This is a genomic window from Streptomyces sp. NPDC002499, assembly GCF_053595415.1.
Genome location: NZ_JBSFXO010000015.1, coordinates 227,144 through 388,711, shown reverse-complemented (window position 1 = coordinate 388,711; position 161,568 = coordinate 227,144). Strand labels below are relative to the sequence as shown.

At 71.3% G+C, this 161,568-nt stretch carries 149 protein-coding genes and 1 riboswitch (1 of these 150 running past the window's edge); of the genes, 86 read left to right on the top strand and 63 right to left on the bottom strand.

Annotated elements, in window-relative coordinates; all coding sequences use genetic code 11:
• Window positions 1–199: 199 nt before the first annotated feature.
• Together ACWD5F_RS38730 and ACWD5F_RS38725 are read right to left on the bottom strand one after the other, a co-directional pair.
• The gene (locus tag ACWD5F_RS38730) at window positions 200–892 is read right to left on the bottom strand and encodes a hypothetical protein (protein WP_451260945.1); all 693 of its coding nucleotides are present in this window, start codon (window positions 890–892) and stop codon (window positions 200–202) included.
• 32 nt (window positions 893–924) lie between these two features.
• Window positions 925–1,746: a hypothetical protein gene (locus tag ACWD5F_RS38725; protein WP_451260944.1), complete on the bottom strand. Its 822-nt coding sequence runs from the start codon at window positions 1,744–1,746 to the stop codon at window positions 925–927.
• 334 nt (window positions 1,747–2,080) lie between these two features.
• Here ACWD5F_RS38725 and purN point away from each other — a divergent pair, with 334 nt between their 5' ends.
• The 3 genes from purN (at window position 2,081) to ACWD5F_RS38710 (ending at window position 5,145) form a co-directional block, all read left to right on the top strand.
• Complete coding sequence (gene purN / locus ACWD5F_RS38720; RefSeq protein WP_451260943.1) at window positions 2,081–2,719, top strand: phosphoribosylglycinamide formyltransferase; 639 nt, start codon at window positions 2,081–2,083, stop codon at window positions 2,717–2,719.
• Entirely contained in the window at window positions 2,716–4,290 is a 1,575-nt protein-coding gene (gene purH / locus ACWD5F_RS38715) for a bifunctional phosphoribosylaminoimidazolecarboxamide formyltransferase/IMP cyclohydrolase (protein ID WP_451260942.1), read from the top strand. Before purN ends, purH begins: the two co-directional genes overlap by 4 nt.
• Window positions 4,291–4,404: 114 nt before the next feature.
• Window positions 4,405–5,145, top strand: a complete 741-nt coding sequence (locus ACWD5F_RS38710) for an AAA family ATPase (RefSeq protein WP_451260941.1) — start codon at window positions 4,405–4,407, stop codon at window positions 5,143–5,145.
• 91 nt (window positions 5,146–5,236) lie between these two features.
• On the opposite strand, the gene ACWD5F_RS38705 is transcribed toward ACWD5F_RS38710, so the two are convergent.
• The 4 genes from ACWD5F_RS38705 to ACWD5F_RS38690 form a co-directional block, all read right to left on the bottom strand.
• A complete protein-coding gene (locus ACWD5F_RS38705) occupies window positions 5,237–5,638 on the bottom strand; it encodes a hypothetical protein (RefSeq protein WP_451260940.1) in 402 nt (133 codons plus the stop codon).
• 90 nt (window positions 5,639–5,728) lie between these two features.
• Window positions 5,729–7,288, bottom strand: a complete 1,560-nt coding sequence (locus ACWD5F_RS38700; protein WP_451260939.1) for a protein kinase domain-containing protein — start codon at window positions 7,286–7,288, stop codon at window positions 5,729–5,731.
• Window positions 7,285–8,034 carry an FHA domain-containing protein gene (locus ACWD5F_RS38695; protein WP_401713844.1) on the bottom strand — a complete coding sequence of 250 codons (750 nt, stop codon included), beginning with the start codon at window positions 8,032–8,034 and terminating at the stop codon, window positions 7,285–7,287. Before ACWD5F_RS38695 ends, ACWD5F_RS38700 begins: the two co-directional genes overlap by 4 nt.
• A 139-nt stretch (window positions 8,035–8,173) precedes the next feature.
• Window positions 8,174–8,863, bottom strand: a complete 690-nt coding sequence (locus tag ACWD5F_RS38690; RefSeq protein ID WP_451260938.1) for an RDD family protein — start codon at window positions 8,861–8,863, stop codon at window positions 8,174–8,176.
• A 253-nt stretch (window positions 8,864–9,116) separates the two neighbouring features.
• Between ACWD5F_RS38690 and ACWD5F_RS38685 the strand changes: the two genes are divergently transcribed.
• From ACWD5F_RS38685 to ACWD5F_RS38660, 6 genes are all read left to right on the top strand, one after another.
• Entirely contained in the window at window positions 9,117–9,974 is an 858-nt protein-coding gene (locus ACWD5F_RS38685) for a bifunctional methylenetetrahydrofolate dehydrogenase/methenyltetrahydrofolate cyclohydrolase (RefSeq protein WP_123998210.1), read from the top strand.
• Window positions 9,975–10,056: 82 nt separating this feature from the next.
• Window positions 10,057–10,587, top strand: a complete 531-nt coding sequence (locus ACWD5F_RS38680; protein ID WP_401714423.1) for a DUF3017 domain-containing protein — start codon at window positions 10,057–10,059, stop codon at window positions 10,585–10,587.
• Window positions 10,588–10,831: 244 nt separating this feature from the next.
• A complete protein-coding gene (locus tag ACWD5F_RS38675) occupies window positions 10,832–11,326 on the top strand; it encodes a helix-turn-helix domain-containing protein (protein ID WP_451260937.1) in 495 nt (164 codons plus the stop codon).
• Between the two features lie 381 nt (window positions 11,327–11,707).
• Window positions 11,708–12,982, top strand: coding sequence for a DUF2690 domain-containing protein (locus ACWD5F_RS38670; RefSeq protein ID WP_451260936.1), 1,275 nt, complete (start codon window positions 11,708–11,710; stop codon window positions 12,980–12,982).
• Window positions 12,983–13,340: 358 nt separating this feature from the next.
• Window positions 13,341–14,330: a malate dehydrogenase gene (locus ACWD5F_RS38665; protein WP_401713835.1), complete on the top strand. Its 990-nt coding sequence runs from the start codon at window positions 13,341–13,343 to the stop codon at window positions 14,328–14,330.
• A 158-nt stretch (window positions 14,331–14,488) separates the two neighbouring features.
• The gene (locus ACWD5F_RS38660) at window positions 14,489–15,418 is read left to right on the top strand and encodes a hypothetical protein (RefSeq protein WP_451260935.1); all 930 of its coding nucleotides are present in this window, start codon (window positions 14,489–14,491) and stop codon (window positions 15,416–15,418) included.
• 60 nt (window positions 15,419–15,478) lie between these two features.
• Here the strand turns inward: ACWD5F_RS38660 and ACWD5F_RS38655 are convergent, their stop codons facing one another.
• Together ACWD5F_RS38655 and ACWD5F_RS38650 are read right to left on the bottom strand one after the other, a co-directional pair.
• Window positions 15,479–16,168, bottom strand: coding sequence for a siderophore-interacting protein (locus tag ACWD5F_RS38655; protein ID WP_451260934.1), 690 nt, complete (start codon window positions 16,166–16,168; stop codon window positions 15,479–15,481).
• A 41-nt stretch (window positions 16,169–16,209) separates the two neighbouring features.
• On the bottom strand, window positions 16,210–17,619 hold the full coding sequence (locus tag ACWD5F_RS38650; RefSeq protein ID WP_451260933.1) for an MFS transporter: 1,410 nt from the start codon (window positions 17,617–17,619) through the stop codon (window positions 16,210–16,212).
• Window positions 17,620–17,741: 122 nt separating this feature from the next.
• On the opposite strand from ACWD5F_RS38650, the gene ACWD5F_RS38645 reads away from it, so the two are divergent.
• Window positions 17,742–18,716 (top strand): LysR family transcriptional regulator, encoded by a 975-nt coding sequence (locus ACWD5F_RS38645; protein ID WP_451260932.1) that lies wholly within the window; start codon window positions 17,742–17,744, stop codon window positions 18,714–18,716.
• Here ACWD5F_RS38645 and ACWD5F_RS38640 read toward each other — a convergent pair.
• On the bottom strand, window positions 18,671–19,627 hold the full coding sequence (locus ACWD5F_RS38640; RefSeq protein WP_451260931.1) for a bifunctional helix-turn-helix transcriptional regulator/GNAT family N-acetyltransferase: 957 nt from the start codon (window positions 19,625–19,627) through the stop codon (window positions 18,671–18,673). The two genes, ACWD5F_RS38645 and ACWD5F_RS38640, sit on opposite strands and share 46 nt — an antisense overlap.
• Window positions 19,628–19,791: 164 nt before the next feature.
• Here ACWD5F_RS38640 and ACWD5F_RS38635 point away from each other — a divergent pair, with 164 nt between their 5' ends.
• From ACWD5F_RS38635 to ACWD5F_RS38625, 3 genes are all read left to right on the top strand, one after another.
• On the top strand, window positions 19,792–21,474 hold the full coding sequence (locus tag ACWD5F_RS38635) for a hypothetical protein (protein ID WP_451260930.1): 1,683 nt from the start codon (window positions 19,792–19,794) through the stop codon (window positions 21,472–21,474).
• Window positions 21,464–21,823 (top strand): hypothetical protein, encoded by a 360-nt coding sequence (locus tag ACWD5F_RS38630; RefSeq protein ID WP_451260929.1) that lies wholly within the window; start codon window positions 21,464–21,466, stop codon window positions 21,821–21,823. Before ACWD5F_RS38635 ends, ACWD5F_RS38630 begins: the two co-directional genes overlap by 11 nt.
• A gap of 178 nt (window positions 21,824–22,001) precedes the next feature.
• Window positions 22,002–22,727: a hypothetical protein gene (locus tag ACWD5F_RS38625; RefSeq protein ID WP_451260928.1), complete on the top strand. Its 726-nt coding sequence runs from the start codon at window positions 22,002–22,004 to the stop codon at window positions 22,725–22,727.
• Between the two features lie 31 nt (window positions 22,728–22,758).
• Here ACWD5F_RS38625 and ACWD5F_RS38620 read toward each other — a convergent pair whose 3' ends face one another.
• Window positions 22,759–23,514, bottom strand: coding sequence for a hypothetical protein (locus ACWD5F_RS38620; RefSeq protein ID WP_451260927.1), 756 nt, complete (start codon window positions 23,512–23,514; stop codon window positions 22,759–22,761).
• Between the two features lie 207 nt (window positions 23,515–23,721).
• Between ACWD5F_RS38620 and ACWD5F_RS38615 the strand changes: the two genes are divergently transcribed.
• The 5 genes from ACWD5F_RS38615 (at window position 23,722) to ACWD5F_RS38595 (ending at window position 30,854) form a co-directional block, all read left to right on the top strand.
• Window positions 23,722–25,251 carry an aldehyde dehydrogenase family protein gene (locus ACWD5F_RS38615; protein WP_451260926.1) on the top strand — a complete coding sequence of 510 codons (1,530 nt, stop codon included), beginning with the start codon at window positions 23,722–23,724 and terminating at the stop codon, window positions 25,249–25,251.
• Window positions 25,252–25,315: 64 nt separating this feature from the next.
• Entirely contained in the window at window positions 25,316–26,857 is a 1,542-nt protein-coding gene (locus ACWD5F_RS38610; protein WP_451260925.1) for a GMC family oxidoreductase, read from the top strand.
• A complete protein-coding gene (locus ACWD5F_RS38605; RefSeq protein ID WP_401713812.1) occupies window positions 26,857–27,897 on the top strand; it encodes a quaternary amine ABC transporter ATP-binding protein in 1,041 nt (346 codons plus the stop codon). The genes ACWD5F_RS38610 and ACWD5F_RS38605 overlap by 1 nt, the downstream gene beginning before the upstream one ends.
• A gap of 64 nt (window positions 27,898–27,961) precedes the next feature.
• On the top strand, window positions 27,962–29,905 hold the full coding sequence (locus ACWD5F_RS38600) for an ABC transporter permease (RefSeq protein ID WP_451260924.1): 1,944 nt from the start codon (window positions 27,962–27,964) through the stop codon (window positions 29,903–29,905).
• Window position 29,906: 1 nt separating this feature from the next.
• Window positions 29,907–30,854, top strand: coding sequence for an ABC transporter substrate-binding protein (locus ACWD5F_RS38595; RefSeq protein ID WP_451260923.1), 948 nt, complete (start codon window positions 29,907–29,909; stop codon window positions 30,852–30,854).
• A gap of 33 nt (window positions 30,855–30,887) precedes the next feature.
• Here ACWD5F_RS38595 and ACWD5F_RS38590 read toward each other — a convergent pair whose 3' ends face one another.
• Window positions 30,888–31,613, bottom strand: a complete 726-nt coding sequence (locus ACWD5F_RS38590; protein WP_401714422.1) for an isocitrate lyase/PEP mutase family protein — start codon at window positions 31,611–31,613, stop codon at window positions 30,888–30,890.
• Window positions 31,614–31,615: 2 nt separating this feature from the next.
• Window positions 31,616–32,137, bottom strand: a complete 522-nt coding sequence (locus ACWD5F_RS38585; RefSeq protein WP_451260922.1) for a carboxymuconolactone decarboxylase family protein — start codon at window positions 32,135–32,137, stop codon at window positions 31,616–31,618.
• Window positions 32,138–32,183: 46 nt separating this feature from the next.
• Here ACWD5F_RS38585 and pdxR point away from each other — a divergent pair, with 46 nt between their 5' ends.
• Complete coding sequence (gene pdxR, locus ACWD5F_RS38580; RefSeq protein WP_451260921.1) at window positions 32,184–33,701, top strand: MocR-like pyridoxine biosynthesis transcription factor PdxR; 1,518 nt, start codon at window positions 32,184–32,186, stop codon at window positions 33,699–33,701.
• A gap of 5 nt (window positions 33,702–33,706) precedes the next feature.
• Here pdxR and ACWD5F_RS38575 read toward each other — a convergent pair whose 3' ends face one another.
• On the bottom strand, window positions 33,707–34,141 hold the full coding sequence (locus ACWD5F_RS38575; protein ID WP_451260920.1) for a hypothetical protein: 435 nt from the start codon (window positions 34,139–34,141) through the stop codon (window positions 33,707–33,709).
• A gap of 133 nt (window positions 34,142–34,274) precedes the next feature.
• Between ACWD5F_RS38575 and ACWD5F_RS38570 the strand changes: the two genes are divergently transcribed.
• The gene (locus ACWD5F_RS38570) at window positions 34,275–37,022 is read left to right on the top strand and encodes an AAA family ATPase (RefSeq protein ID WP_451260919.1); all 2,748 of its coding nucleotides are present in this window, start codon (window positions 34,275–34,277) and stop codon (window positions 37,020–37,022) included.
• Here the strand turns inward: ACWD5F_RS38570 and ACWD5F_RS38565 are convergent.
• Together ACWD5F_RS38565 and ACWD5F_RS38560 are read right to left on the bottom strand one after the other, a co-directional pair.
• The gene (locus tag ACWD5F_RS38565) at window positions 36,994–37,401 is read right to left on the bottom strand and encodes a hypothetical protein (RefSeq protein ID WP_451260918.1); all 408 of its coding nucleotides are present in this window, start codon (window positions 37,399–37,401) and stop codon (window positions 36,994–36,996) included. The genes ACWD5F_RS38570 and ACWD5F_RS38565 overlap by 29 nt on opposite strands.
• A gap of 82 nt (window positions 37,402–37,483) precedes the next feature.
• Window positions 37,484–38,362 carry a hypothetical protein gene (locus ACWD5F_RS38560; protein WP_451260967.1) on the bottom strand — a complete coding sequence of 293 codons (879 nt, stop codon included), beginning with the start codon at window positions 38,360–38,362 and terminating at the stop codon, window positions 37,484–37,486.
• A 156-nt stretch (window positions 38,363–38,518) separates the two neighbouring features.
• Here ACWD5F_RS38560 and ACWD5F_RS38555 point away from each other — a divergent pair, with 156 nt between their 5' ends.
• From ACWD5F_RS38555 to ACWD5F_RS38545, 3 genes are all read left to right on the top strand, one after another.
• Window positions 38,519–38,866, top strand: a complete 348-nt coding sequence (locus ACWD5F_RS38555; RefSeq protein WP_401713793.1) for a hypothetical protein — start codon at window positions 38,519–38,521, stop codon at window positions 38,864–38,866.
• Window positions 38,867–38,873: 7 nt separating this feature from the next.
• On the top strand, window positions 38,874–40,058 hold the full coding sequence (locus tag ACWD5F_RS38550; RefSeq protein WP_451260917.1) for a glutathionylspermidine synthase family protein: 1,185 nt from the start codon (window positions 38,874–38,876) through the stop codon (window positions 40,056–40,058).
• A 74-nt stretch (window positions 40,059–40,132) separates the two neighbouring features.
• A riboswitch (ZMP/ZTP riboswitch) is annotated at window positions 40,133–40,223 on the top strand.
• A gap of 31 nt (window positions 40,224–40,254) precedes the next feature.
• On the top strand, window positions 40,255–41,709 hold the full coding sequence (locus ACWD5F_RS38545) for a glycine hydroxymethyltransferase (RefSeq protein WP_401713790.1): 1,455 nt from the start codon (window positions 40,255–40,257) through the stop codon (window positions 41,707–41,709).
• Window positions 41,710–41,775: 66 nt separating this feature from the next.
• Here ACWD5F_RS38545 and ACWD5F_RS38540 read toward each other — a convergent pair whose 3' ends face one another.
• The 4 genes from ACWD5F_RS38540 to ACWD5F_RS38525 form a co-directional block, all read right to left on the bottom strand.
• Window positions 41,776–42,552: a hypothetical protein gene (locus ACWD5F_RS38540; RefSeq protein ID WP_451260966.1), complete on the bottom strand. Its 777-nt coding sequence runs from the start codon at window positions 42,550–42,552 to the stop codon at window positions 41,776–41,778.
• Window positions 42,553–42,653: 101 nt separating this feature from the next.
• The gene (locus ACWD5F_RS38535; protein ID WP_451260965.1) at window positions 42,654–43,376 is read right to left on the bottom strand and encodes a hypothetical protein; all 723 of its coding nucleotides are present in this window, start codon (window positions 43,374–43,376) and stop codon (window positions 42,654–42,656) included.
• Window positions 43,377–43,519: 143 nt separating this feature from the next.
• Window positions 43,520–44,692: a hypothetical protein gene (locus ACWD5F_RS38530; protein WP_451260916.1), complete on the bottom strand. Its 1,173-nt coding sequence runs from the start codon at window positions 44,690–44,692 to the stop codon at window positions 43,520–43,522.
• Window positions 44,685–45,287, bottom strand: a complete 603-nt coding sequence (locus ACWD5F_RS38525) for an RNA polymerase sigma factor (RefSeq protein ID WP_401713786.1) — start codon at window positions 45,285–45,287, stop codon at window positions 44,685–44,687. The genes ACWD5F_RS38530 and ACWD5F_RS38525 overlap by 8 nt, the downstream gene beginning before the upstream one ends.
• A 100-nt stretch (window positions 45,288–45,387) precedes the next feature.
• Here ACWD5F_RS38525 and trpS point away from each other — a divergent pair, with 100 nt between their 5' ends.
• Entirely contained in the window at window positions 45,388–46,401 is a 1,014-nt protein-coding gene (gene trpS / locus ACWD5F_RS38520; RefSeq protein WP_451260915.1) for a tryptophan--tRNA ligase, read from the top strand.
• Between the two features lie 140 nt (window positions 46,402–46,541).
• Entirely contained in the window at window positions 46,542–47,120 is a 579-nt protein-coding gene (locus ACWD5F_RS38515) for a 2'-5' RNA ligase family protein (protein ID WP_401713782.1), read from the top strand.
• 34 nt (window positions 47,121–47,154) lie between these two features.
• On the opposite strand, the gene ACWD5F_RS38510 is transcribed toward ACWD5F_RS38515, so the two are convergent.
• Together ACWD5F_RS38510 and ACWD5F_RS38505 are read right to left on the bottom strand one after the other, a co-directional pair.
• On the bottom strand, window positions 47,155–47,910 hold the full coding sequence (locus ACWD5F_RS38510) for a decaprenylphospho-beta-D-erythro-pentofuranosid-2-ulose 2-reductase (RefSeq protein WP_451260914.1): 756 nt from the start codon (window positions 47,908–47,910) through the stop codon (window positions 47,155–47,157).
• Window positions 47,911–48,008: 98 nt separating this feature from the next.
• The gene (locus ACWD5F_RS38505) at window positions 48,009–49,424 is read right to left on the bottom strand and encodes an FAD-binding protein (RefSeq protein ID WP_451260913.1); all 1,416 of its coding nucleotides are present in this window, start codon (window positions 49,422–49,424) and stop codon (window positions 48,009–48,011) included.
• Window positions 49,425–49,557: 133 nt separating this feature from the next.
• Between ACWD5F_RS38505 and ACWD5F_RS38500 the strand changes: the two genes are divergently transcribed.
• The 4 genes from ACWD5F_RS38500 to ACWD5F_RS38485 all read left to right on the top strand — a co-directional run bounded on the left by ACWD5F_RS38500 (window position 49,558) and on the right by ACWD5F_RS38485 (window position 52,512).
• Window positions 49,558–50,094 carry a phosphatase PAP2 family protein gene (locus ACWD5F_RS38500; RefSeq protein ID WP_451260912.1) on the top strand — a complete coding sequence of 179 codons (537 nt, stop codon included), beginning with the start codon at window positions 49,558–49,560 and terminating at the stop codon, window positions 50,092–50,094.
• Window positions 50,091–51,083, top strand: coding sequence for a decaprenyl-phosphate phosphoribosyltransferase (locus ACWD5F_RS38495; RefSeq protein WP_451260911.1), 993 nt, complete (start codon window positions 50,091–50,093; stop codon window positions 51,081–51,083). Before ACWD5F_RS38500 ends, ACWD5F_RS38495 begins: the two co-directional genes overlap by 4 nt.
• 101 nt (window positions 51,084–51,184) lie before the next feature.
• Window positions 51,185–51,571 (top strand): GtrA family protein, encoded by a 387-nt coding sequence (locus ACWD5F_RS38490; protein ID WP_451260964.1) that lies wholly within the window; start codon window positions 51,185–51,187, stop codon window positions 51,569–51,571.
• Entirely contained in the window at window positions 51,559–52,512 is a 954-nt protein-coding gene (locus ACWD5F_RS38485) for a YihY/virulence factor BrkB family protein (RefSeq protein ID WP_401713772.1), read from the top strand. Before ACWD5F_RS38490 ends, ACWD5F_RS38485 begins: the two co-directional genes overlap by 13 nt.
• Here ACWD5F_RS38485 and ACWD5F_RS38480 read toward each other — a convergent pair.
• Window positions 52,460–53,932 (bottom strand): D-alanyl-D-alanine carboxypeptidase, encoded by a 1,473-nt coding sequence (locus ACWD5F_RS38480; RefSeq protein ID WP_451260910.1) that lies wholly within the window; start codon window positions 53,930–53,932, stop codon window positions 52,460–52,462. The genes ACWD5F_RS38485 and ACWD5F_RS38480 overlap by 53 nt on opposite strands.
• Here ACWD5F_RS38480 and ACWD5F_RS38475 point away from each other — a divergent pair.
• The 4 genes from ACWD5F_RS38475 (at window position 53,871) to ACWD5F_RS38460 (ending at window position 57,832) form a co-directional block, all read left to right on the top strand.
• On the top strand, window positions 53,871–54,110 hold the full coding sequence (locus ACWD5F_RS38475; RefSeq protein WP_401713769.1) for an SCO4848 family membrane protein: 240 nt from the start codon (window positions 53,871–53,873) through the stop codon (window positions 54,108–54,110). The genes ACWD5F_RS38480 and ACWD5F_RS38475 overlap by 62 nt on opposite strands.
• A gap of 81 nt (window positions 54,111–54,191) precedes the next feature.
• Window positions 54,192–55,454: a metallophosphoesterase gene (locus tag ACWD5F_RS38470; RefSeq protein ID WP_451260909.1), complete on the top strand. Its 1,263-nt coding sequence runs from the start codon at window positions 54,192–54,194 to the stop codon at window positions 55,452–55,454.
• 322 nt (window positions 55,455–55,776) lie between these two features.
• Window positions 55,777–57,333, top strand: a complete 1,557-nt coding sequence (locus ACWD5F_RS38465) for an ABC transporter substrate-binding protein (RefSeq protein WP_451260908.1) — start codon at window positions 55,777–55,779, stop codon at window positions 57,331–57,333.
• Window positions 57,334–57,430: 97 nt separating this feature from the next.
• A complete protein-coding gene (locus ACWD5F_RS38460; protein ID WP_451260907.1) occupies window positions 57,431–57,832 on the top strand; it encodes an ATP-binding protein in 402 nt (133 codons plus the stop codon).
• 30 nt (window positions 57,833–57,862) lie between these two features.
• Here the strand turns inward: ACWD5F_RS38460 and ACWD5F_RS38455 are convergent, their stop codons facing one another.
• Complete coding sequence (locus ACWD5F_RS38455; RefSeq protein ID WP_451260906.1) at window positions 57,863–59,362, bottom strand: ATP-binding protein; 1,500 nt, start codon at window positions 59,360–59,362, stop codon at window positions 57,863–57,865.
• A complete protein-coding gene (locus ACWD5F_RS38450) occupies window positions 59,359–60,048 on the bottom strand; it encodes a response regulator transcription factor (protein ID WP_451260905.1) in 690 nt (229 codons plus the stop codon). The genes ACWD5F_RS38455 and ACWD5F_RS38450 overlap by 4 nt, the downstream gene beginning before the upstream one ends.
• A gap of 164 nt (window positions 60,049–60,212) precedes the next feature.
• Between ACWD5F_RS38450 and ACWD5F_RS38445 the strand changes: the two genes are divergently transcribed.
• Window positions 60,213–62,636, top strand: coding sequence for an MMPL family transporter (locus tag ACWD5F_RS38445; RefSeq protein WP_451260963.1), 2,424 nt, complete (start codon window positions 60,213–60,215; stop codon window positions 62,634–62,636).
• Window positions 62,637–62,645: 9 nt separating this feature from the next.
• On the opposite strand, the gene ACWD5F_RS38440 is transcribed toward ACWD5F_RS38445, so the two are convergent.
• Window positions 62,646–63,422: a TetR/AcrR family transcriptional regulator gene (locus tag ACWD5F_RS38440; RefSeq protein ID WP_401713759.1), complete on the bottom strand. Its 777-nt coding sequence runs from the start codon at window positions 63,420–63,422 to the stop codon at window positions 62,646–62,648.
• A gap of 78 nt (window positions 63,423–63,500) precedes the next feature.
• A complete protein-coding gene (locus tag ACWD5F_RS38435) occupies window positions 63,501–63,911 on the bottom strand; it encodes a VOC family protein (protein WP_401713757.1) in 411 nt (136 codons plus the stop codon).
• Between the two features lie 68 nt (window positions 63,912–63,979).
• On the opposite strand from ACWD5F_RS38435, the gene ACWD5F_RS38430 reads away from it, so the two are divergent.
• On the top strand, window positions 63,980–64,372 hold the full coding sequence (locus ACWD5F_RS38430; RefSeq protein WP_451260904.1) for a hypothetical protein: 393 nt from the start codon (window positions 63,980–63,982) through the stop codon (window positions 64,370–64,372).
• Window positions 64,372–66,846 (top strand): DUF4132 domain-containing protein, encoded by a 2,475-nt coding sequence (locus tag ACWD5F_RS38425; RefSeq protein ID WP_451260903.1) that lies wholly within the window; start codon window positions 64,372–64,374, stop codon window positions 66,844–66,846. The genes ACWD5F_RS38430 and ACWD5F_RS38425 overlap by 1 nt, the downstream gene beginning before the upstream one ends.
• Window positions 66,847–66,849: 3 nt before the next feature.
• On the opposite strand, the gene ACWD5F_RS38420 is transcribed toward ACWD5F_RS38425, so the two are convergent.
• From ACWD5F_RS38420 to ACWD5F_RS38395, 6 genes are all read right to left on the bottom strand, one after another.
• The gene (locus ACWD5F_RS38420) at window positions 66,850–67,344 is read right to left on the bottom strand and encodes a hypothetical protein (protein ID WP_451260902.1); all 495 of its coding nucleotides are present in this window, start codon (window positions 67,342–67,344) and stop codon (window positions 66,850–66,852) included.
• Between the two features lie 126 nt (window positions 67,345–67,470).
• Window positions 67,471–68,250: a succinate dehydrogenase iron-sulfur subunit gene (locus ACWD5F_RS38415; protein WP_123998168.1), complete on the bottom strand. Its 780-nt coding sequence runs from the start codon at window positions 68,248–68,250 to the stop codon at window positions 67,471–67,473.
• A complete protein-coding gene (gene sdhA, locus ACWD5F_RS38410; protein ID WP_451260901.1) occupies window positions 68,250–70,004 on the bottom strand; it encodes a succinate dehydrogenase flavoprotein subunit in 1,755 nt (584 codons plus the stop codon). Before sdhA ends, ACWD5F_RS38415 begins: the two co-directional genes overlap by 1 nt.
• Before the next feature lie 31 nt (window positions 70,005–70,035).
• Window positions 70,036–70,518 carry a succinate dehydrogenase hydrophobic membrane anchor subunit gene (locus ACWD5F_RS38405; protein ID WP_401713748.1) on the bottom strand — a complete coding sequence of 161 codons (483 nt, stop codon included), beginning with the start codon at window positions 70,516–70,518 and terminating at the stop codon, window positions 70,036–70,038.
• Window positions 70,519–70,523: 5 nt separating this feature from the next.
• Window positions 70,524–70,904, bottom strand: coding sequence for a succinate dehydrogenase, cytochrome b556 subunit (gene sdhC, locus ACWD5F_RS38400; RefSeq protein WP_123998165.1), 381 nt, complete (start codon window positions 70,902–70,904; stop codon window positions 70,524–70,526).
• Window positions 70,905–71,061: 157 nt separating this feature from the next.
• The gene (locus tag ACWD5F_RS38395) at window positions 71,062–71,643 is read right to left on the bottom strand and encodes a 2-oxo-4-hydroxy-4-carboxy-5-ureidoimidazoline decarboxylase (protein WP_451260900.1); all 582 of its coding nucleotides are present in this window, start codon (window positions 71,641–71,643) and stop codon (window positions 71,062–71,064) included.
• 207 nt (window positions 71,644–71,850) lie between these two features.
• On the opposite strand from ACWD5F_RS38395, the gene ACWD5F_RS38390 reads away from it, so the two are divergent.
• The 3 genes from ACWD5F_RS38390 to ACWD5F_RS38380 all read left to right on the top strand — a co-directional run bounded on the left by ACWD5F_RS38390 (window position 71,851) and on the right by ACWD5F_RS38380 (window position 75,660).
• Window positions 71,851–73,461, top strand: a complete 1,611-nt coding sequence (locus ACWD5F_RS38390; protein WP_451260962.1) for a family 20 glycosylhydrolase — start codon at window positions 71,851–71,853, stop codon at window positions 73,459–73,461.
• Between the two features lie 104 nt (window positions 73,462–73,565).
• Window positions 73,566–74,069 (top strand): hypothetical protein, encoded by a 504-nt coding sequence (locus tag ACWD5F_RS38385; RefSeq protein WP_451260961.1) that lies wholly within the window; start codon window positions 73,566–73,568, stop codon window positions 74,067–74,069.
• 112 nt (window positions 74,070–74,181) lie between these two features.
• On the top strand, window positions 74,182–75,660 hold the full coding sequence (locus ACWD5F_RS38380; protein WP_451260899.1) for an MFS transporter: 1,479 nt from the start codon (window positions 74,182–74,184) through the stop codon (window positions 75,658–75,660).
• Window positions 75,661–75,688: 28 nt separating this feature from the next.
• On the opposite strand, the gene ACWD5F_RS38375 is transcribed toward ACWD5F_RS38380, so the two are convergent.
• A complete protein-coding gene (locus tag ACWD5F_RS38375) occupies window positions 75,689–77,833 on the bottom strand; it encodes an N-acetylmuramoyl-L-alanine amidase (protein ID WP_451260898.1) in 2,145 nt (714 codons plus the stop codon).
• A 306-nt stretch (window positions 77,834–78,139) separates the two neighbouring features.
• On the opposite strand from ACWD5F_RS38375, the gene ACWD5F_RS38370 reads away from it, so the two are divergent.
• From ACWD5F_RS38370 to ACWD5F_RS38355, 4 genes are all read left to right on the top strand, one after another.
• The gene (locus ACWD5F_RS38370) at window positions 78,140–78,760 is read left to right on the top strand and encodes an RNA polymerase sigma factor (protein WP_451260960.1); all 621 of its coding nucleotides are present in this window, start codon (window positions 78,140–78,142) and stop codon (window positions 78,758–78,760) included.
• 46 nt (window positions 78,761–78,806) lie between these two features.
• On the top strand, window positions 78,807–78,995 hold the full coding sequence (locus ACWD5F_RS38365) for a hypothetical protein (RefSeq protein WP_451260897.1): 189 nt from the start codon (window positions 78,807–78,809) through the stop codon (window positions 78,993–78,995).
• Window positions 78,996–79,348: 353 nt separating this feature from the next.
• On the top strand, window positions 79,349–80,011 hold the full coding sequence (locus ACWD5F_RS38360) for an RNA polymerase sigma factor (RefSeq protein WP_451260896.1): 663 nt from the start codon (window positions 79,349–79,351) through the stop codon (window positions 80,009–80,011).
• Window positions 80,011–81,096 (top strand): hypothetical protein, encoded by a 1,086-nt coding sequence (locus ACWD5F_RS38355; RefSeq protein WP_451260895.1) that lies wholly within the window; start codon window positions 80,011–80,013, stop codon window positions 81,094–81,096. Before ACWD5F_RS38360 ends, ACWD5F_RS38355 begins: the two co-directional genes overlap by 1 nt.
• 203 nt (window positions 81,097–81,299) lie before the next feature.
• On the opposite strand, the gene ACWD5F_RS38350 is transcribed toward ACWD5F_RS38355, so the two are convergent.
• Entirely contained in the window at window positions 81,300–82,157 is an 858-nt protein-coding gene (locus ACWD5F_RS38350; RefSeq protein ID WP_451260894.1) for a L,D-transpeptidase family protein, read from the bottom strand.
• A 140-nt stretch (window positions 82,158–82,297) separates the two neighbouring features.
• Between ACWD5F_RS38350 and ACWD5F_RS38345 the strand changes: the two genes are divergently transcribed.
• Both ACWD5F_RS38345 and leuE read left to right on the top strand, forming a co-directional pair.
• The gene (locus ACWD5F_RS38345) at window positions 82,298–82,879 is read left to right on the top strand and encodes a Uma2 family endonuclease (RefSeq protein WP_451260893.1); all 582 of its coding nucleotides are present in this window, start codon (window positions 82,298–82,300) and stop codon (window positions 82,877–82,879) included.
• A gap of 30 nt (window positions 82,880–82,909) precedes the next feature.
• The gene (gene leuE, locus ACWD5F_RS38340) at window positions 82,910–83,560 is read left to right on the top strand and encodes a leucine efflux protein LeuE (protein WP_451260892.1); all 651 of its coding nucleotides are present in this window, start codon (window positions 82,910–82,912) and stop codon (window positions 83,558–83,560) included.
• 40 nt (window positions 83,561–83,600) lie between these two features.
• Here the strand turns inward: leuE and ACWD5F_RS38335 are convergent, their stop codons facing one another.
• On the bottom strand, window positions 83,601–85,064 hold the full coding sequence (locus tag ACWD5F_RS38335; RefSeq protein ID WP_451260891.1) for an FAD-dependent monooxygenase: 1,464 nt from the start codon (window positions 85,062–85,064) through the stop codon (window positions 83,601–83,603).
• Window positions 85,065–85,143: 79 nt separating this feature from the next.
• Between ACWD5F_RS38335 and ACWD5F_RS38330 the strand changes: the two genes are divergently transcribed.
• Window positions 85,144–85,797 carry a TetR/AcrR family transcriptional regulator gene (locus ACWD5F_RS38330; RefSeq protein WP_451260890.1) on the top strand — a complete coding sequence of 218 codons (654 nt, stop codon included), beginning with the start codon at window positions 85,144–85,146 and terminating at the stop codon, window positions 85,795–85,797.
• Window positions 85,798–85,852: 55 nt separating this feature from the next.
• Here ACWD5F_RS38330 and ACWD5F_RS38325 read toward each other — a convergent pair whose 3' ends face one another.
• Entirely contained in the window at window positions 85,853–86,944 is a 1,092-nt protein-coding gene (locus ACWD5F_RS38325) for an acyltransferase family protein (protein WP_451260959.1), read from the bottom strand.
• 206 nt (window positions 86,945–87,150) lie between these two features.
• Between ACWD5F_RS38325 and ACWD5F_RS38320 the strand changes: the two genes are divergently transcribed.
• Genes ACWD5F_RS38320 through ACWD5F_RS38310 form a run of 3 tightly spaced genes read left to right on the top strand, consistent with a single transcriptional unit; the run spans window position 87,151 to window position 92,665 of the window.
• Window positions 87,151–88,617, top strand: a complete 1,467-nt coding sequence (locus ACWD5F_RS38320) for a glycosyltransferase family 29 protein (RefSeq protein WP_451260889.1) — start codon at window positions 87,151–87,153, stop codon at window positions 88,615–88,617.
• Entirely contained in the window at window positions 88,614–90,947 is a 2,334-nt protein-coding gene (locus tag ACWD5F_RS38315) for a glycosyltransferase (protein WP_451260888.1), read from the top strand. The genes ACWD5F_RS38320 and ACWD5F_RS38315 overlap by 4 nt, the downstream gene beginning before the upstream one ends.
• Before the next feature lie 26 nt (window positions 90,948–90,973).
• Window positions 90,974–92,665: a hypothetical protein gene (locus ACWD5F_RS38310; protein ID WP_451260887.1), complete on the top strand. Its 1,692-nt coding sequence runs from the start codon at window positions 90,974–90,976 to the stop codon at window positions 92,663–92,665.
• Window positions 92,666–92,715: 50 nt separating this feature from the next.
• Here the strand turns inward: ACWD5F_RS38310 and ACWD5F_RS38305 are convergent, their stop codons facing one another.
• The 3 genes from ACWD5F_RS38305 to ACWD5F_RS38295 all read right to left on the bottom strand — a co-directional run bounded on the left by ACWD5F_RS38305 (window position 92,716) and on the right by ACWD5F_RS38295 (window position 96,176).
• Window positions 92,716–93,708, bottom strand: a complete 993-nt coding sequence (locus ACWD5F_RS38305; protein WP_451260886.1) for a hypothetical protein — start codon at window positions 93,706–93,708, stop codon at window positions 92,716–92,718.
• A gap of 144 nt (window positions 93,709–93,852) precedes the next feature.
• A complete protein-coding gene (locus tag ACWD5F_RS38300) occupies window positions 93,853–95,190 on the bottom strand; it encodes an alpha-2,8-polysialyltransferase family protein (RefSeq protein ID WP_451260885.1) in 1,338 nt (445 codons plus the stop codon).
• Entirely contained in the window at window positions 95,190–96,176 is a 987-nt protein-coding gene (locus ACWD5F_RS38295) for a glycosyltransferase family 2 protein (RefSeq protein ID WP_451260884.1), read from the bottom strand. Before ACWD5F_RS38295 ends, ACWD5F_RS38300 begins: the two co-directional genes overlap by 1 nt.
• 198 nt (window positions 96,177–96,374) lie before the next feature.
• Here ACWD5F_RS38295 and ACWD5F_RS38290 point away from each other — a divergent pair, with 198 nt between their 5' ends.
• Genes ACWD5F_RS38290 through ACWD5F_RS38275 form a run of 4 tightly spaced genes read left to right on the top strand, consistent with a single transcriptional unit; the run spans window position 96,375 to window position 101,086 of the window.
• The gene (locus ACWD5F_RS38290) at window positions 96,375–97,721 is read left to right on the top strand and encodes a DUF6716 putative glycosyltransferase (protein WP_451260883.1); all 1,347 of its coding nucleotides are present in this window, start codon (window positions 96,375–96,377) and stop codon (window positions 97,719–97,721) included.
• Window positions 97,722–97,777: 56 nt separating this feature from the next.
• Window positions 97,778–99,043 carry a cytidylyltransferase domain-containing protein gene (locus tag ACWD5F_RS38285; RefSeq protein WP_451260882.1) on the top strand — a complete coding sequence of 422 codons (1,266 nt, stop codon included), beginning with the start codon at window positions 97,778–97,780 and terminating at the stop codon, window positions 99,041–99,043.
• Window positions 99,044–99,057: 14 nt separating this feature from the next.
• On the top strand, window positions 99,058–99,993 hold the full coding sequence (locus tag ACWD5F_RS38280; RefSeq protein WP_401713712.1) for an N-acetylneuraminate synthase family protein: 936 nt from the start codon (window positions 99,058–99,060) through the stop codon (window positions 99,991–99,993).
• A 25-nt stretch (window positions 99,994–100,018) separates the two neighbouring features.
• Entirely contained in the window at window positions 100,019–101,086 is a 1,068-nt protein-coding gene (locus tag ACWD5F_RS38275; RefSeq protein ID WP_451260881.1) for a hypothetical protein, read from the top strand.
• A 14-nt stretch (window positions 101,087–101,100) separates the two neighbouring features.
• Here the strand turns inward: ACWD5F_RS38275 and ACWD5F_RS38270 are convergent, their stop codons facing one another.
• A complete protein-coding gene (locus tag ACWD5F_RS38270) occupies window positions 101,101–101,760 on the bottom strand; it encodes a class I SAM-dependent DNA methyltransferase (protein WP_451260880.1) in 660 nt (219 codons plus the stop codon).
• A 340-nt stretch (window positions 101,761–102,100) separates the two neighbouring features.
• Here ACWD5F_RS38270 and ACWD5F_RS38265 point away from each other — a divergent pair, with 340 nt between their 5' ends.
• The 8 genes from ACWD5F_RS38265 to ACWD5F_RS38230 all read left to right on the top strand — a co-directional run bounded on the left by ACWD5F_RS38265 (window position 102,101) and on the right by ACWD5F_RS38230 (window position 111,510).
• Complete coding sequence (locus ACWD5F_RS38265; RefSeq protein WP_401714412.1) at window positions 102,101–103,321, top strand: amidohydrolase; 1,221 nt, start codon at window positions 102,101–102,103, stop codon at window positions 103,319–103,321.
• 287 nt (window positions 103,322–103,608) lie between these two features.
• Window positions 103,609–104,664 carry a BMP family ABC transporter substrate-binding protein gene (locus ACWD5F_RS38260; RefSeq protein ID WP_123998138.1) on the top strand — a complete coding sequence of 352 codons (1,056 nt, stop codon included), beginning with the start codon at window positions 103,609–103,611 and terminating at the stop codon, window positions 104,662–104,664.
• Between the two features lie 385 nt (window positions 104,665–105,049).
• Window positions 105,050–106,600, top strand: a complete 1,551-nt coding sequence (locus tag ACWD5F_RS38255; protein WP_451260958.1) for an ABC transporter ATP-binding protein — start codon at window positions 105,050–105,052, stop codon at window positions 106,598–106,600.
• On the top strand, window positions 106,597–107,727 hold the full coding sequence (locus ACWD5F_RS38250) for an ABC transporter permease (RefSeq protein WP_123998136.1): 1,131 nt from the start codon (window positions 106,597–106,599) through the stop codon (window positions 107,725–107,727). The genes ACWD5F_RS38255 and ACWD5F_RS38250 overlap by 4 nt, the downstream gene beginning before the upstream one ends.
• On the top strand, window positions 107,724–109,010 hold the full coding sequence (locus ACWD5F_RS38245; RefSeq protein WP_451260879.1) for an ABC transporter permease: 1,287 nt from the start codon (window positions 107,724–107,726) through the stop codon (window positions 109,008–109,010). The genes ACWD5F_RS38250 and ACWD5F_RS38245 overlap by 4 nt, the downstream gene beginning before the upstream one ends.
• Complete coding sequence (locus ACWD5F_RS38240) at window positions 109,007–109,408, top strand: cytidine deaminase (protein WP_401713703.1); 402 nt, start codon at window positions 109,007–109,009, stop codon at window positions 109,406–109,408. Before ACWD5F_RS38245 ends, ACWD5F_RS38240 begins: the two co-directional genes overlap by 4 nt.
• A gap of 84 nt (window positions 109,409–109,492) precedes the next feature.
• Entirely contained in the window at window positions 109,493–110,770 is a 1,278-nt protein-coding gene (locus ACWD5F_RS38235; protein WP_451260957.1) for a thymidine phosphorylase, read from the top strand.
• 353 nt (window positions 110,771–111,123) lie between these two features.
• Complete coding sequence (locus ACWD5F_RS38230) at window positions 111,124–111,510, top strand: STAS domain-containing protein (protein ID WP_451260956.1); 387 nt, start codon at window positions 111,124–111,126, stop codon at window positions 111,508–111,510.
• Here the strand turns inward: ACWD5F_RS38230 and ACWD5F_RS38225 are convergent.
• Both ACWD5F_RS38225 and ACWD5F_RS38220 read right to left on the bottom strand, forming a co-directional pair.
• Window positions 111,394–112,410, bottom strand: coding sequence for a sigma-70 family RNA polymerase sigma factor (locus ACWD5F_RS38225; RefSeq protein ID WP_451260878.1), 1,017 nt, complete (start codon window positions 112,408–112,410; stop codon window positions 111,394–111,396). The genes ACWD5F_RS38230 and ACWD5F_RS38225 overlap by 117 nt on opposite strands.
• Window positions 112,411–112,541: 131 nt before the next feature.
• Window positions 112,542–113,807 carry an MFS transporter gene (locus ACWD5F_RS38220; protein WP_451260877.1) on the bottom strand — a complete coding sequence of 422 codons (1,266 nt, stop codon included), beginning with the start codon at window positions 113,805–113,807 and terminating at the stop codon, window positions 112,542–112,544.
• A gap of 63 nt (window positions 113,808–113,870) precedes the next feature.
• Between ACWD5F_RS38220 and ACWD5F_RS38215 the strand changes: the two genes are divergently transcribed.
• Complete coding sequence (locus ACWD5F_RS38215; protein WP_451260876.1) at window positions 113,871–114,821, top strand: LysR substrate-binding domain-containing protein; 951 nt, start codon at window positions 113,871–113,873, stop codon at window positions 114,819–114,821.
• Window positions 114,822–114,839: 18 nt separating this feature from the next.
• On the opposite strand, the gene ACWD5F_RS38210 is transcribed toward ACWD5F_RS38215, so the two are convergent.
• Window positions 114,840–115,604 carry an alpha/beta hydrolase gene (locus tag ACWD5F_RS38210; RefSeq protein ID WP_451260875.1) on the bottom strand — a complete coding sequence of 255 codons (765 nt, stop codon included), beginning with the start codon at window positions 115,602–115,604 and terminating at the stop codon, window positions 114,840–114,842.
• Between the two features lie 113 nt (window positions 115,605–115,717).
• Between ACWD5F_RS38210 and ACWD5F_RS38205 the strand changes: the two genes are divergently transcribed.
• Window positions 115,718–116,836: an adenosine deaminase gene (locus ACWD5F_RS38205; RefSeq protein ID WP_123998128.1), complete on the top strand. Its 1,119-nt coding sequence runs from the start codon at window positions 115,718–115,720 to the stop codon at window positions 116,834–116,836.
• Between the two features lie 178 nt (window positions 116,837–117,014).
• A complete protein-coding gene (locus ACWD5F_RS38200) occupies window positions 117,015–117,374 on the top strand; it encodes an ATP-binding protein (protein WP_451260874.1) in 360 nt (119 codons plus the stop codon).
• A gap of 73 nt (window positions 117,375–117,447) precedes the next feature.
• Here the strand turns inward: ACWD5F_RS38200 and ACWD5F_RS38195 are convergent, their stop codons facing one another.
• The 5 genes from ACWD5F_RS38195 to afsQ1 form a co-directional block, all read right to left on the bottom strand.
• Window positions 117,448–117,651 (bottom strand): PspC domain-containing protein, encoded by a 204-nt coding sequence (locus tag ACWD5F_RS38195; RefSeq protein WP_280878266.1) that lies wholly within the window; start codon window positions 117,649–117,651, stop codon window positions 117,448–117,450.
• A 93-nt stretch (window positions 117,652–117,744) separates the two neighbouring features.
• A complete protein-coding gene (locus ACWD5F_RS38190) occupies window positions 117,745–118,296 on the bottom strand; it encodes a VanZ family protein (RefSeq protein WP_451260873.1) in 552 nt (183 codons plus the stop codon).
• A gap of 82 nt (window positions 118,297–118,378) precedes the next feature.
• Window positions 118,379–119,011, bottom strand: coding sequence for a hypothetical protein (locus ACWD5F_RS38185; RefSeq protein ID WP_451260872.1), 633 nt, complete (start codon window positions 119,009–119,011; stop codon window positions 118,379–118,381).
• The gene (locus tag ACWD5F_RS38180; RefSeq protein WP_451260871.1) at window positions 119,008–120,591 is read right to left on the bottom strand and encodes an ATP-binding protein; all 1,584 of its coding nucleotides are present in this window, start codon (window positions 120,589–120,591) and stop codon (window positions 119,008–119,010) included. Before ACWD5F_RS38180 ends, ACWD5F_RS38185 begins: the two co-directional genes overlap by 4 nt.
• Window positions 120,588–121,265 (bottom strand): two-component system response regulator AfsQ1, encoded by a 678-nt coding sequence (afsQ1, locus tag ACWD5F_RS38175; protein WP_123998123.1) that lies wholly within the window; start codon window positions 121,263–121,265, stop codon window positions 120,588–120,590. The genes ACWD5F_RS38180 and afsQ1 overlap by 4 nt, the downstream gene beginning before the upstream one ends.
• Window positions 121,266–121,508: 243 nt before the next feature.
• Here afsQ1 and ACWD5F_RS38170 point away from each other — a divergent pair, with 243 nt between their 5' ends.
• Window positions 121,509–122,246: a SigE family RNA polymerase sigma factor gene (locus tag ACWD5F_RS38170; protein ID WP_123998122.1), complete on the top strand. Its 738-nt coding sequence runs from the start codon at window positions 121,509–121,511 to the stop codon at window positions 122,244–122,246.
• A gap of 283 nt (window positions 122,247–122,529) precedes the next feature.
• On the opposite strand, the gene ACWD5F_RS38165 is transcribed toward ACWD5F_RS38170, so the two are convergent.
• On the bottom strand, window positions 122,530–123,165 hold the full coding sequence (locus ACWD5F_RS38165; protein WP_451260870.1) for a uridine kinase family protein: 636 nt from the start codon (window positions 123,163–123,165) through the stop codon (window positions 122,530–122,532).
• Between the two features lie 127 nt (window positions 123,166–123,292).
• Between ACWD5F_RS38165 and ACWD5F_RS38160 the strand changes: the two genes are divergently transcribed.
• Window positions 123,293–123,694, top strand: coding sequence for a hypothetical protein (locus ACWD5F_RS38160; RefSeq protein ID WP_451260869.1), 402 nt, complete (start codon window positions 123,293–123,295; stop codon window positions 123,692–123,694).
• A gap of 69 nt (window positions 123,695–123,763) precedes the next feature.
• Here ACWD5F_RS38160 and ACWD5F_RS38155 read toward each other — a convergent pair whose 3' ends face one another.
• The 3 genes from ACWD5F_RS38155 to deoC are packed head-to-tail and all read right to left on the bottom strand — an operon-like array spanning window position 123,764 to window position 127,124.
• Window positions 123,764–124,705 carry an aldehyde dehydrogenase family protein gene (locus ACWD5F_RS38155; RefSeq protein ID WP_451260868.1) on the bottom strand — a complete coding sequence of 314 codons (942 nt, stop codon included), beginning with the start codon at window positions 124,703–124,705 and terminating at the stop codon, window positions 123,764–123,766.
• Window positions 124,698–126,131 carry an aldehyde dehydrogenase family protein gene (locus ACWD5F_RS38150; protein WP_401713685.1) on the bottom strand — a complete coding sequence of 478 codons (1,434 nt, stop codon included), beginning with the start codon at window positions 126,129–126,131 and terminating at the stop codon, window positions 124,698–124,700. The genes ACWD5F_RS38155 and ACWD5F_RS38150 overlap by 8 nt, the downstream gene beginning before the upstream one ends.
• Before the next feature lie 6 nt (window positions 126,132–126,137).
• Window positions 126,138–127,124, bottom strand: coding sequence for a deoxyribose-phosphate aldolase (deoC, locus tag ACWD5F_RS38145; protein ID WP_451260955.1), 987 nt, complete (start codon window positions 127,122–127,124; stop codon window positions 126,138–126,140).
• Between the two features lie 168 nt (window positions 127,125–127,292).
• On the opposite strand from deoC, the gene ACWD5F_RS38140 reads away from it, so the two are divergent.
• The 11 genes from ACWD5F_RS38140 (at window position 127,293) to ACWD5F_RS38090 (ending at window position 141,040) form a co-directional block, all read left to right on the top strand.
• Window positions 127,293–128,018 carry a PH domain-containing protein gene (locus ACWD5F_RS38140; protein ID WP_451260867.1) on the top strand — a complete coding sequence of 242 codons (726 nt, stop codon included), beginning with the start codon at window positions 127,293–127,295 and terminating at the stop codon, window positions 128,016–128,018.
• A 315-nt stretch (window positions 128,019–128,333) separates the two neighbouring features.
• Window positions 128,334–128,681 (top strand): hypothetical protein, encoded by a 348-nt coding sequence (locus ACWD5F_RS38135; protein WP_451260866.1) that lies wholly within the window; start codon window positions 128,334–128,336, stop codon window positions 128,679–128,681.
• A gap of 129 nt (window positions 128,682–128,810) precedes the next feature.
• The gene (gene pstC / locus ACWD5F_RS38130) at window positions 128,811–129,860 is read left to right on the top strand and encodes a phosphate ABC transporter permease subunit PstC (protein WP_451260865.1); all 1,050 of its coding nucleotides are present in this window, start codon (window positions 128,811–128,813) and stop codon (window positions 129,858–129,860) included.
• A gap of 98 nt (window positions 129,861–129,958) precedes the next feature.
• Complete coding sequence (gene pstA, locus ACWD5F_RS38125; RefSeq protein ID WP_451260864.1) at window positions 129,959–131,263, top strand: phosphate ABC transporter permease PstA; 1,305 nt, start codon at window positions 129,959–129,961, stop codon at window positions 131,261–131,263.
• On the top strand, window positions 131,260–132,957 hold the full coding sequence (gene pstS, locus ACWD5F_RS38120; RefSeq protein WP_451260863.1) for a phosphate ABC transporter substrate-binding protein PstS: 1,698 nt from the start codon (window positions 131,260–131,262) through the stop codon (window positions 132,955–132,957). Before pstA ends, pstS begins: the two co-directional genes overlap by 4 nt.
• Entirely contained in the window at window positions 132,957–135,413 is a 2,457-nt protein-coding gene (locus tag ACWD5F_RS38115) for a hypothetical protein (protein ID WP_451260862.1), read from the top strand. The genes pstS and ACWD5F_RS38115 overlap by 1 nt, the downstream gene beginning before the upstream one ends.
• A gap of 247 nt (window positions 135,414–135,660) precedes the next feature.
• Window positions 135,661–136,635 carry a hypothetical protein gene (locus tag ACWD5F_RS38110; RefSeq protein ID WP_451260861.1) on the top strand — a complete coding sequence of 325 codons (975 nt, stop codon included), beginning with the start codon at window positions 135,661–135,663 and terminating at the stop codon, window positions 136,633–136,635.
• Window positions 136,636–136,733: 98 nt separating this feature from the next.
• The gene (locus ACWD5F_RS38105) at window positions 136,734–138,392 is read left to right on the top strand and encodes a hypothetical protein (RefSeq protein WP_451260860.1); all 1,659 of its coding nucleotides are present in this window, start codon (window positions 136,734–136,736) and stop codon (window positions 138,390–138,392) included.
• 87 nt (window positions 138,393–138,479) lie between these two features.
• Entirely contained in the window at window positions 138,480–139,418 is a 939-nt protein-coding gene (locus ACWD5F_RS38100) for a sortase (protein ID WP_451260859.1), read from the top strand.
• Between the two features lie 36 nt (window positions 139,419–139,454).
• The gene (locus ACWD5F_RS38095; protein ID WP_451260858.1) at window positions 139,455–140,321 is read left to right on the top strand and encodes a phosphate ABC transporter ATP-binding protein; all 867 of its coding nucleotides are present in this window, start codon (window positions 139,455–139,457) and stop codon (window positions 140,319–140,321) included.
• On the top strand, window positions 140,318–141,040 hold the full coding sequence (locus ACWD5F_RS38090) for a hypothetical protein (RefSeq protein ID WP_451260857.1): 723 nt from the start codon (window positions 140,318–140,320) through the stop codon (window positions 141,038–141,040). The genes ACWD5F_RS38095 and ACWD5F_RS38090 overlap by 4 nt, the downstream gene beginning before the upstream one ends.
• 38 nt (window positions 141,041–141,078) lie before the next feature.
• Here the strand turns inward: ACWD5F_RS38090 and ACWD5F_RS38085 are convergent, their stop codons facing one another.
• Complete coding sequence (locus tag ACWD5F_RS38085) at window positions 141,079–142,254, bottom strand: glycosyltransferase family 39 protein (protein WP_451260856.1); 1,176 nt, start codon at window positions 142,252–142,254, stop codon at window positions 141,079–141,081.
• A 351-nt stretch (window positions 142,255–142,605) separates the two neighbouring features.
• Here ACWD5F_RS38085 and ACWD5F_RS38080 point away from each other — a divergent pair, with 351 nt between their 5' ends.
• Complete coding sequence (locus ACWD5F_RS38080) at window positions 142,606–144,174, top strand: purple acid phosphatase family protein (protein ID WP_451260954.1); 1,569 nt, start codon at window positions 142,606–142,608, stop codon at window positions 144,172–144,174.
• 28 nt (window positions 144,175–144,202) lie between these two features.
• On the opposite strand, the gene ACWD5F_RS38075 is transcribed toward ACWD5F_RS38080, so the two are convergent.
• From ACWD5F_RS38075 to ACWD5F_RS38065, 3 genes are all read right to left on the bottom strand, one after another.
• Window positions 144,203–145,834 (bottom strand): phospho-sugar mutase, encoded by a 1,632-nt coding sequence (locus ACWD5F_RS38075; protein WP_451260855.1) that lies wholly within the window; start codon window positions 145,832–145,834, stop codon window positions 144,203–144,205.
• A 121-nt stretch (window positions 145,835–145,955) separates the two neighbouring features.
• Window positions 145,956–146,780, bottom strand: coding sequence for a purine-nucleoside phosphorylase (locus ACWD5F_RS38070; protein ID WP_401713677.1), 825 nt, complete (start codon window positions 146,778–146,780; stop codon window positions 145,956–145,958).
• A 149-nt stretch (window positions 146,781–146,929) separates the two neighbouring features.
• Window positions 146,930–147,367: a gamma-glutamylcyclotransferase gene (locus ACWD5F_RS38065; protein WP_123998112.1), complete on the bottom strand. Its 438-nt coding sequence runs from the start codon at window positions 147,365–147,367 to the stop codon at window positions 146,930–146,932.
• A gap of 95 nt (window positions 147,368–147,462) precedes the next feature.
• Here ACWD5F_RS38065 and ACWD5F_RS38060 point away from each other — a divergent pair, with 95 nt between their 5' ends.
• Together ACWD5F_RS38060 and ACWD5F_RS38055 are read left to right on the top strand one after the other, a co-directional pair.
• Window positions 147,463–148,911, top strand: coding sequence for an NAD(P)H-quinone dehydrogenase (locus tag ACWD5F_RS38060; protein ID WP_451260854.1), 1,449 nt, complete (start codon window positions 147,463–147,465; stop codon window positions 148,909–148,911).
• Between the two features lie 166 nt (window positions 148,912–149,077).
• Complete coding sequence (locus ACWD5F_RS38055) at window positions 149,078–150,034, top strand: DeoR/GlpR family DNA-binding transcription regulator (protein WP_451260853.1); 957 nt, start codon at window positions 149,078–149,080, stop codon at window positions 150,032–150,034.
• An 82-nt stretch (window positions 150,035–150,116) separates the two neighbouring features.
• Here ACWD5F_RS38055 and ACWD5F_RS38050 read toward each other — a convergent pair whose 3' ends face one another.
• Both ACWD5F_RS38050 and ACWD5F_RS38045 read right to left on the bottom strand, forming a co-directional pair.
• A complete protein-coding gene (locus ACWD5F_RS38050) occupies window positions 150,117–150,689 on the bottom strand; it encodes a TetR/AcrR family transcriptional regulator (RefSeq protein ID WP_451260852.1) in 573 nt (190 codons plus the stop codon).
• An 80-nt stretch (window positions 150,690–150,769) separates the two neighbouring features.
• Window positions 150,770–152,542 (bottom strand): acetyl/propionyl/methylcrotonyl-CoA carboxylase subunit alpha, encoded by a 1,773-nt coding sequence (locus ACWD5F_RS38045; RefSeq protein ID WP_451260851.1) that lies wholly within the window; start codon window positions 152,540–152,542, stop codon window positions 150,770–150,772.
• Between the two features lie 363 nt (window positions 152,543–152,905).
• Between ACWD5F_RS38045 and ACWD5F_RS38040 the strand changes: the two genes are divergently transcribed.
• Window positions 152,906–153,382, top strand: a complete 477-nt coding sequence (locus tag ACWD5F_RS38040; protein WP_401713668.1) for a hypothetical protein — start codon at window positions 152,906–152,908, stop codon at window positions 153,380–153,382.
• Here the strand turns inward: ACWD5F_RS38040 and ACWD5F_RS38035 are convergent.
• The 4 genes from ACWD5F_RS38035 to ACWD5F_RS38020 form a co-directional block, all read right to left on the bottom strand.
• Window positions 153,351–153,977 (bottom strand): Maf family protein, encoded by a 627-nt coding sequence (locus ACWD5F_RS38035; protein WP_451260850.1) that lies wholly within the window; start codon window positions 153,975–153,977, stop codon window positions 153,351–153,353. The two genes, ACWD5F_RS38040 and ACWD5F_RS38035, sit on opposite strands and share 32 nt — an antisense overlap.
• A 23-nt stretch (window positions 153,978–154,000) precedes the next feature.
• Window positions 154,001–154,129 carry a morphogenic membrane protein MmpB gene (gene mmpB / locus ACWD5F_RS38030; protein ID WP_451260849.1) on the bottom strand — a complete coding sequence of 43 codons (129 nt, stop codon included), beginning with the start codon at window positions 154,127–154,129 and terminating at the stop codon, window positions 154,001–154,003.
• Window positions 154,130–154,239: 110 nt separating this feature from the next.
• Window positions 154,240–154,452, bottom strand: a complete 213-nt coding sequence (locus ACWD5F_RS38025) for an acyl-CoA carboxylase epsilon subunit (RefSeq protein ID WP_451260848.1) — start codon at window positions 154,450–154,452, stop codon at window positions 154,240–154,242.
• Window positions 154,453–154,469: 17 nt separating this feature from the next.
• Window positions 154,470–156,107 carry an acyl-CoA carboxylase subunit beta gene (locus ACWD5F_RS38020; RefSeq protein ID WP_401713661.1) on the bottom strand — a complete coding sequence of 546 codons (1,638 nt, stop codon included), beginning with the start codon at window positions 156,105–156,107 and terminating at the stop codon, window positions 154,470–154,472.
• Window positions 156,108–156,218: 111 nt separating this feature from the next.
• Here ACWD5F_RS38020 and ACWD5F_RS38015 point away from each other — a divergent pair, with 111 nt between their 5' ends.
• Together ACWD5F_RS38015 and ACWD5F_RS38010 are read left to right on the top strand one after the other, a co-directional pair.
• Entirely contained in the window at window positions 156,219–157,079 is an 861-nt protein-coding gene (locus ACWD5F_RS38015) for a biotin--[acetyl-CoA-carboxylase] ligase (protein ID WP_451260847.1), read from the top strand.
• A 118-nt stretch (window positions 157,080–157,197) separates the two neighbouring features.
• Complete coding sequence (locus tag ACWD5F_RS38010; RefSeq protein WP_451260846.1) at window positions 157,198–158,340, top strand: adenylate/guanylate cyclase domain-containing protein; 1,143 nt, start codon at window positions 157,198–157,200, stop codon at window positions 158,338–158,340.
• 40 nt (window positions 158,341–158,380) lie between these two features.
• On the opposite strand, the gene ACWD5F_RS38005 is transcribed toward ACWD5F_RS38010, so the two are convergent.
• A complete protein-coding gene (locus ACWD5F_RS38005) occupies window positions 158,381–159,034 on the bottom strand; it encodes a hypothetical protein (protein WP_451260845.1) in 654 nt (217 codons plus the stop codon).
• A 249-nt stretch (window positions 159,035–159,283) separates the two neighbouring features.
• On the opposite strand from ACWD5F_RS38005, the gene ACWD5F_RS38000 reads away from it, so the two are divergent.
• The 3 genes from ACWD5F_RS38000 to hutH all read left to right on the top strand — a co-directional run.
• On the top strand, window positions 159,284–160,084 hold the full coding sequence (locus ACWD5F_RS38000) for an enoyl-CoA hydratase/isomerase family protein (protein ID WP_451260844.1): 801 nt from the start codon (window positions 159,284–159,286) through the stop codon (window positions 160,082–160,084).
• 142 nt (window positions 160,085–160,226) lie between these two features.
• Window positions 160,227–161,375 carry a diguanylate cyclase domain-containing protein gene (locus tag ACWD5F_RS37995; protein WP_451260843.1) on the top strand — a complete coding sequence of 383 codons (1,149 nt, stop codon included), beginning with the start codon at window positions 160,227–160,229 and terminating at the stop codon, window positions 161,373–161,375.
• Window positions 161,376–161,512: 137 nt separating this feature from the next.
• On the top strand, window positions 161,513–161,568 hold the 5' portion of the coding sequence (gene hutH, locus ACWD5F_RS37990; RefSeq protein ID WP_451260953.1) for a histidine ammonia-lyase. The gene runs 1,483 nt beyond the window's last position; only the first 56 of its 1,539 coding nucleotides appear in the window; it begins with the start codon at window positions 161,513–161,515; the stop codon falls past the right edge of the window.

Genomic DNA, 161,568 nt, shown 5'->3' with positions numbered 1-161,568 from the left:
CTGCTGCTCAGCGCGGCGGCGGCACGGCTCGCCTCGTCCTCAAACGCCGGACGGGCTGAGAGATGCGGGCTGGCGTTCAGGAGGCGCAGCCCGGTGGGGGTGGGTGGGGGTTTGGGATGGCAGAGCCTCGTCCTCAAACGCCGGACGGGCTGAAAGATGCGGACCGGAGTTCAGGAGGAGCAGCCCCGCAAGAGCGCCGTCAGTTCTCGGGCTTGATCTTTGAGGACAGGAAGGCCAGCCCTGCCGTTGTCGCGATGAAGCCTCCGGCCAGTTCCTCGTAGCCCTTGAAGTACGCGACGAAGATGGCGATGGCCGACGCTGTCGCGATGACGTCTATGGCTCGGCCGATGACGCGTCGGAGTTTGCCCGGTGGGGGCGGGTGGTGGGGGTTCGGGGGGTTTCCCCAGTACGGGAACGGGCCCGGTCTTGGTTTCCAGCCGTCGTCCAGGAGGCTTACGAACTCCGGGTGGTGGCGGGCGTAGCCCAGGCGGTGGGGGGCCAGGCGGCGCCACGGCAGGTGAGCGTGTCTGATCGCGAGCCACGCCAGTCCCGGCAGGCAGGCCACGATCGCCCAGATCGCCGCGACCGTCCGTTCCGTCGGTGACGTCGGCAGGATGCCGAGGAGGTGGTCCAGCTGGCCGCTTGCCGAGTAGGCGATCAGGGAGGCCGCGAAGAGTATCGCCGCTGTCACTTCCAGCTGGTGGCCCGTGTGGCAGCGCGCGCACCTCGGTACGTGCACCACCTCCCTGCGCCACGTGGTGCGCAGGACGACGATCCATGCCGTCATGTTCGTCTCGGCGCCTCGGTGCAGGCCCATGACGCGGTCGTGCCACGACGGCGGTGCGGCCTTCTCGCAGAACCAGCACTCCCGATCCTGATCCGGATACCGCACCACGAACTCCCCCCGACGGCCCGCCTGTTACATCAGCTGTTCGTCCCCAGAATGTTCCGCAGCTCCGACGGCAGCAGCTGCTCGCAAGCCTGCTTCGCCTGGTTGGTGAGAGCGTCGCTGGTGCAGGTGTAGTAGTCGCTGTACACCAGCTGGGCGGTGAACGTCGCGCCCACCAGCGCGATGGCCAGGGTCGCCGTGACCAGGCCGCTGATCGCTGCCGTGGTCTGGGGGCGCGGGGCGGACGTGTCGGTGGTGTCCTGGGCCGCTCGGGCCTTCGCGCGCAGCGCGCTGATGCCCCAGTAGAGGGAGAGCGCCCCGAGGAGCAGGGCCACGTACGGCCAGCTGAAGAGGGCGAAGAAGAAGGCCCACATGCCGGAGAGCAGGGAGTAGCGGGCGCGGCGCTGGATGGGGTCCGTCGGGTCCCAGCGCATGCCCGTGTTCGGGCCGTTGCCGCCCGGGTTCTCGGGGGCCGAGGGGCCGGGGCGGTCTCCGGGGCGGTCGCCGAAGCCGCCCTGGGAGCGGCCGGGCTGGCGGTCGCTCCACTGGCTGCCCCAGGGGGACGGTGAGGTGCCGTCGCTCTGCGCGTCGTCGCCCTCCGTGGGGCGGCGCGGCTGCCAGGGGCGGTCCGGCGTGCCCTCCGGCGGCGGCGCGAACGGGTTGTCGTCCTGGCCGCCACTGTGCTGGCCGCCACCGCTCTGGCCGGCGCCGCTCTGCTCGTCGCCGTCGCCGGTCTTCTTGCCCGAGGGCGCGTCCGGGGGCGAGGCGGGGCGCTCTCGGAGCAGGACGGCGCCACGCTCCCCTCCCCGCGCCGGGAGCGGAGAGAGCGTGAAGAGTCGCAGGCTGCGGTCCGACATCAAGTGAGCGTCTTCCCCTTGGTCCGATTCCGATTCGGGTGCGGTCGTGCTGTGCGGTTGGCCAGGTTCGTGGCCGGCCAGGTATGCGAGTGGTCAGGTAGAGCGCGCGAACTGTCACTTCGTGAACGCGTCGCACCACCACCGCGTTCCCGAGCCCGTCCCTCGCAGACGCTACCTTCCGGCCACGCCCCCGTCCCACGGGGGCCGTCCGGTGTGCCGGTATCGTTGCTGACGGCCGACCGCTTCGTAGACTTCCCCGTATCCCGGGGCGCGAAGCATTCGTACGACTGTACAAACCGGCCGTACAGATGCTCCCCCGAGAAAGGGCCCCACCGTGGCCGCCACTCCCGCCGGCCGAGCGGTCAAGCGCCTCGTCGTGCTGGTCTCCGGATCCGGCACCAATCTGCAGGCGCTGCTCGACGAGATCCAGCGGACCGGCATCGAGGCCTACGGCGCCGAGATCGTGGCCGTCGGCGCCGACCGCGACGGCATCGAGGGGCTCGCGCGCGCCGAGCGGGCCGGGCTGCCGACCTTCGTGTGCAAGGTGAAGGACTTCGGGAGCCGGGGGGAGTGGGACGCCGCCCTCGCGCAGGCCGTGGCCGACCACGACCCCGATCTCGTGGTCTCCGCCGGGTTCATGAAGATCGTGGGGAAGGAGTTCCTCGCGCTCTTCGGGGGGCGGTTCGTGAACACGCATCCCGCGCTGCTGCCCAGTTTCCCGGGGGCCCACGGCGTGCGGGACGCGCTCGCGTACGGCGCCAAGGTGACCGGTTGCACCGTCCACTTCGTCGACGACGGCGTCGACACCGGACCGATCATCGCCCAGGGCGTGGTCGAGGTCCGGGACGAGGACGACGAGAGCGCTCTGCACGAGCGCATCAAGGAAGTCGAGCGAAGGCTGCTCGTCGAGGTCGTGGGGCGGCTCGCCCGCAACGGCCATCGCATTGAGGGACGAAAGGTAGTTATCCAGTGACCGCCGAGACCATCGAGAACGGCAAGCGCGCGATTCGCCGGGCGCTCGTCAGCGTCTACGACAAGACCGGTCTGGAAGAGCTGGCGCGCGGGCTGCACGAGGCCGGGGTCGCGCTCGTCTCCACCGGTTCCACCGCCGCCCGCATCGCCGCCGCCGGTGTCCCCGTCACCAAGGTCGAGGAGCTCACCGGCTTCCCCGAGTGCCTGGACGGCCGGGTCAAGACCCTGCACCCCAAGGTGCACGCGGGCATCCTTGCCGACCTGCGCCTGGAGAGCCACCGGCAGCAGCTCGCCGAGCTGGGTGTCGAGCCCTTCGACCTCGTCGTCGTCAACCTCTACCCGTTCCGCGAGACCGTCGCCTCGGGCGCCTCGCCCGACGAGTGCGTCGAGCAGATCGACATCGGCGGTCCATCGATGGTGCGCGCCGCCGCCAAGAACCATCCGTCCGTGTCCGTGGTCACCAGCCCCGCGCGGTACGCCGATGTCCTGGCCGCCGTGCAGCACGGCGGGTTCGACCTCTCCACCCGCAAGCGGCTCGCCGCCGAGGCCTTCCAGCACACGGCGACCTACGACATCGCGGTCGCCTCCTGGTTCGCGAGCGCCTACGCGCCCGTGGACGACTCGCTGTTCCCCGACTTCCTGGGCGCCACCCTGGAGCGCAAGAACACCCTGCGGTACGGCGAGAACCCGCACCAGCCCGCCGCCCTCTACGTCGACGGCACGGGCGTCGGTCTCGCCGAGGCCGAGCAGCTGCACGGCAAGGAGATGTCGTACAACAACTACACGGACACGGATGCCGCCCGCCGTGCCGCGTACGACCACGACGAGCCCTGTGTCGCGATCATCAAGCACGCCAACCCGTGCGGGATCGCGATCGCCTCGGACGTCGCCGAGGCGCACCGCAAGGCGCACGCGTGCGACCCGCTGTCGGCGTTCGGCGGCGTGATCGCCGTCAACCGGCCGGTCAGCAAGGAGATGGCGGAGCAGGTCGCCGAGATCTTCACCGAGGTCATCGTCGCGCCCGACTACGAGGAGGGGGCCCTGGAGGCCCTCGCCAAGAAGAAGAACATCCGGGTGCTGAAGGCGCCGGCCGCGCCCTCCCACCCGGCCGAGGTCAAGCCCATCGACGGGGGCGCCCTGCTCCAGGTCACCGACCGGCTCCAGGCCGACGGCGACGACCCGGCCAACTGGACGCTGGCGACCGGCGAGGCCCTGACCGCCGACGAGCTGGCCGAGCTGTCCTTCGCCTGGAAGGCCTGCCGGGCGGTGAAGTCCAACGCCATCCTGCTCGCCAAGGACGGTGCCTCCGTCGGCGTCGGCATGGGCCAGGTCAACCGCGTCGACTCCGCGAAGCTGGCCGTCGAGCGGGCCGGTGAGGAACGCGCGCGTGGCGCCTACGCCGCCTCCGACGCCTTCTTCCCCTTCCCCGACGGCCTGGAGATCCTGACCGCGGCCGGCGTCAAGGCCGTGGTCCAGCCCGGCGGTTCGGTCCGCGACGAACTGGTCGTGGAGGCCGCGAAGAAGGCCGGCGTCACCATGTACTTCACGGGGACGCGGCACTTCTTCCACTGACGGCAAGGGACAACGGGCGGCGGTCGGAGCGATCCGGTCGCCGCCCTGCCCTTTCCCCCTGCCCCCGGTCGTTGACCCCTGCCGTTGTCAGTGGTGGGTGAGAGCCTTGGGGGCATGATCGTCGAACGCGCCTACGCGCATGTCGCCGAGGCCGAGCGGGGCGACGGGAGTCAGTGGCCGTGGTCGGTGCCGTGCGTGCGGCAGCTGCTCGACGGCGGGCTCCGGTTCACCGCCCCGGTCACGTTCCTGGTGGGGGAGAACGGATCGGGGAAGTCGACCCTCGTCGAGGCCCTGGCCGAGGCCTTCGGCCTGGATTCCTGGGGCGGGTCGGCCGGGAACCGGTACGCGGGTCCGCGTGAGCCGTCGCCGCTGGGCGGGCGCATGCGGTTCGAGGCGGCGAAGACCGGGCGGCGGATGCTCCAGGGGCCGCGGACCCGCCGCAGAGGCTTCTTCCTGCGGGCCGAGACCGCGCTCGACGCGCTCGGCCGGGAGCGGGGGCGCGGGCGGATATCCGGATCCCCGGAGGAGATGAGCCACGGCGAGGGTTTCCTGATGGCCTTCCGCGAGCGCTTCCAGGAACCGGGGCTGTACGTCCTGGACGAGCCCGAGGCCGCGCTGTCCTTCGCCTCCTGCCTGGAACTGGTCGGGCTGCTGGACGAGTTGGCGCGCGGCGGCGGCCAGGTCGTCTGCGCCACGCACTCGCCGTTGCTGACCGCGCTGCCCGGCGCGGCGATCGTCGAGGTGGGCGAGCACGGGATGCGGCCGGCCCAGTGGCAGGACCTGGAGATCGTCGACCACTGGCGACGGTATCTGGACGACCCGTGGCTCTATCTGCGGCACATCGTGGGGAGTTGAGCGGCACGCGGGTGTGACGCGAGCGGGGCACGGCGGAAGCGGAGCTCCGGCCCTCCCCCGAGGAAGCCGGAACTCCGCCGTGAGCCGGGCGTCAGCAGATGGCGAGACCAGGGATGGGCTCGTAGTTGTTGCCGCCCGAGACCTCGTTCGCCGGGAACCAGCCCCAGCCGTCCTCGGAGTAGGCGTCGTCGCCCTGGGTGTAGAGCCACCAGTTGTTGCGGGCGTCGCCGACCGGTGCGTTCTCGCCGTACTGGATCTGGCAGACGAACCAGTTGTCCCCGGCGTACAGATAGCCGGTGTCCGTCTCGAAGAAGCCGACGGCGTCGCCCTGGTAGTTGTGGCAGTAACGGGCGGTGTACGTCTTGCCGTTGAACGACTTCTGGCCCGCGTCCCCCCAGCAGCCGCTCGCCGCGGACGCGCTCGCCGGCGTCAGGGCGACGGCGCTCATCGCCAGTACCGCTGCCGCGCCGAGCGACGCGAGGATGCGCTTCATGGTGTGTCCCTCCGGTGCTGCCACCCCCGTTGGTGGACACGACCACCGTGGTGTACGCCGCCCGCGCGCGGAACCTCGGAACTCTCAGGGTCACTTCGCGCCCGGCGGCGTGTACTCCTTGAGGTAGTGGGCGACGCGGGTGGTGTAGGCACGGTTCTGCTCGGGGATGCCGCCGGTCGCGTTCACCTTCTTGTACGAGGTCCGGTAGGAGGCGGCGAGCAGGAGGCGCCGGTCGCCGGGCAGCGAGGTGTCCAGGCGCGGTTCCATGAAGCACAGGTAGCGGGCCATCGCCGGGATCGACTGGGCCGGCGTGAGCGGCGGTCGGGGAGTCTTCTTGGCCGGGACGCCGTCCGAGCGCAGCCACCAGCGCAGCACGCTCGGGGTCCAGCGGGCGATGCCGTACTCGCCCTCCCCGCCCGCGGTCGGATCCGACAGATCGGCGTCGAAGTTGCTCTCCGTCTTGAGCATCGCCGCGATGAGCGCGGGCGAGACCTCGTGCTGGAGACAGTCGTGGGCCGAGTCGACGATCATCCGCCGGTACTGCACCGGGACGCCCTTGTCGGTGCGGAGTTCGGCGGCGCCGTACGTGGCGGCCGTGTTCTTGCCGGACGCGTTCGCGCCGCCCGTCGTGCCCGAGTCGGCCCAGGTGGTGATCCCGTATGCCAGGGCCGCCACGGCGGCCGTCGCGACCGCCGAGGCCAGGGCCAGCACGGCCCGGCGCCGGCGCGGCAGCGGGGCCCGGGGCAGCTTGGGGGAGCGGCCCGTGCCCGCTGCCGCCTCGACCCGGCGCAGCAGCGCGTCGGTGCCGATGCGGTCGGCGTGCGTACGGGCCAGACAGTCCCGCACGATCTCCCGCCAGGCGTCCGGGAGTTCGGGCGCCAGCCGGAGTTCGTCGTGACCGCGCGCGTAGGCGGCGGCCGCGTCCCGGCGGGCGCTCGGGGTGCCGCCGGGCAGCGGGAAGGCGCCGGTCAGCAGGAGGTGGGCCAGCACGCCGAACGCCCAGACGTCCGCCGACGGGCGGATCCGGCGCCCGCGTTCGCCGATCTCCGCCCAGAGCAGTTCGGGGGGCGTGTAGTCCGGGGTGGAGAACGCGGGCGTGTACGCGTGCGTGCCCTCCAGTTCGGCCGCCATGTTGAAGTCGGCGAGCCGCGCCGAACCGTCCGCCATCAGCAGCACGTTGGCCGGTTTCAGATCCCCGTGCACCCAGCCCGCGTGATGCAGCTGGGCCAGCCCCTCGCAGATCTGCGCCAGCAGCGCGGGCCCGGCGGCCGGGCGGGGCGCGGCGGCGAGCAGGTCGGCCAGGGAGCGCTCCGCCCGCTCCAGTACGAGGACGGTGGCGCCGTCGAGCCGGGGGCGCTCCGGGTCGTCGACGACGAGGGTCTCGTACATCCGGATCAGTCGGGGGCGGGTCAGCCGGCGGTACAGGTCGATCTCGCGCTCGACGAGTTCGCGCAGGTGGGCCAGTTGGCGCGGGGTGTCCGTGCCGGTGGGCAGGAACTTGAGGGCGGCCACGCGGGGGAGGTCGCCGTCGCCGCCGGTGCGCCGGCCCTCGTAGACACTGCCGAAGGCGCCCGTCGCGATGGGCTCGCGCACCTCCCAGGCGCCGACCCGGTAGCCGCTGGGCACCGGGACGGCGTACGGCTCGGTCACCGGGACACCCGGCCCGGCCGCTCGGCGGCCAGCACGATCAGGTCGTCCTCGCGCACCAGGTCGAAGCGGAGCGCCAGGGAGACCAGGGACTCCTTCTTGCCGTTGAGGCGCGGGCCCGAGTCGGCCTCCTCGGGGCCGGGCTTCAGGCGCAGCTTCACGGCCAGGTAGTCGATGTTCCACTGCACCGAAGTGCGGGACGCGGCGGGCCAGTTGGGGCGCAGCCGGTCGACGACCTGGTCGACGGTGGGCAGCGGGGCGTGCGGTTCGCCGCGCAGGCGGGGCTCGCACAGGGCGGCCAGGACCGCGAAGTAGCGCTTGGTGCGGTCGACGGAGAAGGCGGGCGCGGTGGTGTCGCCGGCCAGGCCGCCCTCGGTGCGCAGATAGTCGTGGCGCGGTGCCCAGACCTGGATCGGCAGCAGGTCGCCCGCGGCCGGCAGCACGATCCGCGAGAACTCGAAGGGGACCGGGGCGTCGAGGCGGCCGGGTCCGACCTTGATGTGCTCGCCCGCGCCCTCCGGGTTCTCCACGACGTAGGTCTGTCCGCCGCTCAAGTTGCTCAGCGTCCAGAAGGCGCCCTGGGCGGTGATCGCGCCCGCGCGGCGGGACACGCCGTCGTGCGTGATCGCGAGGTCGTTGTCGCGCGCCAGCCGTCCGAAGGTGATCCGTTCGCCCGGCGCGAGCCGGAGCTGGGTGCGGTCGCGCTCGTCCTCCGTGGTCGTCGGAGGTACCACGATGATGCTGTACAAGGTGCGTCTCCCCGTGCCTGCCCGCTACGGAGGTCAGACTAGGCGGACGTGGCAGGGCCGTGTCCCCCTAGGACGGGTGAGACACGGCCCTTGCACAGGAATGGCGCGAACGTGATGCCCGCGATGGTTCGGCGGCGGGTCAGTTCTGGATGACCATCGTGCTCGCGGCCTTGTCGTGCCAGCCCTGCTGGCGGCCCGACTTGTCCCAGAACGGCGAGAGGTAGACGAGCAGCGAGCCGATACCGCAGGCGAGGGAGCCGACCATCGGGATGACCCAGCGGATGAACGCGGAGCCCAGGCCCGGCTTCTGGCCGGTGTCGACCTTCACCACGCGGATGCCGACGGCGAGCTTGCCCAGGGTGGCGCCGAACGCGGCGATCATCAGCAGTTCGTAGAGCAGGCCGATGATCGCGAGGATGAGGATGACGGCGCCGAACTTGGCCGCGATGTCCGAACCCGCGTCGTTGATGCAGGTGTCGTAGTCGGCGGCGTTCACGTCGCAGTCCTTGGCCGAGTTCACGGCGCCCGCGACACCCGCGACGGCGAGGATCGTGTAGATGATGCCGAACGCGACACCGTCGATCGCCCGGGCGCCGAAGCGGCGGCCCATCGAGGCGACGCGCGGACCGGGACCGCCGCCGGGGTAACCGGGCTGCTGCGGATAGCCGTAACCCTGCTGCGGGGGGACACCGGGGGCCTGCGGATAGCCGTAGCCGGGGGGCTGCTGGCCCTGCTGGGGATAGGGCTGGCCCTGCTGGGGGTAGCCGTAGCCGGGCTGCTGCGGATTCTGCGGCTGCCCGTACGGGTTGTTCGGCGAACCGAAGCTCATGGCTGGTTTCCTCCGTTGCGCATGGGGACGGCGCGGACCGCACGGAGGAACGACATGAAGTGAGCGGTTTGCCCCCCGAACACGAACCGCGGTACTGCGCCGCTCATCGTTCTTCACGCGCGTCTTACTTGTCCAGCGGCATTCCCTATGTGTTGTGCAAGTGCAACATCGACGATCATGGCCGGATATCGGGTACGGGAGCGCCGGGGACCCGGATTGGAACCGGGGGCCGGTCATCCGCGAGGATGGGGTCATGACCGCCCAGATTCTCGATGGCAAGGCCACCGCAGCCGCGATCAAGTCCGATCTGACCGCCCGCGTGGCGGCGCTGAAGGAGAAGGGCGTCACGCCCGGCCTCGGCACGATCCTGGTCGGGGACGACCCCGGCAGTCAGAAGTACGTCGCCGGCAAGCACCGCGACTGCGCGCAGGTCGGCATCGCCTCCATCCAGCGCGAACTGCCCGCCACGGCGACGCAGGAGGAGATCGAGGCGGTCGTCCGCGAACTGAACGAGGACCCGGAGTGCACGGGTTACATCGTGCAACTCCCGCTGCCCAAGGGCATCGACGAGAACCGGATCCTGGAGCTGATGGACCCGGACAAGGACGCGGACGGCCTGCACCCGATGAACCTCGGCCGCCTCGTGCTCAACGAGCCGGCCCCGCTGCCCTGCACCCCCAACGGTGTCCTGACCCTCCTCCGCCAGTACGGCGTCGAGATCAAGGGCGCCGAGGTCGTGGTCGTCGGCCGCGGTGTCACCATCGGCCGCCCGATGCCGCTGCTGCTCACCCGCCGCAGCGAGAACGCGACCGTGACCCAGTGCCACACCGGCACGCGCGACCTCTCCTCGCACCTCAAGCGCGCCGACATCATCGTCGCCGCGGCCGGCTCCGCCCACCTGGTCCGCCCCGAGGACGTCAAGCCGGGCGCGGCCGTCCTCGACGTCGGCGTCTCGCGCAGCGCCGAGGGCAAGATCGTGGGCGACGTCCACCCGGGCGTCGCCGAGGTGGCCGGCTGGATCTCCCCCAACCCCGGCGGCGTGGGCCCGATGACCCGGGCCCAGCTCCTGGTCAACGTGGTCGAGGCGGCGGAGCGCAGTGCCGCCGGCTGAGCGGGGGGAGGCCGGGTCGGCCGACGTGGAGCCCGCCGAGCGGGCCGAGGGCTCGGCGGCGGATGACCCGCAGACGGGTGACGTGAGGGCCGAAGAAGCTACGGCGGACGCCCCGGAGGGGCCCGAGCAGCAGGCGGAGGCTGTCGTGCGGAGTGCGATCAGTGCGAGCGGCGCCGAGCAGGACGCCGACGCCGGTGCCGAGAGCGGGCGGAAGCCGCGCCGCGGCACCCGGCGGTTCCCGTTGTTCACGCGGGACACCGCGCGCCCCGAGGGCGGTGGCCGGGCGGCGCCCCGTGACGCGCCGGCGCCCGCTCGGCAGTGGCCGATCCTCGCCGTGCTGGGGCTCGTCGCGCTCGGCCTGCTGCTGACCGCGCTGGACGCCTTCCGGTACGGCACGCTGCTGATCGGCGTCGCCCTGCTGGCCGGCGGTGTGCTGCGCTGGGTCATGCCCGACGTCGGCATGCTCGCCGTCCGCTCCCGCTTCACGGACATCGCCACGTACGGCCTGCTCGGCCTCGCGATCGTCCTGCTGGCGATGATGGTGCAGCCGCACCCCTGGCTGCAGATCCCGTTCCTCAAGGACACCCTGCACTTCACCGTGAGCAGCAGCTAGGACCACCGCGCACGACGACGGCCCGTCCTCTCCCCCGAGCAAGGACGGGCCGTCGCCACGCCTCACCCTCGTGCACGTCGAACCGCCTGTTCAACGCCTGTCAGCGCGCTGTGGCACAGCGGTGACCGTTCCGCGACGGTGTCCGTGCCGTGCCACGGGCGGCGCGGGCCGCGCACGGGAACCAACGACCGTCCGACGTCGTCCATCGCACCGACCGGACAACGCGACGCCAAGGAGGTGTGTGATGAGCGCCTGGCAGCCGCTGCCCGACGATCTGCCGCCGGAGGTGCGGCACTTCGTGGAGCAGTTGCGGCTCCTCAAGGACCGCACGGGGCTCAGCCTCGTCGCACTCGGCGCCCGCACCGCCTACAGCAAGTCCTCCTGGCACCGCTACCTCAACGCCACCCAGCCCCCGCCCCGCCAGGCCGTCACCGCCCTGTGCCGGATCGCGGGCCTCGCCGGATCCGACGCCGAACGCTTCACCGTCCGCTGGGAACTGGCCGTCCGCGCCTGGCCCCGCCCGGCCACCCTGCCGTCGAGCCCCGCCGGCGCCCCGGGCGGCCCCGGCGCCTCCGGCGGCGAGGAGTACGAGGACGACCCCACCCTGCCCTGGTGGGACACGCCCCCAGAGGAGGAGCGCGGCGGACGGCTGCCGGGCGGAAAACTGCTCCTGTACGCCGTACTGCTGCTCCTGTTCCTGCTCCTTGCCGCAGTCGTCGGCGCCCTCGCCCTGGGGTGAGTTGCCCCTGGGTGGGCCGAATAGGGCCGAGGCGGGTGGGGTTGTCCGTGTGTGGCTGCGGTGTCGATGTATTGACAAGTTTGCGGATTTGACACGGGGTTGTGAAACAAGGGCGCTAGCGTAGGCGGGTCCGGCCGGGGAGGTCGAGGGGGACCCTCGGTGGGACACTGGACCACGACCCGCCGGGCGTGCAACGGTGCATGTCCGCGGCTCAACGCTCCCGTGCGCCCCCACCCCGGGAACTGAGATCCTTAGTGGGCGCATCCCTGTGGGTAGCCAGAACGGGGACTCGGAACAGGGCGCCACGCGCGGGGGAAAACGCGAGGAAGACCAGCACGAACCGGGGGGAAGAGGGGGGAAGCAATGCCTCGTTGGAGGGCCTTGCCGGATGAACTCGATCCGCAGGTCAGGGAGTTCGCGAGCCAGCTGCGCCGGCTTGTGGACCGCAGCGGCCTGAGCATCGCGTCGGTGGCCGACCGCACGGGCTACAGCAAGACGTCCTGGGAGAGATATCTCAACGGGCGGCTGCTGGCACCCAAGGGCGCGATCGTCGCCCTGGCGGAGGTCACCGGCACCAATCCGATCCATCTGACCACGATGTGGGAGCTCGCCGAGCGTGCCTGGAGCCGTTCGGAGATGCGCCACGACATGACCATGGAGGCCATCCGGATCTCCCAGGCGCGCGCCGCGCTCGGGGAGTTCGGGGCGCCGCCGGCGAACGCCAAGGGCAGCAGGACGGCCCGCAAGGGCGGGAGCGCGACGGCGATACCCGGAGTGGCGGGACCGGCGGGCGTGGCACCGACGGTGCCGCCGCAGCCGACGGCGCCCGACACCCGTGACGCGCGGGAGGTACGCGATCCGGCGGCGACTCCCGCCGACGCGGCCGGCGGGTCCTCGGGGGCGTCCTCCTCCGGCGGCAACTCCTGGGGGATCGCCGGGTACCAGCGGCCACCGCAGACCGCGGCCCGCGCCTCGGGAACCGCGTCCCCGGCATTGACACCGGCGTCGGCCTCGTCCCCGGTGCCCGACGGACCCGGCTGGACGCCGGGCACGCCGAGCCCGTTCGGGCAGCAGCCGCAGGGCGGTTCCGCGGGGTCCGCAGGTTCAGCGGGGTCCGTCGGGTCGGGTGGCTCCGGCCGCTCGCGCGGAGACGGCGGTGGCAGGCGGCGGCTGACGATGTTCCTCGCGGGCGTCGTCGGCGTGCTGGTCGTCATAGCGGCCGTGTTCTTCCTGACCGACAAAGGCAAGGACAAGACGGACGACGACGCCAAGGCCTCGGTCTCGCCCTCGGCCAGCGTCCAGACCGACCTGCCGCCCGGCGTGAAGTGCGCGGGCGCCTCCTGCACCGGCAAGGACGCCGAGGCGATGGGCTGCACGACGGACGCCAACGCGGTGACGACCGCGAAGACCGCCACCGTCGGCACGACCGTCGTCGAGGTCCGGTACAGCGAGACCTGCGGCGCCGCCTGGGGCCGTATCACCCAGGCCGCCCAGGGCGACCAGGTCCAGGTGGCCGCGGGCGCCGCGAAGGAGAACGACAGCATCACGACGGCCGGCGACACCATCGCGTACACGCCGATGGTCGCGGTGAAGGACGCGGGCGAGGCGACGGCGTGCGCGACCCTCGCGTCCGGGCAGAAGGGGTGCGCCCAGTAGCGCAGCGGAGACGGCGAAAAAAGGGGGGCGGCCGCCCGGTCCGGGAGAGGGGGACCGAGGCGGCCGCCTTGTGGGGGTGCCGACTGTGCCGGACTCCCGTGGGGGTACGGTTCGCGTGCCCGAGTTGGGGGCGACTATGCGTACCGCCCGCGAAATGGTGCGAGGGTTCACTCGACCGAGTGATCCGATGCCGTGAGCCGACAACGGTGAGGGCTGTGGGACGGGCCACATCGGACCCGGACGTACGCGATCCCGGATGCGCGATAGCCTGACCGGTGGATCTCTCTTGATACCAAGAGATCGATCATCTGTACGTCCCACCCGGACGCTCCACCGCCAGCTGTATACGGAGAACGCCATGACCCGCACTCCCGTGAACGTCACCGTCACCGGCGCGGCCGGCCAGATCGGTTACGCCCTGCTCTTCCGCATCGCCTCCGGCCAGCTGCTCGGCGCGGACGTGCCGGTCAAGCTGCGCCTCCTGGAGATCACCCCGGCGCTCAAGGCCGCCGAGGGCACGGCGATGGAGCTCGACGACTCCGCCTTCCCGCTCCTCCAGGGCATCGACATCACCGACGACCCGAACGTCGCCTTCGCCGGCGCCAACGTCGCCCTCCTCGTGGGCGCCCGCCCGCGCACCAAGGGCATGGAGCGCGGCGACCTGCTCTCCGCCAACGGCGGCATCTTCAAGCCGCAGGGCAAGGCCATCAACGACAACGCCGCGGACGACATCAAGGTCCTCGTCGTCGGCAACCCGGCCAACACCAACGCGCTCATCGCGCAGGCCGCCGCCCCGGACGTACCGGCCGAGCGCTTCACCGCGATGACCCGCCTGGACCACAACCGCGCGCTGACCCAGCTCGCGAAGAAGACGGGCACCACGGTCGCCGACATCAAGCGCCTGACCATCTGGGGCAACCACTCCGCCACCCAGTACCCCGACATCTTCCACGCCACGGTCGCCGGCAAGAACGCCGCCGAGACCGTGAACGACGAGAAGTGGCTGGCCGAGGACTTCATCCCGACCGTCGCCAAGCGCGGTGCCGCGATCATCGAGGCCCGCGGCGCGTCCTCCGCGGCCTCCGCCGCCAACGCCGCCATCGACCACGTCCACACCTGGGTCAACGGCACGGCGGACGGCGACTGGACCTCCATGGGCATCCCGTCGGACGGTTCCTACGGCGTCCCGGAGGGCCTCATCTCCTCCTTCCCGGTCACCACCAAGGACGGCGTCTACGAGATCGTCCAGGGCCTGGACATCAACGAGTTCTCCCGCGCCCGCATCGACGCGTCGGTGCAGGAGCTGACGGAGGAGCGCGAGGCGGTCCGCGCCCTCGGTCTGATCTGAGCCACCCTCAGTAGGGCTCTTCGGCCCCGCTCACCCCACGGCTTCTGTCACGAGCCTGCACGGGCCCTGTTCCGGTTCCATCCGGAACGGGGCCCGCGTCCGTTTTCGCCGCTACCGTCAGGACAGGTGCCCGCCAGGGTGATATCGGGGGGTTCGCGATGAGCGGATGGAACGGCTACAGCTCGGGTTCCGGCGAGCGTGAGCCGAGCGAGGAGAGCGGGCAGGCGGCCTGGTCGGGAGGGCGGTCCACACCGCCGCCGGACTGGGCGAGCGCGGAGACCCGTACGAACGTCACGCCCCCCGACTGGGTCGCTGCCCACGGTCGCCCGGGCGATCCGGTGCCGCCGCCCACGGGTTGGGCACCACCGGCCCCTTATCCGTATCCGCCGCCCGCGCCGGCGCCCGGCCGGTCCGGCGGCGCACGCCGGCTGCTCGTCACGCTCACGGCCACGGTCGTGCTCGGCGCGGGCGCGGGGGCCGGGTTCTGGTACGTCGATCGGGACGGCTCCACCGGCGATACGGCGACCCCTGCGACCAGCGTCAGCGCCGGCACGAGTGAGAGTCCGCAGCCGCGGACCTCCACCCCGCCCGCCTCGCCCCTGGCTTCCGTGACGCCCAACTCGCCGTCCCCGTCCACCGGTTACCGCCGTGCCCAGGACCCGACCGGCTACACCGTCGACGTGCCCGAGGGCTGGACCCGTCGGCAGAAGACGGGGCAGCTCGCGCCCGTGGTCTTCTACGACGCTCCCGGCGACAGCCGCCAGTTGCAGATCTTCCGGGTCTCCGAGGCCACGCCCTACGAGTCCCTCGAACTGGCCGAGACCGACCCCGGCTACGGGTTCGCGAAGCAGCCCGGGTATCAGGTGATCGAGCGCGATCGCGGGGACACCTGGGCCGAGTTGACGTACCGCTACGACGATCCGGAGACGGGGGCGCGACAGATCGTCGACCACCGGTTCCGGGCGGCCGACGGGTCGCTGTACGCGATCCGGGCGGGCGGACCGGCGGAGTTGGCACCGGAGTCGGTGCGGGAGCCGCTCGCCATGGCGGTGCGGTCCTTCTGCCCGGCGGGCGCGGAGTGCACATGAGTCGGGCTGCGGGAGTGCGTGCGAGTCGGGCTGCGGGAGTGCCCGTGAGCCGGCCCGCGCCTACTCCAGGCCGCGCTTGCCCGGTGCCCAGAACGGCTTGGTGAGGACGGACCGTCGGTCCCAGCCCGCCTCGCGGACCAGGATCTGCCGTACCTGCTGCACGGTCCGCGCCTCGCCGGCGACGTAGGCGATCCCGCCCGGCTCGGGGGCCAGCCGTTGGACCGCGTCCGGGAGTGAAGTGGCGCCCCTGGTCAGCCAGTTCAGGCGGTCCGCGTGGGGGAGCGGGAGTCGGTCGTCGGGTGCCTCCGTCTCCACGCACCCGGAGATCCGCGCGTCCTCGGGCAGCGCGGCCAGCATCGCGCCGAAGGCGACGGACGCCGTCTCCTCGCCGACGAAGACGTGGTGGGTGGCGTCGGGGCGGAGGGTGAAGGTGCCCTCGGGCTTCCGCAGCCGCACCTGGTCCCCGACGCCGACGCTCTTCCCCCAACGGGCCCCGGGTCCCCCCTCGGAGTGGTCGAGGACGCGCAACTCGACGGCGCCGGACGGGTCGTAGTGCCACACGGAGTACGTCCGCAGGGTCAGGCCGCCGACCAGGACGCGTACCTGCTGGCCGGGGCGGACCTCGAGTCCGGCGAGGGCGTCGCCCTCGACGCGCAGTCGGCGCATGCGGGCGGTGACGGGTTCGGCCGCGGTGACCGTGGCGCGGAGGGTCAGCAGGTCGAGGACGGGGTTCAGGAGGGCGGCGGGCACGGGGGCTCCTCAACTGGGTCGCGCGTGAGGGGAGTCGATGATCAGATGCGACGGGATGAACGCGATAGTACGCGTTTCCCGTCGGACGCGATAGTGCGTGTGGTGGTGGTCCGGTCGCGGTGTCCGACGATCACGAGGGCCGTCGCCGCGAGGACGATGAACGCCACCGTACGCAGGGCCGGGCCCATGCCCTGAGCCAGGTCGGGGTGGGCGGCCAGGATGGTGCCGGTGACCGCGACGCCGAGGGCCGCGCCGAGTTCGCGGGCGGAGGTGCCCAGGCCGGAGCCGAGGCCCGTCTGGTGGGGCGGCAGCGAGGTGACGACACCGACCGTGAGCGCGGGCATCGACAGCCCGGTGCCCGCCGAGATCACGAGCAGCCAGCAGGCGTACGTCCAGTACGGGGTGCCCGCGTCGGCGGTGGACGCGCCGAGCAGGCCCAGGCCGATGAGGGCGAGACCGGTGCCGATGACCGGACGCGGGCGGTGCGCCCAGCGGACGGCGAGCCTCGGGACCAGGGCCATGCCGATCGTCAGCGGCACGATCGCGACGCCGGTGACGGCGGCGCCGTAGCCCTTGATGCCTTGCAGGTACTGGGAGTTGACGTAGAAGAGGGAGAACAGGCCGAAGAAGCCGGTGGCCGTGCCGAGGGTGGCCGCGCGGAGGGTGGGGGAGGTGAAGACGCGCGGGTCGAGGAGCGGGGTGCGGGAGCGCAGGGCGTGGAGTGTGAACGCCGCTGTGAGGGCGGCGCCCGTCGCGAAGGCCGTGATGATGCGCGGGGAGGTCCAGCCGTGGGCCGGGCCCTCGATGATGCCGAAGAGGACGGCGACCAAGCCGGTGGTCAGCAGGACCGTACCGGTGGGGTCGAGGTTGCCGTGCGCGGCGCGGGCCGTGCGGGGTGTGGTGAGGGTGACTGCGAGGGCCAGCAGGGCGGCCAGCGGCACCATCGCCCCGAACAGGGCACGCCAGGACAGGAATTGGCCGACCAGGCCGCCGCCGAGGTTCCCGGCGAGTCCGCCGAGGCCGAGGGCCAGGGTCCAGGACGCCATCGCGCGGGATCGGTGTTCCGGAGCGGAGAGGTGGACCAGGATCGACATCGTCGCCGGGGTGATCAGCGCCGCGCCCGCGCCGGACAGGCCGCGGCCCGCGATCAGCGTCGCCGGGTTCTGGGCGAGCGCGCTGGTGGCGGCGCCCGCCGCGAAGAGGGCGAGACCGGCGAGCAGCGCGCCCTTGCGGCCGTACCGGTCGCCCAGGGCGCCGGCCGGGATGAGGAGTCCGGCGAAGACGATGACGTACGCGTCGACCATCCACAGGAGTTGGGTGTGCGAGGGGTGCAGGGAGGACGAACTCAGCTGTGGGATCAGGAGGTTGATGGCGGCGACCATGCTCTGCGCGACGAGCACGCAGGCGCAGAGGGTGAGCAGGACGGACCGTTTGAGGGCAGGCGGGGGCATGGCTCCTCCAGGGAGCTTCGGTGTGGTGCGGGAGGTGTGGTGCGGGAGGTGTGGTGAGGGATGCCCTGTCACCGTAGGCTCGGCAGTGGCCTGCTTTCCAGTGCAACCTTTGCAAGGGGAGAATGCGTGTGACGCAATCCGCGAGTTCCGGCGGCTCAGGGGGTCTGGACCTCAATCTGCTGGTCGCCCTCGACGTGCTGCTCGAGGAGCAGAGCGTGCAGGGTGCCGCCCGGCGGCTGCATCTCTCCGAACCCGCCATGAGCCGCACCCTGGGCCGGATCCGCAAGGCGCTCGGCGATCCTGTGCTGGTCCGCGCCGGGCGGCAGATGGTGCCCACCCCGCACGCGCTGGCCGTGCGGGCCGAGGTGAGCGCGGTGGTGGAGCGGGCCCGGGCCCTGTTCGCGCCCGGCCGGGGCGCCGACCTCAGAACCGTCAGCCGGACGCTCACGATCATCGGGCACGACGCGCTCGCCGCCCTGTACGGCGCCCGGCTGCTCGCGCGCGCCTCCGAGGAGGCGCCCGGCATCCGGATCCGCTTCCTCGCCGAGAGCCATGTCGACGCGCCGGTCCTGCGCCAGGGCACCGCCGACCTGGAGGTCGGGGTCCTGGACGCGACGGCGCCCGAGGTGCACCACGAACTCCTCTACGAGGACCGGATGGTCGGCGTCGTCCGGCCCGGACACCCTTTGCTGGAGGGGGAGTTGACGCCCGAGCGGTTCGCGGGCGAGGCCGACCACCTGATCGTCTCGCGGCGCGGCAAACTGCACGGTCCCGTCGACGCGCGGCTCGCCGAACTCGGCCTGAAACGCCGAGTGGTGGGCACCGTCGGCACCTTTCCCGCCTCGCTGTTCGTGCTGCGCGACACCGACCTGATCGGCCTGATCAGCTACTGGACCGTGCCGCTGGCCGTCTCACTGGGCCTGGTCACCTTCGACGTACCGCTGCAACTCCCGGTTCTCGAGCTGGGGTTGGCCTGGCATCCACGGCATGACGCCGACCCGGCACACGCGTGGTTGCGGGCCTGTGTGCGGGAGCTGCTGGGGGAGGAGGGTCAGCGGGCGCCGGCCAGCCGCTTCTCGAACCAGTGGGAGGCGTAGACGTGGTCGACGTAGGCCGGGATCTCCGTGTACCCGCACGCCCGGTACATCGCCTGCGCCTCCGTGAGCACCGCGTGCGTGTCCAGTCGTACGACGTCGAAGCCGTGCTCCACGGCCGACCGCTCCAGCTCCGCGAGGATCCGGCGGGCCAGGCCCAGGCGGCGGGCCTCGGGGTGGACCCAGACGTGCCGGATCTCGCCCACGCCCGGCTCCAGCGTCCGTAGCGCCCCGCAGGCCATGGGCCGCCCCTCCTCGTACGCGACGAAGAAGGCGCCCGCGTCGCCCGTGACCTCCTCGGGCCGTACGAGGTCGGACTTGTCGAAGCCCTCCGGGAAGCGAGCGCCGATGTCGGCCGCGTAGCCGTCCAGGCAGGCGCGGGCGTCCTCGGCGGCGCCGTCGACCAAGGTGACCGTGATCGCGGCAAGGCGGAGCAGGCGCTGGGCGGTGGCCATCGCGTGGGTGAGTTCGGCGCGCTGGGGCTCGCTGAGGGTGTCGAGGAGGCCGGCCGCGAGCGCGTTGGCCCGGCGGTTCTGCTCCTTGATCTCGACGCGTCCCGCCGGGGTCAGTTCGACCCTGCGCAGCCGGTTGTCGGCCGGGTCCGTGCCGATCCGGACCACGCCCTGCGCCTCCAGGGTCTTCGCCATCCGGCTCAGATACCCGGCGTCGAGCCCGAGACGGCCGCGCAGCTCGCGCAGCGAGACCCCGCCGCCGACGTCGACGCCGTTGTCGCCCCCGCCCGCGCCGCGGCTCCCGCTCTCGATCTCGAAGAGCAGGCGGGCCTCGCCGAGCGGGCGGTCCTGGCCGAGGTAGTGGTCGTCGAGCGCGCCGATACGGCGGGTGAAGTAGCGGTTGAACCGACGGAGGGTCGCCACCTGCTCCGCCGACACCGATTCCGTGTTGTCGGGCCTCATATTTCTTTGACCTTAGTCAAAGATTCCGGGCCTGTCCATGTCTGCCCGTGCCTGTCATTCCGCTTCCGTCCGTCACTTCCGTCGCTCTATGCTGATGGTTTGTCAACTAGACGTCTGACAACGGTCTTTCCACGCATCGGGGGAACCGCGTGACTACCGCTTCCTTGCCTTCCTTACCTCCGCACGCCAGTGAGGCGACCCGGCTGCTGTGCGCGGGCACCTATCTGGACTCCGGCTACCGCGACCGCGTCATCGAGGAGCTCCACCTCAACGAACAGCGGATGGTGGCCCCCTCGCTCGGCTTCGACGCCGCCCGGGTCCTCGCCCACGCCCTGCGCGCCCGCCGCCACGAGCTGCTGTGGGCCGGGGCCGTCATCGGTCTGTGGGTGGTGGGGGCGCCGCTCAGCGGCGGGCTCCTCGCCTTCTTCCTGTGGCCGAGCGTGGCGCTCGCGATCGCGCCCTGGGTCAGGGGCCGGGCCGCGGAGCCGCCGCTGTACCGGCTGATCCCGGCGTTCCTGCTCCGCTGGTGGGGGCGGGTGTTCTTCGCGGTGTTCCTGGTCCTCACGGTCCTCGCCGCGTTCGGCGAAGGCTCGGACACCGCGGACACGTCCGGCTCCTCGGACCCGGCGAGCCTCGGTGACGTCGTCGTCCCGAGCCTCGACGACATCGGCGGCCTCGCCGAGCCGTGGCACGCCTGGGTCACGCTCGGGGTGTTCGCGCTCATCGCGCTGTGCCTGCACGCGCAGCGCGATCAGTTCAGCCGGGCGCTGGCCGCCGAACTCTCCCCGCAGCGCTTCCCGGACGCCGCCGCCGACCCCGCCGAACAGGCCGACGGCCCCCGTCTCCGGCGGCTCACGCAGCGCATCCGGCTGGAACAGCACGCGCCGCTGGTCATGTACCACGAGGCCCGTCCGTTCTGCGGGGCGGGAACGGCGTACGACACCTGGGTGCTCGCGGTGGAACTGCGGCCGGACGAGACCAACAGCCGTCGGCCGCTGAGCAACCGCGTGGTCCTGGAGCGGATCCGTCCGCTGCTCGAACAGCTCCGGGTGCCCGCCGAGTACGCGGGTCCCGGTGTCCGGGACCGGCTGCGCTGGCTGGAGATCGACGAGTGCGTGTTCCTGCCGGCCGAGGGGCTGACCAGCCGGGAGCAGGCGCCGTACACCCCGCAGGCCTTCGAGGAGCACCGGGCGCGGGCCGTCGAGGAGGGCGCCGAGAAACGGCGGCACTTCCTGCGGATCCGCGTCGGCGGCTGGGAGGAGGAGTTGGTGGTCACGGTCTTCGTGCGCATCCACACGCAGGGCAGCATGCTGATGCTGGAGATCGCCCCGCACGTACTGACGCCGGTGCGGGCGGAGTTCAAGGACGCCGACCGTACGGCGCACCGGTTCCGCAACAACAACGCGCTCGGCAAGGGCGCGGCGGCCCTCGCCCAGGTGCCGGCCTCGGCGGGGCGTGCGCTGGCCCAACTCGGCCGCGGCCTCTACTACTTCTGGCGCCTGCTGACCGGCGGCTACGCGGGCGCGCTGCCCGACGGCCCCGCGCTGTCGGTCCGCGAACTGGGCGCGGTGCCCGCGGGTTCTCTCTTCCAGGAGATGGACGTCGCCCGCTATCTGCGCAGCGTGCAGGACCGGGTCGCGAACGGTGTACGGGTCGCGCTCGCCGAATGCGGTTACGAGACCGGCGAGTTCGTCCAGAAGATCGTCAACATCAGCAACGGCGACGTGAACATCGGCCGGGTCGAGGGCAGCACGTTCGCCGTCGGCAGCCATGCGACCGCGTCCGCCTCAGCCACTGTCTCGGGCGGCCCCGCGCCGCAGAAGGGGGCGGAGAGCCATGCCCAGTGAAGAACCGAACGTCAGCTTCGGAAACGTCTCGGACAGCACCTTCGCGGTCGGCAGCCACGCCCACGCCGAGAGCCACCACCAGCACGGGCCGGCCGGGGAGCGCGACCAGGCGACCGAGGAACTGCTCGCGGCGGTACGGGAGTTGAGAGCCGACCTGGAACGGGTGCGGGCGAGCGAACAGACGGCGGCACTGGCGGCGGAGCTCGCGGAGACCGAGACCGAGATCACCGGCACGGGCCAGGCGGGGCACAGCCGCCGCCAACGCCTGCGCGAGCTGCTCGCCGACTCCCAGTCCTTGCTCGACGTCCTCGCCTCGGCGGGTGCGGTCGCCGCGCTGGTGGGGTTGTGAGAGGGGTGCGATGAGCGGGGGAGAGCGGTACTGGAACGAGGATCTGCAACGGTGGGAGGAGAGGGCGGGGGAGGGCGCGGGGTCGGTGACTCCGCCGACGCCTCCCGTCAACGAGTGGGCCACTGTGGGTAGTTGGGCACCCGAGGCGCCGGCCCCCGCTCCCGCGACCGTCGATGGGATGAATCGGCGGCTCGTGTGGTCCGTGGTCGTCGGGGCGGCCGTGGTCGGGGTGGCCGTGAGTCTCGTCCTGACGTTGGTCGTGGGGAAGGGCGACGGCGGGGCGGACGACAAGCCGGTCGCGGGGAGTTCCGTGGGGTCTCCGTCGCCGTCGGAGTCGAGTGGTGCCGGGGTGACGCCCGGCGAGGGGACGTTCTCCCCGTCGGTGTCGGTGTCGCCGTCGGTCTTCGGGCCGCCCGCCGGGTACGAGAAGTACGACGACGCGGAGGGGTTCCAGATCGCGGTTCCCGAGGGGTGGACGCGGGGTACGGTCGACTCCGAGTTCGGGATCGCGGTGGTCAACTACCGCAGTGCGGACCGGACTCACCGGTTGCAGGTGTACCAGGTGGCGGAGGATTCCCCGGCCGCCTCCTTCGAGCTGTTCCTGTCGGACCGGACCAGCAAGGCCGCCGGTTTCCGGAAGCTCGATCTGCAGACGCTCGACGACGGGCAGTTCACCGGCTCGCGCCTCGAATACCTGGCCGACACCATCAAGGGCGAGCCCGACGTCGGTACCTGGCACGTCTACGACGAGCGTTTCGTCGCGGCCGACGGCAACATCTACGCCCTCGCCTCCTACGGCCCCGACTCCGACGGGCGAGCGGACGAACTCGCCCGTCTGGCCACCGCGTTGACCTGGTTCTGCCCGCCCTACACCTCCTGCGGCACCGACGCCGGCCTGGACTGACGGGACAGGGGGACGGCACACCGACGCGGCCTCACGCGGTGCCCAACTCCTGCTGGAGCTTCCCGATGTCCACCGTGTCGTCCGGCGCGGGGGTCGCCGACGGCACCGGTTCGCCGTAGTCCCCGAAGGTCAGGGTCATGTCGGTGCCGTCGCCCTTCTGGGTGGCCTCGACCAGGCGGTGCGGGGCGGCCGAAGTGACGTACAGAACCGTCTTCTTGCCGTCCCGCGTGCCCTTCAGCGGGATGACCTTCGTGCCGTCGATCTTCGTCTCGGCGCCCTTGGCGAGCGGGGTGTCGCTGGTGGACCCGCCGGTGTAGAGCTCCTTCTGGAACGCGGTGAGGTCGCAGGTGCCGGACAGGCTCTTCAGCAGGGAGTCCTTCGTGGAGCCGTGGATGTAGCGGTTCTTGAAGAGCTCGGCCACCGCCTCGCCCTGGCCGCCGGGCACCTGGGCCTTCCAGAACGCGGTGTCCGGCTTCATCCACACCTCCTCGCCCCGCTTGACCAGTTCGAGGCTGCCCCCGCCGGAGCCCATCCGCAGCGTGCCGACGCAGTTGCCGTCCCGGTCCAGGGCCAGGTCCATCGAGGTCGGCTGGGTCTTGCTGTCCTTGGCGTCCGTGCCGCGGTCGGTCAGTTTCAGGTGCACGGAGTCGGTCTTGAGGAGGTTGTCCTTGGCCTGGTCGGCCAGTTCCCCGGCGGAGGGGCCGTCGTCGGCCACCGCGACGGCTGGGGCGACGGACAGCAGCAGGGCCGCGCTCGCCGCCGTGCAGATCAACGCCTTCCTGGTCATTGCTCCACCTCCAGGCTCTGCCCCACGGGTCGGCCTCACCGTTCAGCGTACGGTTCGCCCCATTTGCCCGCATGCCCAGTGACACAGCGCACTTTCGGCCATGAATTGCGCATGCAATCGGGGGGTGGGGGCATGTGCTCACGGTCCCGCTGGGTGACATCCGTGTCACTCAGGGGCGCTGAACAGGAACGGAAGGCAACACCGATCATGGCGGACACAGCAGACGGCCTGGGGCTAGAGGCGCAGGCGACCATCCACGTGCGCGGGGAATGGCGTGAAGCCGTCTCCGGTGCCACGCGTGAGGTCCTCGACCCCGCGGACGGGCTGCCGTTCGCCCTGGTCGCGGAGGGTGACGAGAAGGACACGGACCTGGCGGTCGCCGCCGCCCGGCAGGCCTTCGACCACGGCGACTGGCCGCGCACCCCCGCCACCGAGCGTGCCGCCCTGCTGCGCCGCGTCGCCGACCTGCTCGTGCGCGACCGCGAACAGCTCGGGCTGCTGGAGAGCCGGGACGCCGGCAAGACCGCCGAGGAGGGCCGCGTCGACATCGACTGTGTCGCCGACGCCTTCCGCTACTTCGCCGACCTCGTCGCCGCCGAGTCCCCCGGCCGGATCGTCGACGCGGGCTCGCCCGACATCCACAGCGTCGTCGTACACGAACCCGTCGGTGTCTGCGCGCTGATCACCCCCTGGAACTACCCCCTCCTCCAGGCCAGTTGGAAGATCGCCCCGGCGCTCGCGGCCGGCAACACCTTCGTGGTCAAGCCCAGCGAGATCACCCCGCTGACCACGATCGCCCTGATGGACCTGCTCGCCGAGGCCGGCCTGCCCGCCGGCGTCGCGGGCCTGGTCACCGGACCCGGCCACACGGTCGGCGCCCGTCTCGCCGAACACCCCGACGTCGACCTGGTCTCCTTCACCGGCGGCCTGGTCAGCGGCACCAAGGTCGCCCAGGCCGCCGCCCCCACCGTCAAGAAGGTCGCCCTCGAACTCGGCGGCAAGAACCCCAACGTCGTCTTCGCCGACGCCTGCGCCACCGACGAGGACTTCGACACCGCCGTCGACCAGGCCCTCAACGCGGCCTTCATCCACAGCGGCCAGGTCTGCTCGGCCGGCGCCCGGCTCATCGTCGAGGAGTCCCTGCGCGAGCGCTTCGTCGCCGAACTCGCCCGCCGCGCCCAGAAGATACGCCTGGGCCGGGGCACCGAGGACGGCGTCGAGTGCGGCCCGCTCGTCTCCGAGCAGCAGCGCGCCAAGGTCGAGGCGTACGTCGCCTCCGCGCTCGCCGAGGGTGCCGTGCTGCGGGCCGGCGGCCGACGCCCCGAGCCGTCCGCCGAACGCGCCGCCGGCGGCTACTTCTACGAGCCCACCGTCCTGGACCAGTGCCACCGCGAGATGCGGGTCGTGCGCGAAGAGGTCTTCGGCCCGGTCCTCACCGTCGAGACCTTCCGCACCGAGGACGAGGCCGTCGCACTCGCCAACGACACCGAGTACGGCCTGGCCGGCGGGGTCTGGACCGGCGACGGTGCCAAGGCCCGCCGGGTCGCCGCCCGGCTGCGGCACGGCACCGTCTGGATCAACGACTTCCACCCCTACCTCCCGCAGGCGGAGTGGGGCGGCTTCGGAAAGAGCGGCGTGGGGCGGGAGTTGGGCCCCGCCGGACTCGCCGAGTACCGCGAGACCAAGCACGTCTACCAGAACCTCGCGCCGAAGCCGGTGCGTTGGTTCGCGGGCTGAGCCGACGCACGGCCCTTCCACCCTCAGCTTTCAGACCCCAGCCCCCACTGGAGTGAGCACCCCTATGCCCCAGAGCGAGAACCAGAACGAGAACGCGTACGACTACGTCGTCATCGGCGGCGGCACCGCGGGCTCCGTCATCGCCTCCCGCCTCACCGAGAACCCCGACGTCACCGTCGCCGTCATCGAAGGCGGCCCCAGTGACGTGGGCCGCGAGGACGTCCTGACCCTGCGCCGCTGGATGGGCCTGCTCGGCGGCGAGTTGGACTACGACTACCCCACCACCGAGCAGCCGCGCGGCAACTCCCACATCCGGCACAGCCGCGCCCGGGTGCTCGGCGGCTGCTCCTCGCACAACACCCTGATCGCCTTCAAGCCGCTGCCGTCCGACTGGGACGAGTGGGAGACGGCCGGTGCCCGGGGCTGGGGCGCGGTGCCGATGGAGGCGTACTACGCCCGGCTCCTCAACAACATCGTGCCGGTCGACGAGAAGGACCGGAACGCCATCGCCCGCGACTTCGTCGACGCGGCCCAGGCCGCGCTGGGCGTCCCGCGCGTCGAGGGCTTCAACCAGAAGCCGTTCACGGAGGGCGTCGGCTTCTTCGACCTCGCCTACCACCCCGAGGACAACAAGCGGTCGAGCGCGTCGGTGGCGTATCTGCACCCGGTGATGGACGAGCGCCCCAACCTCCGCATTTTCCTTGAGACGTGGGCGTACAAGCTGGAGCTCGACGGCACCCGCGCCAAGGGCGTGCACGTGCGCACCCAGGACGGCGAGGAGCTGCTGATACGGGCCCGCAACGAGGTCGTCCTGTGCGCGGGCGCCGTCGACTCGCCCCGCCTGCTGCTGCATTCGGGCATCGGCCCCCGCGCCGACCTCGAAGCGCTCGGCATCCCGGTCGCCCACGACCTGCCGGGCGTCGGCGAGAACCTCCTCGACCACCCCGAGTCGGTCATCGTCTGGGAGACGAACGGACCCATCCCCGAGAACTCCGCGATGGACTCAGACGCGGGCCTGTTCGTGCGCCGCGACCCCGAACACCTGGGCCCGGACCTGATGTTCCACTTCTATCAAATCCCGTTCACGGACAATCCGGAGCGACTCGGCTACGAGCGGCCGGAGTTCGGCGTCTCGATGACCCCCAACATCCCCAAGCCGAAGAGCCGCGGCCGGCTCTTCCTCACCAGCGCCGACCCGTCGGTCAAGCCCGCCCTCGACTTCCGCTACTTCACCGACGAGAACGACCACGACGGCCGCACCCTCGTCGACGGCATCCGCATCGCCCGCGAGATCGCCAAGACCGAGCCGCTGGCGGGCTGGCTGAAGCGGGAGGTGTGCCCCGGCCCGGAGGTCCTCGGCGACGCCGAGCTGAGCGAGTACGCCCGCAAGGTCGCGCACACCGTGTACCACCCGGCGGGCACCTGCCGTATGGGCGCCGTCGACGACGAACAGGCCGTGGTGGACCCGGAGTTGAGGATCCGCGGCCTGGACGGCATCCGGATCGCCGACGCGTCGGTCTTCCCGACCATGCCCGCGGTGAACCCGATGATCGGGGTGTTGATGGTCGGTGAGCGGGCTGTCGACCTGATCGGAGGCGGTGCGTGATGAGCGAGGCAGTCTTCTCGGTCGACGGCCTGTGGAAGGTCTTCGGCCCCAAGTCCGACTCCGTCCCCACCGACCCCGACCTGCGCGCCCTCGACCCCGTCGAACTGCGCACCCGTACCGGCTGCACCGCCGCCGTCCGTGACGTCTCCTTCGACGTGCGCAAGGGCGAGGTCTTCGTGGTGATGGGTCTGTCCGGCTCCGGCAAGTCGACGCTCGTGCGCTGTCTGACCCGGCTGATCGAGCCGACCGCGGGCACGATCTCCATCGACGGCGAGGACGTCCGCGCCATGGACAAGGCCCGGCTGCGCGAACTGCGCCGACACCGTGCCGCGATGGTCTTCCAGCACTTCGGTCTGCTCCCGCACCGGACGGTCCTCGACAACGTGGCCTACGGCCTGGAGATCCAGGGCATGGGCAAGGCCGAACGCCGGGCGCGGGCCCAGGAGGTCGTCGCCAAGGTCGGGCTGGAGGGCATGGAACAGCGCAGGCCGGCCCAGCTCTCCGGCGGCCAGCGGCAACGCGTGGGCCTGGCCCGTGCGTTGGCGGTCGATCCCCAGGTCCTGCTGTTCGACGAGCCGTTCAGCGCGCTGGACCCGCTGATCCGGCGGGACATGCAGGAGGAGGTGGTCCGCCTGCACCGCGAGGAGGGCCGCACGATGGTCTTCATCACCCATGACCTCAGCGAGGCCCTGCGGCTCGGCGACCGGATCGCCCTGATGCGCGACGGCCGGGTCGTCCAGTTGGGCACGCCCGAGGAGATCGTCGGCAGCCCCGCCGACGACTACGTCCGCGACTTCGTCCGGGACGTCCCCCTCGAACAGGTCATGACCGTGCGTACGGCCATGCGCCCCGGCGACTGCGGCGGCCCGGACCATCCGGGCGCGCTCGCCCCCGACGCCGTGGTCGCCGACGCGATCAAGGCCGTCGCCCGCAGTGGCCGGACGGCCTGTGTGGTGGAGGACGGCCACTGTCTGGGCGTCCTCGACCACGAGCGCCTCCTCGCGGTCGTCGCGGGGGAGCGGTTCAAGGAGGCGGTCTGATGCCGGCGAAGCTGTTCCAGGGGCGCGGCCCGATGCCGACGAATCGGCCCAAGGAGGCGGTCTGATGGCCACGTTCACCGCATCCGCCCCCCGCACCCTCCCCACCGACCTGCTCAAGCGCCGGTCGGTCCAGAAGCTGCTGCTCATCGCGCTCGCCGCGGCGATCCTCGTACCGCTCGCCAACGCCCGTTGGGCCAGCGGTAGTTGGCCCGACGCGCTCACCGTCGACCTGACCAAGCCGCTGACCGACGTCAGCGACTGGATCATCGACAACCGTGACAGCCACCCCCTGTTCCTCTACTTCTTCGGCTACGTCAGCAACGCGGTCGTCATCTGCGTACGCGCCGTCTATCTCGTGCTCCTCGCCGCGGGCTGGGCCGGCGTCACGGCCTTCGGCGCGCTGGTCGCCTGGCGGGTGGCCGGCGTGCGGCTGGCGCTCGGCACGGGCGCCGCGTTCCTCGCCTGCGGGCTGCTCGGCATGTGGGTGCCGACCATGCAGACGCTCGCGCTGATGGTCGTCGCCGTCCTCGCGTCGGTCGCCGTCGGCCTCCTGCTGGGCCTGGCCGGCGGTCTCTCGGAACGGCTCGACCGCGCCCTGCGCCCGGTCCTGGACACCATGCAGGTGCTGCCCGCCTTCGCCTACCTGCTGCCCGTCGTCCTGGTCTTCGGCATCGGCGTGCCCGCGGCCGTCCTGGCCACCGTCGTCTACGCCGCCCCGCCGATGGCCCGACTCACCGCGCTCGGCCTGCGCGGCGCGGACAAGGAGGTCCTGGAGGCGGTCGACTCGCTCGGTGCGAGCGCCCGCCAACGGCTGCTGACCGCCCGTATCCCGCTGGCCCGCAGGGAACTCCTGCTCGGCCTCAACCAGACGATCATGATGGCGCTGTCCATGGCGGTCATCGCCTCCGTGATCGGCGCCGGCGGCCTCGGCGACCGCGTCTACCAGGCGCTCGCCTCCGTCGACGTCGGCGCGGCCCTCGCGGCCGGCATCCCGATCGTGCTCCTCGCGGTCGTGCTGGACCGGGTGACCGGCGCGGCGGGCGACAGCACGGGCGAGGAAGAGCTCGGGAGCCGCCGTTGGCTCTACGCGGGCGGCGCCGTCGTGGTCGTGGCCCTCGCCGCGCGTCTCGCGGGCCGGCTCGACTGGCCCGAATCCTGGACGCTGAACATCGCCACGCCGGTCAACCGCGCCGTCGACTGGATGACCGCCCACCTCTACTCGGGCGTCCCGGTCGTGGGCGGCACCGCCGACTGGGCCGGGCACTTCACCACCTGGGTCCTGGACCCCGTCCGCGACGGTCTGCAGTGGCTGCCCTGGTGGTCGGTGCTGCTCCTGGTCGCCACCCTCGCCTGGCTGATCGGCACCTGGCGCACCGCCCTCACCGCGGTCCTCGCCATGGCCGCGATCGGCGTCCTCGGCGTGTGGCGGCCGTCCCTCGACACGCTCTCGCAGGTCCTCGCGGCCGTCGCCGTCACCCTCGTCCTCGGCTTCGCGACCGGCATCGCGGCGGCCCGTAGCGACCGCTTCGAACGGCTGCTGCGGCCCGTCCTGGACGTCTTCCAGACCATGCCGCAGTTCGTGTACCTGATCCCGGTCGTCGCGCTGTTCGGCGTCGGCCGCGCGCCCGCCGTCGCCGCGGCGGTCGTCTACGCGCTGCCCGCCGTCGTCCGCATCACCACCCAGGGCCTGCGTCAGGTCGACCCGGCCGCGCTGGAGTCCTCGAACTCGCTCGGGGCGACCAGTTGGCAGCAGCTGCGCCAGGTCCAACTCCCGCTCGCCCGCCCGGCGTTGCTGCTCGCCGTCAACCAGGGCGTGGTCCTCGTCCTCGCCGTCGTCATCATCGGCGGCCTGGTCGGTGGTGGCGCGCTCGGCTACGACGTCGTCTTCGGCCTGGCCCAGGGCGACCTGGCGACCGGCCTGGTGGCGGGCGGCGCGATCGTCTGCCTCGGCCTGATGCTCGACCGGGTGACCCAGCCGACACGGCGCCGCACGAAGAAGGGAGCGTGACATGCGCGTACGTACGACCGCTGCCGTCGCGTCGCTGATCCTGCTGACCGGCTGCGGCGCCGCCGACATGACCAAGCAGGCCTCGCCCTTCGCCAACGCGCAGGGTGCCAGGACGGTGACCCTCTCCGTGCAGTCCTGGGTCGGCGCGCAGGCCAACGTGGCTGTCGCGCAGTACCTGTTGGAGCATCGGCTCGGCTACCGGGTCGACACCGTCCAGGTCGACGAGGTGCCCGCCTGGGACGCGCTCAGCCAGGGCCGGGTCGACGCGATCCTGGAGGACTGGGGCCACCCCGACCAGGAGAAGCGCTACGTCGACGACAAGCACACCATCGCCCGGGGCGGCGGCCTCGGGGTGACCGGCCACATCGGCTGGTACGTGCCGACGTACCTGGTCAAGCAGCACCCGGACATCACCGACTGGAAGAACCTCAACAAGTACTCGTCGCTGTTCCGCACCCCCGAGAGCGGCGGCAAGGGTCAGTTGATGGACGGCTCGCCGTCGTACGTCACCAACGACAAGGCCCTGGTGAGCAACCTGAAGCTGGACTACCAGGTGGTGTTCGCCGGTTCGGAGGCCGCGCAGATCACGCAGATGCGGCAGTTCGCCAAGGAGAAGAAGCCCTTCCTGACGTACTGGTACGCGCCGCAGTGGCTGTTCAAGAAGGTCCCGATGACCGAGGTCAAGTTGCCCGCGTACAAGGAGGGTTGCGACGCGGACCCGGCGAAGGTGGCCTGCGCCTATCCGCACACTCCGTTGCAGAAGTACCTCAACGCGGACTTCTCGAAGAAGGGCGGCGAGGCGGCGGCCTTCCTGAAGAAGTTCAAGTGGACGACCGAGGACCAGAACGAGGTCTCCCTGCTGATCGCCGACCAGAAGCTCACACCCGAGCAGGCGGCGAAGAAGTGGGTGGACAGCCACGCGTCCACGTGGAAGGCGTGGCTGTCCTGAACGCCCTTGTTCCGTAGGGTCGTTGGCCGTCTCCTACTTCTTGAGGCGGTCGGCGATCCCGCGGAGCGCGTGCGCCGCCGCGCGCTGCATGCCCGGTCCGAACGTCACGCGGGTGGCCCCGAGTTCACCGAGTTCGGTGGGCGAGGGGCCCTCGCCGTCCAGCCGGCCCGCCATGTTGATCGGCCCCTGGATCCCGGACCGCAGCAGCGGCAGTACGTCCGTCGGGGCGCCGATCGGATAGACGCAGTCGGCACCGGCGGCGACGTACAACGCGGCCCGCTCGATGGCCCGTTCGGGATCGCCGTCCCCGTGCAGGAACGTGTCCACCCGGGCGTTGACGAACAGCTCGTCCCCGGCCGCGTAGCGCACCTCGGCGAGCCAATCGGCGTGCTCGCGCGGGTCCTTGAGAACACCACCCCCGTCGGAGTCCTCAAGATTGCAGCCGACGGCCCCGGCTTCCAGCAGCCGCTCCACCAGCTCCTTCGGGGCCAGCCCGTACCCGCCCTCCACATCCGCGGAGACCGGCACGTCCACCGCCCGCGTGACGCGCGCCACCGCGGCGAACATCTCCTCGCCCGGCACGTCCCCGTCCGCGTACCCGAGCGCCGCGGCGACCCCCGCGCTCGGGGTGGCGAGCGCGGGGAAACCGGCCTCCACGAGGACCCGCGCGCTGGCCGCGTCCCAGGGACCGGGCAGCACGAGCGGGTCGCCCGGGACACGGCCCCGGTGCAGGGCGCGGAAGGCGGCGACCTTGCTCACGGTCACTGGTGCTGCCCGGCGGTGTAGTGGCCCGGGACCATGCGGCAGGTCACGCCGAAGCGGTTCCACGCGTTGATCACCGTGATCGCGGCGATCAGCTGCGCCAGCTCGGCCTCCTCGAAGTGCTTGGCGGCCTTCTCGAACACCTCGTCCGGCACGAAGCCGTCGGTCAGGACCGTGACCGCCTCGGTCAGCTCGATCGCCGCGAGCTCCTTCTCCGTGTAGAAGTGCCGCGACTCCTCCCACGCGCCGAGCTGGATGATCCGCTCCACGCTCTCGCCGGCCGCGAGCGCGTCCTTGGTGTGCATGTCCAGGCAGAACGCGCAGTGGTTGAGCTGCGAGGTCCGGATCTTGACCAGCTCGTTGAGCTTCGGGTCGAGACCCTTACGGGCGGCGGCGTCCAGGCGGAGCATCGCCTTGTAGACGTCGGGCACGTGCTGGGCCCAGTTCAGGCGGGGGCTGTGCTCGGGGGCGTACTGATCGGTGCGATCGGAGGCGGATTCGGCGGTCTGCTCTGTGGTCATGTCTCGACCCTAGGTTCCGGGCAGCCCAGGAGTATGGTCCATTTCCATGGTGAAAACGTGGGCCACTTTCGGCGTAGACCTCCACCTGGAACCGACCGGACCGGGCCTGCGCCGCGGCCTGACCGACGCCCTGCGCGAGGCCGTCCGCACCGGCCGCCTGGCCCCGGGCACCCGCCTGCCCTCCTCCCGTTCGCTCGCCGCCGACCTGGGCATCGCCCGCAACACGGTCGCCGACGCGTACGCCGAACTGGTGGCGGAGGGCTGGCTCACGGCCCGCCAGGGCTCGGGCACACGGGTCGCGGAGAGCGTGCGGGCTGCGCAGGCCACGAGGGGTGCGAAGGGCGCGTGGGTCGGGGAGGGCACGCCGATCGCGGGGGACTCCGCACCTCGCCCCGACCCCGAGCCGTCCGGCGAGGAGCCCCATCGCCGCCCCCGTGCGGGGCATCACCTCCACCCCGGTGAAGAGCACCGCCCCCGCGAAGCGCACCGCCCCGCCTACGACCTGGTCCCCGGCACCCCCGACCTCGCCTCCTTTCCGCGCGCGGAGTGGCTCAAGGCCGCCCGGCGCGCCCTGACCGACGTCCCGTCCCAGTCCCTCGGCTACGGCGACCCGCGCGGCCGCGTCGAACTGCGCACCGCGCTGGCCGGCTATCTCGCCCGCGCCCGGGGCGTACGCGCCGACCCCGACCGCATCCTGGTGTGCGCCGGCATCTCGCAGGGCCTGCGCATCCTCAGCGCGGTACTGCGGGCGCGCGGCGCGAGCACGGTCGCCGTGGAGTCGTACGGCCTCTACATCCACTGGCGCCTGCTCGCGGCCGAAGGTCTGCGGACCGTCCCGCTCCCCTTCGACGAACGGGGCACGGATCCGAGGGAGTTGACCGACGAGGGCGCGGTCCTGCTCACCCCCGCCCACCAGTTCCCGATGGGCGGCACCCTGCACCGCGACCGGCGCGCGGCCGTCGTCGACTGGGCCCGCCGCACCGGCGGCATGGTCATCGAGGACGACTACGACGGCGAGTTCCGCTACGACCGCCAGCCCGTCGGCGCCCTCCAGGGCCTGGACCCCGACCACGTCGTGTACGCGGGCACGGCCAGCAAGGCCCTCGCCCCGGGCCTCCGGCTGGCCTGGCTGATACTGCCCCCGGGCCTCGTCCAGGAGGCGGCCCGCGCGAAGGGCGGCATCGACTCCTGCGGAGCCCTGGACCAGCTGACCCTCGCCCAGTTCATCAACTCCGGTGCCTACGACCGTCACGTGCGCGCCTCCCGCCTGCGCTACCGGCGTCGCCGCGACGCCCTGGTCGCCGAACTCGCCCACCGCGCCCCCCAGGTCAGCGCCACCGGCATCGCGGCCGGCCTGCACGTGGTCCTCCGCCTCCCCCCGGGCACCGAACAACAGTCCCTGCGCGCGGCCGCCTGGCAGGGCCTCGCCCTCCACGGCCTGCACCGCTACCAACACCCCGACGCGACGGTCGAACGCCGCGACGCGCTGGTCGTGGGGTACGGGACTCCACCGGAGCACGCGTGGTCGGGGGCGCTGGAGGCGTTGTGCCGGGCGTTGCCGTAGACCGGTCAAGTTTGCCGGTCGAGAGGCCTCGGCCGGGCGGACCATCCGTCCGAACCCAGGGCACCCACGTGCCACGGCTGGGCCGCCACCGCGGAGTCGAGCAGGCGCCGGGACCTCTCGAAGGGCAGGACGTACGTCAACGGTTCCTCCGGGGCCCGCTTGTGCGCGTACTCCGCCTCGTCCCAGGCCGCTCCGAGGTCTCCCGCGTCCAGCCGGGTCAGTCCCCGCATCGCGCGGGCCGCGGGCAGTGCCGGAGCGCGCCGTACCGCCTCGGCGGCCGGCTCGACGGCCGCCTCCGTGTGCTCCATGGCCCACAGCGTCCGCGCCCGCACCACCAGCAAGTCCGGCGAGAGCGCCCCGATCGGTCCCCTGGACGCCGCGAGCGCCGCCGCGACCCCGCCCTGTCGACGTAGACCTTCGGCCTTTTCCCCGGCTTTCATCACATTCCCCCGTCGCCCCCGTGGATGCTGGACGCGAGCCAACGTACGGACACGGTCCCCGGTCCGCCTCCGGTGAGTTCTCGGGAAAGTCCCTGGGGCGGGTCGGGGGCCGTGGCCTCGGGGAGGGGGCGGCGTGGACACTGTCATGCCTCGGGGGCGCGGCGACGGGGCGGCGTTCCTGGGACGTACGAGGGAACTCGCCGAACTGCGCCGACGATACGGGGAGGCGTCGGCGGGTGTCCCGCGGGTGGTCGTCGTCGAAGGACCCGCCGGTATCGGCAAGACGGCGCTCCTGCGGCGCTTCCTCGCCGACAGCGCGCACGGCCATGTGCTGACGGCGGCCGGCGAGGAGAACGAGGCGGAGCTGCCGTACGGCGTGCTGGGCCAGCTCCTGGGCCGCTCCGTGCACACCGACCCGCTCACCGCCGGAGCCGAACTCCTCGACCCGTTGGGGGAGTTGCAGCGCGACGAACCCGTCGTGCTGGTCGTCGACGACGCGCACTGGGCCGACGCGCCCTCGCTGCGCGCGCTCACCTTCGCGCTGCGCCGGCTGCGCGCCGACCGCGTCCTGTGCCTGCTCGCGCTGCGCGATGTCGAGGCCCCGGGGATGCCCGGCGGACTGCGCCGGATCCTCACCGACGACACCGCCGTACGACTGCGGCTGGACGGCCTCGCGACGGCGGACCTGGTCGGACTCAGCACCCGGTATCTGACCGAGCCGCTGACCCCGGCCGCCGCGCGCCGCCTGCGTACCCACACCCACGGCAACCCGCTGCACTGCCGGGCCCTGTTCGAAGAGGTGCCGCCGGCCGCGCTCCGGTCCGCCGCCGCACTGCCCGCCCCGCAGTCGTACACCCGCTTCGTCCTGGACCGGCTCGCCCGCTGCGGGCCGTCCGCCCGTGCCCTGGTGCGGGCCGCGGCCGTGCTCGGCCCGGACTGCACGCTGGCCCGCGCCGCCCGCCTCGCAGAGGTCGCCGAACCGCTGGCCGCGCTCGGCGAGACCCTCGCCCACGGGCTGCTCCGGGAGACCCCGCAGGCCGCGCCGACCGGTATCGCGTTCACCCACCCGCTGGTCCGCGCGGCCGTCCTGCACGGACTCGGCCCGCTGCGCCGTACCGCACTGCACAGCAGGGCCGCCGAGGCCGCCGACGACGAGTTCACGCGCCTGCACCACCGGGCGCTCGCCGCCTACGGACCCGACGACCGGCTCGCCCTCGAACTCGCCGACTGCGCCCGCCGGCGCGGCGCCGACGGCCGCTGGGTGGAGGCCGCACCCCTCCTCCGGTACGCGGCCCGGCTCACCTCCCGGCCGGCGGAGCGCGGGCGGCTGAACTGCGAGGCCGTGGAGGCCTTTCTCTTCGACGGCCGGGACGAGGAGGCCGCCGCCGTCGTGGCCGCGCTGCCCGACGCGACCGACGAGGCCGTACGGTGCTGTGCCCGCGGCCATCTGGCGCTGGTCGCCGGCCGCGTCGGCCAGGCGCACGCCCTGCTGGACGAAGCATGGCGGCTGCGCACCCCCGGCGCGGACCCCGGACTCGACGCACGGATCGCGGAACAGCACGTGATGGTCCACATGCTGGGCGGTCAGGCCGCTCGCGTGTGCCAGTGGGCCGAGTCGGCCCGCGACCACGACGGCCGGGCGCGCTCCGGCGGCACCCTGCGCTTCATCCACCTCGCCGCGCTCGGGCAACTCGGCGCCTACGAGGAGGGGTTCCGGCTGGCCGAGGAACTGCCCGCGGCGGCACTGGTGGGCGTGCGGGACATCGAACTCCTGCTGGGCAGAGGTGCGTTGTACCTGTACACCGACCGCGCGGCACAGGCCCGGCCCGACCTGGAGCGGGTCGTGGACCTCACGCGCCGGGGGCCCGTGCCGCTGCGCGTGATCGCCCTGGCGATCCTCGCGAAAGCCGAATACCTCTGCGGTGACTGGGACTTGGCGAGCCTGCACTGGGAGACGGCCGCCTCCGTCGCCGCCGACCTCGGCCAGGGGTGGATCGCCCCCGTGGTGCACGCCGAGAACGTGCTCCTGCTCACCGCCCGCGGTGAGTACGAGCGTGCCGAGCAGCAGTTGAGGATCGCGCGCGGCCACCCCGTGGTCGAGGAGTCCGCGATGGTGGAGATCTTCGTGACGTACGGCCGCGCCTTCCTGGCCTTCGTCCGCGGCGAGCCCACGTCGGCCGTCGAGCTGCTGCGCACCCTCGTCCCTTACGAGGAACTGGACTTCACCGCCGAGCCCGGAGTCACGACCTGGCGCGATCTGCTGGCCGACGCGCTGGTCTCGGCCGGTCGGCTCGACGAGGCCGAGGAGGTGCTGGCCGCCCTGGAACGGCGTGCCACCGAGCGCTCGCGCGCCTCCACCCTGGCGTCCGTGTGCCGGGTGCGCGGCGCCCTGTTCGCGGCCCGCCGAGAGCCGAAACGCGCCCGGGACGCCTTCGCCGAGGCCATCGACCGCGCCGCCCGCGTCGGCCTGCCCTTCGAGCAGGCCCGTACCGAGCTCGACTTCGGCTCCTTCCTGCGCCGCACCGGCCGTCGCGCACCGGCCCTGGAGCACCTGCGCGCGGCCCGGACCCGCTTCGCCGAGTTGGACGCCGCGCCCTTCCTGAGGCACTGCGACCGCGAACTGGCGGCGGCGGGCCTTGCCGATGTGCGGGATCCAGGCCGCGTGGGCGCTCCGGAACGACTGACACCGCAGGAACACGCCGTCGCCCAACTCGCGGCGACCGGGCTGACCAACCGCCAGATCGCCCGCGAGCTGGTCCTCAGCGCGAAGACCGTCGAGTACCACCTCAGCCATGCCTACGCGAAGCTCGGCATCCGCTCCCGGGTGGAACTCGTGGCCCGGGTGGCTGCGGCTAGGGAAGGATCAGGAACGGCGGGCTGACGGCGAAGGTCGCCCCCGGCTCCGTCGAGCCGTACTTCACCGATCCGTAGGCCTGTGCGATGTGGCCCGCGTGCTGGCTGAGCACAGCGCTGCTCAACGTGAACTCGAAGACCCCCGGAAAGTCGGTCCACCCTTCTCCGGGCGTGAGGAAGTGACCCTGCACCACTCCGGATCCGACGACGGGAATGGCTGTGCCGTCGTCGATGTCACGCACGACGAGCGACACCCGGTACGACCCCTCCTGCCCGTGCAGGGTCCGCCCCGCCTCGGCCTCCAGCACGATCTCGCCGTCCTTCTGCGGATCCAGCGTGCTGTCGGCGATCTTCCCGCTCGGCTCACGGCTGAACACCCGCACGATCTGAGCGTCGTTCGGTCCCATGACTACCCCCTGTTCGTCCTGCTGTCCGTCCTGCTCTGCCCGACCGGTTCTCCGGCCGTACAGCGAAACAGTAGGAAGCCGGTCAGCCCTCGGGCCTCCGGGAAGGGTTAGGGGAAATCCCGGGGGTGGGCGGCGCCTCCCCGAACCGTGCCAACGCAAGCGCCCCCGCCACCGCCACGCAGAACCCCAGTACCGCCAGCCACACCAAGCCCTCCCTCGTGCGGTCGCCGAGCCAGATCACGCCCACCGCTGCCGGGCCGATCGTCTCGCCGATGACCATTCCGGCGGTGGCCGCGGTCACCGAGCCGTGCTGGAGGGCCGAGGTCAGCAGGAGGAAAGCGGCGGCGCCGCCGAGGAGGAGGGCGTAGGTCGCCGGGTTGGTGAGGAGGTCCGAGGGGGTGACCGAGTCGATCAGGCGTACCGCCACCTCCACCACGCCGAACCCGAACCCCGCACCCAGCCCGAGTGCCGGCGCCCGGCCCCGCCCCGACCAGCGCCCGCCGACCAGCGCGAGCAGCAGTACCGCGACGGCGACCCCGAGCATCGCGTACTTCAGCGTGGTCGACCCGGCGCGGTCCCCTTCCGCGCCCGAGGCCAGTCCCAGCATCGCCAGTCCGCCGCAGACCACCCCGACCGCACTCCACTCCAGCCCGCTCAGCCGCACCCGCAGCAGCCGGGCCGCGACCACCGCCGTCACCGCCAGGCTGGAGGCCAGCGCGGCGCCGACCGCGTAGATGGGGATCGAGCGCAGCGCGGCGATCTGGAACACGAACCCCAGCCCGTCAAGACCGAGCCCGAGCAGATACCGCCACTGCCGCACGGCCCTGAGCAGCAGCGCCGCCTCCCCACCGGCGCCGGTCGCGCGGGTGCCGGCCGTCTCCGCGTCGGCCTCCCGCGTGGCGACGGCCTGCAACACCGTCGCCGTACCGAAGCAGACCGCCGCAGCCAGCGCGCACACCATCCCAAAGATCACAAAGCGACTGTAGGGGAGGGGAGTACGGGCGGGGTGCCTCGTGGCGCGCTCTCACCGATCTCTAGGCTGTCCGCCGAAGATCACACAGCGGCCTGACGGCAGTCGGCCTCTCGCGCAGCGGCCGGATCAACGGGGAGACGGAACATGGCGGACGCACGCAGACAACTACGCTCGGGCACGGTCGTACTCGGCGGCATGGGGCTGCTCGCCGCCGCCCTCACCGCCTGCTCCTCCGACCCCGACAAGCGCTGCGTCGACCGCGACAGCTACAACCTCGCCAAGGGCTACAAGGTCGTCGCCGACAAGAGCTGCAACTCCACCAGGACCTCGGCGAACGGCGCCTGGTACTACGGCGGCAAGAAGAAGGGCTCCTGGGTCGAGGGCGGTTCCTTCACCAAGCCGCGCAAGAGCTCCGGCTCCTCGGGCGGCGGCCACGGCAGCAGCGTCGACCGCGGCGGCTTCGGCAGCGGCAAGGGAAGCTCCGGCGGCTGAGCGACCCATGCGAAGGCACCGGATCACCCCGCGCCCCGACTGGCAGCGCACCGTCGAGGAACAGGGCCTCGTCTATCCCCTCACCCGGTATCCCGACGACTCCTTGCGCCCCTACTGGGACGAGAGCGCCTACTACTCCTTCACGCTCCCCGAGGTCGAGGCCCTGGAGGAGACCGTCGAGGAACTGCACCGCATGTGCCTGGCGGCGGCCGAGCACATGGTGTCCCACCACCGCCTCGCCGACCTCGGCATCACCGACCCCCGCCTCGCGCAGACCGTCGCCGAGGCCTGGCACCGGCGCGCCGAACTCCCTTCCGTCTACGGCCGTTTCGACCTCCGCTACGACGGCACCGGTCCGGCGAAACTGCTGGAGTACAACGCCGACACGCCCACCTCCCTCGTCGAGGCCGCCTCGCCCCAGTGGTTCTGGATGCAGGACCGCTTCCCCGGCGCCGACCAGTGGAACTCCCTCCACGAACGCCTCGTCGCCGCCTGGAAGAACCAGGCCGCCCTCCTCCCGCCCGGCGCGCCCCTCCACTTCGCGCACTCCGCCGCCGACGAACTCGGCGAGGACCTCATGACCGTCGCCTATCTCAAGGAGACCGCCGAACAGGCCGGCCTCGACACCGACTGGATCTCCATGGAGGAGATCGGCTGGGACCCCCTCTCCGGCCGCTTCGTCGACAACCGCCTCCGCTTCATCCGCAGTTGCTTCAAGCTCTATCCCTGGGAGTGGCTCACCAGCGACCGCTTCGCCGACCACGTCCTCGACACCCTCGACAACGGCGGCGGCACCGGCACCACCCTGTGGATCGAACCCGCCTGGAAGATGCTCCTCAGCAACAAGGCCCTGCTGGCCGTCCTGTGGGAGCTGTATCCCGACCACCCCAACCTCCTCCCGTCCTACCTCGACGGCCCCCGCGACCTCGCCCGCACCACGGGCTACGTCGCCAAGCCCCTGCTCGGCCGCGAGGGCGCCGGCGTGACGGTCCACGCCCCGCACACGCCCCCGCCCGAGCCCCAGGAACCCTGCTGCTACCAGCAGTTGGCCCCGCTGCCCGACTTCGACGGCAACCACGTCGTCCTCGGCGCCTGGGTCGTCGAGAACGAGTCGGCCGGTCTCGGCATCCGGGAGTCGTCGGGCCTGGTCACGGACGAGTACGCCCGCTTCCTGCCGCACGTCATCCGGTGAGTCCGCCGCCCGGCCGGACCTCGCTCGCATGGTGGACGGGACACGTCCGCCCCGCGGCCTGCCCGGTAGGCTGACCGGCGGGCCGTGACTGGCGCGCTGGGATGGGACCAACCATCGGGGAGCGGCCCGAACGGAAACTGTGTGCCGTGCGCCTGGGCCGTACCGTGAACGCCGAACGCAACGTCCGGAGGTCCTGATGCCCGACAACTCTGCGCCCCTTTCCCCCGAGTCCACCGCCTTCCGCTCCGCCCTCGATGTGATCCGTGCCGTCGAGCCGCGCGTCGCCGACGCCATCGGCCAGGAGGTGGCCGACCAGCGCGAGATGCTCAAGCTGATCGCCTCGGAGAACTACGCCTCCCCGGCCACCCTCCTCGCCATGGGCAACTGGTTCAGCGACAAGTACGCCGAGGGCACCGTCGGACGCCGCTTCTACGCCGGCTGTCGCAACGTCGACACCGTCGAGTCCCTCGCGGCCGAGCACGCCAAGGAACTCTTCGGCGCCCGCCACGCCTACGTCCAGCCGCACTCCGGCATCGACGCCAACCTCGTCGCCTTCTGGTCCGTCCTCGCCCAGCGCGTCGAGGCCCCCGCCCTGGAGAAGGCCGGCGTCCGCCAGGTCAACGACCTCTCCGAGGCCGACTGGGCCGAACTGCGCCAGGCTTTCGGCAACCAGCGCATGCTCGGCATGTCCCTGGACGCCGGCGGCCACCTCACCCACGGCTTCCGCCCGAACATCTCCGGCAAGATGTTCGACCAGCGGTCCTACGGCACCGACCCCACCACCGGCCTCATCGACTACGAGGCCCTGCGCACCTCCGCCCGCGAGTTCCAGCCGCTGATCATCGTCGCCGGCTACTCCGCCTACCCCCGTCTCGTGAACTTCCGCATCATGCGCGAGATCGCCGACGAGGTCGGTGCGACCCTGATGGTCGACATGGCGCACTTCGCCGGTCTGGTCGCCGGCAAGGTGCTGACCGGTGACTTCGACCCGGTCCCGCACGCCCAGATCGTCACCACCACCACCCACAAGTCGCTGCGCGGCCCGCGCGGCGGCATGGTCCTGTGCGACGACTCCCTCAAGGACCAGGTCGACCGCGGCTGCCCGATGGTCCTCGGCGGTCCGCTCCCGCACGTCATGGCCGCCAAGGCCGTCGCCCTCGCCGAGGCCCGTCAGCCCTCCTTCCAGGACTACGCCCAGCGCATCGTCGACAACTCCCGCGCCCTCGCCGAGGGGTTGATGAGCCGCGGCGCCACCCTCGTCACCGGCGGCACGGACAACCACCTCAACCTGATCGACGTCACCACCTCCTACGGCCTCACCGGCCGCCAGGCCGAGGCCGCCCTCCTCGACTCCGGCATCGTCACCAACCGCAACTCCATCCCGGCCGACCCCAACGGCGCCTGGTACACCTCCGGCATCCGCATCGGCACCCCCGCCCTGACCACCCGTGGTCTCGGCACCGCCGAGATGGACGAGGTCGCCGCGCTCATCGACCGCGTCCTCACCACCGCGGAGCCCGGCACCACCAGCAAGGGCGCGCCGTCCAAGGCCCAGCACGTCCTCGACCCCAAGGTCGCCGACGAGATCTCCCGCCGCGCCACCGACCTCGTGGCCGGCTTCCCGCTCTACCCGGAGATCGACCTGGGCTGAGGCCCATCGAGCTGACGCGGCAAGCCGTTCCGACGGCTGGCCTCACCTCACCTCACCGCACTCACCTCACAGGTCGAGGTCGATCAGCTCATGTCGTGGCTCCTCCCGCGGCGGTCCGGCTCCCTGCCGGGCCGCCGCGCGGCGTATCAGCAGCGTGCCGCCGACACCGACCGCGAGCCCCACGGCGAGCCCCGGCAGCGTCCACCAGACACCACCCCGGCCTAGCCCGCCTCCGCCCAGCCTGTCCGCCGCGCCTGCTCTGTCCGAACTCCCCTCGGCGTTCTCGCCGGTTCCGCCCCCAGACCTGCTCCGCGGCCCGTCCCCGAGCCCGTCGAGCACGCCCTGCTGCTCCAGCGTCACGAAGATCGAGCGCGGCGCCCGGTGCCAGCGGATGTCGTCGTCCTCCACGTCCGGCGCGAGGTCGCTGCGCACCCAGGGCGAACCGTCCGCCGCCACGAACAGTTGGTCCTGCCGCTCCATGGCCACGTCACCGCCCGGCGCCCGATGGGTCTGCGGCCAGCCCCCGACACCCGACAGCCCCCAGATCACCGTGAAGTCCACCGGCGGATACCGGCCCTCGGTCCACTCCTCCGGCACCCGTTCCGTCCCGGTGAACGACGGCCGCAACAGCTCCGTCAGCCGCGCGAACGCAGGCTCGCCGGAACGCAGCGCCATCGTCCGTCCCGTGCCACCCGCGACGATCACCGCTGTGTCGGGAGTGTCCCGGCCCGGCGTCGGAGCCTCCGCAGCTGTTCGGGCCACTGCCCCGGGCCCGGCCCCTGTGCCGACCGCCGCGTCGGCCATCGGCACCCCGCACAAGGTCACCGCCACCACCGGCAACATCACCGCCACCGCCGGCAACATCGTCGCAAGCCGCGCCGTCGCCCGCCCGACTCGTGTGCCATGCCCGGTCCGCCCAGCCCGCCCGGTCCGCCCGCACCCCCTCATACGTCCCGCAACTCCTGCCTGGGCCCCGACTCTGGCCCTCCGCGCCCCCACCCCGACGGCAGTCGCGACGCCAGCGGTCGCAGCACCAGCGCCACCCCCGCCCCGGCCGCCGCCCCCGGCAGCGTCCACCACCAGTTGGACCACCAGCGGGTGCCGTCGGGCGGGTCCGGCAAGCCGACCGACACGGTGGTCGTCGACGTGTCCGGTACGTCGGTCGGCACAGTGGCCGGCTCCGGCGTCGGCTCCTCCGATCGCCACGGCTCCGGGAAGATGCCCGTGGAGGGGTCGCCCGAGGCCTTGCCCATCACGCCCAACTTCTTCAACAGAGCGCGCAGTTCGGCAGGGTGGTCGGCGCGGTGCCAGTAACCGTTCGGCGTTTCCGGCATGTTGGCCGCCGTGTGGATCCAGACGGCGCGGGGCCCGGAGTCGACGGGGAAGACCCGGTCCACGCGCCACGGCGACATGTCGTGCACCATCCATGTGACGTTGATCTGCCGCGCGTTGGCCAAATTGACCTCGGCCGGCTGGTCCCGGCTGCCCACTTCCGCCGCGCCGAGCAACTGTTCCAGCGCGCCGTATTCCTTGTCGGAGTAGTACAACCCGGTGGCCTGGCCGCTGGTCGGCGAGGTCACCAGCACACTCGTCGGTCCGCCCGCCGAGGCCGACGACGCCACCCACGTCATCAGGGCCAGCGTCACCGCCAACGCGCCTGCCAACACCGCCAGTTCACGGACCCGGCCCCGCCATCTGTTCCGCCACCCGCGCATTCCGTCCCCCAACCAGTCGTCCCTCGACCCGTCCCCGAGCCGTATGTCACTTCTGGTACACCGCCCGACCCGCCGGGGTTCCCACCCCGACCGCACTATTTCGCCGACCCGCCGGCAGACCCGCCGCCGGAGTCATCGGAGGGTCCGTCGGCAGAGCCATCGCCAGACCCGCCGGAGCCCTCGACAGAGCCCCCGGCGGAGCCCGCGGCAGACATCTCCCCGGCCTTCTCCAACCCCTTCGCGATCTCCACCGCCCGAGCCCTCGACGCCACCCCCTCCAGCCGGAGCGTCACCTCGTCGAGGCCGGTCCGGTGCATCCACAGCAGCGTCGGCCCGGCGGTCCGCTCCTTGCGGGTGAAGCGGCTGCCGTCCGCGTCGATCAGCCAGAAGCTCAGCAGATGAGGGCGGGGGAACCACAGGGCGTAGTCCCGAATGCCGTCGGTCGAGGTCTCCTCGCCCAGCGGGACCCACTCCGGCTGTTCGCGCGCGGTCTTGGTGAAGGTGAGGTCCAGTGGGTTCGGCATCTCGTCCAGCCGGACCGTGTGCCCGTCCTCGCGCCAGCACAGGCTCACCAGGAACCGCCCGTGCGGCTCACCGGTCACCGCCACCGTGTCCGGGACGCCCAGCGCCTTCGGCACCAGCGGTTCGAACCCGGCGCGCTGCTCGGCCTGCCCGAGCGACACCGACCGCCCGCACCCGGGCACCTCGGCGCCGGGCGAGGGCACCGCCGACGGGTCGTACCGCACCTCGACCCCGCCGAAGTCGAACCAGTCGAAGACCGCCGCCCGCACCGGGGGCGTGAGCACGAGCACCGTCAGCAGGCCGCACAGCAGGGCGGTCAGCGAACGCCAGCGCAGTCGCGTCCAGTGCCGGACCGACCGCAGGCGCGCGCCGACCGGCCGTGGCTCGGGGACCGGGGTCGGCAGTTGTTCGGCGAGTATCTGGCCCAGTACCCGCTCGACCATCGTCTCGGAGTCGTCGGTGCCTCCGGTGCCGGGCGCGTCCAGCGACCGGCCCAGCGCCTTCAGCTCCTCCGGCAGCCGGGCGGCATCCTCCCGGGTCCGGCCCCGCTCACGTCCCTGCTCGCGTCCCCGCGCACGTCCTCGCGGACCCCGGCCGCCGCCCCGACCGTCACCCCGGCCGCGCGGGCCACGGCCACCGGTGCCTCCGGCGGCGCGGCCGCCCTCACCCTCGTACCTCTGCCCCTCGTCACCCCGACCCTCGAAGCTCTCGTCCTCGAAACCGTCGTCCTCGTGCGACTCACTCATGCTCATCACCCCCTTCCCGAGGTCGGAAATCCGGCAGCAGTCTGCCCAGCTTTCGCAGGGCGCGGCTGAGGCGGGACTTCACCGTGCCTCTCGGCCAGCCGAGGGCCTGGGCGGTCTCCGGCTCGTCCATCTCCAGCAGATAGCGGTAGGTGACGACCAGGCGGTGCTCCTCGCTCAGCTTCTCCAGGGCGGACAGCAGGGCCGCGCGGCGCTCCGTCTCGATGGTCGCGACCGCCGGGTCCGCCGATTCCGGTATCAGCGGCTCGGCCTCGGCGAACGCCGCTTCCCGGCCGGCGAGCGTGCGCTGCCGGGCCGCCGTGCGCACCGTGTTCCTCGTCTCGTTGGCGACGATCGACAGCAGCCACGGCTTGAAGGCCGCGCCGTCCTTGAACCCGCCCAGCGCGCAGTACGCCTTCACGAAGGCCTGCTGCACCACGTCCTCCGCGTCCGCACCCGCCCCGAGTGCCGCGGCCGCCCTGAGCGCGATGCCCGTATGGGCCCGCACCAGCTCCGCGTACGCCTCCGGCTCTCCGGCGCGTACGCGTGCGATCACCGCGGCCTCATCGACGATGCGGCCCCCCTCCCGCGTTCTCACACATTTGGTACACCGCCCGACCCGGATCGGTTCCCACCCGTGTCACATCTGTTTCCGACCGGTTCCGGACCCGCCCCCCAGACCTGAGAGAATGGTGAGCATGGCTTCTGACCGTCCCCGCGTGCTCTCCGGAATCCAGCCCACCGCAGGCTCGTTCCACCTCGGCAACTACCTCGGCGCCGTCCGCCAGTGGGTGGCTCTCCAGGAGTCCCACGACGCGTTCTACGCGGTCGTGGACCTGCACGCGATCACGATCCCGCAGGACCCCGCGGAGCTGCGCGCCAACACCCGGCTCGCCGGCGCGCAGCTGCTGGCGGCCGGGCTCGACGCGGAGCGCTGCACGCTCTTCGTGCAGAGCCACGTCCCCGAACACGCCCAGCTGGCGTGGGTCATGAACTGCCTGACCGGGTTCGGCGAGGCCTCCCGCATGACCCAGTTCAAGGACAAGTCCGCCAAGCAGGGTGCCGACCGGGCGAGCGTCGGCCTGTTCACGTACCCGATCCTCCAGGTCGCGGACATCCTGCTGTACCAGGCCAACGAGGTGCCGGTCGGTGAGGACCAGCGGCAGCACATCGAGCTGACCCGCGACCTCGCCGAGCGCTTCAACGGCCGCTTCGGCGAGACCTTCACGATCCCGAAGCCGTACATCCTCAAGGAGACGGCGAAGATCTACGACCTCCAGGACCCGTCGATCAAGATGAGCAAGTCGGCGTCCACGCCGAAGGGCCTCATCAACCTCCTCGACGACCCGAAGGCCACCGCCAAGAAGGTCAAGAGCGCGGTCACCGACACCGACACCGTCATCCGCTACGACGCGGTGGAGAAGCCGGGCGTCAGCAACCTGCTCACGATCTACTCGACCCTCACCGGCAAGTCGGTCGCGGAGCTGGAGCTGGACTACGAGGGCAAGATGTACGGCGCCCTCAAGACGGACCTCGCCGAGGTCATGGTCGAGTTCGTGACGCCCTTCAAGGAGCGCACGCAGCAGTATCTGGACGACCCGGAGACGCTCGACTCGATTCTGGCCAAGGGCGCGGAGAAGGCGCGTGCCGTCGCCGCGGAGACCCTCTCCCAGGCCTATGACCGGGTCGGCTTCCTGCCCGCGAAGCACTGAGGCGCACAACCGCACACACGTACCACTGGACAGAGCGCTGCACATCACTACGGTTGCGCCTGCCCGCATCCCAGCCGTGGCCGTACAGTCGATAGCCGAACGGATGGGAACGACCGACCGACACGACGACAGGAGATGACGTGGGGACCGTAACGATCGGCGTGTCGATCGCGGTCCCGGAGCCTCACGGCAGCCGCCTCCAACGGCTGCGCACCGGCTTCGGGGACGCCGCTGCTCACGGCATCCCCACGCACGTCACCCTGTTGCCGCCGACGGAGGTCGACGGCGCTTCGCTGCCGGCCGTCGAGGCGCATCTGACGGAGCTCGCCGGGAACGGCCGACCGTTCCGGATGCGGCTGTCCGGCACGGGCACCTTCCGGCCGCTGTCGCCCGTCGTCTACGTGCGCGTGGAGGATGGCGCCGAGGCGTGCACCTGGCTGCAGAAGCAGGTCCGCGACGCCTCCGGGCCCGTCGCACGCGACCTGCAGTTCCCGTACCACCCTCATGTGACGATCGCGCACGGCATCGACGACGAGGCGATGGACCGTGCCTTCGAGGAGCTCGCCGACTACGAGGCCGAGTGGCCGTGCACCGGGTTCGCGCTGTACGAGCAGGGCGCGGACGGCGTGTGGCGCAAGCTGCGGGAGTTCCCCTTCGGGAGCTCGGTGGTGCCGCCGCAGGCCGGTCACGTGGAGCGGGGCACCATCCCGAGCCGGTAGGCCTACGCCTACAAGGACAGCCGTCGGCCTACATCTACAGGGACAGCCGTCGGAACACCCCGCGCGGGACGTGCCGCAGGGCCGACATCACCACGCGCAGCGTGCCGGGCACCCACACCGTCTCCGAGCGGCGGCGCAGGCCCAGTTCGACGGCCGTCGCGACCGCCTCCGGGGTCGTCGCCAGCGGCGCCTCCGGCAGCCCCGCCGTCATCTTCGAGCGGACGAACCCGGGGCGTACGACCATGACGTGCACGCCGGTGCCGTGGAGCGCGTCGCCGAGGCCCTGGGCGAACGCGTCCAGGCCCGCCTTGCTGGAGCCGTAGATGAAGTTGGCGCGGCGGGCGCGCTCGCCGGCGACGGAGGAGAGCACCACGAGCGAGCCGTGGCCCTGCGCCTGCAACGCGCGTGCGCTCACGAGCCCGGCCGACACCGCGCCCGTGTAGTTGGTCTGCGCGACGCGCACCGCGGCGGCCGGATCACGCTCGTCGTTCGCCTGGTCGCCGAGGATCCCGAAGGCGAGCAGCACCATGTCGACGTCGCCCTCGGCGAACACCTTGCCGAGCGCCACCTCGTGCGCGTCGGGGTCGAGCGCGTCGAAGGCCACGGTGTGCACGTCGGCGCCGAGACCGCGCAGCTGCTCCGCGGACTGCTCCAGGGCCGGAGAGGGGCGTCCGGCGAGCCACACCGTGCGGGTGCGGCGGGCGATCAGACGGCGGGCGGTGGCGAGGGCGATCTCGGACGTACCGCCGAGAACGAGCAGGGACTGGGGGAGACCGAAGGCGTCCTTCACGAGAGAGCTCCTAGCGGGTGCCTGGGGGTTGCCTGGGGTTGCGTGGAGGGTGTCCGGAAGGTGCCCGGAGCTTGGGGTTGCTCAGAGCTTGGGGCTGTTCAGAGGGCGAGGCGGCGGGCGAGGTCCGACACGAACACCCCGCGCGGGTCGAGTTCCGCGCGTAGTGCCCGGAAGTCGTCGAGGCGCGGGTACATGGCGGCGAGCAGGTCGGGGCGCAGCCGGGAGTCCTTGGCGAGGTAGACGCGTCCGCCGGCCTCGGCCACGTCCTCGTCGAGCTGGTCGAGGAGGACACCGAGGCCGGGCAGGCCGGCCGGGATGTCGAGGGCCAGCGTCCAGCCGGGCACGGGGAAGGAGAGCCAGCCGGGGTCGGCCTCCCCGAAGCGCTTGAGGACGGCCAGGAAGGACGGGCACCGGTGCTCGGAGATGCGTCGCACGATCCGGCGCAGGGCGTCCTCCCGGCCGTGTCCGACGACGAACTGGTACTGCACGAAGCCGCCGCGGCCGTAGACGCGGTTCCAGTGCGGCACGCCGTCCAGGGGGTGGAAGAAGGCGGGGATCCGCTGGAGTTCGCCGGTACGCGCGCGGGGTGCCTTGCGGTACCAGAGCTCGTTGAACAGGCCCACGGTCGTGCGGCTCAGCAGGCCCTCCGGGAGGAAGGCGGGGGCGGCCGGGAGCCGGCGGGTCCGGAAATCCAACGGTGCTCTACGCGTGCGTGCGGGCAGCGCGTCGAGGGGCGCGTGGTCGCCGCGGGTGAGCACCGCGCGGCCCGTCGCCGCTCCTCGCGCGAGGAGGTCGATCCAGGCGACCGAGTAGCGGTAGTGGTGATCGGTCGCCGTGAGGCGTGCCATCAGGTCGTCGAGGTCCGTCGCGCGTTCGGTGTCGACCGACATCAGGGACGTCTCGACGGGCAGCAGTTGAACGGTCGCCGTCAGGATCACGCCGGTCAGGCCCATGCCGCCGGTGGTCGCGTCGAACAGGGGCGTGCCGCGGCTCACCGTGCGGATCGTGCCGTCGGCGGTGAGGAGTTCGAAGGACAGGACGTGCCGGGAGAAGGAGCCCGAGACGTGGTGGTTCTTGCCGTGGATGTCCGCGCCGATCGCGCCGCCGACCGTCACCTGGCGCGTGCCCGGCGTCACCGGCACGAACCAGCCGAGCGGCAGCAGGACCTCCATCAGCCGGTGCAGGGAGACGCCCGCGTCGCACAGCACGATGCCCTCGGCGGCGTCGATCACGTGGACGCGGTCCAGACCCGTCATGTCGAGCACCGCGCCGCCGGCGTTCTGCGCCGCGTCCCCGTAGGCCCGCCCCAGGCCCCTGGGAATGCCCCCGCGGGCCCCGCAGCCCCGGACGGCCGCCACGGCCTCCTCGTACGTCCCCGGGCGGATCAGACGGGCCGCCGTGGGCGCGGTGCGGCCCCACCCGGTGACGGGAACGGGGACGGCTGCGCGAAGGGGAGCGGGAGCGGGGACGGCTGCGGGAACGGGCGCGGACGTGGGGGCGGCGTCGGCAGACATGTCCGCGACCGTATCGCCCCTATGTGATCGGTTTGTTCATAAACATGACCTCCCTCCCCGAAATGGGTGATTAATGGGATGTCGCTCAATATTGCCGGAGTTCCAACGGCGTTGACGTGAACAGTGAGTCCACATGGAGCACACGGATCCCACGGACCCCATGGACCTGGACCACCGAGTCCTTTCGGCCTGCCGGGCGTACGGCGCCGATCCGCGCGTCGCCGGAGCCGCGCGCGCCCTCTCCCGGGCCGGCGAGCACGGTGCGCTGTGGCTCGCGGCGGGGCTCGCGGGAGCCGCCGTGGACGGCGCGCGACGCGGCGCCTGGTTGCGCGGCACGGCGCTCACCGCCGGTGCGCACCTCGTCAGCATGGGCGTGAAGAGAGCGGTGCGCCGCCCGCGTCCGACCCACGTCGAACCCCTCGTGCGCACCGCGGGCCGGCACTCCTTCCCCAGCTCCCACGCGACCTCCGCCGCCGCGGCGGCCGTCGCCTTCGGGGCGCTCGGCGCGCACGTGGTCCCGCCGCTCGCCGCCGCGATGTGCCTCTCCCGCCTGGTCGTCGGCGTCCACTACCCCTCGGACGTGGTGGCGGGCGCGGCCCTGGGGGCGCTCACGGCGCGCATCGGATCGCGCTGGATGAAGGTCGCGCTGCACGACGGAGGGCGCTCATGACGGAGACCGCGCCCCTCACCGGCAGCGCGCGCACCCGCGAGACGGCGCTCCTGGAACAGCGCACGCCCGGGCGACGTACCCCGCCACCCCGCAGGGGCACCCGCCTCGGCTCGGTCCTCCGCGGTCTGCTGAGGACCGCGCGCCCCAAGCAGTGGGTCAAGAACGTCCTGGTCGTCGCCGCCCCGGCCGCCGCCGGCCAGCTCTTCACCCGGCACGCGCTCACCCAACTCGCGCTGGTCTTCGCGCTGTTCACCGCCTGCGCCGCCGCCGTCTACCTGATCAACGACGCCCGCGACGCCGAGGCCGACCGCGCCCACCCCACCAAACGGCACCGCCCGGTCGCCGCAGGACAGGTCCCCGTACCCGTCGCCTACGCCGTCGGAGGCGCCCTCACGGCCCTCGCACCGGCGCTCGCGGCCTGGCTGGTGTCGCCGGTCGTCGCGGCGCTCCTGACGGCCTACCTGGGCATGCAACTGGCGTACTGCGTCAGCCTCAAGCACGTCCTGGTCGTCGACCTCGTCGTCGTCACGACCGGCTTCCTGATGCGGGCGATGATCGGCGGGCTCGCCCTCGGGATCCCGCTCTCGCGCTGGTTCCTGATCACGACCGGCTTCGGCGCGCTGTTCATGGTCGCGGCCAAGCGCTACTCCGAGGCCGTGCAGCTGGCCGGAAAAGGCGGCGCCACGCGCGCGTTGCTCACCGAGTACACCACCGGCTACCTGCGGTTCGTGTGGCAGCTGGCCGCCGGGGTCGCCGTGCTCGGCTACTGCCTGTGGGCCCTGGAGGAGGGCGGCGTCTCGCACGCGAGCGTGCTGCCCTGGCGCCAGTTGTCCATGGTCGCCTTCATCCTCGCCGTCCTCAGGTACGCCGTCTTCGCGGACCGCGGCACGGCCGGCGAACCCGAGGACGTCGTCCTGCGCGACCGGGCGCTCGCCCTCATCGCCCTGGTGTGGCTGGCGATGTACGCGCTGGCGGTGGCGAATTGGTGACCCATGTGAGCCCGACGCCCACCGCGAGCCCCGCCACGGCACTCGCCCGCCCCGCCTCCCGCAGCCGGCCCCGCCGTCGCGAACTCCTCGCCTTCGCCGCCGTGGGACTCCTCGCCTACGCCACCGACCTCGCCCTCTTCACCTGCCTGCGCGGCCCGGCCGGGCTCGACCCGATCACCGCCAAGGCGCTCTCCTTCGTGGCCGGCTGCTCGATCGCGTACACGGGCAACGCGCTCGGCACCTACCGGGGCACCGGACCGGGCGGCCTGCGCCCCTACGCGGTCTTCGTCGCCGTCAACATCGCCGGCGCCCTCGTCCAGCTCCTGTGCCTCGCCGTCAGCCACTACGGCCTCGGCCTCACCTCGCAGCGCGCGGACACGGTCTCCGGTGCTGTAATCGGCATGGCCCTTGCGACGATCCTGCGGTTCTGGGGTACTCGCACATTGGTTTTCCGCAGTGAGGGCAGAGTCGGATCATGGACTGGCTGAAGAAGCTCCCCGTCGTCGGGCCGCTGATGACGCGGCTGACCGCCACGCACGCGTGGCGGTCCTACGAGCGCCTGGACCGGGTGAAGTGGTCGCGGCTGGCCGCCGCGATGACGTTCATCAGCTTCATCGCGCTGTTCCCGCTGCTCACCGTGGCCGCCGCGGTCGCCGCCGCCACGCTCAGCACCGAGCAGCAGAACACGCTCCAGGACAAGATCGCCGACCAGGTGCCCGGCATCTCCGACCAGCTCGACATCCACGGTCTGGTGCAGAACGCCGGCACGATCGGCCTCATCGCCGGCGCCGCGCTGCTGTTCACCGGCATCGGCTGGGTCGGGTCGATGCGCGACTGTCTGCGCGCGGTGTGGGAGCTGCCGGACCGGGAGGGCAACCCGATCCTGTCCAAGGCCAAGGACGCGATCATCCTGATCGGCTTCGGCGGCGCCGTCCTCGTCACGATCGCCATCTCGACCGTCGCCTCGGCCCTGGTCGGCTGGATCGGCGAGCAACTCGGCCTCCAGGAGGGCGGCATCGGCCGGGCCCTGCTGCGGATCGCCGCGTTCACCGTCGCCGTACTCGCCGACTTCCTGCTGCTCCTGTACGTCCTCACGCTGCTGCCCGGCGTGGAGCCGACGCGCCGTCGGCTGCTGGTCGCCGCGCTGACCGGCGCCGTCGGCTTCGAACTGCTGAAGCTGCTGCTGAGCGGCTATATGCAGGGCGTCGCCGCGAAGAGCATGTACGGCGCCTTCGGCGTGCCCGTCGCGCTGCTGCTGTGGATCAACTTCACCTCGAAACTCGTCCTGTTCTGCGCCGCCTGGACGGCGACACAGAGCGAGCAGGACGAGATCCGCGAGGAGGAGGCCGAGGAGCGCGACGGGGAGATCCGCAAGGTCAGGGACGAGGACGACGACGTACCAGATCAGGCAGCGGCCAGCGGCGGTTGACCAGGTAGGCGGCGGCCGCGAGCAGCACCAGCGCGCCGCCCGTGATCGCCAGTGCCGTCCCGATGCCGCCGGAGTCCTCCTCGGCCGCGGCCTTCTTCGTCACCGGGTCCGTCGACGCGTCGCCGGACCCGCCCGCCTGCCCGGAGGAGGCCGTGGCGCCCGGCTGGGCGCTCGCCTGCGCGCCCTTCGGCGCCACCAGCTCGCCCACCGGCTGCGCCTTGCCGGCCGCCTTGAAGCCCCAGTCGAAGAGCTTGGAGGTCTCCTTGTAGACCTCGTTGTGGTCGTTCTTCGACGGGTTCATGACGGTGACGAGCAGCACCTTGCCGTTGCGTTCGGCGACCCCCGTGAAGGTCGCGCCCGCATTCGTCGTATTGCCGTTCTTGACGCCCGCGATGCCCTGGTACACAGGGGTGTCGTAGTCGCCGCTCAGCAGCCGGTTGGTGTTCTGGATCTCGAAGGACTTGCGGACCTTCTTGCCTTTCTTGTTCTTCTTCGTCTCGCCCGGGAACTGCGCCCGCACCGTCGAGCAGTACTCCCGGAAGTCCTTCTTCTGCAGCCCGGAGCGGGCGACAAGCGTCAGGTCGTACGCGGAGGAGACCTGCCCCGGCGCGTCGTAGCCGTCGGGGGTGACCACGTGCGTGTCGAGGGCCTGGAGCTCCTCGGCGTGCTCGTTCATCTGCTGGACGGTGGTGTCGACGCCGTCGTTCATCGCCGACAGCACGTGCACGGCGTCGTTGCCGGAGCGCAGGAACACGCCGAGCCACAGGTCGCGGACCGTGTAGGTCTCGCCCTCCTTTATCCCGACCATGCTGGAGTCGGCCCCGATGCCCGCCAGGTCGGCGGGGACGACCTTGTGCTTCTCGGCCTTCGGGAACTTCGGCAGCACCGTGTCCGCGAACAGCATCTTCATCGTGCTCGCCGGGGGCAGCCGCCAGTGCGCGTTGTGCGAGGCGAGCACGTCGCCGGACTCGGCGTCGGCGACGATCCAGGAGCGGGCCGTGAGGTCCTTGGGGAGCACGGGGGCGCCGCTGCCCAGATCGACCTGCGTGCCCGCCTGCCCGAGGCGTGCGCCGCCCACGGTCGACATCTTCGCCGGTGGTGCGGCCGACGGACTGGTCGAAGGACTGGAGCTGGAGCTCGTCGAAGGACTCGGACTCGTCGAGGGACTCGGGGCCGCGAGCGTGACGGGCGCGGTCAGCGCGAGCGACGACAGGGCGGCGGAGGTGACCAGCAGGGTTCGCCTGACGGTCTTCTTGGCAGCGGGCACGGACGAGAACGTACATGGCGTGCGACGGGAAGTCCCACCGCCCACCCCACCCCGGGAAGGGAACCGGACAGGCGGCGGCGATACTGAACGTATGAAGCTCAGCCGCCCGGTCTCCTGGTTCCTGCTCGCCTTCGGGGTGTGGAGCTGGGTCATCTGGGTCACTTTCGTCAAAAACCTTGTCAAGGACAGCAGCGGGCTCGCGTTCGAGGACGGGAACCCGACGGCGTACTTCTGGGTGCACCTGACGCTCGCCGTCGTCTCCTTCGTATTGGGGACGGTTGTGGGGGGCATCGGGTTGCGCGGACTGCGCGCATTGCGCCGCGCCGCATAGAAGTCCGCGCAGAAGTCCGCACGCAAGTCCTCCAGAAATCCTCCAGAAGTCCTCACAAAAGACAGCGGGGTTCACGGCACGGTGGTCATCGTCTTCGCGCTGCTCGCGCTCACGGTCCTGGTGGCGGGCAACTGGTATCTGTGGCGCCGCTTGTTCCGCGACACGACCCGGGGCCCGGGTGTCATGCGCCGCGTGGGCGTGGCCGTCGTCGCGGGCGGCTGGCTGCTGGCGATCGGCGCGCTCGTCGCCGAGCGGTCCGGCGCGCCCTTCTGGCTCCAGCAGACCCTCGCCTGGCCGGGCTTCCTGTGGCTGGCCCTCTCGATCTACCTGCTGCTCGCGGTGGTCGCGGGAGAGGTCGTACGACCGCTGCTGCGCCGCCTGCTGGAGCGCCGGGCGCGCCCGGCGGCGGACGTACGGGAGCCGGTCCCGGCGGGAGCACTGCCGGCGCCCGCTGAGGAGCCGACTCCCGAGGAGGCACCCACCGCCGCCTCCTCCGGGACAGCCGAACGGCCCGCGCCCCCCGACCCCTCCCGCCGCCTCTTCGTCTCCCGCGTCGTCGCCGGAGCCGGCGCCGCGGTGGCCGTCGGGACCGTGGGATACGGGACGTACGGCGTCCTGCGCGGCCCGCGCGTGAAGCGGGTCACCGTGCCGCTGGCCAAGCTCCCGCGCGGGGCGCACGGTTACCGCATCGCCGTGGTCAGCGACATCCACCTGGGCCCGACGCTGGGCCGGGGCTTCGCGCAGCGGGTCGTCGACACGATCAACGGCACCCAGCCGGACATCGTCGCGGTCGTCGGCGACCTGGTCGACGGCAGCGTGAAGGACCTGGGCCCGGCCGCCGCGCCGCTGTCGCAGCTGAAGGCGCCCGCCTACTTCGTCACCGGCAACCACGAGTACTTCTCCGGCGCCGAACAGTGGGTCGAGGAGGTGCGCCGGCTCGGCCTGCTCCCGCTGGAGAACGCGCGCACCGAGTTGCCGTGGTTCGACCTGGCCGGCGTCAACGACATCGCGGGCGAGAGCGAGGGCCAGGGCCCGGACTTCACCAAGGCGCTGGGCGACCGCGACACCACGCGCGCGTGCGTGCTGCTCGCCCATCAGCCGGTGCAGATCCACGACGCCGTCGACCACGACGTCGACCTCCAGCTCTCCGGCCACACCCACGGCGGTCAGCTCTGGCCCGGCAACTTCGTGGCGGAGGCGGCGAATCCGACCGTCGCGGGCCTGGAGCGGTACGGCGACACGCAGCTCTACGTCTCCCGGGGCGCCGGCGCCTGGGGGCCGCCCACGCGCGTGGGCGCGCCCTCGGACATCACGGTGATCGAGCTGGCCTCGATGCGCGCCTGAGCGTCGGCACCCCTTTCCAGAAGGCGACCCACTTTTCAGAAGGCCGACTTCCTTACCGAAGGCCGACCCCCTAACCGAGGTCCACGCCCCCTCCCGAAGCCCAACTCCCTTTCCAGGAACCCGCTTTCGCCGGTTTTCACATCCTGTGGATGGGCTGTGAAACCCGGCGGAAACGATCCTTCGGTAAGGGTTCTCTCATCTCGCCAGATTTCCCTTCCCCCGGCTGAAACACGTGTGGTTAGGTGAGCCGCGCCGCTCGGGGGAGCGGCCTGGGGAGTGAACGGTGGGGTGGGTCCCGACGGGGCCCGGAGAGGGCAAACCGATGCGCTCGGTTCGCACGCGGATTCTCGCGACGGTACTGGTACTCGCGGCCGCGGGAGTGGGCGGCTGGCAGTTGCTGCCGTCGCAGGAGAATTCCGGCAAGACGATCACGGTCGGTACGACGGACGCCGTCACGGCGCTCGATCCGGCCGGCGCCTACGACGCGGGTTCGTGGGCGCTGTTCAGCAACGTCTTCCAGTCACTGCTGACCTTCGACCCGGGCGGCGCCGAGCCGGTGCCCGACGCGGCCAGGAGCTGCGTCTTCGTCGGCAGCGGACTGACCACGTACCGCTGTGTGCTGCGGGACGGCCTGACCTTCCCGAGCGGTCGCGCGATGACCGCAGAGGACGTCAAGTACTCCTTCGACCGGGTCAAGAAGATCAACTCCGACGTCGGCCCGTCCTCGCTGCTGAGCACGCTCAAGTCGGTCGACGCCAAAGGCCTGACGGTCACCTTCCACCTCTCCTCGCCGGACGCCACCTTCCCGTTCAAGGTCGCCACCGGGGCCGGTTCGATCGTCGACCGCACCAAGTACCCGAGGAACAGCCTGCGCACCGAGATCGGCGCCGACGGCACGGGGCCGTACAAGCTCACGTCGTACGCGAAGAACAAGAAGGCCGTCCTCGCCCCCAACGCGCACTACAAGGGCGATGTCCACGACACCGGACGCCCCATCGACCTGCTCTACTACGGCAGCGCGGCCGCCCTGGAGAAGGCCTGGAAGGCGAAGCAGATCGACGTGGCCGCCCGGCAGTTGCCGCCGACGACGCTCTCGCGGCTCTCCGCCAGCGACCCCAACCAGCGCGTCAACGAGTCCGACACCTCCGAGACCCGCAACCTCTACCTCAACACGCGCCAGAGCTCGCCCCTGCACGACGTCCAGGTCCGCAAGGCCATGGCCTGGCTGATCGACCGCGAGGAACTGGCCGCGACGGTCTACCAGGGCACGGTCGACCCGCTGTACTCGCTGATCCCCACGGGCATCACCGGTCACACGACGTCGTTCTTCGACACCTACCCCAAGCAGGACGAGCAGAAGGCGAAGGAGCTGCTCACCGAGGCCGGCGTGACGACCCCCGTCACCTTCACCTACGGCTACGCCGAGGGCCGCGGTGCCGCCCAGGCGGAGGCCGAGGACCTCAAGAAGCAGCTGGAGGCCGGCGGCCTGTTCAAGGTCACGCTCAAGGGCTACGAGTGGACCGACTTCCAGAAGCAGTGGGCGGCCGGGAAGCTCGACGCGTACGCCGTCGGCTGGGTCGCCGACTATCCCGACCCGGACACCTTCGGCGGCCCGCTCGTCGGCACCGGCAGCACCATGAACACGGGCTACAGCAGCAAGGCCGTCGACCAGCTGATCCAGGCCAGCCAGCAGTACCCCGACCGGGGGGACGCCGCGGCCGACTTCAAGACGCTGCAGGAGGACATCGCGCGCGATGTGCCGGTCATCCCGCTGTGGCAGGGCAAGGAGTACGTCCTCAGCAACGAGGCCGTCGGCGGCGGCCAGTACCTCTCGGACGCCACCGGAGTGTTCCGGCTGTGGAGCCTGACCTGGATCTGACTCCGGTCGGGCGGCACCGACCTTCACCCGAGTGACGCGCGACGCCCACCCGACGCAGGAGGATGTGACGGAGGCGTGCGTGGGGTGAGGAGGACATGTGCTCAGACGCGACTCCTTCCGGCTGCCCCGCCACCCGGCCTCCGTCGGCCTCGCCCGGCACCGGGTACGCGACCACCTGGCCGACTGGGGACACGGCCCCGACGACCCGGCCCTGCACGACGCCGTCCTCCTGGTCTCCGAACTCGCCACCAACGTCGTACGCCACGGCCCGCTCCTGGAGCGCGAGTTCGAGGTGGCCGTGACCGCGCTCTCCGACGGCTCCTGCCTGATAGAGGTCTCGGACGAGGGCCAGACCGAACCGCGCCTGCGCCTGGTGACGGAGTGGGACGAGACCGGCCGCGGTCTGCGCCTGGTGGAACACGTCGCGGCGGCCTGGGGGGTGTGGAGTCGCGGCCGACACGGCAAGACGGTGTGGGCGCTGGTGCTGACCGAGGCCTGAGCGGTGTCGGGGCGCGCGCCGTGTCGAGGCCTACGACGGATCGAGATCCTCCGCCTCCACGGCCACCCGCGCCGGCAGCGTCACCGTCACCGTCAGCCCCTCGCCCGGGGCCGTGCGGACCGTCACCTCGCCGCCGTGGGCCTGGACGACGCCCTGCACGATGGCCAGGCCGAGGCCGCTGCCCGCGCCGCCGCCCGCTCGGAAGAAGCGGTCGAAGACCCGTGCCGCGTCCTCCTCGCACAGCCCGGGACCCTTGTCCTCGACACAGAGGCGTACGACGCCGTCCGCCCGCTCCAGACCGAGCCGCACCGGCACGTCCGCGGGGGTGTGCGTGCGGACGTTGCCCGTCAGGTTGCCGAGCACCTTCCGCAGGCCCGACTCGTCGGCCCGCACCAGCAGCGCGCCGTCGGCGCCGACCGATATGGGCCGCTCCGGCTGCTGTACCCGCAGATCCTCGGCCGCGTCCCGCACCAGACGGCTCAGGTCGACGTTGCGCAGGAGCAGTTGCGGCTCCTGGTCGAGGCGGGCCAGCGTGAGCAGTTCGTCCACCAGGCGGCCCATGCGGTCCGTCTCCGCCAGCACCCGGTCCCAGGCCCGCCGGCGCTCCGCCGGGTCGCTCAGCATGCCCTTGTCGTACAGCTGGAGGTAGCCGCGGATCGCGGACAGCGGGGTGCGCAGCTCGTGCGAGGCATCACCCACGAAACGGCGCAGCTGGGCCGCGCTGCGCTCGCGCGTGCGGTACGCCGACTCGACCTGGTGGAGCATCGAGTTGAGGGCGAGGCGCAACTGCTCGACCTCCTGCGTCGGATGGTGGCTGGAGGGCACGCGTCGGGTCAGGTCGCCCTCGGCGATCGCCGACGACGTCTCGACCATGTCCTCCAGCGGCCGCATCCGGCGGCTGACGCTCATCATGGTCAGCCAGGCCAGCAGCACGAGGAGCAGCCCGCCGACGGCGAAGTCGAGCCGCAGGGCCTTGCCCATGCCCATGTGCAGGGCCTCGGTGGAGGTCGCCATCAGGATGTACGTGCCGTCGGCGAGGCGGACGGCGGTGACCCGGTACGAGGCGTGGTTCACCTTCACGTCGTGCGGGCCGGTGTCCCGGGCGAGCGCCGGGGCGTCGTGGGCGGCGCGGGCCAGGTCGATCTGCGCGTCGGTGAGCCGCACGCCGAGGATGCCGACGGCCTCACCCCGGTCGTCGACGGCCGTGTAGATCGAGTCCGGTGCCGACCGCTCCTTGTCCGTCTCGTCCGGGACGAGCCGCTCCTTGACGAAACCCAGGGCGCCCAGCGAGTCGACGTTGCGCATCGTGAGCTCCGAGTCGCTCAGCGAGTCGCGCATCTTGATCAGCTCGGTGTCCACCTGGTCGAGCAGGTAGTACCGCATCCCCATGAGGCTGACGGCGGTGGTCGCCACGATGCCGAGGGCCAGCAGCGCCACGTTGGCCAGGGTCAGCTTGGCGCGCAGCGAGTGCAGACCCCGGTTGCAGAACGAGTGGCGGAACGGGTGGCGATACGGATGGAGGAACTTCATGCAAGCCCGTATCCGACGCCACGCCGCGTGGTGATCACCGGTGCTCCGAGGGCGTCCAGCTTGCGCCGCAGATAGCTGATGTAGGTCTCGACGACGGTCGACTCGGGCGGGGTGTGCTCGTACTGCCAGACGTGCCGCAGCAGTTGCTCCTTCGACACGATCCGGCCGCCGTTGCGCACCAGGAAACGCAGCAGCGCGTACTCGGTGGGGGTCAGCTCGACCGTGCGGCCCGCGCGGTGGACGCTGTACGTCGTCTCGTCCAGCTCCAGGTCGCCGTAGGTCAGCGGTGGCCGCTGGGGCAGCACGTCGGCCCGGCGGGTGCGCCGCAGGACGGCGGTGATCCGGGCGACGACCTCGTCGATGTTGAACGGCTTGGTGATGTAGTCGTCGCCGAAGCCGAGGGCGCCGACGATCTCCGCGGGCGCGTCCCGCGCGGTGAGGAAGACCAGCGCCAACTCCGGCCGCTTCGCGCGCAGTTCACGCCCAAGAGCCCGGCCGTCGCCGTCCGGCAGCATGACGTCGAGCAGCGCCGCGTCGGGGCGGGTGCGCTCGACGAGCGCGAGCGCCTCGCGGACGGTGCCCGCGATCATCACCTCGAACCGGTGGTAGCGCAGGGCGATGGCGAGGACGTCCGCGATGCTCGGCTCGTCCTCCACCACCAGCACGGTGCCTGGAGCCGTCGTCATGCCCCCAGTATCGGTCGGGCCACTGACAACCGGACCGGATCGGTCTTTGGAGTTCCTTGAGAGTCATGGGCGCGCCGTGTCCACGCACGCGTGGTGCCACCAATCCTGTTGCCCAGGACCTGGGGGACCAACCGACCGACTAAGGAGCGTTGACAGTGGCGGCATTGGCACGGTGGTGCTATCGGCACCGGCTGGTGGTCCTGTTGCTGTGGGTGGGGGCACTGTTCGGCCTGGGCTTCTCGGCCTCGGCCGCGGGCACGAACTACGCGAACGTGTTCTCCCTCCCCGACACGGATTCCAAGAGTGCGTACGACCTGATGGAGAAGGCCTTCCCGAACACCTCCGGGGACACCGACACGGTGGTGTGGAAGGTCGACCAGGGCTCGGCGAAGGACCCGGCGGTCCAATCCCGTATCCAGCCCGCCCTCGACAAGATCGCGAAGATGCCCGGCGTCGGCGCGGTCACCAGCCCCTACACGGGCGCGCAGGGCGCGGCCCAGGTCAGCGGCGACGGAAAGATCGCGTACGCCCAGCTGACCTTCGCCAAGCCCGCCAACGAGGTGCCCAAGGAGCTGGTCCAGGACGTCCTGGACACCGCGCAGGGCGCCGAACGAAGCGGTCTTGAGGTCGAGTTGGGCGGCCAGGCGATCCAGCGCGTTCAGGAGCCGCCGCAGGGCCTGTCGGAGATGGTCGGCATCGTCGCCGCGGCCGCCGTGCTGTTCCTGGCCTTCGGGTCGTTCTTCGCGATGCTGCTGCCGATCGCGATCGCCATCTTCGGTGTCGGCATGGGCCTGTTCTCCACCCAGCTGCTCAGCCACACCACCGACATCCCCGACATCGCCCCGCTGCTCGCCTCGCTGATCGGCCTCGGCGTCGGCATCGACTACGCGCTGTTCATCGTGACGCGGCACCGGCGCGGCATCCAGAAGGGCATGGACCCGGAGGAGGCGGCGGTCACCGCGCTCAACACCTCCGGCCGGGCGGTGCTGTTCGCGGGCGGCACGGTCTGCATCGCGCTCGCCGGCATGCTCGTAACGCGGCTGCGGTTCCTGGACGGCGTGGTCGTCGGCACATCCCTGACGGTGGTGCTGAGCGTGCTGGCCGCGACGACCCTGCTGCCGGCCCTGCTGGGCCTGCTCGGACCGCGCGTGCTCAGCCGCCGCCAGCGGCGCCGGCTCGCGGCCGAGGGTCCCGAGATCGAGTCGACGAGCAACCTCTCGGCCCGCTGGTCGATGAACGTGCAGAAGCGTCCCCGCCGGATCGCCGTGCTCGCCCTGGCCGTCATGGCCGTACTCGCCCTGCCCGTGCTGTCGCTGCGCCTGGGCGCCACCGACCAGGGCAACGACGACTCCTCGTCGACCACCAGGAAGGCGTACGACCTCCTCGCCGACGGCTTCGGGCCCGGCTTCAACGGGCCGCTGCAGGTGGTCACGGACGCCGGTGACACCACCGCCCTGGTCAAGGGCATCCAGGGCACCGAAGGCGTCGCCAAGGTGGTCGCGCTGCCGCCCGCGCAGGGCGTGACGGTGATCCAGGTCGTGCCGACCACGTCACCGCAGTCCAAGGAGACCGACGACCTGATCGACACCCTGCGGGACGACGTGATCCCGCAGGCCGACGTCACCGCGCACGTCGGCGGTGTGACGGCGGTGTCCAAGGACTTCGCGACGGTGACCGGCGAACGGCTGCCGCTGTTCATCGCGACCATCATCGGCCTGGGCTTCCTGCTCCTGCTGGTCGCCTTCCGGTCCCTGGTGGTCCCGTTGACGGCCGCCCTGATGAACCTGATCGCCGCGGCGGCCTCCTTCGGCGTCCTGGTGGCGATCTTCCAGTGGGGCTGGGGCCTGGAACTGCTCGGCCTCGGCAAGGAGGGCCCGATCAACGCCTTCCTGCCGGTCATCATGCTGTCGCTGCTGTTCGGCCTCTCCATGGACTACCAGGTGTTCCTGGTCAGCCGGATGCACGAGGAGTGGGTGCACACCAGGGACAACGCGCGCGCGGTGCGCGTGGGCCTCGCCGAGACCAGCCGGGTCATCAACTCCGCCGCCCTCATCATGGTCTGCGTCTTCATGGCCTTCGTGCTCAGCGGCGACTCCGGCGCGGCCATGGCGGGTGTGGGCCTGGCCGCCGCGGTCGCGCTCGACGCCTTCATCCTGCGTACGGCACTGGTGCCGGCCGCGATGCACCTGCTCGGCAACTCCAACTGGTGGCTGCCGGAGTGGCTGGAGAAGCGGCTGCCGCATCTCGCGGTCGAGCCCAAGGAGGACGGCGAAGCGGGCGAGACCAACGCGTCCGCGGCGGCGGCCGACGGTCCCGCCTCCGCGGTGCACGGCTTCGTCCGCAGCCCGGACGGCGACGCGGTGGAGGGCGCGGCGGTCACGGTCCTGTCCAAGGGCGGACGCCAGCTGGACCGGGTGACGACCCTGGCCGACGGCTCGTACATCGTCTCGGTGCCCGGCCCCGGCGCCTATCTGCTCGCGGTCACCTCCGCGGCCCACGGCTCCCGGGCCAGGCACGTGATGGTGGCGGACGGGCCTCTCGTGTACGACGTCGAGCTGGCGGAGGACGAGGTGGACGCGGTCAACTGAGCCGAGCGTTCAGGGGCGCTCGTCCTCGGCCGGTTCCGAGGCGGGCGCCCCGCGCTTCTTCTTCGCCGGGTCGGGCAGCGCGTGGGTCATCCCCGGCAGGAAGTCCGTGAACAGCTCGTGCACCTCGAGGACGAGCGGCCGCAGCACCCGGAAACGGGCCAGCGAGACCCCGCGCGCGGTGAGCCGGGCCCCGCGCTCGGCGAGCCGGTAACTCCGCTCACGCCCAGGCGTCCGGTCGAACACCCAGTACAGGACGAGCCCCATCTGCGAGAGCCACATCAACTCCGGGAGCGCGTCCCGCAGTTCGGGCGCCACCTTGGTCTTCGCACCGGACAGCACCTCTTTGTGGACGCTGATCGCCTCCACGCGCGCGTGCTCGCTCTCCGGCGAGAACGGGCTGAGCGGGCTGTCCGGGTCGGCCGCGTTCTTGAAGAACTGCACCGCGAACTCGTGGTACGGCGCGGCGATGTCCAGCCACACCTTCAGCACGCCCGCGAGCCGCGCCTCCAGGTCCCTCTCCCGGTCCAGGACCTCGCGGACCGCCACCTGGTGCTCGGCGGCGATCCGGTCGTAGAAGCCCTGGATCAGGTGCTCCTTGCCGGCGAAGTAGTAGTACGCGTTGCCGACGGAGACCCCCGCCTCCTTGGCGATCGCCCGCATCGTCGTCTTGTCGTAGCCGTGCTCCTGGAAGAGCCGCATGGCCGTCTCCAGGATCAGCGCGCGGGTCTGCTCGGACTTGCTGGGCACGCTGTCGCTCTGCGGGGCGCTGTCGTTCGTGGCGGACACGCACAGGAGCCTACGGGGTGCCCGACCGGTTCCCGGCCACAGCCCGCGGCCTTCGGGCTCACCGGCTGCGGCCCTTACTCACCGGCTGCGGCCCAGCTCCGGGCGCTTGGTGTAGTCCGTGAACCCGATGACGTTGCCCCACGGATCGGCGGTCTCGACGGTCCAGCCGGTGGCGACCGAGAAGGGCTCGTCGAGGAGCGGGACCCCCGCCGAGCGCAGGGAGCGGGCGGCCGTGCGGGCGTCCGCCACCTCGATCCACAGCCGGGACGTCGGCCACGACGGCGGCCGGTGGCCCAGCGCCTCCTCCTGCCGCAGCAGGATCCCGGGCGTCTCGGCACCGACCTTCAGCAGGGCGATCCCGGCCTCGTCGAAGCGGAACGCCACGGCGAACCCGGCGCTCTCGTAGAAGCGCACGGCCTCGGCGAGGTCGCCGACGGGCAGCAGCGCGTTGTCGAATCCGAGCAGCTCGTACGACTGGTCATCTGACATGGCATCAGGTTAGGCGGAAGATCGGCCGGAAACCGTGATTGTCAGTGGCGGCCCCTACTGTCGGTCGCATGGCAATCGTGAGGTTCGTCGACGAGACGACTGCGGGGGAGCGGGGCGCCGGCTGGGAGCTGGAGGTCGCCGAGGAGCGGCTCACCGTGGGTGAGTTGATCAGGCGCCGGGTGTTCCAGGAGGTCGCCGAGTACAACGCGCGCATGCCCGGGGTGTTCCAGGGCCTGGTGCAGCCGGAGGACGCGGAGCGCGTGCTGAACGGGTACGCGTTGCGCACGCCCCGGCGCATAGACCCCGAGGCGCAGACCGGACTGGCGCTGAAGGCGTTCGCCGGGAACGGATTCCTGGTGCTGGTGGGGGACCGTCAGGTGACGGACGTGGCCGAGGAGATCGAGCTGCCGCTGGGCACCGAGGTGACGTTCCTGAAGCTCGTGGCGCTGGTGGGTGGCTGATGCGCTCTCCTCGCTCGCACCTGGACCGGCTGCGCAACCGCGTCGCCGTGTTCGACGCCGGCCGGGTGGCCGACGAGACCATGAAGATGGTGGCCTCCAGCCGCGGCTACTTCGGCCGCCCCGGCTGGAGCGAGGCCGTCGAGGAGCTGCGCGCGCTGCCGGTGGAGCGGCGCCGCGCGATGCTGCACGCGATGGCCGACCGCTTCCCCGCGCTCGGCGACGGACTGGACGCCCGCTGCGGTGCCATCTCCCTCACGATCCGCCTCTGCGAGGGCATCGACGACGATCCGCTGGCCGCCGAGCGCCGACGCGCGCTGGACGACCTCGGCCGCGTGCACTCCTTCTGGCACGCCTCCGGCTTCGAGTCCCTCGCCGAGCACGAACTCGCGCAGGGCCGCGCGCTCTCACCGGCCCTCGTCGCCGTCGTCCGCCGCTCGGCCGTGGAGGCGTACCGCTCGAACGCCGTCGTCGATCTGGCGAAGCTGCTCACCGACCCGGCCCTCAACGTCGGCGAGGAGTGGGCCGAGCAGGCCCTGCGGGACGCCGACGGCCCCGACTGGCAGGCGCTGCTGCGGCACGCGGCGACGGCCACCGCGGCCAAGCCCACCGCCAGGTGGGACAAGCAGGCCCACGTGGTGATCGACGCCGTCGGCGCCGACCGCGTCCGCGAGACCGTGCCGGTCTGGTTCGCCCTCGTCGGCCGCCCGCGCACCCTCCCGCTCGACCGGCGCACCTACGAGCCCGACGTCAACAGCGCCTACGACCCCTACAACGCCAACGCGCTGCGCGGCCTGGCCTGGCTGCTCGCCCTCCTCCCGCCCCACCCGGACACCGCCCGCGCTCTCGGCGCCCTGGTGGAGACCTCCCTCAAGAAGGTCGCGGGCATGGGCCCGCGCAACCCGAAGGTCGCCAACGCGGGCGTGAACGCCCTCGCGCGCATCGACAGCGAAGCGGCCCTCGCCGAACTGGCCCGCCTCGCCGCCCGGGTGACGTACAAAGCCACCGCCAAGCTCCTCGACACGGCCCTGGAGACCCGCGCCGCCGCGCTCGGCCTGACCCGCGAGGAGATCGAGGAACTGGCCGTGCCGGCGTACGGCCTGACGGAGGTCGGACGCGCGAGCCACACCCTCGGCGAGTCGACGGCGATCCTCGAAGTCCAGGGCACGAAGGCGGTGTTGACCTGGCGGTCGGCGAGCGGCAAGCAGGTCAAGAGCATCCCGGCGGGCGTCCGCCGCGACCACCAGGAAGCGCTCAAGGACCTCAAGGCCGCGGCCAAGGACATCGACAAGATGCTGTCGGCGCAGAGCGAGCGCCTGGACCGCCAGTTCCTGTCCCGCCGCACGTGGTCGTACGAGGCGTGGCGGACGCGCTACTTGGACCACCCGCTGGTGGGCACCCTGGCCCGCCGCCTCCTGTGGACGGTCGACGGACGGACGGTCGGCTACGCGGACGGCGAACTGCGCACCCTCACCGATACCCCCGTCACTCCTGTCGCTGAAGGCGCCGAAGTCACCCTCTGGCACCCGGTCGGCCACGACCCCGCCGAGACGATCGCGTGGCGCGACTGGCTGGAGCGGCACCGCGTCACGCAGCCGTTCAAGCAGGCCCACCGCGAGGTGTACCTGCTGACGGACGCCGAGCGCGCGACGGGCACGTACTCGAACCGCTTCGCGGCCCACATCCTGCGCCAGCACCAGTTCAACTCCCTGGCCGCGGTCCGGGGTTGGCGCAACAAGCTGCGCCTGATGGTGGACGACGAGGCACCGCCGGCGACGCGCGAACTGCCCCAGTGGGGACTGCGGGCGGAGTACTGGATCAGCGGCGAGGGCCAGGAGTACGGCGCCGACACCACGGAGTCCGGCTCCTTCCTCCGCCTGCGCACCGACCAGGTCCGCTTCTACCCGCTGGACGCTCCGCAGAACTCGGCGCACTGCTGCGGCGGCGACTACCGCATGTGGCTCCGGGACGGCGAGGACCCCTCAGCCCCTGTACCCCTCACCGACATCCCACCCCTGGTCCTCTCCGAAGTCCTGCGGGACGTGGACCTGTTCGTCGGTGTGGCGAGCGTCGGCAACGACCCGGCCTGGCAGGACGGCGGCCCCGCCGGCCGCTTCCACGAGTACTGGTCGTCGTACAGCTTCGGCGCCCTCAACGAGAGTGCCAGGACCCGCCGCGCCCTCCTGGAACGCCTGATACCCCGCCTTGCGATAGCCGACCGCTGCACCCTGGAGAGCCGCTTCCTGCACGTCAAGGGCGAACGCCACACCTACAAGATCCACCTCGGCTCGGGCAACATCCTCATGACCCCGAGCGGCCAGTACCTGTGCATCGTCCCCAAGTCCAGCCCTGCGGTCCCGGAGACGGGTTACCTGCCCTACGAGGGCGACCGGATGCTGGCGGTGATCCTGAGCAAGGCGATGCTGCTGGCGGACGACACGAAGATCACGGATCCGTCGATCCTCAGTCAGCTGTGAGGGTCACATGGCGCTCAGCGAGCGGGCGTAGTTGATCTGACCCATGACCGCGGGAAAGGTGTGCGGACCGAAGGCCGGGATCATCGTCGAGTGGTGCCGGCCCGCGCTCGTCACGCTGACCTGGATGAAGCCAGTGGTCCGCTTCTCCTTCATCAGGAGGAAGAGGAGACCGAGGAGGCAGACCACGAAGAAGATGATCGCGAGCACGATGGCGACCGTCGGTATCTTCTCCTCGGTGTGCGACATGTCGGTGGCGTTCCACACCGCACCACGGAGGGGGAGGGCGCCGGCGGGCGTGATGATCTGGTCGCCCATGACGGTGATGTCCCCGATGGACACCAGCGGGGCGCCGCCCATGGGTGCCGGAGCTCCAGGCTGCTGGGGGTAGCCGTACGCCGGACCGGGCCCGGGATATCCGTAGCCGGGCGGCGGTGTGGTGGGAGGTTGACCGGGACCCCACTGGGGGTTCCCGCCCTGGTACGGATTCGGCTCACTCATGCTGTTGTCCCCCGTTGTTCCAGCCGTGTCGCGTCAGGTTATTGGGTCGGTCCGCCGTCCTGCCAGCGGAAGGGCCGTTCCCCCCGACTCCGGGAGGAACGGCCCTGAGCTGCTGTCGCCGGTCGGTCAGAACCGCCGAGTGATCAGCGCCCTCTTCACTTCCTGGATCGCCTTCGTGACCTCGATGCCTCGGGGGCAGGCGTCCGTGCAGTTGAAGGTGGTGCGGCAACGCCACACGCCGTCGCGGTCGTTGAGGATCTCCAGGCGCTGCTCGCCCGCCTCGTCACGCGAGTCGAAGATGAAGCGGTGGGCGTTGACGATGGCCGCCGGACCGAAGTACTGGCCGTCGTTCCAGAAGACCGGGCACGACGACGTGCACGCGGCGCACAGGATGCACTTCGTGGTGTCGTCGAAGCGCTCGCGGTCCTCGGCCGTCTGCAGACGCTCGCGCGTCGGCTCGTTCGTGTCCTTGGTGATCAGGAACGGCATCACGTCCCGGTACGCCTGGAAGAACGGGTCCATGTCGACGACCAGGTCCTTCAGGACCGTCAGACCCTTGATCGGCTCGACCGTGATCGGCTTCTCGGGGTTGAGGTCCTTGATCAGGGTCTTGCAGGCGAGACGGTTCTTGCCGTTGATCCGCATCGCGTCCGAACCGCAGATGCCGTGCGCGCACGAGCGGCGGAAGGTCAGCGTGCCGTCGATGTCCCACTTGATCTTGTGGAGACCGTCGAGGACGCGCTCCTTGGGGTCGATCTCCAGCTGGAAGTCCTCCCACGTCGCTTCCGCCGAGACCTCGGAGTTGAAGCGGCGGATGCGGAAGGTGACCGTGATGTAGGGGGAGTCGGCGAAGCCGGGCTCGGGCTGGCCGGCCGCTTCCGCCTTGTCCAGAACAGGGGTAGCCATCAGTACTTACGCTCCATCGGCTGGTAGCGGGTCTGGACGACCGGCTTGTAGTCGAGACGGATGGACTCGGTGCCGTCGTCGCCGACCTCGCGGTACGCCATGGTGTGGCGCATGAAGTTGACGTCGTCGCGGTTGGGGTAGTCCTCGCGGTAGTGACCGCCGCGGGACTCCTTGCGGGCGAGCGCGGAGACCGCCATGACCTCGGCGAGGTCGAGCAGGTTGCCCAGCTCGATGGCCTCGAGGAGGTCCGTGTTGAAGCGCCGGCCCTTGTCCTGGATCGAGACGTTGCGGTAGCGCTCGCGCAGCTCCGCGATCTTCTCGACCGCCGTCTTGATCGTCTGCTCGGTGCGGAACACCATGACGTTCGCGTCCATGCACTCCTGCAGCTCGCGCCGCAGGACCGCCACACGCTCGGTGCCCGTGGAGCTGCGCAGGTGCTCGACCTGGTCGACGACCTGCTGCGCCGGGTTCTCCGGCAGCTCGACGTAGGACGCCTTCTGGCTGTACTCCGCCGCCGCGATGCCCGCCCGGCGCCCGAACACGTTGATGTCCAGGAGGGAGTTGGTGCCGAGACGGTTCGCGCCGTGGACCGACACGCAGGCGACCTCGCCGGCGGCGTACAGGCCGGAGACGACGGTCGTGTTGTCGCTCAGCACCTCGCCCTCGACGTTGGTCGGGATGCCGCCCATGGCGTAGTGCGCGGTGGGCTGGATCGGGATCGGGTCCGTGTACGGCTCGATACCGAGGTAGGTGCGCGCGAACTCCGTGATGTCGGGCAGCTTCGCGTCCAGCTGCTCCGGCGGGAGGTGCGTGAGGTCGAGGTAGACGTGGTCGCCCTCGGGACCGCAGCCCCGGCCCTCGCGGATCTCCGTGTAGATGGAGCGGGACACGACGTCACGGGACGCCAGGTCCTTCATGACCGGCGCGTACTTCTCCATGAAGCGCTCGCCGTCCTTGTTGCGCAGGATGCCGCCCTCACCGCGGGCGCCCTCCGTCAGCAGGATGCCCATGCGCCAGATGCCGGTCGGGTGGAACTGGAAGAACTCCATGTCCTCCAGCGGCAGCCCGCGCCGGTACACCGCGGCCTGGCCGTCACCGGTCAGCGTGTGCGCGTTCGACGTCACCTTGAAGAACTTGCCGGTGCCGCCGGACGCGTAGATCACGGCCTTCGCCTGGAACACGTGGATCTCACCGGTCGCCAGCTCGTACGCGACCACGCCGGCCGAGCGCTTGACGCCGTCGACCTCGGTGAGCAGCTGGTCGAGGACGTAGAACTCGTTGAAGAACTCCACGCCCTCCTTGACGCAGTTCTGGTACAGCGTCTGGAGGATCATGTGGCCGGTGCGGTCGGCCGCGTAGCAGGACCGGCGGACCGGGGCCTCGCCGTGGTTGCGGCTGTGACCGCCGAAGCGGCGCTGGTCGATCGTGCCGTCGGGCGTCCGGTTGAACGGCAGGCCCATCTTCTCCAGGTCGAGGACCGAGTCGATGGCCTCCTTCGCCAGGATCTCGGCGGCGTCCTGGTCGACCAGGTAGTCACCGCCCTTGACCGTGTCGAAGGTGTGCCACTCCCAGTTGTCCTCCTCCACGTTGGCCAGCGCGGCGGCCATGCCGCCCTGCGCGGCGCCCGTGTGGGACCGGGTGGGGTAGAGCTTCGTCAGGACCGCGGTGCGGCTGCGCTTCGTGGACTCGATGGCGGCGCGCATACCGGCGCCGCCCGCGCCCACGATGACGGTGTCGTATTTGTGGATCTTCATCAGGAATTCCTCAGTCCCTCAGCCCGGCGGCCTAGCGGATGTTCGGGTCGAAGGTGAAGATCACCAGCGTGCCCAGCAGGATGGTGAACACCGTGGCGGTGTAGAGCAGGCCCTTGAGCCACAGCCGGGTGTTCGCGCGCTCCGCGTAGTCGTTGATGACCGTGCGCAGGCCGTTGGCCCCGTGCAGCATCGCAAGCCACAGCATCAGCAGGTCCCAGACCTGCCAGAACGGCGAGGCCCAGCGGCCGGCCACGAAGGCGAAGCCGATCTTGGAGACGCCGCCGTCGAGGACCAGCTGGATCAGCAGGTGACCCAGGACCAGGACGACCAGCACCACGCCGGACAGGCGCATGAACAGCCAGCCGTACATCTCGAAGTTGCCCCGGGTGGACTTGGGGGTCTTCTTGGTGCGCTGGCGCGGGGCCTCGATCAGAGGCGCGGGGTTGTCGACGTTGAAGAGGGACTCGCCCTCGACAGGGCCGACACCGGAGGCGGGGGATTCAGTGGTGGCCATCGGTGTCAGCTCCCGAACAGTTCACGAGCGGCGTGGCCGAGGACGGGGTAGATCGCCCCGAGCATCAGCACGACCCAGATGCCCACGACGGACCAGAGCATCTGCTTCTGGTAGCGCGGGCCCTTCGACCAGAAGTCGACGGCGATGACGCGCAGGCCGTTGAGCGCGTGGAAGAGGATGGCGGCGACGAGGCCGTACTCCAGGCACGCGACGAGCGGGGTCTTGTACGTGGCTACGACCTTGTCGTAGTCCTCGGGGGAGACACGGACGAGAGCGGTGTCCAGCACGTGAACGAACAGGAAGAAGAAGATGAGGACGCCGGTGACTCGATGAGCCACCCAGGACCACATTCCTTCCCGGCCGCGGTACAGCGTTCCAGCCGGCACGGAAGTCCCTCCGGGAGCGGGGATTGGGGCCGCGCCGGCTTGTGCTGTCGGTCGGGCCCGGCCGGGTACGGTCCACCGGCCCCCAGCATGTTAGCCAGACGTCGGCTCGGCGCTTACCGGGGGCCTACCGGTGTGATCAATGTGGCACGCGTTTGGGTTAGCTATGCGGCTTCTGGGGTGGAGGGTTCTGTTGTGTGCCGAGTGCGGGTTGTCTGTGGCTGTTCGCGCAGTTCCCCGCGCCCCTGAGAACCTCCAGAAGCCGCTCCTTCGCCAAGCGCCGGAGTTCTTCCGCCGCTACCGCCCGTTCCTCCTCGAGGTCGTTCGTCAAGCGGGAGCGAATGCCCTCAAGGATGTGGTCCAGGCACCGGCCGGGCGGGGTGTCGCCCACGTAGATGACGAAGGCGTGACCGAAGCGGGCCTCGTAGGCGGCCTGGGCCGCGCTCAGTGCGGTGTGCGCCACCGAGTACGTGTCCTCGGGCAGCACCGGCAGGGTCTCCGCGGCCAGTGCTTCGGAGAGGTCCGTCGACGAGAGGTCGTACGCGGCCTCGTCCGACGCCGCCAGCAGGGAGTCGACGTCCGGGTACGGGCGGTGCGCCGCGACCCGTTCGGCCCAGCGGTGGCTGCGCAGGCAGGTCAGGAGGAGGGTGCGGGCGTCGTCGACAGGGGCACCGTTGAAGGCGACCAGGACGGTGGGCAGTGTCGGTATGCCGACTCGGCCGGGAAGGTGTGTGGGCGTCACGTGAGTTTCAGCAGAGGCAGCTGGGAGAGATGTGTCGTCAACGTTATCGAGCGAGAGCGTGACGTGTCCGACGGATGCCCGAATTTCACCCGCACGGGAGAGTTTCGGAACGTGTGGTGGACACATCGCGCCCCCGAGGGGACTTAGGTTGGCGCTGTGAGCCAGCACAGGCGCCGGCCTCCGGCGCAGAAGGTCAAGCACAGGCGGATGATCGTCGCGGGCGCGTTCGCCGGGACGGTCGCGCTCGGGATCGGCCTCGGTTTCTGGGCCTCCGGCGACGAGAGCGGACCCGCCGGGGCGGCGCGCACGCAGCAGCCCTCCGACGCCCGGTCGGGCCTGACGCCCGGCGCGTCCCGTCAGTCGAGTCCCACTCCGACGCCCAGCCGCTCGTACGCCCTCTCGCAGGCCCCCAAGACGATTCCCGCCGTGCGCTCCCACACCGCGGCACGGGGTCCCGGCTGGCGTCCGGTGCGCGGTGAGCGCGTGGTCGTGGGCGATGCCGAACTGGCCGACGAGGGGCGCCTGATCGCCGGTGAGCTGGGGCTGACGTACGCCGGGGAACAGGACGACGTGCGCGCCGGGGACGTACGGCTGGCGCTGAACGACGACGAGGGGGCCGATCCGGAGTCGTACGCCATGACCGTGCGCGGCGGTCGGGTGAACATCAGCGGGCCCGCGGACTCGGGCGTGTTCTACGGGACGCGGACGCTCAAGCAGGAGGTGCACGGCGGCGGGACCGCGCCCGAAGGGGTCGTGCGGGACGAGCCGGCCAAGCAGGTGCGCGGGTTCATGCTGGACATCGCGCGCAAGCCGTTCACCGCGGCCTGGATCGAGGACCGGGTGCGGGAGCTGGGGGACCTGAAGTTCAACGAGCTCGGGCTGCACTTCTCCGACGACCAGGGATTCCGGATCGCCTCCGACAGCCATCCCGAGATCGTCTCCAAGGACCATCTGACCAAGGCCCAGGTCACGAGGATCGTCGAGCTCGCCGCGAGCCGGCACATCACCGTCGTGCCCGAGATCGACTCGCCCGGGCATCTGGGCGCGGTCATCGCCGCGCATCCGGACCTTCAGCTGCGCAACACGCGGGGTGTCGCCACGCGCGGGGCCGTCGACATCTCCAAGCCGGCCGCCGCCGAGATCGTCGACGACCTGCTGAACGAGTACGCCGGGCTCTTCCCCGGCGGTCAGTGGAATCTCGGCGGCGACGAGTACCAGGCGCTGACCGTCTCCAGCCCCGCCGCCTCCTATCCGCAGCTCGCCACCGCCGCCCGGGCGGCCTACGGCGCCGGCGGGACCGTCGCCGACCTGACCACGGGCTGGCTCAACGACCGCGCCGACACCGTCCGCGCCCACGACCGCACGATGCGCGCGTGGAACGACGGCTTCTTCGCCGGTACGTCCGTGGCGGCGGCCAAGGATCTGCGGGTCGGGTACTGGACGGGCAAGGAGATCGGGGCGCGGCTGCCGGTGGAGTATCTGAGCGCCGGGCGGAAGGTCGTCAACTACAACGACGAGTTCCTCTACTACGTCCTCGGGGAGCCGAACACCTTCGTCTATCCGACCGGGCAGCGGATCTACGAGCGGTGGACCCCGCTCGTCGTGCGCGGCACGCAGGCGGTGCCCTCGAAGTACGACGGGCAGATCCTCGGCGGGTCCTTCGCCGTCTGGTGCGACCTCGCCAACTCCCAGACGCAGAACCAGGTCGCGGCCGGGATCAGGATGCCGTTGCGGGCCACGGTCCAGAAACTGTGGGATCCGCGGCGGCCGACCCAGTCCTGGACGCAGTTCAAGGCTCTTGCCGACAGGCTGGGGTGATCCCAGGATAGGGCTGTGAACTGACGTACGGCTGTGGTGTGTTCGGCGCGGGCCGAAGCCAAGAGGGCGCGGGCCGAAGCCAAGAAACCGTGGGGGAACGGGACATGGGCTACTGGGGGTATTACGTCGTGGGCCGCAGCGAGCGGCCGCTGGCGGAGCTGGACGCGCTGGCCGACGCCGAGGGCATGGTGCTGCGGGAGTCGGCGCCCGAGGGCTGGCAGGTGTGGGAGTACCCGAGCGGCGACGGCGAGGTCGGCAGCATGAACGTGCTGGCCCGGGAGACCGGCGCCCCCGCCCTCTTCGGGTACGTCATGGACAGCACGGCCGTGGTCGTCGAGGCGGCGGGGCCCAGGAGCGGGGCGTGGACCACCTGTCTGGCGCGGGCCGCGATGGCCGGGTACCTCGGTGCGGGCAACGACGGACTCACCGTGGAGGACTACTTCCTGGACCCCCGTGACGCCGCAGACCGGGCCGTCGCCTGGGCCGCCGAAGCCGGGCACGACGTGCCCGACGAGCCGCTGGTCGACGTACTGACGGCCGACCCCGACCCGCTCGCCGAGAACCTCTTCTTCCGGTTGCTGGACCGGCTGGGCGTCGTGCCGCTCTGACCTGTGCGGAGCCGCCGTGGCCCCGCTCCGGCCCTCCGCGGGCTCGGCAAAAACAGCGTAATAAGAGACGCGACCGTTCCCAAAGTTGGGCCCGCGGGAGCACGATGGCCGCATGGCCGACAATCGTCGTTGGTGGGCGCTGGTAGTCATCGCCCTAGCCCAGTTGATGGTCGTGCTCGACATGACCATCGTCAACATCGCCCTGCCGTCCGCCCAGGCCGACCTGCACATGTCGGACGGGAACCGGCAGTGGGTGATCACCGCGTACACCCTGGCCTTCGGGGGACTGCTGCTGCTCGGTGGCCGGGTCTCCGACCTCGCCGGGCGGCGCAACACGTTCATGATCGGACTGCTCGGCTTCGCCGCCGCGTCCGCGCTGGGCGGGGCCGCCGCCAACTCCGGGATGCTGTTCGGGGCGCGCGCTCTTCAGGGCGTGTTCGCCGCGCTGCTCGCGCCCTCCGCGCTGTCGCTGCTCGCGACGACGTTCACCGATCCCAAGGACCGCGGCAAGGCCTTCGGCATCTTCGGCGCCATCATCGGCGCGGGCGCCGCGGTCGGTCTGCTCGCGGGCGGCTTCCTCACCGAGTACCTGGACTGGCGCTGGTGCCTGTACGTCAACGTGCCCATCGCGCTGGTCGCGTTCGCGGGCGCCCTGACCCTGCTCCAGCCCGGCGAACGCCACCCGGGCGGCCGCCTCGACGTGCCGGGCGCGCTGCTCGGCTCGGCCGGGATGCTCTCCGTCGTCTACGGCTTCTCCGAGGCGGAGTCCAGGAGTTGGAGCGACGGGCTGGTGCTCGGACTGCTCGGCGGCGGGGTCGTGCTGCTCGGCGCGTTCGGTTTCTGGCAGACCCGGGCGCGGGTGCCCCTGCTGCCGATGTCGGTGGTCAAGGACCGGCAGCGGGTGGGCGCGTTCCTGACCGTGCTGCTGGTGACCATCGGGATGTTCGGCGTCTTCCTCTTCCTGACCTACTACATGCAGGGCGTCCTCGGGTACTCGCCGGTGAAGACCGGTGTCGCCTATCTGCCCATCACCGTCGGCATGGTCGTCGGCTCGACCCAGATCGCCGCCCGGCTGCTGAACAAGGTGCCGCCGCGCGTGCTGATCGTGCCGGGGCTGCTGATCGCGGCCGGCGCGCTCGCGCTGATCGCCCAGGTGGGCGTGGAACCGGCGTACGCCTCGCACATCCTGCCCGGGATGCTGATGCTCGGCCTCGGCATGGGCACCGCGATGATGACGTCCGTGTCCCTGGCCACCGGCAGCGTGGCGCCGCGGGACGCCGGTGCGGCCTCCGCCACCTTCAACACCGCCCAGCAGGTGGGCGGTTCGATCGGTACGGCGCTGCTGAACACGATCGCCGCGACGGTGACGGCGCGCTATCTGACGGCCCACGCCGGACCGGGCGTCGACGCCCGGGAGTTGGCGGCGAAGGCCTCCGTGCACGGCTTCAACGTCGCCACCTGGTGGGCGATGAGCGCGCTGCTGCTGGGTGCGCTGATCGCCGGCGTGGTCGTGAACGCGGACCGGGCGCCCACTCCCCAGGGTGGTCCGGGGGAGCAGGCGCCCAAGTCGCTGGAGGACGTGGCTACTTGAGCTGGTCGAAGTAGCCCGGTCCCGCGAACTACTTGATGTACACCAGGCCGTCCGTCGTGATCGTCGGGCGGCCACTGGTGCCCACCACGACGACCTTCACTGTGTGCTTGGCACTGGCGGACCAGCTCTTCGTCCAGATCGCCTGGCGGTAGCTGGTGGTGGCGGACTTCAGGTCCACGGTCGCCACCTTGGCGCCGTCGACGTACACGTACGCCTGTCCCGAGGTCGACGCCCGCGACACCACCCAGGACGCCGAGCGCCCGGTGAACGTCCAGGTCAGGCTCGCGTTCTTCGAACCGCTGGAGTACGACTTCCCGCCGAGGTAGCTGGTGGACGAACGGCTGGTCCAGGTACCGGTCTTCGTCGCCGAGGTCTCCTGGAGGATCAGCGGCGTGAAGGACGGCGAGGACGTGCGGGTGTTGCCCGCGAAGTCGGTCGCCCGCATCGACCAGACGGACGCGGAGCCGGACTTGGCGGTGCGGCTGGACGTCGTGGTGGTCGGGCCGAAGGTGGCCGTCGCCGGGGTCAGCAGGTCGACCGCCTTCAGGGCCTGCGCGTCGGTGGCCTTCCAGCCGAGGGTGACCGGGACGGCGGTGGTGCTGACCGTGCCGGTGCGCAGGGTGAGCTTCGGGGCGGTGGTGAACGTCGGCAGGGTCGTCTCCGCGACGAAGGCGAGGGCCGCCGTGGTGGTCGTCTTGCCCGACTGGTGCGTGGCCCGCACGGTCACCTTGTGACTGCCCAGGGCGAGCGTGGTCTTGGCCGAGGTGGCCGTCCCGTCGGTGGTGGCGACCACCTTGCCGTCGACCAGCAGATCGAACTTCGATATGAGTGAAGTCGGCGTGCTGGTCGACCAGTTCACCGTGACGGCACCCTTGGTGTAGTACGTCGTGCCCGACTTGCCCGCGCCGGTCACCGTGCCGGTCTTCAGGTCCTGCACCGGGCCGGCCGCCTGGGTGCGGATGGCCGGCAGCTGGGCGTAGAGGGCACCGCCCGGGCACTCGGTGAGGTAGCCGTCGCGGTGCGCGGAGATCCGGTTGAAGGTGTAGGCGGTTCCTGCGGTGAACTTCGTACCCGCGTAGTTGGGTTGCGTCGCGCCCGCCGTCAGCGGCACGGTGCCGGCCGGGTCGGCGCCGTACTGGCCGAGCTTCCAGGCCGCGATGCGGGCGACCGAGGTCACGACCGCGCTGCTCGCTTCGGCGGTGGTGTAGTTGCCGAGCACGGCGATGCCGGTGGACTCACGGTTCCAGCCGTAGGTGTGGGCGCCGAGCACCGGCAGGCCGACGCCGCCCTTGCGGCCCTCGAAGATCGTGCCGCACTTGTCGACCAGGAAGTTGTAGCCGATGTCGTTCCAGCCGTTGGTCTTCACGTGGTACTCGTAGATGCCCCGGACGATGGCCGCCGAGTCGGCGCACGAGTAGTCGTTGGAACCGTCCGTGTGGTGCACGAACACGGCCTTCACGTCGGGGTTGTACTCCGACGGACCCTTGCTGATCGACTCGTCCGCGCCCCAGCCGGCCCGCGTGGTGATCGGCGGCTCGGGCACGGTGGACGGCGGCGCGGTGGGCGTCGCCGACGGGGTGGCGGTCGGGGTCGCGGTGGCGGTCGGCGACGCGGTGGTGGTCACGGTGGCGGAGGGGCTCGCGTCCGCGACGAACGCGGCCGGCTCGGCCTTCTGCTCCGCGGGCGTCACCACGCCCGGGTCGACCAGGTTGACCTCAAGTCCCTTGGGCAGTCCGGCACTTGTGCTGCCGTCCTCGTGGACGACCTGCACCTGCACGCCGTCCGAGGGGCCCACCCACAGGGGCTCCGAGGCGCCACGGGCCCCGGCGCGCTCCTCGGGGTCCTCCACCGGGTCGACGTTCGTCTCCAGGTCCTGCCAGGCCGTCCACGCGCCGGTGTCGGTGCTGCGGGTGCGGACCTGGGCCGTGCCGTCCAGGTCCTTGGTCGCGCCCGTCCAGGAGACGCCGAGCAGCGAGAACTGCTTGGTCTCCGTGCGCGCCAGCTCACGCTTGCCGGTCGCGGTGTTCTTCAGCGTCAGGTCGTAGACCTTCGCGGGCCGCTTGGCCTGTCCGTCCGCCGCGCCCTCGGCCGACGGGCTGGCGATGGCGTAGGACGCCAGGCCTCCGCCGCCCAGGACCACGGCGCCCAGGGTCAGCCAGGCCCGGCGTTTCATGCTCAGCGGTCTGTACGCATGGGACGTACGACGACTCACCACGTGTTCCCCACCCCGAAGAAGGCCCGAAGGCCACAGAAGTCAGAAGAAAGTCACAGAAACCGCACCCGTCACACAGGTGCTCTAGACCATTCAGCGGTCGCCGGGCGGCAAACGTCACGGCGGATCGGTCGACAGTGATGCAAGTCACCTGATGGCGCTGGCGAGTTGGGGCAGCCGACGAGCTGTGACACTTCTGTGCGACCTGGCGCTGATGACCGTGAAGACGTGAACGATTCAACTGTGTTCACGACTTCTGTCAGGACAGTGTCGGGCCAGGGAGGGGAACCCCGCCGCGTGCAGGCGTACGACGGGGAACTGGGCGCGGCCGTCGCGCGCGCCCAGCAGGGCGACGAGGCCGCCTTCGCGGTCGCCTACCGGCTGGTGCAGCCGGGGCTGCTCGGTTATCTGCGCGGCATCGTCGGCGAGGAGGCCGAGGACGTGGCCGCCGACGCCTGGCTGGAGATCGCCCGGGACCTCGGGCGGTTCAAGGGCGACGGCGCGGGCTTCCGCGGCTGGACGGCGACCATCGCCCGGCACCGGGCCCTGGACCACCTGCGCCGCCAGCGGGTACGGCCCCGGCCGGCCGCGCTCGAACAGGACGTGCTGGAGCTGCCGGGGCCGCACGCCACCGACGACCAGGCCCTGGAAGCGCTGTCCACCGAGCGGGCGCTGGCGCTGGTGCGCACCCTGCCGCCCGACCAGGCCGAGGCCGTGCTGCTCCGGGTCGTCGTCGGGCTCGACGGCCCCGCCGCCGCCCGCGTCCTCGGCAAGCGGCCCGGCGCGGTGCGCACGGCCGCTCACCGGGGGCTGCGCTCGCTCGCGCGGCGGCTCGGCGCCGAGGGTGTGACGAACGAGGACCCGCGCACGCTGGGGGAGTCGACGTGAACGACGACAGCCGGGGCCGGCCGTAGGACACGGATGGGGCGGGGACATGGGCGAACGGCACGAGGGCGGCCGTACCGGCGGCCTGGTTCTGGAAGTGCTGTTCGCCGGTGCCATCCGGGACGGCGTGCTCGATCCCGAGGGGGAGCGGCGGGCGCTGGACGCCTTCCGGGCCGCCCGGGACGCGGGCACGCACCGGGCCCCGACCCGGCGGCGGGACGACTGGCGGGCCGGGTGAACCCATGGGTGTGCCGATGGACATGGGTGTGCGAATGAATTCGGCCAGCCGGTGGAACGGCCCGGAAAAGCGCCGGTGGACGAGGCGGAGCGCTCCCACCGAAGCAACGGCCGGGGCCGCCACCCCCCACAGGAGAGGCCCCGGCCGTCGCGCGGCACGGGCCGCGCGGCGACCCGTACTTGCTACAGCGCCATGACTGCGGTTTCTGTCACACCCCACGACATCACAAGCTGGTCCCAGCTTGTACGGACATGGACGAGCAGCGGTTTCAGGTCGTAACGTGCCTTTCGCGCCGGGCGCGGATGTCGAACAATCGCCGCAACCATCGGCAGACCATCGATCGAGGACTACGGGTGCTGGGGGACGACGCGGAGCTGACCGCCGCGGTGCTTTCGGCACAGGACGGGAACGAGACCGCGTTCCGGACTGTGTACCGAGCGGTGCACCCGCGGCTGCTCGGGTACGTCCGGACGCTGGTCGGCGACCCGGACGCGGAGGACGTCGCGTCCGAGGCCTGGCTGCAGATAGCCCGCGACCTGGAACGGTTCAGCGGCGACGCGGACCGCTTCCGCGGCTGGGCCGCCCGGATAGCGCGCAACCGCGCCCTGGACCACATCCGCATGCGCGGCCGCCGCCCGGCCATAGGCGGCGACGAAACGGAACTCACCGGCAGGGCCGCCGAGTCCGACACCGCGGGCGAGGCCATCGAGGCGCTGGCCACCGACCGCACCCTCTCGCTGATCGCCCGGCTCCCGCAGGACCAGGCCGAGGCCGTCGTACTGCGCGTGGTGGTGGGCCTCGACGCCAAGACCGCGGCCGAGACGCTCGGCAAGCGACCGGGGGCCGTTCGCACGGCGGCGCACCGGGGTCTGAAACGCCTGGCAGAGTTGCTCGCCGACGATACGGAATCCGCGGGTGCGCTCGACGCGATGCCGCACCAGCGAGAACCCGAAGACCGTGCGGTGACGTCCGCGAGTGTGACGCATACGCGTCCGCGGACGCAGAAGGACATGTGATGGCCGACGAGCAGTACAGGTGGCTGGACCCCGAAACAGCGGAGACGCTGCTGCGCGGAGAGCCACTGGACGCTGTCGACGCCACCGCCCGGGACGAGGCCGAACGGCTCGCCAAAACGCTCGACGCGCTCTCCTCCGACGTCATCCGGGCCGGGGCCGACGTCATCCGGCCCGGACCCGAACTCCCGGGCGAGGCCGCCGCGTTGGCCGCCTTCCGCACCGCGCGCGCCGACCGGTCCGGTGCGGCCGCGGTCGGCCCGCCCACCCGCGGCCGGTCCTCCGACGCCGGGCTCGTGCGGATCGGCGGCCCCGGCCCGGGCGCCCGCCCCTCCCGCTGGCAGCCCGTGCGCTTCGGGCTGACCGCCGTGCTGGCCCTCGGCATGGCCGGCGGGGTCGCGGTCGCGGCCACCTCCGGAATCCTGCCGACGCCGTTCGGCGACGGCCCCCGGCCCGTGTCCTCCGTCACGGCGGCCGTGTCGCCGGACCGGTCGCACGCGTCGCCGAAGGGCCTGCAGCCCGGCCGGCCCACACCCGACGGACCCACCGGCGGCCCCACCGCCTCGGACCCGACGGGTCCCGGCGCCACGGTCGCGCCCGGCTCCGAGGACCACGCCGAGGGCAAGGACGACGGCCGGTGGAGCGGTGGCCCCGCGGCCTGCCGTGATCTGCGGGACGGCAAGAAGCTGAACGCCGAGCGCAGACGGGCCCTGGTGCACGCGGCGGGCGGCGTCGGCGGCGGCCGCGTGTGGCGGTACTGCAAGAACGCGCTCGGGGACGCCGGGTCCACCGCCAAGGACAGCGACGACAAGGGCAAGGGCGACGGCAAGGGCGACGGCAAGAACGAGATCGGTCCCGGCGGACAGTACGGCCCGGGAGGCCAGAGCGATCAGGGTGGCAAGGGCGATGACCAGGGCGGTGCCGACGACGGCAACGGCATGGCGCCCGGCGGTGGCGGACAGGCCGGCGGAACCGGACAGACCACGGGAACCGGCGGCTCGGGCGCCCTCCGGCCCCTGGTGCCGACGCGGCTGACGACGCCCGCCGCACCGACTCCGGCGCCGGAGCCGACGTACAGCGCTCTGTAAAGCTCTGACCTGCGGGTTTCGGATCTTCTGGCGCGGGGTGTGACGTTTTCGGCCGGGATGGCGCAGTACTGAATGAGCCGACTGGTCATCGGCCGACGCACAGAGCCGGGGTTCCCCCCGTACCTACGGCTCGTGCAACTCGGCGCGGGCGGGACACGTTCCCCCGGTCCCGTCCGCGCCCCGCACACCTCATGCCGCGCGTCTCACCAGTACACGACGACCTTGTCGCCGTTGCGTACCTGCGCGTACAGACTCGCGATCGCCGCCTCGTCGCGGACGTTGACGCACCCGTGCGAACCGCCCGCGTAGCCGCGGGCCGAGAAGTCGTACGAGTAGTGCACGGCCTGGCCGCCGCTGAAGAACATCGCGTACGGCATCGGGGAGTCGTACAGCGTCGAGTAGTGGTCGCGGGACTTCCAGTAGACGTGGAAGACGCCGTCCCGGGTGGGCGTGCCGTCCGCGCCGAAGCGGACCGCCATCGTCGACACCGTGCGCCCGTCGATCATCCAGCGCAGGGTCCGGCTGGTCTTGTCGATGCACAGCACCCGGCCGGTCAGACACCGCGGATCGGGCGCGCCGGCGGGCTGGCCGCCCATCAGATACAGGTCCCACTTCCCCGGCTCGTGCGTCATCCTCACCAGCCGCTGCCAGGTGACGGTGTCCGTCTCGCCCGTCCTCGGCAGCCCGCGCTTGCCCTGGAAGCCCTTGACCGCCCGCTCCGTCAGATCGTCGTACGACCCCGTCGGCCCGTCGAACAGCCACTGCACCTGATGCAACCTGGCCTGCAACTCCCGCACATCACGTCCGCTGTCCCCACGGGACCACAGCACGGCGGGCGCGGGCCCGGACTGTTCGGAGGGTTCGGCGGAACGGGAGGGGGATGCACTCGACTTGCCGTCGGCCCCGGCGGAGCCGTCGTCCGACGTCGTCGTCGGGGGAGCGCTGCTCGGCAGCGAGATGTGCACGGGCGAGTTCCCCTTGCCGTCCGCGCCCTGCACGGTGCAGCCGTACACGGCCGCCAGGGCCACGAGTGCCGCCGTCGTGACGATCGTTCTCCCCATGCCCCGTAGTCTGCCCCCGGGCGGGGGGTCGCGAACAGGGGGCTCTGACCTGCGGAATTCCTTCGTTCGGGTGATCGAAGGCGGAAGGCGCACGGCGCCGGTTACGCTCGTGGAGAGTGGCCCCCGAAAAGGAGGATGCCGTGGCTGTACTGCAACACGAGCTGACGTTGAGCGAAGCCGCCGACCTGCTCTCCCGTGCACTGCCTGGGCACCGCGTGGAGATTCTCCAGGGGAGGCTCACTGTGACACCGCCGCCGGACGGCTCGCATGCACTGGCGTTGACGAAGCTGGGCAGGGCTTTCGACCGAGCCGGGATCGTGGAGGCTGGGCACGAGTACGTCCAGGGCATCGGCCTCTGGCTGCCCACGCTGCCCGCCGACTTCGCGATCCCCGACTTCTCCGTCGTCGACGAGGACTTCCGGGACGCACACGTCCAGAAGAACTGCTACGCCCCGAACGTCTTCCGCCTGGTCGCCGAGATCACCTCGTCGAACTGGTCCGACGACCTCGGCCCCAAGGTCGAGTGCTACGCCGAGGCCGGCATCCCCGTCTACATCGTGGCCGACCGCAAGCACGACGAGATCCTGCTCTACAAGGATCCGGTCAACGGCAAGTACCCGGCCCCCGAGCGCTACAAGCGGGGCCAGACCGTCCCCGTCCCTGAGTCCGTCGGTGTCGCTCTCGACCTCTCCGTGGACACCCTCCTGGACGGCGACGACTGACTGTCGTACCCGCATGCGACACTCGTCTGCATGTTCGGTGTCATCGACCTTCCCACCTATCTGGCGGGCCTCGTCCTGATCGTGCTGCTGCCCGGTCCCAACTCGCTCTACGTTCTCTCGGTCGCCGCCCGCAAAGGTGTCCGGGCCGGGTACACCGCCGCTGCCGGGGTGTGGTGCGGGGACACCGTGCTGATGACCCTCTCCGCGGCCGGGGTCGCCTCGCTGTTGCAGGCGAACGCCGTGCTGTTCGGGATCGTGAAGTACGCGGGGGCCGGCTATCTGACCTGGCTCGCCATCGGGATGCTGCGGACCGCGTGGGCGATGTGGCGGACCCGGCGGGAGCGGGCCGTCGAGGAGGCGCCCGTCGCCGCGGCCGACGAGCGGCCCTATCGGCGGGCCTTCGTCGTCAGCCTCTTCAACCCCAAGGCGATCCTGTTCTTCGTCGCCTTCTTCGTGCAGTTCGTCGACCCGGGATACGCCTACCCGGCCGTGTCCTTCGTTGTCCTCGGCACCCTGGCCCAGATCGCCAGCTTCCTCTACCTCAGCGCGCTGATATTCAGCGGCACCAAGCTGGCCGCCGCCTTCCGTCGCCGCAGGCGGCTCTCGGCGACGGCGACTTCGGCGGCGGGCGCGCTGTTCCTCGGCTTCGCGGTGAAGCTGTCGCTGGCCGGCGGGGTCTAGGCGGGCGCAGGGGGCTGCGGCGCGTACGCGTACGTCGCCGTCACGGGCGTTCACCGAAGCCCGTGAGGTACTCCCGCAGTCCGGTGGCCGACGTGCCCGCCCAGCCGACGTAGCCGTCCGGTCGGACCAGGAACAGGCCCGGGCCGTACGTCTCCTCGGCGGGCGCGTGCACCACCCGTACCGTCTCCGGGAGTGCCGAGGGCACGTCCGCGTCAAGGTCCGCGCCGAGCGCCAGCAGGGTCCAGTGCGGGCCCTGGAGGGCGTCGAAGAGCCGCGTGCCCGCCACCGTCACGTCCGGCGCCCGGTCGCCCGCGCGCACCCGCTCCGGGGCCGTCCGGGTGTCCACCGTCAGCGACGACTCCCGGTAGCCGAGCCCCAGTTGGCGTGTCGCCTTCCCGCGCTTCACCTCACCCCGGTGGACGCCCGTCGACAGGCCCAGCACCTGGGCGGCGATGGGGCGCCGCTCCTCCTCGTACGTGTCGAGCAGTTCCTCCGGCGCGCCCCCGCGCAGCACCGCGCCCAGCTTCCAGCCCAGGTTGTAGGCGTCCTGGACGCTGGTGTTGAGGCCCTGGCCGCCGGCCGGGGAGTGGACGTGCGCCGCGTCGCCGGCGAGGAAGACCCGTCCGGCGCGGAAGCGGTCGGCCAGGGCGGCGCGCGGCTGGAAGTTCGAGGACCAGCGCAGTTCCGTCACGTCCTCGGGGGCGAGGTGGGAGCGGGCGGCGACGACCTTGCGGACGCCGTCCAGTGAGGTGTCGACCGCCGTGCCCTCGGGGAACTGGGCGACGACCTGGAAGTCCTCCGTACCGGCGAGCGGGCAGATCGCGAGGAAGCCCTCGCCGTCGCCGTGCGGCGGGAAGACGTGCCAGTGATCCCGGCCCAGGCCGGCGATCCTGACGTCCGCCACCAGCATCGGGTTCGGGTCCACGGTCTCCCCGTCCATGCCGATCCCGAGCCCCCTGCGTACCGCCGAGCGGCCCCCGTCGGCCGCCACCACGTACCGCGCGCGGACGGGGTCGCCGGCGGCGAAGCGGACGGTCACGCCGTCGCCCGGCCGGCCCGGGGACTCGTCGAGCGAGACGACCTCCCGCCCGAACTCCACCCGTCCGCCCAGCTCCGTCAGCCGCGCGAACAGGAGCTCCTGCGTCCGCCACTGCGGGACCATCCACGGGCCGGTGAACCGCGTGTTCTCCTCGGCGTCCTCGGCCGGGTCCATCATCCGGTGCTCGCCGACCTGCTTCCCGTCCTGCCAGATCATCCCGACCGGGTACTCGGCACCGGCCGCGAGGATCCCGTCCAGCACACCGAGGTCCTCGAAGACCTCCATCGTGCGCGGCTGGATGCCCTTGCCGCGCGAGCCGCGGGCCAGTCCCTCGCCGCGCTCCACGACCAGCGCGTCCACCCCGCGCCGGGCGAGGTCGATGCCGAGGGCCAGACCGGTCGGGCCCGCGCCCACGATCAGTACATCCACCGCTGCCATGTCCGCCGCCAACTCGTCGGCACTCATGATCCATCTCCTTAACGCTGTTAAGTTCCGTTGCCCGCAAGAGTGCCCTTAACGCCGTTAAGCTGTCAAGCTGTCAGGCGTGAGTACGGAACGACGCGTGCCCCTCGACCGCAAGCGGGTCGCGGACACCGCCCTGAAGCTGCTGAACGAGGCCGGTCTGGAGGGCCTGACCCTGCGTGCCATCGCCAGGGAACTGGACGTCAAGGCGCCCGCCCTGTACTGGCACTTCAAGGACAAGCAGGCGCTGCTGGACGAGATGGCGACCGAGATGTACCGGCGGATGGTCGCGGGGGCGGTCCTGGATCCCGCGGACACCTGGCAGGAGCGGCTGCTCAAGGCCAACCGCGGACTGCGCGCCGCCCTGCTCGGCTACCGCGACGGCGCGCGGGTCTTCAGCGGCTCGCACTTCACCGGCTCCGACCACGGCCGGGAGATGGAGGCGAACCTGCGGCTGTTCACGGCCGCCGGCTTCACCCTCACCGAGGCGGTCCGCGCGGCGACCACGCTGAACGCGTACACGATCGGCTTCGTCACCGAGGAGCAGGGCGTCAAGCCGCTCCCCGACGAACGGCGCGAGGGCTTCGACGTCGAGGAACGGGCCCGGCTGCTGGCCGAGTTCCCGCTCTCGGCCGCGGTCGGCGCGGAGATCTTCGAGGGCTACGACCGGCAGTTCGAGGAGGGCCTGCAACTGATCCTCGCGGGAATCGAGGCCCGCTACCGCCCCTCGGGCTGAGCCGCGTCACCGGCCGCCCGCACGCCCGTACCGCCGCCCCTCGTGCCACGCCCCCTCACGCCGACGCCAGCACCCGCTTCAACCGGGGGCCGAACGGGCGCTCCACGAAGCGGTGGATGAGCCAGGCCAGGCCCAGCAGGCCCGACACCGTGAAGGTGAGCGTGAGGTGCGCGGGCAGGCCCAGGACGCCGTGCAGGGCGTGGATGACCGGCCAGCCCAGGTGCTCGTGGACCAGGTAGAAGGGGTACGTCAGGGCGCCCGCCGTGGTCAGCCAGGGCCAGTTCGCCCAGCCGAGGCGGCCCAGCGCGATCGCCGCGACCGCCACGAAGCCCAGCGTCACCACCAGGACGATGCCGAACACCGTGCGATGGGTGAACGCGTCCGTGCTCGCCGGCCGCCACAGCGCCGCCACCGCCTCGTGCTGCCCGATCAGCCAGCCCACGGCCACCACCGACCACGCGTAGACGTCCCGCCGGTCGCGGTGGACCAGGTAGAGGCCGACGCCTCCGACGAAGAACGGCGCGTACTCGGGCATCACGACGAGGTCGAGCAGCGGCTCGTGCGCACCCCGGGCGATCGCCGCCGCCGCCATCCAGCCCGCGCAGAACAGCAGCACCCGGCGGCGATTCGCCCCCGGCACCACGACCAGCAGCGCGAACAGCGCGTAGAAGCGGACCTCCGCCCACAGCGTCCAGCACACCCCGAGCACCCGGTCCACCCCCAGGGGTTGCTGAAGCATCGTCAGGTTGACCAGCGCGTCGCTCGGCGAGACCGCCTCATAGGCGACGACCGGAAGTGCGAACACAGCCGTCACGAGTACGATGGCCGCCCAATAGGCGGGCAGCAGTCGCGCGGCACGGGATGCGAAGAAGGATTTCACCGGCCGTCCCCACCCGCTCATGCAGATCACGAACCCGCTGATCACGAAGAAGACCTGCACACCGAGACAGCCGTACGCGAAATACGAATGCAACGTGGGGAACTGGTCGCGTGGGGAACTTCCCCATGCGCGGGCCACCTCGCCGTCGCGGCCGCCGTAGTGGTAGCCCGCCACCATCAGGGCGGCGAGCAGCCGCAGTCCGTCCAGCGACCGCAGCCGGGGCTCCGGGGTCTTGACCTCGGATTCAGCGGGCGATCTTTCCGTCAGGAGCTCCCTATGGGGGAGTCGGCGCCAATAGTCCGAATCGTGGCGAAAGCTTGGTTGACGGGCCAACGATTCGTCCTCCGGATTCCATCAGTTCACCTGAACGTCGCTTTTGCTTCCTAATTTTTCCAGCATCCCCCTACGCCGTGGTAAACCCGGCGAACGACTCAGTTTTCACTGCATTGGCTTGGCAAATACCCAGGAGCGCCATGACGAGGGTCCAGAACAGACGCGCACGTGTACACGGAGGGGAGCTGGACGACTGCCTGCGCGCCTGTGCCGCGCACAGCGGGAAGCTCGTCGGCAGCATCGACCGCAAGCGCGTCGAACTCGCCGAACAGCTGCGCAAGCTGCTCGTCGTGTGGGGCACCACCTCCGTGGCGGCCCCCGCGCCCGCACCCGCCGGTGGCGCCACCGCGCTGCTCAAGCGGGCCGTCAAGGGCGCCACGGCACCGGCGGGCGGCATCCCCAACGAGCTGCTCGACGCCCTGCTCGCCGTGGCCAACAAGGCACTTGAGGCCGGTTACGACGACGAGCTCAACCTCGCCCTGGTCATCAGCGACACCGTCCTGGCCCAGCGCAAGAACTCCCGCGCCGGCTGGCGTCTGCGCGCCCGTCTGCTGGAGGCGATCGGCGACGAGACCGAGGCCCTGGAGGCGTACGAGAAGTACCTCGGGCTCACCGACGACGACGGCTTCGGCGTCCGCAACCGGATCGCCGGTCTGCGGCTGGCCGGGCAGAAGGAGCGCGAGCTGATCGCCCTCCTGAAGCGGCAGAGCCCGCGCGCCGAGGAGTTCACCCGCCGCCCCGCCACCGACGTGTGGGCCGAGGGCCTGGCCGCGCAGGCCGTCGGCGACTGGACCGAGGCCGAACCCCGGCTGGTGGGAGCGCTCCTGACGCTGACCGCCGAGGACGCCCCGGTCAACGACCGCCAGGAGCTGCTCAGTCAGTACCTGGACCTGCGGCTGACCGCCCCCGGCGTCGACCTGCCCGCGCTCACCGAGGCCCTCGCTCTCTACGCCGAGCAGCGCCGCACCCGGATGCGCGGCCCGGTCGCCGACCCGACCGTCGGCGGCGTGGAGTGGATCAGCCTCGGCGAGTTCCGCAACCTGATCGCCGGCAAGTCGATCGCGCTGATCGCCAACTCCGGCCGGGTGGGCGCCAGTTCGATGGGCGCCGAGATCGACGCGTACGACCTGGTCGTGCGCTTCAACTCGTACAGGATCGACCCGAAGAACACCGGCAGCAGGACGGACATCCACGCCACGATCCACAAGCACGGCTTCAACTGGGAGAAGCAGGTCGCCACGCGCCTGGTCTTCGGCGGTATCTCCGGCGACTGGAAGTACTCGCTGCGCAACCGCCTGGTGCCCGGCGCCCAGACCTACCTCGGCGACGAGTCGCTGCGCTGGCCGGTGCGGAACATCGGCAGGCTGAGCGCGGACGTCTGGTCGGGCATCCCGACCACCGGCTACAACATGCTGTACCTGCTGGACTTCCTCGACGTCAGCCCGACGCTCGACCTGATCGGGTTCGACTTCTACGAGAGCGGTGCCTACCGCGTCCAGGAAGCGATGAAGCTCGCCATCACCTCCGTGCACGAGTACACCAGCGAGAAGGCATGGGTCATGGAGCGGGCCCAGAGCGTGACCGACATGAGGATATCCCTGCGATGACCACGACCTCCCTGACCGGGGCCCCCGCCGTCGCGGCCCCGTCGACCGACGCGGCCGCCCTGACCGGCAAGCGGCGCATCGCCTTCGCGAGCTTCGTCGACGAGAACTACCTGCCCGGCTTCCTCGTCCTGCTGCGCAGCCTCGCGCTGTCCAACCCGAGCGTGTGCGAGGACTTCGTCGTCCTCTACGACGACCTGAAGCCCGGCTCGATCGCCAAGATCCGCGCCCTGCACCCGCGCATCGTGATGCGGCGCGTCGACGCCGACCACTACGACTCGTACCAGAAGGGCGACCAGGACAACTACCTGGTCCGCAAGGCGTACTTCATCCTGGACGTCTTCAAGATCCGCGAGTACGACACCGTCATCACGCTCGACACGGACATGGTCGTCCTGAGCAGCCTGAGCGAACTGCTCGAGCTGCGCGAGGGGTTGGCGGCCGTCCCGCAGTTCTTCTACGGGCAGCACAAGCTCAACTCCGGTCTGCTGGTGATCCAGAAGGAGTACCTGAGCGACGAGTTCTGCGCCCGCCTGGACCGCTGCGGCCGCGCCGGCGACTACGAGCTGGACAAGCACGACCAGGGCATCCTCAACTCGGTCCTGAACGGCGACTTCGTCCGCCTCGACCCGCGCTACAACTTCGTCAAGCGGCGGCTGTCCGGCGACCTCCCGGTCCCCGACGACACCGCGATCCTGCACTTCACCGGGCGCCACAAGCCCTGGCAGGGCGGCGAGGCCGGCTACAGCCAGGCGGAGGAGCGCTGGCGCGAGTTCGAGCTGACCGACGCCGAGTTCCACGCCGCGTACATGGAGGCCGCCGGCGGTCTGCACCACGACCTGCTCGTGCACTACGGCACCCCGCACGTCGCCCGCACCGGCGATGTCGAGGTCGCCCGCAAGGTCGCCGCAGCGCACATAGGCAACGGCGACTACCAGGACGCCGTCGACGTCCTGTCCAGCGTCCACATCCCGCTGGACGAGGCCTGGCCGCACGAGGTCTTCGGCCACGCCCTGATGAGCGTCTCCCGGTACGAGGAGGCCAAGGCCCAGCTGCTGCTGGCCACCGCCGCCCCCAACCGGGCCGCCACCTCCTACGCCCGGCTCGCCCAGATGGCCTGGGTGCACGGCGACAACGCCGACGCGCTGAAGTACGCCACGGCCGGCATCGCCGTCGACCCGACCCACCGTTCCAGCCGGCTGTGGGCGCAGCGCGCGGCCTCCGTGCCGGCCCAGGAACAGGGCGCGCCCGAGGACCAGTTGGCGCACGTCGCGTTCTACATGGACCGCCAGGGCAACGCGGGCGACAAACTCCTTCCGGAGAGCGTCCGTTCGGCCTTCGGCCCGGACACCACCTCCCGCCGCTGGCATTCCGTGCATGCCCACCGCCTGTTCGACAAGGCGGCCCTGGAGCGCGTCAACCGGCGCCGGGGTCTGGTCATCGGCGGCGGCGGCCTGTTCATCCCGGACACCATGCCCAACGGCAACAGCGCCTGGCAGTGGAACGTCCCGGACGAGCAACTCGCCGCCATCGACGTGCCGATCGCCGTCTTCGCCGTCGGCTTCAACGCCTTCGACGGCCAGTCCTACCGGGCCAACCGCTTCCGCGACTCACTCCGCCTCCTGGTCGAGAAGTCGAGCTTCTTCGGCCTGCGCAACCACGGCTCGATCGAGAAGGTCCGGGCGATGGTCCCGGCCCATCTGCACGACAAGATCCGCTTCCAGCCGTGCCCGACGACGGTCACGCGCCAGCTGGTACCGGGCTGGCAGGACCCGGCCAAGCGCGACGACACCATCCTGATCAACGCGGCCTACGACCGCGCGGGTCTGCGCTTCGGCCACGACTACGCCTACTTCCTGGCCCAAATGGCCAAGGCGGTAAAGGACTTGGGCGAGCTCGCCGAGGTCCGGTGCGTGGCCCACTCGCTCGACGACGAGAAGATCGTCTTCGACCTGCGCCGCGAGCACGGCATCTCGATGCCCGTCATCCCGATGTACGACTTCGAGAACAAGGAGATCCTCGATCTCTACGCCCGCACCAAGCTGGTGATCGGCATGCGCGGCCACGCGGGCATGATCCCGTTCGGCGTCGGCACGCCCATCATCAGCCTGATCTCGCACCCGAAGATGGCGTACTTCCTGCGGGACATCGAGCGCCCCGAGTGGGGCGTCTCCGTCCACGACCGCCACCTCGCGGCCCGCCTGGTGGAACGCTCCCGGGACCTCCTCGCCGACCACGCCAAGACGGTCGCCGACGTCCACGGCCGCCAGCAGGAACTGTGGAAGGCCACGGAGGCGAACGCCGCGGACCTGCGGGTCATTCTGGGCGGCTGAGCGTGCCCGATGTCCTCGTAGAGGATGTGGACGACGCTCCCGCGACCTTTGGGTCGCGGGAGCGTCGTCGCTCGGCGTTGTGGTGGCCGCTGGTCGCCCTCCCGTCGGTGGCGGCCGTCGTGTACGCCGTGCTCACCCGACGGCTCACCGGTGACCTCCAGTACGCTCTCGGCGCCCTGCGCACGGGCGGCAAGGCCGGCTACTCACCCTCTGAGGTCTTCACCCACCGACCCTTCTTCTACCGCTGGTTCATCGCGGGCCTCGACCGCCCGACCTCCGGGACCACGACCGCCCGCGAGGCCCTGATCGCGGCGGAGGGCGTCCTGCTCGCCGCCGCGGCCGCCTATGCCCTCCACTCGGCGCTGCTGCGCCGGGTCACCGCTCGCGAGGCCGCCCTCACGGCGGGAGCCGTCGGCCTCGCGCTGGCCCTGGCTCCCAGAAACGACTTCCTTCAGGCGGAGTGGGCGGCCGTGGTCCTGACGGTCGTGGCCGTCGCCGCCGCACTCGGCCCGACCCGGCCCTGGCCGGCGGCCCTGCTCGCCGCCCCGCCGCTCGCCCTCGCGGTGTTGATGAAGTACTCGACCGCCACCACGGCCGTGATCGGCGTACTGCTCGTGTACGCCGTCGACCGCGGCCGCGCCGTACGGCTCGCGCTCGTCGCGGTGCTCGCGGCGCTCACCCTGTTCGGGCTGAGCCTGCTCGCGGGGTCGCACGAGTGGCAGTGGGTCCAGGACATGCCGGCGACCAACCAGTCCACCCTCGGCCGGACCGCCGTCCACCCGCTCTTCCTCCTCGAACGCTCCGTCGACTACCTCGCCGACCGGTCCGTGGTCAGCCCGGTGCTCCTGCTCGCCCCCGGAGCGCTGCTGCTGGTGCTCACCCGGGTCCGCGGGCGGCGCCGGCGCACCGAACTGGCCCTGGTGGCCCTGGCCGTCGGCCTCTGCGCCCTGGTGGCCGTGGTCGTGCAGGGCAACTGGTTCCTCTACCACGGCGCCCCGATGCCGGTCCTCGCCGCCGCGGCCTGGGGCCTCGCCGTGGGCGGTGCGCGCCGCTCGCCACCCTGGTTCTTCGGCGCCGCCTCACTGCTGTACGGCGCGCTGCCCGTGCTCTACACGGCGGCACCCAAGGGCGACCAACGGTCGTACGTCCTCTGGGCGTTGGGCTTCCTCGCGCTGTTGGCGGCACTGGTGGACGTGGCGCGCGAGCGCGGCCGGACCGCTTCCCGAAGCTCCCGTCACCGCTCCGCGGTCGTGGTGGCCCTGGCCGGTGTCGTCTGCCTGGCCGGGTGCGTGTGGCCCGGCTCCCCGCACCTGGTGTCGAAGGGCAAGGTCACCATGACCAGCGCCGAGTACCTGCGCGAGGCGCGGCGGACGGAGAAGGAGGCAGACGGGATCAGGGCCGAGATGTCCGCCGACGCGCCTGTGCTCTACCTCGCCTTCGGCAACACGGCGTACTACGTCGACCACCCCGCCCAGTGCCGCTACCCGGTCGCCACGTTCCTCCAGCGCACCCGCCTCATCCCGGACATCGTCGAGCGGCCCTCCTACAAGGAGAACGCCGCCTGCATCGACCACGACCCGGCCCCGTACGCCGTCCTGGACCCGGCCTGGTTCCGGCCCACGAAGATCGCGCCGGAACTCTGGCGGCGTATCACGGCCGAGTACGACTGTCCGTCCGTGCGGGGCGAGACGCGTCTGCTGCTGTGCCGACGCAGATGAAGGCCACCGCGCGGACGCGGTGACCTTCAGGACGGCGGGTCGCCGGGCCGTCAGTGGCGTACCGCCTTGCGGACCAGCCGCCGCAGCCGCGACAACGGAGACCGGCGAGGAGCCTTGCGCTCCCCCTCGGCGGCCTTCCGTAGCTGTTCGAAGTGGTCCGCCCGCGTTCGGCTCAGGTACTCGTCCGACGTCAGTGGCTTCGCGATCGACCAGGCGCGCTTGTGCTGGCCGTCGTAGTGGGCGACGTACGCCTTCGCCAGTTCCAGGACGGACTTGAAGGGGATGCCGTCGGTGTGGTCGCGGTCGATGCGGTCCTGGACGGCGGTGATGAGGGCGAGTTTCTCGTCGACCGTGTAGTCGTCCTCCGAGATGCGCTTCAGCACGTCCGCCGGGATCGGCTTCGTGACCTCGAAGGCGAGGGTGGAGCGGATCGGGGGGCCGGCGATCTCGATGTAGGGGAGCAGTGCGCCGGTGCTGTGGTGGAGCCACGGCAGGCGCGGGCCCGCGAAGTCCTGGTGAAGGACGATCGAGCCGGGCTCGAGGCGGGTCAGGAAGCGTTCCGAGACGCAGCGGAAGACCCGGGCCGTCTTGGCGATGTCGATGTGCAGGAACTCGACGGGGGTCGTGTCGTCCGGGTCGGAGGTCTGCCAGAGGTCACCGGCGTGGATCTCCAGGAACGGCAGGAAGGGTTCGAGGCGGCCACGGAAGTCGTCGAGGAACGAGTTGTCGTCCTCCGGCTTGTGGCCCGACGTGAAGAACTTCTCCGACGCGAACGTGCCCTTGCCGACCCGGAAGAAGTCGTACGCGTGCAGGCGTCCCGTCTTCTCGTCGAAGGCGGGGTTCTCCCGCAGGCCCATCGCGAGCGCGTACGTCGACCCGCCGCCGCCGGACCCGAGTTCGACGATCCGGCCTTTGCCCGAGAGTTCGTGGCGCCCCACGAGGTACAGGAACTGCAGTTCCCAAGCACTCACCTGGGTGTACGGCAGATCGTCCGGAAGGGTGACGCTGTCGAACTTCGAGTAGAGCCGGCCGAGCTTGGTCATGGAATGCCTCACGGAGGAGAATCGATGGGGGCGGCTCCCGAGATCCTATGGACCTGGGAGCCGCATCACCGTGAATTCACAGGAGTAAGGCAATCGCCATCTTGCATTTCCCCGGGCTTGGCCTGAGGTTTACTCCTGGTTCGCCTAGCGCTTCACCACCTTCTTGAGCGCCCGGGCCCGACGTACCACCCGACGTGCCGTCGCATTGCGCGGCAAAAACGCCAGCCGTTCCGGGATACCGCCCGGCAGGCCGAGTGAGGTGAGTCGCTTCCGCTTGAAGTAGCGCTGGGTGCGCGGGCCGAATTCCTTGGACAGGTATTTTTCGGCCGCCGGGCGCAGGGCGTGGTGGATCTGCGGCTGCATGGTGAAACCGACCGCGGTGACCAGGCCGCCCAGCGATTTCGCGGGGACCGTCTCCTCGCCCTTGCGGTCCTCCAGATCCGGGATCACCGCGTCCGCGAGAACGGCCGGGACCCGGTTGCTGTTCTGGTACGGAGTCAGGCGGTCCAGCAGCGGTTCGGTGCCGACCCGGGCCACGGGCAGGCCGTAGAACGCGGCCGCCGTGAACAGCGCGGTCGAGAAGCAGCCGACGACCAGCGCGGGCGGGGACTTCTCGAACAGCACCTCCGCCAGGACCGGCAGGTCCAGGACGGTGAGGTCGACACCCAGCTGCTCGGCCTCCGCCTCCAGGATCCGGCTGTAGCGGGCCGGCGCGGTGGGATGCGGCTTGAAGACGATCGCGCGGTGACCCCGCTCGACCGCCCCGCGCATCATCCGCACGTGCAGGTCCTCCTCCTCCTTCGCGGAGAGGATGTTCAGCGCGGACAGGTACTGGCCAAGCAGCAGCGCCGAGTTGGCCGGCAGCACCGGCGCCTCCGGCACGGCGGCGGTGAGTTCGCCCATCACCTTCAGGAAGGCCGTCGTCGGCACGACCTGCGCCGGCACGTCGAACTCGGTCAGCAGCATCGGCGTCAGACCGGCCACCAGGTCGAGGTGGAGCAGCCGCCGCACCCGCGTGCCGACCAGCGGGTCGAGCTTGTTGCGGGTGGGGCCGTAACTCATGAGCCCGTCGGCGTACACCTCGACCGGGGCCTCGGTGAACAGCTGGGCCACGGTGAGGGCGGGCGCGACCTGGATGGACTCCAGGACCAGCTCCACCTTGTCGTCGCCCAGCTCCCACAGCAGCCGCAGATAGCGCTCGAACAGCGGGATGTCGTCGGGCCGCGGCGCCCACGCGCCCGGGTGGAAGGGGCGGATGGCCTCGTTCCACGACAGCACGGCGTCGAAGTGGTCGCGCAACGGCTCGAAGCCCGGCATCTCGTCGACGGCCGGAGTGGTCTCCGGCGTCGTGGAGTTGTTGAAGACCAGCAGCACCTGCCGGTCACCGTCCGTCTCCGGGAAGAGGTCGGACTCTATGGCCGCGGCGAGCGTGGCCGCGCCGTACAGCGTCGAGACGCAGAAGATCCGGGTGGTGCGGGGCATCAGGCGGCCGCCTTCGCTGTGGTGATCCGGCGCCGCAGCCGCCGCAGCTTGGAGGAGCGGCGCAGGTCCATGGTGTCGAGCACGTCACCGAGCGCTTCCTGCGGCATGCGCTGTATGGCCGCCGCGCTCATCGAACGCAGTTGCTTGGCCACGGCCGGCTCCCACTTGGAGTCGTCCGCGAGGTGGTGGGCGATGATCGCGCAGTACGTCCGCACGGCCTTCGGCAGCAGCCGCGCGGAGTCCGGGTCGAGCGCGGTCTCCTCCACCACCTGGTCGAAGGCGCGGATGAAGTCGAGTTGACGGACGTCACCGATCTGGGTGAGCGAGGAGGCGACCCCGCGCCGGTAGAAGACGCCGAGCAGGCTCACCACGGCGAACGACTCCGCCTCGCGGTGCAGCTTCCAGATCCACGGCCGGTCCTCCGCGGTGCGCAGCCCGTCCGTGAAGTGCAGCAGGCCCTTCTCCAGAAGGCGGCGGTGGTAGGCGCCGGCCCACGCGTAGGCGTAGTCGACCGAGGTCGTGCGGTCGGCGGGCAGGATCGCCTCGCGCGGGTTCATGACCTCCCAGCGGCGCCCGTGCGGCACCCGGTGCACCGAGCGGGAGCGGGCGGTCGCCTGCACGTGGTCGGTGCGGATGAAGTCGCAGTCCAGCTTCTCCATGGCCGCCACCAACTGCTCGTAGTAGCCGGGGGCCACCCAGTCGTCCCCGTCGAGGAAGGTCAGGTACTCGCCGCTGGACGCGTCCAGACCGGTGTTGCGGGCGGTGGCGAGGCCTCCGTTCTGCTCGTGGCGGACGTAGCGCACCTGGGCCACGGCCGACAGTTCCTCGGCCGCGCGTTCAAGGATGGCCGGAGTTTCATCCTTCGAATGATCGTCCACAAGAACGAACTCGAAATCCGGTCGAGCGTTGAGGCGAAGGCTTCTGAGGGTGTCCGGGGCATATTGCTGCACGTTGTAGAACGGCACGATCACGGAGAGCTTTGGCACCCGCAAAAGCCTAGGAGGCGGCTCGGCTGCGGAACTTTCCGGTACCCGTACGGCGGGTGAACTCCATGTGTCGGAACGGTGCATCCCATGTACTTCCGAGGCTTTGGCGAGCCAGTTCGGCTCTCGGCGATGTGTTGTTAACTTTTTGGCCAGGTGCGGTTGGGCCGCACCTTGGATTTGGTTCCTAGCGTCTTCGTTGTGCCGCCTAGTACAACTAAGCCCATGAGAATCGCTGTTCTCGCGGACTCCGACACCCGCTGGAAATGGGGTGCGTTGACCGCGGCTCGTATCGTTCCGGGCCCGACCATGGAAGCCGCAGGGCGCGACGCCGCGCAAGTCGGCCCCGAGCTCAGCGGTTTCCTGCTGCGCGGCCGGGCCACCCCCACGGCGCGCCAACTGGCCGAAGTGGGCGTCCATGTCGACTCCCTGAAGGAGGTCACGGCGCTGGAGTTCCTGCGCGTCATGGCCGAGGAGGAGTACGACCTGGTCGTGCTCTCCCTGGTCGGCGGCGGCGTCCAGGCCATGCTGCACGGCCTCAAGCGCGTGTGGGAGGGCCGCAAGCGGCGTCCCGTCGTCGTCACCGGCTATGTCGGCGTCGTCTACGAGAAGCTCACCGACGGCCTGCTGCTGCGGCACGGCGCGGACCTCGTCCTCGCCAACTCCCGCCAGGACGCGGACCGTTTCAGAGGTGTGTACGAAGGGGTGGGCGCGGACGCCTCGTCGGTGACGGAGGTGGCACTCCCGTTCCTCGGCGGCGCCCCCTACGAAGGTGAACACGACCCGTACACCGTGGTGTTCGCCGCGCAGCCGTCCGTCCCGGACAGCCGCAAGGACCGTACGTACCTGCTGGAGCGGCTGATCCGGCACGCCCGCCGGCACCCCGAGCGCGAGGTGCTGCTCAAGCTGCGGTCCCGGCCGGGCGAACACACCACCCACATCGAGGAACTGCCCTACCAGAAGCTGGCCCAGAAGCTCGACGCACCGGCCAACTTCCGCCTGGTGTACGGGAACATGGGCGAGGTCCTCGACCGCACCGACCTGCTGGTCACGATCAGCTCGACTGCCGCACTCGAATCACTGCACCGGCGTATTCCGACCGTCGTCCTCAGTGACCTGGGCGTGCGCGAGGTGCTCGGCAACCACCACTTCGTGGGCTCCGGCTGCCTCGCCTCCTGGGACCAGCTGGACGAGGGCTACCGGCCCGAGCCCGACGAGGAGTGGGTGGCCCGGCAGGGCGTCGCGGCGGACGGTTCGTACGCCACCGCGTTCGACGCGGCGCGCGAGCGGATCACCAAGCTGCTCGCCAGGCCCGGCGGCCTCGCGCCCCTCACCCCGTACTACACACCGGCGACCGCGCCCGGCTACCTGCCCGGCATCCTCGCCCGCCACCACCTCGGCCCGGACGGCAGCCCGCTGCCCGGCGCCCCCGCCGCCGACAAGGAACCCGGCGCGGTCAAGCAGATAGTCCGCCGCGCCGCCCGCGGCGCCTACCGCCACGGCGTGCAGCGCGTCGCCCCGGTGATCCGACGGATGGGCGACCTGTGAGCCCCCGCCCCGGCGAGCGGCCGCCGTCCCCGAAACCTCCCCAAGGAGTAGAGCCCATGTCCAACCCCGGAGCGGGTCAAGGCGCTTCGGTGCGCCGGGTGCTCGCGGTGATTCCCGCGCGCGGCGGTTCCAAGGGTGTGCCCGCGAAGAACCTCGCCTCCGTGGGAGGTGTACCGCTGGTGGCCCGGGCCGTGCGTGAGTGCCGGGCCAGCCGGCTGGTGACGGACGTCGTGGTCTCCACCGACGACCAGGCCATCGCCGCCGCGGCCCGCTCGGCGGGCGCCGAGGTCGTGCTGCGCCCCGCCGCCATCGCCGGCGACACCGCCACCTCCGAGGCCGCCGTGCTGCACGCCATGGACGCGCACGAGGCCCTGCACGGGGCGCCGGTCGACGTGGTGCTGCTCGTGCAGTGCACCAGCCCGTTCATCATCCGCGAGGACGTGGACGGCGTCGTCGGCGCGGTCGTCGACAACGGCGCCGACTCCGCCCTGACCGTGGCCCCCTTCCACGGCTTCGTATGGCGCGACGCCGACGACGAGGCCAGGGCGGGCACCGTCGCGGAGACCGACGCGGCCACCGGCGGCGGCTACGGCGTCAACCACGACAAGTCCTTCCGCCCGCGCCGCCAGGACCGCCCCCAGGACTTCCTGGAGACCGGCGCCGTCTACGCGATGGACGCGACGGGCTTCCGCGAGCACCAGCACCGCTTCTTCGGCCGCACCGAACTCGTGCGCACCGACCCGGCCCGCGTGCTGGAGATCGACGACCACCACGAGCTCGCCCGCGCCCGGGCGCTCGCACCCCTCTTCGACGCGGACCGCCCCGGTTCGCTGCCGACCGGCGCCGACATCGACGCGGTCGTACTGGACTTCGACGGCACCCAGACGGACGACCGGGTGCTGATCGACGCCGATGGAAAGGAGTTCGTCTCCGTGCACCGCGGCGACGGACTGGGCATCGCGGCGCTGCGCAAGACCGGCCTGAAGATGCTGATCCTGTCCACGGAGCAGAACCCTGTCGTCGCCGCGCGGGCCCGGAAGCTGCAGATCCCGGTCCTGCACGGCATCGACCGGAAGGATCTCGCACTGAAGCAGTGGTGCGAGGAGCAGGGCATCGCGCCCGAGCGCGTGCTCTACGTCGGCAACGACGTCAACGACCTCCCGTGCTTCGCCCTCGTGGGCTGGCCCGTGGCGGTCGCGAGCGCCCACGACGTGGTACGCGGCGCCGCCCGTGCGGTCACCACCGTCCCCGGTGGCGACGGCGCGATCCGAGAGATCGCCAGCTGGATCCTCGGCCCCTCTCTCGATTCCCTCAACAAGTAAGGACACCACCCGCCATGAGCAACTCCCGTCTGCGCACCTTCGGTTCGAAGACCGCCGGCCCCGGTCACCCGGTCTACGTCGTCGGCGAGATCGGCATCAACCACAACGGTGAGCTGGAGAACGCGTTCAAGCTGATCGACGCCGCCGCCGAAGCCGGCTGCGACGCGGTCAAGTTCCAGAAGCGCACCCCGGAGATCTGCACCCCGCGCGACCAGTGGGACATCGAGCGCGACACCCCCTGGGGCCGCATGACCTACATCGACTACCGCCACCGCGTCGAGTTCGGCGAGGACGAGTACCGCCAGATCGACTCGTACGCCAAGAGCCGGGACATCGACTGGTTCGCCTCCCCGTGGGACACCGAGGCCGTCGCCTTCCTGGAGAAGTTCGACGTCCCGGCCCACAAGGTCGCCTCCGCGTCGCTGACCGACGACGAGCTGCTGCGCGCGCTGCGCGCCACCGGCCGCACGGTCATCCTCTCCACCGGCATGTCCACCCCGAAGCAGATCCGCCACGCGGTCGAGGTCCTCGGCTCGGACAACATCCTGATGTGCCACGCCACTTCGACCTACCCCGCGCAGGCCGAGGAGCTCAACCTCCGCGTCATCAACACCCTCCAGGCCGAGTACCCGAACGTCCCGATCGGCTACTCCGGTCACGAGACGGGCCTGCAGACCACCCTCGCCGCGGTCGCCCTCGGCGCCACCTTCGTCGAGCGTCACATCACCCTGGACCGCGCGATGTGGGGTTCCGACCAGGCCGCCTCGGTCGAACCGCAGGGCCTCCAGCGCCTCGTGCGTGACATCCGTACCATCGAGGCCTCGCTCGGTGACGGCGTCAAGAAGGTCTACGACTCGGAGCTCGGCCCGATGAAGAAGCTGCGCCGCGTGCCGGGCGTCGTCGCCGAGGCGGAGATCGCCGCCGCGGCGGGCGAGCCGGTCTCGGTCTGATCCACACAGGGACGGTCATACGTCGATGAGCCCCCGCGCCGGATCCGCCGGCCACCCCACGCTCGCGTTCGTCGAGAGCCCGGTACAGCTCCTGAACGTGCTGGAGTGGGCGCACGCCCATGCGCCCGGCGCGGAGCTCACCCTCGTCGTGCTGTCCCCGACCGACCCGATGACCCGCGGTCAGCTGCGCCGGATGGCGGAGCTGGCCCGCGAGGAGGGTCACCACGTCCGCTGGGAGGAGGCCCGAGGCGGCCCGGCGGCACCGTTCCAGACGATCGGCGGCCTCAGCGGCCTGCTCCGGCGGGCACCCCGGGTCGTCCTGGGCGACCCCTTCTCTCGCTACGTACAACTGCTGCTGACCATCACCAAGGCCCGTGACCTCGTCGTCGTCGACGACGGCACCGCGACCATGGAGTTCGTAGCCCAACTGGCCCGCGGGGAGCGCCTGGTGCGCTGGCACCGCAAGGGCGGCCGACCGGGCGCGCGGGACCTGCTCTTCGCCCCGGTGTCCTCCCGGGCCCGGCACCGGCTCACGCCGAGCGCGAAGAGACGGGTCGAGGTGTTCTCCTCCATGCCGATGGACGAGACGCCGGCCGGAGTGACGGTCACCGCCAACGACTTCTCCTGGACCCGCGCCCGCTTCGGGCCGCCCCGCATCACCAAGGGCGCCGACATGGTCGGCACCTCGCTGGTGGAGACCGGTGTGGTGGACGGCGAGCGCTACCTGGAGGCCGTCCAGCACCTCGCCAAGGCGCACGGCGCCACCCGGTACTTCGCGCACCGCCGCGAGGCCACCGACAAGCTCCACCGGCTGGCCGCCGAGACGGGTCTGGAGATCGTCCGGCCCGACCTGCCGCTGGAGCTGATCGCCCGCCGCGGCCCGATCGGCCGCACGATCCTCAGCTTCCCCTCGACGGTCGTCCACACCCTGCCGCTGGCCCTGGCCGGCACCGAGGTCCGCGTCGCCGTCTGCGACATCGACCCCGACTGGCTCACCGACAAGGCCTCCCCCCGCGCCCAGGGCTTCCTGTCCGGCGTCACGGGCACGGCCAAGGACGTCACCCGTCTGTCGTCGGTGACGGTGGTGGCCTGACCCGGAGAGTCGGCTCAGCCGTCCTTGCGGGCCACCAGGAACGCGCGCGGGCGGGTCTCCGTGTCCTGGGGTTCCCGGACCACCCGGGTGACCGGGCGGAGGTCCGCCTTGACGAGCTGTTCGGTCACCGCGTCCGGGGTGCGCCAGTAGTAGTCGAGCGCGATGTCGTGCCCGAAGCGCTCGGCGAGGTGCAGCCGGCCGTCGTCGTCGCCGCTCTGGAAGCCGAGCAGGACATGACCGCCCGGGGCCAGGAGGCGGTGGAACTCGGTGAGGACCGTGGGCAATCGGTCGTCGGGGACGTGGATGATCGAGTAGAGCGCGACGATCCCGCCGAGGGTCTCCGACGGCAGGTCCAGGGAGGTCATCGACCCCACGTGGAAGCGCACGTCGGGGTGGGCCCGGCGGGCCAGCTCCACCATGCGGGGCGAGAGGTCCACGCCGAAGACGGGGATGCCGAGCCGCTGGAGCCGGGCGGTGACATGGCCGGGGCCGCTGCCTATGTCGGCCACCGGTCCGCCGCCCGCCTCTCCCACCAGCTCCGCGAAGCCGGTGATCAGGGCTCTGTCCAGGGTGTGGATGCCCAGCCAGTCCGAGAACCGCTCGGTGTAGGCGTCGGCGATCGTGTCGTACGAGGTCCGGGTGGTGTGCAGGAAATCCGCGGTTTCTGGGCTCACGTGCCCGCACCCTAGTGCGGCCCGCACCCACCCGTCCGCCGGTTCATCGGGGCGGCATCTCCCGTTCTCCCGGCGGAGCGTCCTGCCACGGTTGTGCGACAGTGCGGTCCCGACAGGTGAACAGAACCGCCGGGTGCGTGCCGAGCGTGGTATCCGTTGAAGGAGTGACTCTCCGTGGATCTCATGATCCGCCCGACCGAAAAACGGGCGAGTTTACCCATCCGAACCGATACATATGCGTCGGGCGACCAGATTTTCTTCCCCTAACGGGTTGAACTTTTGTTGATCGAGGGTCAGTTGGTCCCTCCGGCGTCCTACCCTTCAGAGGGTGAAGCAACTTATGTCACTGGAGTCCGAGGCCGATCTGCCCGGGGAAGCCCTGCTTCCCGGCACGCTGCCCGCCGCCCTGCGTGCCGAACTCGTCGCCTTCCGCCGCGACTTGCACATGCACCCCGAGCTGGGCAACCAGGAGTTCCGCACGACCGCGGCGATCAAGGCCCGCCTCGAGCAGGCGGGGCTGAAGCCGCGGGTGCTCGCCATCGGGACCGGGCTCATCTGTGACATCGGCGAGTGGGACGGCGGGCGGCCCATGCTCGCCCTGCGGGCCGACATCGACGCCCTGCCGATCCCGGACACGAAGAGTGAGTGCGCGTACCGCTCCACCGTGCCCGACCGCGCGCACGCCTGCGGTCACGACGTGCACACCACCGTGGTGCTCGGCGCCGGTCTGGTCCTCGCCGAGCTGCACCGGCAGGGCCTGCTGCCCCGCCCCGTGCGGCTGCTGTTCCAGCCCGCCGAGGAAGTGCTGCCCGGCGGCGCCGCCGACGCCATCGAGTGCGGGGTGCTGGACGGGGTGGGACGGATCGTCGCCGTGCACTGCGACCCGCGGGTGGACGCCGGCCGGATCGGACTGCGGCACGGAGCCATCACCTCCGCCTGCGACCGCCTGGAGGTCTCCCTCGACGGCCCCGGCGGCCACACCGCCCGCCCGCACCTGACCACCGACCTGGTCACCGCCGCCGCCCGGGTCGCCACCGACGTGCCCGCCCTGGTCGGCCGGCGCGTGGACAGCCGTAGCGGACTCGCGGTCACCTGGGGACGGATCGAGACCGGGCACGCGCCCAACGTCATCCCGCAGCACGCCGAGCTCTCCGGCACCGTGCGCTGCCTGGACCTGGAGACCTGGCGGCAGGCGCCCGACATCGTGGTCGCCGCGATCGACGAGATCGCCAACCTGCACCGCGCCAAGTCGGAGATCACCTACGTCCGGGGCGTCCCGCCGGTCGTCAACGACCCGGTCGTCACCGACCTGCTGCGCGACGCCATGACCGCCCGCCGGGGCGCGGACGCCGTCGAGTCCACCGAGCAGAGCCTGGGCGGCGAGGACTTCTCCTGGTACCTGGAGCACGTGCCCGGCGCCATGGCCCGGCTCGGCGTGCGCACCCCGGGGGAGCGGACCGTACGCGATCTGCACCAGGGCGACTTCGACGCCGACGAGTCGGCGATCACGGTGGGCGTGGAGATGTTCACCGCCGCCGCGCTGCTGGACGCGGAGCAGTAGCCGACGGGCGCGACAGCCCCCACGAGGGCTGTTGCGCCGTCCGGCGCAACACGGTTGTAAGCCAATCGTGCGCCGTTCGAAATCGAGCTGGGTCAGGCAGGCGGAGCCCGAGTTCAGACGCCGTTTGCCTCGAATCGATAACGGCTTTGGAGTAGGTCTTTTTCTGACATCTACGCGCGTTACGATGCCGCGAAGCCGACGCCGCCTGGGCGTGCAGGCCTGAGCACTGGCATGGTGCTCACATCCAGCGCCGATATGGCGCTCAGGTCAGGTGAAGGAGCCTTCCCGTGCGCCGGGTAGCCAAGCTTTCCGCTGCGGTCGCCGCTTCCGCAGCTCTCGCACTGACTGCCACAGCCTGTGGCAGTACCTCCTCCGACAGTGACACCTCGTCGTCCGCCTCCTCCGGTGGTGACAAGGGGATCAAGATCGGCCTCGCCTACGACGTCGGCGGCCGTGGTGACCGTTCCTTCAACGACTCCGCCGCGCGCGGCGCCGACAAGGCCGAGAAGGAGTTCAGCGGTTCCATCAAGGAACTGACCGCCAAGAGCTCCGACACCGAGGCCGACCGTGAGCAGCGCCTGACCGACCTCGCGGACGCGGGCTACAACCCGATCGTGGCCGTCGGCTTCTCCTACGCCACCTCGGTCGACAAGGTCGCCGCCAAGTACCCGAAGGTCAGCTTCGGTCTGATCGACTCGGTCGCGACGGCGAAGAACGTCGACAGCATCACCTTCACCGAGGAGCAGGGCTCCTACCTGGCGGGTGTCGCGGCGGCGCTGAAGACCAAGAAGGACCACGTCGGCTTCATCGGCGGTGTGGACACCCCGCTGATCAAGAAGTTCGCGGCCGGTTACGTCCAGGGCGTCAAGGACACCAACTCCAAGGTCAAGGTCGACGTCCAGTACCTGACCCACGGTTCCGACCTGTCCGGCTTCGCCAGCCCCGACAAGGGCAAGGAAGCCGCGTCCGGCCAGCTCGACAACGGCGCCGACGTGATCTACGCCGCGGCCGGCTCCTCCGGCAACGGTTCGATCGAGGCCGTCTCCGCGGTCAAGGGTGCCTGGGCCATCGGCGTGGACTCCGACCAGTACAACATCCCGGGTCTGTCGAAGTACAAGAACTCGATCCTGACCTCGATGGTCAAGAACGTGGACGTCGGCGTGTACGACTTCGTCAAGTCCGTGCACGACGGCAAGCCGCTGACCGGCAACCAGATCTACTCGCTCGCCAAGGGTGGTGTCGGCCTGGCCACCAGCGGTGGCTTCATCGACGACATCAAGACGCAGCTGGACGCCGCGAAGGCGAAGATCGTCGACGGTTCCGTCAAGGTCAAGACCAGCTGACCTGACGGTTCCCGCCGGAACCCTGGCTCGGCGAGGGGTCTCGACAACCCCTCGTCGAGCCATAACAATGTGTCAACTCTACGCGTGTAGCTTGGAGTTGCCGCGGCAGGGTCTGTCCGGCGGGTCAGGCCGGTGCATGTCAGCGGTACCTTGTCACGCACGTGAGCGGGGTCTGGTGCGTGCAGCTGCAAGGCGGAGGAGGGCGGCGACGCGGAGCGTCGACAACCGACGACAACGCCGCAGATGTGCGTGCCAGACCCCGCGACACCGGAATGACCCGCCGGACAGACCCTGGCGTCGCCGACGCCTGCCCTCCCCTACGCAGCCCCTTTCCCCATCAGGAGAGTGCGCCATCAACGCGTCCAGCCCTCCCGCTGCCGTCGAACTGCGCGGCATCACCAAGCGATTCCCCGGTGTCGTGGCCAACAAGGACATCGACATCACCGTCCGCACGGGCACCGTGCACGCCCTGTGCGGCGAGAACGGTGCCGGCAAGTCCACCCTGATGAAGATCCTCTACGGCATGCAGCAGCCGGACGAGGGCACCATCACCGTGGGCGGCGAGACCGTCACCTTCAACAACCCGGCCGACGCCATCGCCCGCGGCATCGGCATGGTCCACCAGCACTTCATGCTGGCCGACAACCTCACCGTCCTGGAGAACGTGGTCCTGGGCGCGGAGAAGCTGCACGGCATCGGCGCCGGGGCCCGTACGAAGATCAAGGAGATCTCCGACGCGTACGGCCTGAACGTGCGGCCCGACGTCCTGCTCGAAGAGCTCGGGGTCGCCGACCGGCAGCGCGTGGAGATCCTCAAGGTCCTCTACCGCGGCGCCAAGACGCTCATCCTCGACGAGCCCACCGCCGTCCTGGTGCCGCAGGAGGTCGAGGCCCTCTTCGACAACCTGCGCGAGCTCAAGGCCGAGGGCCTCACCGTCATCTTCATCTCGCACAAGCTGGGCGAAGTCCTGTCCGTGGCCGACGAGATCACCGTCATCCGCCGCGGCACCACCGTCGGCACGGTCGAGCCGGCCGGCACCACGCCCAAGCAGCTCGCCGAACTGATGGTCGGCAGTGAGCTGCCCACGCCGGAGACCGAGGAGTCGACGGTCACCGACGTCCCGCTGCTCAAGGTCGACAAGCTCAACCTCAGCCAGACCGACCTCGACGGTGTCGAGCGCGTCATCCTCGACGCGATCTCCTTCACCATCCACCGGGGTGAGGTCCTCGGCATCGCCGGCGTGGAGGGCAACGGCCAGTCCGAGCTGGTCGAGGCGATCATGGGCATCCGCGACCCGGACGCCGGTGTCATCACCCTCGGCGACACCGACATCTCGCACGCCCCCACCCGCCACCGCCGCGAGGCCGGCATCGGCTACATCCCCGAGGACCGCCACCGCCACGGCCTCCTCCTGGAAGCCCCGCTGTGGGAGAACCGCATCCTCGGCCACGTCACCGAACGCCCCAACTCCCGCGGCCAGTTGCTCGACATCAAGGGCGCCCGCGCCGACACCGACCGCATCATCGCGGCGTACGACGTCCGCACCCCCGGCATCGACGTGACGGCCGCCTCGCTGTCCGGCGGCAACCAGCAGAAGCTGATCGTCGGCCGCGAGATGAGCCACTCGCCCAAGCTGCTCATCGCCGCCCACCCCACCCGCGGTGTGGACGTCGGCGCGCAGGCCGCGATCTGGGACCACATCCGCGAGGCCCGCCGCGAGGGCCTGGCCGTGCTGCTGATCTCGGCCGACCTGGACGAGCTCATCGGCCTCTCCGACACCCTGCGCGTGATGTACCGCGGCCGGCTCGTCGCCGACGCCGACCCCGCCACCATCACCCCCGAGGAGCTGGGCTCCGCCATGACCGGTGCGGCCAGCGGCCACCTGGAGCACACAGAGGCCGCCGGCCCGGAGCGCACAGAGGACGACGCCCGATGAAGAAGCTGACCCAACGCATCGACAAGGAGCGGCTGCTCCTCGGTATCGCGGCCCCGCTGCTCGCGATCGTCGCCGCGCTCGTCGTCACCGCCCTGGTGATCCTCGCCACCGGCAAGAACCCGGGCGCCGCCTTCAGCGACATGGTGACCTACGGCTCCGCGAGCGACAGCCAGGTCTACATCCTCAACAAGGCGACGACGTACTACCTGGCGGGTGTCTCGGTGGCCATCGGCTTCCGGATGAACCTGTTCAACATCGGCGTCGACGGCCAGTACCGCATCGCCGCGTTCTTCGCCGCCGTCCTCGGTGGCGCGCTGACCACGCCCGGCTGGATCTCCATCCCGCTGATCATCCTGTGCGCCATGGGCACCGGCGCCGTGTGGGCGGCCATCGCGGGCGTCCTCAAGGTGACCCGCGGGGTCAGCGAGGTCATCTCGACGATCATGCTGAACTCGATCGCCACCGCGATCATCGCCTTCCTGCTCCAGCCCGGAAAGCTCGCCGAGCTGCAGAGCGGCGGCACGGTCGTCTCCACGAAGCCGCTGCCGGACTCCTCGTACTTCTTCCAGATCAACACGGGCGCGGCGGGCGAGCTGTGGGGCTTCATCGTCATCGCCATCCTGGTGGGCATCGCCTACTGGTTCGTGCTCGGCCGCACCCGCTTCGGCTTCGACCTGCGCACCGTCGGCCAGTCCGAGAGCGCGGCGGCCGCGAGCGGTGTCTCGGTGAAGAAGATGGTCGCCACCAGCATGGTGATCTCGGGCGCGGTGGCCGGCCTGATCGGCATGCCGACCCTGCTCAACGACAGCCACCAGTTCAGCAACGACTTCCCGGTCGGCATCGGCTTCACCGGCATCGCCATTGCGCTGCTCGGCCGCAACCACCCGGTCGGCATCGCGCTCGGCGCGCTGCTGTGGGGCTTCCTGGAGCGCACCACCAACCACCTTGAGTTCGAGGGCTACGACAAGGAGATCCTCGGCGTGATCCAGGGCGTCATCGTCCTGTGCGTCGTCATCGCCTACGAGATCGTGCGCCGCTACGGCCTCAAGCGCCAGCAGCAGCGGGTCGGCGCGGAACTCGCCGCCCAGGCCGCCGCCCCGACCGAGAAGCAGGAGGTGGCGCGATGACTGCCACGATGACCGACACGCCGCCCCCCGCGGCGCCCAAGGCGGACAACGCACGCACCCGCTCCGGCCGCTCCCTCGGCCAGATCCTCATGATCGTCGCGGGCGCGCTGCTGCTCGTCGCCGCGGTCCGCGTCATCACCGGCGCCGACCAGCTCACCTCCGAGGGCCAGGTCAGCGCCGCGCTGGCCCTGGCCGTACCGATCGGCCTGGCCGGTCTCGCCGGTCTGTGGTCGGAGCGGGCCGGCGTGGTCAACATCGGCCTCGAAGGCATGATGATCCTCGGCACCTTCGGCGCCGGCTGGATCGGCTGGCAGTCCAACCCCTGGCTCGGCCTGCTGTGCGGCATCGGCTTCGGTGTCCTCGGCGGCCTGGTGCACGCGGTCGCGACCGTCACCTTCGGCGTCGACCACATCGTCTCCGGTGTCGCGGTCAACCTGCTCGCGCTCGGCGCCACCCAGTACCTCGCCAAGATCTTCTTCTCGGACGGCAAGGCGGCCGACGCGGGCGGCAACCCCAAGCAGTCCCCGCCCGTGGACTCGCTGCCCAACATCGACGTACCCGGTCTCTCGGACGCGCTCAGCTCCGTCGAGAAGCATCACTGGTTCCTGATCTCCGACCTCGCCGGCATCCTCGGCGGCCTGGTCAGCGACCTGTCCGTGGTGACGGTGTTCGCCGCGCTGCTGTTCGTCGGCAGCTGGTGGCTGCTGTGGCGCACCGCGTTCGGTCTGCGGCTGCGCTCCTGCGGCGAGAACCCGATCGCCGCGGAGTCCCTCGGCGTCAACGTCTACCGCTACAAGTACGCGGCCGTCGCCGTCTCCGGCGGCCTCGCCGGTCTCGGCGGTGCCTTCCTCGCGCTGGTCACCTCGCACACGTATCTGGAGAACCAGACCGGCGGGCGCGGTTACATCGGTCTCGCGGCGATGATCTTCGGCAACTGGCGGCCCGGCGGACTCGCCATGGGCGCCGGCCTGTTCGGTTACTCCGACGCCCTCCAGCTGCGCAACGGCGGCGAGACCGTGCACGCGCTGCTCCTGCTCCTGGTGGTCCTGCTCGCCGTACTGGCCGGCTGGAAGCTGTACAGGAAGGCGCTGTGGCAGGGCGCGATCAGCGGTGTCATGGCCGTCCTCGTGCTGCTCTGGTACCTGCTCACCGACGAGGTCCCCAGCGACTTCGTGGGCGCCACCCCGTACGTCGTCACCCTGCTGGTGCTGTCGCTGTCCGCGCAGCGCCTGCGGATGCCCAAGGCGGACGGCATGCGCTACCGCAAGGGCCAGGGCAAGTGACCTCGCGGCCGGACGTCGACTGGGACGGACTGCGGGAGGTGGCGCGGGACGCCATGTCCCACGCGTACGCCCCCTACTCGGGCTTCCCGGTCGGCGTCGCCGCACTGGTCGACGACGGCCGTACGGTCTCCGGCTGCAACGTCGAGAACGCCTCGTACGGTCTTGGCCTGTGCGCCGAGTGCGGTCTGGTCTCGGAGCTGCAGCGCACCGGCGGCGGCCGGCTGACGCACTTCACCTGCGTCGACGGGCGGGGCGAGATCCTCGTCCCGTGCGGCCGCTGCCGCCAGCTGCTGTACGAGTTCGGCGGCCCGGACCTGCTGCTGGAGACCCCGGCGGGGATCCTGCCGCTGTCGGAGATGCTGCCGCAGGCCTTCGGCCCGGACCACCTCACCAAGTAACACCCGTGCGGCCCCGCCGAGTTGTCGCCATCGCTCGGGGGCCGCACGGCTGCTGGAACCCTCGGAAGGAACCAAGCCATGGCCATGGACGCCGTCTCCGTCATCCGCACCAAGCGGGACCGCGGTGAGCTCAGCGACGCACAGATCGACTGGGTCATCGACGCGTACACCCGCGGGGAGGTCGCCGACGAGCAGATGTCCGCGCTCGCGATGGCCATCCTGCTCAACGGCATGAACCGGCGCGAGATCGCCCGCTGGACGGCCGCGATGATCGCCTCCGGCGAGCGCATGGACTTCGCGGCGCTGTCCCGCCCGACGGCCGACAAGCACTCCACGGGCGGTGTCGGCGACAAGATCACCCTCCCGCTGGCCCCGCTGGTGGCGGCCTGCGGCGCGGCCGTCCCGCAGCTGTCGGGCCGGGGTCTTGGCCACACCGGCGGCACCCTGGACAAGCTGGAGTCGATCCCCGGCTGGCGCGCCCTGCTCTCCAACGAGGAGATGCTGCACGTCCTGGACACCACCGGTGCGGTCATCTGCGCGGCGGGCGACGGCCTGGCCCCGGCCGACAAGAAGCTGTACGCGCTGCGGGACGTCACCGGCACGGTCGAGGCGATCCCGTTGATCGCCTCCTCGATCATGTCGAAGAAGATCGCGGAGGGCACCGGCTCGCTGGTCCTGGACGTCAAGGTGGGCACGGGCGCCTTCATGAAGACGATCGAGGACGCGCGGGAGCTGGCGTCCACGATGGTCGGCCTCGGCACCGACCACGGCGTGAAGACGGTCGCGCTCCTCACCGACATGGCCACCCCGCTCGGCCTCACCGCGGGCAACGCCCTGGAGGTCCGCGAGTCGGTCGAGGTCCTGGCCGGCGGCGGCCCCGCGGACGTCGTCGAACTGACCCTCGCCCTCGCCCGCGAGATGCTCGACGCGGCCGGCGTGAAGGACGCGAACCCGGCCAAGGCCCTGGCCGACGGCTCGGCGATGGACGTCTGGCGGCGCATGATCGCGGCCCAGGGCGGCGACCCGGACGCGGCCCTGCCCACCTCGAGGGAACAGCACGTCATCAAGGCCCCGACCTCGGGTGTCCTGACCCGCCTGGACGCCTACGACATCGGCATCGCCGCCTGGCGCCTGGGTGCCGGGCGCGCCCGCAAGGAGGACCCGGTGCAGGCCGCCGCGGGCGTCGAACTGCACGCCAAGCCGGGCGACGAGGTCACCGAGGGCCAACCCCTGCTGACCCTGCACACGGACACCCCCGAGCGCTTCGAGTACGCGGTGGAAGCGGTGCTGGGCTCCTACGACATCGAGGCACCGGGTACGGCCTTCACGGCGTCGCCTGTGGTGCTGGAGCGCATCGCCTGACGGCGGGTCGGCGGCGACGACCGGGAACCTCATGGATGCGCACCGTGGGCCAGGAACCCCAGGGATCATCCGACGGTTGTCGGCCTGCGGTCCCTCGGGGCGCGGCCGTCGGCGGCCCACGCCCTCGTGGCCGGCGGCAGCTGTCGGCCCCTGATCGTCGTCGGCCCCTGACCGTCCTCGGGCCGGATGCCGTCGGCCTGGTTCCTCGCCGGTCATGACCGCCAGGGGCCGGTCCTTCGGGGCCGGCCCCTTCGCGTGCGCGGGCGACTCCGCGATCCCGGCCGAAGGGCACGCCTCCTGAGCGCATGCCGTCGGCGGACAGGCGGGCACACCCCGTGAGCGCGCGGCCCGCGATGAGTTCCGACCGTCCGGCCGGTCTACCGCTCGTGGAAGCCATGACACCCGCCGTACTCGTGCTGCCCGGCCCCGTCACCCGTGACGAGGTGGCCGGGCTGTGCGACGGCGTGCGCGCACGGCTGGAGGCGACCGGAGCGGGCGTCGTCGTGGTGGACGTCGCCGCGCTCGGGCCGCCGGGGCTCGGGGCGGTGGATCTGCTCGCGCGCCTCGAACTGGCCGCCCGGCGGGCCGGGGGCCGGATCAGGCTGCGCGAGCCCGATCCGGCGCTACACGCCCTCCTCGGTCTGGTCGGGCTCCGCTTCGAGATGGAGGGGCAGGTCGAAGAGCGGGAACCACCGCTTCGTGTCGAGGAAGAAGTGGAACCCGGTGAGCCGGCCGTCTGAGATCTCCAGGACCTGGACCGCCCACGGGCTGTAGCCGCCCGCCTCCGGGTCCGGCTTGTACTGGGCGAACCCGGGCAGTCCGTTGACCTGCACCGGCACCAGCCGCGAGCCCTCGCAGGCGGCGCCCAGCGTGGTCATGAAGCCGGTGATGTCGTCGTGGCCCGTCAGCCACAGGTCGAACGGCGGCATCGTCATGACCGCGTCCTCGTGCAGCAGCGCCGTCAGCGCCGTCATGTCGTACCCCTCGAACGCCTTCACATAGCGCTCCAGGAGCTTCTGCTGCTCCTCGTCCAGCGGGTCGGAGACGGCCGCGCCGGCCGCCTTGTCCTCCCGCTCCGCAAGCGTGGCCCGGGCCCGCTGGAGCGCGCTGTTGACCGACGCGACGGACGTGTCGAGCAGCTCGGCGACCTCGCTCGCCCGCCAGGCCAGCACCTCGCGCAGGATGAGCACCGCGCGCTGCTTGGCCGGCAGTTGCTGAAGTGCCGCCATGAAGGCGAGCCGTACGGATTCCTTGGCCACCGCGGCCTCCGCCGGGTCCTCCGGCGTGGGCAGGACGCGCGCGTCCGGCATGGGCTCCAGCCAGGTGTTGTCCGGGCGGGGGGAGAGCGCGGCCTGGGCGAGCGGGGTGGATTCGCTCAGGTCCATCGGACGGGCGCGCTTGTTGCCCGCGGTCAGCATGTCCAGGCAGACGTTCGTCGCGATGCGGTAGAGCCAGGAGCGCAGACTGGAGCGGCCCTCGAACTTCTCGTAGCTGCGCCAGGCGCGGACCATCGTGTCCTGCACCGCGTCCTCGGCCTCGAAGGAGGAGCCGAGCATGCGATAGCAGTACCCCGTCAGCTCCGTGCGGTGTTTCTCCAGCCGGAGGTCCAGGTCCGTCGTCGTCGCCGTACCGTCGCTCATCGTCCACCCACCCCTGTGGTGTTTCTGTCGCGCTTCTGTGCGCCCAGCACTTCGGAAGCTACCGCAGGGCACTGACAATGGCCCCTGGAGTGAACAAAGGGGCAGGTCAGAGGTGGGGAGGAGATCTGGGGTCAGGCAGTCACGGGACGCGCGGCCAGCCGGGCCGCCCGGGTCCCGAGGAGGGTGATCGTCACCACTCCCGCCACCGCGAGCAGTCCGACGCCGACCGTCCCGGCCCAGCCGCCGGCGTGAAAGGCGAGCGCGCCCACCGTGCTGCCCGCGCTGGAGCCGATGTAGTACGCCGACTGGTACAGCGCCGAGGCCTGGGCGCGGCCGGTCGTGGCCGTCTTGCTGACCGCCGAGGAGGCGCACGCGTGCCCGGCGAAGAAGCCCGCCGTGATCAGCACCAGGCCCAGCAGGACCAGCGGGAGCGACGGCGCCAGGGAGAGCAGCAGCCCCGAGGCCGTCGTACCGGCCGCCAGATACAGCGCCCCGCGGCGGCCCAGCCGGCCCACCAGCCGTCCCGCCGTGGACGCCGACACCGTACCGACCAGGTACACCAGGAAGATCGAGCCGACGATGCCCTGGGGGAGCGAGAACGGCGCCTCGGTCAGGCGGTACCCGATCACCGTGTAGACACCACCGAAGACGGTCATGAACAGGGCGCCGATCGCGTACAGGCGGCGCAGCAGCGGGTCGGCGAGGTGGTCGCGGACCGTGCGGGCCAGTACCCGGGGCCGCAGCGAGCCCGGTGCGAAGTGCGTGGGCGCCGGCAGCAGCAGCCGGAAGGCCACCGCGCAGGCCACCGCGATCGCGCCGATGACACCGACGGCCACCCGCCAGCCCCACTCCTGCGCGACCCACCCGGTGATGACCCGGCCGCTCATCCCGCCGACGCTGTTGCCCGCGACGAACAGTCCGATCGCCGTGACCAGCGCCTTGGGCCGGACCTCCTCGGCGAGATACGCCGTCGCGGAGGCGGGCAGCCCGGCCAGCGCGGCGCCCTGGAGGAAGCGCAGCGCCACCAGCGTGCCCAGCGAGGGCGCGAACGGGACCAGGACCCCCAGGCCCACCGCGACGACCAGCGACGCGGTCATGACCGTACGACGTCCGAAGCGCTCCGACAGCGCGCTCATCGGCAGCACGAACAGCGCGAGTCCGCCGGTCGCCGCCGCCACCGTCCAGCTCGCGTCGCTCGCCGCCGCCCCGAACTCGCCGGAGATCAGCGGCAGCAGGGCCTGCGTGGAGTACAGCAGCGCGAAGGTCGCCACGCCCGCGAGGAAGAGGGCGAAGCTCATCCGGCGGTAGCCGGGGCCGCCCGGGGTCAGCCGGGAGTCGGAGGCGGGAACGGGGGAGAGGGCATCCGTGGGAGCGGACACCTCGGTACTGGCAGGCATGCTTCGAAGCTACGTACGCGCCCGCTCATCCGTCCAATGCACGGAAACGTCATAATCGTTCCCATGGCGCATCAGCAGAGGTCACAGGCCCACCTGTCACCGTCCGGTGACACAGAAGACATCGTCGCGCTGCTCGCGCCCCGCCTCGCGTACTTCGCGGGCGTCGCCCGCACCGAGCACGTCACGCGGGCCGCGCAGGAGATGCGGGTCCCGCAGTCCACCCTCTCCCGGGCGATGGTCCGCCTCGAACAGGACCTGGGCGTGGACCTGTTCGCCCGCAGGGGCCGCACGGTGTCGTTGACTCCCGCCGGCCGCACCTTCCTCACCTCCGTCGAACGCGCCCTCGCCGAGATCGAGAAGGCCGCCGACGAGGTCCGCGCCGACGCCGACCCGGCCACCGGCAAGGTCGCGTTCGGCTTCCTGCACACCATGGGCTCGGAGACCGTCCCCGGTCTGATCCGCGCCTTCCGCGCCGACCATCCCCGGGTCCGCTTCACCCTCGTCCAGACCTACGGCGAGGCGATGCTGGAGAAGCTCCGGGCCGGCGAACTGGACCTCTGTCTGACCTCCCCGGTCCCCGATGCCCCCGACCTGGTGGCCCGCCGCCTGGACGAACAGAAGCTGCGCCTGGTCGTCCCCGCCGACCACCCTCTGGCGACCCGCCGACGCGTCCGCCTCTCCGAGGCCGCCGAGGAAACCTTCGTCACCCTCGAACCCGGCTACGGCCTGCGCCGCATCACCGACGACCTCTGCAAGGAGGCGGGCTTCAAGCCGAGGGTCGCCTTCGAGGGCGAGGAGGCGGAGACGCTGCGGGGTCTGGTGGCGGCGGGCCTGGGCGTGGCCCTGCTGCCGCCACCGGCCTTTCCCCGCCCGGGAGTCGCCGAACTGACGGTCACGTCTCCGAGAGCGGCGAGGGAGATCGGCGTGGCGTGGCTGGACGGCCATCCGGACACGCCCCCGGTGGCCGCCTTCAAGAAGTTCCTCCTGTCGAGAAGGGGGAGCCTCCTGACCTGACCTGGTCCGCCCCGACCGTCAGCGGCGCAACGATTTTCCGAACCCCGCGGCCAACGGCATCCGCAGCCCCAGAGGCGGCGGCGCGGCGAACGCGTCCTCCAACGGGCGGGCGAACGACGCCCCGAACAGCGCCCCCCGCACGAAGTCCAGCGCCAGCGAGTGCACTTCGCTCCGGTACTGGTGCAACCCGTGTCCGTCGGCGTGCACTTCGAACCGGCACACGTCCCGGTTCGCCTTCTTCGCGCGGGAGGCGAGCCGGAACGACAGTTCGGGATCGGTCCGTTCGTCGTTCGTGCCGTGCACGATCAGCACCCGCCGTCCCACCAACTGCTTCACCGGTTCGGGCGAGGCCGCCACGTCGTCCTCCGGCAGCCAAGGCGCGATCGCCAGCACGGAGTTGACGGCCTCGTGCCCGCCGGCCCGCAGCGCCGCCCGGCCGCCCATGTCGACGCCGAGCAGGCAGACGGGCACGTCCCCGTACCGGCGTACGACCTCGTCCGCGGCCCAGGACGCGTCGCCCGCGAGATGCGCCTCGTTGCCGTTCCAGCCGCGGTAGCGGTAGTGGACGACGTGCGCGGCCAGGCCGTCGTCGCGGCCCGCTCGGGCCAGCCGGCGGCCCAACGCCCTTACGGAGGCGGTGGCGAGCATGGGGGACGGTCTGCGGGCGGACTCCTCGTCGCCGCCGGGGAGCAGCAGCACCACGCCGCTCACCGTCGTCGGCTCCGGGCCGAGTGCCCTCCCCAGCCGGGCCCGTCGCACCGGCGTCGTCGCTTGGTGTGCCATGACAGAACAGTGTCAGAAGGGCAGGTGCACCCGAACCGTCCGCGCGGTCACCGTTACGTATCGACGGAGTTGTACACCGGGCGATCTACGCGCGTAGGAAGTAGAGTGCGGCAATGACGAGCCAGAGCACCGCGAACATCCCGACGCCGGACCAGATCCGCCGGGCGCCGAAGGTTCTGCTGCACGACCACCTCGACGGCGGCCTGCGTCCGGGCACCATCGTCGACATCGCGCGGGAGACGGGATACGACCGGCTCCCCGAGAGCGACCCCGACAAACTCGGCCTGTGGTTCCGCGAGGCCGCCGACTCCGGTTCCCTGGAGCGGTACCTGGAGACCTTCTCGCACACCGTCGCCGTGATGCAGACCCGGGACGCGCTGGTGCGGGTGGCCCGCGAGTGCGCCGAGGACCTCGCCGAGGACGGCGTGGTGTACGCCGAGGTGCGGTACGCGCCCGAGCAGCACCTGGAGGGCGGCCTGACCCTCGAAGAGGTCGTCGAGGCCGTCAACGAGGGTTTCCGGGAAGGGGAGCGGCTGGCCCGGGAGAGCGGTCACCGCATCCGGGTGGGCGCCCTGCTCACCGCCATGCGGCACGCGGCCCGCGCCCTGGAGATCGCCGAACTCGCCAACCGCTACCGGGACCTGGGCGTGGTCGGCTTCGACATCGCCGGCGCCGAGGCCGGCTTCCCGCCCACCCGGCACCTCGACGCCTTCGAGTACCTCAAGCGCGAGAACAACCACTTCACCATCCACGCCGGCGAGGCCTTCGGACTGCCGTCCATCTGGCAGGCCCTGCAGTGGTGCGGCGCCGATCGGCTCGGGCACGGGGTGCGCATCATCGACGACATCGAGGTCGCCGACGACGGCTCGGTGCGGCTCGGACGGCTCGCGGCGTACGTACGGGACAAGCGGATCCCGCTGGAGCTGTGCCCCAGCTCCAACCTCCAGACCGGGGCCGCGGCCTCGTACGCCGAGCACCCGATCGGGCTGCTGCGCCGGCTGCACTTCCGGGCCACGGTGAACACCGACAACCGGCTGATGTCCGGCACGGGTATGAGCCGGGAATTCGAGCACCTTGTCGACGCGTTCGGTTACACGCTCGACGACATGCAGTGGTTCTCCGTCAATGCGATGAAATCAGCGTTCATTCCTTTCGATGAACGACTCGCGATGATCAATGACGTCGTGAAGCCCGGATATGCCGAGCTGAAGTCCGAATGGCTGTTCCAGTAGACCGCTTCCACCAGCGGGTATGCGGTCGATAAGGAGTGGCCGGGACGTAACGGCCCACCGGAAATGCGGACGGGTATTCACAATCCGTCCGCATTTCGATGTTTGCGGCGGGTGGCTTCGCATGTTTACGGTCGTGGACCGCTCACATCCCCGTAACCCCATTTCGAGGACGCATTTCATGAAGCAGTCTGCTGCCAAGACCCTCGGTGTCGCCGCGCTCGGTGCCGCCTTCGCCGCCACCGGCGCGGGTGCCGCGAACGCCGCCCCGGCGGTTCCGGACGCGAGCCAGGCGCTGGGCACCCTCACCCAGACGCTGCCCGCTGAGAACGTCGCCAAGGCGCTGCCGGGTGCCGGTGAGGCCCTCAGCCAGGCGCAGCCCGCGCTCGCGTCGGGTCTGTCCGCCGTGCAGCCGGCCGCCCAGAAGGTGCTCGCCGACGGTCCGACCGCGCCGGTCGCCGGTCTCCTCGGCGGTCTCCCGGTGGGCCAGGCCGGCCTGCCCACGCACGGCCTGCCGCTGAACGGGATCCCGCTCGGCTGAACCGCCCTCGGACGCACGGATGGGGCGCACCCCCGGACACGGGGTGCGCCCCATCGGCGTACACGGACATTGGTCACCAGGCGGTGCGGGCGGCCTTCTCCTCGGAGGGGAACAGGATCCACAGCGCGATGTAGAGCAGGAACTGCGGGCCCGGCAGCAGGCACGAGAGCACGAAGATCACCCGCATCGTGGTCGCGGAGGTGCCGAAGCGCCGCGCCAGCGCTGCGCACACTCCGCCGATCATGCGGCCGTTGGTGGGGCGGGCAATGGCGGACATGTGCGGCTCCTTCGTGAGCGTCGGTCGGGCGGCCGGTCGTGGCTGCCTCATCTGCCGTCAACGCTACGGAGAACCCGCGGATCCGGCGTCGCTCTACGGTGCGATGCCGACCCTGGGAATCGTCGGGGTCCGACCCTGAGCGGCTTCCTCCTGGAGGACGGCCGCGGTCGGCAGGCGATCCCCCCTGCGGCGGAGCCGGGCGCGGCCGGCCGGCACCACCGCGAGATGCGCGAGGGCCACCCCGACGGTGTTCAGGAACAGCGTGTCGACGTCCGCGACCCGGCCGGGCACACCGGTCTGCAACAGCGTGATGCCGAGCGAGATGAGAGCGCCCGCCGTGGCCGTGCGGACCAGAGACGACAGCGGCGCGGCGTACAGCCGCCCGTGCACCAGCGGGATCAGTACGCCGAGCGGGGCGAGCAGTCCGAGCCCCTCGGCGATGCGCCGGGCCGCCTCGGGCCAGCCGAGCTCCAGATCGGCGTGGATCCCGGCGAACGGGCGCAGGTTGGCGGGCTGTACCCAGGGGACGTCCAGCGGGCGCAGCGTGAGCCAGGCGACGAACACGAGATGTGCGACGAGGAGAACACCTCCTGCCACACGGACGCGGATCTCGGCGCTGCCGCCGACGAAGCCTTGACGCTGCACGTCCCACAAGACGCGGGCCCCGGCGGGATCGGTTCCGGCTTACCCCCAGGTACCTGGATGAGGCCTCCGCCACACCCGTACGTCAGCCGCTCGTCACCTCGGCGGACGGCGGCTTCTCCGAGCCCGGACGGGAGCGGACCTCGTCCGTGCACTCGTAGCGGCGCAGCGGGTCGCGGCCCGGGCCGCCCAGGATGACCGAGCCGTCGCCCTCCGCCGCGGCGGAGTCGGAGAAGGTGCACACGATCTGGGCCAGCGCGTAGGAGGTGAGGTCGGCGGGCGTGCTGCTCAGGCGCAGCGTGTCCTCCGGATCCCCGGCCCGCGGTCCGCCCACGGCGATGCCGCCGCGCACGTCCGTCGTGTACCCGGCCTCCCGCTCCGAGGAGGACGGTGTCGCCGCCAGCTGGTCCAGCAGCCCCTGCGCCACCAGCACCCGCCGCTGCGAGTCCGCCGTGCCGTCCGGGACCCGTACCGTCCGGTCCACCGCGACCAGCGACGAACCGCACAGCAGGAACACCTGCACCGGCAGCCCGCGCGAGGCCTGCGTGGTGATGTCCGGCTCGGCCAGCGAGCACAGCACCCGGGAGGGCGCCGCCCCGAAGTCCGTCGGGACCTCCGTGGAACGGATCCCGCACCCCGTCAGCAGCGCCGCGAGCACGGGCAGCGCCAGCAGCCCGCGCACCCCGAACGGACGTGCCGCGGTGGGTCGTACGGTCATGTGGGCTCCCCCTGCTTCCCCTCGGCCTGCTCGGGGTCCTCCGTCAGCGCCGACACGTCCTGCGGCAGCCGCAGCGTGAACACCGCGCCCCCGTCGGGGGAGTTGGCGGCGGTGATCTCGCCGCCGTGGATGTGGGCGTTCTCCAGGGCGATGGACAGACCCAGGCCGCTGCCCTCGGAGCGGGGGCGGGATGCGCTCGCCTTGTAGAAGCGGTCGAAGACGTGCGGCAGGACGTCCTCGGGGATGCCGGGCCCGTGGTCGCGCACCGCGATGACCACTTCGGCTCCTTCCCCGTCCTTGGCCCCCGACTTCCGCACCGCGACCCGCACCGGGGAACCGCCGTGCTTGAGCGCGTTGCCCACGAGGTTGGCCATGATGACGTCCAGGCGGCGCGGGTCGAGCCGGGCGTGGATGCCCCGCTCGGCGTCCAGGTCGACCGCGTCCAGCCAGGCGCGCGCGTCCAGGCACGCGGTGATCTGGTCGGCGACGTCCACGTCGTCCAGGACCAGGCGGGCGGTGCCCGCGTCGAAGCGGGTGACCTCCATCAGGTTCTCGACCAGGTCGTTGAGCCGCCGCGTCTCACTGACGACGAGCCGCACCGCGGGCTCGATCATCGGATCCATGGACCCGGACTCCGCCTCCAGCTCCTCCTCCAGGATCTCGGTGACGGCGGTGATCGCGGTGAGGGGCGTACGGAGTTCATGGCTCATGTCCGCGACGAACCGGCGGGACGCCTCGTCCCGCGCGGCCATGTCGTCGACCCGTTTCTCCAGCGCCTCGGCCGCGTAGTTGAACGTCCGTGACAGATCCGCGAGTTCATCGGTCCCCGACACCCGCAGCCGGGTGTCGAGCCGGCCCTCGCCGAGCCGCCGGGCGGCCACGCCCAGCCGCTGCACCGGCTTGAGCACGGTCGTCGCGGCGGCCTGCGCGAGCAGCGCGGAGCCGATCAGCGCGAGCCCGGTGGCGATACCCAGCGACCAGGCAAGGGAGTTGAGGTCCTTCGCTTCCGGCTCGAGGGACTTGAGCATGTAGCCGGTCGCGCCGCCGCCGATCACCCTGGTGCCGGCCACCAGATACGGGGTGCCGTTCTGCACGACCCGCTGCCAGTAGAGGTGGTACGGGTACTTGTTGCCGGAGTCGACCTTCTGCTTCTTGTTCACCGCGGCGCGCAGCGAAGTCGGCACGTCCTGGAGGGAGAAGCCGTCCAGGGCGCCCGAAGTGCCGTACAGGGGCTTGCCGTCGGCACCCTGCGCGACCAGCAGCACGCTGAAACGCTGGCTGCTGCCCGACATCTGCCCCGCGGTGTGCTGGAGTTCGTCCTGCGAGGGGTCCGGCGGCAGCGAGCCCGCGCGGTTCTGCATCTCCTGCTGGAAGTCGCGCAGCACCGCGTCCTGGGTGCGGGTGAGCACCGCCTCGCGGTTGAGCCAGTACGCGATCCCGGACGCGGAGACCGCGGCCGTCAGCGCCACCAGGCCGAACACGACGACCAGGCGCAGCCGCAGACTGGTGAACCGAAGCCGGGACCAGACTCCCTTGCGATCCGCAGCCCAGCCGCGGATCCCCCCGTGCGCTTCGGTCACTGAGGCGAGTCCAGCCGGTAGCCGACACCACGCACCGTACGGATCAGGGTCGGGGACGACGGCACGTCCTCGACCTTGGCGCGCAGCCGCTGCACACAGGCGTCCACCAGGCGCGAGTCACCGAGGTAGTCGTGCTCCCACACCAGCCGCAGCAACTGCTGCCGGGACAGCGCCTGTCCGGGCCGCCGGCTCAGTTCGAGCAGCAGCCGCAGCTCGGTCGGGGTGAGCTGGAGATCCTCGCCGTTCTTCGTCACGGTCATCGCCGCGCGGTCGATGACGAGGCTGCCGAAGGTCGCCGCGTCGGTCGACTCGCGTTCCCCGCGCCGCAGCACGGCCCGGATCCGGGCGTCGAGCACCCGCCCCTGGATCGGCTTGACCACATAGTCGTCCGCGCCGGACTCCAGCCCGACGACGATGTCGATGTCGTCGCTGCGCGCGGTCAGGAGGATGATCGGCAGCTGGTCCGTGCGCCGGATGCGCCGGCACACCTCGAACCCGTCGATGCCGGGCAGCATCACGTCCAGCACGATCAGGTCCGGCCGTTGCTCGCGCAGCAGCTTCAGACCGTCCTCGCCGGTGGCAGCGGTGGCAACCCGGTGGCCCTGGCGCGTAAGAGACAGCTCCAGGGCCGTACGGATGGCGTCGTCGTCTTCGATCAGCAACAGGGAAGGCACGGGCCTCATTCTGGCCCATGGTGGGGTGGGGTTTCGACTCCTGTACAGGTACGGCCCGTACTGCCGCTCTCTGTGACCGCGCTGTGCGATTCCGTAGCCAGGCCTCTGTGACAGGTCTGTGACAGTCGGCGGACACGTCCATGAAGTGGCCCGGGCAAGCTTCTCGGCACAGGCAAGGAAACGCCGCGAGGCAGCACCGCCTGAGCAGGCCGAACACCGGAAGTCCACGACGGGGGGCGCGAGATGAACACGCTGCACAGCACAAGCGCAAGCGCGGTTGTCACGCGACTGCACGACGTCACCCGGGGTTCAGAGAAGTCCGGTGCCGTGAGCGGGCGGGGGTGCGCTCGCGGCACCGGGCGTCAGCACACCGGTTATATGACGGTGGTTGACAGTGTCTCGGGGGAGGCACACGGGGGAAGCGCGTACAGGGAGGGCACGGGGGAACGTCGTTCGCTGTCGGAGGCGGAGTTCACCGCCTACGTCCAGGAGCGTCGCGCCTCCCTGTACGCAACCGCCTACCACCTGACCGGCGACCGCTTCGAGGCCGAGGACCTGCTGCAGAGCGCGTTGTTCTCGACCTACCGGGCGTGGGACCGGATCAGCGACAAGGCCGCGGTCGGGGGCTACCTCCGCCGCACCATGACCAACCTGCACATCAGCGCGTGGCGCCGCCGCAAGCTGAACGAGTACCCGACCGAGGAACTGCCGGAGACGCCCGGCGACACGGACGCGATGCGCGGCACCGAACTGCGCGCGGTCCTGTGGCAGGCGCTGGCCCGGCTGCCCGAACTCCAGCGCACGATGCTGGTCCTCCGTTACTACGAGGGCCGCACCGACCCGGAGATCGCGGAGATCCTCGACATCAGTGTCGGCACGGTGAAGTCCAGCATCTGGCGGTCGCTCCGCCGGATGCGTGAGGACGAGGTCCTCAGCTTCGGCCGTGACGAGGAGGACGCCTTCGGGGAGCTCGTCGCCTGAGGGTCGGGGGAAGCAAGGGGAAAACGGGGAACCCGGGGGGACCGGGGAAAACACGGGGGAAGCAAGTCGGGGGGAGCGGCAACCGAGGGGGCACCACTGGGGGGTGGTGATCGGTTGGCGGGGATCCAACGGGGGTCACGGGGGAACGGGGCCAACGGGGGACAGCACGGGGGAGCACCACGGGGGAACGGGGAAGCGGGACTGGAGGGCCGGGGGGTCCGTCCAGTCCCGCTTTTCCATGTGTACCGGTTGTCGTGCCCACCGCTCCGCGCGTGTACGGGGTTCAGATCGTCGGCGTCGCCGCGGGCCGCCGGCCGACCGCCGCCGCGGCCAGCCGCGTCAGGGCCTCGTCCTTGTCGCAGGGGTGGGCGCCCAGCGCGGTCTGCCGGCTGACGATCGACCGCTCCTGACGCATCAGCCGCCAGCCCCTGCGGAGCAGGAACGGCACCGACTTGCGGCCCTCGCGCAGATCCCGCAGGAAGCGGCGCCGGAAGGTGCGCATCGGCCCGCGGTTGAGGCACAGGGCATCGGCCAGCAGCCCCAGTTCACGGCAGCGCCCCACGATCTCGGCGGCGAAGATGCCCTCCGCGACGAAGAGCGGCGTACGCCCGATGTCGACGGCGTCCTCGCCGGTGCGGGCGCTGAGCGAGAGGTCGTACACCGGGACGTTCGTACGGCCCGTGCGGCACAGTTCGGCTATCGCGGTGACCGCGACGTCCGCGTCCCAGGACTCCGGGTGGTCCCAGTCGATGTCGGAACTCCCCGCCACCTGCGGCAGCGTCGGGTCGTTCCCTTCCTTGTAGAAGTCGTCGAGGCGCAGCACCGGCAGACCGGAACGGGCGGCGACGAGGGACTTGCCCGAGCCCGAGGGGCCGCAGAGCAGCACGACACGGGCGGAGGAAGGGACATGGATGCTCACGGGTCACCAGTTTGACGTATTCCGTACGCCCTGCCGACCCCGCGGGTCGTCTTTGGAGTGCGCATCACACCTCAACTACCCTTCGTGTCGACACGATTACCCTGCGCACCAGAAGGTGGCACCAGCGATGGCACGACACACGTCCTCCCCGAACCCGACCGCCCAGCGGGCCCTGGTCGCCCTCGCGACGGCAGGCGTGGCGCTCGGCGCCGGTGCCGCGTCGGCCGCCGCGGACACCGAGCCGGTGCTGGACGTGGTGCGCACCCGTCCCACGTCCCTCGGGACCATCGACCCGCAGGCCGGCACGCAGGCCCTCACCGGCATGGTCGGTTACGTCACGGGACCGGTGGCCGACCTCAAGCCCAACCCCCTCGCGGGCACCGGCGTGGACCCCCTCGACAACGGCCTCGGCACCCAGCTCGCCGACTTCAAGCCCCTGGCCACGCAGGCCCTGACCGGTCCGGTGGCCCAGGCCGAGTCGATCGGCAGCATCCCGTTGGTGGGGCCGGCGACGGGACTGCTGCGCTGACGCCGGTACGAAAAGAGCCGCGCCGCCCCCGGATGGTGGGGCGGCGCGGCTCGTCCGTGGGGGGATCGGTCAGTACGACGAACCCGAGGCGCCCAGGGCGCCCGTCGGGTGCCAGACCGTCTTCGTCTCCAGGAACGCCGTCATGCGGTCGATGCCCGGAGCCGCCGACCAGTCGACCTCGTCCACAGGCTGTGGACGGAGAACGCGCTTGAGGTTGTCGGCCGCCGCGATCTCCAGCTCCTTCGCCAGTACGTCGTCGGCGCCCGCGAGATCGATCGCGTTGACGTCCTGGTGCGCGGCCAGGGGCGCCGCGATCTCCGCGGTCCGGCCGGAGAGGACGTTGACGACACCGCCCGGGACGTCGGAGGTGGCGAGCACCTCGCCCAACGACAGTGCCGGGAGCGGGGACTTCTCGCTGGCGATCACGATGGCCGTGTTGCCCGTCGCGATCACCGGGGCCAGCACCGAGACCAGGCCCAGGAACGAGGAGTCCTGCGGGGCCAGGACGGTGACCACGCCCGTCGGCTCCGGGGAGGACAGGTTGAAGAAGGGGCCCGCGACCGGGTTGCCGCCGCCGACCACCTGGGCGATCTTGTCGGTCCAGCCCGCGTACCAGACCCAGCGGTCGATCGTCGCGTCCACGAGCACGGCCGCCTTCGACTTCGACAGGCCCTCCGCGTCCGCGACTTCGCGCACGAACTGGTCCTTGCGGCCCTCCAGCATCTCGGCCACGCGGTAGAGGACCTGGCCGCGGTTGTACGCCGTCGCGCCGGACCAGCCGCCGAACGCCTTGCGGGCGGCGACGACCGCGTCACGGGCGTCCTTGCGGGAGGACTGCGGTGCGTTCGCCAGCCACTTGCCCTTGCCCGCCGCGTTAGCGGCTGATGTCTGCGTGGTCACCTCGTACACCCGGCCGCTCTCGGAACGCGGGAACTTGCCCCCGACGTACAGCTTGTAGGTCTTGAAGACGCTCAGCCGCTGCTGCTCGCTCTTGTCGGACTTCTCAGACATCGAGGTACGCCTCCAGGCCGTGGCGACCGCCCTCGCGGCCGAAGCCCGACTCCTTGTACCCGCCGAACGGCGAGGTCGGGTCGAACTTGTTGAACGTGTTGGACCAGATGACACCGGCCCGGAGCTTGCTCGCGACCGCGAGGATCCGGGAGCCCTTCTCCGTCCAGATGCCCGCCGACAGGCCGTACTGGGTGTTGTTGGCCTTGGCGACGGCCTCGTCCGGGGTGCGGAAGGAGAGGACCGACAGGACCGGGCCGAAGATCTCGTCACGGGCGATGGTGTGCGCCTGGGTGACGTTCGTGAAGAGCGTCGGGGCGAACCAGTAGCCGGAGGAGGGGAGTTCGCACTCCGGCGACCAGCGCTCGGCGCCCTCCGCCGAGCCCTGCTCGACGAGCGAGGTGATCCGGGCGAGCTGCTCGGCGGAGTTGATCGCGCCGATGTCCGTGTTCTTGTCCAGCGGGTCGCCGAGGCGGAGCGTGGACAGGCGGCGCTTGAGCGAGTCCAACAGCTCGTCCTGGACGGACTCCTGGACCAGCAGCCGGCTGCCCGCGCAGCAGACCTGGCCCTGGTTGAAGAAGATGCCGGTGACGATCCCCTCCACGGCCTGGTCGATGGGGGCGTCGTCGAAGACGATGTTCGCGCCCTTGCCGCCGAGTTCGAGAGTGACCTTCTTGCGGGTGCCCGCGATCGTCCGCGCGATCTCCTTGCCGACGGCCGTGGAGCCGGTGAACGCGACCTTGTTGACGTCCGGGTGCGCGACGAGCGCGGCGCCCGAATCCCCGTATCCCGGAAGGATGTTGACGACACCCTTGGGCAGGCCGGCTTGGCGGCAGATGTCCGCGAAGAACAGTGCCGACAGGGGGGTGGTCTCGGCGGGCTTCAGCACCACCGTGTTGCCGGTGGCCAGCGCCGGGGCGATCTTCCAGGCCAGCATCAGGAGCGGGAAGTTCCAGGGGATGACCTGGCCCGCGACACCGAGCGGCTGGGGGTTCGCGCCGAAGCCGGCGTGGTCCAGCTTGTCGGCCCAGCCCGCGTAGTAGAAGAAGTGCGCGGCGACCAGGGGAAGGTCCGCGTCCCTCGTCTCCTTGATGGGCTTGCCGTTGTCCAGGGTCTCCAGGACGGCCAGTTCGCGGCTGCGCTCCTGGATGATCCGGGCGATGCGGAACAGGTACTTGGCGCGCTCGGAGCCGGGCAGCGCCGACCACTTCTCGAAGGCCTTGCGGGCGGCCTTCACCGCGCGGTCGACGTCCGCCTCGCCCGCCTGGGCGATCTCGGACAGGACCTCTTCGGTGGAGGGCGAGACGGTCTTGAAGACCTTGCCCTCGGCCGCCTCGGTGAACTCGCCGTCGATGAACAGGCCGTAGGAGGGGGCGATGTCGACGACGGAGCGTGACTCGGGCGCCGGTGCGTAGTCAAAGGTAGCCATGAGGGATCAGTCCACCGTCACGTAGTCGGGGCCGGAGTAGCGGCCGGTGGCCAGCTTCTGACGCTGCATCAGCAGGTCGTTCAGGAGCGAGGACGCGCCGAAGCGGAACCAGTGGTTGTCCAGCCAGTCCTCGCCCGCGGTCTCGTTGACCAGGACCAGGAACTTGATGGCGTCCTTGGAGGTGCGGATGCCGCCGGCGGGCTTCACGCCGACCTGGACGCCGGTCTGCGCGCGGAAGTCACGCACCGCCTCCAGCATCAACAGGGTGTTCGCGGGCGTCGCGTTGACGGCGACCTTGCCCGTCGAGGTCTTGATGAAGTCCGCGCCGGCCAGCATGCCGAGCCAGCTCGCGCGGCGGATGTTGTCGTACGTCGACAGCTCGCCGGTCTCGAAGATGACCTTCAGACGGGCGGCGCCCGAGGCCTCCTTCACGGCGACGATCTCGTCGTACACCTTCATGTACTTGCCCGCGAGGAACGCCCCGCGGTCGATGACCATGTCGATCTCGTCGGCGCCCGCGGCCACCGCGTCGCGCACGTCGGCCAGCTTCACGTCGAGCGCGGCGCGGCCGGCCGGGAAGGCGGTGGCGACCGAGGCGACCTTCACGGAGGAACCGGCGACGGCCTCCTTGGCGACGGCCACCATGTCGGGATAGACGCAGACGGCCGCGGTCGAAGGGCTCGTGCGGTCGGTCGGGTCGGGGCGGACCGCCTTGGCGCCGAGCGCCCGGACCTTGCCGGGGGTGTCCGCGCCTTCCAGCGTCGTCAGGTCGACCATCGAGATGGCGAGGTCGATGGCGTATGCCTTCGCGGTGGTCTTGATGGAACGGGTGCCGAGAGAGGCGGCACGCGCCTCCAGGCCGACCGCGTCGACGCCGGGCAGCCCGTGGAGGAAGCGGCGCAGCGTGCTGTCGGACGCGGTGACGTCGCCGATGGGGGCACCTCCCGCGCGTTCAGCAGCGGGGGAGGGTGCTGTGGGTGCAGTGGTGGGCATGGTCACCAGACGAGCATATCTACGCGCGTAGCGGCTGTACAGCCCCGGGAAGATCCGTGCCCCGAAGGGGCGCGGGGAACTGCGTGACCAGCCACATACGGCCCGCACTCGCAAACGTACAGATCCCCCCAACGGCGACTGGGCGCACCGCTGAGGCAGAATCGCAGCATGACGACCCCGCCCCACGACCCCCCCGCGCCGCAGGCTCCGGCACCCGAGTCCAGGGACCGGATCTACCGGTCACCCGCGGGAATCGCCGGCGGCGTACTGCTGCTCGCCATCGTGGCCTGGCTCGGCCTCGACGCGATCTTCGCCGGCCATGGCCGCACGCCGTGGCTCGCGCTCGCCACGCTGATCATGGTCGTGCCGCCGGTCGTCGCCTTCACGCTGCGCCCCGCGGTGTACGCCAACGGGGACCGGCTGCGCATCCGCAATCCGTTCCGGGTGATCGTGCTGCCCTGGGGGCAGGTCGCCTCCCTGCGCTCCAGTTTCTCGAACGAGGTCGTGGCGCAGTCAGGCACCAAGTACCAGCTGTGGTCCGTCCCCGTCTCCCTGCGGGCACGGAAGAAGGCGTCCCGGCGGGAGTCCCGGGCGGCGGCGGACCAGGCCGCGGGGAGAAGCGGGCGGAGCCGCGGCGGTTTCGGCGGTGCCTTCGGGGGCGGCGGCGGGCTCGGCGGTGGCCTGGGCGGCGGGGTCTCGCGCGGTACGGCCGTTCCGGACGGGCCGGTGCGCGCGGAGACCGACAAGGTCATGGACGAGCTGCGGGAGTTCATGGAGACCCGGGGGAAGGCCGAGACGGCTCAGGGCGAGGTGACCGTGCGCTGGGCGTACGAGGTCGCGGGGCCGACGGTGGCCGGGGCCGTGCTGCTGGTGATTCTGCTGATCGTGGGCTGAGCGTGGGCTGAGCCGGGCGGGGGCGGTGGGCCGAGCCGGGCCGTGCCCCATTCGGCACCCTTGCCCCAGGTCGTGGTGAGCGCTTTCTCCGGGCCCCACTCCACGCCTTTCCTAGGGGTTACCTAGGGGATACTTCGACATGAAGCGTGGAGGGGGCCGTCAGTTTTGTCCGGCCCCCGTCACTCCCGTCTCAGTAGATTGCTGTCGCTGCCCCTCAGTGCCGTACCTGCGGATTTTGCTTTTCGAAGGGGCGGCGGGGGTGGGGACATGGAGCGGTCCGGCGGGACGGCAAGACCTGCCGTCGCGGTGGTGGGCATGAGATGTCAGATCGACATCAACGGTACGGGCGGGTTCGGGTGGCGGCTGATCGCGCCGAACGGACGCTCGGTGGCGATATCGCTGACCTCGCAGGAGACCCACGACAAGTGCCGGGCGGCGTTCGTCCGGCTGTGCGCGCGCCACGGCGAGATGGGCGGCGGGATCCAGCACGGCACCGAGGGCGGCGGCTGGGTGTGGGTGGTCTGGGACGCGGCGGGCCGGCATCTGGCGGGCTCGGCTCGTACGTACGAGCGGCACGCGACCTGCCGGGCCGCGTACGACCGCTTCCGTGCGTTACTGCCCGAACTGGTCGGCGCGGGGCCGGAGTTATGGGGCGAGACGTGAGTCATCAAGTGAGGCGTGAGGCGCCGGGTGCGGTGTGAGTGACCCCGGGTAACCGAAGTTGCCTCCAGGGAACCTCTCGTTCACGTTTCGGGATGGGCATGTCAACCGGTGGCACGGAGTGTCTGAAACGTGCCTTCGCCGAGAAGATCCAGACAGCCGCAGCCCCTGATCGCGGGTGCCGGCGACATCGATGTCGATGACGTCGACGTCCCGAGACGCCTGTACGCCGATCCCGGTCTGCCCGACCGGGTCTTCCGCGCGCTGCTGCGCTCCGGCGGCGGTTTCGTGCTCGCCGTCATGCTGCTGGTCGGCGGCTTCCTGCTCTACCGGGCCTGGCTGGCGCTCGACCGGGCCGGCTGGTCCTTCCTGACCACCTCCGAATGGGCGCCGGACGCCGGGCGGTTCGGTATCGCGGCCGTTCTGGTCGGCACGATCCTGATCGCGACCGTCGCGGTCCTGGTCGCCGTACCGCTGGCCACCGGCGCGGCGCTGTACATCTCCGAGTACGCCCCGGCGCGGCTGCGCCAGACACTGGTCACCGTCGTCGACCTGATGGCAGCGGTGCCGTCGGTGGTCTACGGACTGTGGGGCCTGTTCTTCCTCCAGGACAAGGTCCTGCCCACCGCCCGTTGGATCTCCGCGTACTTCGGCTGGATCCCCGTCTTCTCCGTGCGGGGCGCCGATCCGGACGACCCGCTCGCGCCGGAGAGCATCTACACCTCCTCGACCTTCATCGCGGGCCTTGTCGTCGGCATGATGATCGCGCCGATCATCTGCTCGATCATGCGTGAGGTCTTCACCCAGGCGCCCGCCGGTGAACGCGAGGGCGCCTACGCGCTCGGCGCGACCCGCTGGGGCATGATCCGCAGCGTCGTCCTGCCCTTCGGGCGCGGCGGCATGATCGGCGGCACGATGCTCGGGCTCGGCCGCGCGCTCGGCGAGACCATCGCCATCTTCATGATCATCTCGCTGACCTTCGACATCCAGTGGCACGTCCTGCAGTCCGGCACCAGCTCGGTCTCCTCGCTGATCGCCCTGCGCTACGGCGAGGCCAGCGAGTTCGGGATGTCCGCGCTGATGGCGGCCGGTTTCGCCCTGTTCCTCATGACGCTGGTCGTCAACTTCGCCGCCTCCTCCATCGTCGCCCGCTCCCGCTCGGGCGCGTCGAGCGATGCGTGATGCCCGGCCCGCGGCTCGACCGACGCCCTTGTCCCGACCTCCTCGCGGCCGACTCCCCGCCGCCCGCGGCCTCTTGCGCCAGACAGGAATGAGCGACCATGACCGTTGCCCCTGAAGCGCCCGGCGCGCGTCAGGCGACCGGCCGCCCGCGCACCGCACTGCCGGGCCCGGCCCGCGCCGTCGCGCCCGGCGGTGAGCGCCGGCGGGCCCTGACGCAGCTGCGCGCCACCGACGTGTACGCAATGGTGGGCGCCGCCGCCTCGGCGCTCTCGCTGACCTGGCTGCTGTTCGCCCGGCTGCTGCCCTTCAACGGCGCGGTCGGCTTCGTGGTGCTGGCGTACGGCTTCTTCCTGCTGATCTACGCCCTGTTGGTCTCCTTCGACGAGGACGGGCCCGCGATCGTCGACCGGATCGCGGCGGCGGTCGTGCGGTCGATGGGCGTGCTGATGGTGGTGATCCTCGCGTTCGTCGTGTTCTACGCGCTCGTCGAGGGCCGGCAGGCCCTGGTGCACCTGAACTTCTTCACCCAGGACATGGAGTTGGCAGGCCCGCTGGAGCCGCTGAGTGTGGGCGGGGCGCTGCACGCGGCGGCCGGCACGCTGATCATGATCGTGATCGCGCTGGTGATCACCGTGCCGGCCGGCCTGGTCTGCGCGGTGTTCCTCACCGAAGTGCCCGGCCCCTACGCGCGGTTCGTGCGCACCATCGTCGAGGCGATGACCGCGCTGCCCTCGATCGTCGCCGGTCTGTTCATCTACGCAACCGTGATCCTGGGCCTCGGCCTGGACCAGTCCGGCTTCGCCGCCTCGCTCGCCCTGTCGGTGATGATGCTGCCGATCATCATCAGGGCCGCGGACGTGGTCATCCGGCTGGTGCCCGGCACGCTGCGCGAGGCCAGTTACGCGATGGGCACGAGCCGTTGGCGCACGGTGTGGCACGTGGTGCTGCCGACCTGCCGTTCCGGGCTGACCACCTCGGTGATCCTCGGCACCGCGCGCGGCATCGGCGAGACCTCGCCCGTGCTGCTGACCGCGGGCTTCACCTCCGAGCTCAACCTCGACCCGCTGCACGGCCCGATGGTCTCCCTGCCGCTGGCCACCTTCGAGTTCGTCAAGTCGCCCGAGCCGACGATGATCTCGCGCGGCTTCGGTACGGCGGCCCTGCTGATGGCGCTGGTGCTGCTGCTGTTCATCGCCGCCCGGATCGTCGGCGGGCGCGGCCCCGGCCGGTTGACCCGCCGTCAGGAACACCGACGCGTGCTCGCCTCCCGACGCGACGCGCGTCGGTTCATCGAGCGTGGGGCGGCGCCAGATGCCGTGCCGCACGCCAAGCTCCCCGACCCGCCTGCCGATTCCCCCGTCCCGCACCCCGACGTCCGTACCGAAAACGGGAGTTCCTCGTGAGACCCGCCACTCGTTTCCGTCTGGCGGCCACCGTGCTGTCACTGCTGTGCGCCCTGCTCGCCGTCCAGCCGCAATCGGCCACGGCGGCCTCCTACGCGAAGATCACCGGCTCCGGTTCGACCTGGAGCTCCAACGCCGTCCAGCAGTGGGTGCGCAACGTCAAGGCCAACTACGGCATGACGGTCAACTTCACCGCCAACGGCTCCTCGCAGGGCCGTGAGCAGTTCAAGAACAACACCGTCGACTTCGCGGTCTCCGAGATCCCCTACGGCCTCAAGGAACAGGGCGTCTCGGACACGCCCCCGCGGCGCGGCTACGCCTACATGCCGATCGTGGCCGGCGGTACGGCGTTCATGTACAACCTCAAGATCAACGGCAAGATGGTCACCAACCTGCGCCTGTCCGGCGATGTGGTCACCAAGATCTTCACCGGGAGGATCACCCGCTGGAACGACCCCGCGATCGCCGCCGACAACCCGGGTCTGACCATGCCGGCCCGCGCGATCGTGCCGGTCGTCCGCTCCGACGGCTCCGGCACCAGCGCCCAGTTCACCACCTGGATGTCCAAGCAGTACCCGGCCCTGTGGAGCGACTACTGCTCCCGCACCGGACGCGGCAGCGGCAACTGCGGCATGACCTCCAACTACCCGCTGCTCAGCGGCTCCGCGATGATCTCCAAGTCCGGCTCGCTGGGCGTCTCGGGCCATGTGCGCCAGCCCTCGGGCGAGGGCGCGATCACCTACGTCGAGTACTCCTACGCCAAGAACACCGGCTTCCCGGTGGCCAAGGTGCTCAACAAGAACGGCTATTACGTCGAGCCGACCGCGGCGAGCGTCGCGGTGGCGCTGACCAAGGCCGAGATCAACGAGAACAAGCAGTCCGTGAACTACCTGACGCAGATCCTCGACAAGGTCTACGCCAACCCGGACGCCCGCACCTACCCGCTCTCCAGCTACAGCTACATGATCCTGCCGACGAAGGCGGAGGCGGGCTTCACCGACGCCAAGGGCAACTCGCTCGGCACGTTCGCCCGTTACTTCCTGTGCGACGGCCAGCAGCAGGCGGACGACCTCGGGTACTCGCCGCTGCCGAAGAACCTCGTACTGGCGGGCTTCAACCAGATCCGCAAGGTGCCGGGAGCACCCACGGGCAGCATCAACATCAACAGCTGCCGCAACCCCACCTTCTCGGGCGGCGTCAACACCCTGATCAAGAACGCCCCTTACCCCAAGTCCTGCGACAAGAAGGGGTCGACGCAGTGCACCACCGGCACCGCGGGCGCCGCGGACACCGACACCCCCGTGAAGCCGGGCGCGCAGGGCGGTAGCGGCTCGGGCGGCTCCGGATCCGCCAACGGCGGTTCCTCCTCCGGCGGTTCGTCGGCCACCGGCGGCACCGGAGGCAGCGACACCAACGGCGACGGAAAGCCCGACAGCACCGCGAGCGCCACGGCCGGCGGCACCTCGGGAGGCACCGTCGACCCCGACACCGGCGAGGTGGTCAGCGGCGACGGCACCGGCACCGGCGACACCTCCGTCGTCGCCAACCCCGTCGGTCTCGCCACCGACAGCGCCGGCGGGATGCGCGGCGCCCTGATGGCCCTGTCGGCGGTCCTGCTCGTCCTGGTGGTCGTCGGACCACCGCTCACCGCACGGGCGCTGGCGGCACGGTCGCGCCGCAAGAGGGAGTTCTGATGAGACGGCTGACCCTACGGACGCCGGCCGGCCGGCGCCGGGTGACCGCGGGGGTGGGCTGCCTGCTGTCCGCCCTGGTGCTGGCGGTGCTGCCACTGTCTCCGGGCACGGACCGGGCGCAGGCGGCGACGGGCGAGAGCTCGGCGGTGACCAAGAGCGGGACGAAGGGCGCGTACGACGACTTCTCGAAGCTCGAGGTCACGGTGCATCAGACCGAGGACCTGACCGGGCAGGCCGTCCGGGTGACCTGGGCGGGCGGGGAGCCGTCCGAGAACGGGTACTCGAACTTCCTGTCGGTCATGCAGTGCTGGGGGGACGAGGCGTCCGGGCCGGACCGCAGCCAGTGTGAGTACGGGCTGGCGTCGGGTGCGCAGGCGGGAGACGGCCGGTTCGTGTACCAGGCCGGTTCCGGGATCGGTGACCCGCTGGACGCCGAGTCCTCGACCCCGGTCAACAGGAACGGCACCCACTACGTACCGTTCCGGCCGGTCGAGGGGCAGGGGGATGCCACCACGGACGGTACGGACACCACGTACTTCACCGACGGTGACACCAACGGCGTCGCGTTCCTGCCGAACGACGGGGACGGCGGCGGCGATGTGGCGTTCGAGGTGAAGTCGGCCGTGGAACAGCCGGCCCTGGGCTGCGGCGCCCGCACCACGTCGGCGGGCAGGGTCCAGCCGTGCTGGCTGGTGGTGGTGCCCCGCGGCACCCACGATCCCGACGGGCAGGCGCACAACTCGGGCAACCAGGTGGCGTCCTCGCTCAGTCGGACGCTCTGGGACCAGCGCATCGCCTTCCGGCTCGGCTTCGCGCCGGTCACGGACAACTGCGACCCGGACAAGCCCGAGCGCGGGATCATGGGTTCCGAACTGGCCACCGACGCCATCACCTCGTGGCAGAGCGCGCTGTGCAGGACGGGAACGTACCGGTTCACCTACACCCAGTCCGGTGAGCAGCAGGCCCGCGACGCCGTGACCTCGGGCGACTCGGTGGCGGGACTCGCCATGACGGTGGATCCCGTCGAGCCGGTCGACGGCACGGCCCCGGTGGTGCAGGCGCCGGTCGCGGTCACGGGGCTGACGGTCGGCTTCGTCTGGATGTACGACAGCGGCGGCACCCAGACGCTGCCGCTGGGCGAACTCAAGCTCAACCAGCGGCTGTTGGCCAAGGTGCTCACCCAGTCCTACCCCTACAGCCTGGTCCAGCCGACCGACGGCGTGCCCGAGTACCTCGCAGGCAATCCGGTGTCCCTCGTGAAGGACCCCGAATTCCTCGCGCTCAATCCCGACCTCGCGGGCCAGGCGGCCGCCAACACCCCCTTGGGTCTTGCCGTCACGCTGGACAACACCGACTCCGCCCGGCTGGTGTGGAAATACATTCTGGCGAACGGCGACGCGAGAGATTTCGTCGAGGGGAAAGCGGATCCCTGGGGGATGAAGATAAACCCCTCGTACAAGGACGGGGTGATCTCGGATTCCCTGGACTTCTTCCCCAAGACGGATCTCACGCCCAGAGCGGCCGACTGCGGGGTCGGCAACCCCACGATCCCGTACACCGGACAGGACGTGGTCCCCTACATGAACGACATGCACGACGGGGCGCTGAAGATACGTCGTGGTTCCATCGGCACCGCGTACAAGTGCGCGATCGGCCAGACCGGGGCGAAGCTGTCGCCGGAAGACCGTCCGATTCCCACGAAACAGCGCCAGTACGGCATCGTCGACAACGCGTCCGCGACCCGCTACCAACTGGGCGCCGCCGCCCTGCCTAACGCCGACGGCGAGTACGTCGAGCCGACCACCGACGCCCTGCTCAAGGCCGTCGCCCAGATGCCCGACTCGGACGTGGCCGGCGTCAAGACCTCCGCCCCCTCCCGGATGAAGGACGGCGCCTATCCGCTGACCGCCGTGGTCTACGCGGCCTCCTCCCTCGACCAGGCCAAGGACGCCCGCCAGGACTACGCCAAGGTGATCCGCTACGCGGCGGGCGACGGCCAGACCCAGGGCACGGTGAAGGGCCAACTGCCGTACGGCTACGCGCCCTTGCCCGCAGCCCTGCGGACGCGGGCCAAGCAGGTGGCTGCGCAGCTGGAGAAGGGCCTGCCCGACGCCGACGAGCCGTCCGGCGGCACCTCCGGAGGCGGCGGTGACCTGAGCGGCACCGGCAGCGGCGGCTCCTCCGGCGGCATCGACGGCGGCACCGGAACCGGCGGTTCGGCCGGCACATCGGGCGCCGCAGACCCGGGCGGTTCGGACACCGCCCCGCCCTCCACCGCCCCGTCGGAGACCGACCCGGCCAAACAGAACGTGGCACAGTCCGGCGGCTACACCCCGTCCGAGGTGCTCGGACTGATCCGCTGGGTGCTGCTCGGCGTCCTCGTCGCCGGCGGCGCGGCCGCCCTCGCGGGCCCGGTCGTGCTGCGCCTCTCGACCCGCCGGGCGAGCGGCCCCTGAGCAATTCATGACGTCCGGATTCCTCGGCACGTAATACGTCGCCGGGGAATTCGTACAGGACTCCTTGAATTCCCTTGGAGTCATTTAGGAAACGGACTCGTAACCTGATGACCGGCTGGATTTGGTGGTCGTGGGAACGGGTCTGCGGAATTGTTCTTCGTGGCCGGCCGACGGGTCGGCGGCGACAGAGATCCGGATTTTGCTTGTACGTCCTTCGCTCGATCCGTTTCCACGGAGGAGAACCTAAGTGAACGTCAAGTCCCGCCTGCGTATCGGTGCCGGTGTCGGAGCGGTCGCCCTGGGCCTCGGTGCCCTGGCCGCCCCCGCCTACGCGGACCCCAGCCCGGTCACCGACCACCGCCAGCTCGCCGGTGTCGGCTCCGACACGACCCAGGACGTGGTGAACGCCCTGGGCGACACGATCACGAACTCCGGCGGCAAGGTCATCGCCTCGTGGAACGCCACGGGTTCCAGCACGATCACGACCAAGGCGAGCGGCTGCACGATCACCCGCCCCGACGGCTCCGGCGCAGGCATCACCGCGCTGAACACCGCCGTCGACGGCGCCACCGGCTGTGTGGACTTCGCCCGTTCCTCGCGTGGTCCGAACAACACCACCACCACGGACCTGACCTTCATCCCGTACGCCAAGGACGCGGTGTCCTGGGTGAAGCAGGCCGGCAGCGCCGTGCCCGACGACCTGACGACCGCCCAGCTCAAGGGCATCTACGAGTGCACCATCACCTCGCTGAACGGTGTCGCGCTCACCCCGGTCCTGCCGCAGTCGGCCTCCGGCACCCGGGCCTTCTTCCTCAGCTCCATCGGCGTGACGACCCCGGGCTCCTGCGTCACGACGAACTCCTCCATCCAGGAGAACGACGGGTCGGCCGTGGACAGCGCGGGCGACATCTTCCCCTACTCCGTGGCCCAGTACACGGCCCAGGAGTCCTTCGTGGTGGACGACCGTCGCGGTGACGCGGTGCTCGGCTCCGTGAACGGCGTGGTCGCGCGCAACGACGACCTCTCGCTGAACCTGTCCTTCCCCTACCTGCGCAACGTCTACAACGTCGTGCCGACCGCCAAGCTGTCCGACTCGGTGATCGCCGACACCTTCGTGGGCACCGGCTCCAAGGTCTGCGCGAACACCTCCACCATCAGCCTCTACGGCTTCGGCACCCTCGGCAGCGACTGCGGCAGCACCACGCTCAAGGGCGAGAGCTGATCACCGTCTCGTAGCCACGCAACGGCCGGGCACCCGCGGGGTGTCCGGCCCTGTCGGCGTTTCCGTCCACGACCCAGACCCCGCGGGGGGACCACCACATGACTCACCGTCTCGCTCATCTCAGATCACCCGTAGCCCTGTTGACCTCCTGCGCGCTGCTGTTCGCCGCTCTGGCCGGGGTGCTCGCCTTCTCGGGGCGGGCCAGCGCGGCCACCGACCTCGGCAAGTTCACGGTCAGCCCCGCCGCGGGGAAGATCGCGGACATTCCGATGGTCACGTCCGTCACCACGAGCACGGGGTGCAACGCGACCACCGCGCAGACGATCGTGCTCCGGCTGGTCAGCCCGACCAACCCCAACTCGCTGCTGCCGCTGGCCCAGTCGTCGACGAAGACCGGCGTCGGCGCGGATCCGTTCACGGTCGCGCTCCAGGCCACCGCGGCCAAGCCGAGCCTTCAGTCGGCCCTGACGAGTGCGGGGGGCACGGCGCCCTACGACGGCACCTACACCGTCGCCCTGATGTGCGGCACCAGCACGACCGCCGACCGGTTCCTCGCCAAGATCCGTGTCGTGGGCGACAGTTGGACCCTCCTCGAGCAGCAGCCCACGACCCTCGCCCTGACCACGTCCGCCGGCGTGCCGGTGGGCGGCGACCTCAAGCTCACCGCGACGGTGACCCCGGCGGTGGCGGGCTCGGTGGAGTTCAGGACCGGCGACACCTCGCTCGGCACGGCCCCGGTCGCCGACGGCAAGGCCGAACTCACGGTCAAGGCACCCGCGGTCGGCGGCCCCCGTCCCTACGACGCCGTGTTCACGCCCACCGACGCCGACGCCTACTCCGGCTCGCAGGCCTCGGCCGGCGCGAACATCGGTTACGTCGTCTCCGCCAAGGACGCCGACGGCAAGACCCTCGACGCCAACCCCACCCTGTCCATCGGCCAGAAGGTCAAGGTCACCGTCCAGGGCTTCACCCCGGCGTCCACCGTGCACGTGAACCTCACCAACTCCACCGCGACCTACGAGGACGTGACCGCCAACGCCGACGGTGCCGTCGCGGACTACGCGTTCACCGTGCCGGACGCGCTGCCCAACGGCGCCCACACGCTCCAGCTCTCCGAGAAGACGGGCGTCTTCGCCTCCTTCGACCTGGTCAGCACCGACGAGACACCCTCCAGCCCCACCCCCACCGACAACCCCGACCTCTCGGTGACCGACGAGGACGGCAACGCCCTCGACACCGACCCGAACCTCGAAGCGGGCCAGAAGGTCAAGATCACCGCCCGTGGCTACACCGCGTCCGCCGCGGTCGAGGTGACCCTCGCCGACAGCGAGGAGACCTTCCTGGACGCCAAGGCGAACGCCGAAGGCACGGTCGAGAACTACGAGTTCACCGTCCCCGAGGACATCGAGGACGGCGACCACACGCTCACCCTCGCCGAGGACAAGGCCGACGGGCAGAGCCTCGACTTCGCGTTCACGACCGGCGACGACTCCAGCGAGTCCCCGGAGCCCAGCGCGTCCGACTCGGCGAGCGACGGCACGGACACCGGCGGCTCCGACAGCGGCGGTTCGGACACGGGCGGCACCTCGGGCGGTTCCGGCGGCACCGGCGGCGGTTCCATGGCGGCCACCGGCACCCAGATAGGCGCGATCGGCCTGGCCTCCCTCGCGTTCCTCTCCGCCGGCGGGGCGCTCGTCCTGCACATGCGCCGCAAGGGCCTGCTGTCCTTCGGCGGCGACACCCCGCAGCACCACTGACGGCCGGGCGGGGCCGGGGCGCACGCCGACGCGTCCCGGCCCCGCCGGTCCGCCGTATCCACCGTCCCCCCTCCAGGAGCGCACCCCGTGACCACGCTCGCTCTGCCGCCGGCCCATCCGGCGGCGCCCACCGGTCCGCCCGATCCGCCGCCGCCCGGAGGGCAGCCGCGGCCCCCCGCCCGCCCCGGGCTCGCACTCGCCGGGGCGGCCCTGTGCGTTCTCGCCGCTGTGCTCCTCGGGTTCGCCGCGAACCTCACCGTCGTCGGGCACCTCCAGCACGCCCGCGACCAGCAGACGGCCTACGACGAGCTGCGCCGCCAACTCGCCCTGGGCACCGCCCCGGTGGGCCAGCGCGACTACGAGGGCAAGCTGCTGAGGACGGGCGCGCCCGTGGCGCTGCTGCGGATCCCCGCGCTCGGCCTGCGCGAGGTGGTCGCCGAGGGCACCACCTCCGAGGTGCTGATGTCGGGCCCCGGCCACCGCCGCGACACCCCGCTGCCCGGCCAGGCCGGCACCGCCGTGATCATGGGCCGCCAGTGGGCGTACGGCAGCCCCTTCAACGACCTGCACCAGCTGCCTGTCGGCACCCGCGTCGAACTCACCACGGGCCAGGGCAAGTCGGTCTACGAGGTCACCGGCGTCCGCCGGGCCGGCGACGAGCTGCCCGCCCCGCTCACCGGCGGCCAGGGACGGCTCACCCTGATCACCGCGACCGGGGCGCCGTACACCCCCAGCGGTGTGCTCCGCGTCGACGCCGAGCTGGTCACGCCGGTGCAGCCCAACCCGCCGCGTGACCTCAGGTCCGGCTGGATCGCGGGCTCCGAACAGGCTCTGGGCACCGACCCCGGCGCCTGGCTCGGCGTCTTCCTGTGGACCCAGGGGCTGTTGATCGCCTCGCTGCTCGCGGTGTTCGCCTTCCGCGTCTGGGGCCGCTGGCAGACCTGGATCTGCGCGGGCCCGGTGCTCGTCGCGCTGGGCCTCGCCGACTCCCAGGCCATCACGGCCCTGCTGCCCAACCTGCTCTGAACCACCGGCTCCCGCACGGAAGTTGACGCCCACGCCATGTCGACCATCGACAACTCCGACCGCACCGACACGATCGTCCAGCCGCCCGTCGTGGACCCGCGAGGCACCGTCACCCTCGCCTCCGGAGGTCCCGCGACCCTGCGCGCCGACGCCGTCTCCGCCTGGTTCGGCGACCACAAGGTCCTCGACCGGGTCTCGCTGACCATGCCCGCCCGCGAGGTCACCGCCCTCATCGGCCCCTCCGGCTGCGGCAAGTCGACCTTCCTGCGCATCCTCAACCGCATGCACGAACTGATCGGCACGGCCGCGCTGGCCGGCCGCGTGCTGCTCGACGAGGAGGACATCTACGACCGCGGCCGCCGCATCACCCACGCCCGCCGCCAGATCGGCATGGTCTTCCAGAAACCCAATCCCTTCCCGGCCATGTCGATCTACGACAACGTCCTGGCCGGCCTCAAGCTCAACGCCATCAAGGCCACCCGCGAGGGCAAGGACGACCTGGTCGAGGAGTGCCTCACCAAGGCGGGCCTGTGGAAGGAGGTCAGGGACCGGCTCCGTCAGCCCGGCGGCGCCCTCTCCGGCGGTCAGCAGCAACGCCTGTGCATCGCCCGGTCGTTGGCGGTACGCCCGCGCGTGCTGCTGATGGACGAACCGTGCTCGGCGCTCGACCCGACCTCGACCCGGCGCATCGAGGAGACCATCGCCGAGCTCAGGTCGGAGGTCACCATCGTCATCGTCACCCACAACATGCAGCAGGCCGCCCGCGTCTCGGACAGCTGCGCCTTCTTCCTCGCCTCGCAGGGCACCCCGGGCGTGATCGTCGAGCACGGCGCCACCGACGCGATGTTCAACTCCCCGCAGGACCAGCGGACTTCGGACTACGTGAACGGACGGTTCGGGTGACCGGAAGGCACCGCACGGGACGGCGCCGCACGGTCAGGTCCCTCGCCGGCGCGGTCACGGCGGCCGTCCTGCTCGCCGGCTGCGGAACGGGGACGAGGACCACGCACACCGCCGACCGCGCACCGACGCCCGCGGTGCCGCCGACCTCGTCCGCGCCGACCGGCACCACTGGGCCGGCCGCCCCGACCGCACTCGCCCCGCCCGCCCGCCGCACCCCCCGGCCCTCCGCGACCGCCGACGGCCGGGTCCGCGGCCCGGACCTGTCCCGCCCGTCGCCACCGCCAAGTCCCGCCCGCGGCAAGGCCACCACCGCGGCGCCCACACCCTCCCCGCTCGCCACGACCGGCCGCCCGAAGGGCACCACCATCCGCATCGGCACCTGGTCCGCGGGAGTGATCAGAGGTGGCCAGGACGAGGTGGACGCCTGCGCGGAGGCCGTGCAGTGGACCGGCCCGCTGCTCGGCACCGAGGACGGCTACGAGCTGCGCACCGCCGTCATCGTCGGCCACGACTACTGCGGCTTCGACCGCTTCGCCACGCTCCCCGTCGGCAGCAGGGTCACGATCGACTCCCCGCGCGGCACCTGGACCTACCGGGTGTACGCCCACTACGTCACCCCGGGCCGCGGCGCCCCGGCCGCCGGGCTCTACTGGGGCGACCTCACCCTGCAGTCGTGCGTGGGCCCGGACACCGGGTTCAGTTACCTGATGCGGGACTGAACCCCGTCCGATGTCAGCCCGGCCCAACTCCCCATGAATCATGGCGCGCTCGGCCACACCAGTGCCATATAGGCCCCGCAGTACGCCGAGCCCAGCACCGCCGCCGTCAGGGCCAGCGCTCGGTACCGGCGTGACGCGCGGGCCAGATGCAGGGCGAGCGGCAGCAGCAACGGGAAGCCCGGCAGGAGGAAGCGGGCGCGCGGGAAGTAGACGCCCCCGCTGCACAGGACGATCACCAGCAGGACGCCGGTGAAGACCAGCAGCGGCAGCGGCTGGCGGTCCCACACCGACAGCCCGTACAGGACCACCGCCACGATCAGCGCGCAGGTCACCAGCACGAAGAACAACTCGGGCGTGGAGTCGTACATCAGGTACTCGCGCATCCGGCGCAGGGTCTGGACCCCGCCGTCCACCTCGTTGTGCCACAGCCGCTGTACGGCGAAGTAGCCGTCCCAGCGGCCCAGGCGCAGCCCCACCCAGCCGACGTACCCGCACCAGCCGAGCGGGGCCAGGACGGCGGCGGCCGACAGGCGCCGGTCGAAGGGGCGTCGGCGCAGCGCGAGCAGGGCCCAGACCGTGACCGCGGCGGCCACCGCGATGCCCGTCGGGCGGGTCAGGCCGGCCAGCGCGGCCAACACCCCGGCGAGCAGCGGCCGTTCGGTGAGCACCGCGTACAGCGCCCAGGCCGCGAACGCCGTGAACAGCGACTCCGTGTACCCCATCCACTGCACCAGGCCCACCGGCAGCGCGGCCCACAGCACGGTCAGCAGCACCCCGACCCGGCGCCCGTGCAGCCGGTCGCCCACCGCGAAGACACCCCAGGCGGCGAAGACCGAGGCGACCACGGCGATCCCCAGACCGGTGGAGGCGCGGGAGCCCGGGGTCAGGACCGCGAGGGCCTTCATCAGATACGGGTACAGCGGGAAGAAGGCCAGGTTGTTGGCGTCCCGCGCGGTGCCCAGGACGTGCGCGTACCCGTGGTCGGCGATGCCGAGATACCAGTCGGCGTCCCACTGGACCGCCAGGATCGGCCACACACCGTGGTGCTGACGGTGCGCCCAGAGGGTGAGGAACAGCAGGCCGGTGAGGCGGACACCGAGATAGGCCAGGAGGGCGGGGGCCGCGCGGCGCAGCACCGGCGGGGGAGCGGGCCTCGGGGAGCCGGCGGGGGCGGTGGTCGCCCGGGGTGTCGGCCGGGTGGCGGTCGAGGACACGGCGATGGCTCCAGGGCTGGTTCGGCGGTGCGTTCGCCGTCCACGGTTGCTGCCGCGCCTCGGCCTGGTGGGGAACCGGGGTCAATGGGCCGGGGTAAATCACCCGTTGGGGTGCGGCGGGCCTGTGCGAGGGCGTGGCGGGAGCCCCGCGCCGGCTCGGCGGTGTGTTCGCCGTCCGCCGTTGCCGTCGCGCCCCGGCCGGGCGTGGACCCCGGGTCAATGGGCATGGGTAAGTCACCCGATGGGGTGCTACGGACCCGTACATGGGCCAATGCAGAGGTTCAGTCCAGTCACCATTCACCGGCCGCTGCCAGCGTCACGCCCATGAACTCTCCGCTGCACACGCCCCGCATGGGCATCCCCGCCGAACTGGCCGACCGGCTGACCATGCCGGAGCGGCACGCGTACCTCCGCACCACCCTGTCCCGCCGCGGCCTGCTGCGCACGAGTGCGATCGCCGCGGCCACGGGGGCAGGACTGGCCGCCGCGGGCCCGGCCGGAGCCGCGAGCCCGGACCTGATCACTCGCCCGGCCACCGAGTCCGTCGACGGCGCGCTCGTGGCGCCGTTCGGACGGCACCTCGCCTACGGCGCCGACCCGCGCACCCAGATGCGGGTCTCCTGGCAGGTCCCGCTCCCCGTCCGCGACCCCTACCTGCGGATCGGCCTGAGCCCCCTCGACCTCGGCCACCGCGTCCACGCCGAGATCCGCGACCTGTTCACCCCGGCCGGCGTCGGCAAGAGCGCCGACATCGACCAGTACTACGTCCACGCGGCCCTGGACAACCTGCGCCCCGGCACCACCTACTACTACGGCGTCGGCCACGACGGCTTCGACCCCGCCCACCCCGGCGCCGCGCACACCGTCTACTCCTTCACCACCGCCCCCGCCGACTGCACCACCCGCCCCTTCACCTTCACGGCGTTCGGCGACCAGAACCCGAGCTACACCTCCATCGGCCTCAACGCCCTGGTCCAGGCCCAGAACCCGGCCTTCCACCTGCACGCCGGCGACATCTGCTACGCCGAGGAGACCGGCCACGGCCTGCCCGCCGACGCGAGCAGCTACGACGCCCGCCAGTGGGACCAGTTCCTCGCCCAGATCGAGCCGCTGTCCAGCCGCGTGCCGTGGATGGTCGCGTTCGGCAACCACGACATGGAGGCCTGGTACTCACCCAACGGCTACGGCGGCAACGAGGCCCGCTTCACCCTCCCCGCCAACGGCTTCGACCCGGCGGGCGCCCCCGGCGTGTACTCCTTCGTCCACGGAAACGTCGCCGTCGTCTCGGTCGACGCCAACGACGTCTCGTACGAGATCCCCGCCAACATCGGCTACACCCACGGCAAGCAGACCGCGTGGCTCGACAAGCGCCTGGGCCAGTTGCGCAGGACGCCGGGCATCGACTTCATCGTCGTCTTCCACCACCACTGCGCGTTCTCCACCACCACCTCGCACGCCTCCGAGGGCGGGGTGCGCGAGCAGTGGGTGCCGCTCTACGAGAAGCACCAGGTGGACCTGGTGGTCAACGGCCACAACCACATCTACGAGCGCACCGACCCGGTCGTCCAGGACAAGCCCGTGCGCGCCCTCCCCATCGGCGGCACGCACCAGCCCGCGCGCGGCGGTGTGGTCTACGTGACCGCGGGCGCGGGCGGCGAGAGCGTGTACGCCTTCCCCGTGGCCGACAGCTACGAGGGCCACGAGGACGAGGTCGGCCAGGTGCCGACGTACTACACCGGCGCGGGCGGCAAGGTCACCGAGAACGTCGACTGGTCGCGGGTCCGGTACACCGGCTACTCCTTCATCCGCGTCGACGTCACCCCCGCCCACCGCCACGGCACCTCGACCCTGACGGTACGGGCGCTGGCGGCGACGGGCGCGGAGGTGGACCGCTTCACGGTCGAGCGGAAGGTCAACTGAGCGGCCGTCGAGGGAGATTGACGGGTGGTCAGATACCGGCAGCCGCCGACAGATCCCGCTTGATCGCCGCCAGCAGGTCGGACGCCGTGGCCCGCGCCGCCGGAAGATCCGCGTGCGCGGCCACCGGCACGACGACCTCCAGGTAGCACTTCAGCTTCGGCTCGGTGCCGCTGGGGCGGACGATCACGCGGGCGCCCTCCAGCGTGTACCGCAGCCCGTCGGTGGGCGGCAGTTTGTCGGTACCGCGGTCGAGGTCCTCGGACCGGGTGACGGCGAGCCCCGCCAGCTCGGTCGGGGGCCGCTCCCGCAACCGCCCCATGGCGGCGGCGATCACGGACAGGTCCTCGACCCGCACCGCCAACTGGTCGGTGGCGTGCAGCCCGTGCTCGACGGCGAGATCGTCGAGCAGATCGAGCAAGGTCCGCCCCTGCTCCTTCAACTCCGAGGCCAGCTCGGTGACGAGGAGCGCGGCGGTGATGCCGTCCTTGTCGCGCACGCCGTCGGGGTCGACGCAGTAGCCGAGGGCCTCTTCATAGCCGTATCGCAGCCCGTCCACCCGGGCGATCCACTTGAAGCCGGTGAGGGTCTCCTCGTACGGCAGTCCGGCCTTCTCGGCGATCCGGCCGAGCAGCGACGACGACACGATCGACTCGGCGAAGGTGCCCTGGGCCCCGCGCCGCACGAGATGCGCGGCGAGCAGCGCGCCGACCTCGTCCCCGCGCAGCATCCGCCACTCACCGTTCTCCTTGACGGCGGCGGCGCAACGGTCGGCGTCAGGGTCGTTGGCGATGATCAGGTCGGGGTCGGTGGCCCGGGCCCGCGCGAAGGCGAGGTCCATGGCGCCGGGCTCCTCCGGGTTGGGGAAGGAGACGGTCGGGAAGTCCGGGTCGGGCTCGGCCTGTTCGGCGACGAGCACGGGCTCCGGGAACCCGGCCCGGGCGAAGGCGGCCATCAGCACGTCCTTGCCGACGCCGTGCATGGCGGTGTAGACGGTGCGGGCGCTGCGCGGCGAGCCGGCCGCGAGCACGGCGTCCGTGCGGGCGAGGTAAGCATCGAGAACGGAGTCGTCGAGGATCTCCCAGCCGCTGTCGGGCCGGGGTACGTCGGCCAGGCGCGCGACGGCGTCGATCTCGGCGGCGATCTCCGCGTCGGCGGGCGGCACGATCTGGGATCCGTCGCCGAGGTAGACCTTGTAGCCGTTGTCGCGGGGCGGGTTGTGGCTGGCGGTGACCTCGACACCGGCGACCGCGCCCAAGTGCCTTATGGCGTAGGCGAGTACGGGGGTGGGCAGCGGCCTCGGCAGCACGGCGGCCCGCAGCCCGGCGCCCGTCATCACGGCGGCGGTGTCCCGGGCGAAGTCGGCGGACTTGTGCCGGGCGTCGTACCCGACGACGACGAGCCCGCCCGTCTCGCCCTTCCCCTTGAGGTAGGCGGCGAGCCCGGCGGCGGCCCGAATGACGACGGCCCGGTTCATCCGCATGGGCCCGGCCCCGAGCTCCCCGCGCAGACCCGCGGTGCCGAACTGGAGGGTCCCGCTGAACCGCTCCCCGAGTTCACCGACATCCCCGGCCTCGATGAGCTTGGCCAGCTCATCACGGGTCTCCGGGTCCGGGTCCTCGCCGAGCCAGGCCTGGGCCCGGGCGATGAGATCGTCGTGCACGGTCGCTCAACCTCCGTGAATAAATCAGCGCCGGTCTGCTTCACCCAGCCCGTCCGGCGTTTGAGGACGAGGCCCCTTCAGGGCCGATGGGGGTCTGGGGGCACAGCCCCCGGCAACGCGCCTACAGCCGACCGAGCACCTGAGTGAGCAGAGACCCCATCCGAGTAGCAGAGTCCCGACCCGCCTGAAGAACCTCTTCGTGATTCAGCGGCTCGCCGGTCATCCCCGCGGCAAGGTTCGTCACCAGGGAGATACCCAGCACCTCAGCCCCCGCCTCACGCGCAGCAATCGCTTCGAGGACCGTCGACATCCCCACCAGATCCGCCCCGATCACCCGAGCCATCCGGATCTCCGCCGGAGTCTCGTAGTGCGGCCCGGGGAACTGCGCGTACACGCCCTCCTCCAGACTCGGGTCGATCTCCTTGCACAGCGCCCGAAGCCGAGGCGAGTACAGATCGGTGAGGTCGACGAAGTTCGCGCCGACGATCGGAGAGGTCGCCGTCAGATTGATGTGGTCGCTGATCAGCACCGGCTGCCCAGGCCGCATCCCCTCACGCAGACCGCCACAGCCGTTGGTGAGGACGATCGTCTTGCTGCCCGCGGCCACCGCGGTCCGCACACCGTGCGCGACGGCGGCGACGCCACGGCCCTCGTAGTAGTGGGTACGGCCCAGGAAGACCAGGGCCCGCTTCGCGCCGATCTGGTACGAGCGGATCGTGCCGCCGTGTCCCTCCACCGCCGGCGGCGGGAAGCCGGGCAGCTCGGTGACCTGGAACTCGGCGTCGGGTGTGCCGAGGGCGTCCACGGCCGGCGCCCAGCCCGAGCCCATCACGAGGGCGACGTCGTGGGTCTCGGCGCCGGTCAGTTCGCGCAGGCGCGAGGCGGCGGCGTCAGCGGCGGCATAGGGGTCGCCCTGGATGTCGTCCGGAAGAAGAGATGCGTTCACGCGATGAGGGTAGCCGGTATCGGCCTACGCGCGTAGATGACAGAGCTCACGGGATTGCGATCGTTGTCTTGTCGTTTCCAACGAGACCTGTGAGGAGCGAATGAGTGGGAAGCTCTCAGCAGAGCGCTCGCTCGGCCCCCTCACATGGTTCAGCAGGGCCGCTTGCGCAGTTCCATCACGTAGTCGTGCGGCGCCCCCGCCGACTCCGCCGCGTCGGCCAGCTCCCCGAGGTAACGGGCCGACGGCAGTCCACCCTCGTACCCGTTGAGGACGTACACCCACGAGGGCTCCTCGCCCTCCAGCGTGTGCACCCGCACCCGCATCCGGCGGTAGATGCCGAGGCCGACGCCCTCCCACCGGTCCATGGACTCCTCGTCCGGCGGCGCGATGTCGTACAGCGCGACGAAGACCTGGCAGAGCGGGTCCTCGACCAGCGTCGCGAGCGCGCCCTCCCAGCCCATGTGCTCGCCCCCGAAGGTCAGCCGCCACCCGTTCAGCCAGCCCGTGGCGCGCATGGGCGAGTGGGGAGCGCGGCGGGTCATCAGCCGCGCGTCGAGGTTGCCGGCGTACGCGGCGTAGAGCGACATGCGTCGAGGGTACGGCAGCCGACACACGCCCCTCTCCGGTCCCGCGAGCCCCTCGGGTCGCCCCGGGGCGGTGGCACCTTGAAGCGTGCGGGACAATGGGGTACGTGACTCGGATCGTGATCATCGGTGGCGGACCCGGCGGATACGAAGCTGCCCTGGTAGCGGCGCAGCTCGGCGCGGAGGTGACCGTCGTCGACTGCGACGGACTGGGCGGGGCGTCGGTGCTGACCGACTGCGTGCCGTCCAAGACCCTCATCGCCACGGCGGAGGTGATGACCACCTTCGACTCCTCGTACGAAGAGCTCGGCATCATCGTCGCCGACGACACCCCACCGCTGGAGCAGGCGGCCCGGGTGGTCGGCGTCGACCTCGGCAAGGTGAACCGGCGTGTGAAGCGGCTCGCCCTCGCCCAGTCGCACGACATCACCGCCTCCGTCACCCGGGCCGGCGCCCGGGTCATGCGCGGCCGGGGCCGCCTCGAGGGCATGCAGGCCCTGGACGGCTCCCGCAAGGTCGTGGTCAGCACCGCCGACGGCAGCGAGGAGACCCTGACCGCCGACGCCGTGCTCATCGCGACCGGCGGCCACCCGCGCGAGCTGGACGACGCCCTGCCCGACGGCGAGCGCATCCTCAACTGGACCCAGGTCTACGACCTCACCGAGCTGCCCGAGGAACTCATCGTGGTCGGCTCCGGCGTCACCGGCGCCGAGTTCGCCGGCGCCTACCAGGCCCTCGGCTCCAAGGTGACCCTCGTCTCCTCCCGCGACCGCGTGCTGCCGGGCGAGGACCCGGACGCCGCCGCCGTCCTGGAGGACGTCTTCCGGCGCCGGGGCATGAACGTCATGGCCCGCTCCCGCGCCGCCGCCGCCAAGCGGGTCGGCGACCGGGTCGAGGTCACCCTCGCCGACGGCCGCGTCATCACCGGCTCCCACTGCCTGATGGCCGTCGGCGCCATCCCCAACAGCGCGGGCCTCGGTCTGGAGGAGGCCGGCGTGCGGGTGCGCGAGTCGGGCCACATCTGGACCGACAAGGTCTCCCGCACGACCGCTCCGGGCGTGTACGCCGCCGGTGACGTGACCGGTATCTTCGCGCTCGCGTCCGTGGCCGCCATGCAGGGCCGGATCGCCATGTACCACTTCCTCGGCGACGCGGTGGCCCCCCTCAACCTCAAGACGGTCTCCTCGAACGTCTTCACCGACCCCGAGATCGCCACCGTCGGCTACAGCCAGGCCGACGTCGACTCCGGCAAGATCGACGCCCGCGCGGTGAAGCTGCCGCTGCTGCGCAATCCGCGCGCCAAGATGCAGGGCATCCGGGACGGCTTCGTGAAGCTGTTCTGCCGCCCCGGCACCGGAATCGTGGTCGGCGGTGTCGTGGTCTCCCCGCGCGCCTCGGAACTGATCCATCCGATCTCGATCGCCGTCGACAACAATCTGACGGTCGAACAGATCGCGAACGCGTTCACCGTCTATCCGTCCCTTTCGGGGTCGATCGCAGAGGTGGCCCGACAGCTTCACACCCGGAAGGCGACGGGCGAGGCCTGACCGCCGAAACCGACTCCCCGCTGGTCACGGGGAGTTGTCGAGCATGCGTACGGCATAGTCGGCGCGGGTAGGCCTTATACCACTTCCCGTGCTTGTGTGCGAACAACTTCTGCTATTCGGCGCAAACTGCTGAAAGCAGACGGTCGTCCGCGTTACTGTCAGTTTCGTGTTCGCTGCAGAACGTCGCCAATTGATCCTCGAAATGGTGCGAGCGAACGGGGCCGTGTCGCTCCGTGAACTCGCCCGCGTCGTCCAGACCTCCGAAGTGACCGTACGGCGGGACGTGCGCGCACTGGAGGCAGAAGGACTCCTCGACCGCCGGCATGGCGGTGCGGTACTGCCGGGCGGGTTCACGCGGGAGTCCGGCTTTCCGCAGAAATCACATCTCGCGACCGCCGAGAAGACGGCCATCGCCGATCTCGCCGCGGGCTTCGTCGAAGAGGGCGAAGCCATCGTGGTCGGGGCGGGTACCACCACGCAGGAACTGGCACGCAGGCTCGCCCGGGTGCCAGGACTGACCGTCGTCACCAACTCCCTTCTGGTGGCCCAGGCGTTGGCCCATGCCAACCGGGTCGAGGTCGTCATGACCGGCGGCACCCTGCGTGGCTCCAACTACGCCCTCGTGGGCAGCGGCGCCGAACAGTCCCTCCAAGGACTGCGGGTGTCCCGTGCCTTCCTCTCCGGGAGCGGGCTCACCGCCGAGCGCGGGCTCTCCACGTCCAACATGCTGTCGGCGTCCGTCGACCGGGCGTTGGTGCAGGCCGCGGCGGAGGTCGTCGTGCTCGCCGATCACACGAAGCTCGGTTCGGACACGATGTTCCAGACGGTGCCTACGGATGTGATCACGCGGTTGGTGACCGACGAGCCGCCGGCCCATGACGACCGGGCGGGGGCGGAGTTGCAGGCGCTGGCCGATCAGGGCGTGCAGATCGCTGTCGCCGGGGCGGGGGCGGGGGCCTCCGGCGGTGGGGCGGGGAGTGATGCCGGGCCCCCGCGGGGGGCTCGCCGGGATGTGGCTCTGCCGGGGCCTCGCCGGCAGGGAACGGGGCTTCGGGCGGCGAATCTTGGTGAGACTTCGCCGGGGGCTGAGCGGGCTCGCGTTGCTGATATGCGGCGGCGATAGGTCGTATTGCGGCCGCGGGTCGGTGGGGGCTTGTCGCGCAGTTCCCCGCGCCCCTAAAGACAAAAAACTGGGGCGTTGCAGGTCAGTCTCTTTTCAAGCCCCGTAGCGTCAGATCCAGCAAACGGTCTGCCAGGTCTGTGTCCGTTGGAGATTCCTCCGCTGCCAATGCGATGGCGTGCGTCAGTTGGAGGAGGTCTGTGATGGTGATGTCCTCGCGGACCTTGCCTGCTTGCTGAGCCCGCGTCAGGAGGGCTTTGCCCGCCTGCTGGATCGGGTCGCTGCAACGGGACAGGGCCGATGTGTGGTCCGTCGTCACGGACATCAGGGCTCTGGACAGGCCTCGGTACTCGACGGCGTGGGTGACGATCTCTCGTAGCCAGGTGACCAGGGCCGTGCAGGGTTCGGGGGAGTTCTCCAGATCCCGGGCGCGGAGCAGCAGGTCGTTCACCGCGTCCTCGAAGACCGCGCTCAACAACGCGTGGCGGTTGGGGAAGTGGCGGTACAGCGTGCCGATGCCCACGCCTGCCCGGCGGGCCACGTGTTCCAGGGACGCGTCCGTGCCCTGGGCGGCGAAGGTGGCGCGGGCCTCGGTGAGGAGTCGCTCGTAGTTACGGCGGGCGTCGGCGCGCAGGCCTGCCGGGGGGTTGGCCGTCATGGGACTCACCTGCCCTTGTGCGAAGGCGCCCGGCAGAGCGGCCGTTGCCGTCTGCCGGGCGCCTGTCGATGCCGTACGACTCAGTCCTTGATCTCGCAGATCGCGGCGCCCGAAGTGATGGAGGCGCCGACCTCCGCGGACAGGCCCTTGATGGTGCCGGCCTTGTGCGCGTTGAGCGGCTGTTCCATCTTCATCGCTTCGAGTACGACGACCAGGTCGCCTTCCTTGACCTCCTGGCCCTCCTCGACCGCGATCTTGACGATCGTGCCCTGCATCGGGGAGGCGAGGGTGTCGCCGGAGGCCACGGGGCCGGACTTCTTGGCCGCGCGGCGCTTGGGGCGGGCGCCGGCGGCGAGGCCGGTGCGGGCCAGGGACATGCCCAGCGAAGACGGGAGGGAGACCTCCAGGCGCTTGCCGCCGACCTCGACGACGATCGTCTCGCGGTCCGGGTCCTCGTCCGTCTCCGTGTCGGCGGGGGCGGCGAAGGGCTTGATCTCGTTGACGAACTCGGTCTCGATCCAGCGGGTGTGGACCGTGAAGGGGTCCTGGCTGCCGGTGAGTTCGGGGGCGAAGGCCGGGTCCCTGACGACCGCGCGGTGGAACGGGATCGCCGTCGCCATGCCCTCGACCTGGAACTCGTCCAGGGCGCGGGCCGCGCGCTGGAGGGCCTGTTCGCGGGTGGCGCCGGTGACGATCAGCTTGGCCAGGAGCGAGTCCCAGGCCGGGCCGATGACCGAACCGGACTCGACGCCCGCGTCCAGGCGGACGCCCGGGCCCGAGGGCGGTGCGAAGGTCGTCACGGTGCCGGGGGCGGGCAGGAAGCCGCGGCCCGGGTCCTCGCCGTTGATGCGGAACTCGAAGGAGTGGCCGCGCAGTTCGGGATCGCCGTAGCCCAGTTCCTCGCCGTCGGCGATGCGGAACATCTCGCGGACGAGGTCGATGCCGGCGACCTCCTCGGTGACCGGGTGCTCCACCTGGAGGCGGGTGTTGACCTCCAGGAAGGAGATCGTGCCGTCCGTGCCGACCAGGAACTCCACGGTCCCGGCGCCGACATAGCCGGCCTCCTTGAGGATGGCCTTGGAGGAGGAGTACAGCTCGGCGACCTGGGCCTCGGAGAGGAAGGGCGCGGGGGCCTCCTCGACCAGCTTCTGGTGCCGGCGCTGCAGCGAGCAGTCGCGGGTGGAGACGACGACCACGTTGCCGTGGGAGTCGGCCAGGCACTGGGTCTCCACGTGCCGGGGCTTGTCGAGGTAGCGCTCGACGAAGCACTCGCCCCGGCCGAAGGCCGCGACGGCCTCGCGGACGGCCGAGTCGTAGAGCTCGGGGACCTCTTCGAGGGTGCGGGCGACCTTGAGGCCGCGGCCGCCGCCACCGAAGGCGGCCTTGATGGCGATCGGCAGGCCGTGCTCCTCGGCGAAGGCGACGACCTCGTCCGAGCCGGAGACCGGGTCGGGCGTGCCGGCCACCAGCGGGGCACCGGCGCGCTGCGCGATGTGCCGGGCGGCGACCTTGTCACCGAGGTCGCGGATGGCCTGCGGGGGCGGGCCGATCCAGATCAGGTTCGCGTCCAGGACCGCCTGGGCGAACTCCGCGTTCTCGGAGAGGAAGCCGTAGCCGGGGTGGACGGCGTCGGCGCCGGACTCGCGGGCCGCGTTCAGGACCTTCTCGATGTCGAGGTAGCTGGTCGCCGGGGTGTCACCGCCCAGGGCGAACGCCTCATCCGCGGCGCGGACATGCAGAGCGTCCCGGTCCGGGTCGGCGTATACGGCCACGCTCGCGATCCCGGCGTCCCGACAGGCCCGGGCCACGCGGACAGCGATTTCGCCACGGTTGGCGATGAGCACCTTGCGCACGATTGAGGCTCCCTCCTTGAAACAAGCCGAGTTTAGGGACTGCCGACACGGCACTTCGACCCGTCCCGGGTGGTGAGCTTGCCCACACGGAGCGTGATGCGAGGCGTGCCCGACCCATGAAATCCCTTGTCGCACCTCGGTACGCAGGACCTCTCGGGGAAACCCTAGCCCGCCTCTGTGGTCAAGGTCTCTGTCATCACGTGCTGCGGCCCACGTCGTTTCTTTGTGGAGTCCCTACGAATGGCCCAATGATTCTTTGCGGTCCGCAGAACCCTTGTCCCCGGGTTTACCCGTTAGTAGCGTTCGCGATGTATCGAACGTACTTGGGGTAACGAGGGTCGGCTCGGAAGTGGGTGGGGACCGGTGATACGCAGGCCGGTGGCATGGATCGTGGCGGTCGTGCTGTTCGTGGAGGCCTTCGGCGTCGCCGCGCTGAACTGGTTCCTCGGCATCGTCGTCGACCGGCAGGACATGTCCCTGGCCGGCCTCGACTCGGACACGATGGCCGTGTCCTCGAAGGTCGGCGGGATCGTCTTCGGGCTCTACTACGCGCTGTGCGGAGTGGTCGCCCTGCTGGTGGCCCTGCGCAACCGGCCGCCGGCCGGCCTCGGCCGCGTCCTGCTGATCAGCGCGGCCGTCGTGCACGGGCTGCTCGCCGCGTTCGTCTGGGGCCTGGTGGGCTGGCCGGCGTTCCTGTTCATGATCCTCGTACTCGCGCTCATCGTGCTGCTGCTGATGACCTACGACGGCCGGCCGGAGCCCGTCCGCGAGGAGCCGCAGGACGCCAAGGGCGGCGACGGACCCAAGATCACGCCTCCGCCGGCGCCCACAACTCCGTGATGCCGACGCCCAGTTCGGCCAGCAGTCGGCGAACGAGCGGCAGGCTGAGGCCGATCACGTTGCCGTGGTCGCCCTCGATGCCCTCGATGAACGGCGCGCTGCGGCCGTCGAGCGTGAACGCCCCGGCGACGTAGAGGGGTTCGCCCGTGGCGACGTACGCGGCGATCTCCTCGTCGGTGGGCTCGCCGAAGCGGACGACGGTGGACGCCGTCGCCGACACGTACCGCTTGTTGCCGTCCGAGGTGTCCCAGACGCAGTGACCGGTCTGGAGCGTGCCCGCCCGGCCGCGCATCGCCTTCCAACGGGCCGTCGCCTCCTCGGCGTCGGCCGGCTTGCCCAGCGCCTCGCCGTCCAGGTCCAGCACCGAGTCGCAGCCGATCACCAGGGCGCCGTGGACCTCCGGTCGGGCGGCGACGACGGAGGCCTTGGCCTCGGCGAGGGCGAGCGCGAGGTCGGCGGGGGTGGGGGCGGTGACGGCGTCCTCGTCCACACCGCTGACGATCACCTCCGGTGCCAGGCCCGCTTGGCGGAGGAGGTTGAGGCGGGCCGGGGACTGGGAGGCGAGGACGAGTCGTCTGCGCGGCTGTGCGGTCATGCGGTCAGATTAGCCGCCGGTCGCTAGCGCAGGCCCAGCACGATCATGGCGATGATCATGGCCACGGCCAGGAAGAGGCCGAGCCGCCTGAGGGTCTCCTGCATGGTGCGGAGTTCGTCAGGCGGCTCATTCTTCGGATCGGACCACAGCATGTCACTAGCGTGTGGCTTGGCGGGGGGCCTGCGCCTGAGTACGGGTACTTAATTGGTGCCCTGAGTTGTCCCTCTGTGCGCGGTTCCCCGCGCCCCTGGCCTCGTTCCAGTCAGCTTGGCCAGTATGTGCGGGTCCATGCCGTGGGCCCGGGCTGCGGGAGGCGGTGGGTCGCGATCCTTGATGGGTCGGACCAGGCTGCCCTTGGGGGCTCCTCGTCGCCGCTCGGTGCCGCTTCCGCCGCCACCGCGCGTGCTCGGACCACCGCGAGGGCGGCGGCCAGCTCCTCCGGGGTCGGATTGCCCCGTACGACCTTGATGTTCATGGCGGCTCCCGGGCGGGCTAGAGGGGGATGTTGCCGTGCTTCTTGGGGGGCAGGGACTCGCGCTTGGTGCGGAGCTGGCGCAGGCCGCGGACGATGTGGCCGCGGGTGTCGGAGGGCATGACGACGGCGTCGATGTAGCCGCGCTCGGCCGCGATGTAGGGGTTGAGGAGGGCGTCCTCGTACTCCTGGATCAGGCGGGCGCGGGTGGCCTCCAGGTCGCCGTTGGTCTCGGCCTCGGCGATGGTGCGCCGGTGCAGGATGTTGACCGCGCCCTGGGCGCCCATGACGGCGATCTGGGCGGTGGGCCAGGCGAGGTTGAGGTCGGCGCCGAGGTGCTTGGAGCCCATGACGTCGTAGGCACCGCCGAAGGCCTTGCGGGTGATGACGGTGATCAGGGGGACCGTCGCCTCGGCGTAGGCGTAGATCAGTTTGGCGCCTCGGCGGATGATGCCGTCGTGCTCCTGGTCGACGCCGGGGAGGAAGCCGGGGACGTCGACGAAGGTGAGGACCGGGACGTTGAAGGCGTCGCAGGTGCGTACGAAGCGGGCGGCCTTCTCGGACGCGGTGATGTCGAGGCAACCGGCGTACTGCATCGGCTGGTTGGCGACGATCCCGACCGGCCGGCCCTCGACCCGGCCGAAGCCGGTGAGGATGTTCGGCGCGTACAGGGCCTGTGTCTCGAAGAACTCGGCGTCGTCCAGGACGTGTTCGATCACCGTGTGCATGTCGTACGGCTGGTTCGCGCTGTCCGGTACGAGGGTGTCCAGCTCCAGGTCCTCGTCCGTGACGGTGAGATCGGCCTCCTCGGGGAAGACCGGGGCCTCGGAGAGGTTGTTGGACGGCAGGTACGACAGCAGCTGCTTGACGTACTCGATCGCGTCCTTCTCGTCGCCGGCCATGTGATGGGCCACGCCGGACACCGAGTTGTGGGTGCGGGCGCCGCCCAGTTCCTCGAAGCCGACGTCCTCGCCGGTGACCGTCTTGATGACGTCGGGTCCGGTGATGAACATGTGCGAGGTCTGGTCGACCATGACCGTGAAGTCGGTGATCGCGGGGGAGTAGACCGCGCCGCCCGCGCACGGGCCGACGACCAGGGAGATCTGCGGGATCACGCCGGAGGCGTGGGTGTTGCGGCGGAAGATCTCGCCGTAGGCGCCGAGGGAGGCGACGCCCTCCTGGATGCGGGCGCCGCCCGAGTCGTTGATGCCGATGACCGGACAGCCGGTCTTCAGCGCGAAGTCCATGACCTTGACGATCTTCTGGCCGTAGACCTCGCCGAGGGCGCCGCCGAAGACGGTGAAGTCCTGGGAGAAGACGGCGACCGGGCGGCCGTCGACCGTGCCGTAGCCGGTCACCACGCCGTCCCCGTAAGGGCGGTTGTGCTCCAGGCCGAAGTTGGTGGAGTGGTGGCGGGCGAACTCGTCGAGCTCGGTGAAGGTGCCCTCGTCGAGCAGCAGCTCGATCCGCTCACGGGCCGTCAACTTGCCCTTGGCGTGCTGCTTCTCGACGGCGCGAGCGGAGCCGGCGTGCGTCGCCTCGTCGATCCGGCGCTGGAGATCCGCGAGTTTGCCCGCGGTGGTGTGGATGTCGATCCCAGGGGTCCCTTGGGCTCCTTGGGTCTCTTGGATCTCGTGGCGCTCTTCCGGCTCGGACATCGGGATCGCGGCTCCCTGCCTGCTCAAAAGGGGGGACGGTTACTCATCCGTAGCGTAGTGGTGTGCCTACCAATCGGCAGTGCGGCGTTTGCCACACCTAGGGTGGCTTGCATGACGCCGCGTGATGCCTCAGACGACAGCCGCTGGTCCGACCTCGAACGGCCGCCGCTCAACGCCGTCGCGCTGCGGCGCGGGCTGGTGCGGGAGGGCGGGCTGTGGCGCGATGTGACGGTGGTGCGCAGCACCGGCTCCACCAACTCCGACCTGGTCGCCCTGGCCGGGTCGGGCAAGGCGGACGAGGGCTCGGTCCTGGTCGCCGAGGAGCAGACCGCGGGCCGCGGCCGGCTCGACCGGCAGTGGACGGCACCGGCCCGCTCCGGCCTCTTCTTCTCCGTCCTGCTGCGGCCCGCCGAGGTCCCCGTGACCCGCTGGGGCTGGCTGCCCCTGCTCACCGGCGTCGCCGTGGCCACGGGCCTGTCCCGCTCCGCCGGCGTCGACACCGCCCTCAAGTGGCCCAACGACCTCCTGGTGACGATCGCCGGCGAGGAACGCAAGGCCGGCGGCATCCTCGCGGAGCGCGCGCGCGACGACGCGGTGGTCGTCGGCGTGGGCATCAACGTCACCCTGCGGGAGAACGAGCTGCCGGTCCCGCAGGCCGGTTCGCTGGCGCTGGCCGGAGCGGTGACCACGGACCGCGACCCGCTGCTGCGGGCCGTCCTGCGCTCCCTGGAGGAGTGGTACGGCCGCTGGCGCGCGGCCGGCGGCGACCCGACGGCGAGCGGTCTGCAGGAGACGTACGCGGCGGGCTGCGCCACGCTCGGCCGGGTCGTACGGGCCGAACTCCCCGGCGACCGGTCCGTCACCGGCGAGGCGGTCGCCATCGACGGCGACGGACGCCTGGTCCTCGCGACGGGGGAGGGAGTGCAGGAGCCGGTGGGGGCGGGGGACATCGTGCACCTGCGCCCGGCGTGAGGGTTTTGTCCTTCAGTGGTCGCACAACCCTCCGTTCCGCGGAGTGAGCTACGGCACAGCTGTCGTAGAGTTATGGCCGGTCGATACCTGACCGCGGCAGATCGGAAGGGCAGCAGGCGTGACCGTCGACGACACGGGCTCCGGCGCGGGCGCGGACGGCCGGGTTGACCCGCCCGACAACCCCGGCGACCCCACAGAGAATCCCGGTGAGGACCCGCTCGCACTGCGTCTCGAAGGGCTCATCCTCGGCGCGGAGCGGCGCTACACCCCCTTCCAGGCGGCGCGCAGCGCGGGCGTCTCCATGGAGCTGGCCTCGCGTTTCTGGCGGGCGATGGGCTTCGCGGACATCGGTCAGGCCAAGGCGCTCACCGAGGCGGACGTGCTGGCCCTGCGCCGGCTCGCCGGTCTGGTGGAGGCGGGCCTGCTCAGCGAGGCGATGGCGGTGCAGGTGGCCCGGTCCACCGGGCAGACCACCGCCCGGCTGGCCGAGTGGCAGATCGACAGTTTTCTGGAGGGTCTGACCGAGCCGCCCGAGCCGGGCATGACGCGCACCGAGGTGACGTACCCCCTCATCGAGCTGCTGCTGCCCGAGCTGGAGGAGTTCCTCGTCTACGTCTGGCGGCGCCAGCTCGCCGCCGCGACCGGCCGGGTCGTACAGGCGGCCGACGACGAGGAGATGGTGGACCGGCGGCTCGCGGTCGGGTTCGCCGACCTGGTCGGCTTCACGCGGCTGACCCGGCGGATGGAGGAGGAGGAGCTCGGCGAACTCGTCGAGGCCTTCGAGACGACCGCCGCCGACCTGGTGGCAGCGCACGGCGGACGGCTCATCAAGACGCTCGGCGACGAGGTGCTGTACGCGGCGGACGACGCCGGGATCGCCGCGGAGATCGCGCTGCGGCTGATCGAGACGATGGCGAACGACGAGACGATGCCCGAGCTGCGGGTCGGCATCGCCTTCGGCACGGTGACCACCCGTATGGGCGATGTGTTCGGTACGACGGTGAACCTGGCCTCGCGGCTGACGTCGATAGCTCCTCGGGACGCGGTGCTGGTCGACAGCGCCTTCGCGGAGGAGCTGATCCGCAGCGGCGAGTCGCCCGCCTCGGAGGCGGAGGCCGCCGAGGCCGCGGCCACCGCCGAGAAGGAGGGCGAGGAGCCGCCGACCTACCGGTTCGCGCTCCAGCCGATGTGGCAGCGCCCGGTGCGCGGCCTGGGCGTGGTCGAACCCTGGCTGCTGACGCGGCGGGCCGGGACGGCGTAACCCCGTTTCTCGGTGCCGGCCCTTTCCGTGGGCCGGCTGGTCAGTGCTGCAGCAGGCCCACGCACACGCCGACGATCGGCACGCACAGGCCGGGGTCGCGCGTCGGCTGCGGGGCCGGCTGCGGTGCGGCCGTGTGGGTCGGGGCCGGCGCCGGAGCCCGGGTCGCGGTCGGCGTCGGCTGCGGTGCGGGAGCGGTCGTCGCGGGCGCCGGAGCCCTGGGCGCGGTCGTCGGCGCGTTGGGCGCCTCCGGGATCGTCGTGGGGCCCGGGGTGAGGCCTGCTCCCGGCCGGGCGGTCGGTGAGGTCGTGGCCGTCGGCACCGGGACGCCCGTGGGCGTGGCGCTCTCCTCGCCCATCACGGAGGTCGCCGACGGGACGGGGCTCGCCGCGAGCGTCGCGGCGGCGTTCGTCGCCCGGTCGGTCCCGATGTCGGGGAGCTGCTGGCCCGGCTCCGCCTCGGCCGCGCCGATCCCGCCGACGCCCGACTCGGGCGCGAGCCGGACCAGGCTCAGCACACCGGCCGCGAGCGCGATGCCGCCCGCCGCGAAGAGCACCTTGCGGGGGCGTGGCCTGCGGTGCCGCCCGGTGGAGCCGAAGAGACGCGGACCGAGGGCGGGGCTGCCGCCCACCGTGTCCCCGTCGCCCGTCTCCCCGCTGCCCGTCTCCCTGCCCGCCCTGACCTCGGTGTCCGTCATCGCGATCCCTCCCCGCTGCCCTCGCGCCCCCGGTGCGCCGTGGCGGACGCACGTTATGCGCTGCCGTGGGCGGTGCGACGGGAGTTGGGCGGCTTGTCACTCGAACGGGGAGTCGGCCCCGGAGCGCCCCGAAGCACGCCCGGGAGCCGGACGCGAACCGGCACGGGACGCTCGGCCTTCCCCCGCCCCCGCGCGCCTGCGATGATCGGGACCGGAGCTGTTGTTAACCCGCGTTAACCGGAGGGTGTCATGAGCGAGGAGCGGTTCGGGGAGTTCGTACTGGTACGGCGGCACGAGGACGGACATGTCGCCGAACTCGTCCTGGACCGGCCCAAGGCCATGAACGCCGTGTCGAGGGAGATGGCCCGCTCGATCGCCGCGGGCTGCGCCGCGCTCAGCGCCGACCAGGACGTACGCGCGGTCGTGGTGACCTCGACGCACGAGCGGGCGTTCTGCGTCGGCGCGGACCTCAAGGAGCGGAACTCGTTCACGGACGCCGACATGCTGCGTCAGCGCCCCGGCTCGCGGGCCGCCTACACGGGCGTACTGGACCTACCCGTCCCGGCCCTCGCCGCCGTGCACGGCTTCGCGCTGGGCGGCGGGTTCGAGCTGGCCCTGTCGTGCGACCTGATCGTGGCCGACCGGACGGCGGTGGTGGGGCTGCCGGAGGTGTCGGTCGGGGTGATCCCGGGCGGGGGCGGTACGCAGTTGCTGCCACGGCGGGTCGGGGCCGCGCGGGCGGCCGAGCTGATCTTCACGGCGCGGCGGCTGGAGGCCGCGGAGGCGCGGGAGTTGGGGCTCGTCGACGAGCTGGTGGAGGCGGGGCAGGACCGCGAGGCGGCGCTGGCGCTGGCGGCCCGTATCGCCGCCAACTCGCCCGTCGGCCTACGCGCGGCCAAGCGTGCGCTGCGCCTGGGGCACGGGCTCGATCTGCGGGCGGGCCTCGAGGTCGAGGACGCGGCCTGGCGGGCGGTGGCGTTCTCGGGGGACCGGGCGGAGGGGGTCGCGGCCTTCAACGAGAAGCGGAAGCCGCAGTGGCCGGGGGAGTAGTGCGGTGGTTCGGCGGCGGCCCGGGTGCCGGGCGACCCCGTGACCGGAGGTCCGGGTGCGGGGCGGCCCGTTGACCGACGGCCACTCACCCCACCGCCGCACCAGAGTCACATAACCACTCAAACCTCCCTAGCCTGGGGTAATGGGTGAGGACAACCGGCTCACGGCCGTCGTGGCGTTGGCGCAGGGCATGGCCGCGGCCCACGGCTCGCGTGAGGCGTGGCGGGCGGCGGCGGCCGGGGCGTGCCGGGCGCTCGGCGGGAGCTTCGCCGCGCTGTCGGTGTGGGAGCGCGAGCGCAGCCGGCTGCGGGTCCTGGTCAACGTGGGGGAGCGGGCCGAGGACGAGGACGAGTTCCCGGACGAGGAGTCGTACCCGGTCCACCAGTTCCCCGAGATCACCGAGTTCCTGCACGAGCGGTGGGCGGGCGGCGGCGAGCCCAACGCCTGGGTGGAGACGGCCGAGGGCCCGGCCGCCGGGGGCCGTCCCGGTTACGTCCATCAGCGCGTCGCCGCCCTGCGCCGCCGGGGTCGCGGCTCCTGTGTCGTCGCGCCGATCGTGCTGCACGGGCGGGCCTGGGGCGAGCTGTACGTGGCCCGGCCGGCCGGCGCCCCCGTCTTCGCGCGGGCCGACGCCGACTTCGCGACCGTCCTGGCCTCCGTGGTGGCCGCCGGGATCGCGCAGACCGAGCGTCTCGAGGAGGCGCGCAGGCTCGCCTTCACCGACGCTCTCACCGGGCTCGCCAACCGCCGTGCCGTCGATCTGCGGCTGGACGAGGCCGTCGAGCGGCACCGCGCCGACGGGACCGTCGTCAGCCTCGTCGTCTGCGACCTGAACGGCCTCAAGCGCGTCAACGACACCCAGGGGCACGCGGTGGGCGACCGGCTCCTGGAGCGCTTCGGGTCCGTCCTCTCCCTGTGCGGGGCGATGTTGCCCGACGCGCTCGCGGCCCGGCTGGGCGGGGACGAGTTCTGTCTGCTCGCGGTCGGCCCGGCCGCCGACGACGTGGTCGAGGCGGCCCGTGAACTCTGCCGCCGTGCCGCCGAGTTGGAGCTGGGCGACGGGGTGGCGTGCGGGGTCGCGTCCACCGCGGACCCGATCGGGCCCGTCCGCTCGGCCCGCCGGCTCTTCCGGCTCGCGGACGCCGCCCAGTACCGGGCGAAGGCGCTGCGCGCGGACCGGCCGGTGGTGGCGGGGCGGGAGGGTGTCGACGACCCGGTCGTGCGGCTGGCCGACACCCCCGCGCCGTCGGCTCCGGCGGAGCGGCGCCGGTTCCGGGGCAGGCACACCTGATGGGCGCGGGTCTTCCTGATGGGCACGGGTCTTCCTGATGGACGCCGGTCTCCGCAAGCCCCGAACCGTGTAAGGGTCGTAACCCCGACCCAGTAGTGACATCTCCGTCTTCACTGCGTACGCTCCTGAATATGGATATGCACACTGTGGTGGTGGGGACGTCGGGGGTCACCGCGTCCGACGTTCTCGCCGT

What these genes read in the sequence shown, in the direction of transcription:
- ACWD5F_RS38275 (WP_451260881.1), top strand. Translation starts at nt 100,019, where the DNA reads ATGAGCCCCCGCGCCGGATCCGCCGGCCACCCCACGCTCGCGTTCGTC.
- ACWD5F_RS38160 (WP_451260869.1), top strand. Translation starts at nt 123,293, where the DNA reads ATGGCACGACACACGTCCTCCCCGAACCCGACCGCCCAGCGGGCCCTG.
- ACWD5F_RS38150 (WP_401713685.1), bottom strand. Translation starts at nt 126,131, where the DNA reads ATGGCTACCTTTGACTACGCACCGGCGCCCGAGTCACGCTCCGTCGTC.
- ACWD5F_RS38610 (WP_451260925.1), top strand. Translation starts at nt 25,316, where the DNA reads ATGCCCCAGAGCGAGAACCAGAACGAGAACGCGTACGACTACGTCGTC.
- ACWD5F_RS38595 (WP_451260923.1), top strand. Translation starts at nt 29,907, where the DNA reads ATGCGCGTACGTACGACCGCTGCCGTCGCGTCGCTGATCCTGCTGACC.
- deoC (WP_451260955.1), bottom strand. Translation starts at nt 127,124, where the DNA reads ATGCCCACCACTGCACCCACAGCACCCTCCCCCGCTGCTGAACGCGCG.
- ACWD5F_RS38640 (WP_451260931.1), bottom strand. Translation starts at nt 19,627, where the DNA reads ATGAGGCCCGACAACACGGAATCGGTGTCGGCGGAGCAGGTGGCGACC.
- ACWD5F_RS38435 (WP_401713757.1), bottom strand. Translation starts at nt 63,911, where the DNA reads ATGTCAGATGACCAGTCGTACGAGCTGCTCGGATTCGACAACGCGCTG.
- ACWD5F_RS38285 (WP_451260882.1), top strand. Translation starts at nt 97,778, where the DNA reads ATGTCCAACCCCGGAGCGGGTCAAGGCGCTTCGGTGCGCCGGGTGCTC.
- ACWD5F_RS38375 (WP_451260898.1), bottom strand. Translation starts at nt 77,833, where the DNA reads ATGAAACGCCGGGCCTGGCTGACCCTGGGCGCCGTGGTCCTGGGCGGC.
- ACWD5F_RS38620 (WP_451260927.1), bottom strand. Translation starts at nt 23,514, where the DNA reads ATGACCAGGAAGGCGTTGATCTGCACGGCGGCGAGCGCGGCCCTGCTG.
- ACWD5F_RS38545 (WP_401713790.1), top strand. Translation starts at nt 40,255, where the DNA reads ATGCCCGACAACTCTGCGCCCCTTTCCCCCGAGTCCACCGCCTTCCGC.
- sdhA (WP_451260901.1), bottom strand. Translation starts at nt 70,004, where the DNA reads ATGAAGATCCACAAATACGACACCGTCATCGTGGGCGCGGGCGGCGCC.
- ACWD5F_RS38205 (WP_123998128.1), top strand. Translation starts at nt 115,718, where the DNA reads ATGACGAGCCAGAGCACCGCGAACATCCCGACGCCGGACCAGATCCGC.
- ACWD5F_RS38235 (WP_451260957.1), top strand. Translation starts at nt 109,493, where the DNA reads ATGGACGCCGTCTCCGTCATCCGCACCAAGCGGGACCGCGGTGAGCTC.
- ACWD5F_RS38135 (WP_451260866.1), top strand. Translation starts at nt 128,334, where the DNA reads ATGAGATGTCAGATCGACATCAACGGTACGGGCGGGTTCGGGTGGCGG.
- ACWD5F_RS38555 (WP_401713793.1), top strand. Translation starts at nt 38,519, where the DNA reads ATGGCGGACGCACGCAGACAACTACGCTCGGGCACGGTCGTACTCGGC.
- ACWD5F_RS38710 (WP_451260941.1), top strand. Translation starts at nt 4,405, where the DNA reads ATGATCGTCGAACGCGCCTACGCGCATGTCGCCGAGGCCGAGCGGGGC.
- ACWD5F_RS38450 (WP_451260905.1), bottom strand. Translation starts at nt 60,048, where the DNA reads ATGACGACGGCTCCAGGCACCGTGCTGGTGGTGGAGGACGAGCCGAGC.
- ACWD5F_RS38425 (WP_451260903.1), top strand. Translation starts at nt 64,372, where the DNA reads ATGCGCTCTCCTCGCTCGCACCTGGACCGGCTGCGCAACCGCGTCGCC.
- ACWD5F_RS38365 (WP_451260897.1), top strand. Translation starts at nt 78,807, where the DNA reads ATGGGCGAACGGCACGAGGGCGGCCGTACCGGCGGCCTGGTTCTGGAA.
- ACWD5F_RS38625 (WP_451260928.1), top strand. Translation starts at nt 22,002, where the DNA reads ATGAATCGGCGGCTCGTGTGGTCCGTGGTCGTCGGGGCGGCCGTGGTC.
- ACWD5F_RS38115 (WP_451260862.1), top strand. Translation starts at nt 132,957, where the DNA reads ATGAGACGGCTGACCCTACGGACGCCGGCCGGCCGGCGCCGGGTGACC.
- ACWD5F_RS38615 (WP_451260926.1), top strand. Translation starts at nt 23,722, where the DNA reads ATGGCGGACACAGCAGACGGCCTGGGGCTAGAGGCGCAGGCGACCATC.
- ACWD5F_RS38685 (WP_123998210.1), top strand. Translation starts at nt 9,117, where the DNA reads ATGACCGCCCAGATTCTCGATGGCAAGGCCACCGCAGCCGCGATCAAG.
- ACWD5F_RS38500 (WP_451260912.1), top strand. Translation starts at nt 49,558, where the DNA reads ATGGAGCACACGGATCCCACGGACCCCATGGACCTGGACCACCGAGTC.
- ACWD5F_RS38105 (WP_451260860.1), top strand. Translation starts at nt 136,734, where the DNA reads ATGACTCACCGTCTCGCTCATCTCAGATCACCCGTAGCCCTGTTGACC.
- ACWD5F_RS38250 (WP_123998136.1), top strand. Translation starts at nt 106,597, where the DNA reads ATGAAGAAGCTGACCCAACGCATCGACAAGGAGCGGCTGCTCCTCGGT.
- mmpB (WP_451260849.1), bottom strand. Translation starts at nt 154,129, where the DNA reads ATGCTGTGGTCCGATCCGAAGAATGAGCCGCCTGACGAACTCCGCACC.
- ACWD5F_RS38600 (WP_451260924.1), top strand. Translation starts at nt 27,962, where the DNA reads ATGGCCACGTTCACCGCATCCGCCCCCCGCACCCTCCCCACCGACCTG.
- ACWD5F_RS38650 (WP_451260933.1), bottom strand. Translation starts at nt 17,619, where the DNA reads ATGCCCCCGCCTGCCCTCAAACGGTCCGTCCTGCTCACCCTCTGCGCC.
- pstA (WP_451260864.1), top strand. Translation starts at nt 129,959, where the DNA reads ATGACCGTTGCCCCTGAAGCGCCCGGCGCGCGTCAGGCGACCGGCCGC.
- ACWD5F_RS38020 (WP_401713661.1), bottom strand. Translation starts at nt 156,107, where the DNA reads ATGTCCGAGCCGGAAGAGCGCCACGAGATCCAAGAGACCCAAGGAGCC.
- ACWD5F_RS38060 (WP_451260854.1), top strand. Translation starts at nt 147,463, where the DNA reads ATGGGGTACGTGACTCGGATCGTGATCATCGGTGGCGGACCCGGCGGA.
- ACWD5F_RS38430 (WP_451260904.1), top strand. Translation starts at nt 63,980, where the DNA reads ATGGCAATCGTGAGGTTCGTCGACGAGACGACTGCGGGGGAGCGGGGC.
- ACWD5F_RS38025 (WP_451260848.1), bottom strand. Translation starts at nt 154,452, where the DNA reads ATGAACATCAAGGTCGTACGGGGCAATCCGACCCCGGAGGAGCTGGCC.
- ACWD5F_RS38195 (WP_280878266.1), bottom strand. Translation starts at nt 117,651, where the DNA reads ATGTCCGCCATTGCCCGCCCCACCAACGGCCGCATGATCGGCGGAGTG.
- ACWD5F_RS38035 (WP_451260850.1), bottom strand. Translation starts at nt 153,977, where the DNA reads ATGACCGCACAGCCGCGCAGACGACTCGTCCTCGCCTCCCAGTCCCCG.
- ACWD5F_RS38280 (WP_401713712.1), top strand. Translation starts at nt 99,058, where the DNA reads ATGAGCAACTCCCGTCTGCGCACCTTCGGTTCGAAGACCGCCGGCCCC.
- ACWD5F_RS38495 (WP_451260911.1), top strand. Translation starts at nt 50,091, where the DNA reads ATGACGGAGACCGCGCCCCTCACCGGCAGCGCGCGCACCCGCGAGACG.
- ACWD5F_RS38210 (WP_451260875.1), bottom strand. Translation starts at nt 115,604, where the DNA reads ATGGCACACCAAGCGACGACGCCGGTGCGACGGGCCCGGCTGGGGAGG.
- ACWD5F_RS38560 (WP_451260967.1), bottom strand. Translation starts at nt 38,362, where the DNA reads ATGGTGTGCGCGCTGGCTGCGGCGGTCTGCTTCGGTACGGCGACGGTG.
- ACWD5F_RS38385 (WP_451260961.1), top strand. Translation starts at nt 73,566, where the DNA reads ATGGGCTACTGGGGGTATTACGTCGTGGGCCGCAGCGAGCGGCCGCTG.
- ACWD5F_RS38315 (WP_451260888.1), top strand. Translation starts at nt 88,614, where the DNA reads ATGACCACGACCTCCCTGACCGGGGCCCCCGCCGTCGCGGCCCCGTCG.
- ACWD5F_RS38200 (WP_451260874.1), top strand. Translation starts at nt 117,015, where the DNA reads ATGAAGCAGTCTGCTGCCAAGACCCTCGGTGTCGCCGCGCTCGGTGCC.
- ACWD5F_RS38705 (WP_451260940.1), bottom strand. Translation starts at nt 5,638, where the DNA reads ATGAAGCGCATCCTCGCGTCGCTCGGCGCGGCAGCGGTACTGGCGATG.
- ACWD5F_RS38265 (WP_401714412.1), top strand. Translation starts at nt 102,101, where the DNA reads ATGTCACTGGAGTCCGAGGCCGATCTGCCCGGGGAAGCCCTGCTTCCC.
- ACWD5F_RS38335 (WP_451260891.1), bottom strand. Translation starts at nt 85,064, where the DNA reads ATGAGTGCCGACGAGTTGGCGGCGGACATGGCAGCGGTGGATGTACTG.
- ACWD5F_RS38480 (WP_451260910.1), bottom strand. Translation starts at nt 53,932, where the DNA reads ATGACCCAGCTCCACACCCCGAAGGCGAGCAGGAACCAGGAGACCGGG.
- ACWD5F_RS38155 (WP_451260868.1), bottom strand. Translation starts at nt 124,705, where the DNA reads ATGTCTGAGAAGTCCGACAAGAGCGAGCAGCAGCGGCTGAGCGTCTTC.
- ACWD5F_RS38585 (WP_451260922.1), bottom strand. Translation starts at nt 32,137, where the DNA reads ATGACCACAGAGCAGACCGCCGAATCCGCCTCCGATCGCACCGATCAG.
- ACWD5F_RS38465 (WP_451260908.1), top strand. Translation starts at nt 55,777, where the DNA reads ATGCGCTCGGTTCGCACGCGGATTCTCGCGACGGTACTGGTACTCGCG.
- ACWD5F_RS38080 (WP_451260954.1), top strand. Translation starts at nt 142,606, where the DNA reads ATGGGCATCCCCGCCGAACTGGCCGACCGGCTGACCATGCCGGAGCGG.
- pdxR (WP_451260921.1), top strand. Translation starts at nt 32,184, where the DNA reads ATGGTGAAAACGTGGGCCACTTTCGGCGTAGACCTCCACCTGGAACCG.
- ACWD5F_RS38320 (WP_451260889.1), top strand. Translation starts at nt 87,151, where the DNA reads ATGACGAGGGTCCAGAACAGACGCGCACGTGTACACGGAGGGGAGCTG.
- ACWD5F_RS37995 (WP_451260843.1), top strand. Translation starts at nt 160,227, where the DNA reads ATGGGTGAGGACAACCGGCTCACGGCCGTCGTGGCGTTGGCGCAGGGC.
- ACWD5F_RS38245 (WP_451260879.1), top strand. Translation starts at nt 107,724, where the DNA reads ATGACTGCCACGATGACCGACACGCCGCCCCCCGCGGCGCCCAAGGCG.
- ACWD5F_RS38565 (WP_451260918.1), bottom strand. Translation starts at nt 37,401, where the DNA reads ATGGGACCGAACGACGCTCAGATCGTGCGGGTGTTCAGCCGTGAGCCG.
- ACWD5F_RS38530 (WP_451260916.1), bottom strand. Translation starts at nt 44,692, where the DNA reads ATGAGTGAGTCGCACGAGGACGACGGTTTCGAGGACGAGAGCTTCGAG.
- ACWD5F_RS38415 (WP_123998168.1), bottom strand. Translation starts at nt 68,250, where the DNA reads ATGGCTACCCCTGTTCTGGACAAGGCGGAAGCGGCCGGCCAGCCCGAG.
- ACWD5F_RS38485 (WP_401713772.1), top strand. Translation starts at nt 51,559, where the DNA reads ATGGACTGGCTGAAGAAGCTCCCCGTCGTCGGGCCGCTGATGACGCGG.
- ACWD5F_RS38225 (WP_451260878.1), bottom strand. Translation starts at nt 112,410, where the DNA reads ATGAGCGACGGTACGGCGACGACGACGGACCTGGACCTCCGGCTGGAG.
- ACWD5F_RS38455 (WP_451260906.1), bottom strand. Translation starts at nt 59,362, where the DNA reads ATGAAGTTCCTCCATCCGTATCGCCACCCGTTCCGCCACTCGTTCTGC.
- ACWD5F_RS38630 (WP_451260929.1), top strand. Translation starts at nt 21,464, where the DNA reads ATGCCCAGTGAAGAACCGAACGTCAGCTTCGGAAACGTCTCGGACAGC.
- ACWD5F_RS38645 (WP_451260932.1), top strand. Translation starts at nt 17,742, where the DNA reads ATGCGTGTGACGCAATCCGCGAGTTCCGGCGGCTCAGGGGGTCTGGAC.
- ACWD5F_RS38605 (WP_401713812.1), top strand. Translation starts at nt 26,857, where the DNA reads ATGAGCGAGGCAGTCTTCTCGGTCGACGGCCTGTGGAAGGTCTTCGGC.
- ACWD5F_RS38690 (WP_451260938.1), bottom strand. Translation starts at nt 8,863, where the DNA reads ATGAGCTTCGGTTCGCCGAACAACCCGTACGGGCAGCCGCAGAATCCG.
- ACWD5F_RS38095 (WP_451260858.1), top strand. Translation starts at nt 139,455, where the DNA reads ATGTCGACCATCGACAACTCCGACCGCACCGACACGATCGTCCAGCCG.
- ACWD5F_RS38540 (WP_451260966.1), bottom strand. Translation starts at nt 42,552, where the DNA reads ATGTTGCCGGTGGTGGCGGTGACCTTGTGCGGGGTGCCGATGGCCGAC.
- ACWD5F_RS38725 (WP_451260944.1), bottom strand. Translation starts at nt 1,746, where the DNA reads ATGTCGGACCGCAGCCTGCGACTCTTCACGCTCTCTCCGCTCCCGGCG.
- ACWD5F_RS38170 (WP_123998122.1), top strand. Translation starts at nt 121,509, where the DNA reads ATGAACACGCTGCACAGCACAAGCGCAAGCGCGGTTGTCACGCGACTG.
- ACWD5F_RS38220 (WP_451260877.1), bottom strand. Translation starts at nt 113,807, where the DNA reads ATGCCTGCCAGTACCGAGGTGTCCGCTCCCACGGATGCCCTCTCCCCC.
- trpS (WP_451260915.1), top strand. Translation starts at nt 45,388, where the DNA reads ATGGCTTCTGACCGTCCCCGCGTGCTCTCCGGAATCCAGCCCACCGCA.
- ACWD5F_RS38380 (WP_451260899.1), top strand. Translation starts at nt 74,182, where the DNA reads ATGGCCGACAATCGTCGTTGGTGGGCGCTGGTAGTCATCGCCCTAGCC.
- ACWD5F_RS38575 (WP_451260920.1), bottom strand. Translation starts at nt 34,141, where the DNA reads ATGAAAGCCGGGGAAAAGGCCGAAGGTCTACGTCGACAGGGCGGGGTC.
- ACWD5F_RS38420 (WP_451260902.1), bottom strand. Translation starts at nt 67,344, where the DNA reads ATGAGTGAGCCGAATCCGTACCAGGGCGGGAACCCCCAGTGGGGTCCC.
- ACWD5F_RS38475 (WP_401713769.1), top strand. Translation starts at nt 53,871, where the DNA reads ATGAAGCTCAGCCGCCCGGTCTCCTGGTTCCTGCTCGCCTTCGGGGTG.
- ACWD5F_RS38005 (WP_451260845.1), bottom strand. Translation starts at nt 159,034, where the DNA reads ATGACGGACACCGAGGTCAGGGCGGGCAGGGAGACGGGCAGCGGGGAG.
- ACWD5F_RS38050 (WP_451260852.1), bottom strand. Translation starts at nt 150,689, where the DNA reads ATGACGGCCAACCCCCCGGCAGGCCTGCGCGCCGACGCCCGCCGTAAC.
- ACWD5F_RS38215 (WP_451260876.1), top strand. Translation starts at nt 113,871, where the DNA reads ATGGCGCATCAGCAGAGGTCACAGGCCCACCTGTCACCGTCCGGTGAC.
- ACWD5F_RS38550 (WP_451260917.1), top strand. Translation starts at nt 38,874, where the DNA reads ATGCGAAGGCACCGGATCACCCCGCGCCCCGACTGGCAGCGCACCGTC.
- ACWD5F_RS38675 (WP_451260937.1), top strand. Translation starts at nt 10,832, where the DNA reads ATGAGCGCCTGGCAGCCGCTGCCCGACGATCTGCCGCCGGAGGTGCGG.
- ACWD5F_RS38355 (WP_451260895.1), top strand. Translation starts at nt 80,011, where the DNA reads ATGGCCGACGAGCAGTACAGGTGGCTGGACCCCGAAACAGCGGAGACG.
- ACWD5F_RS38390 (WP_451260962.1), top strand. Translation starts at nt 71,851, where the DNA reads ATGATCGTCGCGGGCGCGTTCGCCGGGACGGTCGCGCTCGGGATCGGC.
- ACWD5F_RS38350 (WP_451260894.1), bottom strand. Translation starts at nt 82,157, where the DNA reads ATGGGGAGAACGATCGTCACGACGGCGGCACTCGTGGCCCTGGCGGCC.
- ACWD5F_RS38140 (WP_451260867.1), top strand. Translation starts at nt 127,293, where the DNA reads ATGACGACCCCGCCCCACGACCCCCCCGCGCCGCAGGCTCCGGCACCC.
- ACWD5F_RS38405 (WP_401713748.1), bottom strand. Translation starts at nt 70,518, where the DNA reads ATGGCCACCACTGAATCCCCCGCCTCCGGTGTCGGCCCTGTCGAGGGC.
- ACWD5F_RS38505 (WP_451260913.1), bottom strand. Translation starts at nt 49,424, where the DNA reads ATGTCTGCCGACGCCGCCCCCACGTCCGCGCCCGTTCCCGCAGCCGTC.
- ACWD5F_RS38185 (WP_451260872.1), bottom strand. Translation starts at nt 119,011, where the DNA reads ATGACCGTACGACCCACCGCGGCACGTCCGTTCGGGGTGCGCGGGCTG.
- ACWD5F_RS38665 (WP_401713835.1), top strand. Translation starts at nt 13,341, where the DNA reads ATGACCCGCACTCCCGTGAACGTCACCGTCACCGGCGCGGCCGGCCAG.
- leuE (WP_451260892.1), top strand. Translation starts at nt 82,910, where the DNA reads ATGTTCGGTGTCATCGACCTTCCCACCTATCTGGCGGGCCTCGTCCTG.
- ACWD5F_RS38660 (WP_451260935.1), top strand. Translation starts at nt 14,489, where the DNA reads ATGAGCGGATGGAACGGCTACAGCTCGGGTTCCGGCGAGCGTGAGCCG.
- ACWD5F_RS38230 (WP_451260956.1), top strand. Translation starts at nt 111,124, where the DNA reads ATGAGTTCCGACCGTCCGGCCGGTCTACCGCTCGTGGAAGCCATGACA.
- ACWD5F_RS38300 (WP_451260885.1), bottom strand. Translation starts at nt 95,190, where the DNA reads ATGCCCCGCACCACCCGGATCTTCTGCGTCTCGACGCTGTACGGCGCG.
- ACWD5F_RS38015 (WP_451260847.1), top strand. Translation starts at nt 156,219, where the DNA reads ATGACGCCGCGTGATGCCTCAGACGACAGCCGCTGGTCCGACCTCGAA.
- ACWD5F_RS38305 (WP_451260886.1), bottom strand. Translation starts at nt 93,708, where the DNA reads ATGACCAAGCTCGGCCGGCTCTACTCGAAGTTCGACAGCGTCACCCTT.
- ACWD5F_RS38065 (WP_123998112.1), bottom strand. Translation starts at nt 147,367, where the DNA reads ATGTCGCTCTACGCCGCGTACGCCGGCAACCTCGACGCGCGGCTGATG.
- ACWD5F_RS38000 (WP_451260844.1), top strand. Translation starts at nt 159,284, where the DNA reads ATGAGCGAGGAGCGGTTCGGGGAGTTCGTACTGGTACGGCGGCACGAG.